The organism is Streptomyces sp. NPDC087215 (assembly GCF_044744885.1).
Taxonomy (GTDB): Bacteria; Actinomycetota; Actinomycetes; order Streptomycetales; family Streptomycetaceae; genus Streptomyces.
Map to the genome: position 1 here is coordinate 813,881 of NZ_JBIUZD010000001.1, position 230,686 is coordinate 1,044,566.

General features: G+C 72.3%; 188 protein-coding genes and 5 pseudogenes (1 of these 193 only partly in view). 87 read left to right on the plus strand and 106 right to left on the minus strand.

The window, feature by feature from the left end; translation table 11 throughout:
• The first annotated feature begins 11 nt into the window (after positions 1 to 11).
• Positions 12 to 836: a methyltransferase domain-containing protein gene (locus ACIO92_RS03510; protein ID WP_401237434.1), complete on the plus strand. Its 825-nt coding sequence runs from the start codon at positions 12 to 14 to the stop codon at positions 834 to 836.
• 482 nt (positions 837 to 1,318) lie between these two features.
• On the opposite strand, the gene ACIO92_RS03515 is transcribed toward ACIO92_RS03510, so the two are convergent.
• Complete coding sequence (locus ACIO92_RS03515; protein WP_402280994.1) at positions 1,319 to 3,328, minus strand: DUF5107 domain-containing protein; 2,010 nt, start codon at positions 3,326 to 3,328, stop codon at positions 1,319 to 1,321.
• 178 nt (positions 3,329 to 3,506) lie between these two features.
• Here ACIO92_RS03515 and ACIO92_RS03520 point away from each other — a divergent pair, with 178 nt between their 5' ends.
• Positions 3,507 to 3,839 (plus strand): DUF6204 family protein, encoded by a 333-nt coding sequence (locus tag ACIO92_RS03520; protein WP_366442810.1) that lies wholly within the window; start codon positions 3,507 to 3,509, stop codon positions 3,837 to 3,839.
• Positions 3,840 to 3,994: 155 nt separating this feature from the next.
• Here the strand turns inward: ACIO92_RS03520 and ACIO92_RS03525 are convergent, their stop codons facing one another.
• The 3 genes from ACIO92_RS03525 to ACIO92_RS03535 all read right to left on the minus strand — a co-directional run bounded on the left by ACIO92_RS03525 (position 3,995) and on the right by ACIO92_RS03535 (position 5,393).
• The gene (locus tag ACIO92_RS03525; protein ID WP_401237438.1) at positions 3,995 to 4,558 is read right to left on the minus strand and encodes a GNAT family N-acetyltransferase; all 564 of its coding nucleotides are present in this window, start codon (positions 4,556 to 4,558) and stop codon (positions 3,995 to 3,997) included.
• A gap of 236 nt (positions 4,559 to 4,794) precedes the next feature.
• On the minus strand, positions 4,795 to 5,145 hold the full coding sequence (locus ACIO92_RS03530) for a hypothetical protein (RefSeq protein WP_402280992.1): 351 nt from the start codon (positions 5,143 to 5,145) through the stop codon (positions 4,795 to 4,797).
• Positions 5,142 to 5,393: a DUF1049 domain-containing protein gene (locus ACIO92_RS03535; protein ID WP_366442807.1), complete on the minus strand. Its 252-nt coding sequence runs from the start codon at positions 5,391 to 5,393 to the stop codon at positions 5,142 to 5,144. Before ACIO92_RS03535 ends, ACIO92_RS03530 begins: the two co-directional genes overlap by 4 nt.
• A gap of 189 nt (positions 5,394 to 5,582) precedes the next feature.
• Between ACIO92_RS03535 and ACIO92_RS03540 the strand changes: the two genes are divergently transcribed.
• Both ACIO92_RS03540 and ACIO92_RS03545 read left to right on the plus strand, forming a co-directional pair.
• Positions 5,583 to 6,485, plus strand: a complete 903-nt coding sequence (locus ACIO92_RS03540; protein ID WP_402280990.1) for a GntR family transcriptional regulator — start codon at positions 5,583 to 5,585, stop codon at positions 6,483 to 6,485.
• 488 nt (positions 6,486 to 6,973) lie between these two features.
• Complete coding sequence (locus ACIO92_RS03545; protein ID WP_366442805.1) at positions 6,974 to 8,062, plus strand: adenosine deaminase; 1,089 nt, start codon at positions 6,974 to 6,976, stop codon at positions 8,060 to 8,062.
• Between the two features lie 295 nt (positions 8,063 to 8,357).
• Here the strand turns inward: ACIO92_RS03545 and ACIO92_RS03550 are convergent, their stop codons facing one another.
• From ACIO92_RS03550 to ACIO92_RS03570, 5 genes are all read right to left on the minus strand, one after another.
• The gene (locus ACIO92_RS03550) at positions 8,358 to 9,329 is read right to left on the minus strand and encodes an LD-carboxypeptidase (protein ID WP_401237442.1); all 972 of its coding nucleotides are present in this window, start codon (positions 9,327 to 9,329) and stop codon (positions 8,358 to 8,360) included.
• Complete coding sequence (locus ACIO92_RS03555; protein ID WP_402280987.1) at positions 9,326 to 11,329, minus strand: S9 family peptidase; 2,004 nt, start codon at positions 11,327 to 11,329, stop codon at positions 9,326 to 9,328. The genes ACIO92_RS03550 and ACIO92_RS03555 overlap by 4 nt, the downstream gene beginning before the upstream one ends.
• Before the next feature lie 43 nt (positions 11,330 to 11,372).
• Positions 11,373 to 12,707, minus strand: coding sequence for a M20/M25/M40 family metallo-hydrolase (locus ACIO92_RS03560; RefSeq protein WP_402280985.1), 1,335 nt, complete (start codon positions 12,705 to 12,707; stop codon positions 11,373 to 11,375).
• Positions 12,700 to 13,533 (minus strand): M55 family metallopeptidase, encoded by an 834-nt coding sequence (locus ACIO92_RS03565; protein ID WP_366442801.1) that lies wholly within the window; start codon positions 13,531 to 13,533, stop codon positions 12,700 to 12,702. Before ACIO92_RS03565 ends, ACIO92_RS03560 begins: the two co-directional genes overlap by 8 nt.
• A gap of 96 nt (positions 13,534 to 13,629) precedes the next feature.
• Positions 13,630 to 15,426 carry a hypothetical protein gene (locus ACIO92_RS03570; protein ID WP_402280983.1) on the minus strand — a complete coding sequence of 599 codons (1,797 nt, stop codon included), beginning with the start codon at positions 15,424 to 15,426 and terminating at the stop codon, positions 13,630 to 13,632.
• 181 nt (positions 15,427 to 15,607) lie between these two features.
• Between ACIO92_RS03570 and ACIO92_RS03575 the strand changes: the two genes are divergently transcribed.
• The gene (locus tag ACIO92_RS03575) at positions 15,608 to 16,822 is read left to right on the plus strand and encodes a hypothetical protein (RefSeq protein WP_402280981.1); all 1,215 of its coding nucleotides are present in this window, start codon (positions 15,608 to 15,610) and stop codon (positions 16,820 to 16,822) included.
• 577 nt (positions 16,823 to 17,399) lie between these two features.
• Here ACIO92_RS03575 and ACIO92_RS03580 read toward each other — a convergent pair.
• The gene (locus ACIO92_RS03580; RefSeq protein WP_402280979.1) at positions 17,400 to 25,430 is read right to left on the minus strand and encodes a ricin-type beta-trefoil lectin domain protein; all 8,031 of its coding nucleotides are present in this window, start codon (positions 25,428 to 25,430) and stop codon (positions 17,400 to 17,402) included.
• Between the two features lie 584 nt (positions 25,431 to 26,014).
• On the opposite strand from ACIO92_RS03580, the gene ACIO92_RS03585 reads away from it, so the two are divergent.
• Positions 26,015 to 29,182: a hypothetical protein gene (locus tag ACIO92_RS03585; RefSeq protein WP_402280977.1), complete on the plus strand. Its 3,168-nt coding sequence runs from the start codon at positions 26,015 to 26,017 to the stop codon at positions 29,180 to 29,182.
• Between the two features lie 100 nt (positions 29,183 to 29,282).
• Here ACIO92_RS03585 and ACIO92_RS03590 read toward each other — a convergent pair whose 3' ends face one another.
• Positions 29,283 to 31,724, minus strand: a complete 2,442-nt coding sequence (locus ACIO92_RS03590) for an MFS transporter (protein WP_402280975.1) — start codon at positions 31,722 to 31,724, stop codon at positions 29,283 to 29,285.
• 322 nt (positions 31,725 to 32,046) lie between these two features.
• A complete protein-coding gene (locus ACIO92_RS03595) occupies positions 32,047 to 32,490 on the minus strand; it encodes an SRPBCC family protein (RefSeq protein WP_366442794.1) in 444 nt (147 codons plus the stop codon).
• 169 nt (positions 32,491 to 32,659) lie between these two features.
• On the opposite strand from ACIO92_RS03595, the gene ACIO92_RS03600 reads away from it, so the two are divergent.
• From ACIO92_RS03600 to ACIO92_RS03610, 3 genes are all read left to right on the plus strand, one after another.
• Entirely contained in the window at positions 32,660 to 33,691 is a 1,032-nt protein-coding gene (locus tag ACIO92_RS03600) for an Rv2578c family radical SAM protein (RefSeq protein WP_366442793.1), read from the plus strand.
• Positions 33,692 to 33,773: 82 nt separating this feature from the next.
• A complete protein-coding gene (locus ACIO92_RS03605) occupies positions 33,774 to 35,468 on the plus strand; it encodes an alpha/beta hydrolase (protein ID WP_402280973.1) in 1,695 nt (564 codons plus the stop codon).
• 168 nt (positions 35,469 to 35,636) lie between these two features.
• Positions 35,637 to 36,035 (plus strand): RidA family protein, encoded by a 399-nt coding sequence (locus tag ACIO92_RS03610; RefSeq protein WP_366442791.1) that lies wholly within the window; start codon positions 35,637 to 35,639, stop codon positions 36,033 to 36,035.
• A gap of 75 nt (positions 36,036 to 36,110) precedes the next feature.
• Here ACIO92_RS03610 and ACIO92_RS03615 read toward each other — a convergent pair whose 3' ends face one another.
• Positions 36,111 to 36,713 (minus strand): HEAT repeat domain-containing protein, encoded by a 603-nt coding sequence (locus ACIO92_RS03615; RefSeq protein WP_402058509.1) that lies wholly within the window; start codon positions 36,711 to 36,713, stop codon positions 36,111 to 36,113.
• Positions 36,714 to 37,022: 309 nt separating this feature from the next.
• Here ACIO92_RS03615 and ACIO92_RS03620 point away from each other — a divergent pair, with 309 nt between their 5' ends.
• From ACIO92_RS03620 to pssA, 9 genes are all read left to right on the plus strand, one after another.
• Positions 37,023 to 38,804 carry a 3-hydroxyacyl-CoA dehydrogenase family protein gene (locus ACIO92_RS03620; protein WP_402280970.1) on the plus strand — a complete coding sequence of 594 codons (1,782 nt, stop codon included), beginning with the start codon at positions 37,023 to 37,025 and terminating at the stop codon, positions 38,802 to 38,804.
• A gap of 115 nt (positions 38,805 to 38,919) precedes the next feature.
• Complete coding sequence (locus ACIO92_RS03625) at positions 38,920 to 39,780, plus strand: TetR family transcriptional regulator (protein WP_402058508.1); 861 nt, start codon at positions 38,920 to 38,922, stop codon at positions 39,778 to 39,780.
• A 410-nt stretch (positions 39,781 to 40,190) separates the two neighbouring features.
• On the plus strand, positions 40,191 to 41,528 hold the full coding sequence (gene ccrA / locus ACIO92_RS03630) for a crotonyl-CoA carboxylase/reductase (RefSeq protein WP_366442787.1): 1,338 nt from the start codon (positions 40,191 to 40,193) through the stop codon (positions 41,526 to 41,528).
• A 14-nt stretch (positions 41,529 to 41,542) separates the two neighbouring features.
• On the plus strand, positions 41,543 to 43,603 hold the full coding sequence (locus ACIO92_RS03635; RefSeq protein WP_366442786.1) for a protein meaA: 2,061 nt from the start codon (positions 41,543 to 41,545) through the stop codon (positions 43,601 to 43,603).
• A complete protein-coding gene (locus ACIO92_RS03640) occupies positions 43,600 to 44,574 on the plus strand; it encodes an HpcH/HpaI aldolase/citrate lyase family protein (RefSeq protein WP_401237465.1) in 975 nt (324 codons plus the stop codon). The genes ACIO92_RS03635 and ACIO92_RS03640 overlap by 4 nt, the downstream gene beginning before the upstream one ends.
• Positions 44,575 to 44,578: 4 nt before the next feature.
• A complete protein-coding gene (locus tag ACIO92_RS03645; RefSeq protein ID WP_366442784.1) occupies positions 44,579 to 45,112 on the plus strand; it encodes a MaoC family dehydratase in 534 nt (177 codons plus the stop codon).
• A 2-nt stretch (positions 45,113 to 45,114) separates the two neighbouring features.
• On the plus strand, positions 45,115 to 46,320 hold the full coding sequence (locus ACIO92_RS03650) for an acyl-CoA dehydrogenase family protein (protein WP_366442783.1): 1,206 nt from the start codon (positions 45,115 to 45,117) through the stop codon (positions 46,318 to 46,320).
• Positions 46,321 to 46,489: 169 nt separating this feature from the next.
• Complete coding sequence (locus ACIO92_RS03655; RefSeq protein WP_366442782.1) at positions 46,490 to 47,146, plus strand: phosphatidylserine decarboxylase; 657 nt, start codon at positions 46,490 to 46,492, stop codon at positions 47,144 to 47,146.
• Positions 47,139 to 48,005, plus strand: coding sequence for a CDP-diacylglycerol--serine O-phosphatidyltransferase (gene pssA / locus ACIO92_RS03660; protein ID WP_366442934.1), 867 nt, complete (start codon positions 47,139 to 47,141; stop codon positions 48,003 to 48,005). The genes ACIO92_RS03655 and pssA overlap by 8 nt, the downstream gene beginning before the upstream one ends.
• 75 nt (positions 48,006 to 48,080) lie before the next feature.
• Here pssA and ACIO92_RS03665 read toward each other — a convergent pair whose 3' ends face one another.
• Positions 48,081 to 49,280 (minus strand): GNAT family N-acetyltransferase, encoded by a 1,200-nt coding sequence (locus ACIO92_RS03665; protein WP_402280966.1) that lies wholly within the window; start codon positions 49,278 to 49,280, stop codon positions 48,081 to 48,083.
• 73 nt (positions 49,281 to 49,353) lie between these two features.
• Positions 49,354 to 50,505, minus strand: a complete 1,152-nt coding sequence (locus tag ACIO92_RS03670; protein ID WP_401237470.1) for a glycerate kinase — start codon at positions 50,503 to 50,505, stop codon at positions 49,354 to 49,356.
• Positions 50,506 to 50,617: 112 nt separating this feature from the next.
• Between ACIO92_RS03670 and ACIO92_RS03675 the strand changes: the two genes are divergently transcribed.
• Positions 50,618 to 52,300 carry a BCCT family transporter gene (locus ACIO92_RS03675; RefSeq protein ID WP_366442779.1) on the plus strand — a complete coding sequence of 561 codons (1,683 nt, stop codon included), beginning with the start codon at positions 50,618 to 50,620 and terminating at the stop codon, positions 52,298 to 52,300.
• A 171-nt stretch (positions 52,301 to 52,471) separates the two neighbouring features.
• Here the strand turns inward: ACIO92_RS03675 and ACIO92_RS03680 are convergent, their stop codons facing one another.
• From ACIO92_RS03680 to ACIO92_RS03705, 6 genes are all read right to left on the minus strand, one after another.
• Entirely contained in the window at positions 52,472 to 52,969 is a 498-nt protein-coding gene (locus ACIO92_RS03680; RefSeq protein WP_366442778.1) for a methylated-DNA--[protein]-cysteine S-methyltransferase, read from the minus strand.
• A 6-nt stretch (positions 52,970 to 52,975) separates the two neighbouring features.
• Positions 52,976 to 54,490, minus strand: coding sequence for an AlkA N-terminal domain-containing protein (locus ACIO92_RS03685; RefSeq protein WP_402280964.1), 1,515 nt, complete (start codon positions 54,488 to 54,490; stop codon positions 52,976 to 52,978).
• 105 nt (positions 54,491 to 54,595) lie between these two features.
• Positions 54,596 to 55,273, minus strand: coding sequence for a DUF4232 domain-containing protein (locus ACIO92_RS03690; protein ID WP_401237478.1), 678 nt, complete (start codon positions 55,271 to 55,273; stop codon positions 54,596 to 54,598).
• Between the two features lie 92 nt (positions 55,274 to 55,365).
• Positions 55,366 to 55,986 carry an L-threonylcarbamoyladenylate synthase gene (locus tag ACIO92_RS03695; RefSeq protein WP_366442775.1) on the minus strand — a complete coding sequence of 207 codons (621 nt, stop codon included), beginning with the start codon at positions 55,984 to 55,986 and terminating at the stop codon, positions 55,366 to 55,368.
• A gap of 9 nt (positions 55,987 to 55,995) precedes the next feature.
• Positions 55,996 to 57,399 (minus strand): phytoene desaturase family protein, encoded by a 1,404-nt coding sequence (locus tag ACIO92_RS03700; RefSeq protein WP_402058583.1) that lies wholly within the window; start codon positions 57,397 to 57,399, stop codon positions 55,996 to 55,998.
• 81 nt (positions 57,400 to 57,480) lie between these two features.
• On the minus strand, positions 57,481 to 58,317 hold the full coding sequence (locus ACIO92_RS03705) for an inositol monophosphatase family protein (RefSeq protein ID WP_401237480.1): 837 nt from the start codon (positions 58,315 to 58,317) through the stop codon (positions 57,481 to 57,483).
• A 113-nt stretch (positions 58,318 to 58,430) separates the two neighbouring features.
• On the opposite strand from ACIO92_RS03705, the gene ACIO92_RS03710 reads away from it, so the two are divergent.
• Positions 58,431 to 59,498, plus strand: coding sequence for a biotin/lipoate A/B protein ligase family protein (locus ACIO92_RS03710; protein ID WP_402280959.1), 1,068 nt, complete (start codon positions 58,431 to 58,433; stop codon positions 59,496 to 59,498).
• Between the two features lie 365 nt (positions 59,499 to 59,863).
• On the plus strand, positions 59,864 to 60,676 hold the full coding sequence (locus ACIO92_RS03715) for a serine protease (RefSeq protein ID WP_366442772.1): 813 nt from the start codon (positions 59,864 to 59,866) through the stop codon (positions 60,674 to 60,676).
• Here ACIO92_RS03715 and ACIO92_RS03720 read toward each other — a convergent pair.
• Positions 60,648 to 62,171, minus strand: a complete 1,524-nt coding sequence (locus ACIO92_RS03720) for an NCS1 family nucleobase:cation symporter-1 (RefSeq protein WP_366442771.1) — start codon at positions 62,169 to 62,171, stop codon at positions 60,648 to 60,650. The genes ACIO92_RS03715 and ACIO92_RS03720 overlap by 29 nt on opposite strands.
• Before the next feature lie 900 nt (positions 62,172 to 63,071).
• Here ACIO92_RS03720 and ACIO92_RS03725 point away from each other — a divergent pair.
• From ACIO92_RS03725 to ACIO92_RS03745, 5 genes are all read left to right on the plus strand, one after another.
• Positions 63,072 to 63,290 carry a heavy-metal-associated domain-containing protein gene (locus tag ACIO92_RS03725; protein ID WP_402280956.1) on the plus strand — a complete coding sequence of 73 codons (219 nt, stop codon included), beginning with the start codon at positions 63,072 to 63,074 and terminating at the stop codon, positions 63,288 to 63,290.
• A 46-nt stretch (positions 63,291 to 63,336) separates the two neighbouring features.
• Positions 63,337 to 64,122, plus strand: coding sequence for an SGNH/GDSL hydrolase family protein (locus ACIO92_RS03730; protein WP_402280954.1), 786 nt, complete (start codon positions 63,337 to 63,339; stop codon positions 64,120 to 64,122).
• Positions 64,123 to 64,303: 181 nt separating this feature from the next.
• On the plus strand, positions 64,304 to 65,344 hold the full coding sequence (locus tag ACIO92_RS03735; protein WP_401237486.1) for an NlpC/P60 family protein: 1,041 nt from the start codon (positions 64,304 to 64,306) through the stop codon (positions 65,342 to 65,344).
• 89 nt (positions 65,345 to 65,433) lie between these two features.
• Entirely contained in the window at positions 65,434 to 65,802 is a 369-nt protein-coding gene (locus ACIO92_RS03740; RefSeq protein WP_351780294.1) for a BlaI/MecI/CopY family transcriptional regulator, read from the plus strand.
• Positions 65,799 to 66,710, plus strand: coding sequence for a M56 family metallopeptidase (locus ACIO92_RS03745; RefSeq protein ID WP_366442766.1), 912 nt, complete (start codon positions 65,799 to 65,801; stop codon positions 66,708 to 66,710). Before ACIO92_RS03740 ends, ACIO92_RS03745 begins: the two co-directional genes overlap by 4 nt.
• A gap of 50 nt (positions 66,711 to 66,760) precedes the next feature.
• Here ACIO92_RS03745 and ACIO92_RS03750 read toward each other — a convergent pair whose 3' ends face one another.
• Both ACIO92_RS03750 and ACIO92_RS03755 read right to left on the minus strand, forming a co-directional pair.
• The gene (locus tag ACIO92_RS03750; RefSeq protein WP_401237489.1) at positions 66,761 to 67,114 is read right to left on the minus strand and encodes a hypothetical protein; all 354 of its coding nucleotides are present in this window, start codon (positions 67,112 to 67,114) and stop codon (positions 66,761 to 66,763) included.
• A gap of 154 nt (positions 67,115 to 67,268) precedes the next feature.
• On the minus strand, positions 67,269 to 68,663 hold the full coding sequence (locus ACIO92_RS03755; protein ID WP_366442764.1) for an oxygenase MpaB family protein: 1,395 nt from the start codon (positions 68,661 to 68,663) through the stop codon (positions 67,269 to 67,271).
• 43 nt (positions 68,664 to 68,706) lie between these two features.
• On the opposite strand from ACIO92_RS03755, the gene ACIO92_RS03760 reads away from it, so the two are divergent.
• The gene (locus ACIO92_RS03760; protein ID WP_366442763.1) at positions 68,707 to 69,303 is read left to right on the plus strand and encodes a TetR/AcrR family transcriptional regulator; all 597 of its coding nucleotides are present in this window, start codon (positions 68,707 to 68,709) and stop codon (positions 69,301 to 69,303) included.
• A gap of 23 nt (positions 69,304 to 69,326) precedes the next feature.
• Here ACIO92_RS03760 and solA read toward each other — a convergent pair whose 3' ends face one another.
• The 4 genes from solA to ACIO92_RS03780 all read right to left on the minus strand — a co-directional run bounded on the left by solA (position 69,327) and on the right by ACIO92_RS03780 (position 72,230).
• Positions 69,327 to 70,475 (minus strand): N-methyl-L-tryptophan oxidase, encoded by a 1,149-nt coding sequence (solA, locus tag ACIO92_RS03765; protein WP_402058494.1) that lies wholly within the window; start codon positions 70,473 to 70,475, stop codon positions 69,327 to 69,329.
• Between the two features lie 112 nt (positions 70,476 to 70,587).
• The gene (locus tag ACIO92_RS03770) at positions 70,588 to 71,148 is read right to left on the minus strand and encodes an EF-hand domain-containing protein (RefSeq protein WP_402280950.1); all 561 of its coding nucleotides are present in this window, start codon (positions 71,146 to 71,148) and stop codon (positions 70,588 to 70,590) included.
• Positions 71,149 to 71,351: 203 nt separating this feature from the next.
• A complete protein-coding gene (locus tag ACIO92_RS03775) occupies positions 71,352 to 71,957 on the minus strand; it encodes a hypothetical protein (protein WP_402280948.1) in 606 nt (201 codons plus the stop codon).
• A gap of 126 nt (positions 71,958 to 72,083) precedes the next feature.
• A complete protein-coding gene (locus ACIO92_RS03780) occupies positions 72,084 to 72,230 on the minus strand; it encodes a hypothetical protein (RefSeq protein ID WP_402280946.1) in 147 nt (48 codons plus the stop codon).
• Positions 72,231 to 72,473: 243 nt separating this feature from the next.
• Here ACIO92_RS03780 and ACIO92_RS03785 point away from each other — a divergent pair, with 243 nt between their 5' ends.
• Entirely contained in the window at positions 72,474 to 72,839 is a 366-nt protein-coding gene (locus ACIO92_RS03785; RefSeq protein ID WP_402280944.1) for an iron chaperone, read from the plus strand.
• 98 nt (positions 72,840 to 72,937) lie between these two features.
• Here the strand turns inward: ACIO92_RS03785 and ACIO92_RS03790 are convergent, their stop codons facing one another.
• The 8 genes from ACIO92_RS03790 to ACIO92_RS03825 form a co-directional block, all read right to left on the minus strand.
• Positions 72,938 to 73,954 (minus strand): TIGR03842 family LLM class F420-dependent oxidoreductase, encoded by a 1,017-nt coding sequence (locus tag ACIO92_RS03790; RefSeq protein ID WP_366442756.1) that lies wholly within the window; start codon positions 73,952 to 73,954, stop codon positions 72,938 to 72,940.
• A gap of 10 nt (positions 73,955 to 73,964) precedes the next feature.
• The gene (hydA, locus tag ACIO92_RS03795; protein WP_402280941.1) at positions 73,965 to 75,368 is read right to left on the minus strand and encodes a dihydropyrimidinase; all 1,404 of its coding nucleotides are present in this window, start codon (positions 75,366 to 75,368) and stop codon (positions 73,965 to 73,967) included.
• Positions 75,369 to 75,455: 87 nt separating this feature from the next.
• Entirely contained in the window at positions 75,456 to 76,736 is a 1,281-nt protein-coding gene (locus ACIO92_RS03800; protein ID WP_366442754.1) for an aspartate aminotransferase family protein, read from the minus strand.
• Positions 76,733 to 77,575 carry a nitrilase-related carbon-nitrogen hydrolase gene (locus ACIO92_RS03805; protein ID WP_366442753.1) on the minus strand — a complete coding sequence of 281 codons (843 nt, stop codon included), beginning with the start codon at positions 77,573 to 77,575 and terminating at the stop codon, positions 76,733 to 76,735. Before ACIO92_RS03805 ends, ACIO92_RS03800 begins: the two co-directional genes overlap by 4 nt.
• 298 nt (positions 77,576 to 77,873) lie before the next feature.
• Positions 77,874 to 79,277 carry a UL36 very large tegument protein gene (locus tag ACIO92_RS03810; RefSeq protein WP_402280939.1) on the minus strand — a complete coding sequence of 468 codons (1,404 nt, stop codon included), beginning with the start codon at positions 79,275 to 79,277 and terminating at the stop codon, positions 77,874 to 77,876.
• Between the two features lie 106 nt (positions 79,278 to 79,383).
• Positions 79,384 to 79,767, minus strand: a complete 384-nt coding sequence (locus ACIO92_RS03815; RefSeq protein WP_366442751.1) for a PPOX class F420-dependent oxidoreductase — start codon at positions 79,765 to 79,767, stop codon at positions 79,384 to 79,386.
• Between the two features lie 10 nt (positions 79,768 to 79,777).
• Positions 79,778 to 81,001: an alginate lyase family protein gene (locus tag ACIO92_RS03820; protein WP_401237584.1), complete on the minus strand. Its 1,224-nt coding sequence runs from the start codon at positions 80,999 to 81,001 to the stop codon at positions 79,778 to 79,780.
• Between the two features lie 287 nt (positions 81,002 to 81,288).
• Positions 81,289 to 81,660 carry a winged helix-turn-helix transcriptional regulator gene (locus ACIO92_RS03825; RefSeq protein WP_402280936.1) on the minus strand — a complete coding sequence of 124 codons (372 nt, stop codon included), beginning with the start codon at positions 81,658 to 81,660 and terminating at the stop codon, positions 81,289 to 81,291.
• Between the two features lie 61 nt (positions 81,661 to 81,721).
• On the opposite strand from ACIO92_RS03825, the gene ACIO92_RS03830 reads away from it, so the two are divergent.
• The gene (locus ACIO92_RS03830; RefSeq protein ID WP_366442748.1) at positions 81,722 to 82,393 is read left to right on the plus strand and encodes an NAD(P)H-binding protein; all 672 of its coding nucleotides are present in this window, start codon (positions 81,722 to 81,724) and stop codon (positions 82,391 to 82,393) included.
• A gap of 81 nt (positions 82,394 to 82,474) precedes the next feature.
• Here ACIO92_RS03830 and ACIO92_RS03835 read toward each other — a convergent pair whose 3' ends face one another.
• Positions 82,475 to 82,726, minus strand: a complete 252-nt coding sequence (locus ACIO92_RS03835; protein WP_366442747.1) for a helix-turn-helix transcriptional regulator — start codon at positions 82,724 to 82,726, stop codon at positions 82,475 to 82,477.
• A gap of 33 nt (positions 82,727 to 82,759) precedes the next feature.
• On the opposite strand from ACIO92_RS03835, the gene map reads away from it, so the two are divergent.
• Entirely contained in the window at positions 82,760 to 83,527 is a 768-nt protein-coding gene (gene map, locus ACIO92_RS03840; protein ID WP_401237587.1) for a type I methionyl aminopeptidase, read from the plus strand.
• A gap of 228 nt (positions 83,528 to 83,755) precedes the next feature.
• Here map and ggt read toward each other — a convergent pair whose 3' ends face one another.
• Entirely contained in the window at positions 83,756 to 85,570 is a 1,815-nt protein-coding gene (gene ggt, locus ACIO92_RS03845; RefSeq protein ID WP_366442745.1) for a gamma-glutamyltransferase, read from the minus strand.
• Between the two features lie 185 nt (positions 85,571 to 85,755).
• Here ggt and ACIO92_RS03850 point away from each other — a divergent pair.
• A pseudogene (locus tag ACIO92_RS03850) lies at positions 85,756 to 85,947 on the plus strand (hypothetical protein); the annotation flags it as partial.
• Here ACIO92_RS03850 and ACIO92_RS03855 read toward each other — a convergent pair.
• Positions 85,898 to 87,190 carry a cytochrome P450 gene (locus tag ACIO92_RS03855; RefSeq protein ID WP_366442744.1) on the minus strand — a complete coding sequence of 431 codons (1,293 nt, stop codon included), beginning with the start codon at positions 87,188 to 87,190 and terminating at the stop codon, positions 85,898 to 85,900. The pseudogene ACIO92_RS03850 and the gene ACIO92_RS03855 sit on opposite strands and share 50 nt — an antisense overlap.
• 429 nt (positions 87,191 to 87,619) lie before the next feature.
• On the opposite strand from ACIO92_RS03855, the gene ACIO92_RS03860 reads away from it, so the two are divergent.
• Positions 87,620 to 89,125, plus strand: a complete 1,506-nt coding sequence (locus tag ACIO92_RS03860) for a CocE/NonD family hydrolase (RefSeq protein ID WP_402281208.1) — start codon at positions 87,620 to 87,622, stop codon at positions 89,123 to 89,125.
• A 35-nt stretch (positions 89,126 to 89,160) separates the two neighbouring features.
• Here the strand turns inward: ACIO92_RS03860 and ACIO92_RS03865 are convergent, their stop codons facing one another.
• The 15 genes from ACIO92_RS03865 to ACIO92_RS03935 all read right to left on the minus strand — a co-directional run bounded on the left by ACIO92_RS03865 (position 89,161) and on the right by ACIO92_RS03935 (position 103,642).
• Complete coding sequence (locus ACIO92_RS03865) at positions 89,161 to 90,015, minus strand: amino acid ABC transporter permease (RefSeq protein WP_401237591.1); 855 nt, start codon at positions 90,013 to 90,015, stop codon at positions 89,161 to 89,163.
• Positions 90,012 to 90,656, minus strand: a complete 645-nt coding sequence (locus tag ACIO92_RS03870; protein WP_366442742.1) for an amino acid ABC transporter permease — start codon at positions 90,654 to 90,656, stop codon at positions 90,012 to 90,014. The genes ACIO92_RS03865 and ACIO92_RS03870 overlap by 4 nt, the downstream gene beginning before the upstream one ends.
• 13 nt (positions 90,657 to 90,669) lie before the next feature.
• Positions 90,670 to 91,587, minus strand: a complete 918-nt coding sequence (locus tag ACIO92_RS03875; RefSeq protein ID WP_366442741.1) for a glutamate ABC transporter substrate-binding protein — start codon at positions 91,585 to 91,587, stop codon at positions 90,670 to 90,672.
• Between the two features lie 12 nt (positions 91,588 to 91,599).
• A complete protein-coding gene (locus ACIO92_RS03880; protein ID WP_402280932.1) occupies positions 91,600 to 92,346 on the minus strand; it encodes an amino acid ABC transporter ATP-binding protein in 747 nt (248 codons plus the stop codon).
• Between the two features lie 139 nt (positions 92,347 to 92,485).
• Positions 92,486 to 92,929, minus strand: coding sequence for a DUF6278 family protein (locus ACIO92_RS03885; RefSeq protein ID WP_366442739.1), 444 nt, complete (start codon positions 92,927 to 92,929; stop codon positions 92,486 to 92,488).
• Positions 92,930 to 93,100: 171 nt separating this feature from the next.
• Positions 93,101 to 93,880 (minus strand): exodeoxyribonuclease III, encoded by a 780-nt coding sequence (locus ACIO92_RS03890; protein WP_366442738.1) that lies wholly within the window; start codon positions 93,878 to 93,880, stop codon positions 93,101 to 93,103.
• Between the two features lie 74 nt (positions 93,881 to 93,954).
• Positions 93,955 to 94,614: an MBL fold metallo-hydrolase gene (locus ACIO92_RS03895; protein WP_402280929.1), complete on the minus strand. Its 660-nt coding sequence runs from the start codon at positions 94,612 to 94,614 to the stop codon at positions 93,955 to 93,957.
• Positions 94,615 to 94,624: 10 nt separating this feature from the next.
• Positions 94,625 to 95,890 (minus strand): alpha/beta fold hydrolase, encoded by a 1,266-nt coding sequence (locus ACIO92_RS03900; protein WP_402280927.1) that lies wholly within the window; start codon positions 95,888 to 95,890, stop codon positions 94,625 to 94,627.
• Between the two features lie 194 nt (positions 95,891 to 96,084).
• A complete protein-coding gene (locus tag ACIO92_RS03905) occupies positions 96,085 to 96,765 on the minus strand; it encodes a GntR family transcriptional regulator (protein WP_366445179.1) in 681 nt (226 codons plus the stop codon).
• Positions 96,766 to 96,812: 47 nt separating this feature from the next.
• Positions 96,813 to 98,198, minus strand: coding sequence for an aldehyde dehydrogenase family protein (locus tag ACIO92_RS03910; protein WP_402280925.1), 1,386 nt, complete (start codon positions 98,196 to 98,198; stop codon positions 96,813 to 96,815).
• Complete coding sequence (locus ACIO92_RS03915) at positions 98,195 to 99,199, minus strand: proline racemase family protein (RefSeq protein WP_366445177.1); 1,005 nt, start codon at positions 99,197 to 99,199, stop codon at positions 98,195 to 98,197. Before ACIO92_RS03915 ends, ACIO92_RS03910 begins: the two co-directional genes overlap by 4 nt.
• 86 nt (positions 99,200 to 99,285) lie before the next feature.
• Positions 99,286 to 100,197 carry a dihydrodipicolinate synthase family protein gene (locus tag ACIO92_RS03920; RefSeq protein ID WP_402280923.1) on the minus strand — a complete coding sequence of 304 codons (912 nt, stop codon included), beginning with the start codon at positions 100,195 to 100,197 and terminating at the stop codon, positions 99,286 to 99,288.
• A 472-nt stretch (positions 100,198 to 100,669) separates the two neighbouring features.
• Entirely contained in the window at positions 100,670 to 102,157 is a 1,488-nt protein-coding gene (locus ACIO92_RS03925; RefSeq protein WP_366445175.1) for an NAD(P)/FAD-dependent oxidoreductase, read from the minus strand.
• Positions 102,138 to 102,452 (minus strand): (2Fe-2S)-binding protein, encoded by a 315-nt coding sequence (locus ACIO92_RS03930; RefSeq protein WP_351780388.1) that lies wholly within the window; start codon positions 102,450 to 102,452, stop codon positions 102,138 to 102,140. Before ACIO92_RS03930 ends, ACIO92_RS03925 begins: the two co-directional genes overlap by 20 nt.
• A 32-nt stretch (positions 102,453 to 102,484) precedes the next feature.
• A complete protein-coding gene (locus ACIO92_RS03935; RefSeq protein ID WP_402280921.1) occupies positions 102,485 to 103,642 on the minus strand; it encodes an NAD(P)/FAD-dependent oxidoreductase in 1,158 nt (385 codons plus the stop codon).
• 224 nt (positions 103,643 to 103,866) lie between these two features.
• On the opposite strand from ACIO92_RS03935, the gene ACIO92_RS03940 reads away from it, so the two are divergent.
• Genes ACIO92_RS03940 through ACIO92_RS03960 form a run of 5 tightly spaced genes read left to right on the plus strand, consistent with a single transcriptional unit; the run spans position 103,867 to position 109,512 of the window.
• On the plus strand, positions 103,867 to 105,609 hold the full coding sequence (locus ACIO92_RS03940; RefSeq protein ID WP_402058468.1) for an ABC transporter substrate-binding protein: 1,743 nt from the start codon (positions 103,867 to 103,869) through the stop codon (positions 105,607 to 105,609).
• Positions 105,610 to 105,621: 12 nt separating this feature from the next.
• Complete coding sequence (locus ACIO92_RS03945; protein ID WP_402280919.1) at positions 105,622 to 106,548, plus strand: ABC transporter permease; 927 nt, start codon at positions 105,622 to 105,624, stop codon at positions 106,546 to 106,548.
• Complete coding sequence (locus ACIO92_RS03950; RefSeq protein WP_366445171.1) at positions 106,545 to 107,531, plus strand: ABC transporter permease; 987 nt, start codon at positions 106,545 to 106,547, stop codon at positions 107,529 to 107,531. The genes ACIO92_RS03945 and ACIO92_RS03950 overlap by 4 nt, the downstream gene beginning before the upstream one ends.
• Positions 107,531 to 108,535 carry an ABC transporter ATP-binding protein gene (locus tag ACIO92_RS03955; protein ID WP_366445170.1) on the plus strand — a complete coding sequence of 335 codons (1,005 nt, stop codon included), beginning with the start codon at positions 107,531 to 107,533 and terminating at the stop codon, positions 108,533 to 108,535. The genes ACIO92_RS03950 and ACIO92_RS03955 overlap by 1 nt, the downstream gene beginning before the upstream one ends.
• Positions 108,532 to 109,512 (plus strand): oligopeptide/dipeptide ABC transporter ATP-binding protein, encoded by a 981-nt coding sequence (locus ACIO92_RS03960; RefSeq protein WP_366445169.1) that lies wholly within the window; start codon positions 108,532 to 108,534, stop codon positions 109,510 to 109,512. The genes ACIO92_RS03955 and ACIO92_RS03960 overlap by 4 nt, the downstream gene beginning before the upstream one ends.
• Before the next feature lie 58 nt (positions 109,513 to 109,570).
• Here the strand turns inward: ACIO92_RS03960 and ACIO92_RS03965 are convergent, their stop codons facing one another.
• From ACIO92_RS03965 to ACIO92_RS04000, 8 genes are all read right to left on the minus strand, one after another.
• On the minus strand, positions 109,571 to 110,506 hold the full coding sequence (locus ACIO92_RS03965; protein ID WP_366445168.1) for an ornithine cyclodeaminase family protein: 936 nt from the start codon (positions 110,504 to 110,506) through the stop codon (positions 109,571 to 109,573).
• Positions 110,503 to 111,489: a proline racemase family protein gene (locus ACIO92_RS03970; protein ID WP_366445167.1), complete on the minus strand. Its 987-nt coding sequence runs from the start codon at positions 111,487 to 111,489 to the stop codon at positions 110,503 to 110,505. The genes ACIO92_RS03965 and ACIO92_RS03970 overlap by 4 nt, the downstream gene beginning before the upstream one ends.
• 200 nt (positions 111,490 to 111,689) lie before the next feature.
• On the minus strand, positions 111,690 to 112,268 hold the full coding sequence (locus tag ACIO92_RS03975) for a hypothetical protein (protein WP_366445166.1): 579 nt from the start codon (positions 112,266 to 112,268) through the stop codon (positions 111,690 to 111,692).
• Entirely contained in the window at positions 112,265 to 113,440 is a 1,176-nt protein-coding gene (locus ACIO92_RS03980; protein WP_366445165.1) for an ROK family glucokinase, read from the minus strand. Before ACIO92_RS03980 ends, ACIO92_RS03975 begins: the two co-directional genes overlap by 4 nt.
• A 37-nt stretch (positions 113,441 to 113,477) precedes the next feature.
• The gene (locus ACIO92_RS03985; protein WP_366445164.1) at positions 113,478 to 114,272 is read right to left on the minus strand and encodes an ATP-binding cassette domain-containing protein; all 795 of its coding nucleotides are present in this window, start codon (positions 114,270 to 114,272) and stop codon (positions 113,478 to 113,480) included.
• A complete protein-coding gene (locus tag ACIO92_RS03990) occupies positions 114,269 to 115,321 on the minus strand; it encodes an ABC transporter permease (protein WP_351780410.1) in 1,053 nt (350 codons plus the stop codon). The genes ACIO92_RS03985 and ACIO92_RS03990 overlap by 4 nt, the downstream gene beginning before the upstream one ends.
• Positions 115,318 to 116,337, minus strand: coding sequence for a sugar ABC transporter substrate-binding protein (locus ACIO92_RS03995; protein ID WP_351780412.1), 1,020 nt, complete (start codon positions 116,335 to 116,337; stop codon positions 115,318 to 115,320). Before ACIO92_RS03995 ends, ACIO92_RS03990 begins: the two co-directional genes overlap by 4 nt.
• 88 nt (positions 116,338 to 116,425) lie before the next feature.
• Positions 116,426 to 117,181 (minus strand): GntR family transcriptional regulator, encoded by a 756-nt coding sequence (locus ACIO92_RS04000; protein WP_401237610.1) that lies wholly within the window; start codon positions 117,179 to 117,181, stop codon positions 116,426 to 116,428.
• A 101-nt stretch (positions 117,182 to 117,282) separates the two neighbouring features.
• Between ACIO92_RS04000 and ACIO92_RS04005 the strand changes: the two genes are divergently transcribed.
• The gene (locus tag ACIO92_RS04005) at positions 117,283 to 118,278 is read left to right on the plus strand and encodes a Gfo/Idh/MocA family oxidoreductase (protein WP_366445162.1); all 996 of its coding nucleotides are present in this window, start codon (positions 117,283 to 117,285) and stop codon (positions 118,276 to 118,278) included.
• 39 nt (positions 118,279 to 118,317) lie between these two features.
• Here ACIO92_RS04005 and ACIO92_RS04010 read toward each other — a convergent pair whose 3' ends face one another.
• Genes ACIO92_RS04010 through ACIO92_RS04020 form a run of 3 tightly spaced genes read right to left on the minus strand, consistent with a single transcriptional unit; the run spans position 118,318 to position 121,385 of the window.
• The gene (locus tag ACIO92_RS04010; RefSeq protein WP_402280914.1) at positions 118,318 to 119,496 is read right to left on the minus strand and encodes a cytochrome P450; all 1,179 of its coding nucleotides are present in this window, start codon (positions 119,494 to 119,496) and stop codon (positions 118,318 to 118,320) included.
• 9 nt (positions 119,497 to 119,505) lie between these two features.
• A complete protein-coding gene (locus ACIO92_RS04015) occupies positions 119,506 to 120,183 on the minus strand; it encodes a response regulator transcription factor (RefSeq protein ID WP_366445160.1) in 678 nt (225 codons plus the stop codon).
• On the minus strand, positions 120,180 to 121,385 hold the full coding sequence (locus ACIO92_RS04020) for a sensor histidine kinase (RefSeq protein ID WP_401237618.1): 1,206 nt from the start codon (positions 121,383 to 121,385) through the stop codon (positions 120,180 to 120,182). The genes ACIO92_RS04015 and ACIO92_RS04020 overlap by 4 nt, the downstream gene beginning before the upstream one ends.
• 144 nt (positions 121,386 to 121,529) lie before the next feature.
• Here ACIO92_RS04020 and ACIO92_RS04025 point away from each other — a divergent pair, with 144 nt between their 5' ends.
• On the plus strand, positions 121,530 to 121,751 hold the full coding sequence (locus ACIO92_RS04025) for a hypothetical protein (RefSeq protein WP_366445158.1): 222 nt from the start codon (positions 121,530 to 121,532) through the stop codon (positions 121,749 to 121,751).
• Between the two features lie 99 nt (positions 121,752 to 121,850).
• Here ACIO92_RS04025 and ACIO92_RS04030 read toward each other — a convergent pair whose 3' ends face one another.
• From ACIO92_RS04030 to ACIO92_RS04040, 3 genes are all read right to left on the minus strand, one after another.
• On the minus strand, positions 121,851 to 122,204 hold the full coding sequence (locus ACIO92_RS04030; RefSeq protein ID WP_366445157.1) for a hypothetical protein: 354 nt from the start codon (positions 122,202 to 122,204) through the stop codon (positions 121,851 to 121,853).
• Between the two features lie 11 nt (positions 122,205 to 122,215).
• Positions 122,216 to 123,151 carry a DMT family transporter gene (locus ACIO92_RS04035; RefSeq protein ID WP_366445156.1) on the minus strand — a complete coding sequence of 312 codons (936 nt, stop codon included), beginning with the start codon at positions 123,149 to 123,151 and terminating at the stop codon, positions 122,216 to 122,218.
• A gap of 304 nt (positions 123,152 to 123,455) precedes the next feature.
• Positions 123,456 to 124,064: a dihydrofolate reductase family protein gene (locus ACIO92_RS04040; protein ID WP_401237621.1), complete on the minus strand. Its 609-nt coding sequence runs from the start codon at positions 124,062 to 124,064 to the stop codon at positions 123,456 to 123,458.
• Positions 124,065 to 124,250: 186 nt separating this feature from the next.
• Between ACIO92_RS04040 and ACIO92_RS04045 the strand changes: the two genes are divergently transcribed.
• Entirely contained in the window at positions 124,251 to 124,991 is a 741-nt protein-coding gene (locus tag ACIO92_RS04045) for an SDR family NAD(P)-dependent oxidoreductase (protein ID WP_401237623.1), read from the plus strand.
• A 97-nt stretch (positions 124,992 to 125,088) separates the two neighbouring features.
• Here ACIO92_RS04045 and alc read toward each other — a convergent pair whose 3' ends face one another.
• A complete protein-coding gene (gene alc / locus ACIO92_RS04050) occupies positions 125,089 to 126,204 on the minus strand; it encodes an allantoicase (RefSeq protein ID WP_402280910.1) in 1,116 nt (371 codons plus the stop codon).
• Position 126,205: 1 nt separating this feature from the next.
• Positions 126,206 to 127,540 (minus strand): allantoinase AllB, encoded by a 1,335-nt coding sequence (allB, locus tag ACIO92_RS04055; RefSeq protein ID WP_402280908.1) that lies wholly within the window; start codon positions 127,538 to 127,540, stop codon positions 126,206 to 126,208.
• Positions 127,541 to 127,882: 342 nt separating this feature from the next.
• Here allB and ACIO92_RS04060 point away from each other — a divergent pair, with 342 nt between their 5' ends.
• Positions 127,883 to 128,689 carry an IclR family transcriptional regulator gene (locus ACIO92_RS04060; protein ID WP_366445151.1) on the plus strand — a complete coding sequence of 269 codons (807 nt, stop codon included), beginning with the start codon at positions 127,883 to 127,885 and terminating at the stop codon, positions 128,687 to 128,689.
• Positions 128,690 to 128,886: 197 nt separating this feature from the next.
• Here the strand turns inward: ACIO92_RS04060 and ACIO92_RS04065 are convergent, their stop codons facing one another.
• Positions 128,887 to 129,567, minus strand: coding sequence for an ABC transporter ATP-binding protein (locus ACIO92_RS04065; RefSeq protein ID WP_402058458.1), 681 nt, complete (start codon positions 129,565 to 129,567; stop codon positions 128,887 to 128,889).
• On the minus strand, positions 129,564 to 130,643 hold the full coding sequence (locus ACIO92_RS04070) for an FtsX-like permease family protein (protein WP_366445149.1): 1,080 nt from the start codon (positions 130,641 to 130,643) through the stop codon (positions 129,564 to 129,566). Before ACIO92_RS04070 ends, ACIO92_RS04065 begins: the two co-directional genes overlap by 4 nt.
• A 112-nt stretch (positions 130,644 to 130,755) precedes the next feature.
• On the opposite strand from ACIO92_RS04070, the gene ACIO92_RS04075 reads away from it, so the two are divergent.
• Together ACIO92_RS04075 and ACIO92_RS04080 are read left to right on the plus strand one after the other, a co-directional pair.
• Positions 130,756 to 132,102: a histidine kinase gene (locus tag ACIO92_RS04075; RefSeq protein WP_402280905.1), complete on the plus strand. Its 1,347-nt coding sequence runs from the start codon at positions 130,756 to 130,758 to the stop codon at positions 132,100 to 132,102.
• Complete coding sequence (locus ACIO92_RS04080; protein ID WP_366445147.1) at positions 132,099 to 132,725, plus strand: response regulator transcription factor; 627 nt, start codon at positions 132,099 to 132,101, stop codon at positions 132,723 to 132,725. The genes ACIO92_RS04075 and ACIO92_RS04080 overlap by 4 nt, the downstream gene beginning before the upstream one ends.
• A gap of 220 nt (positions 132,726 to 132,945) precedes the next feature.
• On the opposite strand, the gene ACIO92_RS04085 is transcribed toward ACIO92_RS04080, so the two are convergent.
• Entirely contained in the window at positions 132,946 to 133,284 is a 339-nt protein-coding gene (locus ACIO92_RS04085; RefSeq protein WP_402280904.1) for a DUF5955 family protein, read from the minus strand.
• A 198-nt stretch (positions 133,285 to 133,482) separates the two neighbouring features.
• On the opposite strand from ACIO92_RS04085, the gene ACIO92_RS04090 reads away from it, so the two are divergent.
• Positions 133,483 to 134,118 carry an NTP transferase domain-containing protein gene (locus ACIO92_RS04090; RefSeq protein WP_401237631.1) on the plus strand — a complete coding sequence of 212 codons (636 nt, stop codon included), beginning with the start codon at positions 133,483 to 133,485 and terminating at the stop codon, positions 134,116 to 134,118.
• A gap of 226 nt (positions 134,119 to 134,344) precedes the next feature.
• Entirely contained in the window at positions 134,345 to 135,967 is a 1,623-nt protein-coding gene (gene aceB, locus ACIO92_RS04095) for a malate synthase A (protein WP_366445144.1), read from the plus strand.
• Positions 135,968 to 136,124: 157 nt separating this feature from the next.
• On the opposite strand, the gene ACIO92_RS04100 is transcribed toward aceB, so the two are convergent.
• The 3 genes from ACIO92_RS04100 to ACIO92_RS04110 all read right to left on the minus strand — a co-directional run bounded on the left by ACIO92_RS04100 (position 136,125) and on the right by ACIO92_RS04110 (position 140,488).
• The gene (locus ACIO92_RS04100; RefSeq protein WP_401237634.1) at positions 136,125 to 137,909 is read right to left on the minus strand and encodes a hypothetical protein; all 1,785 of its coding nucleotides are present in this window, start codon (positions 137,907 to 137,909) and stop codon (positions 136,125 to 136,127) included.
• A gap of 74 nt (positions 137,910 to 137,983) precedes the next feature.
• Entirely contained in the window at positions 137,984 to 139,429 is a 1,446-nt protein-coding gene (locus tag ACIO92_RS04105; RefSeq protein WP_402280901.1) for a hypothetical protein, read from the minus strand.
• A 96-nt stretch (positions 139,430 to 139,525) separates the two neighbouring features.
• Positions 139,526 to 140,488, minus strand: a complete 963-nt coding sequence (locus ACIO92_RS04110; protein ID WP_402280899.1) for a fibronectin type III domain-containing protein — start codon at positions 140,486 to 140,488, stop codon at positions 139,526 to 139,528.
• 154 nt (positions 140,489 to 140,642) lie between these two features.
• On the opposite strand from ACIO92_RS04110, the gene ACIO92_RS04115 reads away from it, so the two are divergent.
• Positions 140,643 to 141,245 carry a hypothetical protein gene (locus ACIO92_RS04115; protein ID WP_366445140.1) on the plus strand — a complete coding sequence of 201 codons (603 nt, stop codon included), beginning with the start codon at positions 140,643 to 140,645 and terminating at the stop codon, positions 141,243 to 141,245.
• Between the two features lie 232 nt (positions 141,246 to 141,477).
• On the opposite strand, the gene ACIO92_RS04120 is transcribed toward ACIO92_RS04115, so the two are convergent.
• The 9 genes from ACIO92_RS04120 to ACIO92_RS04160 form a co-directional block, all read right to left on the minus strand.
• Positions 141,478 to 142,155, minus strand: a complete 678-nt coding sequence (locus ACIO92_RS04120) for an aspartate/glutamate racemase family protein (protein ID WP_402058448.1) — start codon at positions 142,153 to 142,155, stop codon at positions 141,478 to 141,480.
• A 222-nt stretch (positions 142,156 to 142,377) separates the two neighbouring features.
• Positions 142,378 to 143,727 carry a nucleobase:cation symporter-2 family protein gene (locus ACIO92_RS04125; RefSeq protein ID WP_366445194.1) on the minus strand — a complete coding sequence of 450 codons (1,350 nt, stop codon included), beginning with the start codon at positions 143,725 to 143,727 and terminating at the stop codon, positions 142,378 to 142,380.
• 405 nt (positions 143,728 to 144,132) lie between these two features.
• Complete coding sequence (locus tag ACIO92_RS04130) at positions 144,133 to 145,521, minus strand: 8-oxoguanine deaminase (protein ID WP_366445138.1); 1,389 nt, start codon at positions 145,519 to 145,521, stop codon at positions 144,133 to 144,135.
• Positions 145,522 to 145,569: 48 nt separating this feature from the next.
• Positions 145,570 to 146,976, minus strand: a complete 1,407-nt coding sequence (locus tag ACIO92_RS04135) for a nucleobase:cation symporter-2 family protein (RefSeq protein WP_366445137.1) — start codon at positions 146,974 to 146,976, stop codon at positions 145,570 to 145,572.
• A gap of 70 nt (positions 146,977 to 147,046) precedes the next feature.
• Positions 147,047 to 147,970: a factor-independent urate hydroxylase gene (gene pucL / locus ACIO92_RS04140; RefSeq protein WP_366445136.1), complete on the minus strand. Its 924-nt coding sequence runs from the start codon at positions 147,968 to 147,970 to the stop codon at positions 147,047 to 147,049.
• Between the two features lie 5 nt (positions 147,971 to 147,975).
• Positions 147,976 to 148,365: a hydroxyisourate hydrolase gene (gene uraH / locus ACIO92_RS04145; RefSeq protein WP_366445135.1), complete on the minus strand. Its 390-nt coding sequence runs from the start codon at positions 148,363 to 148,365 to the stop codon at positions 147,976 to 147,978.
• Complete coding sequence (uraD, locus tag ACIO92_RS04150) at positions 148,362 to 148,877, minus strand: 2-oxo-4-hydroxy-4-carboxy-5-ureidoimidazoline decarboxylase (protein WP_366445134.1); 516 nt, start codon at positions 148,875 to 148,877, stop codon at positions 148,362 to 148,364. The genes uraH and uraD overlap by 4 nt, the downstream gene beginning before the upstream one ends.
• 155 nt (positions 148,878 to 149,032) lie before the next feature.
• The gene (locus tag ACIO92_RS04155) at positions 149,033 to 149,371 is read right to left on the minus strand and encodes a helix-turn-helix domain-containing protein (protein ID WP_366445192.1); all 339 of its coding nucleotides are present in this window, start codon (positions 149,369 to 149,371) and stop codon (positions 149,033 to 149,035) included.
• A gap of 44 nt (positions 149,372 to 149,415) precedes the next feature.
• Positions 149,416 to 149,667, minus strand: a complete 252-nt coding sequence (locus ACIO92_RS04160) for a hypothetical protein (RefSeq protein ID WP_366445191.1) — start codon at positions 149,665 to 149,667, stop codon at positions 149,416 to 149,418.
• 140 nt (positions 149,668 to 149,807) lie between these two features.
• Between ACIO92_RS04160 and ACIO92_RS04165 the strand changes: the two genes are divergently transcribed.
• The 4 genes from ACIO92_RS04165 to ACIO92_RS04180 all read left to right on the plus strand — a co-directional run bounded on the left by ACIO92_RS04165 (position 149,808) and on the right by ACIO92_RS04180 (position 154,703).
• Positions 149,808 to 150,641, plus strand: coding sequence for a TIM barrel protein (locus tag ACIO92_RS04165; RefSeq protein WP_366445133.1), 834 nt, complete (start codon positions 149,808 to 149,810; stop codon positions 150,639 to 150,641).
• A 220-nt stretch (positions 150,642 to 150,861) separates the two neighbouring features.
• A complete protein-coding gene (locus ACIO92_RS04170) occupies positions 150,862 to 151,752 on the plus strand; it encodes a 2-hydroxy-3-oxopropionate reductase (protein WP_366445132.1) in 891 nt (296 codons plus the stop codon).
• A gap of 188 nt (positions 151,753 to 151,940) precedes the next feature.
• Positions 151,941 to 153,398, plus strand: coding sequence for a catalase (locus tag ACIO92_RS04175; protein ID WP_366445131.1), 1,458 nt, complete (start codon positions 151,941 to 151,943; stop codon positions 153,396 to 153,398).
• Positions 153,399 to 154,031: 633 nt separating this feature from the next.
• The gene (locus ACIO92_RS04180) at positions 154,032 to 154,703 is read left to right on the plus strand and encodes an HNH endonuclease family protein (protein ID WP_366445130.1); all 672 of its coding nucleotides are present in this window, start codon (positions 154,032 to 154,034) and stop codon (positions 154,701 to 154,703) included.
• Here the strand turns inward: ACIO92_RS04180 and ACIO92_RS04185 are convergent.
• Entirely contained in the window at positions 154,639 to 155,967 is a 1,329-nt protein-coding gene (locus ACIO92_RS04185) for an MFS transporter (RefSeq protein WP_402280894.1), read from the minus strand. The two genes, ACIO92_RS04180 and ACIO92_RS04185, sit on opposite strands and share 65 nt — an antisense overlap.
• A 97-nt stretch (positions 155,968 to 156,064) precedes the next feature.
• On the opposite strand from ACIO92_RS04185, the gene ACIO92_RS04190 reads away from it, so the two are divergent.
• On the plus strand, positions 156,065 to 157,051 hold the full coding sequence (locus ACIO92_RS04190) for an ArsR family transcriptional regulator (RefSeq protein WP_402280892.1): 987 nt from the start codon (positions 156,065 to 156,067) through the stop codon (positions 157,049 to 157,051).
• A 212-nt stretch (positions 157,052 to 157,263) separates the two neighbouring features.
• On the opposite strand, the gene gcl is transcribed toward ACIO92_RS04190, so the two are convergent.
• On the minus strand, positions 157,264 to 159,051 hold the full coding sequence (gcl, locus tag ACIO92_RS04195; protein ID WP_366445127.1) for a glyoxylate carboligase: 1,788 nt from the start codon (positions 159,049 to 159,051) through the stop codon (positions 157,264 to 157,266).
• Between the two features lie 1,363 nt (positions 159,052 to 160,414).
• On the opposite strand from gcl, the gene ACIO92_RS04200 reads away from it, so the two are divergent.
• The 4 genes from ACIO92_RS04200 (at position 160,415) to ACIO92_RS04215 (ending at position 164,658) form a co-directional block, all read left to right on the plus strand.
• Entirely contained in the window at positions 160,415 to 160,894 is a 480-nt protein-coding gene (locus ACIO92_RS04200; protein ID WP_401237648.1) for a hypothetical protein, read from the plus strand.
• A 126-nt stretch (positions 160,895 to 161,020) separates the two neighbouring features.
• On the plus strand, positions 161,021 to 161,824 hold the full coding sequence (locus ACIO92_RS04205) for a TIGR04222 domain-containing membrane protein (RefSeq protein ID WP_366445189.1): 804 nt from the start codon (positions 161,021 to 161,023) through the stop codon (positions 161,822 to 161,824).
• A 19-nt stretch (positions 161,825 to 161,843) separates the two neighbouring features.
• Positions 161,844 to 162,365 carry a GNAT family N-acetyltransferase gene (locus ACIO92_RS04210; protein ID WP_366445126.1) on the plus strand — a complete coding sequence of 174 codons (522 nt, stop codon included), beginning with the start codon at positions 161,844 to 161,846 and terminating at the stop codon, positions 162,363 to 162,365.
• Between the two features lie 328 nt (positions 162,366 to 162,693).
• Complete coding sequence (locus tag ACIO92_RS04215; RefSeq protein WP_366445125.1) at positions 162,694 to 164,658, plus strand: FG-GAP-like repeat-containing protein; 1,965 nt, start codon at positions 162,694 to 162,696, stop codon at positions 164,656 to 164,658.
• A 213-nt stretch (positions 164,659 to 164,871) separates the two neighbouring features.
• On the opposite strand, the pseudogene ACIO92_RS04220 reads toward ACIO92_RS04215, so the two are convergent.
• Together ACIO92_RS04220 and ACIO92_RS04225 are read right to left on the minus strand one after the other, a co-directional pair.
• A pseudogene (locus tag ACIO92_RS04220) lies at positions 164,872 to 165,009 on the minus strand (transposase); the annotation flags it as partial.
• Between the two features lie 52 nt (positions 165,010 to 165,061).
• Complete coding sequence (locus tag ACIO92_RS04225; protein WP_402280888.1) at positions 165,062 to 166,795, minus strand: AMP-binding protein; 1,734 nt, start codon at positions 166,793 to 166,795, stop codon at positions 165,062 to 165,064.
• Between the two features lie 120 nt (positions 166,796 to 166,915).
• Between ACIO92_RS04225 and ACIO92_RS04230 the strand changes: the two genes are divergently transcribed.
• Positions 166,916 to 167,743 (plus strand): LuxR C-terminal-related transcriptional regulator, encoded by an 828-nt coding sequence (locus ACIO92_RS04230; protein ID WP_366445123.1) that lies wholly within the window; start codon positions 166,916 to 166,918, stop codon positions 167,741 to 167,743.
• A 37-nt stretch (positions 167,744 to 167,780) separates the two neighbouring features.
• On the opposite strand, the gene ACIO92_RS04235 is transcribed toward ACIO92_RS04230, so the two are convergent.
• On the minus strand, positions 167,781 to 168,905 hold the full coding sequence (locus tag ACIO92_RS04235; protein ID WP_366445121.1) for a winged helix DNA-binding domain-containing protein: 1,125 nt from the start codon (positions 168,903 to 168,905) through the stop codon (positions 167,781 to 167,783).
• 332 nt (positions 168,906 to 169,237) lie between these two features.
• Between ACIO92_RS04235 and ACIO92_RS04240 the strand changes: the two genes are divergently transcribed.
• The 5 genes and pseudogenes from ACIO92_RS04240 (at position 169,238) to ACIO92_RS04260 (ending at position 173,740) form a co-directional block, all read left to right on the plus strand.
• Positions 169,238 to 169,678 carry an ATP-binding protein gene (locus tag ACIO92_RS04240; RefSeq protein ID WP_402280886.1) on the plus strand — a complete coding sequence of 147 codons (441 nt, stop codon included), beginning with the start codon at positions 169,238 to 169,240 and terminating at the stop codon, positions 169,676 to 169,678.
• A 2-nt stretch (positions 169,679 to 169,680) separates the two neighbouring features.
• A pseudogene (locus tag ACIO92_RS04245) lies at positions 169,681 to 171,000 on the plus strand (UDP-N-acetylglucosamine 1-carboxyvinyltransferase).
• Positions 170,997 to 172,212: pseudogene (locus tag ACIO92_RS04250) on the plus strand (bifunctional metallophosphatase/5'-nucleotidase). Before ACIO92_RS04245 ends, ACIO92_RS04250 begins: the two co-directional pseudogenes overlap by 4 nt.
• The gene (locus ACIO92_RS04255; RefSeq protein WP_402280884.1) at positions 172,209 to 172,748 is read left to right on the plus strand and encodes a dCTP deaminase domain-containing protein; all 540 of its coding nucleotides are present in this window, start codon (positions 172,209 to 172,211) and stop codon (positions 172,746 to 172,748) included. The pseudogene ACIO92_RS04250 and the gene ACIO92_RS04255 overlap by 4 nt, the downstream one beginning before the upstream one ends.
• On the plus strand, positions 172,745 to 173,740 hold the full coding sequence (locus ACIO92_RS04260; protein ID WP_402280882.1) for a serine hydrolase domain-containing protein: 996 nt from the start codon (positions 172,745 to 172,747) through the stop codon (positions 173,738 to 173,740). The genes ACIO92_RS04255 and ACIO92_RS04260 overlap by 4 nt, the downstream gene beginning before the upstream one ends.
• A 179-nt stretch (positions 173,741 to 173,919) precedes the next feature.
• Here ACIO92_RS04260 and ACIO92_RS04265 read toward each other — a convergent pair whose 3' ends face one another.
• From ACIO92_RS04265 to ACIO92_RS04290, 6 genes are all read right to left on the minus strand, one after another.
• Positions 173,920 to 175,212, minus strand: a complete 1,293-nt coding sequence (locus ACIO92_RS04265) for a TIGR02679 family protein (RefSeq protein WP_402280881.1) — start codon at positions 175,210 to 175,212, stop codon at positions 173,920 to 173,922.
• Positions 175,209 to 179,366: a TIGR02680 family protein gene (locus tag ACIO92_RS04270; protein ID WP_402280879.1), complete on the minus strand. Its 4,158-nt coding sequence runs from the start codon at positions 179,364 to 179,366 to the stop codon at positions 175,209 to 175,211. The genes ACIO92_RS04265 and ACIO92_RS04270 overlap by 4 nt, the downstream gene beginning before the upstream one ends.
• Positions 179,363 to 180,676: a TIGR02678 family protein gene (locus ACIO92_RS04275; RefSeq protein WP_402280878.1), complete on the minus strand. Its 1,314-nt coding sequence runs from the start codon at positions 180,674 to 180,676 to the stop codon at positions 179,363 to 179,365. The genes ACIO92_RS04270 and ACIO92_RS04275 overlap by 4 nt, the downstream gene beginning before the upstream one ends.
• On the minus strand, positions 180,673 to 182,229 hold the full coding sequence (locus ACIO92_RS04280) for a TIGR02677 family protein (protein ID WP_124290269.1): 1,557 nt from the start codon (positions 182,227 to 182,229) through the stop codon (positions 180,673 to 180,675). Before ACIO92_RS04280 ends, ACIO92_RS04275 begins: the two co-directional genes overlap by 4 nt.
• 118 nt (positions 182,230 to 182,347) lie before the next feature.
• Positions 182,348 to 186,895, minus strand: a complete 4,548-nt coding sequence (locus tag ACIO92_RS04285; protein ID WP_402280876.1) for a sacsin N-terminal ATP-binding-like domain-containing protein — start codon at positions 186,893 to 186,895, stop codon at positions 182,348 to 182,350.
• Complete coding sequence (locus tag ACIO92_RS04290) at positions 186,882 to 187,382, minus strand: RNaseH domain-containing protein (protein ID WP_402280874.1); 501 nt, start codon at positions 187,380 to 187,382, stop codon at positions 186,882 to 186,884. The genes ACIO92_RS04285 and ACIO92_RS04290 overlap by 14 nt, the downstream gene beginning before the upstream one ends.
• A gap of 138 nt (positions 187,383 to 187,520) precedes the next feature.
• Between ACIO92_RS04290 and ACIO92_RS04295 the strand changes: the two genes are divergently transcribed.
• From ACIO92_RS04295 to ACIO92_RS04315, 5 genes are all read left to right on the plus strand, one after another.
• A complete protein-coding gene (locus ACIO92_RS04295) occupies positions 187,521 to 188,423 on the plus strand; it encodes a hypothetical protein (RefSeq protein WP_402280872.1) in 903 nt (300 codons plus the stop codon).
• A gap of 203 nt (positions 188,424 to 188,626) precedes the next feature.
• On the plus strand, positions 188,627 to 189,601 hold the full coding sequence (locus ACIO92_RS04300) for a hypothetical protein (RefSeq protein ID WP_402280870.1): 975 nt from the start codon (positions 188,627 to 188,629) through the stop codon (positions 189,599 to 189,601).
• Positions 189,598 to 191,115: a hypothetical protein gene (locus ACIO92_RS04305; RefSeq protein ID WP_402280868.1), complete on the plus strand. Its 1,518-nt coding sequence runs from the start codon at positions 189,598 to 189,600 to the stop codon at positions 191,113 to 191,115. Before ACIO92_RS04300 ends, ACIO92_RS04305 begins: the two co-directional genes overlap by 4 nt.
• Positions 191,112 to 192,461 (plus strand): AAA family ATPase, encoded by a 1,350-nt coding sequence (locus ACIO92_RS04310; protein WP_402280866.1) that lies wholly within the window; start codon positions 191,112 to 191,114, stop codon positions 192,459 to 192,461. The genes ACIO92_RS04305 and ACIO92_RS04310 overlap by 4 nt, the downstream gene beginning before the upstream one ends.
• 427 nt (positions 192,462 to 192,888) lie before the next feature.
• Positions 192,889 to 193,763 (plus strand): IS5 family transposase gene (locus tag ACIO92_RS04315; RefSeq protein ID WP_402280863.1). Its coding sequence is split into 2 segments (ribosomal slippage): positions 192,889 to 193,081 and positions 193,081 to 193,763, totalling 876 coding nucleotides; the frame shifts between segments, so codons are not numbered across the junction.
• A 134-nt stretch (positions 193,764 to 193,897) separates the two neighbouring features.
• Here ACIO92_RS04315 and ACIO92_RS04320 read toward each other — a convergent pair.
• The 3 genes from ACIO92_RS04320 to ACIO92_RS04330 form a co-directional block, all read right to left on the minus strand.
• Positions 193,898 to 194,230 carry a DUF4288 domain-containing protein gene (locus ACIO92_RS04320; RefSeq protein WP_366445879.1) on the minus strand — a complete coding sequence of 111 codons (333 nt, stop codon included), beginning with the start codon at positions 194,228 to 194,230 and terminating at the stop codon, positions 193,898 to 193,900.
• 233 nt (positions 194,231 to 194,463) lie between these two features.
• The gene (locus tag ACIO92_RS04325; RefSeq protein WP_402280861.1) at positions 194,464 to 194,685 is read right to left on the minus strand and encodes a hypothetical protein; all 222 of its coding nucleotides are present in this window, start codon (positions 194,683 to 194,685) and stop codon (positions 194,464 to 194,466) included.
• Between the two features lie 17 nt (positions 194,686 to 194,702).
• Positions 194,703 to 195,395: a GNAT family N-acetyltransferase gene (locus ACIO92_RS04330; protein ID WP_402280859.1), complete on the minus strand. Its 693-nt coding sequence runs from the start codon at positions 195,393 to 195,395 to the stop codon at positions 194,703 to 194,705.
• Between the two features lie 256 nt (positions 195,396 to 195,651).
• On the opposite strand from ACIO92_RS04330, the gene ACIO92_RS04335 reads away from it, so the two are divergent.
• A complete protein-coding gene (locus tag ACIO92_RS04335) occupies positions 195,652 to 196,104 on the plus strand; it encodes a very short patch repair endonuclease (protein ID WP_402596688.1) in 453 nt (150 codons plus the stop codon).
• Positions 196,105 to 196,188: 84 nt separating this feature from the next.
• On the opposite strand, the gene ACIO92_RS04340 is transcribed toward ACIO92_RS04335, so the two are convergent.
• Entirely contained in the window at positions 196,189 to 197,274 is a 1,086-nt protein-coding gene (locus ACIO92_RS04340; RefSeq protein WP_402280856.1) for a hypothetical protein, read from the minus strand.
• A 383-nt stretch (positions 197,275 to 197,657) separates the two neighbouring features.
• On the opposite strand from ACIO92_RS04340, the pseudogene ACIO92_RS04345 reads away from it, so the two are divergent.
• A pseudogene (locus ACIO92_RS04345) lies at positions 197,658 to 197,843 on the plus strand (CorA family divalent cation transporter); the annotation flags it as partial.
• A 17-nt stretch (positions 197,844 to 197,860) separates the two neighbouring features.
• Here ACIO92_RS04345 and ACIO92_RS04350 read toward each other — a convergent pair.
• From ACIO92_RS04350 to ACIO92_RS04365, 4 genes are read right to left on the minus strand one after another with little or no spacing between them, the layout of a single operon-like run.
• Complete coding sequence (locus ACIO92_RS04350) at positions 197,861 to 199,381, minus strand: HAMP domain-containing sensor histidine kinase (RefSeq protein WP_366445051.1); 1,521 nt, start codon at positions 199,379 to 199,381, stop codon at positions 197,861 to 197,863.
• Positions 199,382 to 199,416: 35 nt separating this feature from the next.
• Positions 199,417 to 200,151 carry a response regulator transcription factor gene (locus ACIO92_RS04355; RefSeq protein ID WP_401242103.1) on the minus strand — a complete coding sequence of 245 codons (735 nt, stop codon included), beginning with the start codon at positions 200,149 to 200,151 and terminating at the stop codon, positions 199,417 to 199,419.
• A 31-nt stretch (positions 200,152 to 200,182) separates the two neighbouring features.
• Positions 200,183 to 201,712 carry a streptophobe family protein gene (locus ACIO92_RS04360; RefSeq protein ID WP_402280853.1) on the minus strand — a complete coding sequence of 510 codons (1,530 nt, stop codon included), beginning with the start codon at positions 201,710 to 201,712 and terminating at the stop codon, positions 200,183 to 200,185.
• A gap of 27 nt (positions 201,713 to 201,739) precedes the next feature.
• A complete protein-coding gene (locus tag ACIO92_RS04365; protein WP_402280852.1) occupies positions 201,740 to 203,959 on the minus strand; it encodes an MMPL family transporter in 2,220 nt (739 codons plus the stop codon).
• Between the two features lie 498 nt (positions 203,960 to 204,457).
• On the opposite strand from ACIO92_RS04365, the gene ACIO92_RS04370 reads away from it, so the two are divergent.
• The 3 genes from ACIO92_RS04370 to ACIO92_RS04380 all read left to right on the plus strand — a co-directional run bounded on the left by ACIO92_RS04370 (position 204,458) and on the right by ACIO92_RS04380 (position 208,541).
• On the plus strand, positions 204,458 to 205,915 hold the full coding sequence (locus ACIO92_RS04370) for a sulfatase-like hydrolase/transferase (protein WP_366445047.1): 1,458 nt from the start codon (positions 204,458 to 204,460) through the stop codon (positions 205,913 to 205,915).
• 112 nt (positions 205,916 to 206,027) lie between these two features.
• Positions 206,028 to 207,302: an alpha/beta hydrolase gene (locus ACIO92_RS04375; RefSeq protein WP_402280850.1), complete on the plus strand. Its 1,275-nt coding sequence runs from the start codon at positions 206,028 to 206,030 to the stop codon at positions 207,300 to 207,302.
• A 708-nt stretch (positions 207,303 to 208,010) separates the two neighbouring features.
• Positions 208,011 to 208,541, plus strand: coding sequence for an SMI1/KNR4 family protein (locus ACIO92_RS04380; RefSeq protein ID WP_401242115.1), 531 nt, complete (start codon positions 208,011 to 208,013; stop codon positions 208,539 to 208,541).
• Between the two features lie 255 nt (positions 208,542 to 208,796).
• On the opposite strand, the gene ACIO92_RS04385 is transcribed toward ACIO92_RS04380, so the two are convergent.
• Complete coding sequence (locus ACIO92_RS04385; protein ID WP_366445045.1) at positions 208,797 to 209,342, minus strand: GNAT family protein; 546 nt, start codon at positions 209,340 to 209,342, stop codon at positions 208,797 to 208,799.
• Positions 209,343 to 209,615: 273 nt separating this feature from the next.
• On the opposite strand from ACIO92_RS04385, the gene ACIO92_RS04390 reads away from it, so the two are divergent.
• The 15 genes from ACIO92_RS04390 to ACIO92_RS04460 are packed head-to-tail and all read left to right on the plus strand — an operon-like array spanning position 209,616 to position 228,988.
• The gene (locus tag ACIO92_RS04390; protein WP_366445044.1) at positions 209,616 to 209,846 is read left to right on the plus strand and encodes a hypothetical protein; all 231 of its coding nucleotides are present in this window, start codon (positions 209,616 to 209,618) and stop codon (positions 209,844 to 209,846) included.
• A gap of 50 nt (positions 209,847 to 209,896) precedes the next feature.
• Positions 209,897 to 211,747, plus strand: a complete 1,851-nt coding sequence (locus tag ACIO92_RS04395) for a non-ribosomal peptide synthetase (protein WP_366445043.1) — start codon at positions 209,897 to 209,899, stop codon at positions 211,745 to 211,747.
• Positions 211,744 to 214,797, plus strand: a complete 3,054-nt coding sequence (locus ACIO92_RS04400; RefSeq protein ID WP_366445042.1) for a condensation domain-containing protein — start codon at positions 211,744 to 211,746, stop codon at positions 214,795 to 214,797. Before ACIO92_RS04395 ends, ACIO92_RS04400 begins: the two co-directional genes overlap by 4 nt.
• Positions 214,794 to 215,147 carry a phosphopantetheine-binding protein gene (locus tag ACIO92_RS04405; protein WP_366445040.1) on the plus strand — a complete coding sequence of 118 codons (354 nt, stop codon included), beginning with the start codon at positions 214,794 to 214,796 and terminating at the stop codon, positions 215,145 to 215,147. Before ACIO92_RS04400 ends, ACIO92_RS04405 begins: the two co-directional genes overlap by 4 nt.
• Positions 215,148 to 215,164: 17 nt before the next feature.
• Positions 215,165 to 218,626 (plus strand): thioester reductase domain-containing protein, encoded by a 3,462-nt coding sequence (locus ACIO92_RS04410; RefSeq protein WP_402280846.1) that lies wholly within the window; start codon positions 215,165 to 215,167, stop codon positions 218,624 to 218,626.
• A complete protein-coding gene (locus ACIO92_RS04415; RefSeq protein WP_402280844.1) occupies positions 218,623 to 219,522 on the plus strand; it encodes a 3-hydroxyacyl-CoA dehydrogenase family protein in 900 nt (299 codons plus the stop codon). The genes ACIO92_RS04410 and ACIO92_RS04415 overlap by 4 nt, the downstream gene beginning before the upstream one ends.
• Positions 219,519 to 219,821, plus strand: a complete 303-nt coding sequence (locus tag ACIO92_RS04420) for a phosphopantetheine-binding protein (protein WP_366445037.1) — start codon at positions 219,519 to 219,521, stop codon at positions 219,819 to 219,821. Before ACIO92_RS04415 ends, ACIO92_RS04420 begins: the two co-directional genes overlap by 4 nt.
• Entirely contained in the window at positions 219,814 to 220,941 is a 1,128-nt protein-coding gene (locus ACIO92_RS04425; RefSeq protein ID WP_366445036.1) for an acyl-CoA dehydrogenase family protein, read from the plus strand. Before ACIO92_RS04420 ends, ACIO92_RS04425 begins: the two co-directional genes overlap by 8 nt.
• Positions 220,938 to 221,978: a 3-oxoacyl-[acyl-carrier-protein] synthase III C-terminal domain-containing protein gene (locus tag ACIO92_RS04430; RefSeq protein WP_366445035.1), complete on the plus strand. Its 1,041-nt coding sequence runs from the start codon at positions 220,938 to 220,940 to the stop codon at positions 221,976 to 221,978. Before ACIO92_RS04425 ends, ACIO92_RS04430 begins: the two co-directional genes overlap by 4 nt.
• Before the next feature lie 44 nt (positions 221,979 to 222,022).
• Positions 222,023 to 223,168, plus strand: a complete 1,146-nt coding sequence (locus ACIO92_RS04435) for an HAD-IIIC family phosphatase (protein WP_366445055.1) — start codon at positions 222,023 to 222,025, stop codon at positions 223,166 to 223,168.
• Positions 223,161 to 224,801 (plus strand): AMP-binding protein, encoded by a 1,641-nt coding sequence (locus ACIO92_RS04440; protein ID WP_402280841.1) that lies wholly within the window; start codon positions 223,161 to 223,163, stop codon positions 224,799 to 224,801. The genes ACIO92_RS04435 and ACIO92_RS04440 overlap by 8 nt, the downstream gene beginning before the upstream one ends.
• Entirely contained in the window at positions 224,785 to 226,026 is a 1,242-nt protein-coding gene (locus ACIO92_RS04445) for an MFS transporter (RefSeq protein ID WP_402280839.1), read from the plus strand. The genes ACIO92_RS04440 and ACIO92_RS04445 overlap by 17 nt, the downstream gene beginning before the upstream one ends.
• Before the next feature lie 27 nt (positions 226,027 to 226,053).
• Complete coding sequence (locus ACIO92_RS04450) at positions 226,054 to 227,121, plus strand: MupA/Atu3671 family FMN-dependent luciferase-like monooxygenase (protein WP_366445032.1); 1,068 nt, start codon at positions 226,054 to 226,056, stop codon at positions 227,119 to 227,121.
• Positions 227,118 to 228,125, plus strand: coding sequence for a 3-oxoacyl-ACP synthase III family protein (locus ACIO92_RS04455; protein WP_401242140.1), 1,008 nt, complete (start codon positions 227,118 to 227,120; stop codon positions 228,123 to 228,125). The genes ACIO92_RS04450 and ACIO92_RS04455 overlap by 4 nt, the downstream gene beginning before the upstream one ends.
• Positions 228,122 to 228,988 (plus strand): thioesterase II family protein, encoded by an 867-nt coding sequence (locus ACIO92_RS04460; protein WP_402280837.1) that lies wholly within the window; start codon positions 228,122 to 228,124, stop codon positions 228,986 to 228,988. Before ACIO92_RS04455 ends, ACIO92_RS04460 begins: the two co-directional genes overlap by 4 nt.
• A 111-nt stretch (positions 228,989 to 229,099) precedes the next feature.
• Here the strand turns inward: ACIO92_RS04460 and ACIO92_RS04465 are convergent, their stop codons facing one another.
• Positions 229,100 to 229,984, minus strand: coding sequence for a LuxR C-terminal-related transcriptional regulator (locus ACIO92_RS04465; protein ID WP_402058420.1), 885 nt, complete (start codon positions 229,982 to 229,984; stop codon positions 229,100 to 229,102).
• A 240-nt stretch (positions 229,985 to 230,224) separates the two neighbouring features.
• On the opposite strand from ACIO92_RS04465, the gene ACIO92_RS04470 reads away from it, so the two are divergent.
• Positions 230,225 to 230,686 carry the 5' portion of a class I SAM-dependent methyltransferase gene (locus ACIO92_RS04470; RefSeq protein ID WP_366445028.1) on the plus strand. 375 nt of this gene lie beyond the right edge of the window, so the window shows 462 of its 837 coding nt (coding positions 1–462); its start codon is at positions 230,225 to 230,227; its stop codon lies beyond the right edge, outside the window.

Genomic DNA, 230,686 nt, shown 5'->3' on the forward strand with positions numbered 1-230,686 from the left:
GAGTCGCTTCCATGACGCACGCCTCCGCCCGAGAGACCGCCGTCTACACCCACGGCCACCACGCATCGGTCCTGCGCTCGCACACCTGGCGGACCGCCGCCAACTCCGCCTCCTATCTGCTGCCCGAGCTGCGCGCGGGGCTCGACGTCCTGGACGTGGGCTGCGGCCCCGGCACCATCACCGCCGATCTGGCGGCGCTGGTCGCGCCCGGCCGGGTGACGGCCGTGGACGCCGCCGGGGAGGTCCTGGCGAAGGCCCGTGGCGTGGCCGGGGAACGCGGCCTGGAGAACGTCGAGTTCAGGGTCGCCGACGTCCACGCGCTGGACTTCCCGGACGACTCCTTCGACGTCGTCCACGCCCACCAGGTGCTCCAGCACGTCGGCGACCCGGTACGGGCACTGCGCGAGATGCGCCGGGTCTGCCGTCCCGGTGGTGTCGTCGCGGCCCGCGACAGCGACTACGGGGCCTTCGCCTGGTACCCCGAGCCGCCCGCGCTCGACGACTGGCGGGACCTGTACCGGCGCGTCGCCCGCGCCAACGGCGGCGAACCGGACGCGGGGCGGCGCCTGTTCTCCTGGGCGCGGGAGGCCGGTTTCACCGATGTCACGACGACGGCCGCGACCTGGTGCTTCGCCACTCCCGAGGAGCGCGCCTGGTGGAGCGGCCTGTGGGCGGACCGCACGACGGGTTCGGTCTACGCGGACCTGGCGGTCTCCGGCGGCCACACGACGGCCGACGCGCTGGAGTCGATCGCGGACGCCTGGCGGGAGTGGGGCACCCGGGAGGACGCCTGGTTCCTGGTCCCGCACGGGGAGATCCTGTGCCGGGTGCCGTGAGAGGGACGCCGTGAGCGGGGTGCTGTGAAAGGGACGCCGTGAGCGGGGTGCTGCGAGCAGGGTGTGGTTGCGGGCTCCGGGCGGGCCCTGAGCCGGGTCAGGGCCCGTCTCGGTCGAGGTCGGCGCGACTCGGAGGCGAATCCGGTCCGGGTCAGGGCCGGGGCGGTTCCGGGTCAGGGCCGGGGCCCGCCCGACCCGGGTCAGGACTGGTCCGGCTCAAGCCCAGGGCCCCGGCTCAAGCCCGGGGAGCGCCGTTCGAGCGGCCCTCGCCCGGGGAGGGACCTCATGGGCAGAGGCCCGAACCCCGGCGCCGGGGGCGGCGAGAAGGTCTCGCGGGGACAGGCCCCGCAGGCCCGGCGAGCCGGGGCCCCCCGTGCCGGAAGCACGGATGCCGCACCGGCGCTCCTCAGCCGCCCGGGCCGTCCCCGCCCCCGTCACCCTCACCGCCCCTCCGGAGCGGCCACCGCCCCCACCCGCCCCGATCAGCTCGGCCGCATCCTGAACTCATAGGCGTACGGCAGGGGTTCGTCGGTGAGCCGGGCCCACACCTCGCCGACGGCCTCGGCCCCCTCGCGCAGATCGGCGACCTCGAAGCCCGCGTCGAAGACCGCTCGGGCCTCCTCCTCACGGCCCTCGGCGAGCAGGAGACGCGCTTCGAGGAACCGCAGGGCCCCGGCGCACCGGGCGCGTCCGGGCAGCCGCGCCCAGAGGGACCGGGCCCGGTCCACCGCGCCGACCGCCAGCAGGGCCTCCACCGCCTCCCGGCCGAGCGCGGCGGCGAGCCGCTCACCGTCCGCGTCCTCCCCGGACTCCCCCGCTTCCCCGCCCGAGCCCTCGGAGGCGGTCGCCCGTCCGGCGTCCAGGTCCGCGAAGGCCTCCGCGAAGCGCTCGGCCGCCCGCTCGCGATGCCCGTCCTCCTCGTCGGCGACGGCCAGGCAGCGGAGCAGCGGCCAGCGCGCACCGGCCTCCTTCAGGCCCCGTTCCCAGCTCCGTACCGCCTGGGCCCGGTCGTCGGCGTGCCACTGGGCGATCCCGAGGTGGTACTCGGTGGCGGGGTCGGCCGGGGCGGTCTCCAGCATGTCCCGCCAGGGCGCGGCGACGAGCGGCGCGCCCGGGGCGGCGCCCGGCGCCGGGGGCGGCAGGACACCGGTCCTGAGCAGCTCCCGCCAGGGGTGCTGCTCCGGTCCGAGGGTCGATTCGGGGAACGGCGTACCGGGCAACGCGTACTCCCCGCGCAGGACTTCGAGGGCTCCCCAGCCCGAACCGGCGGCGAGGACCTCGTCCGGCTCGGTGTCGGCGGCACCCTCCCGCCAGGCGGTGTACGCGGCCTCGACCACGGCTCTCGGCAGCGCCCCGGCCAGCCGGTCCTCCACCTCGGCACGGGCGGCGGTCCAGTCGTCGCCGAGCGCGGCGGCGGGGTCGGCGGCGAGCGGGCCGTACGCCTCCAGCCAGCTGAACTCCTCGCCGCCCGCGAGTTCCAGGTGTTCCAGCTGGGTACGGGCGAGACCGGCCTGGATCTCCGCGTATCCGGGCGTGCCGGGTTCCGTCAGCCACTCCTGCCAGCGCCGCCCGCCGCGCCCGGTCCCCCAGACGAAGAGCTTGCGTCCGCGCAGTGCGTCCGTGGAGGTCTGGACGAGTCCGGTGCCGTCCGCGTCGAGGGCGGCGATCCAGCGGCGCCGCTCCTCCGGCAGGTCGTAGAACCAGTCGGCGGCGTGGCGGCTGCGCGTCGGGTGGGAGCGGTCGGTGCCGTCCTCGGTGACCGGCACGGGGACGGCGCGCAGTCCGCGCTCGTAGCCGTGGTGCCAGGCGGTCGTGGCGGGGGCCAGGACCCGGCGGTCCTCGGGCACGGCGGTGTTCGACCACCAGTAGACGGGTGCGGTGCGCTCGTGGGGGTTGCGGACCCGGACTCCGGCGTACAGGAAGCCGGAGTCCTCCGGGAGCCACAGGTCCACCTGGAACGGCAGGTCACGCAGGCGTTCCCACTCCCAGAGGCGGAGCATCGGCCCGCCGTCGGGCGCGCGCACGACGGCCGCGTGGAGGGGCGAGCAGGACAGGGTGGTGTGGCCGGTGGCGCCGATGTTCCACTCGACGCCACCGGAGAACCAGGCCCCGTTGAGCGCGAAGGCCGCGGGCTGGAACACCGGGTTGCGGTAGAGGAGTTCGCGCCCCGTGGGCTTGTGGTGGAGGGAGTACAGGCGCCCGCCGAGTCCGGGGAGGACGGTCGCTCTGAGGTGGTCGTTCTCGATCACGATCGTGTCGATGTCCGTGGGGGTGCGGTCGCGGCCGTAGCCGTCGCGCACGGGGGTGGGCAGCAGGCTCCGCAAGGGCGCCCGCCCTATGCCCCGGGCCATGTCCTGCGGGAGCCCCGCGAGGGTGCCCGCGTCGACCGCGTGGGCCCCGGCTCCGGCGGGGGCCCGCAGTGCGGGAAGGGGGTTGTCCGGGCCCAACGGGGCCGCGGGCAGCGTCAGTACGGCACGTCGTACGGTCGTCATTGACCCATGGAACACGTCGGAGCCCGTCCTGACCAGGGGTTCTCCACATCAGGCTTCGGTAAAGGCGGGAGTGCGGAGACGTCCGGAAATTCCGGGCGGACCGGGTGCGGACCGTCGTACTGTGGACGGTCGGCCGGCCGCCCCACGGCCGGGAACCAGGGCACGGGGAGTACGAGGAATGGGCACGCAGCACACCTACCGGGTCATCGTGCGCGGCACCTTCGACGGGCTTTCGGAGGAGAGCCGCGTCCGGCTGCTCGCCGAATCCGAGCAGCACGGGCTGACCGCGATGCGGTTCACGGAGGAGGGCTCGCTGGCCTACGACCGGACGCTGAAGCACTTCTCGTACCGGCTGGTCGTGGTCTCCGACTCCGAGGACGGCGACGAGATGGCGGGCGCGCTCGCGGAGGACCGCGTGGAGACGGCGCTGAAGGAGCTGGGCCACGGCTACAAGGGGCTGCGCTCGACCGTGACCGACCTCGACACGATGAAGATCAACTACAAGCGGTGAGACCGCGCGGCGGGGTCCGTGCGGAGGGGCGCTCGCGCCCGAGTTCCCTTCCGAGGGGTGCTCCCGTCGGAGTTCGACACCGAGGAGCGGGCCGGGGCTGCTCCTCGGCCCGCTCCGGAATTCCGTGCCGATGATGTTCTCGGGCCGGGGCTCCGTCAGGCCGGTGACCCGGCCGGGTCCTCCGGGGCGGTGATCGCCCAGCGTTCGTGGTCGCGCCAGGCCCCGTCGATGAACAGCATCGCCGGGGAGAACCCTTCGAGCCGGAAGCCCGCGCGGCGGACGAGCGCACGGGACGCGGTGTTGCCCGGCTGGATGTTCGCTTCGAGGCGGTGCAGGTCCAGCGGCCCGAAGGCGTACCCGAGGAGCAGCCAGAGGGCTTCGGTGAACAGTCCGCGCCCGGCGGCGTGCGCGAAGGCGCCGTAGCCGAGGGCGCCGCTGCGGAAGGCGCCCCGGACGATGTTGTTGACGTTCAGGAACCCCGCGATGCCACCGTCCGCGCCCCGCTCGCACACCAGGAACCCGGCGCGCGCCGGGTCCTCGACGAGGGCGCTCGCGTACGGGGCGTACGCCTCGGCCGTGCACGGCGGGAACAGCCACGGGCGGTGCAGCTCCCGGCTCTCCCGGGCACGGGCGGTGAACTCCGCCGCGTCCTCCGGGGTGAATTCCCGCAGCCCCACACGGGGCCCCGCGACAAGGAACCGGCCAGGATCATCGGACATACGGCCAGGGTAGGGATGCGGGGCTCCGCAGCGGGCCGGGGGGGGGTCGGTACCGGCCGCCGGAGCTGGAGCCGGAGCGGTCGGGGGGCCGGAGCTGGAGCGGTCCGGTGGCCGACCGCCCGCACCCGGGCCGGACGGGACCGGCGGGCGGAATGGACCGGCGGGTGGACCGGGCCGGGCCGTCGACCGGACGACATCGTCCCCGAGGCGTACGGACTCCACGACACCGGGCCCCCTCAGCGGCGGGCCGTCCGTACGCGGGCCGGGCAGGTCTCCCCCTTGCGTACGACTCCGATCATCACCGTGGTCCGCCGGTCCAGACTCGTACCGGCGGACGGGTACTGCGTGCAGACCCGCCAGTTCGGCGGCCACAGCACCCGCCGGTCCCGCCCGCTCACGTCGTGGACGTCGAGCCGGGTACGGCGGTCGAGACGGGTGAAGACCCGCCACAGGCCCCGCCCGAGGAAGTCCGGCACCGGCCTCTCCCCGGCCTCCTCCCAGGACGCGGCGGTCTCCTCCGCCGAACTGACGGCGACGGCCGCGAGCGCGAGGACCGCCCCCGCGCCCACGACGGCCCGCCGTCTCACTTGCGCCTCCGGGCCGCGACGTAGTAGCCGCAGGCCGCGCCCAGCAGCGCGGCCAGCAGCAGGGCCCCGTACAGCGGCATCGTGACCTCGGGGATGAGCAGCCGGATCTTCACCTCCCGGGTGTTCTCGAAGATGAAGACGAGGGTGAGGATCGCTACGACGATCATCACGATCCGGCCCGGGGTGAAGGACTCGGCGAACCTGGACCTGCCCCCGCCCGATGTCCGTGACGTCTCCTTGGGACTCATGTCCGGCCCTCTCCTCCATCGTGCCGTCGGTCGTACGCGGCCACAGCCGTGGGACCAGAATGGGCCGGACGGCACCTCACCGTGATGGTGAGCAGGGCCGTACGGGTGACTTGTCAGACAACGTGGGCCGACTACGGTGGTGCCCGGCACCGGCGGAACGAGGGCCGGCGACGATTTCGAGGAGCGGCTGTGGCGGTCAGCGGACACCGGCGGCGCCCGGTGGTGGCCCTCTACGAGCGGATCGCGGACGCCGTCCACGACGGCACCTACCCGCCGGGCTCGACACTCCCCTCCGAGCCGAAGCTCGCCGCCGAACTCGGCGTGAGCCGCCCGGCACTGCGCGAGGCGCTGCTGCTGCTCCAGGAGGACGGTCTGCTGAGCGTCCGGCGCGGGGTGGGCCGCACGGTCAACGACCGGCCGCCCCGGCGCGGCTTCGAGCAGATCCAGCCCTTGGAGGAGCTGATCGGGGCGGGCACGCCGCTGCGCGTACGGGCCCTGCTCCGGACGGTCGAGGAGCCCACGGACTTCACCACCCAGCACCTGCTCGCCCCCGCCGGGGCCGAGCTGCGGTTCTGGGAGTCGCTGCTGACCGGGGAGGGCACGGCGGCGGCCCTGAGCCACGAGTGGGCGGCCCCCGACGAACTGCTCGACCAGGTGCACCCGGAGTTCGCACGGGCCCTGCGGACGGCGGCGCCGAGCGCGGACACGGGCGGCGCACCGGACGGAGGCGGAACGCCGGGGGTCGCACGCGCCGGTACGGGCGGCGGTTCGAGCAGCGGTACGGGCCCCGGCGCGGGGGGCGGCGGCGGAACCGCGGCCGGTACGGCGGACGGCCGGACCACCCGGCACGGACCTGCGGTCTCGATGCTGTCCGTGCTGCTCGGAGCCTCGCGCGAGACGGCGCTCGGCGCGCACAGCGGGATCACGGCGACGCTGCTGGGGCGGCGGCGCGGGGAGCAGCTGCGGCGCCCGGCGGACACTCCCGCCGTCCTCGTGACCCAGGTCGTCCGGGTCGGCGACACCCCGGTGATGGCCGCGAAGCACATGCTGCCGACGGGCGCCCCGACGCTGCCGATCCTCCAGTCCCACTGACCACGCGCCCCCGGGGGCGTGCGGGGTCGCCGGGGGCGGGCCCCTCCGGGGAAGCGCGGCTCCGGCGACACCTCGGGAAAGGGCACGTCCCGACCACGCTACGGGGCGGGGAGGCAGCCCCCCGACTCCCGGAAGGCCGACGCCGCAAGCGCCTTCGCGTGAGCCGGTCCGGCACCCTGGGTACGGGTCCGGTGCCTCGAACAGACCAGTTCGGCGGCCCGGAACCATCGGGTCCCGTGTCGGATGAAGGGGCTGGGCGGCACCCGGGAACCACCGGGTCAGGGGCCGGGATCACGGGCCCGGGGTCCGAGGTCCGAGGCCCGGGGCCCGAGGTCCGGAAGGAAGTCGGCCCCGGCCCCCGGAACACACGAACCCCACCCGGAACGCACCTGCCCGACACCCTCCGCACCCCGGTCCCAGCCGCCTCCGCACCCGCCCGCCCGGGGTGTCACAGCGCGCCCGGGTCCCGTGGCGTACACTTCCCGGCCATGCACTTGTCTGACAACCCTGCCACGCCCGCTGCCACCGCCGTCGCCGAGTGGATCCGCCGGGCCCCCAAGGCCGTCCTCCACGACCACCTCGACGGCGGGCTGCGCCCCGCGACCATCGTCGAGCTGGCGCGGGAGTGCGGCTACACCGCGCTGCCCACCGAGGACCCGGCCGCGCTCGCCGTCTGGTTCCGGGACGCCGCCGACTCCGGTTCGCTGGAGCGCTACCTGGAGACCTTCGCCCACACCTGCGCGGTCATGCAGACCCGCGAAGCGCTCACGCGCATCGCGGCCGAGTGCGCCGAGGACCTGGCGGCGGACGGCGTCGTCTACGCCGAGATCCGCTACGCCCCCGAGCAGCACCTCGAAGCGGGCCTCACCCTGGACGAGGTCGTCGAGGCGGTCAACGACGGTTTCCGCGAGGGCGAGCGCCGCGCCGGGCAGCGGATCACCGTCCGCACCCTGCTCACCGGGATGCGCCACACGGACCGGTCCCTGGAGATAGCCCGGCTCACCGTCGCGCACCGCGACAACGGCGTCGCCGGATTCGACATCGCGGGCGGCGAGATCGGCAACCCGCCCGCCCGGCACCTCCCCGCGTTCCAGCACCTGAAGCGGGAGAACTGCCACTTCACGATCCACGCGGGCGAGGCCGTCGGCGCGGAGTCGATCCAGGAGGCCGTGCAGGTCTGCGGCACGGAGCGGATCGGCCACGGCGTGCGGATCACCGACGACATCGCCGAGGACGGCACCCTGGGCCGCCTGGCCTCGTACGTCCGCGACAACCGCATCGCCCTCGAGGTGTGCCCGACGTCGAACCTCCAGACGGGCGCGGCCAAGGACTACGCCTCCCACCCGATCGACGAGCTGCGCCGGCTCGGCTTCCGGATCACGCTCAACACGGACAACCGGCTCGTCTCCGGCACCACCATGAGCGAGGAGTTCCAGCACATGGTGGACGCCTTCGGATACGGCCCCGAGGTCTTCGAGGAGTTCACGGTCGCCGCCCTCGACGCCGCGTTCCTCCCGCTCCCGGAGCGCCGCCGCCTCATCGACGAGATCGTGCGCCCGGGATACGCGACGCTGTAACCCGCGCGCCGTTCCAGGCCCCGGCCTGGAACGGGCCGGAAGCCAGGTCCGGCAGCCAGATGCGTGGCAGGAGCCCCGGCCGGAACATGGCCCCGGACCGGCCTCCGTCCGGGCCGATCCCGGTGCGGCCCGGTGCGGCCGACTCCGGGGCCGGTCCGGGATCGGCCGCCATCCGGCCCAAGCCCGGCCTGGACCCGACTCGGCCCCGGCCCAGCCCCGCTCGGTCTTGGGCCGGTACGGTCCGGATCGGCTCAAGACCGGCCCCACCCCCGCGCAGGACCCGGGCCGGTCCGGCTCAGCTCAGGGCCGGTACGTCGAGGGTGAGCGTCCCCTCCTCCGCGTCGAGCACTCCCGGCACCCCGAGCGGCACGGTCAGGGCCGTCTCTCCGTGGCCGAAGCCCATCTCCTCCACGACCGGCACCCCGAGCGCGCCGAGCCGGTCGGCGAGCACCGCCCGTACCTCCTCGTACGGGCCGCACTCGGCCCAGGAGCCCAGGCCGATGCCCGCGACCCCGTCGAGCCAGCCGGAGCGCAGCAGTTGGGTGAGAACGCGGTCGAGCCGGTAGGGCTCCTCCCCCACGTCCTCCAGGAGCAGCAGCCCGCCGCGCGCCGAGGCCCGGCCGTGCGGGGTGGCGAGGTCGGCCGCGAGGAGGCTGACGCAGCCGCCGAGCGTCACGCCCCGGGCCCGGCCCGGTGCCAGGGCCCGCGCGGTGTCCAGGCCGAGGGTCCGTACCGTCTCGGGCTCGAACAGGGTGGCCCGCAGCGACTCCCGGGTGCGCGGGTCGGTGAGGAAGGTACCGGCGGCGACCATCGGGCCGTGCAGGGTGACCTGTCCTGCGCGGACGGCGAAGGCCTCGTGCAGGGCGGTGACGTCGCTGTAGCCGACGAACACCTTGGGCCCGGCGGCCCGGACCGCCCGCCAGTCGACCAGGTCCACCATGCGCTGGGCCCCGTACCCGCCGCGCGCGCAGATCACCGCCTCCACCGAGGGGTCGCACCAGGCCTCGGTCAGGTCGCGGGCCCGGTCCCGGTCGGAACCCGCCAGGTGTCCGAGGACGGGGTGGACGTCCAGGACGTGCGGGGCGACCACCGGTTCCAGGTCCCAGCCGCGCAGGATGTCGAGGCCCGCCCGCAGCCGTTCCTCGGGGACGGGCCCGCTGGGGGCGACGACCGCCACCCGTGACCCGGACCGCAGCCTCGGCGGCCGGACCAACCGCCCGACACCCCTGTCCGTGTCCGTACCGGCCTCGGTGTCCGGCCGCGTCACGTCCGGTACTCCAGCTCGGGAACGTCGTCCCTGGCGACACCGAAGGTCTTCGCGTACAGGGACAGTTCGGCCTCCAGCGCGCGGACCATGGTGTCCGCCTCCCGGAAGCCGTGGCCCTCGCCCTCGAAGGCGAGATAGGCGTGCGGCACGCCCCGGCCCGCCGCGCGGGCGAGGAAGCGCTCGGCCTGTGCGGGCGGGCAGATGACATCGGCCAGGCCCTGGAGCAGCAGGAACGGCACGGTGATCCGGTCGACGTGCTCGATCGGGGAGCGTTCCTTGTAGCGCGCGGGCATCTCGTCGAGCGGTCCGACGAGCCCATCGACATAGCGGGACTCGAAGTCGTGGGTCTCGCCGGTGGCCCAGGCCCTCAGGTCGAGGACGGGGTAGACGATCGTGCCGCAGGCGTACACGTCGGTGGTGGCGAGCGAGGCGGCGGTCGTGAAGCCGCCCGCGCTGCCGCCGCGCACGGCGAGCCGGGCCGGGTCGGCGGTGCCCTCGGCGGCGAGGGCGGTGGCGACGGCGGCGCAGTCCTCGACGTCCACGACACCCCACTGCTCGCGGAGCCGCTCCCGGTACTCCCGGCCGTATCCGGTGGAGCCGCCGTAGTCGACCACGGCGACGCCGATGCCCCGGGAGGTGAAGTAGGTGACCTCCAGGTCGAGGACGAGCGGGGCGTGACCGGTGGGTCCGCCGTGTGCCCGGATCACATAGGGCGGCAGTTCGCCCTCGGGCCCGGTGAAGCCGGGGTGGTGGGGCGGGTGGACGTGGGCGTGGATCTCCCGCCCGCCGGGACCGGGGAAGGTACGGAGCCGGGGTGCGGTGTAGTGGGCGGGATCGACGGCGTCGGCGTGCCGGGCGCCGACCACCCGGGCGCGGCCGGTGCGGGTGTCGAGTTCGACGATCTCGTAGGAGGTGCGCGGCCCGGCGGCGACGCCGACCACCCGGGTGCCGTGCGCGGTGAGCGTCGGCGCCCAGTCGGTCCAGGGGCCCGCCGCGTCGGCGAGGGTGCCGCGCTCGGGGTCGAGGATGCCGAGCGCGGTGGTGCCCTTGCCGTGGACGACCGCGATCAGGCCGTTCTCCAGAGGGGCGAACCAGGTGAGGCCGGTCCGCCACAGCGCCCCGCCGAACTCCTCCGCGCGGGGACAGAGCGCTGTCTGTCGACCGAGCCCGCCGTCCGTGCCGATGTCCGCCCGGTAGAGGTTCCACCAGCCGGTGCGGTCGCTGACGAGGAGCAGCCTCCCGGCCGTGTCCCAGCCGACCTGCGGGATCGACTCGGCGGTCCCGCCCGCGACGGTCCTGGCGTCCCGGAAGGTCCCGTCGGGTCCGACCTCGGCGAGCAGGACCTCGGTGCCGTCCCAGGGCATCCGGGGGTGGTCCCAGGCGATCCAGGCGGCCCGGCGGCCGTCCGGGGAGAGTCGGGGCCCGGTCACGAACCGGTGCCGCTCGTCGGACAGTTCCCGTACGGCCTCCCGGTCCTCGGCGGCCGAGCCGTCGAGCGGGACGGCGACGAGCACCCGGCGCACATCGGCCGGCGCGGGGCCCGTGTACTCCTCCAGGACGCACCACACCTCGCCCCGGTCCTGGTGGATCACCGGGTCCGCCCAGCGCAGCCCCTCACCGACCGGGGAGAGCGGCGTCAGCGGCCGGGGCGCGCCGCCGGGAGCGGCGTCGGGCTCGTGGACGTACAGCCGCTGGTCGGGGAGGTGGCAGAAGACGACGAGCGGTCCGCCGACGGGACGGTCGGCCGCCGCCCAGGGCAGACCGCCGTACTCGAGGACCCGGCTGCGCACGTTCCACGGGGCGGGCAGCACGCTCTCCTCGGTGCCGTTGGCGCGCCTGCGCACGAGGGCGCGGCGGCCCCCCTCGGTGGGGCGGGGCTCGGTCCACCACAGTTCGTCGCCGACTGCTCCGAGATGATCGGGACGTCCGTCGTGCGCGGCGGTCAGCCCGGCGTCGACGGGCGACGGCCAGGTCCCGTAGGCGGCGGTGGTCGTGGCCATGCGGTCTCCCCCTGTCGGATTCTCTGTGCGGGCGGTCACGGCCCTACGCGGACCTGAGGTAGTGGTCGAGGACCCGTACGCCGAAGTGCAGGGCGTCCACGGGGACGCGTTCGTCGACGCCGTGGAAGAGGGCCCCGTAGTCCAGGCCGGGGGGCAGCCGGAGCGGCGAGAAGCCGTAGCCGGTGATGCCGAGCCGGGAGAACTGCTTGGCGTCGGTGCCGCCGGACATGGTGAACGGCAGGACGTGCCCGGCGGGGTCGAAGCGCTCGACGGCGGCGCGGAGCTTCGCGAAGGTCGGCGAGTCGACGGGGGCTTCGAGGGCGACCTCGCGGTGGTGGAACTCCCAGTCCACATCGGGCCCGGTGAGCAGGTCCATGGTCGCGGCGAACTCCTCGTCGGTGCCCGGCAGCGTCCGCCCGTCGACGTACGCGACGGCCTGGCCTGGGATGACGTTCACCTTGTACCCGGCGGAGAGCATCGTCGGGTTGGCGCTGTTGCGGACGGTCGGCTCGACGAGGGCGGCGGCCGGACCGAGCTTGTCGAGGAGCAGGTCCACGTCGAGGTCGGGGACCCCGGTGTCCGTCTCGATGCCGTACAGCCCGGCGAGTTCGGTGAGGGCGGCGCGGACCGTGGTGGTGAGGCGGACCGGCCAGGTGTGCGCGCCGATCCGGGCGACGGCCTCGGCGAGCCGGGTGACGGCGTTGGCCGTGTTCACCTTCGAGCCGTGTCCCGCCCTGCCCTGGGCGGTCAGCTTGAGCCAGGCGGTGCCCCGCTCCCCCGCCGCGATCGGGTAGAGGGTGGTGCCCGGCTGGGGATGGAAGCTGTACGCGCCGGATTCGCTGATGCCCTCGGTACAGCCCTCGAAGAGGTGGGCGTGCCGGTCGGCGAGGAACCCGGAGCCGTCCTCGGCGCTGGCCTCCTCGTCGGCGGTGTAGGCGAGGACGATGTCCCGGCGCGGCCGGACGCCCTGCCGGGCCCAGGCGCGGACGACGGCCAGGACCATCGCGTCCATGTTCTTCATGTCGACGGCGCCCCGGCCCCAGACGACCCCGTCGCGGACCTCCCCGGAGAAGGGGTGGACGGTCCATTCGGCGGGGTCGGCGGGGACCACGTCGAGGTGTCCGTGGACGAGGAGCGCGTCGGCCGAGGGGTCGGTGCCGGGGACGCGGGCCACGACGTTGGCCCGGCCCGGGGTGCGCTCCAGGAGCACGGGGTCGATTCCGGCGGCGGCGAGCCGCTCGGCGACGTACTCGGCCGCCGGCCGTTCCCGGCAGTCACCGCCGCCCCGGTTGGTGGTGTCGACGCGGATCAGCTCGGAGGTGAAGGTGACCACCTCGTCGAGCGCCGTCGTGTCCGGTCTCCGGACCTCCTCAGCCATACTGCTCCTCCACCGCGGCCGAGACGATGGTCGTGACCGCCTTGAACGTGCGAATTGCCTCGTACATCGTCCCGCTGGTGTACGAGACTCGGCGTTCGCCGCTCCGGGCCACGCCGGGAACCACCGTGGCGGCGGCGCCCAGGTGCTCGGCGTCGAACTCCAGCTCCATGGTGAAGGGGCCGCCCACGACCGGTTCGTGGCGTGCGGCGAGCGCCGCGCCGGTCCTGGCGGCGGCCCGGATGTCGGCGGCGGTCCTGGCCGGGGTCCGGCAGACCGCCGCGTACCGCGAGACGTAGTCCTTGACGGCGACCTTGGGGGCCTCAGGGGCGTATCCGAGGGCGTCCTCACAGGTGAGGTCGTCGCCGGTGACGAGGACGACGGGGACCCCGTACTCCGCGACCACGTGCGCGTTGAGCAGGCCCTCGCTCGCGCGCTCGCCGTTGAGCCAGACGCCGGTGAGGGAGTTGGCGAGGTAGGTGTGGGCGAGGACGCCCTCGGCGCCCGCCCCGGTGTGGTAGCCGACGAACGCGATGCCGTCGACGTCCCCGTGCTGCACGCCCTCGACCATGGACAGCGACTTGTGCCGTCCGGTGAGCATCTCGGCGCGCCCGTCGAGCTGCTCCAGGAGCAGGTTCCGCATGGTCCAGTGGGCTTCGTTGACGAGGACCTCGTCGGCGCCCCCGTCGAAGAAGCCGAGCACCGCCGCGTTCACATCGGAGGTGAACATGGTGCGGCACCGCTCCCACTGGGGCGTGCCAGGCAGCACGTCGGCGGGCCAGGTCACACCGGTCGCGCCCTCCATGTCGGCGCTGATGAGGATCTTCATGTCTGGCACCGTACGCGCCGCCCGGCGGCCCCACCACCCCTGTGGATAACCATCGTTGGAGTGGACCTCTGGCGCTCACCGGGACGGCCGTACGGATCACTCCCCCGGTTCCGGATGCCGCCTGGGGTCCTCCTCCGCCAGGTGGCGCAGGGCCTCCGCCGCGCGCTCCCGGGGCGGACGGCCGTCGTCCGGAAGCCGCTGGAGGAACTGCCGGGTCCCGGCCTCGGTGTCGGGTGTGCCGTCCGGGCGGAGCGGCGGGCCGAGGAAGGTGATCACGGTGACGTCCGGCTGGTGGAAGTCGGTGGAGATCCATCCCCGGCGCAGTCCCCACCGGGCGAGGATCCCGGGCCGTTCGCGCAGCCCCTCCGCGATCAGCCAGGCGGTCCGGCGCGCGGGCCACGCCCAGCCGAGGTCCCGCTCGGCGCGGCCGACCTCGCGGTCGTACGCGTCGGCGTCGAAGCGGTACGCGGGCGCGTGGGGAAGTCCCGGCGGGGCGCCCGGCCGCCGCCAGCCGTCCCAGACGACATGGGGTCCGTCGCGGCGGACGGTGACGTGGAGCGCACCGCAGCAGCCCTCCGTGCAGGTCGCCTCGGCGAGCCGCACTTCCGTGGGCTCGGGTCCGGCACGCAGGGCGCCGTTCAGGAGGAGTTCCTCGGGCGGTTCTCCCGCTCCCAGCGCGAAGACCGAGGGCACGAGGGGACGTCCGTCGACGAGCAGCCGGGTTTCGGCTCCGGTCGGCTCCCCGGGGTCGCCGACGGCCACCTCGATCCGCAGCCGGGAGGTGAGGGGAACGGCGGGCGCACCCGTGCGGTGACCGTCCGGGAGGTCTTCGGCCCCCTCCCCCGTGGTCACGGCGGTGAGGCGGCGGGCCGTGCGCCGGATCCACTCGGCGCGCCGCCGGTCCGCCGGGTCAGAGGGGCTCTCCGGTTCCCCGACGGCCGCCAGGAGGGCGGCGAGCACGGCCCTCCGGCGGCCCGGTGGCCAGGGCAGGAGCCGGGCGTCCCCGCTGTCCAGTTCCTGGGCGAGGGTGACGAGCCGGGCCCGGTGGCCGAGGAGCGGGGGCAGCTCACGGGCGCGGTCGGCCGCCGTCTCGTACAGGGCGACGGCCTCGTCGTACGCGCGGATCTCGGCCTCCGGCCCCTGGCTCATGCGGGTGAGGAGGCCGAGGGCGGGGCCGAGGAGCCCAGGCTCTTCCCGCAGCAGGGCGGTGAGGCCCACGGCTTCGGCGAGGTGCCGGGCCTGTCTGCGGCCGAGGTCCCGTGGCGTGGTGGGCAGGCCGGTGAGCAGGGCCCGAGCGGTCCGCTCGTCGCCCCGGACGAGGGCGTCCACGAGCGGCCGGAGGGCGTCGCTCCGCTCGCGCACGAGCCGGGCCAGGGCGGCGGCCTCGCGGTCCAGCGGGGCGAGGGCCCTGGCGGCCTGGTCGCCGAGCCCGTGGAGCAGGCCGAGGGCGCGCAGGTACGGCACGTCCTCGGCCTCCCCGAGCGGGACGAGGAGGCCGAGCCCGGCGGCGACGGCGGTGACGGTGGTGCCGGTGCGGGTCAGGGCACGGGCGAGCGCGCGGGCCCGGTCGGGGGCTTCTTCGGGAGGCGGCAGGGCGACGACGGCCGCGTGCACGGCCCGCTCTCGGATTCCGGCGGCGCTGAGGTCGCGCTCCAGCGCCAGGGCGGCCCGGACGGGGTCGGCGTCCGCGAGGGCGGACCGTACGAGGGCGGTCACGGCCTCCCGGGCCTCCCGTGCGCGCGGGCCGGGGGTTCCGTCTCGTGGCGGGCGGGCGCCTCGGGGAAGTGGCAGACCGCCCGGGGGCAGGGGTGTGTCGGGGGCGGCGGCCCGCAGGGCGAGGACATGGGCGTACAGGGAGGGGGCGAGCGTCTCGCGCTCGTCGGGGGCGCTCATCGCGCGGAGTGGGACTCGATTCCGTAGGTCATGACCGCATCCTGGGGGACGGCCGTCCGGGACGCCAACGATATTCCGGTGACCCGATGCCCGAATGTCCAGAATCGGGCGAATCATCGCCAAGGGGTGCGTATAGGCTGTCGGCCGCAGTTCTCCCAACCGACCTTCCGGAGTGCCCTCGGTGACCATCGCCCCCGCCCCGTCCGACACCTCCACCTCCCCCGTCGTCCCCGCGCCCGCCACCGCCGAGCCTCCCGTGGTGGAGGCGCCGGTGGAGCCGGGCGACTTCTGGGTGCAGCAGCCGGACGCGGCCGCGGAGACAGGGACGGCGGTCGTGGCTCCCGCCGCAGAGCCCGACACCATGAGCGAATCCGACGAGGAGGAGGCTCCGGCAGCGGCCGACCTGGACCCCGTCGTCGTCAGGGACGCCCACGACTTCGGCGTGTACGCGCGCACCGGCGGCTGGGCCTTCGCCCTCAAAGTGGCGCGCAGTGTCCGGCCCGGCGGTCAGCCCGCCGAGGGCACGGCCCGGACGAAGATCTCCTCGAAGGCGTTCGCGGAGCTGGCGGGCTGCTCGCCGGAGCGGGTGATGCGCCACTACCGGGCGTGGGACATGGCGGCGGACGACGGTCTGGTCCCGCAGTTCGAGGTGCTGGTCCCGGGCGAGGACATCGAGCTGCCGGACGCGGACGTCTGGCTGTCGTACTACGACTCCCGCAACAGCGCCTCCTCGGTGCGCGGCCAGGCGATCAGCGCGGCGGCGGAGGCGGAGGGCATCCGGCCGACGAAGGCCCTTGAGGTCGCGGAGAACCCGACGGCGCTGCGGGCGGCGATCCTGGCGGACCCGGGGACGGCGGAGGCGGCGCGCGGGGCGCTGCTCGACCGGATGAAGGAGGACCCGGCGCTCCAGACGGAGATGGCCAGGGCGTTCGCGCGCACGGACGACCTGAAGAAGGCGGTGGCGAGCGAGGCGAAGGCGGCGGACCGGATCGGTTACGTCCGCCAGATCGTGGAGAACGGCCAGATCAGGACACCCGCCGGGCAGACCGTGGCGGCGCCGCCGGAACTGCGGGCGGAGGCGGAACGGCATCTCTCGCTGATCGACGAGCTGGACGACTCGGAGGAGGCCGGCGAGTGGGCGGGTGAGGCGTACGACACGGTGAAGGGCCTGGTCGCCAAGGCGGTGGAGGAGGACCCGGCGCTGCGGGTCCAGGAGCGGCGCACGAAGTTCTACAACAGCCTGCAGAAGGCGACGAAGGTCTTCGAGGAACTGACCCTGGACGAGGTGATGGAGGAAGAGATCTTCGAAGCCGACATGCTCCAGCGCCTGGAGGCGCTGCAGGAGGCGATCGGGTCGTGCATCAGTACGTTGCGGAGGGCGTCGGGCGGGGCGTGACCAGGCCGGGGAACCATCGAACACCGACCGCCTGGACCGTCTTCAGATTCGGCTTGGCGGTCTCTTTCCCGGCCGTGACCGCGGCTGGAAGCACGGGCTGACGCATTGCGGGGACAGCAGCAAAGCCCAGTAGCCCCACCGGGAACAGATCCGGCGGGGCTACTGGGGCAGTGTGAACTTCTGCTACCTACGGTGTTACTCAGGACCGGTAAGGGGATCTCCCTCGAAGGAGGAATTAAACCCCATACATCCGACGACTCTGAGCGGTTGCGGATCGATGTAGAGAGGGAAGAGGTATCCGCTTCGCTCGCGATCGTCCACATACGCCACAAGAAGACCTTGCTCGCCCTTTTCGGCAAGATCCGCAAGGCATTCCGTGACCCCTATGACCGGCTTTCCGCGCCGCTGCAGGCTTTTCACCCTCGCTCGGAGAATGCCCCGAAGCATCGATGCCGACTGAGGCTTGAGCCAAATCTGGAAAGGCGCTCCAGAAAGCAGTGCATTTCTGGCCTGGAGGTGGACTCCAGATTCGGAATCCAACGCGGCGAGTAGTTCAATCGCGGATACCTCGTTCACTTCATCGCCGCCTGACGGGAGACCAGGTCTCTCCAAAGTCGAAGCTGATTTCGTCGGCCAGAATCTCCCCTATGATGAGATGTTCATCTTCCATGAATCTCTCATACTTAGTTCCATGGATCTGAATGTTTTTCGACGGCCCCACACCGGAATCGATGCCTTCAACCCTGATGCGCAGCATTACACCTTCCCCGACCCAATCATCACCTAGGTTCTGGGCAAATTCCACGGCCACGTCGGGGTCGTCCGACCAAGACGTGAAGATGGTATCCGTCCCATTTCCACCTGAGTGAGCATCGATGTCCGTGCTGCTTCCGCGGGGCACCGCCCGCCCTTCCGCTGCGGTGTCATAGCTATGGTGCCCCTTGACGACACCGCGATACAGATACCCGTCGGTGTTCAATCCACAGTTGTGGACCAGGACCGGGACGCTGTCCGCCACCACATAGTACGTGTGAGCGTCCGAAACCGTCAGGTTGTGTACCGTCTCGTCCTGGGCCGTCCAGCGCTGGATCTCGGTGACCTGGACGAGGGTGCCCGCGCCAGTGCGCAGCCACTCGCCCGGCTTCAGGTCCGTGGCGTCGATCCACTTGGCCAGCTCGGGGACCCAGAAGGGGTGACCGTCGGTAGCGGTGACCTCGGCTGTCTTCGTGCCCTTCGGGCCATCCGTGTCGATAGTGACCCTGACAAGGCGCTTGAGGCCCTTGCCCTTGATCTCCGCCGAGACCGTCTCGATCCGGGTCTCCCCGGTCTTGGTGTCGGTGGCGACGACCTTGTCACCCGTCCTGATGTCCTCAATGGCCTTGGCGGTACCGTCCGCCATCAACACCTTCGTGCCGGGTACGAAGCTGTTGTCCGCCGTCTTGCAGGAGCCACCACTGGAACCACCGCTGCTGCGGGACGAAGCGCCCGACGAGCCGCCCGGCTTCGAGGTGCTTACCTTGGCGCCTCCACCACCCTTGCTGCCGCCACCCTTGCTGACGCTGGCCACCGACGACGCCTTCGGCGCAGCCTTGGCCTGGGCCTGCTTCTGGACCGGGTTGCCAGTCTTCTTCTTCGCGGCTGCCGCCGCGTCGGCCTTTCGTTTCTCTGCCTCGGCCGCCTTCTTCTTGGCCCTTTGCGCGGCCTCCTTCTTCGCCTTCTCGATGGCGGCCTTCTTGGCCTTCAAGGCCGATGCCTCGGCCGCCTTCGCGGCCTTGAGGACGACCTCGGCGGCCGCCTTGGCCTTCTTGAACGCCTGGATGGCGTCGATCGTGCGGCTGACCGCCTTCAGGACGGACGGGATCTTGCCCAGCTTGGTCCACGGGATCGCCCCGACGATCATGCTGCCGCAGGACCACATGTCACCGCCGAAGCAGGCCATGGCGTCGCTGAGACCGATGAAGTCGCTCAGCACGCTCCACGCGGCACCGAGGATCACCGAGGTCAGGGACTTGCCCATGGTGGCCTGCGCCTGCGCGACCTGCGCCGCGGACAGGCCCGCGCCCGCGAGGGCCGCCGCCTTCTCCGAGGCGGTCAGGGAGATCGCCAGTCCGGTCGGGTCCGCGTGGGTGACCGGGTTGTTGTGCGCGTAGACGTATCCGTTGGCCTGCTGGGGATCGTTCAGGTCCATCAGCGGGTCGGCGGAGAGGAAGCGTCCGACCACCGGGTCGTAGAGACGCGCGCCCAGCAGTGTGAAGCCGGAGGAGTCGTCCCTGGTCTTGCCGAGGAAACCGGTGTGGGACTGCTGGTTGACACCGATCGTGCTCGTCCCACGCTGGTTGCCGAAGGCGTCCTGCTTGCGGATCCGCACGTCCATTCCACCGCCGAGGACGACCTCGGAGTAGGTGGAGCCCTGGTGGTCCGTGGTCAGGGCGACCAGGGCGTCCCCGCCCGTGCCGTTGGCGTAGCGCATGACCGCGCCACCGGGGCTGGAGTAGGTGCGCTGCGAGTTGACCAGGACACCGCCCTGCTGGACGGTGACCTCCGTGTCACCCAGGTTCAGGGTGGCCGTCTTGCCCTTGATGGTGAGCAGACGGTCGCCGCCGGGACCGTAGATGTGACGGGTGTCGTTCTGCGGCGCCCAGAGCTGCGCGGCGGTTCCGTCGCACGTGGCCAGGACGATCGCCGTGCCGTTGGCCGAGTTGGCCCCCTGCACCGCCAGGCACAGGTTGGACGCGACGTGCGTCAGCTGACCGGCCGCGTTGCGCTTCAGCTCCTGCGCCGTCGTCGCCGCCGCAGTGGTGCCGCACTTCTGGATCTGAAGCGCGGACCCGGCAGTGTTGGCGGCCGGCTGGAGGCACCAGTCCTCGTACACCGACAGCGTGCCCTTGTTCGGGTCGGTCTGCGGAGCCGCCGCCGGGCCCGGGGTGGGCGTGAACTTCCAGGACTGTGCCTGGGTGGTGTTGCAGCTGTACAGCTGGATCGGCTGCGAGGCAGCCACCACACCGCTCTTGAGGTCGATGCACTTGTCGGCCAGACCCACGTAGGGAGTCTTTCCACCAGTGCCCGCACCGGTGATCCGGTCGACCTTGCCGTCCGGGGTCCAGCTCAGGCTCTGCTTGTCACCGTTCTCCAGCGAGGTGACGGTCTTCGTCTCGCCCGTCAGTTCGTAGATGCGCTCGGCCTCGGCCTTGACCTGCGCACCCGCGGGGGTGGTGTAGGTCTTCGACACCTTGGTGAGCGTGTGCGGCTGACTCTTGGCCGTGCCCACACCGTACTGGTACGTGGTGGTCGCGTCCTTGGCCGTGGCGCCGGTCAGGTCCTTCTCGACCAGCTTGGTGCGGTTGCCGAGCAGGTCGTACTCGTACTCCTGCCAGTAGCCGGAGGTGTCCTTGCCCGCGGCAACGTTGAGCGTGCCGTCCGTGTTCTTCGGGGTGGTGCAGCTCTCCTGGTTCTTCGAGGTCCAAGCGTTCTTCAGCTGACCCAGCGGGTCGTACGTGAAGCACTGGCGCTCTTCGATACCGGTGGCGTGTTCACGGATGCCCGTGACATTTCCGGCCGGGTCGTAGGCGTACTCACGCTTCGAGACCAGGTTGCCCGCGACCGGACCGGCGCCGCCGGTCTGCTCCCGGTAGACCATCTGGTTCTGGAGCTCGCCGGTGGACTCGTCGAACGAGTTCTGGGCCCATACCCGGTACGGCACCGCGCCGAGGGTCGAGCGCAGAACCTGGCCGTAGGGCGAGTAGACCGTCTCAGATCCGTACCAGTCCTTGCCGGAGATCGAAAGCGGCTTGCCCTCCTTGTTGTAACGGACGATCAGCTTCTCGGCGTCAAACTTGCCGGCCTTGGGAAGGGTCGCCTCCTCCAGCTTTCCGGTGTCGGAGAACTTGTAGTCGTACCGGTAGTCCGCAGGGATCCCCCACGTGGTGGCCAGCGACGGGGGAAGGGACAGCGTCGCCGAGCTCGGCTGGTAGTCCTTCGTGTAGCCGTTGATCTTCTGGGTGTATGCCAAGCCGTCCGTGTACCGGGTGACGGAGGCAGGCTGGCCCTTGCCTCCGGCAACGGTGTCGTACGTGAACCCGGCGAGCAGCGGGCCGTCTGCGCCGCCCAGGCGCTGTTCCTTGGGCCGGGACAGCTCGTCGTACGAGTTCCAGACGGTCTGACCACGCGCGTTGCTCGTCGTCAGCGGACGGTCACGGTGGTCGTACGTCATCCGCGTGACGCCCGTGTCCGGGTCGGTCGCGGTCTCCATCCGGCCGCGCTTGTCGAAGGTCCACTCCCACGGGTGGGTCGGGTCGGCCGAGCTCGTCGCCTTTGTCAGGTATCCACGGCTGTTGTACGTGTAGCGCGTGGACGTGAATCCGCCGGGTGCCGCCGGGTTGAAACCGTCGGTACGGACCGTACGCCCGATGGCGTCGGTGTAGACCCGGTAGGACGAGACGCCCTGCGGGTGGACCACCTTCGACCAGTCGGACCCGTACTCGTAACGGGTCGCCTTCGCGGGCACCTCCTGGGAGATGGCCTCGGTGGTCCCAGGCACCGCTACCTTGAGGACCGGCATCTCCTCGAGCACCCGACCGAGGCCGTCGTACTTGTAGCGGGTGATGTTGGGGACCGTGGTGTCGGCACGCGGGGTGAACAGTTCCCCGCTCGGGGCGTCCTCGTTGAGGTAGGCGTTGTTGGTCTGGTAGACCTCACCGGCCCGGTTGTACAGGGTGTCGGTGATCAGACGGCCACCGCCGTCCGCCTCCTCCTGGGACTGGCGCTCGCGGCCCAGACCGTCGTAGATCGTGACGGACTTCTCCACCCGGTCTTCGTAACCACGGCTGTACGTCGTGATGTACGGGGGCTTGCGGAGCTTTCCGCCGTCCGGGTCGTTCGGGTCGGGCTGGTCGCCCGGGGTGACGTACTCGGCCCTGAAGTCCGGGACCGCGTTCGACGCCGGGGTCCGGCCGGGGGACCACGCCTCGACGAGACGGCCCAGCGGGTCGTACTTCGCCTCGCTGACGTGGTTGTTGGCGTCGGTCGTCTTCAGGGCGGTCCCGCGACCCGGCTCCACCTCCTGGATCTGGGCGTGGCCCAGCGGATTGGTGTGGGTGACCTTGAAGACCTGGCCCTCGGCCGGATCGAACGTGGTCTTGTATTCCTTCTTGTCCGGGTCGACCTGCTTGATGACCCGGCCCAGGGAGTCAAAGGTGGAGGTGCCACCGGTACGCCAGCCGGTGCTGTCACCGTTGATGGACCACGTCTCAGTGGCCAGTCCCCGAGTGGTGTCGGCGAGTGCGGTGCCCCACGCCGTGTTGTCGTAGGAGGTACGACCACCACTGGAGAGCGTCGAGAGGTCCGTCCAGTTCGCGGCCGCGCACAGCGTCGGCGAGACCAGGATCTGCTTGGTCAGACCGATGATGTTCCGGGCCGTGTGGTGCAGGTACTCCAGCTTGGTGCAGGTCTCGTCGCCGGCCTTCTCGGTGTCGCCGAAGGACTCGACCTGGGTGGGCAGTCCGTGCGTGGACTCGAAGTCAGTCTTGGTACGGACGCTCCGCAGGGTGCGCTTGTCGTCGCCCGTGCCCGACGACTTGGTGTACGCGATCTCCTCGGGCTCGGTGACCCGCCATGCCTTCAGCGCGTCGAGGCCGTCGCCGCGGTCGCGGCTGGCGAGCTCGGTGACCTCCGGCACGGTGAGGCTCCGGGTGAGCCAGTTGCCGTCGGCGTCGGTCGCGTTGGAGTAGCTGAACTCCTCGGAGATCCGGCCCGCGAAGGCCTCGCGGTCGTAGACCGTCGCACCGTTGTGGGTGAGCGTGGCGCCCGCGATGTCCTTCACCGGGACGGTGTCGCCCATGCCCCGGTAGAAGCGGGTGACCGCCTTGGTCTTGGGGCCTTCGACGCCCGGCGTGTCCTCGCCCGGGTTGGAGCCCTCGCCGTTGTCGGCGGCGGCCTTCCGCTCACCCGTGACGACGGTCGTCTGCTCGAAGCCCGCGAACTGCGAGTACGTGCGGGTGGACTTCTTGCTGAACTCCGCCTCGGCGAGCTTCCAGCCGGCGTTCTTGTAGGCGTACGACGTCAGCGTGGAGTACGAGCCCTCGACGTTCGGCAGTTCCTCGATGGAGTCGACCGGGTACTTGTGGAACCAGTCGATGTCCTCGACCTCGGAGTCCGGGTGCCAGTACATCGGGTAGCACAGCCGGGTGTTGGCCTTGAGCTCGGCCTTCTCCGTCTTGGTGGGCAGGCCCAGCTTGCTGGCGCAGCCGTCCGCCGCGTCGCCCCAGGTCGGCACCTTGTACGTGACGACGGTCTCGCCGCCGTACTCGTTGACGACACGGGCGATGCGCAGCCTGGAGAAGCCGGGGCGCGGGTCGATCGGGTGGCCCTTCTGCTCCCCGGTCGTCTTGCGCAGGAGGACGCGGTTCGGCATCCCCTCCTCGTTGAACTCGAACCGGACCGGGTTGAGCTTGGCCGCGGTGTCCGTCGAGCCGTTGCGGGCGTAGCCGGTGCGCTGGATGGACTCCAGCCACAGGGCCGTGTTCACACCGGTCTGGAGGACGGGGAAGCTCTGCTTGAGCTGGTACTCGTCGACGACCTGGCGCGCGGTGGTGTCGGTGCGGCGCTGGGCCGAGGTGGTGATCTTGTCGAGGCGCTTGGTGGTCCAGAAGGTCGGACCGGCGTTCCAGCACTTCTTCTTGTCGGTCGAGGTGACCGCCTGGCACCTCAGGTCGGCGGGGGTGTCGTACCAGATGCGGTACTTGCCCGGGTCCGTCGACTTGAAGTTCTCCGGGCTGCAGGTCAGCGTGCCCTCGGTGTAGCAGCGCTCCTCGGTCTTGAAGTTGACGCGGCCGGGGGCGGTGGCGGTGAAGACGGTGTCACTGCGCTGGCCGTAGTCGATGCGCGACAGGTAGCCGCCGCGGTGGTACTTGACCGGGCCCTTGAAGTAGAAGTTCTTCGCGTAGTAGTTCTCCTCGCGCTCCCACCAGAACGACATGGCGTTGCCGTGGATGTCCTCGACGTAGTCGAGGTTCCACTGCCAGGCCTGGTTGCAGGCGGAGGTCTTCCAGTCGGCGGTCGTCGAACCCTTGTAGCAGGGCTCGCCCGAGTGGTTGCCGTAGACCGGTACCGCGAGGACGGAATCGGTGTACGGGTCGTCGGCGGCGGCGCCGTTGTCCGACCAGCCCGGGAGCTTGTTCAGGCCGAAGTGGTACTTCGTGCCGTCCTTGGTGGTGACGACCCAGTACTCGCCGTCGGCGTCCTTCATGCCCGAGCGCGGGTCCTTGGACGTGTCCTTGAGCCGCTCGATCTTCGAGCCGTCGCCGTTGGCCGTGAACCAGGCGCCCACGGGCTTCCCGTCGGAGCCGTTCGGCCCCTTGGTGTCGTCCCAGACCAGCTCGGTGGTCATGCCGCCCAGGGACAGGGTGGCGTTCTCCGAGCCCCAGCACAGGTCGGCGGTCTTGTGGGTCGAGTTGTTCGACCCCGCCTTCTTGGAGTCCTGGCGGCAGTTGACGTACGTACGGCTGATGGAGCCGGGGTTGTAGTCCCAGCCGTCACCGATCCAGGAGGCCTGGTTGTTCGTCGCCGAGGTGCGGCCGTCGACGGTCTGCGAGGAGTAGCCCAGGCCGACCTTCGGCGTCAGACCGCCGGCGGCCTCCGGGACCTGCACCTGGTAGCTGTAGGTGAAGGCGCCGTTGGACGAGCCCGCGGCCCAGGAGCCGGCGGACAGCAGCGGCGAGGCGGTGAAGTCACCGCTCGCCGAGGCGCCGGTGTCCATCGCACCGATGACCTGGCGGCCGGAGGCGTCGGCGGCGGGGAGGGCGGCCTGCCGGGCCGAGGCGCCGGAGACCTTGGAGCGAGCGGCGCCGTCCGCGAGCAGGTTCCCGACCGGTACCGAGCCGGACAGGATCGTGCGGGTGGACGGGTTCTTCTTGAGCTTGGCCTTGGTGGGGGCCTTGTCGGCCGCCACCTCCCTGACCGTGGAGCGCAGCAGCTTGATGTCGTCGGCGACCTCGGTGCCGCCGGACATGGTCTCGACGCCGGTGTCCGGGGCGCAGTCCCCGGTGTCCGGGGAGTCGATGACGCAGTTCGGCAGGAGGACCAGGCCGAAGCGCTCGGCGGCCTGGGGGCCGTAGCGGTCGGCGAAGCCGGTGGTGTCGACCGCGATGGTGACCTGCGCGGTCGGATCGGCGGTCGCCGGGGGGACGACCTCCATGATCATGCCGGGGACGCCGGTCTCTTCCGACGCGGTGGTCGACTTGACCGCGACCCGCCAGTCACCGGCGATGGCCGCCGGGTCCTGACCGACCGGGACGCCGACCGCGACCGGCAGTCCGGCCGCCGTGGTCTCGTTGACCACGGGGACGGTGGTGCCGGGTGTGGTCGCCGCGGTCAGCGGCGCCTTTCCGGCGTCCTCCTTCCACGGATCGACGGCCCCGGGGGTGTAGGGCGTGATCAGCTGCTCGTCCCCGAGGGTCAGCGCCTTGTCGCCGCTGGTGTCGTCGGCGAGCGCGGTGCTTTCCGGGATGTCCGGCAGATCGACCTCGGAGGCCGTCCGCTCACGGCTCATGCCGTCGCCGGGGACGGCCAGGGCCTGGGACCCCAGGCTCGTCACCGTCAATATCGATGACATCAGGAGGACGGTCGCCGTGCGGCTTCGCCGACGGCGCCGTCTTTGTGGCTCTGTCATGGAGAGGCGGTTCCGCCCCATCCAGGACAGTGGTTCTGAAGCACGCATCACGCGTCGACTCCCACCCAGACGAACAAGACAACAGAGAAGGTGCAGAAACACCAAGAAGCACGCACCTGGAACAAGGCGCGTGCGTGCGCACTCTTTCGTCATCCGGGCGGGGGCTTCAAGGGCGTTTACCCGACCCCCGAAACCTTCGAAGTGACCTTCACCACCGTGCAATTGCAAACAGACAGCCACGCTAACGATCTTCGTGACGTAACAGACACCAACCACATTTGCGATCCAAAGAGTCCATGGACTGGGTCAAACGTCGGCAAAATTACGGTCCGTCAGGAGTCCAACACGGAGGAAGGTCACGACTTAATAAATTCTTAAGGTGTGGACGTCCTCTGGCGAACGTGTGATCGTGTGCGCGCCTCTGCCCCACGGACGGTCCGTCGGGGCTATCCGCGCTGTCCGTACATCCCTCTTGTCCCACGGGAGTAGCCGCCGTGCCCGCGCCGCCTCGTTTTCTCAGTCCGTTCGTGCGCACCCGCACACGGCTGACCCTCACCCTCGGCCTCGTCCTGGCCGCACTCACCGCCGCGCTCCTGCCCTGGTGGCAGCCGAGCGAGCCTCCTCCGACCGCCAAGTCCTCGCCCTCGAAGGCCCAGAAGACCTCGACCGGGCCGAGGAACGAAGCCGCCGCCGCGGCCGAGGCCAAGCGCACCGGCAAGAAGGTGCTCGTCGACACGGCGACCACCGCCACCGAACAGATCTGGGCGCTGCCGAACGGCAAGATGCGCACCCAGATCCACGCGCTGCCCCAGCGCGCGAAGAACGCGCGGGGCAACTGGGCCCCCATCGACAACACCCTGCGCCGCGACGACAAGTCCGGCGCCCTGTCGGTCCGCCCGGTCAACGCGGTCGTACCGGTCCGCTTCTCCGGGGGCACCTCCGGTGCGGACCGTGCGGATCGTTCGTACGTCCGGATGCCGCTCGCGGAAGGCGAGGGCGCCACCACCGTCCTCGCCGAGGCCGACATCGACGGCCACACCATCGCCTACACCTGGCCCGGCCCCCTGCCGGAGCCGGTGCTCGACGGCCCCCGCGCCCTCTACCCCGAGGTCCTCCCGGGCGTGGACCTGCTGCTGGTCGCGCGTGAGGAGGGCGGCTTCGGCCAGCTCCTGATCGTCAAGACCCCCGAGGCAGCGCGGAACAAGGATCTCGCGACCGTCTCGTACGGCCTGCGCTCGAAGACCGCGGTCTTCCGGCAGGACGCGAAGGCCAGCCGGATCCAGGTCCTGGACAAGGCGGGCTGGGACGTCGGCACCATACCGACCCCCTTCGCCTGGGACTCCAGCGGCCAGGACCCGGAGCTTCCGCCGGGCACCCCCCTGCGCACCTCGGTCGCGGGACCCGCCGACGTGCTGAAGCTGTCGGGCCTCTCGGGCATCGAGCCGGGCGCCCGCTCCGCGCCGCTCCCGGTCACGCTCGACGGCGACGGCACCGGTACGGCCACCCTGAACCTGGGCATGGGCAGGACCGGGCTCCTCGGCCACCCGGACACCAAGTACCCGGTCTTCATCGACCCGCCGCTCAACAGCGCCCGGAGCGGCTGGACGACCGCGTACCGGAAGTACCCGACCTCCAGTTTCTGGAACGGCACGAACTTCTCCTCCGGCACCTCCGACGCCCGCGTGGGCTACGAGAGCGAGACCGGTGGACTCGGCCGCTCCTTCTGGAAGATGACCTTCTCCTCGGCGTACAAGGGCGCGAAGTTCGACTGGGCCACCTTCAAGGTCCAGAACAACCATTCCTGGTCCTGCAGCACGCGTGAGTTCCAGGTCTGGCTGACCGGCTCCATCTCCACCGGCACGACCTGGAAGGCGCAGCCGGGCTGGACGAAGAAGGTGGCCTCGAAGTCCTTCGCGCACGGCTGGTCGACGAGTTGCCCCGACGAGTACGAGGACTTCAACGTGCTGTCGGGAGTTCAGCAGGCCGCGAACGCCGGCTCCAGCAGCGTCACCCTCGGCATGCGCGCCACCAGCGAGAACGACACCCAGACCTGGCGCAAGTTCCGCGCGACCTCCGCCTCGTTGGAGGCCGAGTACAACCGGCCCCCGAACCAGCCCACCACCGGTACCTCCTCGCCGGGCGGGGCGTGCGTGCCGGGGCCGACGAACAGCGTGACCATCGGCCGGACGACCATCACCCTGAAGGCCAAGGCCACTGACCCGGACAACACCGTCCCGAAGCTGCGGTTCCGTTTCTGGAAGACCGGTGCGACCACCAAGACCGAGTACGTGGACACCGCGGACGGCAACGGCTACGGCCAGATGGTCATCCGGGCGGACGACCCGCTCCTGAAGAACATCACGGCCAACACGCTGTTCTCGTGGGACGTGCGGTCCGAGGACGCCTCCAACGAGTACTCCACGTTCTACCCGAGCGGCGACGAGCCGTGCCGGATCACCGTGGACCCGGTCGCCCCTGCGCAGCCGGACATCACCAGCACCGTGTTCACGGAGGCCACCTCCGACGGCAAGACCTGGGCCAAGGTCAAGTTCGGTTCCACCGGTGACTTCACCTTCACCGCCCCCGGAGCGGCCAAGTTCAAGTACGGCTTCGACAGCGAGACCCTCGTCGACGCGCCGACCCCGGTGAGCGGCAAGGTCACCCTGACCGGTGTCCGGCCCCGGCACGCGGGGCCGAACACCCTGAACGTCTACGCGTACGACACTGGGGGCAACCAGAGCATCCGTGGCGCCTACTCGTTCTACCTGCCGCCGCGCGACCAGGCCGACAGCCCGATGGACACCGGCGGCGACAGCATCCCCGACCTGCTGGTGCTCTACCCGGACGGCAAGCTGAAGAACTGCGTGGGGTCCCCCCTGGACCCGGCGGTCCAGGGCAGCGGCGGTGAGCTGTACAGCTGCCTGGGTGCCTCGTACGTGACGGCGGGCAAGAAGCTCGACCCGCCGAACCACTGGATCAACGCGGCCGGTACCGCGTCGCTGATCGCGCACTACGACGACGCGTACCCGGGCGACGGTTCGACCGACCTGTTCGCGGTGACCCCGGACAAGAAGTTCTGGCTGTACCCGGGGGACGGCTACGGCAGCTTCAACGTGGACCAGAGGCTGGAGATCCGGCTGCCGTCCAACGCTCCCGCTCCGTCGACCTGGACGCAGCTGAAGGCGGTCGGCGACCTCACCGGCGACAAGCTGCCCGATCTGGCCGTGCGGGCCGGGACGGCGTTCTGGGTGCTGTCCGGCTACACCGGCGCCACCTTCCAGACCGCGACGCTGATGGAGGGCACCGCGTGGGCCCGCCGTGACGTCGTCAACATCGCGGACATGAACAAGGACAGCACGCCCGACCTGCTGTGGCGCAACCTGGACAACGGCAACATGTACGTCCGCCACGGCAAGCCCGGTACCGCGGGCGCCGGTTCCCTCGATCTCGATTCGATCAAGCAGGCGGTGAACTCGCTCAACGGCGACGTGCCGTTCGGCACGGCGTGGACCGAGGCCAACATCACCAGCGCGATCGGCATCCCCGATGTCAACAAGGACGGAGTGCCCGACATCTGGGCCCGCTTCGGCGACACCGGGAACATGAAGCTCTACCACCCGTCCACCACCAACACCGGCACAGCGGTCAAGACGGTGCTCTCCGTCGACTGGCGGGACATCCGGGCCTTCGGCTGATCCCGTAACCGCCCGCTCTTTCCGAGCCCCGGTCGTCCGCCTCACGGCGGACGGCCGGGGCTCGGCCCGTCCACGGCCCCGCGCGGCGGGAACGAGCTGCTCAGTCCTGGTGGCCGAGCTGGAGGTCGCGTTCGGTGCGTCCGCCGCCGGCCATCTGGAGGACGGTGGCGACGGGCGGGTATCCGGCGGCGATGACGGTGTACTCGCCGGAGGACAGGTCCACGAACCGGAAGGTTCCGTCGGCGCCGGTGGTGAGGGTGTCGACGACGTTCCCCGCCGCGTCGAGCAGGGTGACCCGGGCGTCCTCGACCGGGCGCCCGCCTCCGGCGCGGACGGTGCCGCGCAGCACGGCGCCGCCCGCGAGCTCGATGTCCTGGCGGGTCTCGCGGGAGGCCTGGACGCTCACCGGGAGCGCGGCGGGCCGGAAGGCGGGGGCGCTGGCGGCGAGGGTGTACTCGCCCGCGACGAGTTCGGTGATGACGTAGCCGCCCTCGCGTCCGCTGCGGGTGGAGGCGACGACCTCGCCGCGTACGTCGGTGAGGGTGACGGCGGCGTCCCGGACGGGCGTTCCGTCGGCGGTGACGACGCTGCCCGCGAGGCGTCCGGCGCCGCCGAGGACCACGTCGAGTTCGACCGGGCGTTCGCCGACGGTGACCGAGACGGCCTGCGGCTGGTGTCCGCCCGCCGCCGCGATGAGGACGTACGCGCCGCTGCCGGGCACGCTCAGCGCGTACCGCCCGTCCTCGCCGCTGGCGCCGCGGCCGACCTGGCGGCCCTGCACGTCGATGAGGGTGAGGGCGGCCCGGGGGACACGGCTGCCGTCGTGGTGCTGGACGGTGCCGCAGACGGGTAGTCCCGAGGTCAGGGGGGCGGCGGGGGCGGCGTGCCGGGCGTGCGGGACGGCCCGGGTGGTCCCGGGGGCGTCGGCTCCGGTGGCCTCGGTGGTGGGGCTGTGGTGGGACACCAGCGGTTTCTCCTTGAGGAAGAAGGCGAGGACGAGGCCGACCACGAGGACCGGCACGAGGTAGAGGAAGATGCGCGGCATCGCGTCGGCGTACGCCTGGACGTAGGCGTCGCGGAGGGCGGGCGGCAGGGTGTGCACCGTCTGCGGGGTGATCGACTCGGCGGGCGGCAGGGTGGCGCCGCCCGAGCCGAGTCCGGCGAGGCGGTCGCCGAGGGCGTCGTCGAGCCGGGAGGCGAAGAGGGTGCCGAAGACGGCGGCGCCGACGCTGCCGCCGATCTGCCGGAAGTAGGTGTGGGCGCTGGTGGCGGTGCCGAGGTCGGTGGGACGTACCGAGTTCTGCACGGCGAGGACGAGCACCGGCATGACGAGGCCGATGCCGAGTCCGAGGACGGCCTGGGACAGGCTGTACTCCAGGCGCGGGGTGCCGACGTCCATGCGGGACAGCAGCCACATGCCGAGGACGGAGACGGCTCCGCCGACCACGGGGTGGATCCGGTAGCGGCCGGTACGGCTGACGAGCTGGCCGGAGACGACGGAGGAGACGACGATGCCGCCCATGAGCGGCAGCATCAGCAGGCCGGACTCGGTCGCGCTGGCGCCCTCGACCATCTGGAGGAAGCTCGGCAGGTAGCTGGCGGCGCCGAAGAGCGCGATGCCGATGACGGCGCCGACGAGCGCGGTGACGGTGAAGACGGAGTCGCGGAACAGCCTGAGCGGGATCAGCGGTTCCGGCGCGAAGTGCTCGACGACCAGGAAGAGCAGGGCGGCTCCGGCGGCTCCGCAGGCGAGGCCGATGACGACCCGGGAGCCCCAGGCGTACTCGGTGCCGCCCCAGCTGGTGAGCAGGACCAGACAGGTGGAGGCGACGGCCAGGAGCAGGGCGCCGAGCACGTCGAAGCGGGCCCGTGCGGCGGGCTTGGGGAGTTTGAGGACGACGGCGACGACGGCGAGGGTGACGAGCCCGAAGGGCACGTTGAAGTAGAAGCACCAGCGCCAGGAGACGTGGTCGGTGAAGAAGCCGCCGAGCAGGGGTCCGGCGACGGAGGCGAGACCGAAGGCGGCTCCGATGAGGCCCATGTACCGGCCGCGTTCCCTGGCGGGCACGATGTCGGCGATGATCGCCTGGACGCCGATCATGAGGCCGCCCGCGCCGATGCCCTGGACGGCCCGGAAGGCGATGAGCTCGTCCATGCTGCGGGACCAGCCCGCGAGACCTGAGCCGATGACGAAGACGACGATGGCGAAGAGGAAGACGCCCTTGCGGCCGAGGAGGTCGCCGAGCTTGCCGTAGACGGGCAGGCCGATGGTGGAGGTCAGGAGGTAGGCGGTGATCGCCCAGGACATCCGGTCCAGGCCCTGGAGTTCGCCGACGATCTTCGGCAGGGCAGTGGCGACGATCATCTGTTCGAGCGCGGCAAGGAGCAGCGCGAGCATGAGGCCGCAGAAGACGAGCCGGACGCGGCGGGGGTCGAGCGGGACCGGACCCGGGTCGGGCGGTGGGGCGAGGCCGGCGGGCGGACCGCCGGTGACGGGCGGTTCCGTGCCCGGGACGTCCTTCACCATGGCGATCGCACCCATGTACCTGCTCCCCTCGTGACGGCGTCCGCGCCGCCGTGCGACGGCGGCCGCGCCGCGTCAGGACGGCGTGCGCGCCGCGCCATTCTTCGCATCGGCCGCGAAGGGGGAGCAAGTCGACGGGGGTGGGGGTCCGGTGGCGCTCCGGCCCCGAACGGCCGTGTCCAACGGCGCACTTGGCGCGCTCATCAGCGCGTTTACGCGAGGGTCCGCGCCCCCGGCGCACGGAGCACCGGTACGGGGGGCGCGGACGATCCACTCGAATCAGTGAACGCCCGGGGCGTTACTTCTCCGTCCCGGGGCGTTACCTCTCCGTCCCGGCAGGTCACTTCTCGACTTCGGCGGCCAGCTTCCCGAGGACGGCGTCGTAGATCCGGCCGAGGCCCTTGGGCGCGAAGGTGCGCTCGAAGAAGCCTCCGACACCGCCCGCGCCGTTCCAGACGGTGCTGACGACGACGCGCGACGCGCCCTCACCGGCGGGGGTGACGGTCCAGGTGGTGACCATGGAGGAGTTCCGGTCCTTCTCGACCAGCTGCCCGTCGGTGGGCTGGGTGACCTCCAGGAGGCAGTCGCGGACGCGCTTGCTGGTGGCCTGGAGCTTCCAGTGGACGAGGGTGCCCTCGCCGTCGCCGCCCTCGCGCACCTCGTACTCGCTGAAGTGCTCGGGGAGCAGCTTCGCGCGCGTGCCGCTGTAGTCGGCCAGCGCGTCGAACACCGTCTCCGCGTCCGCCGCGACGATCCGTTCGGTGGTGGCCTCGACCTGCGCCATTGACTTCCTCCAGCTTGTGGTTCCTCGGGGGTGCGGGCCTAGCGAACCACGCCCGCTCCGGGGCGCGAAATCCGGGTTGAGGCGATCATGGGAACAAGTGTTCTATTCTGGCCGAACGGTCGAGCCGAACCCGTGGCGGAACCGAGGAAGAACCACCGAGGAGGCGTCCATGCGCTGGGACCATCTGGGCGACGACCCCGCCGCTCCCGCCGACACCGCCCTGTTCGGCGTGGACGCGGTCACCACCAGAACCTTCGACACGCCCGAGTTCCGGGGCATCACCTTCCACGAGGTGCGGGCCCGCTCGATCCTCAACCGGGTGCCCGGCGCCTCCCGGATGCCGTTCGAATGGACGGTCAACCCGTACCGGGGCTGCACGCACGCGTGTGTGTACTGCTTCGCCCGCAAGACCCACGGCTACCTCGACCTCGACACCGGGATCGGCTTCGACACCCAGATCGTCGTCAAGGTCAACGCGCCCGAGGTGCTCGCCCGCCAGCTCGCCTCCGCCCGCTGGCACGGGGCGCACATCGCGATGGGCACCAACGTGGACTGCTACCAGCGCGCCGAGGGCCGGTACCGGCTGATGCCCGGCATCCTCACGGCGCTGCGCGACCGCGCCAACCCGTTCTCCGTGCTCACCAAGGGCACGCTGATCCTCCGCGACCTGGAACTGCTCACCGAGGCGGCCCGGGTCACCGAGGTCGGCATCTCCGTCTCCGTCGGCTTCACCGACCGGGAGCTGTGGCGCACGATCGAACCGGGCACCCCCTCGCCGCAGGCCCGGCTCGACGTCGTCCGGACGCTCAGCGCGCACGGCATCGACTGCGGGGTCCTGATGGCACCCGTCGTCCCCTTCCTCGGCGACCGGCCCGAACAGCTGCGCGCCACCGTCCGCGCCGTCGCCGAGGCCGGGGCGAGCTCGGTCACCCCGCTGGTTCTGCACCTGCGCCCCGGCGCCCGCGAGTGGTTCGCACAGTGGCTTCGGGAGCACCACCCCGGTCTGGTGGGACGGTACGAGCGGATGTACGCGGACGGGGCCTACGCGCCGACCTGGTACCAGCGCCGGATCACCCGTCAGGTGCACGAACTGGCGGCCGAGTTCGGGATCGGGCCCGCACACCGGGGAGCGGCCCGCCGGATCCCCGTACCGGAGGAGCCGGAGTCGGCGGCGGCGCCCGAACAGCTCACACTCCTCTGACACGCCGTCGGATCCCCCTCCGTTCGGGTCAACTCTGGCTCCGGCGGGTCCTGTCCCGGTCCGTTCGGGGCACGGACGCCCTATGACCCCACGCGCAGGAATGCTGATCGCCGCGGGAGCGCTGGTCGCCGGGACGGTCACCGTCCTGCCCGCCGTCCCGGCGGGCGCCGCCGAGCCGGCTCCCCGGCCGCTCCCCCCGCTCACCTGGACGGACTGCGCCACCAAGGCGTATCCGAAGCTCCAGTGCGCCACCCTCAGGGCGCCCCTCGACCACGACGACCCGGCGGGCCGGACGATCACGCTCGCCCTCACCCGGGTCCCGCACACCGCGAAGACCTTCCAGGGGCCGCTGCTCGTGAACCCCGGCGGCCCCGGCGGCAGCGGGCGGGCGCTGGCCGGTCATGTGGCGGCGGCCCTGCCGCCGAAGGTGGCGGCGGAGTACGACGTGATCGGCTTCGACCCGCGCGGGGTCGGCAGGAGCGAGCCCGCGCTCGACTGCGAGCCCGGTCACTTCGCACCGGTCCGCCCGGCCTCCGTGCCGCGCGGCGCCGAGGCCGAGCGGGTCCAGATCGAGCGGGCCCGCTCCTTCGCGAAGGCCTGCGGCGAGAAGTACGCGGACGTGCTTCCGTACATCGACACGGTGAGCGCGGCGAAGGACATGGACGTCATCCGCCGGGCACTGGGCGCGCCGAGGATCAACTACCTCGGGTACTCGTACGGCACCTATCTGGGCGCCGTGTACGCCCGGCTCCACCCGGACCGGGTGCGGCGCATGGCGCTGGACTCCGTCGTGAACCCGCACGGCGTCTGGTACGAGGACAACCTCGCGCAGGACTTCGCCTTCGACGCGCGCCACAAGACGTTCATGGCGTGGATCGCCCGGCACGACTCCACGTACCGGCTCGGCACCGACCCGGCGGCGGTCGAGGCGGCCTGGTACCGGATGCGCGACGCCCTGGGCGACGCCCCGGCGGGCGGGAAGGTCGGACCGGGCGAGCTGGAGGACACCTTCCTGCCGGGCGGGTACAACAACGGCTACTGGCCCCGCCTCGCGCGGGCGTTCGCCGCGTACGTCAACGACGGGGACGCGGTGCCGCTGAAGGAGGCGTACGAGCGGTACGGGGAGGCCGACGCGGCCTCCGACAACGGCTACTCGGTCTACACCGCCGTGCAGTGCCGGGACGCGGGCTGGCCCCGGGACTGGAACGTCTGGCGCAAGGACACCTGGGACACGTACGCCAAGGCCCCCTTCTCCACCTGGAACAACGCCTGGTACAACGCGCCGTGCGCGTTCTGGCCGGTGCCGTCGCTGACCCCGCCGGACGTCGGCAACGACCAGATCCCGCCGGTCCTCGTCCTCCAGGCCACGGACGACGCGGCGACGCCGTACGAGGGCGGGGTCGCCCTGCACCGGCTGCTGCGCGGCTCCAGCCTCGTCGTCGAGGAGGGCGGTGAGAACCACGGGGTGACCCTCGGCGGGAACGCGTGCCTGGACGGGCATCTGGCGGCCTATCTCGCCGACGGGAGGGTCCCGCGCGCCGAGGACGACGGCGAGGTGGACGCGGTCTGCGCGGCGCTGCCGGAACCGGAGCCGCAGCCGGTGGCGCCCCCGGCGGCGAAGGGGCCCGCGAAGGAGTCCGCGCAGCCTTCGACCAGGTCCGCCGGGGCCGTCCCGGAGCGCCCGGAGACGGCCGGTGCGTCCGCCCCGGAGGCCGTGACCGGGCTCGTGGAGTCGGCCGGGACCACTCTGCACGAGCTCCTCGGCCAGGTGCGCTGACCCGCCCCTCCCCCGCCGACGACGACGCCCGCACCTCCGGAGGGACGCGGCCCGCACCCCGGGAGGTACGGGCGTGTCGGCGGCCCGTACCCCGGAGGTGCGGGCGTCGTCAGTGGTGTGCGCCCCGGAGGTGAGGGGGTTGTCGGTGGTGTGCGCGAGGATGGGCGCATGACGAGCCACCTCACCCATGTGCCCGCTCCCGACGGCCTCGCCGCCAGCCCGCAGTACAGCCATGTCGTCTGGGGGACCGGGCGTTTCGTCGCGATATCCGGCCAGTGCGCGTTCGACGCGTCGGGCGCGGTGGTCGGGGAGGGCGACGCGGTGGCGCAGGCGCGTCAGGTCTTCGCGAACCTGGAGCGGTGTCTGGCCGCGGCGGGCGCCGGTTTCGGGGACGTGGTGAAGCTGACCTACTTCGTCACGGACGTGGCCCATCTGCCCGCCGTGCGGGAGGCCAGGGACGCGTACTTCGCCGGGACGCCGCTGCCCGCCAGCTCGGCGGTCCAGGTCGCGGCGCTGGTCCGCCCCGAACTGCTGGTGGAGATCGAGGCGTTCGCGCTGGTTCCGTAGCACCCGGCCGGACTTCTCCGAAGCGGACGGACGGGCCCCACGGCCTAGGCGCGCCCCCGCCCGGTGGACCGGTCCTCAGCCGGTGGCGTCCAGCCGGTCGAGGGAGCGTCCCGCCGCCGCGCCGAGCCTCGGGTGCGGCAGCGCCGCTTCCAGGGCGGGGCGGGCCCGGGGGTCGCCGAGGGCGCCCAGGCCCTCGACGCAGGCGAGGCCGACCCGCCAGTGCGGGTCCTCCGGGGAGAGACGCCGTCCGAGGACGGTGACGAGCGCGGGGACGGACTCGGGGGCCCGGAGTTCGGCGAGCAGCCGGACCGGCAGCAGGGCGTAGGCGGCGCGGAGTTCGTTGGTGGCGAGGGCCGCCGCCGCGCGGGCGGTGCGCGGGTCGCCGAGCCGGATCAGCGCGTGGGCCGCGGTGACGCAGCGCTCGGGGTCGCGGTGGTTGAGGAGGAGCACGAGTGCCTCGAAGGCGCGGGCGTCGCCGAGGAGTCCGAGACGGCAGGCGGCGATCTCACGGGCCCAGAGCGGGCGTCCGGGCGCGGTGAGCGTCCGGTGGAGTTCCTCGGGATCGGTGGTCCCGGCGAGTTCCGTGAATGCGCCGGGAAGCGTTTCCCCGGCGTTTTCGATCTCGTCCCGCAATCGATCGATCATCGAGCAGAATTCGGGATCCTCCGCGCTGTCCATGAATCCGACACTATCCGCGATCCAGATCACATTTTCTCCGACTTCCGGGACTGGCGCGCCCGTTACCCGCCGGTTAGCCTCAAGTGAGCGGGGCACCCTCCGCGCTTTCCACGACGGCCTGGTGACGCAGCCGTCGTGGCGTTCGTCGGTTCGGCGGTTTCGACGTGGCTCCGGGACAGGGTCCGTCGCTCCTTCTCTCCAGGCCCTCCTCCTGGTTCTCCGGGGGACGTCCTCGTTCTCTTCCGCGCTGTTCCCCTCCTCGCGCGCGCACCGCCCTCAGTCGTCACTCTTCCTCCCAGGAGTCCCCTGATGGACATCCCCCTTCCCACCATCGCCGTCGTCGGCCTCGGCACCATGGGCACCGGCATCGCGGACGTCCTCGTCCGGGCCGGCCGCGAGGTCGTCGGCATCGACGTCAGCGACACCGCCGCCGCCCGCGCCGTCGCGGCCCTGGAGAACTCCACCGCCCGTGCCGTGGCGCGCGGGCGGATCACCGAGGAGGAGCGGCGGGACGCGCTCGCCCGGTTCCGTACCTTCTCCGACCTCCGGGCGGCGGCCGACGCGGACCTCGTGATCGAGGTCGTGCCGGAGTCGTACGAGGCGAAGCAGGAGGTCTTCCGGGCCCTGGACGGCATCGTGCGGCCCGACACGGTCCTGGCGACGGGCACCAACGCGCTGTCCGTCACCCGGCTGGCCGCCGACTCGGCGCACCCCGAGCGGGTCCTCGGCCTGCACTTCTTCACCCCGGTCCAGGCGATGAAGCTGGTCGAGGTGGTGTCCTCGGTGCTGACCGACCCGAAGGCCGTGGAGTCCGTCACGCGGCTCGCCCTCGATCTGGGGAAGGAGCCGGTGGCGGTCGGCGACCGGGCCGGATTCATCGCGGACGGACTGCTCTTCGGCTATCTGAACCAGGCGGCCGCCATGTACGAGGCGAAGTACGCCTCCCGTGAGGACATCGACGCGGCGATGCGGCTGGGCTGCGGTCTGCCGATGGGGCCGCTCGCGCTGCTCGACCTGATCGGGGTGGACACCGCGCGTACGGTCCTGGAAGCCATGTACGCCGACTCGCACGACCGGCTGCACGCCCCCGCCCCGGTCCTCAAGCAGCTCAGCGAGGCGGGGCTGACCGGCCGCAAGTCGGGCCGCGGCTTCTACACGTACGCGGCGCCGGGCTCCGGCGAGGTCGTTCGGGACGCGCTGACCCCGCTCGGCACGGCCGGGGCGGGCACCGGGCGGGCGGTCCGCTCGGTCGGCGTCGCCGGTTCGGGCACGATGGCCTCAGGCATCGCGGAGGTCTTCGCCAAGGCGGGGTACGCGGTGGTGCTGGCCGCGCGTTCCCAGGAGAAGGCGGACACGGCCAAGGCGCGGATCGCGAAGTCGCTGGCCCGTTCGGTCGACCGGGGCCGGATGACGGGCGAGGCACGGGACACGACGCTCGCCCTGATCACCCCGGCGGGGACCCTGGAGGCCTTCGCCGAGGTGGATCTGGCGGTCGAGGCGGTCGCCGAGGACCTGGCGGTCAAGCAGGAGCTGTTCGGCAGGCTGGACAAGATCTGCAAGCCGGGCGCGGTGCTCGCCACGACGACGTCCTCCCTGCCGGTGGTGGCCTGCGCCCGTGCGACCACCCGTCCGCAGGACGTCATCGGGATGCACTTCTTCAACCCGGCCCCCGCGATGAAGCTGGTCGAGATCGTCCGTACGGTGCTGACCGGCGACGAGGCGCACGCCACCGTCCGCGCGGTGACGGAGAAGATCCGCAAGCACCCGGTGGACTGCGGCGACCGGGCCGGTTTCATCGTGAACGCGCTGCTCTTCCCGTACCTGAACAACGCGATCAAGATGGTCCAGGACCATTACGCGACGCTGGACGACATCGACGCGGCGATGCGGCTGGGCGGCGGCTACCCGATGGGGCCGTTCGAACTGCTCGACGTGGTCGGCCTCGATGTGTCGCTGGCGATCGAGCAGGTCCTGCACCGCGAGTTCCGCGACCCGGGCCTGGCGCCCGCACCCCTCCTCGAACATCTGGTGGCCGCGGGCTGCCTGGGCCGCAAGACGGGGCGCGGCTTCCGCGAATATGCCAGGCGCTGAGCCGGGAGACTCCGGCTGGGGCGGTCTGCTGAGCCCTCCGGGCACCCTCGGTGCCCTGGGGGTACGGCCGCCCCCACCTGGGCACACTCCCCCTCCGATGCAGTACGTTCGGACCATGCCCAAGGCCGCGAAGACACCCCGTGCCACCTCCTCGTCCGACGCTCCGGAGAGCGCGGCGGGGACCCGCGCCGCCGCGCAGCGGCTCAAGATGCGCCGGGAACTGGCCACGGCCGCCATGGAGCTCTTCGCGACCAAGGGGTACGAGGCGACGACGGTCGACGAGATCGCGGCCACCGCCGGGGTCGCCCGGCGTACGTTCTTCCGCCACTTCCGCTCCAAGGAAGAGGCGATCTTCCCGGACCACGACGACACTCTGGTGCGGGCGGAGGCGGTCCTGAACGCGGCCCCGCCGCACGAGCACCCGCTGGACACGGTGTGCCGGGGCATCAAGGAAGTCATGAAGATGTACGCGGGGTCCCCCTCCGTCTCGGTGGCGCGCTACCGGCTCACCCGCGAGGTGCCGACGCTGCGGGAGCGGGAGATCGCCTCGGTGGCCCGCTACGAGCGCCTGTTCACCCGCTATCTCCTCGCGCACTTCGACGAGCGGGACCACCACGACGGCAACGACGATCCGCTGCTCGCCGAGGTGGCCGCGTCGGCGGTCGTCACGGCCCACAACCATGTGCTACGGCGCTGGCTGCGGGCGGGCGGCGAGGGCGATGTGGAGACCCAGCTGGACCACGCCTTCGCGATCGTCCGTGACACCTTCGGGACGGGCATGGGCGCGGGCCGTCCGGGCCCCGCCCCGTCGCCCGCCGCCGCGTCCGCGAGCCCGGTCGGCCTCCCGCCGCGGACCGGGGCCGCCGCGGCGGTCCGGGCGTCCGCAGCCGGTGACGTGGTGGTCGCGGTGGCCCGTACGGACGCGCCGCTCGACGAGGTCATGCGGACCATCCAGCAGGCGCTCGGCAGCGCCTGAACCCCTCGCCACACCGTGGGCCGCACCCCGACCGGGGTGCGGCCCGTTTTGTGTTTGCGCAGGTCGGAGCGGGTCGAAGGGGCCATTCGATCGATCATCGCTCATCTGTGGGCAGATTATTTCATCTGAGAGAAATCCTTGGCACGCAGTGCCTTGTCAGGTGACACGGCGTGCCATACGTTGATGTTGTCCGGGCGGCCGGAGCACGGAGAACACCCCGCGCGCCGACTGTCCCCACGAGCCATCGCGCCCGTGCGCCCGGACGCCTGCGTCACAGGCAACCCCGCGCCCACAGGCGCCGCGCCACCCGCACCACCGAGCCGAACCGACGGCACACCTCCACAGCAGCAGACTCCCCGTCGTACCCCTCAGGCGTCCCCCTCCCGGACGCCCATCGCCGGAGGCAACCCGTGAAGGAAATCCTGGCCGCGATCCAGTCGCAGGACGCCACGTCCGACGACTTCGCGAACATCCCGCTGCCCGAGTCGTACCGCGCCGTCACCGTCCACAAGGACGAGGCGGAGATGTTCGCCGGGCTCGCCACCCGCGACAAGGACCCGCGCAAGTCGCTCCACCTGGACCGGGTGCCGCTGCCGGAGCTGGGCCCCGGCGAGGCGCTCGTCGCCGTCATGGCCAGCTCGGTCAACTACAACTCGGTGTGGACCTCGATCTTCGAGCCGCTGTCGACCTTCGCCTTCCTGGAGCGGTACGGCAGGCTCTCCGAGCTCACCAGGCGCCACGACCTGCCGTACCACGTCATCGGCTCCGACCTCGCGGGCGTCGTGCTGCGCACCGGCCCCGGCGTCAACGCCTGGCGGCCCGGCGACGAGGTCGTCGCGCACTGCCTCTCCGTCGAGCTGGAGTCCTCCGACGGCCACAACGACACGATGCTCGACCCCGAGCAGCGCATCTGGGGCTTCGAGACCAACTTCGGCGGCCTGGCCGAGATCGCGCTCGTCAAGTCCAACCAGCTGATGCCGAAGCCCGACCACCTGAGCTGGGAGGAGGCGGCGGCCCCCGGCCTCGTCAACTCCACCGCGTACCGCCAGCTCGTCTCCCGCAACGGCGCCGGGATGAAGCAGGGCGACAACGTCCTGATCTGGGGCGCCAGCGGCGGACTCGGCTCGTACGCCACCCAGTTCGCCCTGGCCGGCGGCGCCAACCCGATCTGTGTCGTCTCCTCCCCCGAGAAGGCCGCCATCTGCCGGTCCATGGGCGCCGACGCGGTCATCGACCGCAACGCCGAGGGCTACCGGTTCTGGAAGGACGAGCGGACCCAGGACCCCAGGGAGTGGAAGCGCTTCGGCTCGAAGATCCGCGAGTTCACCGGCGGCGAGGACATCGACATCGTCTTCGAGCACCCGGGCCGCGAGACCTTCGGCGCCTCCGTGTACGTCACCCGCAAGGGCGGCACCATCACCACCTGCGCCTCCACCTCCGGGTACATGCACGAGTACGACAACCGCTACCTGTGGATGTCCCTCAAGCGGATCATCGGCTCGCACTTCGCCAACTACCGCGAGGCGTGGGAGGCCAACCGCCTGATCGCCAAGGGCAAGATCCACCCCACCCTGTCCAAGGTCTACCCGCTGGAGGAGACCGGCCAGGCCGCCCACGACGTGCACCGCAACGCGCACCAGGGCAAGGTCGGCGTCCTCGCCCTCGCCCCCGAGGAGGGCCTCGGCGTCCGCGACGCCGAGAAGCGCGCCCAGCACCTCGACGCCATCAACCGATTCCGCAACGTCTGAGCCCGGGACAACAGATGACTGAGCGTCAGAAAGACCGGCCGTGGCTCATGCGGACGTACGCCGGTCACTCGACCGCCGAGGCGTCCAACGAGCTGTACCGGCGCAACCTCGCCAAGGGGCAGACCGGTCTCTCGGTCGCCTTCGACCTGCCCACGCAGACCGGGTACGACCCCGATCACGTCCTCGCCCGGGGCGAGGTCGGCCGGGTCGGCGTCCCCGTCTCGCACCTCGGTGACATGCGACGGCTGTTCCAGGACATCCCGCTGGAACAGATGAACACCTCGATGACCATCAACGCCACGGCGATGTGGCTCCTGGCGCTCTACCAGGTGGTCGCCGAGGAGCAGGGCGCGGACGCCGCCCTGCTCCAGGGCACCACCCAGAACGACATCGTGAAGGAGTACCTGTCGCGCGGGACGCACGTCTTCCCGCCCGGCCCCTCGCTCCGCCTCACCACCGACATGATCGCGTACACCGTCGGCCACATGCCCAAGTGGAACCCGATCAACATCTGCAGCTACCACCTGCAGGAGGCCGGAGCCACCCCGGTCCAGGAGATCTCGTACGCGATGTCCACCGCGATCGCCGTGCTCGACGCGGTCCGCGACTCCGGCCAGGTCCCCGAGGACCGCTTCGGCGAGGTCGTCGCCCGCATCTCCTTCTTCGTGAACGCGGGCGTCCGCTTCATCGAGGAGATGTGCAAGATGCGCGCCTTCGGACGCATCTGGGACCGGATCACCCGCGAGCGGTACGGGATCGAGAACGCCAAGCAGCGCCGGTTCCGCTACGGCGTCCAGGTCAACTCGCTCGGCCTGACCGAGGCCCAGCCGGAGAACAACGTCCAGCGGATCGTCCTGGAGATGCTGGCCGTCACCCTCTCCAAGGACGCCCGCGCGCGGGCCGTGCAGCTGCCCGCCTGGAACGAGGCGCTCGGCCTGCCCCGGCCCTGGGACCAGCAGTGGTCGCTGCGCATCCAGCAGGTCCTGGCCCATGAGTCCGACCTCCTGGAGTACGAGGACATCTTCGCCGGTTCCCATGTCGTCGAGGCCAAGGTCGACTCGCTCGTCGGGGAGTGCCTGGCCGAGATCGACCGGATCCAGGAGATGGGCGGCGCCATGGCCGCCGTCGAGTCCGGCTACCTCAAGTCGCGGCTCGTCTCCTCGCACGCCGAGCGGCGCGCCCGCATCGAGGCCGGCGACGAGAAGATCATCGGTGTGAACATCTTCCGGTCGACCGAGGAGAACCCGCTCACCGCCGACCTGGACACCGCCATCATGACGGTCGACCCGGCGGTCGAGGCCCGGGTGGTCGACGCCGTCGGCCGCTGGCGCGCCGAGCGGCAGGAGTCCACCGACCGGCAGGGCAACGGCGACCCGTTCGTCTTCCCCACCACCCAGCAGGCCCTGGAACTGCTCAAGGAGACCGCCCGGGGCACGGACAACCTGATGGAGGCCACCCTGGAGTGCGCCCGCGCCGGTGTCACGACCGGCGAGTGGGCCGGGGCCCTGCGCGAGGTGTTCGGCGAGTACCGGGCGCCCACCGGTGTCTCCTCCGCCCCGGTCGCGGTGACGGCGGAGGCGGGCACTCCGATGGCCGAGGTCCGTGAGAAGGTGGCGCGGACCGCCGAGGAGCTCGGCTGCGGGCGGCTGCGGCTGCTCGTCGGCAAGCCCGGTCTCGACGGGCACTCCAACGGCGCCGAGCAGATCGCCGTGCGCGCCCGGGACGCCGGTTTCGAAGTGGTCTACCAGGGCATCCGGCTGACCCCCGAGCAGATCGTGAGCGCGGCCCTCGCCGAGGACGTGCACTGCGTGGGCCTCTCGATCCTCTCCGGTTCGCACACCGAACTGGTCCCGGACGTCCTCGGCAGGCTCCGCGAGGCGGGCGCGGCCGAGGTGCCGGTCATCGTCGGCGGGATCATCCCGAACGCCGACGCCGCCGAACTGAAGCGGGCGGGCGTGGCCGCCGTCTTCACCCCGAAGGACTTCGGCATCACGGAGATCATCGGCCGTATCGTCGACGAGATCCGGAAAGCGAACAAGCTCAGCCCCCTTGAAAGTACGGAGGTCCTCGCATGACCAGCCCCGCTTCCCCCGTGAACCGGCTCCGCCCGCGCCGCTCCTGCCTGGCGGTCCCCGGCTCCAACCCCCGGTTCCTGGAGAAGGCCCAGGGCCTCGCCGCCGACCAGGTCTTCCTGGACCTGGAGGACGCCTGCGCCCCGCTGGCCAAGCCCGAGGCCCGGCACACCATCGTGAAGTTCCTCAACGAGGGCGACTGGACCGGCAAGACCCGGGTGGTCCGGGTGAACGACTGGACGACCCACTGGACGTACCGGGACGTCGTCACGGTCGTCGAGGGCGCCGGCCAGAACCTCGACTGCATCATGCTGCCGAAGGTGCAGGACGCCCAGCAGATCGTGGCGCTCGACCTCCTGCTGACCCAGATCGAGAAGACCATGGGCTTCGAGGTCGGCAAGATCGGCATCGAGGCTCAGATCGAGAACGCCCAGGGCCTCACCAACGTCAACGCGATCGCGCGGGCCTCCCAGCGCGTGGAGACGATCATCTTCGGCCCGGCCGACTTCATGGCCTCCATCAACATGAAGTCGCTGGTCGTCGGCGAGCAGCCGCCCGGCTACCCGGCGGACGCCTACCACCACATCCTGATGAGCATCCTGATGGCCGCCCGTGCCAACAACCTCCAGGCGATCGACGGGCCCTACCTGCAGATCCGCAACCAGGAGGGGTACCGCGCGGTCGCGCGGCGGGCCGCCGCCCTGGGCTTCGACGGCAAGTGGGTGCTCCACCCGGACCAGGTCGCCGCCGCGAACGAGATCTTCTCGCCCTCGCAGGAGGACTACGACCACGCCGAACTGATCCTCGACGCGTACGACTACCACACCTCCGAGGCGGGCGGCAGGAAGGGTTCCGCGATGCTCGGCGACGAGATGATCGACGAGGCATCGCGCAAGATGGCCCTGGTCATCGCGGGCAAGGGCCGTGCCGCGGGCATGGAGCGCACCGGCGCGTTCGAGATCCCGGAGGCCTGATCCCATGCAGTTCGGCCGCACCTACGAAGAGTTCGAGATCGGCGCCGTCTACAAGCACTGGCCCGGGAAGACGGTCACCGAGTACGACGACCACCTGTTCTGCCTGCTGACGATGAACCACCACCCGCTGCACCTGGACGCGCACTACGCCGGGAACACGACGGACTTCGGGAAGAACGTCGTCGTCGGCAACTACGTCTACTCGCTGCTGCTCGGCATGTCCGTGCCGGACGTCTCCGGCAAGGCCATCGCCAACCTGGAGGTCGAGTCGCTGCGGCACGTGGCCCCGACCTTCCACGGCGACACGATCTACGGCGAGACGACCGTCCTCGGCAAGACCCCGTCGAGGTCGAAGAGCGACCGCGGCGTCGTCCACGTCGAGACCAAGGGGTACAAGCAGGACGGCACCCTCGTGTGCGTCTTCCGCCGCAAGGTGATGGTCCCCACCGAGACGTACGTCAAGGAGCGCGGCGGGGAACAGCCCGGCCGCCCCGAGCTCGTCGAGCCCGCCCGGAAGACAGAGAAGACGGAGAAGTAGTCATGGCCCGACTCGCCCAGACCGCCGGGCTCACGGACGTCCAGCGGGAGATCCTGAGGACCGTCCGGGACTTCGTCGACAAGGAGATCATCCCGGTCGCGACGGAGCTGGAGCACCGCGACGAGTACCCGCAGCAGATCGTCGACGGGCTCAGGGAGCTCGGTCTGTTCGGTCTGATGATCCCCGAGGAGTACGGAGGTCTGGGCGAGTCGCTGCTCACCTACGCGCTGTGCGTGGAGGAGATCGCCCGGGGCTGGATGTCGGTCTCCGGCATCATCAACACGCACTTCATCGTGGCGTACATGCTGAAGCAGCACGGCACGGCGGAGCAGAAGGAGTACTTCCTGCCGAGGATGGCGGCGGGCGAGACGCGCGGCGCGTTCTCGATGTCGGAGCCGGGCCTCGGCTCGGACGTGTCGGCGATCACGTCGAAGGCGGTGCGGGACGGCGAGGAGTACGTCCTGAACGGCCAGAAGATGTGGCTGACGAACGGTGGCACCTCGTCGCTGGTGGCCGTTCTCGTCCGGAGTGACGAAGGACACCCGGAGGGCACCGCCCCCCACAGGTCGATGACGACCTTCCTCGTCGAGAAGGAGCCCGGCTTCGGCGAGGTCCGTCCGGGCCTCACCGTCCCCGGCAAGATCGACAAGATGGGCTACAAGGGCGTCGACACGACCGAGCTCATCATGGACGGACTGCGCATTCCGGCCAATCGGGTCCTCGGCGGGGTCACGGGCCGAGGATTTTACCAAATGATGGACGGCGTGGAGGTGGGTCGCGTGAACGTGGCGGCCCGTGGCTGTGGTGTCGCTCAGCGTGCTTTCGAACTCGGCGTCTCCTATGCCCAGCAACGTCATACTTTCGGCAAGCCGATCGCCCAACACCAGGCGATTCAGTTCAAGCTCGCCGAAATGGCTACCAAGGTCGAGGCCGCCCATGCGATGATGGTGAATGCAGCACGCAAAAAGGACTCCGGGGAACGAAACGACCTCGAAGCGGGGATGGCGAAGTACCTCGCCTCCGAGTACTGCAAGGAGGTCGTCGAGGACGCCTTCCGCATCCACGGTGGCTACGGATTCTCGAAGGAGTACGAGATCGAGCGTCTCTACCGGGAGGCGCCGATGCTGCTCATCGGTGAAGGTACCGCCGAGATCCAGAAAATGATCATTGGTCGTCGACTGCTCGAGGAGTACCGCTTCCAGGGTTGATTGTCGGTTTTGAGTCGGTTCGGCCGCGAAGAAGATCACACCCTGTGTTCGCCTTCCGGCCGCCGACTCGGTTCCTGGCTTACCCAGTTGCGCCCCGCAACCGATAGCATCGAGGGAAAGCCGCCGTCCCCCGTTGCCAGTGCGGCATCATCCGCTACGAAGGTCATCCATGCCCCACAGCCAAACCTCTGCACACCGCGACAGCCTCACCGGCGTACGCCTCGCGCGCGGAGCATCGCCGTGGCTTCTGCCGACCGTCGCCACCGCGGCGCTCAGCCTCGTGCGCGCCCGCAAGTCGAAGCGTGCCGCGGCCGTCGCCGTGCCGGTCACCGCGCTCGCGGCCGGCATGTTGTGGTTCTTCCGCGACCCCGAGCGAGAGATCGCTCAGGGCCGGGTCATCTCCCCCGCCGACGGCGTGGTGCAGAGCATCATGCCGTGGAAGGACGGGCGCACCCGGGTCGCCATCTTCATGAGCCCGCTGAACGTCCACGTCAACCGCGCGCCGCTGGCCGGCACGGTGACGTCCGTGGAGCACGTTCCCGGCGGTTTCGTCCCGGCGTTCAACAAGGAGAGCGAGAACAACGAGCGCGTCGTCTGGCACTTCGACACCGAGCTCGGTGACATCGAGATGGTCCAGATCGCGGGCGCCGTCGCCCGTCGCATCGTGCCGTACGTCCCCCAGGGGACGAAGGTCGAGCAGGGTGACCGTATCGGCCTGATCCGCTTCGGCTCGCGCGTCGACATCTACCTCCCCGAGGGTGTCGAGGTCGCCGTCGAGGTCGGCCAGGCCACCACAGCGGGGGTGACTCGCATTGACCGTGATTGATCCCGACACACGGGCCGCCGACTGGGTCGCAGGGAGCGACGACGAGTCGGCCGAGGACAACGAGGAGATGCCGTTGTCGCTGAGGCTGTCCATAGCGGACGCCCTCACGCTCGGTAACGCCACGTGTGGCTTCATGGCGGTGTACTTCACCACCACCGGCATCCTCATCCCGCACCTGACGGGCAGCGCGGAGACCGGCATGGCGCGCAACAGCGCCGCCACCGCCGTGATCCTGATGCTCGCCGCGGCGATCTTCGACCTCTTCGACGGGATCGTGGCGCGCAAGCTGCGCTCCTCCCCGATGGGCGCCGAGCTCGACAACCTGTCGGACCTGATCAGCTTCGGGCTCGCCCCGGCCTACTTCGTCCTCGTGTACGGAATGGTCGCGGACGACGCCCAGCAGAAGGTCTCGGCGGTGGCCGCGATCGTGGTGCTGCTCGCGGTGGTGCTGCGACTGGCCAGATTCTCCTGCGTGACGATGAAGGACGGCATGTTCCAGGGGATGCCGAGCCCCTTCGGCGCCCTGACGGTCGTCTCGATCGTGCTCCTGGAGCTGCCGTTCATCCCGACGCTGCTCGCGATCATCGGTGTCGCGTGGCTGATGGTGAGCCGGGTCGAGTACCCCAAGCCCCGGGGCGTTCTCGCCGTGGCGATGCTCAGCTGGATCGTCGGCGCCATGGGAATGCTGGCGGCGTGGGCGTTCGACGCCCCGGGCGGCGCGTTCCTGCTCCAGGCGGGCTGCGCGCTCCAGGTCGTGATGGGCGCCGTGATCCCCCTCTTCGCGACCGCCCGGCGGGTGAACACCTTCCGTGGCAACCGGCGCGAGAACCGGGAGGCGCGGGCGGCGCAGCTGCCGTAGCGCACGACGTACGAAGAAGGGCCCCGGAGGCGATCACCGCCTCCGGGGCCCTTCCGTGTGCCCGGGGGCCGGGGGTCAGCCGAGGCGCTTGTAGTAGAGCGTGGTGGCGCACGGGACGCCCGCCGGGTCGGCGGCGAAGTCCGGGATCGTTCCGGCGGCGGTCCAGCCCGCGCCCCGGTAGAGACGCTCGGCCGGGCTGTCCGTCCGCGTGTCCAGGACGAGCAGCGTGAGCCCGGTCGCGGCGGCGTGCGCCTCGGCCTCGGCGAGCAGGGCGCGGCCGAGCCCCCGGCCGCGCGCCGACCGGTGGACGAGCAGCCGGGAGACCTCGCCCCTGTGCCGTCCGTTGGCCGTACCGGCGCGGACCAGGGTGACGACGCCGGTGAGCCTCCCGTCCGGCCCGTGGGCCGCCCAGACCTCCCGTACGCCCCGCTCGGCCTCTTCGGCGGCCCCTGACCACCAGGAGGTGGCCACGGCGGCCTCCAGGGGAGCCAGGAAGCCCACGGAGGCGCCGTCGTCCACGGCGTCCACGAGCAGGGCCGCGAGCCCGTCGGCGGCGTGGCGGCGCACCTCGTCGGCGGTCAGCCGGGCGACACGGTCGGCGGGCTGCCCGGCCCCGGCGTGCGGGTGCCTCTCCGTACGCTCGCGCGGGGACTCGCCCGCGGGCCGGTCCGCGGGCTCCTCCATGAGCCCCTCCGCGGGCGTCGCCGTGGGCCGGTTCGCGGCGGTCTCCGTCCGTGCGCCCGTGGGCGTCCCCGGGAGCGCCTCCAGGGGCTTCTCCAGGGGCTTCTCCAGGCAGAGGAGGCCCGGTCGGTCGTCCCAGGAGGGGACGGTGGCGAAGCCGAGGTCCTCGTAGAGGGCGAGCGGTTCCGGTCTCCCGGCCCAGACGGTGAGGCGTACGGCTCCGGCCCCGGCCGCCGACGCCCGGCCCAGGGCCTCGGTCATGAGGGCCCGCGCGATCCCCCGCCGGCGCGCCCCGGGGGTGACCCAGAGGCGCTTGACCTCCGGCGCCCGGCCCTCCCGGGGGGCCCGGAGGACGACGCAGCCGAGCGGGAGGGGACCGCCCGGCCCGGTGGCGAGCAGGACCGTGTCGGCGGCGAAGGCGGCGGCCGGGTCCTCGGTCTCGGCCCGGTAGGCGGCCGGAAGCCCGGCGGCCGTGGCGACGGGCGTTCCCTTCCGCTCCTGGTTGACCAGGTGGTAGGCGGTGAGCAGGGCGGGAAGGCCGGGGTGGGAGCGGTTCTCCTCGATCACGGCGGCCGGTTGGATCGGTGCGTTCATGCACCGAGCCTCACACCGTGTTGTTTCGTCCGTGTGACGTGCGGAGGGGCGGCCCGGGGCGGTCCCCCGCACGTCACCTCAGGAAGTCGCGGGCGATGGCCGCCGCCACGTCCTCCAGGAGCGGGCCCGCGTTCGCCATGGACGTGGCCGGGTCCGGCTCCAGTTCCGCGAGGGGGTAGGCCCGGCGGATGCCCGCCGCGCCCAGGGCCTCCGGCGGGAGGGCCAGGCGTCCGCAGACCGCGACGACCTCCTTGCCCGCCGCGCGGGCCGCCGCGGCGACGCCCGCCGGGGCCTTGCCGTGCAGGGTCTGCTCGTCGAGGGAGCCCTCGCCGGTGATGACCAGGGTGGCGCGCTCCAGGGCGGGGGCGAAGCCGAGGACGTCGAGCATCAGCTCGATGCCGGGGCGGAAGCTCGCGCCGAGGATGAGCGCGCCGTAGCCGATGCCGCCCGCGCCGCCCGCGCCGGGGGCCAGGGCCGCCTCGGCCGCCCGGGGGCCGACGGTCTTCTCCAGGACGGTGGCGAAGTGGGCGAGGGCCGCGTCCAGGGTGCGGACGTCGTCGGGGGTGGCGCCCTTCTGCGGTCCGTAGACCGCGGGGGCACCCTTGGGGCCGGTCAGCGGGTTGTCGACGTCGCTGGCGAGGATCAGCTCGACCGCGGCGAGGCGCGGGTCGAGGCCGGAGAGGTCGGCCGAGGCCAGTTCGGCGAGGGCCGCGCCGCCGGGTCCGACGGGCTCGCCGTCCGCGTCGAGGAGCCGGGCGCCGAGCGCGGCGAGCATACCCGCGCCGCCGTCGGTGGTGGCACTGCCGCCGACCCCGAAGACGAGCGTGGTGGCGCCCGCGTCAAGGGCCGCGCGGAGCAGTTCACCGGAGCCGTACGTGGTGGCGGTGAGCGGCGCGAAGGCCCCGGCCGGGAGGAGCTGGAGGCCGGAGGCCTCGGCCATCTCCACGACGGCGGTGGTGCCGCGCAGCGCGAAGGCGGCGACGACCGGTTCGCCGAGGGGGCCCGTCACCGGGAGTTCCCTGCGCTCGAATCCGGCCGCGACGGCCGCCGCGACGGTGCCGTCGCCGCCGTCGGCCACCGGCAGCGTCTCCACCACCAGCTCAGGGACGACCCTGCGGAGTCCCGCCGTGACCCGCTCCGCGACCTGCACGGCCGTGAGCGAGCCCTTGAACTTGTCGGCCGCCACGAGCACGTGGGCGACCTGAGTTGCTGCGCCGTCCGTCACCTTGCATCCCTTGCTTTCGAACGTGCAGTCGCGCCGTGGCCGACCCTATCCGGAGCCCCGGACGGCGTGCCACCCCCGGAAAAGACGAAATTCCGCACCATAGTGGGGTCGCATGAGCACGGAACCGATCGACAGGGACCCACAGGAGCGGTACGCGCCCGACGGCAAGGTCATCGGCATCGGGGTGGCCACGGTCGTCGCCGTCGTCGCCTGGGCCGCCCTCGGCAAGGACTCCTTCGACAGCGCCTCCGCCACGGCCCTGCAATGGGTCCTCGCCAACTTCGCCTGGCTGTTCGTGGTGGCCGCCGACACCTTCCTGGTGCTGTGCGTGGTGATCGCGCTGAGCCGGTTCGGCCGGATCAGGCTGGGCACGGACGACTCGGAGCCGGAGTTCACCACGCTGGCGTGGATCGCGATGATGTTCAGCGCGGGCATGGGCATCGGCCTGATGTTCTACGGCGTCGGGGAGCCGCTGACGCACTTCCTCAGCCCTCCCCCGGCCAGCGGGGTCCCGGCGGGCACGGGCGCGGCGGCGCGGACGGCCCTGGAGTACTCGTTCTTCCACTGGACGCTGACCCCCTGGGCGATCTACGGCATCGCGGGCCTCGCGCTGGCGTACGCGGGCTTCCGGAAGGGCCGGGGCAACCGGCTGAGTTCGGCGTTCGTGCCGCTGATGGGCGAGCGGCGGGCGAACTCCTGGCCGGGCAAGGCCATCGACCTGCTCGCGGTCTTCGCCACGGTCTTCGGCACGGCGACGAGTCTGGGGCTGGGCACCCTCCAGGTCGCCGAGGGGCTGAACCTGACGATGGGGGTGAAGGACTCCAAGGCCATCGAACTGATCATCATCGCGTCGCTCTCGGCCGCCTTCGTGCTGTCGGCGTTCTCCGGGCTGCACAAGGGCGTGAAGTGGCTCTCCACGCTGAACGTCTTCCTCGCGGGCTGTCTGATGCTGTTCGTCTTCCTGCTCGGACCCACCGTGTACATCCTCGACACCATTCCGGCCTCGGTCGGCGGGTACCTGGACCAGCTCCTGCCGATGGCGAGCCGCACCGGGGCGTTCACCGACCGGGAGTGGCTGGGCGCGTGGACGATCTTCTACTGGGCGTGGTGGCTGTCCTGGGCACCGTTCGTCGGCACCTTCATCGCCCGGATCTCGCGCGGCCGGACGATCCGGGAGTTCCTGGTGGGCGTGCTCCTCGTGCCGTCCGGCGCGACCGTGGTGTGGTTCTGCGTGATGGGCGGCACGGCGATCCGTCTGGAGTCGACGGGTGCGGCCGATCTGGCGTCGACCGTCAAGGACGGGGCGGAGGCCTCGCTGTTCGGGATGCTGGAGGCGCTGCCGATCGGCACGGTCACCTCGGTCATCGCGATGCTCCTGGTGATGACGTACTTCATCACCAGCGCGGACTCGGCGTCCCTGGTGATGGGGTCGCTGACCAGCCGGGGTTCGCTCCACCCGCCGACCTGGCTGGTGGTGACCTGGGGCGTCCTGATGGCCGTGGTGGCGGCGGTGCTGCTCGTCGCGGGCGGGCTGAACTCGCTCCAGACGGCGACGATCCTGGTGGCGCTGCCGTTCGTGGTGGTGATGCTGGTGCTGTGCTTCGCCCTCCTGAAGGAGCTGCGGGAGGATCCGGGGGCGGGCCCGGCCCGGCACCAGGCCCTGCACGGGATGCGGGACGCGGTCCGCACCATGGTCGGGGAGGCGATGACCGAGCGGGGCACCAACCGTCATCCGAGGCTGCGCCGGGCGGCGAAGGCCCGTACGGAGTCGGACTCCCCGGAGGACGAGGGCTGAGGGCCCGGGTCCGTCAGCCCTGCGGGGGCTCGGGCGCGTCGAGTGCGACGGTGACCTCGGCCGTGCGGGGAACGTAGCACCGGTCCGGGCGCGGTGTCGCGGGAGTGTGCGATTCCGGCGCCGGGCTGTGGGGTCCCGGCCCGGCCGGAACGGAGCGCGGTCCCGGCCAGGTCAGAAGAGCGTGTGGTCCCGGCCCGATTCGAAGGCGAGGAGCCGCTGCTTGCGGTCGAGACCGCCGCCGTAGCCGGTGAGTCCGCCGCCCGCGCCGACCACCCGGTGGCAGGGGACGATCACGCTGACCGGGTTCTTCCCGTTGGCGAGGCCGACGGCGCGGGAGGCGCCCGGGTTGCCGAGGGCGTCGGCGAGTTCGCCGTACGTACGGGTCTCGCCGTACGGGATGCGGCACAGCTCGGCCCAGACGCGCCGCTGGAACTCGGTGCCGATCAGACGCAGCGGCAGGTCGAACTCGGTGAGCTCGCCCGCGAAGTAGGCGTCGAGCTGGCGGACCGCCTCGGTGAAGGGGCGCGGGTCGGGCGCGCCGAAGGTCTCCTCGGACGGCCGGTGGCGCTGGCCGGTCATGTGGACGCGGCTGAGGACGCCGTCGACGGCGACGAGGGTCAGCGGCTCGTACGGGCTGTCCATCACGGTGTGCAGGACGGTGGGGGGCATGGCGGTTCAGTGTCCTTCGGTGGGCAGGAGGTTGATCGGGTGGTCGTCGGTCGCCCACAGGTACTGCACGGCGTACGCGCGCCAGGGGCGCCAGTGTGCCGCGCGGGCGGTGAGGGCGGCAGGGGTGCCGGGGAGGCCGAGTCCTTCGGCGGCGCGGCGGACGCCGAGGTCGCCGGGGAGGAAGGCGTCGGGGTCGCCGAGCGCCCGCATGGCGATGATCTCGGTGGTCCAGGGGCCGAAGCCGGGCAGGGCGCGCAGCCGGGCGCGGGTCTCCTCGCGGTCCTCGGCGGGGCCGAGGGTGAGGGAGCCGTCGGCGAGGGCCCGGACGAGGGTGAGCAGGGTGGTGCGTCGGCTGCGGGGCAGGGCGAGGGTCTCCGGGTCGAGGACGGCGAGGGCCTCGGGGCCGGGGAAGAGGTGGGTGAGGCCGCCCTCGGGGTCGTCGACGGGGGTGCCGTGCGCGGTGACCAGCCGGGCGGCGTGGGTGCGGGCGGCGGCGGTGGAGACCTGCTGGCCGAGGACGGCCCGTACGGCGAACTCGGCGGGGTCCACGGTCCCGGGCACCCGGCGGCCGGGCGCGGTGTCCACGACGGGCGCGAGCAGCGGGTCGGCGCGCAGCCGGTCGTCCACGGCCACGGGGTCGGCGTCGAGGTCGAGGAGCCTGCGGCAGCGGCTGATGGCGTGGGTCAGGTCGCGGGGGTCGGTGAGGGAGAGGCCGCAGGCGATGTGGTCGGGGCGGGGGGCGAGGGCGACGATGCCGTGGCCGTACGGGAGGTTCAGCGTCCGGCGGTAGGCGCCGTCGCGCCACTCCTCGATGCCGGGGACCGCGGTGGCGGCGAGGTGGCCGAAGAGGTTGGAGGGTTCCAGGGGGGTGCGGAACGGCAGCCGGAGGGAGATCGTGCCGGGAGTGCCGGTGCGGGCGGGTCCGGTGGTTTCTGTGGTTTCTGTGGTTCCTGTGGGGCGGGAGGCGCGGGCGCGGAGTTCGCCGGGGGTGAGGGCGAAGACCTCGCGGACGGTCTCGTTGAAGGTGCGGATCGAGGCGAATCCGGCCGCGAAGGCGATCTCGCCCAGGGGCATGGCGGTCGTCTCGATGAGGACCCGGGCGGTCTGGGCGCGCTGGGCGCGGGCCAGGGCGAGGGGTCCCGCGCCCAGTTCGGCGAGGAGCTGGCGTTCGATCTGGCGGGTGGACCAGCCGAGCCGCCGGGCGAGCCCGGGGACGCCTTCCCGGTCGACGACCCCGTCCTGGATGAGGTGGACGGCGCGGGCCACGGCGTCCGCGCGGACGTTCCACTCGGGCGAGCCGGGGGTGGTGTCGGGGCGGCAGCGTTTGCAGGCGCGGAATCCGGCCCGCTGGCAGGAGGCGGAGCTGGGGTGGAACTCCATGTTCTCGGGCTTGGGCGGATGGGCCGGACAGCTGGGCCGGCAGTAGATCCGGGTGGTGCGGACGGCGGTGAAGAACACGCCGTCGAAGCGGGCGTCCTTCGACTGGACGGCCCGTACGCAGCGCTCCGTGTCGGTGTGCATGAATCAAGCATCGGCGACGTACGGCGCTCGGGCTGGCGGAAAAACGACATGGGTGTCCGCCCTGGTCGCGGCGCCCGGCGGGAGGCGGCGCCGCGACCGGTCGGGTCAGTTGCCGCCGACGGGGCCGACGTACGAGCCCGGGTGGGTGGCTCCGTCCTGGAGCAGGACCGGGGAGAAGGTCCAGGTCAGGGTCTTCGCCCGGGTCTCGCCGGGCGGGGTGACGACCATCGTCCGGGGGGTCAGCTCGACGCCGTCGCCGCCGTACGACTGGTAGGTGACGGTGAAGGCGGTGCGCGCTCCGGGCTTGAGGGTGACGAGCCGGGGCTTCTGGGAGGTCTGCCGGGGCAGGGACCAGGTGCTGGCGCCCACGAGGTCGACGCCCGGGTAGCCCTTGAGGGTGCAGGGGGTACCGCTCTTGTTGGTGAGCCGGACCACGACCGCGCCCTCCTCGCCGACGGCCTGGGCACCGCTGCCGGGGGCGATCTCGAAGCCGAGACCGGCGGTGCGGCAGGGCTGCCCGGCCCCGGCCCCGGCGTCGTCGGAGCCGGAGGAGGAGCCGCCGGAGGCCGACGCGGACGGGGAGGCCGAGGCGTCGGCGGAGGAGGAAGCCGACGGGGAGGCGGACACGGAGCCGGACGCGGACGGCGTCCCGCTCGGCGCGGCGGCGGAATCCGTCGAGCTGCCGCTCGCCGAGCCGGTCGTCGTGGCGCCGGAACAGCCCGTCAGGGCGAGGCCGCAGACCAGCGCGACGGCGGACAGGGCGGGGACACGAAGACGACGCATGGACATGAGAAGGGAACTCCCCCGTTGTGGTGCCTCGTACGGCCGGCACAGGTCACATGGCGGCACGCGGTCGCGCGTACCGGCGTGCCGTCCTACTCGAACCGCGTGGTGTCACCGGCCCCGCGGCGCGTGATCTCGGGCTCGCCACTGGAGAAGTCGACCACGGTGGTGGGTTCGGTTCCACAGTCGCCGGAATCGATCACGGCGTCGACCTGGTGGTCGAGCCGTTCCTTGATCTCCCAGCCCTGGGTGAGGGGTTCCGCCTCGTCGGGGAGCAGCAGGGTGCTGGAGAGCAGCGGCTCGCCCAGTTCGGTCAGCAGTGCCTGGGTGACGACGTGGTCGGGGATGCGGACGCCGACGGTCTTCTTCTTGGGGTGGAGGAGCTGGCGCGGCACCTCCCGGGTGGCGGGCAGGATGAAGGTGTACGGGCCGGGGGTGGCGGCCTTGATCGCGCGGAAGACGTCGTTGTCGACCTGGACGAGCTGGCCCAGCTGGGCGAAGTTCTGGCACATGAGCGTGAAGTGGTGCCGGTCGTCGAGGTGGCGGATCGCGCGGATGCGGGTGATGCCGTCCCGGCTGCCGAGGCGGCTGCCGAGCGCGTAACAGGAGTCGGTCGGGTACGCCACGAGCGCCCCGTTCCTGATGCTGTCGGCGATGGTGCCGATGGTGCGGGGCTGCGGATTCTCGGGATGGACGTCGAAGTACTTTGCCATGGGGGCAGTCTATTTTCGAAGGCGGCGCCAGACCGCCTTCGCCGCGTTGTGCCCGGACATGCCGTGCACGCCGGGGCCGGGCGGGGTCGCCGCGGAGCAGAGGAAGACCGCCGGGTGGGGGGTGGCGTAGGGGCGGAGGGAGAGGGTGGGGCGCAGCAGGAGCTGGAGGCCCCGGGCGGCGCCGCAGGCGATGTCGCCGCCGACGTAGTTGGCGTTGTGCGCGGCGAGTTCGGGCGGTCCGGCGGTGGCGCGGGCGAGGACGCGGTCGCGGAAGCCGGGGGCGAAGCGCTCGATCTGGCGCTCGATCGCGTCGGTGAGGTCTCCGGTCCAGCCGTTGGGCACATGGCCGTACGCCCAGAAGACCTGCTTGCCCTCGGGGGCGCGGGAGGGGTCGACGAGGCTGGGCTGCGCGGTGATGAGGAAGGGGGCGTCGGGGGCGGTGCCGGAGGAGGCGCGGTGCAGGGCGGTGTCGATCTCTCCGGCGGTGGGACCGATCTGGACGGTTCCGGCGCGCCGGGCTTCCGGCGCGGTCCACGGCACGGGTCCGTCGAGGGCATAGTCGATCTTGAAGACACCGGCGCCGTAGCGGTAGTGGTCGTAGTGCCCGCCGAATCCGGCGATCCGGGCGAGGGCCGTCGGTGAGGTGTCGAAGACGTAGGCGCGGGCCGGGGGCAGGTCGTCGAGGCGCTTGACCTCGAAGTCGGTGTGCACGGCGCCGCCGAGGTCCTTGAGGTACGCGGTGAGGGCGTCGGAGATCGACTGGGAGCCGCCCCGGGGCATCGGCCAGCCGCCCGCGTGGGCGGCGAGCGCGAAGACCAGGCCGACGGCGCTCGTGGCGAAGCCGCCGAGGGGGGCGATGACATGGCCGACGAGCCCGGCGAACAGGCCCTTGGCCTTCTCGTCGCGGAAGCGACGCATCAGCCAGGTGGACGGCGGCAGTCCGTCGATGCCGAAGCGGGCGAGGGTGACGGGGTCGCGGGGCAGTGCGGTGAGCGGCAGCTGCATGAAGTCCCGGGCGAGGCCGTCCCACTTGCCGAGGTAGGGGGCGACGAGCCTGCGGTACGCCCCCGCGTCGTGCGGGCCGAAGGAGGCGGCGGTCTCGGCGACGGAGCGGGCGAGGACGGCGGCGGTCCCGTCGTCCCAGGGGTGGGCCATGGGCAGTTCGGGGTGGAGCCACTCCAGTCCGTACCGGGCGAGCGGCATCGTGCGGAAGACGGGCGAGCCCGCGCCGAGCGGGTGCACGGCGGAGCAGGGGTCGTGCCGGAAGCCGGGGAGGGTCAGTTCCTCGGTCCTGGCGCCGCCGCCGACGGTGGACTTCGCCTCGAAGACGGCCACGGAGAAGCCCCTGCGGGCGAGTTCGACGGCGGCGGTCAGGCCGTTCGGCCCCGCTCCCACGACGACGGCATCGAGCATGGACGTCCCCTTCGGCACCTTCGGACTCCTTCGTCAGCCGATGGCCAAGGCTCACAGGATAGGCCGGTGGTCGCGCCCTTCTCACTGCCCCCCGAGAAGGGCGCGTATCCGCTCGGCGGTCGCCGTGTCGCGTGCCGCCGTGAACGGCAGGGCGTTCCCCCCGGTGATCCGGAACGGCTCGCCCGCGACGGTGGTGTGGGTGCCGCCCGCCTCGGTGACGAGGAGGAGTCCGGCCGCGTGGTCCCAGGCGAACTCCCAGGAGAAGGCGGTGGCGTCGAGCGCGCCGCGGGCCACCGCCAGGTATTCCAGTCCCGCGGAGCCGCAGGGCCGGGGGCGGACGCCCTCGGTGACCAGACCGAGCAGGGCGCGCTTCTCGTCGGGGGTGGTGTAGTCGGGGTGGGAGGTGGCGACCTCCAGGACGGCGCCGGGGGCGGGCGCGCCGGAGCGCAGCGGCTGCCCGTCGAGGAGGGCGCCGCCGCCCTTGACGGCGACGGCGAACTCGTCGAGCGCGGGTGCGAAGGTCCAGGAGGCGAGCAGTTCGCCGTGGAGCGCGAGCGCGACGAGGGTGCAGAAGCCGGGGTCTCCGTGGACGAACTGACGGGTGCCGTCGACGGGGTCGACGATCCACACGGGGGCGTCGCCCCGCAGCGCGTCGTAGACGGCGGGGTCGGCGTGGACCGCTTCCTCGCCGACGACCACGGAGCCGGGCAGCAGGGCGGTGAGGGAGGCGGTGAGGTGTGCCTCGGCGGCCCGGTCGGCGACGGTGACCAGGTCGTGCGGCCCGTTCTTCTCCAGGATCTCCTCGTCGGCGAGCTGCCGGAAGCGCGGCGTGATCTCGGCGGCGGCAGCCTTGCGAACGGCCTCCTCCACCTGGGCCAGGGGGACGTCGAGGACGTGCTCGGGGAACTCATCGATCATGTCCCCCAGCTAAGCACGGGGGGCTGACAGCCGGGCCGTCGCGTTCGTCACCGTCCGTTTCCCCGGGGAGTACCCTTTGGCCGAGTTCACCCCTTACAGGCAGGGAGGGTTCCGTGCACGGCGCGTACCACGGTGAGTACAAGGTCCCCGGCGGGAAGCTGGTGGTCGTCGACCTCGACGCCGAGGACGGTGTCCTGCGGAACGTGCGGGTCGCCGGCGACTTCTTCCTGGAGCCCGACGAGGCCATCCTGTCGATCGACCGGGCCCTGGAGGGAGCGCCGGTGGACACCGGCGCCGCCGGGCTCGCCGCCCGGATCGACGCGGCGCTGCCGCCGGGCACCCGGATGTTCGGGCTGACCTCGGAGGGCATCGGGGTCGCGGTCCGGCGCGCGCTCGCGCACGCCACCGACTGGACGGACTACGACTGGCAGCTGGTCCGTATGCCGCCGCAGTCCCCGGCGCTGCACATGGCGCTGGACGAGGTCCTGACGGCCGAGGTCGCGGCCGGGCGGCGCCCGCCGACGCTGCGGGTCTGGGAATGGGGCGCCCCCGCGGTGGTCATCGGCAGTTTCCAGTCGCTGCGCAACGAGGTCGACCCGGAGGCGGCCGAGCGGCACGGCATCCAGGTGGTGCGCCGGATCAGCGGTGGCGGCGCCATGTTCATCGAGCCGGGCAACACGATCACGTACTCGCTCTCGGTGCCCGAAGCCCTCGTGCAGGGCCTGTCGTTCACCGACAGCTACGCCTATCTGGACGACTGGGTCCTCGGCGCGCTCGGCGACATGGGGGTGCGGGCCTGGTACCAGCCGTTGAACGACATCGCCACGGAGGCGGGCAAGATCGCGGGCGCGGCGCAGAAGCGGATGGTGGCGGGCGGGGGCGCGGTCCTGCACCACGTGACGATGGCGTACGACATCGACGCGGACAAGATGACGGAGGTGCTCCGGATCGGCCGCGAGAAGCTGTCCGACAAGGGCACGAAGAGCGCGAAGAAGCGGGTGGACCCGCTGCGGCGCCAGACGGGGCTGCCGCGCGAGGCGGTGATCGAGCGCATGATCGCCTCCTTCCGCGGCCGGTACGGGCTCGCGGAGGGCCACGTCACGGAGGACGAGCTGGCGCGGGCGAAGGAACTGGCGGAGTCCAAGTTCGGCACCCCGGAGTGGACGGCCCGGGTGCCGTAGGGACGGGCGGTCCCGGGGGCGGCCCGGTCGCGTCCGCCGGAGTCGCTCCCGCTCCGCCGGGGTCGCTCCCGTCCCGCCGGGGTCACGCCTGACGCGCCGGGTCACCCGCGGGCCGCCCCGAGGCCACTCCCGCTCCGCCCGGGGCGCTCCGGGGCACCCCTGGGCGAACGGGGCGGCGCCGGGGGCGTGCGCCCGGCGCCTCGTTCCCCCACGCGTCGCGGCCGGTCGCCGTACACCCGTCGAAGGCGGGTCCAGTGACCCCTCCCCCGTCCGTTCGTTGACTGCCTGGGGTCCGGGCGGCACATCAGAGGAAACGTCTCCGCAGTCGGCCGTCCCGGAACACGGCGCCGACGGTTGGAGAGCACATGGGATGGCCGCGCAAGCTCCTGGCGACGGTCGCGGGCACGGTCCTGGCCGTCGGCCCGCTGGGCCTCGCGCCGACCGCGCGGGCCGTCGTCGGGGGGCGGGAGGCCAGGCCCCACCAGTACCCCTTCATGGCGGGGCTCGTGGACGTCGTGGAGCGTCGGGTGGTGTGCGGCGGGGCGCTGGTCGGCGACCGGTGGGTGCTCACCGCCGCCCACTGCCTGACGGGGGCGTACGCCCGTACCACCCGGATCGGTGTGCTCCTCGGCGACCACGACCTGACGACCGGCGCGGACAGTCCGAACGCGGTCCTGGCGGCCCCGGTCCGGTTCGTCGCGCACCCGGGCTACGACCCGTCGGGACAGCTCGACGACCTCGCGCTCGTGGAGCTGTCCGAGCCGGTCGCCCCCAGCCGTGACGTGCGCCCGGTCGCCCTGCCCACCGGGTACGCGCCCGGAGCCTTCGACCGCGTACAGGTCGAGGTCCCCGGCTGGGGCGCCATGTCCTACGGCGGCCGTACCTCCGACGTGCTGCGGACCGTGACCCTCGGCACGATGAGCAACACCGCCTGCGTCCGGCGGGGCATGACGGAGGTCGGCGCCGGTCAGCTCTGCACGTACGCCCCGGGCCGCGACAGCTGCCAGTACGACTCCGGCGGGCCGCTGGTCCACACGGTCGCGGGACGGCCGTACGTGGTGGGTCTGGTGTCCTACGGCAGGGAGTGCGCCACCGACACCCCTGCCGTGAACACCCGCGTCCGCTTCTACGTCGACTGGATCACGGGGGTCACCGGGCCGCTCCCGCGCGCCTCATGAGGAGGACGTACACGAGCAGGGAGGCGACGAGGCCCACGGCCCAGCCGTAGTCGGCGAGCGGCTTCAGGAAGGGGACGAGGCCGTCCTCCGGGAAGGGACCGGTGCCCGGCGCCGAGTGGGAGCCGCCGACCGCGAGGACACCGCCGACCACGAAGGCCACGACGGCCGCCGGGTTCCAGCCGCCCCGGTACCAGTAGGGCCCGTCGGCCCGGTAGAGCCCCGCGAGGTCGAGGACGGTCCTGCGGACGAGCCAGTAGTCGGCGATGAGGATGCCCGCCACCGTACCGAGGAGACCGCCGACGAGACCGAGCCAGGTGAAGATGTACAGCTCGGGGGTGGCGGTCAGCTTCCACGGCATGATGACCACCCCGACGACGCCGGTGATCATCGCGCCGGTGCGGAAGTCCACCAGCCTCGGCGCGAGGTTGGCGAGGTCGTACGCCGGGGAGACCACGTTGGCCGCGAGGTTCACGGAGAGGGTGGCGACCAGCACGGTCACCAGCGCGAAGAGCAGCCCGAAGACGTTGTCCGTCCGGGCGGCGAGCGCCACCGGGTCCCAGACCGGAGCCCCGTACACCGCCTGCGAGCCGGAGGTGACGAGCACCGAGAGCAGCGCGAAGAGCGTCATGGTGGTGGGCAGTCCCAGGCTCTGCCCCAGGATCTGGGAGCGCTGGCCCGCGCCGAAGCGGGTGAAGTCGGGGATGTTGAGACTGAGCGTCGACCAGAAGGCGATCATCCCCATGAGCGCGGGGAAGAACACCGGCCAGAAGTCGGCGCCCCAGCCCAGCTCCGACGGCTGGTCGAGCAGCGGCCCGAGACCGCCGGCCTTCGCCGCGACCCAGCCGAGCAGCACGAGCGCGCCGACGACCACGAAGGGCGCCGCCCAGTTCTCGAAGCGGCGCAGCGCCTCCATGCCCCTGTGGATGAGGGCGAGTTCGAGGGCCCAGAAGAGGACGAAGCAGAGCCAGAGCGTCCAGGGCTGGCCGCCGATCCGCGACGCGTCGGCCCAGCCGCCGCCGAAGACCTTGTCGAGCAGGACGAAGACGCCCTGACCGCCGATCCAGGTCTGGATGCCGAACCAGGCACAGGCCACGCCCGCGCGCACGAGCGCCGGGAGGTTGGCCCCGCGCAGCCCGAAGGAGGCGCGGGCGAGGACCGGGAAGGGGATGCCGTACTTGGGCCCGGCGTGCCCGGTGAGCAGCATCGGCACGAGCACGATCACATTGGCGAGGGCGATGGTGAGGACCGCCTGTTTCCAGTCCATGCCGAGGGCGACGAGCCCCGAGGCGAGCATCCAGGACGGGATGTTGTGCGCCATGCCGACCCAGAGGGCGGCGAAGTTGTACGTGGTCCAGCGCCGCTGCGGGACGGGGACGGGGAGCAGGTCGTCGTTGACGAAGCGGGGGTCGGTCGGGGTCGCGCCGGGCGCGAGCTCGACGCGCCCGCCGGAGGACGCGGGTCCGGCGGGTCTTCCCGGGGGAACGGTGTCGGTCATGCGGAGGAACCCTTCGTTCGGCGGGGAGGACGGAACGAGGCCCGGTCGGCGACCGGGCGGGTCTCGGGCGGTGTCCCTACCCGCGCGGGGGTCTCCCGGAACGCCGATCGCGGCACGGCACGGGGCGGGGCGGGGCGGGCTCGGGGCGCCCGTCGGTCCGGTACGGGGGTGGTGCGGGTGCTGAGGGGTGCGGGTATCGAGGGCGGCGCGGATGCCGAGGGCGGTGCCTCGGCCGGTCCCCGGGGCCGGTACTCGTACCGGGGCCGACCCTGCGGCCGGTTCTAGCCGGTTTCCGGGCACGCCAGGGCCTGTTCCGGGCCACCGAGGCCGGTCGGGTACCGAGGCCGGTCTACGACAAGGCCGACCCCGGCCCTGGCCTCGCGCGCCCCGGGCCCTCCCACCCCCGTCCGGTCCCCCGTCTCCGGTGGAACTTCGTCTGGTCCACCAGCCACTACTTCCAGATCCAGTCGGTCGGCAACCCGAGCCTGTGTCTGAACAACTGGTCCGGCGGTGGGGCCAAGGGCGACGCCATCGCGCTCTACTCCTGTGCCAGCGGCGACTCCCTGTTCAACACGGTCGGCACATGGAACGGCTACTTCCAGTTCCAGCCCAAGGCCGCCGTCACCACCTGCGTCATGCCGTGGGGCGGTACCGCGCAGGGCGCGAAGCTGCGCCTGGACACCTGCTCCACGGGCGGCGAGAAGTCGTACTTCGACCTGCACGCCCAGGTCAGCTCGGAGAACTGAGCACACCCCGCCCGTTCCGTCACCGCCCCGCGGACCCTCGCCCACGGGGCGGCTTCCTGTCGCGGCCCCCCTTGCGAAGCGATACCCCCTGAGGGTATACATAACAGCGAGAGATACCCCTAGGGGGTATGCAGATCGAGCCCGGGAGGGTGCCATGTCCGCCTACACCACCACCTACAAGGTCGCCGGCGTCAACAGCGGCCACTGCAAGGCGATCGTGAGCGGCGCGCTCCGGGAACTGGACGCCGTGGACACCGTGCACATCGAGATCTCCACCGGGCTCGTCACGGTCAACAGCTCCGGCCCGCTGGACGACAAGCTGATCGAGAACACGGTCGAGGACGCCGGTTACGACTACGCCGGGCGCGCCTGACCCGGACGCCCACGGCGACGGGGCGGGGAACGGGAGGGGGAGCAAGGTGTCCGCAGAACGGAGCACGACCGGCCGGACCACCATCGGCTCGTTCGTGGCGGTCGGGGACAGCTTCACCGAGGGCCTCGGCGACGAGACCAGCGAAGGCGCCCTCGCGGGCTGGGCGGACCGGCTCGCCGGGCTCCTCGCCCGCCGCTCCCCCACCCCGTTGCGCTACGCCAACCTCGCCGTACGGGGCCGGGTCATCGACGAGATCATCACCGAGCAGGTGCCCAGGGCCGCCGCGCTGGCGCCGGACCTGGTGAGCTTCTGCGCCGGGGGCAACGACATCCTGCGGCTCGGCAGTTCCGTGGACCGCATCACCGAACGGTTCGAGGAAGCCGTCGTCGAACTCCGGGCCACCGCGGGGACGGTGCTCGTCTTCACCGGCTTCGACCCCCGGAACACCCCCGTGCTGCGCAGACTGCGGGGGAAGATCGCCACCTACACGGCACACGTCCACGCCATCGCCGACCGGCACGGCTGTCCGGTCGTCGACCTGTGGGCGATGAAGTCCCTCCAGCACCCGGGCGCCTGGAGCGAGGACCGGCTGCACCTGTCCTCCGAGGGTCACCGGCGGGTGGCGCTGCGGAGCGCCGAGGTCCTGGGGCTCGTGCCCGTACCGGACGCTCCCGTGCCGGGCACGGTGACAGATCCGGCACGGCAGGCGGAGCGGCTCCCGGACCTGCGATGGGCCCGCGAGCACTTCCTGCCCTGGCTGGGCCAGCACCTGCTGCACCGGGGCCCGGCCGAGCCGCTGGCCCCCAAGCGGCCCGAACTGCTGCCCCTGTGAGGCCCGGTGGCGGCCCCCGGCACCGTACGACGAAGGACCCTTATTGAGCCTTAGCATCTAAGAAGCTTAGTATTCGCGGAGCCTTCGCACGGCTGATCGCCCACCCGGGGCGCGCGGCGGAGGCGCCGCCGTGCCCCCGGTACGCCCTGCCCGGTCGGCGGTCGAGCAAGAAGGAGCACCCGTGGCTTCCCACCGCCGTCCGAAGCAACACAGCGCGCGCTACACCGGAGTCGTGACCGCCACCGCGGCGGCGGCCGTCGCCCTCTCCACCCAGACGGCCTCCGCCGACCCGCTGCCCGACCCCACCAAGAAGGGCGTGCAGGCGCAGGTGGACCGGCTCTACGAAGCGGCGACCCAGGCGACCGAGAAGTACAACGGGGCCAAGGAGAAGGCCGGGACGCTCAAGGAGCAGGTGGCGAACCTCCAGGACGCGGTCGCCCGCAAGCAGGGCGAGCTCAACGGACTGCGCGACCGCATCGGCAACGTCGCCACCGGCCAGTACCGTTCGGGCGGACTCGACCCCTCCCTGCAGCTCTTCCTCTCCGAGGAACCCGAGACCTATCTGGCGAAGGCCTCCGCCCTCGACCGGGCCGGAGACCGGCAGACCGCCGCCCTCCAGCAGTTCCTCTCCCAGCAGCGGGCACTCCAGCAGCAGCGCGGCGAGGCCGCGCGCAAGCTCGGCGACCTCGCGTCCGTGGAGAAGGAACTGGGCGACCGGAAGAGCGAGATCCAGGGCAAGCTGCGCGAGGCACAGCGCCTCCTCAACACCCTGTCGGCGAAGGAGCGGGAGCGGATCGCCGCGGCGGAGGACCGGGCCAACCGGACGAGCGAGCGCGTCGACCTCGGCAACGAGACCAGCGCCTCCACCCGCGCCGCCGCCGCGTTCGCGGCAGCCCAGAGCCGGGTCGGACTGCCGTACGTCTGGGGCGCCGTCGGGCCGTCCTCCTTCGACTGCTCCGGCCTCACGTCCTGGGCCTTCCGCCAGGCGGACGTGTCCATCCCCCGCACCTCGCAGGCCCAGTCCACCATCGGGACCCGCATCAACTCCCTGAGCGACCTGAGGCCCGGCGACCTCATCATCATGCGCACCGACCTCAGCCACGTCGGTTTCTACGCGGGCGGCGGACAGATCCTCCACTCCCCCAAGCCGGGCGCGCAGGTCCGCTACGAGTCCATCGCGCGCAGCGGGATGCCCTTCATGTGGGGAGTCCGCGTCGGCTGACGCCGACCGGTTCCCCACGGCCGAGAGGCCACCCGACCTGCCCGTCTACTATGCATCCGAGTGCGGGAACGGCGGAGAGGACATGGCCCATGCGGCGGCTGGGGGAGCTTGAGGCGGAGATCATGGACCGCCTCTGGAGATGGGACCGCCTCGCCACCGTGCGCGAGGTCGTCGACGACATCAACCTGCACCGGGACGTCGCCTACACCACCGTGACCACGGTCACCAGCATCCTCTTCCACAAGGGCCACCTCACCCGTACCCGTGACGGACGGGTCTGGCAGTACCGGGCCGTCGCCACCCGCGAGGCGTACGCGGCGGCCCTCATGGAGGACGGTCTGGGCGCCAGCGAGGACCGGCCCGCCGCCCTCGCCCAGTTCGTGGAGAACCTGGACGCCGAGGAGATCGCGGCGCTGCGCAAGGCCCTCCGCGACGTCGGGCGACGGGCCGAGCCGTGAACGCGGCCCCGGTCCTGCTCGCGTACGCCGCCGCCGTGGGCGCGGGCGCCCCGCACCTGCTCGTCCGCAGCGCGTGGCCGTACCGGGCGCCCGCGCTCGGGGCGACCGTGTGGCTCGCCCTGATCCTGTCGTTCACCGTCGCCGTGGCGCTCGCCGCCGCCCAGCTGGCGGCGCCCACCGGGCATCTGCACGCGGGGCTCGTCGGACTGCTGCACGCCTGCGGTCTGGACGCGCCGGAGCCGACGGCGTCCGGTCCCACGATCGCCGGGCGGCTCGCCGTGGCGATGCCGCTGGCCGTCGTCGCCGCGTTCGGCGGCGCGTTCCTGTTCCATCTCGCGCGCTCCGGGCTGCTCCGTGCCCGCCACCGCGACCGGCTCGACAAGGTCGGGACGCGCTGCGAACGGCTCCGCGCCACCGTGCTGCCGCACGCCGTGCCCGGGGCGTACTGCCTGCCGGGCTTCCGCCCCCGGATCGTCGTGAGCGACGCGGCCGTACGCCTGCTGACGACGGAGCAGCTGGACGCCGTCCTCGAACACGAACGGTGCCACGTCGCCGGACGCCACCATCTGCCGCTGGCCGCGACCGAGGCGTTCGCGACCGTCTTCCCGTGGCTGCCGCTGGCCCGCCGGGCCCGTACGCAGATGGCCGTGCTCCTGGAGATGACCGCGGACGACCGCGCGCTGCGGCGCCAGTCCGACGAGACCCTGGCGACGGCGGTGTACGAGATGGCCGCCGCCCGCACCCCGGAGGGCGCGATCGGGGCGGGCGGCTCGACGGCCCTGCTCCGGATGAAGCGCATCCTGGGCCCCCGCCCTGCCCCCCACCCCGCCCTCCGCGGCTCCCTGGCCTCGGCCGCCCTGACCGCCCCCCTGCTGCCCCTGCTCGTGGCCTGCCCGCCGGGGATCTGACGGGCCCCTTCTCGGTGGGCCCCGGCAGACTCCGGCGTCCTCCGGCGTCCTCAGCGGAACGTGTGGGTCACCCGGATCTCCCCGACGATGTGGGCGTTGAACTCGTCCAGCTCCTCCGCCGGTACCCACAGTTCGAGGATCGTCCGGCCGCCCGCCTGCCTGACCGGATAGCGGCGGAGGAACTCCGTGTCCACCTCGAAGCGGGTCACGAAGCCCGCGCCGCTGTGCTTGACGTTCCAGTCCCGGGCGATCATCACCGCGTACTCCTCGTCGAGCACCGGATAGAAGATCGGCTGCTCGGGCAGCCGGGGCGGCCAGGCACGCCGACCCGACTCCTCGACCAGGGCCAGCTCCTCGGGTCCGGTGGGGCGCCAGAGTGTCGTCGTCGCCTGTCGGCCGGTCATCGGACGGCTCTCTCCGTACGGGGCGGACCTCGGGTACGGCCGCCGGGAACCGCGACGGTACGGGCCTCACGGCCGGGTGCGCACACGGATTTCCGCGACCGCGACCGCGTCACCGTCCCGCACCACACCGGTCCGCACCGGTCCGCACCGTCCGTCACCCCGTCTCCGGCAGACGGGCCACGGCGGCGCGGCCGTCGGGGAACATCGCGGCCAGGTCGCGGTCCTGGGCTCGGGCGCCGTGTCGTTCGATGCGCTCCCGGCCACCGGGCAGGGCTCCGAGGAGCCGGTACCGGAACGTGTTCCTGGTGACGGAGAGCGCGAGTCCCCAGGGGAGCCGGGGGCGCAGACCCAGGTCACGCATCCCGCTCGGGCCCATGAAGACGGTGAGCAGGCTCATCCGGCGCGCGTACTCGTAGCGCTGGTGGAGCCGTTCGACGGCGGGTCTGGCGTGACCGTGGGCCAGTCGCCCCTGGGCGTCCATGGTCAGCCGGGCGAGGTCCCGGCCGGCCTGGGTCTGCCCGGCGGCGGACAGCAGGATGTGGTGGTTCCAGCGGTGCCGGACGTTCTCGTCGTCGGTCAGCCATTCCGGCGCGACCCCCATCAGATGGCCGACGTACCGCCAGAGGTGCATGAAGTCGCCCCGCTGCCGCCGGGTCAGCCGCACCCCGAGCCCTCGGCAGCCGACGAGCACGGTCGCGTCGAAGAGGCCGAGCGTGGCCGCCTGGTCGGCCTCGTTGACCGGGAGGCCCCAGCGCGCGCTGTCCCAGCGGGGTGCGAAGCGGGCGTTCACCAGGGCGTGCATGGCCCTGACGTGGAGCGTGAGGCGCCAGCCCTCGGCACCCGGACGGAGACCGCCGGGGCGGGTCACGGCATGGGACCACTTGGTCGTCTCCCCGAGGCGCCGCAGTGTCCGCGTACCGCCCATGCCGCCGGTGAGGACCAGCAGGTCGGCCGGTCCGCCGAAGCGGTAGCCGCCGACGAGGGAGAGGAGGGCGAGGATGTCACCGCTGTTGTGGCCGAGGGAACGGAAGACCGCCGCGCCGCGCTCGATCCGGTCCCATTCGACCCAGTCGGGGACGGCCGTCGCCTCGCTCATGAACTCCGCCAGCGCCGGGGGAAGTCCGCCCGGCACGTCGGGGGCGGCGCGCAGCGCACCGGCGATCAGGGAGTGGGTGACCCGGTCCGGGTCCCCGGCGGGCAGGCCCATCGCCCGAGCGAGGGCGGCGCCGAGTTCGTCGCACCGGAGGAGACCGGCCCCCAGACGTTCCATGAGGGCCTCGTCGACGTCCCTGGCGATGTCGGTGAAGAGGAAGAGCGGGCGGGCGATCCTGCGTCCGCGCGCCTCGGCCTCACGGAAGCGGCTCGGAAAGCGGCCCGGGAGACGGCTCGGGGAGGGGCACGGGGAGCGCCCCTGGGAGGGTGCCCGGCCGGAGCCGGTGGAGGGGGCCGGGGAGCCGCTCGGGGAGGGCCCTCGGGAGGGGGCCGGATCCGGGTCCGGGGAGGGGTGCGGGACAGGGCCGGTGACACGAACCTCGTTGCTCTGCGTCATCTCACCGTTGTAATGCGAATGTTTGCTCGCATACAATTCGCGTATGCGGAAGACGCCCCGTCAGGAGCGGTCGCGGGAGATGGTCGAGAGGATCGTCGACGCGGGGCGCGTGGTGCTGGCGCGCGACGGCTACGCGCGGTTCGCGACCACCCGGGTCGCCGACACGGCGGGCATCAGCCCGGGTTCCCTCTACCAGTACTTCCGGAACAAGGAAGAGCTCCTGGACCTGCTCATGGAGCGCTACTGGGTGGAAGCGGGCGACCGGGTGGCCGCGTCGCTCGCCGACCGGCTCGCCGATCCGCCCGAGCGGCTCGTGCCCAACGCGGTCGAGGCGCTGCTGTCCGCGCTCGAACAGGACTCGCAACTCCTTCGTGTCGTGGTCGAGGAGGTGCCGCCGAACTACCACGAGCGTCATGTACGTCATCTCCGGCGCCGGGTCCAGGACTTGGGCTCCGCCTACCTCGCGGGCCGCGTCCCGGAGACCGGGAGCGGCGCGACCCGCGCCTGGGTACTGGTCTCCGCGATGGAGGCCCTCAGCGTCCGCTGGATACTCGACCGGCCGGCGATCCGGCGCGAGGAACTGGTCGAGGAACTCACCGCGCTCGTGACCCCCTACGTGTTCCGCCCCGAGCAGGACTGACGGTCCGGCCGGACACCTCCGCTTCAGTCGAATCGATGCGGGTCGAAGGGGGACACGGGAAGAGCGGTGCCGCCGGTCGTCGCGAAATCCGCCGCGATCTCCCCGATGACACTGGCGAATTTGAAGCCGTGCCCGGAGAAGCCGCCGAGGAGGGTGAGCCCGGGGAGATCCCGGCGCGGTCCGACCAGGAAGTGCCGGTCGGGGGTGAGCGAGTACATGCACGAGAGCATCCGGACGGGGTACGGGTCGAGTCCGGTGAAGGTCCGGCCGATCGCGTCGGCGAACCGCTCCGCGTCGGCGCGGTCCGGCGGGCGGTGACCGAGGGCCGGATCGGTCGGCTCGTCGATGCCGGGCCAGGTGTGCAGGCCGATCTTGACGGTCTCTCCGTCGAGGCAGGGGAAACCGTAGAGGCTCCGGTCGCCGGAGGCGTCACTGTGCACGAACACGGGAAGGCGGTCCGCCGTGAAGGACAGGGGGTCGGTCGCGCGGAACCACCCCATGACCCGGCGTTCCACGGTCATCAGCGGGGCGGTGGCGGGCAGCAGTCCGCGCAGCCAGCCACCGGCGGAGACCACGACATGGCGCGCGGTGTACTCGCGGTCGCCGGTACGGACACGGGGAAGGACGGGATCGGGGACGATCTCGGTCACGGCCGTCTCGCGCACGACCCGGGCCCCGCGCGCCTCGGCGACGGCCACCCCGGCGGTCACGGCCTCTTCCGGCCGGAGGTATCCGGCATCGCGCTCATGGAATCCGAGGAGGCCCTCGGCATGAGCGAACTGCGGGTACCTCTCACGGAGTTCGGCGGCCTCCAGGAGGTCGTACTCCAGCCCCCAGGTCCGGGCGGAGGCGAGCGGACCGGCGATGACGGACGAGTCGGCGGGGCCGACCATCAGGGCGCCGGTCCGTTCGAGCAGGCTCCGCCCCGAGGCCTCCTCCAGCTCCCGCCAGAGCCGCCAGGCCCTCTTGACGAGCGGTACGTACGCGGCGCCCTCGGCGTAGGCGCTGCGGATGATCCGGGACTCCCCGTGGCTCGCGCCACGGTCGTGCCCCGGGACGAACTGCTCGATGCCGAGGACGTCGGTCCCGCGCTCGGCCAGCCGCCACAGCGCCTGGCTCCCCATCGCGCCGAGTCCGACGACGATGACCTCCGCGTCCACCTGACTGCTCATGACCGACCTCTGATCCCTTCCTTACGAGGCGTTCCGTCCCGAAGCGTTCTTCTGGAGTGATCTTCCGGACCGCTCTCCGGGGACTGTCCTCCCGGAACGGCTTCTGCGCGGATCACTCGGTGAAGCCCGCTCCGATCCACCAGTTGCCCGGCGCGTGCGGGTCCGTGCTCGTCCAGTACTCGATGACCGCCGAGGTGAACTCCTCGCGGGACAGCGTCCCGTCCCCGTCCCGGTCCAGGTGCCGGAAGACGGTGTCGGCCTCCTCCCGCGTCACCTGGGGGAAGTGGCCCCGCAGGAAGCAGAGGTGTTCCGCGGGGTCCACCACACCGTCGCCGTCAGCGTCGGCGACCGAGAGGAAGACCTCCGCCAGAGCCCCCAGCGTCGCCTTCGCCGCCTCGGGGTCGTCGGCCAGGGACAGGGTCGACTCGACGAACTGTTCCCGGGTCATCGACTCGACGCCGGGCGGCAGGTGCGGCACGTGCAGGTTCCGCCAGATGCCCACGTACGCGTCCACGATGCACCGTTCCCCGTCCGAGCCGGGCGGAAGACCGAGGGCGCGGGCGGAGCGCTGCCCCATGAGTACGTGATCGGCCTCGGTCAGGTCACCGCTCTCGTCCACGTCGAAACGGTCGAAGCCGTGGCGGATCTTACGGATCAGCAGGTCCTGCGACACGGTGGGCTCCTTCTGCGCGTGCGGCGGTCCGGGGTTGCGGGATCGATGGGGAGATCATTATGCGACAGGGTGAACGGCCTTCATCGTGAAGCCACTTGGCTCGTCTCCTCGGCGCTCGTCTCCTCAGCCGACCCGCTCCACCCTCGGACTGGTCGTTCCCCATCATCGACGCTTCCTCGCCCCGTCGAGAGCGGAACCGCTCATCACCCGCCGACGGCGCCCTCCGCGAGCGGGGCGAAGAGCAGGGCCCAGTTCCCGGGCAGGCACGTCACAGAGGAGGCGAGGTACCAGCGGGCGACAGCACGCTCGTCGGGTCTCGCGTCCGCGCCGTCCTCCCGGATGGCACGCAGGCACTCGTCGACGCATTCGATGGCGTCGTCCTCGTCGAATCCCAGCCGCGCGAACGCCTCCCCGACGTCCGCCGGCAGGGTGAACGAGTCGTCCCATTCACCGGCCGCGTCCAGCAGGTAGAGCAGATGGCTCCCGGGGGCCGGAATCCCCGTGCGCAGCCCTTCGGCGGTGAACTCCCGCTTCGTGTCGTCCGCGACCAGGTCCGACCTCCCGACCGCGTAGGTGACGAGTGCGGCCCAGTAGGAAGCGTCGTGGCTGCCGTCGGACTGCCTCATGTGCTCGGCCGCGAACGCGGCCATCGCGTCCGGGTCACCGATCAGCGGGGAGACGACCAGGTCGCTCTGGTAGTCGAAGCCGAAGTAGTAGCGGCGCCCGTCGAGCGTGAGCGACTCGATGCCGCCCACGTGACCGACCCGTCCGGGCAACGGATCGAAGCGCTCCGCGAGTTCCTGTTCCATGGGGAGGACCGTAGCGGTGCCCACTGACATCGGCACTTGTACGCGGGTTCCGGTGGACGTCGCCCTCCCGGGGCCGGACACGGTGCGGCGGCCCCGCCAGGGGGGGCGGGGCCGCTCGGTGCCTCGTCAGCCCTTGGCGGAGACCCGCCGGACGCTGCTGCGGTTCAGCACCCTGTTCCCCTCGAAGTTGCGGGCCTGGATGTCGATGCTGCCGCTCTCCCCGATGAAGAGATCGAGGTCGGCGCAGTTGCCGTTGCCGAGGTCGTACTCCACGACGCGCCACGTACCGCCGTTCGGCGGGACAGCGCTCGCACGAGTCCCGTGGTGAGGCGGGGGTGACCGGAACCACCGTCCGGGGCGACACCCTCACCGGCTTCGCGGCCCGCCGTCGGCCCTGAGCCCACGACCGGACCGGCAGCCGCACCGGGGAGTCCGGGGGCGGACCGGCGGACCCCGACGCCGAGCCGCGTCCTTCCGGCCGGGTGGCCGTCCACGCCGACGACTAGACTCGTGACCATGTCCCGGTCCCCCGTCACCGACGTCGACGGTTACCTCGCCGGTATCACCGGTGACCGCGCTCCGGCGCTGGCCCGGCTGCGGGAGCTGTGCCGGTCCGAGCTGACCGGCTTCACCGAGACCCTCGCGTACGGTATGCCCGCGTACACCCGCGACGGGACCGCGGAGGTCGCGTTCGCCGACCAGAAGCAGTATGTCTCCCTCTACCTGATGCGCCCGGACGTCGTCGGGGCGTTCGCCGAGCGGCTGGCCGGCCAGGACATGGGCAAGGGCTGCATCCGCTTCCGGCGGCCCGCCGCGATCGACTACGGCCTCGTCCGCGAGCTGCTGGCCGCCGTCGCCCGCACGCCGGGCACGGTCTGCTGACCACACCGCCGCCCGAACCCGGCGGCCCCGTTCGCGCGGCGGCCGGGGCGGGGTCGCCCCGGTCTTCGCGGGCCCGTTTCCCTGCCGGGGTCCCGGCGTCAGGCGTTGATCGCGGGGATGACCTCCGCCCCGTACGCGTCGATCGTTCCCTCCCTGTTGTCGTGCATGTCGTAGACGGCGAACTGGTCGACGCCGAGATCGCGAAGGTGCCGCAGCTTGTCGACGTGGGTGCGGGTGGGTCCCAGGAGGCAGAAGCGGTCGACGATGTCGTCGGGGACGAAGACGGTGTCGGGGTTGTCCGCGCGGCCGTGGTGGGAGTAGTCGTAGCCCCGCCGGTCCTTGATGTACGCGGTCAGGTCCTCCGGGACCATGCCCGAGTGCTCGCCGTACCTGGCGACCAGGTCGGCCACGTGGTTGCCGACCATCCCGCCGAACCACCGGCACTGGTCCCGCGCGTGCGCCAGGGCTTCCGGCGAGTCGTCGGCCGTCACGTACGCCGGAGCGGCCACGCAGATCGTGACCGACTCCGGGTCGCGGCCCGCGTCGACGGCCGCCTGCCGGACCGCCTTGACCATCCACTCGGTCAGGAAGGGGTCCGCGAGCTGGAGGATGAACCCGTCGGCCTTCTGCCCGGCCAGGGCCAGCGCCTTGGGTCCGTACGCCGCCATCCACACCGGCAGCTTCCCGTTCCTCACCCAGGGGAGGCGGACCGGGCTGCCGTCGACCTCGGCCTCCCGCCCCTCGGCGAGGTCACGGATGACGTCGATGGCCTCCCCGAGCCGGGCCAGGGTGTTCGGCCTGCGCCCGGCGACGCGCATCGCGGAGTCGCCGCGCCCGATGCCGCAGACGGTCCGGTTGCCGTACATGTCGTTGAGGGTGGCGAAGGTGGAGGCCGTCACCTCCCACGTACGGGTGCCCGGGTTGGTCACCATCGGACCCACCCGGAGCTTCGTCGTGTGCTCCAGGATCCGGCTGTAGATGACGAACGGCTCCTGCCAGAGCACGGCGGAGTCGAAGGTCCAGCCGTACCGGAAGCCGTTGCGCTCCGCCCGGCGCATCAGCCCCACCACCTGCGAGGCGGGCGGGTCGGTCTGCAGGACGAGTCCGAAGTCCAACGTCGTTCTCCTAGTTCAGGTACTGACAGGTGGCGCGCGGGACGAAGGTGCCGTGCCCGGCGCGGCCGACGTACGTGCGCCGGTCGACGACGAGTTCGCCGCGCGAGAGGACCGTCTCCACCCGGCCGGTGACCGTCTTCCCCTCGTACGCGGAGTAGTCCACGTTCATGTGCTGGGTCTCCACGGAGAGCGTCTGCGTGGTGTGCGGGTCGTAGATCACCACGTCCGCGTCGGCGCCCGGCGCGATCGTGCCCTTCTGCGGATACAGCCCGAACATGCGGGCCGGACTCGCGCAGGCGATCTCGATCCAGCGGCGCCGCGAGATGTGCCCGTCCACGACCGCCTGGTGGAGCAGGTCCATGCGGTTCTCCACTCCCGGCAGGCCGTTGGGGATCTTCGAGAAGTCGCCGCGCCCGAGGTCCTTCTGCCCGGTGAAGCAGAACGGGCAGTGGTCCGTGGAGACCACCTGGAGGTCGTCGGTCCGCAGCCCCCGCCACAGCGCCTCCTGGTGCTCCTTCGGCCTCAGGGGCGTACTGCACACGTACTTCGCGCCTTCGAAGCCCGGTTCCGCGAGGTTGTCGGTGGAGAGGAAGAGGTACTGCGGGCAGGTCTCGCCGAAGACCGGCAGGCCCTTGTCGCGGGCGGTGGCGATCTCCGCGACCGCCTCCCGCGCCGACACGTGGACCACGTAGAGCGGGGAGCCCGCGACCCGGGCGAGCTGAATGGCCCGGTGGGTCGCCTCCGCCTCCAGCAGCGCCCTGCGGACCTCCCCGTGATGGCGGGGGTCCGTCTCGCCCCGGGCCAGGGCCTGCTCGACGAGGACGTCGATCGCGATGCCGTTCTCCGCGTGCATCATGATCAGCCCGCCGTTGTCGGCGGAGCGCTGCATGGCCCGCAGGATGCGCCCGTCGTCGCTGTAGAAGACGCCCGGGTAGGCCATGAAGAGCTTGAAGGAGGTGACGCCCTCCTGGACCAGCAGGTCCATCTCCTTGAGCGTGTGCTCGTTCACGTCGGAGAGGATCATGTGGAACGCGTAGTCGATCGCGCAGTTGCCGTCGGCCTTCGCGTACCAGGCGTCGAGCCCCTCGCGCAGGCTCCGGCCGACGGTCTGGACGGCGAAGTCGACGATCGTGGTCGTCCCGCCCCAGGCCGCCGCCCGCGTCCCCGTCTCGAACGTGTCCGAGGCGGACGTGCCGCCGAAGGGCAGTTCCATGTGGGTGTGGGCGTCGACCCCGCCGGGCAGCACGTAGCGGTCGGTGGCGTCGAGGACGCGCGCGGCCGTCCAGCCGGCCGCGACGTCCGAGCCGGTGGCCGCGAGGGCGACCACACGGCCGTCCTCGATCAGCACGTCGGCGTGGAGTTCGTCGGCGGCGGTGACGACGAGGCCGCCCCGGATGACGGTACGGGTGCTCACGGAGTCTCCCTGCTCGTGGGGCGGTACGACGGGGGTGGGGCGGGTGGTGCCCGGGGACGCGCTGCCGCCGGGCACCACCGGTGCGGACTACAGGCTCCGCAGCGCGCTTTCGAGGGCCGCCGCGCCCTCTTCCGCCTCCGCGACGGTGAGCGAGAGCGGCGGGGCGATCCGCAGGGTGCTGGTGTTGTGGCCACCGCCCTTGCCGATGAGCAGACCGTTCTCCCGGGCCGCCTCCAGGACCGTGGCGGCGGCGTCCGGGTCCGCCCGGTCGGTGCCCGGTTCGGTCAGCTCGACGCCGATCATCAGGCCCCGGCCGCGCACCTCCCGCACCGCCTCGACCCCGGCGCAGACCGCCCGGATCCGCTCGATGAGCAGCCCGCCGACCCGGCGCGCGTTGCCCTGGAGATCGTGCTCCAGGAGGTACGAGAGGTTGGCGAGGCCCGCCGCCATCGTGATGGGCGAACCGCCGAAGGTGGAGATGGAGTTGGCGTCCAGGCCGTTCATGATCTCCGCGCGGGCGACGACGCCGCCGACGGACATGCCGTTGCCGATGCCCTTGGCGAAGGTGAGGATGTCGGGCGGTCCGGCCTGGCCGTGCGCCTGCCAGCCCCAGAAGTTGTCGCCGGTCCTGCCCCAGCCGGTCTGCACCTCGTCGGAGATCCACAGGATGCCGTGCCGGTCGAGGACCCGGCGGAAGGCCGCGTAGAGGCCGTCGGGCGGGGAGGTGAAGCCGCCGACTCCCTGCACGGGTTCGGCGATCAGCGCGGCGACGTCCCTGGTGTGCCCGAGGAGGTCTTCGAGGTCGGCCACGCAGGCGTCGACGAACCGTTCGTCGGTGTACTGGGCGTACGGCCCCCGGGTGCGCACACCGCCGTGCACGTACAGGGTCTGCAGCGGGGAGAGTCCGGTCGGCGACCAGGCGCGGTTGCCGGTGATGCCGACGGTGGAGAAGGAACGGCCGTGGTAGCTGTTGCGCATCGCCAGGATCTGGTTCGAGCGGCGGTGGGCGGTGGCGAGGAGCAGCGCCGTGTCGTTGGCCTCGGTGCCCGAGGTGGTGAAGAAGACCCGGGCGTCGGGGATGCCGGAGAGCCCGGCGATCCGCTCGGCCAGTTCCACCATCGGCCGGTTGAGGTAGAGGGTGGAGGAGTGGATGATGCGCCCGGCCTGCTCGGCTACGGCCTTGGTGACCTCGGGCAGGGCGTGCGCGGTCATCGTGGTGAGGATGCCGCCGAAGAAGTCGAGGTACTTCCGGCCCTCGGCGTCCCAGACGTGTCTGCCCTCGCCGTGGGTGATCTCGATGGGGTCGCGGTAGTAGAGGGCGACCCAGTCGGGGATGACGGCCCTGTGCCGTTCGTGGAGGCCGCTCACGGGCGCACCAGCCCCTCGTAGGCGTCGGGGCGGCGGTCCCGGTAGAAGGCCCACTGCTGCCTGACCTCCTCGATCAGGCCGAAGTCGAGGTCGCGGACGACGAGTTCCTCCTCCTTGTCGGAGGCGAGGTCGCCGACGAACCGGCCGCGCGGGTCCACGAAGTAGCTGGTGCCGTAGAAGTCGTTGTCGCCGTACTCCTCGACGCCGACGCGGTTGATGGCGGCGACGAAGTACTCGTTGGCGACGGCGGCGGCGGGCTGCTCCAACTGCCAGAGGTGGGAGGAGAGTCCACGATGGGTGGCCGAAGGGTTGTATACCAACTGGGCTCCGTTGAGGCCGAGTTGGCGCCAGCCTTCGGGGAAGTGCCGGTCGTAGCAGATGTAGACGCCGATCCGGCCGACGGCGGTGTCGAAGACCGGCCAGCCCGCGTTGCCGGGGCGGAAGTAGTACTTCTCCCAGAAGCCCTTGACCTGGGGGATGTGGTGCTTGCGGTACTTGCCGAGGTAGCTGCCGTCCGCGTCGATCACGGCGGCGGTGTTGTAGTAGAAGCCCTCGCTCTCGACCTCGAAGACCGGCACCACGATCACCATGCCGGTCTCGCGGGCGAGGTCCCGCATACGGGAGACGGTGGGGCCGTCCGGGACCGGCTCGGCCCAGCGGTAGTGCTCGGGCTCCTGGACCTGGCAGAAGTAGGGGGCGTTGAACACCTCCTGGAATCCGATCACCTTGGCACCCCGCCGGGCGGCCTCCCGGGCGTGCTCCTCATGTTTGGCGATCATGGATTCGGTGTCGCCGGTCCAGGTGGCCTGGACGAGCGCGGCGCGGACGACGTCGGTCATGAGCTGCTCCTTCGGCACGGCGTCAGAGAGCCTCTACGCACGTAGACGCGGTACGTAGGAGGAGAACGTAAGCCCCGTCACACCCCGGAGCAAGACCGCCGCCGCGAAGCGGCCGGGTCGATCATGTTTCATACCCGAGTGGTCCACGTCGGACACGTACCGACACGGGGCGACACCGCGTGACGGCGGGACGCCCCGGGCCGGACGCCTGCGGGGACCGGCGCGTGACGGCCCCTCCGGCGTCCGCGGGCGGGGGGCTCCCCGGGCCACCGGTCCTCTTCCGCGCGTCCGCGCCGGGTCACGTCCCCGCGAGGCCCGCCACCCGGAAGGCGTGCAGCAGATCGCGCTCCCGGGCCACGGACACCGCGCGGGCCGCCGCGAGCAACTGCGGGACGAGTCCGCGCGGGTCCGCGCCCGCGAGCCGGGCCGCGTCCCCCGGCGCGCGGACCCGCACGAAGGCGGTGAGCAGCGTGTGGGCCTCCCGGTGGTGGTCCTCGGCCCGCAGGGCGGCGCACGCCCCGGCCAGTTCCTCCACGGGCCTCGCCACGCCCTGGCACAGCAGCCGCTCGCAGTCGGCGGGGCGGCCCGCGTCGGCGAGGGCCCCGGCGACGGCGGCGAGCCGGGCGGGCGGCAGCGAGGCCGCCTCCCAGAGCAGGGTGGCCCAGTCGGCCGCGAGTCCGGCGCGGTGCAGTTCCTCCGCGAGGGCGGGGAGCCGGGCGGGCGGTCCGCTCAGTGCCTCGCAGAGCAGGGCGTGCGCCTCGCCGGTACGGCCCTGGGCGCGGAGCCGCCGGAGCGCGTAGACGGCGTTGGCGGCGGCGCGGACGTCGTCCTCGGTGAAGGCGGCCGGAGGGGCGGCGGGGGCCGGGTCCCGTTCCTGGCCGGGCGCGCCCCCGAAGCGGGCCCCGCGCGGCGCCGCGCCCCCGGCGGGGAGCACGGGCAGGGGTACGGGCAGGGGCACGGGCGGCGGCAGGAGCTCCGGCCCCTCCGTGGTGTGGCCCGCGCGGCTGCCGCCGCCGCTGTGCCCGTCGCCGCCCCTGGAACAGCCGCCGTCTCCGGACCCGCCTCTGCCCCCGTGACCGGCACCGTCCACGTGCCCGGCGCCGTCCGCGTGATCGTCGCTGTCCAGCCAGGCGTACCGTGCGCCCCGGGGGCGCCGGGCGGGCCGCGCCCGGGGTCCGGCGGCGGTGGGCGGCGGGGCGAGCGCCGCCAGGCGGGCCGTCAGGTCGGCGATCCTGGCGGTGGCGCGGGTGTGGTCGTCCCGGACCCAGGCCAGGTCGTGTTCCAGTCGGGCCGTCGCCGCCGGGTCCGGTGGCGGGCCGGCGCGGAGGGACCGGTCGAGGTCGCGGGCGCGGGACTCGGCGTACCGGCGTTCCCGCTCCATCAGGTCCCGCAGCTCGGCCAGGACGTCCGCACCGCCGGGCCTCCGGTCGTGGGCGGTGACGGCCTCCTCGTACAGCTTCCTGCCCCGGGTGGCGAGCGGTCCTCCGGCGTCCTCTCCGGTGTCCAGGAGGAGGGAGCCGACCACGTCCCAGGGCGGGATCTCCGCCCCTTCGAGGCAGGCGCGCATCCCCTCGGGGTCGCGCGCGGAGAAGACCCCGTACCAGCCTCCGCTCGCGGGGAGGCGCTCCACGAGGGTGGTCAGCCAGCGGGTGAACGCGGCCGTCTCCGTCTCCTTCTCCGTGGATGGTCGAGTCCTCGTCATGTGTCACGCACCTGCCCCGCGGTCGACTGGAGCCTTCGGGTCCGCGGGTATCGGACCACAGGTGTGTTACGGGGCGGCTACGGACCGTTTTCCCGCAGGTGGCCGTTCAGTCGAAGGTCACGACGATCCCGGCGTGCGGGCGCTTCCCGAAGCGGGCGAGGGTGGCGGGCAGGTCCAGGAGCCAGAACTGCCAGCTGTACTTGCGGGAGAGCAGCCGCCGGATGCGGCGCATCTCCTCCCCCTCGACGAGGCGGCCCCGGCCGGTGAAGCGCCCGGCGGTGTCCGCGACGTTCCCGCGCATGTCGCAGACGGCGGCCTCCACCTTCGGGTCGTTGCGCAGCCGCTTGACCTTCCAGGAGTCGGCCCGGGTCCAGATGTACAGTGCGTCGTCCTCCACCGCGTACCAGAGGGGCGTGGCGACCCCGGTGCCGTTCTTGCGGTACGTGGTCAGGCTGACGTAGCGGCCGTGCCGCAGTTCTTCGGGCATCATGGCCGCGAGCCTATGCGGGGGTCGGGTTCGAGGCGTGGGTCAGGGTCTCCCAGGCGACGAACAGGTCGTCCGTGCCGCCCGGCCGCTGGCTGGCGGCGAGCTTCTCGGTCTGCGGGAGCCTCATGCCCATCCGTCCTTCGAGGTGGTTGAGGGCGACCTCGACGTCCGGGCCCATGGTCCGCTCGATCCTGCCGCCGCACAGCCACTTCGGCGGGGTCGCGCCGAGCTGGTAGCGGGCGTGGAACTCCAGGGCGGCGCCGATCCGTTCGGCCTGCTCGCGGTAGAGGTCGAGGCCCTGGTGCCAGGCGGTCTCGGCGATGTGCGCGGTGGCGGCGAGCGAGTAGCCGATGTGCATGAGGTTGCGGCAGGTCTCCTGGCCGAGCCCGTCGGCGTAGGTGCGCTGGCCGAACCAGTAGGTGGCCAGTTCGTCGGGGGTGTCGATGGTGCCGCCGGGCGGCGGCTTGGGCAGGGCGCCGTCGGAGGAGAGGTAGAAGTAGGCGGGGACCCTCGCGCGGAAGCGCCGTACCGCGTCCTCGAAGACCGTACGGTCCTCCAGGAAGACCGCCATCCCGATGGCGGCGTCGGTCATCGCCAGTTCCCAGTTGCCGTTGTGGTCGGGGACCTTGGCGGTGACGTCGGGCAGGTACGCCTTGCGCAGCATCCACTTGAACCGCTGGACGGCGGGGCCGCCCCAGGCGGGATAACCGGAGTGCACGATCTCGGCGGCGCGCGCCCAGGAGGAGCCGGACCAGGCGGTCTGGAGGTCGGCGTCGTCGCGGGTGTGCTCCTTCACCTTCGCCGACCAGGCGTCCATGATCTCCACGGCCTTGGCGGCGTGCGCGGCCCCGCCCGACACCGACCACATGAGGGCGTGGGTGTAGGCGGCGATGGCGTCCTCGCGCTCGGCGACACAGGCGTCCGTACCGGCGTTGGAGGCGCAGGCGACGACCCCGGCGGGGTGCGGTACGTAGTCGAGGGAGGCGTACGGGCTGCCGCTCATCGCCCGGTAGGCGGAGGTCCAGGGCTCCTCCCCGGCGGCGACGTGGCGGCGCACCGCCGCGAGCTGGGCGCCACCGACGAGGACGCCGGGGTGGCGGAACCGCTCGGGGGCGACGCCCGCGGGCGGGGTGCCGGCGTCGGTCCGGGCGCCGGTGCCCCCCGCGCCGCAGGCGGTCCCGAGGAGGAGCAGGGGGCAGAGGAGCGCGGCGAGGAGGGTCTTCTGTCGACGGTGCACGGCTCCACGCTGGCCGAGGGCCCGGCCGGACGCATCCGGGACTAGGCCACGGGAGGACCGGGGAACGGAGACCGGAGAACGGAGACCGGGGAGGGAGACCGGCGCGGGTTCCGGCGCGGGTCTTCTGGGCGCCCGGGAGGTCGTCGGGTTTCGGCGTGACCGGCGCGGGACCCGCGCCGGTTCCCCGTCGTGGAGCGACCGGGACCGTCAGGGGCACCGGGGTCCGGTGGCGTCCGAGCGCGACGGGGGGCGGGGGGCGGACGGGCGGCGGTCCGGGGCGTCCGCCGTCAGCTCCCCTCGTACGTGCTCCTGGCCTCCGTGATCTCCGGGAGGTGGGCGCGGGTCCAGGCGCAGGCGGCGTCGAGCGGGCCGATCAGCGAGCGGCCGAGGGCGGTCAGCGCGTACTCGACGCGCGGCGGGTTCTCGTCGTACGCGGTGCGGCGGAGGAATCCGTCGCGTTCCATCGCCCGCAGGGTCTCGGTGAGGACCTTCGGCGTGATCCAGTGCAGCGGGACGCGCAGTTCGGAGAACCGGCGGGGCTGTCCGTCCTCCAGGCAACGGAGCACCACCGCCGTCCACTTGCCGCCGACGCGGATCTGCCGCGGGGGTCCTGAGCAGTCCGGGTCCTGGAAGAGGTCGGGGCGCAGCGGCTGGCTCATGTCCCCGAAGCTAGCCCAGTACCGTTGAAGTAACCAGGTGCCCCCGTTCTACGGTCACGCCATGAGCGACGACATGAGCAGGGAACCGAGCAGGAACGTCATCGTCTTCGGGGCGGGCGGGCGGGTCGGCCGCGCGACCGTGGCGGAGGCGGTGACCCGGGGGCACCGGGTGACGGCGGTGGTGCGCGATCCGGCGAAGTACGCCGATCTGAGCGGGAGTTCGGTCACGCTGGTACGCGGGGACGTCACCGATCCGGACGCGGTCGCCGCGCTCGCCGCCGGTCACGACGCGGCCGTGAACGCCTCGGCCCGCCTCGACGTCTCCTCCGAGGAGTACTTCACCTCGGCGGCGCGGGCGCTGGTCGCGGGTCTCGGGGCGGCGGGCGTGCGCCGTCTGCTGGTCCTGGGCATCGCCACGACGCTGGAGACGGAGCCGGGGGTGCGGGTGATGGACGCGCCCGGGTTCCCGGAGGAGTGGCGGCTGTTCTCGCAGGGGCACGTGGCCGAGTTCGCCCTGCTGTCCGCCGAGGCCCCGCCGGAGCTCGACTGGCTGATGGTGGTGCCCGCCCAGGACCTGAACGCGGAGGCGGAGGTCACCGGCGCGTACCGGACGGCGGTGGGCACGACGGTCGAGGGCCCCGGCCGGATCGCGCACGGGGACCTCGCCGTGGCACTGCTCGACGAGATCGAGCGCCCGCGCCACAGCCGTGTGCAGCTGGCGGTCTCGGCGTAGGCGCCCGTCGGCCGGGCCGGGCTCGCGGCGGCCCGGCCCGGCCGACGGGACGCCTCCCGGCGGACACCGCTCCTCAGCAGGTCAGACGGGCACGAAGACGCAGCGGGTGATCAGTTCGTCCATCGACAGGCCGAGGACCCCGGCGAGGGCCGCGACGGTGAAGAAGGCGGGGGTCGGGGCCCGGCCGGTCTCGATCTTGCGGAGGGTCTCGGCGGACAGTCCCGCGGCGGCGGCGATCTCGGCCATGGACCGGTCGCCGCGCGATTCGCGCAGGAGGCGGCCGAGCCGCTCGCCGCGCTCGCGCTCTTCTGGGGTCAGGGGTGTGCGCACCATGCGACCCATTCTAATACCGGTATAGTAATTGGCATGGTGGAGATCAAGACGAACGAGAACCTGGCGTCGATGCGCGAGTCGGGCCGGGTCGTGGCCCGCGCCCTCGCGGCCGTACGGGAGAAGGCGGCGCCCGGCGTCACCCTGACCGAGCTGGACCGGGCCGCACGGAAGGTCCTGGACGCGGCGGGCGCGGGCTCGCCCTTCCTCGGCTACCGCCCGGAGTGGGCGCCCGTGCCGTTCCCGGCGGTCGTGTGCGTCTCCGTGAACGACGCGATCGTCCACGGCGTCCCGGACGGGACCCGGCTGGCCCCCGGCGACCTGGTCTCGGTGGACTGCGGGGCGACGCTGGGCGGCTGGGCGGGCGACTCGGCGGTCAGTTTCACGGTGGGACCGGCCGCGCCGGAGGACATCCGGCTGGTCGCGACGGCGGACAGGGCCCTGGAGGCGGGCATCGCGGCGGCCGTCGTCGGCAACCGGATCGGCGACATCGCGCACGCGATCGGCCGGGTCTGCCGGGCCGCCGGGTACGGCATCCCGGACGGCTTCGGGGGCCATGGCATCGGCCGCGCGATGCACGAGGACCCGGGGGTCCCCAACGAGGGACGGCCCGGCCGGGGGATGAAGCTGCGGCACGGCATGGTGCTGGCGATCGAGCCGATGCTGATCGGCGGCGGCACGGACGACCACTACACGGCGAGCGACGGCTGGACCATCCGCACCCTGGACGGCTCACGCGCCTCGCACGCCGAACACACGGTGGCCGTCACGGACGCGGGGCCCCGGGTGCTGACGGCCCTGTAGGGGACGGCCTCGGGGGGGCCCGGAGCGGCGGCCGAAGGGGCGGCCGTCCCGGAGGGCCGCCCACCGGGACGGCCATGAAGGTGACGGCCCCGCACGGGACGTGGCCCGCAGGGGGGCATCCCCGCCCTCAGGAACGAAGGCCGTAGGGAGCCCCCTCAAGGAGCACGACTCCCTCAGGGGGCACGGCTCCCTCGGGGGGCACGGCTCCCCGAGGGTCCCGGCCCCGCCCTACTTCCCCGCGGGCCTCACCACCATCGCCGAGCCGCCGCCCCTGCGGACCGGTTCCGCCGCCGCGAGCCAGCGGCCGTCCGGCAGGCGTTGCACGCCCGTCGCCGCGCCGATCTCCGGGTTCTGCCGGAAGCCGTGCCCGATGGCCTCCAACTGGGCCCTGACCGGGCTGTTCCAGAGGGCCGGTTCGAGTTCGGTGGTCGCCTGGTTGCGCTGGCTGGCGCGGGGCGCGGCGATGGCGTCCACGAGCGGCAGGCCCCGGTCGAGGACCCCGGTGAGCGTCTGCAGGACGGTGGTGATGATGGTCGCGCCGCCCGGGGAGCCGAGGGCGAGGACGGGCCGGTCGTGTCCGTCGAGGACGATCGTCGGGGAGATCGAGGAGCGCGGGCGCTTGCCGGGTCCGGGCAGGTTCGGGTCGTGGACGGCCGGGTTCGCCGGGGCGAAGGAGAAGTCCGTCAGCTCGTTGTTGAGCAGGAAGCCCCGGCCGGGCACGGTGATGCCGCTGCCGCCGGTGGACTCGATGGTGAGGGTGTAGGCGACGACGTTGCCCCACTTGTCGGCCACGGTGAGGTGGGTGGTGTTCTCACCCTCGTACGTGGTCGGGGCCGCCGTACCGCCGGGCGCGCACGGCACCGGGCTGTTCGGGTCGCCGGGCGCGAGCGGACTCGTGAGGACGGCGTCGTCGCGGATCAGGCAGGCCCGGGAGTCCGCGAACCGCTGGGAGAGCAGACCGCGGGTCGGCACGGACTCGAAGGCCGGGTCGCCGACCCAGCGGCCCCGGTCGGCGAAGGCGATCCGGCTGGCCTCGATGTACCGGTGCAGATAGCGGGCCTCGGAGGCGGCGGAGAGGTCGGTCCCCTCCAGGATGTTGAGCGCCTCACCGACGCTCGTACCGCCGGAGGAGGACGGCGCCATGCCGTACACGTCGAGGCCCCGGTAGCCGACCTTCGTCGGCTTGCGGAACTCGGTCCGGTAGGCGGCGAGGTCACGCTCCGTCAGATCGCCGGGGCGCACCTTGCGGGTGGCGCCCTCGCGCACCGGGGGCTTGCGCACGGTGTCGACGATGTCCCGGGCGAGCGGCCCCCGGTAGAGCGCGCCGACGCCCTCACGGCCCAGCTTCCGGTACGTACGGGCCAGGTCCGGGTTCTTGAAGGTGGAGCCGACCACGGGCAGTCGGCCGCCGGGCAGGAAGAGCGCGGAGGTCGCGGGGAAGTCGCGGAAGCGGGCCTCGTTGCCCGCGGTCTGGGAGCGGAAGGTGGCGTCGACGGTGAAGCCGTCGCGCGCCAGGCGTTCCGCCGGTTCGAGCAGGGCGCCGAGCCGCTCGGTGCCCCAGGCGTCGAGGACGGTGCGCCAGGTGGCCGGGGTGCCGGGGACTCCGACGCCGAGACCGCTGGTCTGGCCCTCCTCGAAGGGGATGGGCGCGCCGTTCTCCAGGAACAGGCCGGGACCGGCGGTGCGGGGCGCGGTCTCGCGTCCGTCCACGGTGTGCACCGTACGGCTCCGGGCGTCGTAGTAGACGAAGTAGCCGCCGCCTCCGATGCCCGCCGAGTAGGGCTCGGTGACCCCGAGGGCCGCCGCGACGGCGACGGCCGCGTCGACGGCGTTGCCGCCCTCGCGGAGGACCTCCACCCCGGCGGCCGAGGCGTCGGCGTCCACGCTGGCGACGGCCCCGCCGTACCCGGCGGCCACCGGCGTCTTGGCGGGCGGGCCGGGCGGGGCGCCCGGCGGGGACGGGGCCGGGACGGCGGCCCCCATCGAGAGCACCGTCACCGCGACGGCGAGAACGGAGACCTTGCCAGCGGCGGAGCGACGCATTCCCTACCTCCACAGTCAACAACCGTCCGCGCAGCGTAACTTCCCCGGGGTGCCCGCGTCAGGACCGCCTCGAACGGAAGGGCGTTCCCCGCTACCATGCGCGCCCATGAACGAAGACCTGCGCAACATCGTGCTCGGGGTCCTCGCGACGGGGGTCAGCGCGTCGTTCGGCTGGCTGGGCCGGTACCAATCAGGCGGCGACCCGCTATCTGGCGCGCCACTACGAGCGGTTGGCGCGCCGGTACGGGTCCGGTTCGTTCGTGCTGCTCCTGAAGGTGGTGAACTCTCGGGCGTACGGTCCCGACGTGGTGGAGCTGGTGGCGGACGTCACCGTCTCGGCGCGGACGGCTCCCGCAGTCGCACCGGCAGCGACTTGAGGCCGTTGACGAAGTGGGAGACCAGCCGCCGGGGCGGTCCGGCGAGTTCGACACCGTCACAGGCGAGACGCAACTCTTCGTAGAGGATGTGCAGTTGGAGGCGGGCGAAGTGGGCGCCGAGGCAGACGTGCGGTCCGTCGCCGAAGGAGACGTGCGGGTTCGGGTTCCGGCCGAGATCGAGACGGTGCGGGTCGGGGAAGACGCGCTCGTCGTGGTTGGCGGAGGCGTGGAAGACGACGACCTTGTCGCCGCGCCGGATCGCCTGCCCGGCGAGTTCGGTGTCGCGGGCGGCGGTGCGGCGGAAGGAGAGCACGGGCGGGTGGAAGCGCAGGAGTTCGTCCACGGCCGTTCCGGTGCCGACCTCCCCGCGCCACCAGCGCGCCTGCTCGCCGGGGTGTTCGGCGAGGGCGAGGAGGCCACCGGGGGCGGCGCTGCGGACGGTGTCGTTCCCGGCGACGGTCAGCAGGAAGAAGAACATCTCCAGTTCGGCGTCGGCGAGTTCGGAGGCGGCGAGGACGCTCATGACGTCGTCGGCGGGACGGGCCCGTTTATGGGCGGCCAACTCCTGTGCGTAGGCGAACATCTCGGCCAGCCGGGCCGGTGAGCGGGGGTTGACGGGGACTCCCCGCTCGTCGAGGACGGGTGGCTGGTCGGGGTCCTGGTAGGCGATGACCCGTTCGGTCCAGGTGAGGAGCAGCCCCCGGTCGGCCGCGGGGACGCCGAGCAGATCGGTGAGGTTGAGCAGGGCGTAGTCGTCGGTGACGGTCCGGACGAGGTCCACGGTCCCGCCGGGACCGCCGGTGTCGATCGCGTCGGCGAGGAGCCGCCGGGCCCGTTCGCGGGCGGTGGAGGTGAAGCGCGCGATCCGGCCGGGGGTGAAGGCGCGGCTGACGAGCCGCCGCAGCCTGCCGTGTCCCGGCGGGTCCTGGTTGAGCATCATGCGCCGGATGAACGGCAGGTCGGCGGGGTCGGGGTCGCGGATCTGGGTGGCACCGAGGTACGAGGAGTACGCGGCGGAGTCCTTGAGCACCCGGACGACGTCGGCGTGCCGGGTGACGGCCCAGAAGCCGGGCCCCTCGGGCCAGCCCAGGACACCCGGCTCCGCCTGGCGGGCGACGGGTGCCCGGTCGCGCAGGAGGCGGAAGCGGGCGTGGGGGACGCCTTCGGCGTAGATCCTGGGGTCGAAGACGTCGGGGACACCGCCCGGGTCTCCCGTGCCGCCTTCCGGGGCCGTGCTCTCCACCGTGCCTCCTGTGACACCTTCTGACGCACCCTGACACCCTTCGCGCCCTCCGGGGCCGCACCCCCCGCTCCGTCCCCCATGGCACTCTCCGGAGCCGTACCCTCCACCGCGACTCCCCGGGCGGCGGGCCAGGAGCGAGGCCGTGCCCATCATGCCGGGCAGGGGGCAGCGCGACGGTCTCCTTCCCGGCGGGCGGGGCCGACCAATCGTTACTCGCACGTAACTTACCGGGCGGTTACCTGAGGTACGACGCCCCGGCTACCGTCGGGTCACTTTCACCGCCCGCACCCGGCCCCGCACTCACCCCGTACCCACCTCCGCATCCCTGTCCGCCCCCTTGCACCCCCTCTCCCCCACCGCCCCCGCGGTGCCCCCCATGAGGAGTGACCCGTGCGCACATCCCTCGCTCTCGCCGTCTCCACCGTGCTCATGGCCGGTGCGGCCTTCGGGCTCGCGCCCGCCGCGCAGGCGGACGGCGCCGACACCGGCATCCGCTTCGTCGACATCACCGGGGACGGCGGGACCGTCCTCAAGGCCAATGTCGTCGCCCCCTCCAGCCCCGGCCCGCACCCGCTCGTCGTCCTGCCCACCAGCTGGGCCATGCCCCAGATCGAGTACCTGGCCCAGGCCACGGCGCTCGCCGACTCCGGCTATGTCGTGGTGAGTTACAACTCGCGCGGCTTCTGGCAGTCCGGCGGGGAGATCGAGACGGCCGGGCCCAAGGACATCGCCGACGCCTCCGAGATCATCGACTGGGCCCTCGCCCACACCACCGCCGACCCCGGCCGCATCGGCATGGCGGGGGTCTCCTACGGCGCCGGGATCAGTCTGCTCGCCGCCGCGGCCGACCCCCGGATCAAGGCGGTCGCCGCGCTCAGCGGCTGGGCCGACCTCATCGAGTCCATCTACAGCGGGCGCACCCAGCACGTGCAGGCCGCCGCCCTGCTCGGCGGCGCGGGCCACCTCACCGGCCGTCCCGGGCCCGAACTCAAGGAGATCCTGGGCGACTTCCTCTCCTCGAACCTGGAGAAGGAAGACGCCATGATCGCCTGGGGCCGCAAGCGGTCCGCCGTCGAGCAGGTCGACCGGATCAACGCCCACGGCACCGCCGTGATGCTCGGCAACGCCTGGGGCGACACCATCTTCCCGCCCAACCAGTACGCGAGCTTCTACGAGGAGCTCACCGGTCCCAAGCGGCTGGAGTTCCGCCCCGGCGACCACGCCACCGCCGAGGCCACCGGTCTCTTCGGGCTCCCCAACGACACCTGGACGAGCGCCCGCCGCTGGTTCGACCACCACCTCAAGGGCGCCGACAACGGCGTCGACCGCGAGCAGCCGGTCCAGCTCAAGTCCCGCTCCACCGGAGGCTACGAGGGCTACCCCGACTGGAAGTCGGTGGGGGCGGACCAGCGGAGGTTCGACCTCGGCGGCACCCAGCGGGTCCTGGCGAACGTGGACTCCGGGGCCAACGGCGGCACCACCCTGCTCACCAACGCCCTCGACCAGTTCCTCCGCACCCCGCCCGTCGTCTCCGTCCCCCTGCTGCCCCGGGCCTTCGCGGGCGTCTGGCAGTCCGACCGGCAGGACGGACCGCAGCGGGTGCGCGGCACCGTGCGGGTGCACACCACCGTCACCTCCACCGCGAGCAGCGGGACCCTCGTCGCGTACCTCTACGACGTGGGCCCGCTCGGTGTCGGGAAGCTGGTCACCAACGCCCCGTACACCTTCCACGACCGGACCCCGGGCCGACCCTTCGGCGTCGATCTGGAGCTGTTCTCCACGGCGTACGACGTACCGGCCGGGCACCGGCTGGCACTGGTCGTCGACACCGTCGATCCGCTGTACATCGAGCACAACCCGACCGGCGCGCAGCTGACCTTCTCCTCTCCCCCGGCCGACCCGTCGTACATGTCGGTACCGCTGCGGGAGGAGTGATCACCGGCTGCTGCCGGGCGGGTGGCGGTCCGCCGCTACCGTCCCGGCAGCAGCGTCTCCGGTTCGGCCGGGGCGACTCCCACGGCCTCCGTCTTCGGGCTGCGCCGCTCCCTCCTTGCCACCCAGGTGGCGAACCACGAGAGCGCCATGCACATGCCGATGTAGATCGGCGAGATCACCATGACCACCGGGATGAACGGCAGGTCGTAGTCGAGGTTCGATGCGATCAGTTTGCCCGCGTGCAGGAACTCCTCGTAGGTGATGAGGTATCCCAGCGAGGTGTCCTTGAGGGCCACCACCAGCTGGCTGATGATCGCGGGCAGCATCGCCCGGACCGCCTGCGGCGCCAGGACGTAGGTCATGACCTGCGTCTTGCGCATCCCGAGCGCGTACGCCGCCTCGCCCTGGCCCCGTGCGACGGCGTGGATGCCGGTACGGAAGACCTCGGCGAGGACCGAACCGTTGTAGAGGGTCAGTCCGGCGACCAGCGCGGGCAGCGGCTGCACCTTGAGCGCCACGAAGATGAAGAAGATCATCACGAGGACGGGCATGGCGCGGAAGAACTCGACGACCAGCGTCGCCACCCAGCGCACCGGCCGGTGTTCGGAGAGGCGCCCGACGGCGAGGACGGCGCCGAGGACGAGCGAGAGCACCGAGGCGTAGGCGAAGGCCTTGAGGGTGTTCCCGAGCCCCTGGAGCAGCAGTTCCTGGATGCCCTTGTAGAGGAAGGGCGACCACTTGGTGGAGGTGAACTGGTCGTTGGCGAAGAGGAGGTAGAGGATCCAGCCGGCCAGCGCGAGGATCAGCGCGGTGGACACCAGTCCGTAGATCAGGTGGCGTCGCCGGGCGTGCGGACCGGGGACGTCGTAGAGGGCGGTGGACTCGGTCATCGGGCGACTCCCCAGCGCTTCTCCATGACGTGGAAGAGGGCGCTGATGGTGAGGGTGATGATCAGGTAGCCGACGGCGATCCAGACGAAGGTCCAGACGATGTCGTAGCCGAGTTCGCTGAGCGTCTTGTAGGTGCCGAGGAGTTCGGTGACGCTGAACGCCCCGGCGATGGCGGAGTTCTTGGCGAGCGCGATCAGGGTGGAGCCGATCGGCGGGATGACCGTGCGGAACGCCTGGGGCAGCACGACCGTGCCGAGCGTCTGGGTGAAGGTCATGCCGAGGCTGCGGGCCGCCTCGCCCTGGCCGCGCGGCACCGTGTTGATGCCGGAGCGCAGTACCTCGCAGATGAAGGCCGAGGTGTAGCAGCCGAGCGCGAGGACCGCGAACAGCTCGAAGGGCAGGACGAGTCCGAAGCGGGGCAGGCCCAGCATGACGGCGAAGAAGAGCAGGGTCAGCGGGGTGTTGCGCAGGAGGGTCACCCAGACCGTGCCGAAGACCCGGAAGGAGCCGACGGGCGCGACCCGGAAGGAGGCCATCAGGAAGCCCAGCACGAGGGCGAGGGCCGAGGAGTAGACGGTGAGTTCGACGGTACCGAGGAAACCCTTGCCGTAGAGCGAGAAGTTGTCGGTCAGGACGTCCATGGGGTTCCTCCGGTCAGCTCGCCGGGTAGCGGTCGATGGGCGGCGGCTGGGGGGCGGGGACCCCGGAGAGGCCGAGGGTCGCGTCGTACGCCTTCTTCCAGTCGCCGTTCTTCTCGTGGAAGGCGAGGGCGTCGTCGAGGGCGAAGCGAAGCGCGTTGTCGTCGCGCGGGACGCCGATGCCGTACGGCTCCTCGGAGAACGGCTTGCCGACGACCTTCAGTTCGTTCGGCACCTTGGCGGCGTAGCCCATGAGGATGGTGTCGTCCGTGGTGACCGCGTCGACCTGGTAGGTCAGCAGGTTGTCGACACAGGCCGAGTAGGTGTCGTAGGCGACGAGCTGGGCCTTCGGGTAGTCCTTCTCGATCCGCTGGTACGGGGTCGAACCGGTCGCCGAGCAGACGCGCTTGCCCGCCAGGTCCTGGGGTCCGTGGATGTCGTGCTCGTCGGTGCGGACCAGGAGGGACTGGCCCGCCAGGTAGTAGGGCCCGGCGAATCCGACGAGCTTCTTGCGGTTGTCGTTGATGGTGTAGGTGCCGACGTAGTAGTCGATCTGGCCGTTCTGCAGGGCGGTCTCGCGGTTGGCGGAGGCGATCGTACGGAAGTCGATGCCCGCCGGGTCGAAGCCGAGGGAGGCCGCCATCATCTTGGCGATCTCGATGTCGAAGCCGGAGTAGCGGCCGGTCGCGGGGTCCTTCTCCCCCATGTACGGCTGGTCCTCCTTGGCTCCGACGGTCAGCCGGCCGCGCTTCTTCGCCCGCTCCCAGGTGGGGGAGTCGGGCAGGGTGAAGGACGACTGGACCTGGTAGACGGGGAGTCGGTCGGGCTGCGGGCCCTTCACGGGCGGGCTGCCCTCCCTTCCGCAGCCGCCGATCGCCGCCGTCACGGCGAGCAGCAGGGCGAGCGGGGCCGGGGTTCGGCGCGTGCGCTGCATGGTTGCCGCCCCTCAGTGCTTCAGGATCTTGGAGAGGAAGTCCTTGGCGCGCTCGCTGCGCGGGGCGGTGAAGAAGTCCTCCGGCGCGCGGTCCTCGACGATCTTCCCGTCGGCCATGAAGACGACCCGGTTGGCCGCCGAGCGGGCGAAGTCCATCTCATGGGTGACGACCACCATCGTCATGCCCTCCTGGGCGAGTTGCTGCATGACTTCGAGGACCTCGTTGATCATCTCCGGGTCGAGGGCCGAGGTCGGCTCGTCGAAGAGGAGCGCCTTGGGGTCCATCGCGAGGGCGCGGGCAATGGCCACGCGCTGCTGCTGGCCGCCGGAGAGCTGGGCCGGGTACTTGTCGGCGTGCGCGGCGAGCCCCACCCGGTCGAGGAGTTCGCGCGAACGCCGGTCGGCCTCCTCCTTCTTGCGCTTGCGGACCTTGATCTGCGCGAGGGAGACGTTGGCGAGGACGGTCTTGTGCGCGAAGAGGTTGAACGACTGGAAGACCATGCCGACTTCCGCGCGCAGCCGGGCGAGTTCCCTGCCCTCCTCGGGCAGCGGCCGCCCGTCGATCAGGATCTCGCCGGACTCGACCCTCTCCAGACGGTTCATCGCCCGGCAGAGGGTGGACTTGCCGGAGCCGGACGGGCCGATGACGACGACCACCTCCCCCCGGCCGATGGTGAGATCGATGGACTGGAGGACGTGCAACGTGCCGAAGTGCTTGTTGACGTCACGCAGTTCGATCAGCGGATCGACGACGGCCATACGCTGCCCTGCCCCATTTCTCAGCGGTGTCGAGTCAGCGCAAACTATCCACCCGAAAAGGGACTTCACGCCCGACACGCATGAAACCGCAATAAGCCGTATTTACTGCGGAAGGGTGGCGCGGGCTGGGCCGAGGGGATCAGTGCTCGGCGGCCTCCGCGTACACCTGGGAGAGTTCGGGCGAGCCCGTCATCGCCCAGTCGAGCCCCGCCTCGACGACCGGGATCTCCCGCCCGGAGGACAGTCGCACCACCGGTCCCGAGTCAGGCCACACGTGCCAGCGGGCGCCCGGCACGTTCCGCACGATCACCGTGCCGAGGTAGAGCCCCGCGTCGTTCCCCACCCAGGGCAGTTCCTCGGGGTCGTCGCGCCAGCGGGGCGGCAGCTGGTCCAGTTCCTGGAGGGAGCGCGGGGTGTCGTCGAGGGCCACCCCTGACCGGTCCGCGCGGGCGCGCAGCAGCTCGCACTCGGCGAGCAGTTCGCCCACGCCCCCGGGGTCGCGGTCGAGGGCCTCGGCCAGCGGGGAGGGGACCGGCGCGGGCTCTCGCCGCTTGAGCCAGTTGTCCAGGAACGGGATGTTCATCGCACCAGCGTCGCACCGACGCCCATCGGTCGACGACCCGGCACGCGGGGACCGTACCGGCCGCCGGACCGGCGTGTCCCGCCGCGCGCGGGGACGGGGACGGGCACGCGGCGGGCCGGGACGGGGCGGGGGCGGGCAGCGGGCCGGGACGGGGCGGGGGCGGGCCGGGGCCTACACGTCGAGGTCGACCACGACGGGCGCGTGGTCGGACGCTCCCTTGCCCTTGCGCTCCTCGCGGTCCACATAGCTGTCGCCGACCGCCTCGACGAAGGTCTTGTTGCCGTAGACCAGGTCGATGCGCATTCCCTTGTTCTTCGGGAACGAGAGCTGGCGGTAGTCCCAGTACGTGTACGGGTGGTCGTACTTGAGGGGGCGCGGCACCACGTCGGAGAGGCCCGCGGCGCGCAGCTCGGCGAGCGCCGCCCGCTCCGGCTCCGTGATGTGCGTGGCGCCCTCGAAGACGGTGACGTCCCAGACGTCGTCGTCGGTGGGCGCGATGTTGTAGTCGCCGAGGACCGCGAAGGGCCGCTCGCCCGCCGCGTCCGGCCCGACGGCCGTGCGCAGCGCGTCCAGCCAGCGCAGCTTGTACGCGTAGTGGTCGTGGCCGACCTCCCGGCCGTTCGGCACGTACACCGACCAGACGCGGACCGGGCCGCAGGTCGCGGAGATCGCCCGGGGCTCCTCCGCGCCCTCGTATTCCGGGCCGCCGGGCAGACCGGTGACGACATCGGCGAGGCCGACGCGGGAGACCAGCGCCACGCCGTTCCACCGGCCCGTGGCGTTGACCGCGGACTCGTAACCGAGGGCGCGCAGCTCCTCGGTGGGGAACTGCTCGGCGGTGCACTTGGTCTCCTGGACGCACAGCACGTCGGTGCCGGTGCTCTCCAGCCAGGCGAGGAGTCGGGGGAGCCGGGCGGTGATGGAATTGACGTTCCAGGTGGCGATGCGCATGGCGCAAGCCTACGTGCGGGGTCCGACAATCGCGGTCGCGCCGGGCTCGGGGCGGCGGCCGCCCGGGGGGCCGCTCAGTTCCCGGCGGGCGCGCCGGGGACGAGGACCTCGGCGGAGGTCCCGGGGGCGAGCCGCTGGTGGTCGGTGCCGCCGAGGGCGCCGATCTGCCGGTCGTAGAGGGGGCGGGCGAGGTCGGTCAGCAGGGCGTCGTGAATGTCGTACGCCCTGCGCGGACGGACCTCGCGGACGTAGTCGATGACCTCGGAGATCTTGTTCCACGGCGCCATGACGGGCAGGAGCAGCGTGTCGACGGGCTGCTCGGGCACGGTGAGCGCGTCCCCGGGATGGAAGACGGCGCCGTCCACGAGGAAGCCCACGTTGGTGACGCGGGGGATGTCCGGGTGGATCACGGCGTGCAGTTCGCCGTGCACCCGCACGTCGAAGCCCGCCGCCGTGAACGCGTCGCCGTGCCCCACCGTGTGCACCCGGCCGGGGAAGGCGGCCGAGAGCTGCTCCGCGACGCTCCGCAGCGTCCACAGCTCGACGGCCGGATCGGCCTCCAGGGCCGCCCGCAGCCGTCCCTCGTCGAAGTGGTCGGGGTGCTCGTGGGTGACGAGCAGGGCGTCGACGCCGAGGACGGCGTCCTCCTCGGTGAAGACGCCCGGGTCGAGGACGAGCGTCCGCCCGTCCTTCTCCAGGCGGACGCAGGCGTGGGACTTCTTCGTCAGCTTCACCCTGTCCAGCCTACGCCGGGGGCCTGGTCTCCTCCTCTACGGCGCGGGCGACGACCCGCAGCGCGGTCTCGGCGGCCGGGAACCCGCAGTACACGCCCGCGTGGAGCACGATCTCGCGCAGTTCGGCGGCGGACAGGCCGTTGCGGAGGGCCGCGCGGGTGTGCTCGGTGAGGGCTTCGCGGTGGCCGCCCGCGACGAGCGCGGTGAGGGTGACGACGCTGCGGGTGCGCCGGTCGAGGGCCTCGCGGCTCCACACCTCGCCCCAGGCGTACCGGGTGAGGAGGTCCTGGAAGTCCCCTTCGGGGTCGTCGGCCAGCGCCCGGTCGACATGGGCGTCGCCGAGGACCTCGCGGCGCAGGGCGAGCCCCCGCTCGTACGGGTCGGGCCGCCCCTCCTCCGACGGCTCCGCGAGCGGGGCGGGCTCGGCCGCGGGGACGGCGGGCAGCGGCGGCAGGGTCAGCGGCCCGCTGGTGTCGGGCGCGGTGCCCGCCAGGTGTTCCAGCAGCAGGTCCGTCACGGCGGCGGGCTGCTCGACGGGGGCGAGGTGCGAGGCGCCGGGGACGACGGCGAGCCGGGCGTCGGGGATGCCCGCGACCAGGGTGCGGGCCTCGGCGGGACCGGTGACCTGGTCCTCGGAGCCGACGAGGACCAGCACGGGCACGCCGATCCGGTCCAGGGCCGCCCGGACGTCGAAGACGGCGAGGGCCTCGCAGGCGGCGACGTAACAGGTGGGGTCGGTGGTGCGCACCATCTGGACGGCCCAGTCCACGATGGCGGGCTGCGCCCCGGCGAAGACCGGGGTGAACCACTGTTCGGGGGCGGTCCGCGCCATCGGCTCCAGGCCGTTGGCACGGACGACGACGCCGCGCTGGCGGAACTCGTCGGCGGTGCCGAACCGGGGCGAGGCGGCGACCAGGGCGAGGGAGGCGATCCGGTGGGGTGCGCGCAGGGCGAGGTCGAGGCCGACGGCCCCGCCGAGGGAGCAGCCCGCGTATCCGAAGCGCTGGACGCCGAGGGTGTCGAGGGTGGCGAGCAGCCGGTCGCCGAGTTCGGCGACGGAGCTGAAGGGCTGGGTGGGGGCGCCGCCGTGCCCGGGAAGGTCGAACCGGACGACCCGCCAGTCCTTGGTGAGTTCGGGGATCTGCCGGTCCCACATGTGGAAGGTGGTGCCCAGCGAGGGTCCGAGGACCAGGACGGGAGCGTCGTCGCGTCCGTCCACGCGGCATTGCAGGGTGGTGTTCGTCGGTGTCTCACTCACCCTTTTACGCTCCCACATCCACCGCGCGGACAGGGATGGGGGGTTGGAACGCCCGGATCTGTCATGGTTCGTTCGGTCCGGGGGCGGGCCGTACGGGCGGGCCTGGAGGAGGGCGTGGCCGGGGCCGGAGGAGTGCGTGGCGGGCCGGGGCGGGCTCGGAGCAGTGCGTCGGCCGGGTGCCGGAGCGGGCTCGGACCCGGCCGGAGCCCGTGTCACTTGCCCGGCGTCTCGTCCCCCTCGGCCCACAAGGAGCGGACGTGGCCCAGGTGGCGGGTGATGCAGGCTTCGGCGCCTTCGGTGTCGCCCGCGAGCATCAGGTCGAGGAGTTCCAGGTGTTCCTCGGCGGAAGGGATGAGGTCGCCGCGCTCGTCGAGGGCGGTGAGCCCGTACAGGCGGGAGCGCTTGCGGAGGTCGCCGACCGTCTCGACGAGGCGTTCGTTGCCCGCGAGGCCGAGCAGGGTGAGGTGGAAGAGGCGGTCGGCCTCCAGGTAGCCGATGAGGTCGTGGTCGCGGGCGGCGCGCACGATCTCCTCCGCGACGGGCCGCAGTGCCTCCAGGTCCTCGCGGGCCGCGGTGCGGGTGACGAGGACGACCGTCGGGATCTCGATGAGCGCGCGGATCTCGGTGAACTGGTCGAGGTCCCGCTCGTCGACCTCGGTGACCCGGAAGCCCTTGTTGCGGACGGGCTCGACCAGGCCCTCACGGGCCAGGTCGAGCATCGCCTCGCGGACGGGGGTGGCGGAGATCCCGAAGTCCTCGGCCAGGGTGGGCGCCGAGTACACCACGCCCGGACGCAGCTCGCCGGAGATCAGGGCGGCGCGCAGGGCATGGGCGACCTGGTCGCGCAGCCGCTCTCGGGAGGCGTTCAGGTCGCGGTGGGTCAGGTGCCCCATGACGGTGGTGGTCCCTTCGGTTCGGTCTCCTTCACCACCGTACGATGTCACGTCGTGGCGCCCTCGGGTGCCAGGGTGTACGTCCGGGACGAGGTGTAGAACTCCAGGGCCGCCCTGCCCTGCTCCTTGGGGCCGTGTCCGGACTGCTTGGAGCCGCCGAACGGCAGGTGGAAGTCGACGCCGGTGGAAGGGGCGTTGACCCGGATCATGCCGGTGTCGAGCAGGTCCAGGCCGTACAGGGCCGCGTCGAGGCTCCCGGTGTGGACCGAGGTGACGAGGCCGTACGGCACCGAGTTGGTGATCCGTACCGCGTGGGCGAGGTCGTCGGCGGGCAGCAGGGCGGCGACGGGACCGAACACCTCCTCGTTGAGCAGCCGGTGGCCCGGCGGGACCTTCTCGACCAGGGTCGGGGCCGCGTACCAGCCGGGGGCGTCGGGGACGGTGGCGCCGGCGAGGGCGGAGAGGCCCTGCCAGGCGTCGGCGACCCGGTCGCGGGCGCTCTCGTGGACGAGCGGTCCGCAGACCGTGGCCGGGTCGGCGGGGTTGCCGACCCGGATCGCCCGGAAGGCCTCGGCGAGGGCCTCGCGGAGCGGTTCGAGGGCGGCGCCGACGGCGACGATCCGGCTGGTGGCGGTGCACTTCTGGCCCGCGAACCCGGCGACGGCGGCGGCGATGTGGGCGGCGGCCCGGCCGATGTCGGCGTCGGGCAGGACGATCGCCGCGTTCAGTCCGCCCATCTCCGCCTGGGCCGGGATGCCCCGGGCCGTCGCCGCGCGGGCCACGGCCCGGCCGACGGGGGTGGAGCCGGTGAAGGAGACCACGTCGGCGGCGGAGACGAGCGCGTCGCCCTCGGTGGCGCCGCCGGGCAGCAGGGTGAACACCCGCTCGGGCAGGGCCCGCCCGATGATCTCGGCGAGCCGCTGGGCGCAGGCGGTGGCCTCGGGGGCGGGCTTGAGGACGACCGCGTTGCCGACGGCGAGCGCCGGGGCGGCCTTCCAGCTCGGGATGGCGAAGGGGAAGTTCCAGGGGGTGACGAGTCCGGCGACGCCGTACGGGCGGCGGCGGCTGAGGAGCAGTCCGGCGCCCGCCGCCGTCTCGTGGACGGCGCCGGTCGGCTCGTACGGGGCCTGGGCGTAGTAGTGCCAGATCGCGGCGGCGCGGGCGATCTCGGCCCTGGCCTCGGTGAGGGGCTTGCCGACCTCGCGGACGGCGAGCGCGGCGAGCTCCTCGGCCTCGGCCTCCAGCGCGGTGGCGACCGCGCCGAGGGCGGCGGCGCGGGCGGCGGCCCCGCCGCGCAGCCAGCCGGGCTGGGCGGCGCGGGCCCGTTCGACGGCGTCGGCGGCGGCGAAGGCGCCGGGGGTCCGCAGGCTCACGACGATGTCGTCGGGGTCGGCCGGGTTGCGGGAGACCAGGGTGGTGGTGTCGGTGGTCACAGGAGGAAGCCTCCGGGGAAGGGGTCGTCCGGGTCGAGGAAGTACTGGGCGGTGCCGGTGATCCAGGCGCGGCCGGTGACGGTCGGGACGACGGCGGGCAGGCCGCCGACCTCCGTGTCCGCGACGAGACGGCCGGTGAACCGGGTGCCGATGAAGGACTCGTTGACGAAGTCGCGGTCGAGCGGGAGTTCGCCCCTGGCGTGCAGCTGGGCCATGCGGGCGCTGGTGCCGGTGCCGCACGGGGAGCGGTCGAACCAGCCGGGGTGGATGGCCATGGCGTGCCGCGAGTGGGTGGCGTCGGAGCCGGGGGCGGTGAGGTAGACGTGCTTGAGTCCGGCGATCTCGGGCCGGGTCGGGTGCACGGGCCGGTCCGGGGAGGCGTTGATCGCGTCCATCACGGCGAGTCCGGCGGCGAGGAGGTCGTCCTTGCGGTCGCGGTCGAACGGCAGCCCGAGCTCGTCGAGGGAGACGAAGGCGTAGAAGTTGCCGCCGAAGGCGAGGTCGTAGCCGACCTTCCCGAGGCCGGGGACGTCCACGGCGCGGTCCAGGGCGACGCTGAAGGCGGGCACGTTGGTGAAGGTGGCGGACTTCGCGGCGCCGTCCTCCACCAGGACGTCGACGGAGACGAGACCGGCCGGGGTGTCGAGCCGTACGGTGGTGACGGGTTCGGTCACCGGGACCATGCCGGTCTCGACGAGGACGGTGGCGACCCCGATGGTGCCGTGTCCGCACATCGGCAGCAGGCCCGACACCTCGATGTAGAGGACTCCGTAGTCGGCGTCGGGGCGGGTGGGCGGCTGGAGGATCGCGCCGCTCATCGCCGAGTGGCCGCGCGGCTCGAACATCAGGAGCGTCCTGAGGTGGTCCAGGTGCTCGATGAAGTGGAGCCTGCGCTCGGCCATGGTGGCGCCGGGTATGACACCGACGCCGCCGGTGACGACCCGGGTGGGCATTCCCTCGGTGTGGGAGTCGACGGCGTGGAAGACGTGACGCGTACGCACGGAGTTCCTTTCGGTGGGCGGGCGGGTCGGCCGGGCAGCCGGTGGCCGGGGGGTGTCCCCGGCGACCGGCCCGGCGGCCGGGGTCGTCAGCGGTGGCCGTCGGCGACGGCCTTCTCGCTGGCGGTGCGCACGGCGGCCTCGGTGCCTCCGACGAGCGGGAGCCTCGGGGGCCGGGAGCCGCCGCCCTTGCGTCCGGCGATGTCCATGGAGAGCTTGATGGACTGGACGAACTCGACCTTGGAGTCCCAGCGCAGCAGGGAGTGCAGCGAGGAGTAGAGCGAGCGGGCGGTGGTGAGGTCGCCCGTGACGGCGGCGCGGTACAGCTCGGCGCAGCTGGCGGGGAAGGCGTTGGGGTAGCCGGCGATCCAGCCGACGGCACCGGCCAGGGCCAGTTCCAGGAGGACGTCGTCGGCGCCGATCAGGAGGTCGAGCTCCGGGGCGAGTTCGACGATCTCGTACGCCCGGCGGACGTCGCCGCTGAACTCCTTGACGGCCACGATCGAGCCCTCGCCGTGGATCTTGGCGAGGAGGGCGGGGACGAGGTCCACCTTGGTGTCGATGGGGTTGTTGTAGGCGACGACCGGGATGCCGGTCCGGGCCACGTCGGCGTAGTGGGCGACGACCGCGCGCTCGTCGGCGCGGTAGGCGTTGGGCGGCAGCAGGAGGACCGAGCCGCAGCCCGCCTCGGCGGCCTGCTCGGCCCAGCGGCGGGACTCGGCGCTGCCGTAGGCGGCGACGCCGGGCATGACGCGGGCGCCGTCGCCCGCGGCCTCGACGGCGGTGTGGACGACCCGGGAGCGCTCGTCGGGGGTGAGGGTCTGGTACTCGCCGAGGGAGCCGTTGGGGACGACGCCGTCACAGCCGTTGGCGATGAGCCAGGCGACGTGCTCCGCGTAGGCGTCGTAGTCGACGGAGAGGTCTTCCCTGAAGGGCAGGGTGGTGGCGACCATGATTCCGCGCCAGGGGTGTTCGGTGGTCCAGGCGGTGGTGGCGTTCATCTCGACGACCTTTCTGTAAGGTGTGACATTTTACTAGGAGGGACGGGGAAGCCCGCAAGGGGTTTCCATGGACTTTCAGGGTTTCCCCGCGGGGAATGACGGGGGGTCCGGTGGGGCTCGTGCACCACTGCCCGGTTACGCACCGGGTCAGGGCGGTTGCGGCTGATGTTCGCCGGTCTTGGCCGGTATCGGCCGGTTGTTGAAGGGTCGGGCGGGCCGAAAGGGCCGACCCTCGGGGGGCCGGACGCTTTTCGGGAGGGCGGCGGCGGTTGCGGGCCGCCCGCGCGCTCGGGGCTTCGCCGAGGACCGTCGCCGGGGCTTCGTCCCGGGACAGGGAGGGTCTCCCCCGCGACCGAGAGGCGGCTCCGTGAGTGCCTCGGGAGTTCCGCTCCACGAGGGGGTGGCGAGCCCTGGGAGCCGCCTCTCCGCGAGAGCCCGACCCGGGCCCCGGGAGGCCGTCCCGGGAAGGGTCCTACCGGGTCCCGGGCGGTGGCTCGGCGGCGGCGTCCAGCGCGGCGAGCGCCGACAGCGGTACGGGTACGGCGAGCGGACGGCGTTCGGCGGGCGGTTCGGGAGCGCCGCCCCCGGCCGCCAGACACGCCACGGCCGTACCGCACATACGGCCCTGGCACCAGCCCATCCCGGCCCGGGTCAGGAGCTTGACGGTCCGGGCGTCCCGCGCGCCCAGTTCGCCGACCGCCTCGCGGACGCGGCCCGCCGGGACCTCCTCGCAGCGGCAGACGTCCGTCCCGTCGGTCAGCCAGCCGGTCCAGCCGCGCCCCGGGGCGTGGGCGGCGGACATCACGTCGGCGAAGGCGCGCATCCGGTCCCGGCGGCGGCGCAGCGCGCCGACGGCGGGGCCCCCGGTGCGGCGCCCGAGGAGACGGGCGGCGATCGCCCGGCCCGCCAGTTCTCCCTCGGTGCGGGCGAGTTCCGCGCCGCCGACGCCGCCGGTCTCCCCCGCCGCCCACAGCCCCGGCACCGAGGTCTCCTGGGAGTCGTCCAGGTCGAGGCCGAGGGTGCCGTCGGGCAGGGCGCGGGTGGCGCAGCCGACGGCGGTGGCCAGCTCGATCTGGGGCACGAGCCCGTGCCCGACCGCGAGGGCGTCGCACGCGATCCGGCGCCCCGTCCCCGGCAGTGGCCGCCAGTCGCGGTCCAGCCGGGAGACCGTGACGGCCTCCACCCGGTCGGTGCCGTGCACCTCGGTGACCGCGCTGCGGGCCCGTACCGGCACCCGGTGGCGGGCCAGGGCCGCGCCGTGCGTCAGGGCCTCGACGGCCTTGTGCGGGTTGGTGACGAGGGCGCGGGGCGCACGGGCGTACCGCAGGTACCCGGCCGCCTCGACCACGGCCGGGACCCGGGCGCCCGCGGCGGCGAGGGAGGAGGCGACGGCGAGCAGCAGGGGTCCGCTGCCCGCCACGACGACGCGGCGGCCGGGCAGGACGAGCCCGGACTTGAGCATGGCCTGGGCGCCTCCGGCGCCGACGACGCCGGGCAGGGTCCAGCCGGGGAAGGGCAGTTGGCGTTCGTAGGCCCCGGTGGCGAGCAGCAGCGCGCGGGCCCTGATCCGTACGGGCGTCTCGTCGGCCCCGTCGGCGCCGGTGAGGGCGTGCGCGGTCCAGGTGCCGTCGGGCTCCCGTACGACGGACCACACGTGGTGGCCGGTCAGGTGTTCGGCGGTGCTGCCCGCGAGGCGGCGGCGCAGGTCGGTGAAGGCGGACCAGTCGTGGTGCAGCGCTTCGGGCCGGACGGCGCCGAGGGCGGGCGCGGGATGCCGGTAGAACTGGCCGCCGGACTGGGTGGAGGAGTCCAGGAGGGCGACGGAGAGGCCGAGTTCGGTGGCGGCGACGGCCCCGGCGAGCCCGGCGGCCCCGGCCCCGACGACGACGAGGTCCCGGAGGGCGGCGGGGGCGCCGGTGCTCGTGCTCGCGTTCCCGTTCTCAGACGCCGAGGTGGTCATGGCCGTGTCCCTCCTGGGTCGTGACGGTGTCGCCGGGGCGGGCCGGGACCAGGCAGGCGCGGCGGTTGGGGGTGCCGTTGACGGTGGCGAGGCAGTCGTAGCACTGGCCGATGCCGCAGAACGCGCCGCGCGGCCGTCCTCCGTCGCGGGTGGTGCGCCAGGCCAGGATGCCCGCGCCCCACAGGGCCGCGGCGACGGTCTGGCCGGGCAGGACGGTGACCGGGCGGCCGTCGAAGGTGATCTCGAACGGCGGCTCGGGGCGGGCTCCGACCAGGTCGGCGGGGGTACGGGGCACGGGCCCTCCTCTCGGGACGACGGGGGCGCGGGTCAGGCCGCGGGGGCGGGGAAGCGGTCGGGGCGGAACGGGTGGATGTCGAGGGGAGGCGCGGTGCCGGTGAGGCAGGCGGCGACGATCTGTCCGGTGACGGGGGCGAGGCCGATGCCCGCGCCCTCGTGCCCGCAGGCGTGCAGGAGCCCGGGGACCCGAGGGTCGGGTCCGACGGCGGGCAGGTGGTCGGGCAGGTAGGGCCGGAAGCCGGGGTAGGCGCGGATGGCCCGTACGGTGCCGAGGACGGGGAAGAGGGCGGTGGCCCCGGCGGCGAGGCGGCGGAGCACCTCGGTGGACAGGCTCCGGTCGAAGCCGACGCGTTCCCTGCTGGCGCCGATGAGGACGGGCCCGGCGGGGGTGCCCTCGACGACGGCGGAGGTCTGGAGGGCGGCGGAGCCGCTGGCGACGTCGGCCACGTAGTCGGCGGCGTACACCTTGTGGCGGACGACGCGGGGCAGGGGTTCGGTGACGAGGACGAAGCCCCTGCGGGGCAGGACGGGGAGGTGGACGCCCGCGAGCGCGGCGACGGCGCCGCCCCAGGTCCCGGCGGCATTGACGACGTGGGGGGCGTGGATCTCGCGGGTGGCGGTCCGTACTCCGCGGACCGCTCCGTCCGCGCCGGTGAGGAGCGCGGTGACCTCCTCACCGAGCGCGAGCCGGACCCGGTCGCCCGCGCCGCCGAGCAGTCGCGCGGCGGCGTGGGCGGGCATCACCTGGGCGTCCTGCGGGTAGTGGAAGCCGCCGGTGAGGCCCGGTGCGAGATGGGGCTCCAGATCGTGGAGCCGGTCCCCCGGCACCTCGTGGGCGACGACACCGGCCTTCCGCTGCCGGGCCGCGAAGGCGCGGAGGGCGTCCATCCCGGTCTCGCCGGAGGCGACCACGAGCCCGCCCTTGGCCTCGTACTCGACGGACGGCGGGAGCCGGTCGGCGAGTTCGGTCCACAGCGCCGTGGACAGCAGGGCCAGGTCGAGTTCGGGGCCGGGCTCCTTGTCGGAGACCAGGAGGTTGCCCTCGCCCGCACCGGTCGTGCCGCCCGCGACGGGACCGCGGTCGACGACGGTGACGGTGAGGCCGGAGCGGGCCGCGTAGTGGGCGCAGGCTGCGCCGACCATGCCGGCGCCGATGACGATGACGTCCGAGGTTTCTCTCGTGGGCACCGCAGTAATATTTCACATTGCACTAGACCTGCCAAGACCCCGACACGGAGCATCTCCGATGACGGGGCGCCCGGGGAACGGCCCCCGGACACGGATCCGTAACGTCCTTCCCGATGCCTTGTCAGTGCAATTTCACATTACTATGTTACCGGTCACATTCCAGCTCGCACCTCGGCGCACACCCTGGCCCGCGGCTGTCCCCCTGCTCCCCGGAGTGACCACCCATGAACAAGCGCACCCGCACCCTGGCCACCGCCCTGGTGACGACCCTGGCCCTCGGCGCGACCGGCTGCTCCGGCGCCGCGAAGACCGGCGGCGAGCGCCCCGGCAAGAACCCCGCGACCGCCAACCTCGGCACGGTCCTCGGCGGCACCCCGCAGAAGGGCGGCACCCTCACCGTCCTGTCCAACCAGGACTTCACCCACCTCGACCCCGCCCGCAACTGGGTCATGGGCGACATGGACTTCGGCACCCGCCTGCTCTACCGCACCCTCGTGACCTACCGCGCCGCGGCCGGCCCCCGGGGCAGCGAACTCGTCCCCGACCTCGCCGAGAACCTCGGCGTCCCCTCCAACGGCGCCAGGACCTGGACCTTCACCCTCAAGCCCGGCCTGAAGTACGAGGACGGCACCCCCATCACCTCGCGGGACGTCAAGCACAACGTCGAGCGGTCCTTCTCCCCCGACCTGCCCGGCGGCCCCGACTACGCGGCCCGCTACCTCGCCGGGGCCGAGGGCTACCAGGGCCCCGCCACCGGCAAGCACCTCGCCTCCGTGAAGACCCCCGACGACCGGACCGTCGTCTTCGAACTCCGGACCCCCTTCGCCGAGTTCCCCTACGCCGCCACCCTGCCCACCTTCGCGCCCGTGCCCCCGGCCCAGGACAAGGGCCCCCAGTACGACAACCGGCCCTTCTCCTCCGGCCCGTACAAGATCGAGAGCTACGCCCGCGACAAGCAGCTGGTCCTCGTCCGCAACACCCACTGGACCCCCGGCACGGACACCGTCCGCAAGGCGTACCCGGACAAGATCGTCGTCACCATGGGCCTCAAGGCCAACCAGATCGACGACCGGCTCGTCGCCTCCACCGGACCCGACGCCTCCGCCGTCCCCTGGGACAAGCTCCGCCCCGAGTCCACCCCCAAGGTCCTCACCGTGCCCGCCGTCCGGGCGCGCCTGCTCGCCGAGTCCACCAGCTGTACCGAGATGGTCCAGATGCACACCGGCCGCGCGCCCTTCGACGACGTCCGGGTCCGCAAGGCCCTCCAGTACGCACTGGACCGCGAGGCCGTTCTCACCGCCTCCGGCGGTCCCGCGCTCAACGACCCCGCCACCGCCCTCATGCCCGGCTTCCTCTTCGGCGGCAAGCAGCCCGACACCCTCGGCATCCCGCTCACCGGCGACGTCGACAAGGCCAAGCAGCTCCTCAAGGAGGCAGGGAAGGCCGACGGCTTCAGCACCTCCCTCACCGTCTCCAACGGCGACAAGGCCGTCGGCGAGGCCGTCCAGCAGTCCCTGGGCCGCGCCGGGATCAAGGTCACCATCGAGACCGTCGACCCGTCCGCCTTCTACGACACCATCGGCGACACCAAGAACCGCACCGACCTCGTCTACACCGGCTGGTGCCCCGACTACCCGTCCGGCTCGACCTTCCTGCCCTTCGTCTTCGACGGCCGGTACATCAAGGAGAAGGGCAACTCCGGCAACCACTCGCTCTTCCGCGACGACGCCACGATGAAGCGCATGGACGAGATCGCCGCCATGCCCGACGCCGTCCCGGCGGGCAAGGCCTGGCGGGAGCTCGACGGACAGATCCTCGCGAAGGCGCCCACCGCGCCCGCCGTCGTCGAGCGCAAGCCCCTGCTCATCGGCACCAACGTCGCCGGAGCCTTCGGCCACGTCTCCTACGGCGGCCAGCTCGACTACGCGACGGTCGGCCTCAAGGACCCCTCGAAGAGCGCGAACTGAGAACCGGGCCCGATGACCACCACCTCCGCACCTCCCGTACGCGGCGACGGCGCCCTGCGGCTCGTCCGCGCCGAACTGCGCCGCCGCCCCGCCGCCCGCCTCTCCCTCAGTGTGGTCGCGCTCCTCGCGCTCCTCACCGTGGCCGCCCCGCTGATCGCCCCGCTGGGCGGCTGGGGCCCGGACGAGTTCGACAGGAGCGCCATCGACCCCTATCTCGGCGGCCTGCCCCTCGGGCCGCTCGGCGGGGTCTCCCCCGAGCACTGGCTCGGCGTCGAACCCGTCACCGGGCGCGACCTGTTCGCCCGGGTCGTGCACGGCGCCCAGGTGTCCCTCCTCATCGCCTTCTCCGCGACGGCCATCGTGGTCGTCGCGGGGACGGCGGCGGGCATCGCCGCGGGCTACTTCGGCGGCCGGACCGACACCGTGCTCTCCCGCCTGATGGACCTCACCATGTCCTTCCCCTCCCTCATCTTCATGATCGCGATGATGTCGGTGGCGCGGGACGTCAACCGGATCGTCCTCATGACCGCCGTCATCGGCCTCTTCGGCTGGCCCGGCATCGCCCGTGTCGTCCGGGGCCAGACCCTCTCGCTCAAGCACCGCGAGTACGTCGACGCCGCCCGCGTCGGCGGCTCGGGCCCCGGGCGCATCCTCGTCCGCGAGATCCTCCCGGGCGTCGCGGGGCCGGTCATCGCGTACACCACGCTCATCGTCCCCGGGATGATCGCCACCGAGGCCGCCCTCAGCTACCTCGGCGTCGGCGTCCGCCCGCCCACCCCCTCCTGGGGCCAGATGATCGCCGAGAGCGTCGCCTACTACGACACGGACCCCATGTACTTCGCCGTCCCGAGCCTCTGCCTCTTCCTCACCGTGCTCGCCTTCACCCTGCTCGGCGACGCGCTCCGCGACGTCCTCGACCCCCGGGGAGGCGGCGCGTGACCGCCTACCTCGGCCGTCGTCTCCTCGGTGTGCTCGGCGTGCTCGTCGCCATCGCCGCCGTCACCTTCGCCATCTTCTACGTCCTGCCCTCCGACCCCGCCGCCGCGGCCTGCGGCAAGTCGTGCAGCGCCGACCGGCTGGAGGCCATCCGCGCCAACATGGGCCTCGACGCGCCCCTGTGGCGCCAGTTCGCCGACTTCGTCACCGGCATCTTCACCGGCCGCACCCTGGGCACCGGCCAGTACGCCCTGCGCTGCGACTTCCCCTGCCTCGGCTACTCGTACGAGAACAGCCAGGACGTCTGGGGGCTCCTCGTCGACCGGCTCCCGGTCTCCGCGTCGCTCGCCCTCGGCGCCGCCGCGCTGTGGCTGCTGCTGGGGCTCACCGCCGGAGTCACCGCCGCCCTGCGCAAGGACACCCTCACCGACCGGGCCCTGATGGTCGGCGCGGTCGCCGCCGCCTCGCTGCCGGTCTACTTCACCTCGGTGATGCTGATCTACGGCTTCATCAGGACCACCGGACTGCTCCCCTACCCGCAGTACGTGCCCTTCGGCACCGACCCGCTCTCCTGGGCCTCCAACCTGCTGCTGCCCTGGCTGGCCCTGGCCCTCCTCTACGCCGCCATGTACGCCCGGCAGAGCCGGAGTTCGATGATCGAGAGCATGGCGGAGCCGTACATCCGCACGGCCCGCGCCAAGGGCCTCCCGCGCCGGACCGTGGTCGTCAAGCACGGGCTGCGCGCCGGGATGACCCCGATCCTGACCATCTTCGGCATGGACCTCGGCGGGCTGCTCGCGGGCGCGGTCATCACCGAGTCCATCTTCGGACTCCCCGGCGTCGGGCGCCTCTTCTACGGCGCCCTGTCCACCGGGGACCAGCCGGTCGTCCTCGGCGTCACCCTGCTCGCCGCCACCTTCATCGTCGTCGCCAACCTGGCCGTCGACCTGCTGTACGCCGTCGTCGACCCGCGAGTGAGGTACTGATGGCCGACCCCGGCTCCCTCCTGTCGGTACGGGACCTCAGCGTCACCTTCCCGACCGAGCGCGGCCCCGTCCGGGCCGTCGACTCGCTCTCCTTCGACGTGCCGCCCGGCCGGACCCTCGGCATCGTCGGCGAGTCCGGCTCCGGCAAGTCGGTCACCTCCCTCGCCGTCATGGGCCTGCACACCCGAGCCGAGGTCACCGGCTCCGTCACCCTCTCCGGGCGCGAACTGGTCGGGCTGCCCGACCGCGAGCTGAACACCCTGCGCGGGCGCCGGATGGCCATGATCTTCCAGGACCCGCTGTCCAGCCTCCACCCCTACTACACCGTCGGCGAGCAGGTCGCCGAACACCACCGGGTCCACTTCGGCTCCCGGCGCGCCGCCGCCCGCGAGCGGGCCGTGGCGGCGCTCGCCGAGGTCGGCATCCCCGAGCCCCGGCGCCGGGCGGGCGAGTACCCGCACCAGTTCTCCGGCGGGATGCGCCAGCGCGTGATGATCGCGATGGCCCTGGTCTGCGAGCCCGACCTGCTCATCGCCGACGAGCCCACGACCGCCCTCGACGTCACCGTGCAGGCCCAGATCCTGGACCTGATCGCCCGTCTCCAGCAGGACCGGGGCCTCTCCGTCGTCATGATCACCCATGATCTGGGGGTGGTCGCCCGGGTCGCCCACGACGTGCTCGTGATGTACGGCGGGCGGGCCGCCGAACAGGCCCCGGTGGACGCCCTGTTCGCGTCCCCCGCGCACCCCTACACCCAGGGTCTGCTCGACTCGCTGCCCCGGCTCGACGACCCCGACGACGTCCCGCTGCGGGCCATCCCGGGCAGCCCGCCCTCCCTGCTCGAACCGGCACCCGGGTGCGCGTTCGCGCCCCGCTGCCCCCGGGCCGCCGCCGGCACCGCCGGGGAACGCGCCCGCTGCGAGGACGAACGCCCCCTCCTCGGCGGCCCGGAGGGCCACCCGGCCGCCTGCCACTTCCCCGCGTACGAAGGCGCCGCCCCATGACCACCAGCCCCCCGCCCCTCCTCAGCGTGCGGGACCTCACCATGACGTTCCCGGGCCGCCGCAGGGGCTCGGCCCCGGTCCGCGCCGTCGACGGCGTCGGCTTCGACGTGGCCGAGGGCGAGACCCTCGGTCTGGTCGGCGAGTCCGGCTGCGGGAAGTCGACCACGGGCCGCGCGATCGTACGGCTCCTGGAACCGACCTCCGGGAGCGTCACGTACGACGGACGGGACATCAGCCGGCTGTCCCAGCGCGCGCTGAAGCCGCTCCGCCGCGACCTCCAGATGGTCTTCCAGGACCCGCACTCCTCCCTCAACCCCCGGCAGACCGTGGCCCGGATCATCTCCGACCCGCTGCTCGTCCAGGGCGAGTCGGCGGCCTCGGCGCGGAAACGGGCCGTGGAGCTGATGGAGCTGGTGGGCCTCATCCCCGAGCACGTGGACCGCCACCCCCACGAGTTCTCCGGCGGGCAGGCCCAGCGCATCGGCATCGCCCGCGCCCTGGCCACCGGTCCCCGGCTCGTGGTCGCCGACGAACCGGTCTCCGCCCTCGACGTCTCCGTCCAGGCGCAGATCGTCAACCTCATGGAACGGCTCCAGCGCGAACTCGGCCTCGCCTACCTCTTCATCGCCCACGACCTGTCCGTGGTGAAACGGGTCTGCGACCGGGTGGCCGTCATGTACCTCGGCCGGATCGTCGAGATCGGCACCAAGGAACGGGTGTACGGGGCCCCCGCGCACCCCTACACCCGGGCGCTGCTGTCCGCCGTGCCGCTGCCCGACCCGGCGGCCGAGCGGCGCCGGGAGCGGATCACCCTGCTCGGCGACCCGCCGAGCCCGGCCGCTCCCCCGCCGGGCTGCACCTTCCATCCGCGCTGCCCCAAGGCGCGGGAGATCTGCCGGACGGAGGCACCCGCGCTGCGGATCGCGGCGCCCGGCGAGGCGCGGGAGGTCGCCTGCCACTTCCCCGAGGGCTCCTGAGCCCGCGCCGAAGTGCCCCGGTCCCGCCGTGCGGCGGGACCGGGGCACCTGTGTGTGTTCAGCCCTCGCGGGCGGCCAGGTACAGGGCGGTGGCGAGGGCCAGGTCCTCCCAGGCCATGCCCACGCTCTTGAAGAAGCGGGGGCGGCCCTCCCGCGGCGTCCGGCGGCCGGTCACCAGGTCCGCGAGGTCGCCGGTGACATGGCCGGGCCCGATCGCGCCCTCGGCCATCGGCACCAGGAGGTCGCCCGCCTCCCGCAGCGCCGCGGAGCGGGCCTCCACGTAGACCTCGGAGCGGACCACGAGCGCGGTGTCGGTCTCCCGGGCCTCCGGTTCGTGCGAGCCGACCGCGACGACGGTGGCGCCGGGCGCCACCAGGGTCCCGTCGAAGAGCGGTTCACGGGCCGTGGTGCAGCAGACGACCAGATCGGCCCCGGCGACATCGGCGGGCGTGCCGGTGCGGGCGGGGACGCCGAGGTTCCGCGCGTATCCGGTGAGGGCGCGGCCCCCGGCCTCGTTCCGGGCGACGACCACGGTCTCGGCGACCTCACGGACGGCCAGGACGGCTTCGAGGTGCGCGTACGCCTGCGGTCCCGAGCCGAAGAGGAGCAGGCGCAGGGGCCGGTCGGCCGGGGTGAGGGCGCGGACGGCGAGGGCGGAGACGGCCGGGGTGCGCAGTTCGGTGAGCGCCGGTCCGTCGAGGAGGGCGAGCGGGCGCAGATCGGCGCCGTCGAGGAGGAGGTAGGAGCCGGTGATGCGGGGCAGGCCGCGGGCGGCGTTGCCGGGGGCGACTCCGACGATCTTGACTCCGGCGTAGGAGTCGAAGGCGGCGGGCATCATGAGGATCTCGCCCGCCGGGACGGGGACGGAGGTGCGGTGCGGTGCGGCGTCGGGGTCGAATCCGGTGCGCAGGACGTCGGCGAGGACGTCGGTGGCGGCGGCGGGTCCGAGCAGCCGGGCGGTGGTGGCGGCGTCGATGAGGAGGGGTGCGGTCACAGCAGGAATCCTGCTCCCAGGGTGTCGTCGGGGTCCAGGAGGAAGGTGTGTTCCCCGGTGCGGTGAGTGGTTCCGGTGACCTCGGTGATGCCGTGGGCGAGGAGGCGGCCGGTGAAGGCGGTGCCGACGACGGACTCGTGGTGCAGGGTGCCGCCGGGGGCGATCCGGCCGTCGTCGCCGAGCAGGAGGAGGCGGGCGGAGGTGCCGGAGCCGCAGGGCGAGCGGTCGATCTGGCCGTCGGCGAAGACGGTGACGTTGCGCTGGGCGGGGCCCTCGGGGGTGTCGGGCAGGTCCTCGTGGAGGATGACGCCGTAGACGTCGTGCCCGGGGAGGGCGGCGCGGATCTCGCGTCCGGCGCGGACGAGGTCGGGCAGGGCGGGTACGGAGACGCCGAGGCCGAGCGCGCGGGCGGCGACGGAGACGTAGAGGGCGCCGGAGTCGGCGAGGTCGGCGCGGACCGTGCCGAAGGTGGTGGTGACGGGGACCTCGCGGGCCAGGACGCGGCCGGGGACGTTGCGGAAGGTGACGGCGGTGGTGCGTCCCCCGGCGCGGTGGACGGTGGCGGTGACCCGGCCGGAGGGGACGTCGACGCGGACGGGGACGGTGCCGTCGTCGGGGGCGGGGACGCGTCCGGTGTCGACGGCCCAGGCGCCGAGGGCCATCGTGCCGTGGCCGCAGGCGGTGGAGTAGCCGTCCTTGTGCCAGAAGAGGACGCCGAAGTGGGCGCCGTCGTCGTCGGGCGGCACGATGAAGCCGCCGTACATCCCGGCGTGGCCGCGCGGTTCCCGGGAGAGCAGGCGGCGCAGGTCGTCGAGGGGGCCGGGGCGGGGGTCGGTGCCGGTGCCGCCGGGGCCGAGCGCGGTGGCACGGCGTTCGGCGACGGTGTCGCCGGGGACCGGGGGCAGGTCCGCGTGGACGATCCGGAAGGGCTCGCCCGCGGTGTGGTAGTCGGTGGTGCGGACCGTGTACGGGATGGTGCTCACGAAGGACGGCCTCCGGGGTGCGGGAACGGGGAAGGGAAACGGGCCGGCCCTCCCCCGTGGAGGGCCGGCCCGGGGCGGGCCGGTCGTGGTGCGCACGGCGGGTGCGTCGGCCGCGCCAGACCCTATGTACCTAGCATAGTAATGTGACATTGCACTTACAACCCCTGGGAACCCTCCGGCCGCCCCGCGTCACCCGGGGCTCAGGGGTTCGTCGACGAGACCGCGTACACCCGGGGGAACGCCGGGTCCGTCAGGTCCACCGTGATGTGGGTGGTCGGACGCGGCTCCTCGCGCGCCACCGTGGTCCCCGCCCAGTCCATGCCCTCGGCGAAGGTCCACCCGGCGATCTCCGTCTCCCGCTCCCCCACCGTGATCCGGCCGGGAGTGAGCGCCGCGCGGCTGGTGCCCGACTCGGCGAGGAAGGCGTCGAGCCCGTACGCGGTCGTCCTGAACTCCACGTACAGCCGGCTCGTCTTCCAGTTGCTGGTCTCGTAGTAGGCGACGCCCCACGCCCCGGACGGGACCGGGACCTCGAAGACCCGGCGCTTCATCTGCGAGGGCCAGTTCTCCTGGAGCCCGGTCACCGAGGACTCCCGCTCCTTGTCCCGGCCGCTGTCCCTGCTCTGACCGGCGGAGATGACGAGGTACCCGGCGGGGATGCCGACGAGCAGCACGATGATGACCGCCGTCAGCCAGCGGCGGCGGATCATGTGCCGACGGTCCTCGGGCATCCTCTCCCTCGACGGGCGGGGCGGGGTGGACTGGCGGGGCACGGTCATGGAGCGGGGTCCTCGGGGGGACGGGCGGTCCGGCCCACGGGTCCGTTGCGCAGGACCTGGGCGTAGCGCTCGTAGCGCTCGTACCGCTCCACCCGGCGCCGGTTGGCCCGGCGGAAGCGGCGGGCGACGAGCCGGGCCAGGTCGGCGGCGCCGACCATCCCCGCCTCGGGACCGAGCTGGGCGCGGGCGATGCGGGCCTCGGGCCGGTAGCCCCGGCCGGTGAGATGACGGCGGAAGGAGTCCCGCGCGGGGCCGATGAGCAGGTCGTCGGCGGCCGAGACGCCACCGCCGATGACGAAACAGGAGGGGTCGAGGGCGGCGGCCAGGTTGGCGATGCCGACCCCGAGCCACTGACCGATGTCCTGGAGCAGCTCGATGCACATGGCGTCGCCGTCGCGGGCCAGCTCGGTGATGAGCGGGCCGGTGATCTCGGGGATGCTCCCCTTGACCCGCTCGATGAGGCCGAAGGCGACCGGGGAGTCGGCGGCGGCCAGCTCACGGGCCTCGCGGACCAGGGCGTTGCCCGAGCTGTACTGCTCCCAGCAGCCCCGGTTGCCGCAGGGGCAGCGGTGCCCGCCGGGCACCACCTGCATATGGCCGAATTCCCCCGCGACCCCGTACTTGCCGCGCTTGACCTGGCCGTCCTGCAGGATGGCGCCGCCGATGCCGGTACCGAGGGTGATCATGACGAGGTGGTCCTCGCCGCGTCCCGCGCCGAAGCGCCACTCCGCCCAGGCGGCGGTGTTGGCGTCGTTGTCGACCATCACGGGGACGGCGAGACGGCTCTGGAGGGCGTCGCGGAGCGGCTCGTTCCGCCAGGCCAGGTGCGGGGCGAAGAGGACCGTGGCCCGCTCGGCGTCCACCCACCCGGCAGCGCCGATGCCCACCGCGTGCACATCGTGCCGGTCGGACAGGTCGAGGACCAGTTCGACGATGGTGTCCTCGACGACCTTGGGGCTCTTCGACTTGTCCGGGGTCTCCGTGCGGAGCTTCTCCAGGATGTTGCCGTCGGCGTCGACGACACCGGCCATCACCTTCGTACCGCCGATGTCGATGCCGACGGTCGGCACCCGGGGGGCCGTCAGGTGGGAGCGCCGCTCCCGGGTGCCGACGGTCCGCAGCACGGTGCCGCGGGCGGAGCCCCGGTGGGCGAGGTCACGGTAGGTACTCATCGGCTCCGATTCTGCCAGGTGGGGTGTGTGGGGGCCGTTACGTCGCGGAGGGCCGTTCCAGTTCGTGGCGCAGGTCCTCCAGCTCGCTGCCGCCGGCCATCTGCCGGGTAAGCTCGTCCAGCGTCACGGAGCCCTTGGCGTGGCTGCCCGCCATCACACCCCGCTTCAGCAGGATGAATCGGTCGCCGACGAGATAGGCGTGGTGCGGGTTGTGCGTGATGAGGACCACGCCGAGGCCCTGGTCACGGGCGGCGGCCACGTACTTCAGGACCACCCCGGACTGCTTGACGCCGAGGGCGGCGGTCGGCTCGTCCAGGACCAGGACCTTGGCGCCGAAGTGGACGGCGCGGGCGATGGCCACGCACTGCCGCTCGCCGCCGGAGAGCGTGCCGATGGGCTGGTCCACGTCCCGCAGGTCGATGCCCATGCGCAGCAGCGCCTCACGGGTGGTGTCCCGCATCAGACCGACGTCGAGACGCCGGAAGGGGCCCGAGCCCCTGGTCGGCTCGGAGCCGAGGAAGAAGTTCCGCCACACCGGCATCAGGGGGACGACGGCGAGGTCCTGGTAGACGGTGGCGATGCCCCGGTCCAGGGCGTCGCGCGGGTTGGCGAGGGTGACCTCCTCGCCCTCGATGCGGAACGTTCCGGCATCGTGCCGGTGCAGCCCCGCGACGATCTTGATGAGGGTGGACTTGCCCGCGCCGTTGTCGCCGAGGACACAGGAGATCTCGCCCGCGCGGACCTCCAGGGAGACCCCTTCGAGGGCGCGGATGTTCCCGTAGTACTTGCTGACGTCGTCCAGCTCGACGAGGGGAGGGGTGCCGGTCGTCACTTGGTGGCCTCCACGCGCTTGCGGATCCAGGCGTTCAGCAGGGTCGCCAGGAGGAGCATCGCGCCCAGGAAGAACTTGAACCAGTCCGGGTTCCACTCGGCGTACACGATGCCCTTGCTGGTCATGCCGAAGATCAGGGCGCCGACCGCCGAGCCGATGGCGGAGCCGTAGCCGCCGGTGATCAGACAGCCGCCGATGACCGCCGCGATGATGTAGATCAGTTCGTTGCCGACGCCCTCGCCCGACTGGACGACGTCGAAGGAGAACAGCAGGTGCTGCCCCGAGATCCAGGCGCAGAACGCCACGCCCATGTAGAGACCGATCTTCGTCCGGTAGACCGGGACGCCGACCGCGCGGGCCGCGTCGGCGCCGCCGCCGACCGCGAAGATCCAGTTGCCGAAGCGGGTGCGGAGCAGGATCCAGGTGGCGAGCGCGACCAGGGCCAGCCACCACAGGACGGTGACCTTGAACTCGACACCGCCGATCGTCACCTGCGAGGCGAAGAGCGCGCGGGCGGAGGAGAAGCCCTCCATGTCGGCGATGGTCTTGGTGGAGACGGTGCCGCTGATCAGCTTGGTGAGGCCCAGGTTCAGACCGGTCAGCATGAGGAAGGTGCCGAGCGTGATGATGAAGCTGGGCAGTTTCGTCCGGGTCAGCATGAAGCCGTTGAAGACGCCCACGGCCAGGGTGACGAGCAGCGAGACCCCGACCCCGACCCAGACGTTCGCCGTCATCTGGTAGCTGAACATCGACGAGACCAGGGCCGAGCTGGTGACCAGCACGCCCGCCGACAGGTCGAACTCGCCGCCGATCATCAGCAGGGCGACCGGGACCGCCATGATGCCGATGGTGGAGGCCGCGTAGAGCACGGTCCCCAGGCTCGCGGGGCGCAGGAAGCTGTCGGCGGCCACCGCGAAGAAGACGAAGACGCCGATCGCGCCGACGACCGAGCCCAGCTCGGGGCGGGCCAGGAGCTTCTTCAGCGGGGTGGTGCGCAGCAGCCGTTCGTCGACGTGGTCGATCCCGGACGGTGGGGCGGTGGAACTCATCGGGTGCCCCGATCCGCGTACTCCAGGAGCCTGCCCGCGTCCTTCCGGGTGATGATCTGCGGGCCGGTGAGGACCGGCTTGCCGCCGCCGAGGACGTTGGCGTTGTAGCGGTACAGCCAGAGCAGGTCGACGGCCTCGTACCCCTGGAGGTACGGCTGCTGGTCGACGGCGAAGCCGAGGGTGCCCGCCTCCAGCGCGGCGGCGACCTTGGCGTTGAGGTCGAAGGTGTCGATCTCGGCCTTGCTCCCGGCGCTCTTCGCGGCCTGCACGGCGGTGTCCGCGAAGGGCGCGCCGAGGGTGACGACGGCGTCCACGGCCTTGTCGGACTGGAGCTTGGCCTCGATGGACGCCTTCACGTCGGGCATGTTGGTGCCGTCGACGTAGAGGTTGACCAGTTCGCCGTCGAAGGTCTTCTTCGTCCCGGCGCAGCGCTGCTCGTGGCCGACGTTGCCCTGCTCGTGCAGGACGCAGAGGGCCTTCTTCTTGCCGCGCGCGTTCAGCTCCTCGCCGACCGCCTCGCCCGCGACGGTCTCGTCCTGGCCGATGTGGGTGAGCGCGCCGTACGCCTTGGACTGCGCGGCGCCCGAGTTCACGGTGATCACCGGGATGCCCGCCTTGACGGCCTTCTCGACGGACGCCTTCATCGCGTCGGGCTTGGCGAGGGTCACGATCAGCCCGTCGACGCCCTTGGCGATGTACGAGTCGATCAGCTGCGCCTGCTGCTGGGACTCGTCGCTGTGGGCGTACAGGAAGTTGATGTTGTCCTTGACGGCGGCCTGCTTGGCGCCCTTCTGGACGATGTCCCAGAAGGTGTCGCCGTCGCCCGAGTGGGTCACCATGGCGAAGGTCCAGCGGGGGGTGTCGACGGCCGCCCTGCCCTGGGCCTCGGCCGCCCTGCGGGCGTCCTCCGCCCGCTTTCCGCCGGTGCTGCTGCACCCGGCGAGCGCCCCTGTGAGCGCGAGCGCGAGCACGCCGCCGATGACGGCGCGTACCCCTGCTGTCCGAAGCCTGGTCACGAGGCGGTGCCCTCCTTTGTGTCCTTCTGCGTGCATTGCAGTATCGGTCATGCGGGTCGTGGCACTCGCCGGGGGGCCCTCCCACGGCCTACGGACGGACCATCAGCCGGAACTCGAAGGAGTAGCGGGCGGCCCGGTAGAGATGGGAACCGTACTCGACGGCCCGGCCCTTGTCGTCGTAGCTGACGCGCTCCATGGTGAGCAGCGGGGCGCCCGCCCGCTCGTCGAGCGGCGCGGCCTCGGCGGCGGTCGCGGCGCGGGCGCCGACGGACTGCCGGGCGCTGTGCAGGGTCACGGCGGCGGCGCGGAGCAGCCGGTAGAGGCCCGTTCCGGACAGGTCGGCGCCGGGGTCCAGGAGTCCTGGCGGCAGGTGGTTGCGCAGATACGCGACCGGTTCCCCCCGGGCGGTGCGGAGCCGCTCCAGATAGTGGACCTCGCTGCCCTCCGGTACGCCGAGGGCCGCCGCTACGGGTCCGGTGGCGGGTTCGAGGCGGTCGGCCAGGACCCGGGTGGCGGGGCGCTGTCCGGCGGCGTCGAGATCGTCGTAGAGGCTGGTCAGCTCCAGTCCCCGGCGGACGCCGCCGGGCACGACCTGGGTGCCGACGCCCCGGCGGCGGACCAGCAGGCCCTTGTCGACGAGGGTGCGGATGGCCTGGCGGACGGTGGGGCGGGAGAGCCCCAGGCGGGTGGCGAGGTCGATCTCGTTGCCGAGGAGGGTGCCCGGGGGCAGCGTCCCGTCCTCCACGGCGCTCTCCAGCTGCCGGGCCAGCTGGTAGTAGAGCGGGACCGGGCTGGTGCGGTCCACGGAGAGCGGGGGCAGGGCTGAGCCGGACTGCTTGGACACGGGGGGAGCGTAGCCCGGGTGGTTGATGACGGGAAGTCGTGACGTCCGGTTGTCCTGACAAATCCTTGACATCGGGGACGGCACGGCTCCACGGTGGGGCCATGCGCATCGGACTCATCGGTACGGGACGGATCGGGAGCTTCCACGCGGGGGTGCTGGCCCGGCACCCGGAGGTCGGGGCGCTGGTCGTCACGGACGCGGACGCCGCCCGCGCGGCGGGGGTCGCGGCGACGCTCGGGGTGCGTGCCGCGCCGGACGTGACGGCCCTGTTCGCGGAGGGCCTGGACGCGGTGGTGATCGCGTCGGCGACGGCCGCGCACGCGGAGCTGATCGTCCGTGCGGCGGAGGCAGGTCTCCCGGCCTTCTGCGAGAAGCCGATCGCCCTGGACGTGCCGGGCACGCGGGCGGCGCTGGCGGCGGTGGCCGGGGCGGGCACCCGGCTCCAGCTGGGGTTCATGCGCCGCTTCGACGAGGGGTACCGGGCGGCGCGCGAGGCGGTCCGCTCGGGGCGGCTCGGCCGGCTGCACACCGTACGGGCGGTGACGTCCGACCCGCGCCCGCCGCCCGCCGCGTACCTGCCGCTCTCCGGCGGGCTCTTCCGGGACTGTCTGGTGCACGACTTCGACATCGTCCGCTGGGTGACCGGGCGGGAGGTCGTGGAGGTGTACGCGACGGGCTCGGACGGGGGTCCCGGCGCGTTCCGGGAGGCCGGTGACGTGTCCACGGCGGCAGCGGTGCTCACCCTGGACGACGGCGCTCTGGTCACGGCGACCGCGACCCGGTGCAACGGCGCCGGGTACGACGTGCGGATGGAACTGGCGGGCGACCGCGACCAGCTGGTGGTGGGCCTGGACGAGCGCACCCCGCTGACCTCGGTGGAGCCGGGTGCCCCGGCCGCGCCGGAGAAGCCGTGGCCGGGGTTCCTTGAGCGGTTCGGCCCCGCGTACGAGGCGGAGCTGGACGCGTTCGTCCGGCTCGTACGCGGGGAGGTCCCCAATCCGTGCGACGGGGCGGAGGCCCTGGCCGCCCTCCGGATCGCGGAGGCCTGCGAACGCTCCCGGCGGGAGCGGCGGCCGGTCCCGGTGGACGCTCCTTAGGGGTGGTCCACGGTGCCGGCGGGCATCTCCGGGGAGTGGTCACCAGCGGACCGGGAGGTGGCGGACGCCTCGGAGGAGGAGGCCGGGGATCCATTCCCAGGGAGCGGCCCGGGGGTCGAGTTCCAGGCCGGGGAAGCGGTCCAGGAGGGTTCTGAGGGCGATGCGGCCCTCAAGGCGGGCCAGCGGGGCGCCCAGGCAGTAGTGGATGCCGTGTCCGAAGGCGAGGTGGCCCTTGGTCTCCCGGCGGACGTCGAAGCGGTCGGGGTCGGGGAAGCGGGCCGGGTCGCGGTCAAGGGCGCCGATGCCGACGAGGACGTACTGTCCGGCGGGGATCTCCCGGCCGCCGATGACGACGGGCTCGCGCGTGAAGCGGAAGGTGCTGGTCTCCACCGGCCCGTCGTACCGCAGGGACTCCTCGATCGTGGCGTCGAGGAGCGCCGGGTCGGCGCGCAGGGCGGCGAGCTGCTCGGGGTGGGTGAGCAGGTTGCGGACGGTGTTGGCGATCAGGTTGACGGTGGTCTCGTGCCCGGCGATGAGCAGCAGATAGGCCATGGCCCGCAGTTCGGGCAGGGAGAGCCGGTCGCCGTCCTCGGCGCGGGCGGCGATCAGTCCGGAGAGCAGGTCGTCGGCGGGTCCGGCGGCGCGCTTGTCCTCGATGAGTTCGTCGAGGTATCCGGCGAATCCCTTCATGGCGGTTTCCGTGCCGCGCTCGTCGGCCGGGGTGACCAGTTCGTGGGACCAGCGGCGGAAGGTGTCGCGGTCCTCCGCGGGCACCCCGAGGAGTTCGCAGATGACGATGATCGGCAGCGGGTAGGCGAAGGCGTCGACGAGGTCGGCGCGCCCCGAGGGCTCCATCGCGTCGGCGAGTTCCGAGGCGAGGCGTTCGACGCGGGGGCGCAGGGCCTCCACGCGGCGGGCGGTGAACTCGCCGGTGACGAGGCGGCGCAGCCGGGTGTGGTCGGGGGCGTCCGCGCCGAGGAGGTGGACGCCGATGATGTCCTCCTCCGGCGGCCGTACGCCGATCACGGACGGGGACTTGGCGAGCCGGGGATCGGCGAGCGCGGCCCGCCCCTCCTCGTGGCCGACGACCAGCCAGAACTGGAAGCCGTCGGGGACCCGCACTTCGTGGACGGGTCCGGCTTGGCGGAGCTTCGCGTAGAAGGGGTACGGGTTCGCGGTGAAGTCCGCGCCGTACTCCTCCAGTTCGATGACGGACATCGCTCCACCCTACGGGGTGCCGCCCCGTTCCTCGTCGAGGAGATCGGCGTCGTGGACGAGCAGGGCGATCTGGACGCGGTTGTTGAGGCCGAGTTTGGCGAGCGCCCGGGAGACATGGGTCTTGACGGTGGGGACGCTCATGTAGAGCTCGGCGGCGATCTCGGCGTTGGACAGGCCCCGGCCGACGGCGACGGCCACTTCCCGCTCCCGGTCGGCGAGTTCGGCGAGGCGTCCGGCCGCGGCGGCTTTCGGGGACCGCTCCGGCCGTCCCGAGACATGGGTCATGAGCTGGCGGGTGACCGCCGGGGAGAGCACGGGGTCGCCCGCGGCGACCCGGCGGACGGCGGCGACGATCTCGGCGGGCGGGGTGTCCTTGAGGACGAATCCGGCGGCGCCCGCGCGCAGCGCGCGGAGCACCTGCTCGTCCGCGTGGAAGGTGGTGAGGACGACGACCTCGGGGGCGCCGGGCCGGGCGCGCAGGAGTTCGGTGGCGGTGAGTCCGTCGACCTGCGGCATCCGGATGTCCATGAGGACGACATCGGGGGCGTAGCGGGAGACGAGCTCGGGGACCTCGTGGCCGTCGGCGCCCTCGCCGACGATCTCCAGGTCCTCGGCGCCGCCGAGCATGAGGGTGAGGCCCGCGCGGACCAGGGGGTCGTCGTCGACGATGAGCAGCCTGATGGTCATGGGGGCCACGGTAGCCAGGCGTGGAGGGAGAACCCGCCGCCGGGGGCGGGGCCGTGTTCCAGTCGGCCGCCGGCGAGGGCGGCGCGTTCGGAGAGGCCGATGAGTCCCTGTCCCGAGCCGGGGACGTGCGGGACGGGTCCGGCGGGTGCCGGGTTGTGGACGTCCACGGTGAGCCCTTCGCCGGGGCGTCCGCGCACGGTGACGGTGACGGTGGTGCCGGGGGCGTGCTTGCGGGCGTTGGTGAGGGCTTCCTGGGCGATGCGGTAGACGGTGCGGCCGGTGGCGGCGGGCACGGCGGCGGGGTCCTCGACGGTGGTGTCGAGGACGATGTCCGCCCCGGCTTCCCGGGACTCGTCGACCAGCGCGCCGAGGGTGGCGAGGGTGGGCTGGGGGCGGTGGCCGCCGTCGTCGGGGGCGCGCAGGACGCCGATGATCCCGCGGAGGTCCTGGAGGGCTTCGTGGGCGCTGTCGCGGATGACTCCGGCGGCGCGGGCGACCTGTTCGGGCGGGGCGTCGGGGCGGAACTCCAGGGCTCCGGCGTGCACGCTGAGCAGGGTCAGCCGGTGGGCGAGGACGTCGTGCATCTCGCGGGCGATGGCCTCGCGGGCGAGCCGCTGGGCCTGTTCGGCGCGGAGTCCGGCCTCGGCCTCGGCCCGGCGGGCGCGTTCCCTGAGCGCCTCGACGAGCAGACGGCGGGAGCGGACGAGCATCCCCCAGGCGGTGACGAGGAGGATGAGGACGAAGCCGATGGCGAGGCCGAGGCCGACGTCCAGGGTGGGGTCGGGCCGGACGAAGACCTGGGCGACGGAGGCGGCGGTGGCGAGTCCGCCGATCCAGGCGACCTCGCGGAAGGGCCGCCGCACGGCGACGCTGAACAGGGCGGCGAGCAGCGCGCCCGCTGCGACCGGTTCGACGACGCTGACCAGGGAGAGGCCGACGGCGAGTCCGACGGGCCAGCGGCGGCGCAGCCAGAGGGCGCAGCAGGCGGCGGCACCGGCGAGCTGGTCGACGAAGACGGCGGTCTCGCCGGTGTACTGGGCGCTGCCGTCGACGACGAGGAGGCCGAAGAAGGCGGCGAGGAGGAAGAGCGTGGTGTCCACGATCCAGTCGCGGACGGTACGGCGGGGCCGGGGCGCCCCGCTCCCGCCCGGTTCGACCAGGTGGGAGGGGAACAGCCAGCGCTGCCGGTCCGTACGTGTCATGGCGGCAATCTATGCGGCCGGGGGCCCGGTGCCGGGCACGAGCGGCGGGGACGCTACCGAAGTCGCGGGAGTCGATACTTCGGTAGCGGTGCCGTGGACGGGGGACGGACGCGGGTGTTCCCCTGACCGGGTCATGATCACAGCATGAAGCGATTTCTTGAGGTCACCGGTTTCCTGCTCGCGGTCTTCGGCGCTGCCGGGGTGGTGCGCGAGCTGACGGACGGCTGGTTCCGGTTCATGGGTGCGACGCGGTTCCTGACCGAGAACGTGGGGTTCCTCCAGGGCCGGGAGCTGTTCGCCAACATCGTGATCGTGGTCCTCGGCGTGGTCCTGATGATCGTGTCGGACCGGGTGCGGAAGTCCTGACGGGCCCGGTCCGGGTCTGCGGAGCACGTGCGGGAGCCCGCCGGACCCGGTCCGGGTCTGCGGAGCACGTGCGGAAGCCGGCCGGACCCGGTCCGGGGGTCAGGTGCTCGCCGAGTCGAGTCGTGTCACCTCGGCGAGGTGCTCGGACATGCGGTGGGAGACCGAGCCGGTGGTCCAGAGGACCGCGCCGATCACCGCGAAGGGCACGGAGCCGCCCGCGAGTCCGAGGAGCAGCGGCCAGTCGCGTTCCTCGACGCAGCTCTCGTCGTGGACGTAGGAGCTGGTGAGGAGCGCGGGGCAGGGGCTGCCGCCGTCCTCGGGCCCGTAGGGGGTGAGGAGGAGCACCCCGAGCCAGACCCAGCCGAGGGCGGCGACGGTGAGCAGCCCGAGGCCCCAGCCCTGGGTGCGTCGGGCGCGGGCGCGGAAGGCGTTGTCGTACGGGAGTGAACGCATGGCCGTAGAACCTACCCGGCGGCGGAGTCCGCGGCCCGGCGGCCCCAAGTGGTGCCCGCCAGCACGAGGATCGCGCCCGCGAGGCCGAGGACGCCGGGGCGGTCACCGGCGACGGCGATGCCCAGGGCGGCGGCCCACAGCGGTTCGGTGCCGAGGAGCAGGCTGACCCGGGACGGGGAGGTGCGGCGGACCGCCCACATCTGCACGAAGAAGGCGAAGAGGGTGCAGAAGACGGAGAGGAAGAGCAGTCCGGCCCATTCGCGGGGGCCGAAGTCGAGGGCGACCGTCCAGGGTGCGGCGCCGGTGCCGGGGAAGGCCGCGATGACGGCGAAGACGGCGACGGCGGAGCCGAGCTGCACGGTGGTGAGGGAGAGCGAGTCGGCCGAGCGGACCGCCTTGATCCGGGACATGGCGAGGACGTGGACGGTACGGGCGAGCGCGGCGAGGAGCATGAGCAGGTCGCCGGTGGAGGGCGCGGTGAAGCCGCCGCCCTGGGTGAGGAGCACGACGCCGGTGACGGAGAGCGCGGCGGCGCCGAGGAAGGCGCGGGGCGGCCTGATCCGGGTCACGGCGGCTTCGGCGAGCGGGGTGAAGATCATGGTGAGGCTGATGATCAGGCCCGCGTTGGTGGCGGAGGTGTGGACGACTCCGTAGGTCTCCAGGAGGAAGATCCCGCCGAGGATCAGTCCCAGGGTGGCGGCGCCCCGCCACTGGGGCGCGGTGAGCGCCCGGAGCCTGCTCCATCCGGCGACGACGAGGACGGGCAGCACGACCGCGAACCGCAGCACGAGGACCGCGATGACGGTGTGGCTGGTGGTGATGCCCTTGGCCGACAGGTAGCTGGCGCCCCAGACGACGGCGACGATCAGGACGGGCAGGTCGGTGAGCCAGGCCCGGCGGGGGGCGCCGAGCGGCAGGGGGGTGGCGAAGGAGGACGAAGCTGCCATATCGGTCCGGTCTCCAACTCATCGGGAGGGGTGGAGACTTCTGCGGCTCGCACTCGGAGCGATCACGGTACCGGGGTCGGCGTGTGGTGACTACACCCTTCCGCCGCCCCCGGCCCGGAGCCGCCGGATCGTGGCCATCGGCCGCCCGGGGGCCGGTCCCCGGGCGCCTGATGCCTGATGCCTGACGTCAGGCGTCAGGCGTCAGGCGTCAGGCGCCGGGCTTCGGGCATCAGGCGCCGGGCTTCGGGCATCAAGTGCCGGGCTTCGGGCGTCGGGCGTCGGCTCGAAAGCCGTCGTACGCGGTTCAGAAGCTGCCGTACGAGGGGCGGCCCTCGCGTTCGTAGGTGAGGAGGACGACGCCCGTGCTGGTGACGCTCGTCTCCGTGGTCCGGAAGGCGGTGGGGCGGACGCCGTCGGAGAAGAGACGGCGGCCCGAGCCGAGGACCACCGGCAGGACGGCCAGGTGGAGGGTGTCGACGAGGTCGTGGTCGAGGAGGGTGCGGGCGAGTCCGGCGCTGCCGTGCATCTGGATCTCGCCCTCGGTGCGCTCCTTGAGGGCGGCGACCTCGGCGACGGCGTCGCCGCGCAGCAGGGTGGTGCCGGACCAGTCGGCGGAGTCGAGGGTCGTGGTGGCGACGTACTTGGGGAGGGCGTTGAGCTTGGCGGCGACGGGGTCGGCGGCGTCGGTGCGCTGCGGCCAGTACCCGGCGAAGATCTCGTAGGTGCGCCGCCCGAGGAGGAAGGCGGTCGGCCGGGCGAAGATCCCGGTGATGAACCGGCCGAAGTCCTCGTCGTCGTAGGGAACGGACCAGCCGCCGTGCGCGAAACCGCCGCTGGCGTCCTCCTCCGGACCGCCGGGGGCCTGGTGCACGCCGTCGAGGGTGAGGAACTGGGTGAGGCTGAGCGTGGCCATGGTGGCGCCTTTCGTATCGGTCCCGTACTTCTCGTCCCTTACGACCGGCGGACCCGGCGGAAGTCATCGGTGTCCGCCCCTCCGGTCTTCGGGTCGGCGTCCGATGCCCGCCAGCGCTCCGGGGCCCGGAGGCATTCCATTGAACCCGCAAGCACTTCTGGCTTCTTCTTCCACGGAGGTTTCGGGATGTCCGCGATGAACGGAACGGCGGTCCTGGTGACGGGCGGCAGCAGGGGGATCGGCGCGGCCACCGCCGTCCGGCTGGCCCGGGAGGGCGCCGACGTCGCCTTCACCTACGTCCGGGACGAGACGGGCGCCAAGGAGGTCGCCGCGCGGATCGAGGCGGTCGGCCGCCGGGCGCTGCCCCTGCGGGCGGACGCGGCCGACGCCGGGGACGCGGCGGGCGCGGTCGGCTGGGCGGTGGACGCGCTGGGCCGTCTCGACGTGCTGGTGAACAACGCGGGCGTCGGGGTCCTGGGCCCGCTGGAGTCCCTGTCGCTCGCGGACGTGGACCGGGTCCTCGCGGTGAACGTCCGGGCGGTCTTCCTCGCCTCGCAGGCGGCGGCCGCGCATCTGCCCGAGGGCGGGCGGATCGTCACGGTCGGCAGTTGCATGGCCCTGCGGGTGCCGGGGCCGGGCGGGACGCTGTACGCGATGAGCAAGGCGGCGCTGACCGGTCTGACGAAGGCGCTGGCGCGGGACCTCGGTGGGCGCGGCATCACCGCGAACCTGGTCCACCCGGGTCCGGTGGACACCGGCATGAACCCGGCGGACGGACCGCACGCGGACGGCCAGCGGGCCCTGACGGCACTCGGCCGCTTCGGCACCCCGGAGGAGGTGGCCGCGATGGTGGCGTTCCTGGCCGGTCCCGAGGGCCGGTACGTGACGGGCGCGGAGTTCTCGGTGGACGGGGGGCACGCGGCCTGAGGCCGGGGCGGTCATCAGGGTGAACCCGGGGCCGGGGCCCACCGGGCCCCGGCCCGCCCCATGACCAGGGGCGGACCGAGCCTCAGGAGGAGGAAGGTCAGCCGCCCAGTTCCTGGTGGCGGGCGACGAGCCGTGCCGTACCGGCGTCGGTGAGGGAGCCGAAGAGGCGGAGGCGCGAGATGCCGCCGTCCGGGTAGATGTCGATGCGGACGCGCGAGCCGACCGCCGGGGCGTCGAGGACGAAGCGGTGGTTGGTGTCGGGCTGGAGGCGCGTGCGGGGCAGGACCTCCGTCCAGTCCTCGGAGCCCCGGGCGGCGACCGAGAGCGCGGCCCAGCCGGCGCTGTTGCCCTTGAGGTAGGCGGTGTCGATCTCGACGGCGCGGATCTCGGACTCGGCGGCGAGCTGGTAGCGGATCCAGTCGTTGCCCTTGTCGCGGCGGCGGCGGGTCTCCCAGCCGTCGTCCATCTTGCGGGAGCGGCCGGGCTGGATGGTGTGGGTCGCCGGGGAGTAGAAGCGGTCGGAGGCGTCCTCGACCTGGCCGCCGTTCTCCAGGGCCGCGAGGTCGAAGGTGCCGAGGACGCCGAGCCAGTACGGGTCGGGGGCGACTTCGCCGTACACGCGGAGGCGGGCGATGCCGCCGTCGGGGTGCTGGTTGACGCGCAGGTGGGTGAAGCGCCGTGCGACGTCGACGGCGAAGCCGTTGGCCGCGTGGCCGCCGACGGCGGTGCGGGGGACGAGGGTCGTCCACTTGACGTCGTCGGCGAGGAGTTCACCGGGCGACGGCGAGCCGGGCAGCGAGGTGGCCTCGACGGAGACGGCCTGCGGGTAGTTGCCCCGGAAGTGGGCGGTGTCGACGAGGACGCCCCGGACGACACCGGGGGCACCGAGCCGGACGAGGGCCCAGTCGTGGTCGTCGTCGGTGGGGTGCGGCTCCGCGGCGGAGACGCCCCGGCGGCGGCGGGTCTCCCAGCCGTCCATGATCTTGCCCTTGTGGCCGAAGTGCTCGGGGTCGAACTCGGCCGCCCCGGGCTTCAGCAGGTTCTCGCGCTCGGCGAAGAACTCGTCGTTGGCGGCCACGACGCCCGCGCCGAGACGGCGGTCGGCGAGGTCGGCGTACCGGGTGAAGGAGAAGTCGGCGGTGCGGTAGTCGGCGTAGGGGTCGCCGCCGCCGTAGGGGCTTGCGTCACCGGTGAAGGCGGGTATCGCGGACACGTCAGGTGGTCCTTTCGAGGAGGCGGCCGGTGGGCTCGGCGAGGGTGCCGCGGTCGGCGATCCGCTCGCCGCGCAGCCAGGTGGAGGTGACGACACCGCTGAGGGTCCTGCCCGCGTAGGCGGTGATGCGGTTGCGGTGCTGGAGTTCGGCGGGGTCGACGGTGAAGGTGGCGTCCGGGTCGAGGACGGCGAAGTCGGCGTCGCGTCCGGCCGCTATGGCGCCCTTGCGGTGGAGTCCGGCGAGCCGGGCGGGGCCCTCGGACATCCAGCGCACGATGTCCTCCAGGGTGTGGCCCCGGCGGCGGGCCTCGGTCCAGACGGCGGGCAGGCCGAGCTGGAGGGAGGAGATGCCGCCCCACGCGGACGCGAAGTCGGGCGTCTTCAGGTCGGTGGTGGAGGGCGAGTGGTCGGAGACGACGCAGTCGATCGTGCCGTCGGCGAGGCCCTGCCAGAGCGCGTCCTGGTTGACGGCCTCGCGGATGGGCGGGCAGCACTTGAACTCGGTGGCGCCGTCCGGTATCTCCTCGGCGGTGAGGGTGAGGAAGTGCGGGCAGGACTCGACGGTGATCTTGACGCCCTCGGCCTTCGCGGCGGCGATCAGCGGCAGCGCGTCGGAGGAGGACAGGTGCAGGACGTGGACGCGGGCGTTCAGTCTGCGGGCCTGGTTGATCAGGTTCTCTATCGCGGTGTTCTCGGCGTCCCGGGGTCGCGAGGCGAGGAAGTCGGCGTAGGCGAGGCCGGGCGTCCGGGGCGCGGCGGCGAGGTGGTGCGGGTCCTCGGCGTGCACGATCATCAGGCCGTCGAAGCCGGAGACCTCGGCGAGCGAGGTGGCGAGGCGCTCCTGGTCGAGTTCGGGGAACTCCTCCACGCCGGAGGGCGAGAGGAAGCACTTGAAGCCGAAGACCCCGGCGTCGTGCAGCGGGCGCAGGTCCTTGACGTTGTCGGGCAGGGCGCCGCCCCAGAAGCCGACGTCGACGTGGGCCTTGGCGCGGGCGACCTCCTGCTTGACGCGCAGTCCGGCCACGGTGGTCGTGGGCGGCAGCGAGTTGAGGGGCATGTCGAGCAGGGTGGTGATGCCTCCGGCGGCGGCGGCGCGGGTGGCCGTCCAGAAGCCCTCCCACTCGGTGCGGCCGGGGTCGTTCACATGGACGTGGGTGTCGACGAGACCGGGCAGGACCACGTCGTCGCCGACGTCCTCCAGCCGGGCGCCGGGGGGCGTCCCGGCGTCGTGCGGCAGCACGGCCGCGATCGTCCCTCCGGAGACGGCGATCGACGCCGGGCGCGTCCCCTCGGGGGTGATGACGCGTGTCGAGCGCAGGACCAGGTCGACGTCCACCCGTACCCCTTCCTTCCAGTGCTTCGGCGGAATCCGCCACCAGGGAATTCAACGAACTGTTGAAGGAGTCTTCACTTCCGGACGACACGCCGTCAAGGGCACGCCCCCACCGCCGGGCCCGCCCGGACCCCGCTCGGGCATTTCCACGAAGTGGAATGTAAATTTCGTACAGTAGAACGTAGCTCCGCACATGCGGGAGCGCACCGGACCGCCCCGGACCGTCGGTCACACCGGACAAACACCCCCTGACCGGCGCGGACGCCGAGCCCGGGACCGTGTGCCCCGGCCGGGGGCGCCCGGTAGGCTGCAGCCTTGCCCGCCTGCCCCGAAAGGACCGTTGACGTGCCGACGTCCAGCGCCAGCACCACCGACGCCGCCAAGCCCGCCGCGAGCGGGGGCGTCCAGTCCCTTGAGCGTGCCTTCGACCTTCTGGAGCGGATGGCCGACGCCGGTGGCGAGGTCGGGCTGAGCGAGCTCTCCGTCAGCAGCGGACTGCCGCTTCCCACCATCCACCGGCTGATGCGCACCCTGGTCGCCTGCGGCTATGTGCGCCAGCAGCCCAACCGGCGGTACGCGCTCGGCCCCCGGCTCATCCGGCTCGGCGAGTCCGCCTCCCGCCTCCTCGGGACCTGGGCCCGCCCCTATCTGGCGCGGCTCGTCGAGGAGACCGGCGAGACGGCCAACATGGCGCTGCTCGACGGGGACGAGATCGTGTACGTGGCGCAGGTGCCGTCCAAGCACTCCATGCGCATGTTCACCGAGGTCGGCCGACGGGTGCTGCCGCACTCGACCGGGGTCGGCAAGGCGCTGCTCGCGCACACCCCGGCGGAGGAGGTCCGCGCGCTGCTGGCCCGTACCGGTATGCCCGCCGCGACGGAGAAGACCATCACCACGCCGGACGGCTTCCTGGACGCGCTCGTCGCGGTCCGCGAGACCGGCTACGCGATCGACGACAACGAGCAGGAGATAGGGGTCCGCTGCCTCGCGGTGCCGGTGCCGGACTCCCCCACCGCGGCGGCCATCTCGATCTCGGGCCCGGCGGGGCGGGTGACCGAGGCGGCCACGGAGAGGATCGTCCCGATCCTCCAGCAGGTCGCCCGCGAGCTCTCGGCGGCCCTGGCGAACACCTCGGGCGGCACGGGAGCCTGAGACGCCGGTACGGCTCCGAACCGCACCGCCCCGGTCCGAGGCGGAGCCGTACCGCCCCGAACCGCCCGGGACTCCCCGGCCGAACGCCCGACACCCGGCCGGGTCCGGCGCGGGGCGCGTACGGCTCGGCGCGTGGACGACGCGAGCCCCCACCGGCGCGGGCGAGTGACCAGCATCGGACCGGACCGTGACCGGTATCAGGCTGTGACGGGTTCGGTCAGGCGGCCGTCCTGGACGGTGACCACGCGGTCCGCGCGGGCGAGGTGCGTACGGTCGTGGGTGACGAGCACGGTCGCCGTGCCGCGCTCCCGCGTCAGGCCCGCGAGCAGTTCCACCACCGCCTCGCCGCGCTCGTGGTCGAGCGCGCTGGTCGGTTCGTCGACGAGGAGCACCGAGGGCTCGTTCATCAGGGCCCGCGCGATGTTGACGCGCTGCCGCTGGCCGCCGGACAGCTGGTGCGGGCGGCGTCCCGCGAGATCGGCGAGACCCACCGCGTCCAGCAGTCCGAGGGCCCGGCTCCGCGCCTCCTTCGGCGGCCGGCCGGACAGATGGGCCATGACCTGGAGCTGTTCGGCAGCGGTCAGGGAGGGCAGCAGATTGGGCTGCTGGAAGACGATCCCGATCCGCTCCCGCCGCAGCGCCGCCCGCCCGGCGGAGTCCAGCGTCGCCGTGTCCGTACCGGCGATCTCGACCCGGCCCAGGTCCGGGGTCACCAGGGTGGCGGCGACGGCGAGCAGGCTGGACTTGCCGGAACCGGAGGGTCCGACGACCGCCGTGAGCGTTCCGGCGGGGACGTCGAGGGAGACGGAGTCGAGGGCGGTCAGCCGCCCGTCGCCGTCGGGGTAGGTGAGGGTGACGGTGTCGAGGACGAGGCTCATCGGGCGCTCCCGAGGGCGGTGAGGGGGTCGACGGCGGTGATCCGCCGGATGGACAGGGCGGCGCCGAGGACGCCGAGCAGCACGAGCACGGCGGCGGGCCCGAGGACGGTGAGCGGTTCGAGGACGAACGGCACGTTCCCGCCGCTGACCAGCGCCCCGATGCCGACGGCGAGCGCGGTGCCGAGGAGCGTTCCGGCGGTCAGCATGAGGACGGCCTGTCCGAGGGCGTCCCTGAGGAGGTACGGGGTGGAGGCCCCGAGCGCCTTGAGGACGGCGACGTCACCGCTGCGCTGGATGGTCCAGACGGTGAAGAAGGCCCCGATGACCAGCGCGGAGATGGCGAAGAGGAAGCCGCGCATGAGCTGGAGCGAGCCGTTCTCGGCCTGGTAGGAGCCGATGGCGGTGAGGGCTCCGTCGAGGGTCCGCGCCTCGGTGCCGAGGGCCTTGTCCCCGGCCGCCCAGTCGGTCCCGCCGTTCCCGTTCAGCGCGACGACGGTGGCCTGCTCCTCCGGGCCGGTACCGCTGTGGCCGAACTTCTGCCAGTCGTCGAGGGACGTCCAGACGACCGGGGTGTGGCTGTACGAGGCGTCGCCCGCGACGGCCGCGACGGTCAGTTCCAGGGGGCCGAGCCGGACGGCGTCGCCCGCCGAGACGCCCAGTTCCCCGGCCGCCGACCGGGACAGGACCACTCTGCCGGGGCCCACGGCGCCGGGCGCGAGTCCCGCTCCCGGCGCGGAGCCGAAGGCGGAGACGGCGGCGGTGCGGTCCCCGGCGGCGGCGTCGAGCGTGCGGATGCCGAGGGGCTCGGCGGAGGTCACTCCTGGCCGCTCCGCCCACGCCCGCCACTGCCGCTCGGTCACCGTCGAGTTGGTGAACGAGGCGGACTGCCCGGACGGCGGCGCGGCGAAGGCGAGCCGGTCGGCGGACAGGCCGGTGATCGCGGAGATGTTCTCCCGCGCGAGCCCGGCGGTCAGCCCCGACAGCAATCCGACGAGCAGGGTGATCAGCACGATCACGGTGCCCATGAGGGCGAACCGCCCCTTGGCGAACCTGAGGTCTCTCCATGCCACGAACATGCTCACCAGAGTGGTCCCGGAGGTGGGGCGGGGGCATCGCGCGCCGGATGGCTCCGCGATCAAACTTTCGGTTGAGCCGGAATTGTCCGGCCCCGCCTACGCTGGGGGGACCATGCATCCGCGTCCCCTCACCCCCGCCCCGTTCGTGCTGCGGCTCTGTCTGCACCTGCTGATGGCGGGCCTTCTCGTCCTGGCGGCGGTCCGCGCGCACTCGGTGGCGGGGACGGTGGCCGCGGCGGTGACGGGGGCGGTCTACGCGGCCGGTTCGTACCTCGGGCCGGTACGGACCTCGCAGCGGGCGGCGGCCGGGTGGCTGGCGGTCCTCGGCGCGTCCTGGCTGGTCATGCTCTGGCTGACGCCGGAGGCGCTCTGGGTGGCGTTCCCGCTGTACTTCCTCCAGCTGCACCTGCTGCCCGCGCGCTGGTCGCTGCCCTCGGTGGCGCTGACCGCGGGCGCGGCGATCCTCGCGTACGTGGGGCACGGCGCCCCGCTCAATCCGGGCGTGTTCATCGGGCCGCTGCTGGGCGGGGCGGTCGCGGTGGCGACGGTCCTCGGCTACCAGGCGCTGTACCGGGAGAGCGAGCGGCGGCGGCGGCTCATCGAGGAACTGCTGGCGACCCGGGCGGAGCTGGCCTCGGCGGAGCGGCACGCGGGGACGCTCGCCGAGCGGGAGCGGCTGGCCCGGGAGATCCACGACACGCTGGCGCAGGGCCTGTCCTCGATCCAGCTGCTGCTGCGGGCGGCGGAGCGGGCGCTGCCGCCCGGTTCCCCGGCGGCGGGGCACATCGACCGGGCGCGGCGGGCGGCGCAGGACAATCTCGCGGAGGCCCGGCGCTTCGTCCGCGCGCTGTCCCCGCCGGACCTGGAGCACGGCTCCCTGGCGGCGGCCCTTGAGCGGCTGTGCGACGGGGCGGGGCCGTACGGGACGGACGGGGGCTCGGGGGCGTACGGGACGGAAGTGCTCCTGGAGCCGTACGGGACGGGCGCGGTGTCCTCGGCGCGGACGGCGGACGCCTCGGGCCCGGGAGCCTCGCCCGGCCCTGGTCCCGCTCCTGGTTCCGGGCCTGGTCCCGCTCCTGGTTCCGGGCCCGGTCCGGCCGCCGGGCCCCGGGTCCGGTTCTCGGTGAGCGGTACGCCCGTCGAGCTGCCCACTCCCTACGAGGTGGCGCTGCTGCGGATCGCGCAGTCGGCGCTCGGGAACACCGTGCGGCACGCCGCCGCCTCACGGGCGGAGATCACCCTGTCGTTCATGGACTCGTCCGTGACCCTGGACGTGGTCGACGACGGCGTGGGCTTCGGCCCGGGGGCCGTGCGCCCCTCGTCCGACGCCGGTTTCGGGCTCCCGGCGATGCGGTCGCGCGCGGAGTCCCTCGGCGGCGCGTTCACCGTCGAGTCGGCGCCCGGCCAGGGCACGGCGGTCGCCGTCTCCCTCCCCCTTCCCGCTGGAGCACGCGTATGACCATCCGTCTTCTCCTCGCCGACGACCATCCGGTCGTACGGGCCGGCCTGCGCGCGGTCCTCGACACGGAGCCGGACTTCACGGTCGTCGCGGAGGCGGCGACCGCCGAGCGCGCGGTGGAGCTGGCCGCCGCCGGAGACGTGGACGTGGTCCTGATGGACCTGCAGTTCGGCGCGGGGATGCACGGCTCGGAGGCGACGGCGGCGATCACCGCGACGCCGGGCGGGCCGAAGGTGCTGGTGCTCACGACGTACGACACGGACGCGGACATCCTGGCGGCGGTGGAGGCGGGCGCCTCGGGCTACCTCCTGAAGGACGCGCCGCCGGAGGAGCTGGCGGCGGCGGTGCGGACGGCGGCGGCCGGGCAGTCGGCACTGGCCCCTGCGGTGGCGCACCGGCTGATGGACCGGATGCGGACCCCGGCGGAGGCGCTGACCAAGCGGGAGCTGGAGGTGCTCCAACTGGTCGGCGAGGGGCTGTCGAACCAGCAGATCAGCAAGGCGCTGTTCCTGAGCCAGGCGACGGTGAAGTCGCACCTGGTGCACGTGTTCGCGAAGCTGGGCGTGGACTCCCGGACGGCGGCGGTGGCGGCGGCGACGGCACGGCGGCTGATCAGACGGTAGGGCGGGCCGGACGGGGCCGAACCCGGGGGCCGGGCGTGGCGCCGGGTCGTGGCGCCGGGCCCGGAGCAGGTCGCGGGCCCCGCCGCAGGGGTCCGGCCGCGCCCGTCTCCGTACCGGATCGCCCGTCGTGGCCCCCGTCCCGACGCCCCTGCGGGATTCAGCCCTCGGGCCCGTACGGAATCCGCCGATCGCCGCTCCGGGTCCCCTGCGGGACCGGTCCTCAGGCCCCGGCCCGGCCCGTCGGGCCGGTGGGGGGCGGGCCGAAGAGCTCCACCGCCCGGCGGACCCCGGCGAGGCCCCCGGCGAGGGCGCTGACGGAGCCGACGGAACCGGCGACCAGCAGCAGGGAGCGGCGCAGCCGCCGTACCTCGGGGGCGCCGCTGAGCGCCATCGCGGCGAGCGCGGCGAGTTCCTCCTCGGCGATGCCACGGTCGGCGAACTCCAGCCGATTTGCGGCGAGGTCGCGGCGGAGCCGGGACACGGCGGACCGCAGTTCGGCCACCCTGGGGTCCACGCCCTCGCCGGTCACTCGCCTCTTCTGCCCCACGCTTCGCGACATGGTCCTCCCCCTCGCGCCGTTCCGTGCGCGGAACCCACCGCCCGAACCGTCCGGGCACCCCGGACGAGCCCCTCGGACAACGGTCCGGCGCCGGGGGGGCGCGGGGTCAGTTAACTCCTTCGCGCGCCCGGCGCACCACCCTCCGCGGGGGTGATTCGGGCGGGGGCCTCGTTCTGCCTGATGAGGTATGCAGTTCCCATGAGAACCACGACAACCACGCATGACCGAACGGCTGAACGAGCCCCCGTGGTCGCGGGTCTGCTGCTCGCCGCCGGGGGCGGGCGGCGGCTCGGCGGGCGGCCGAAGGCCCTCCTTCCGCACCGGGGCCGACCGCTGGTGGAGCACGCGGCGGGGGCGCTGCGGGCGGCGGGCTGCGAGGTGGTCCATGTGGTCCTGGGCGCCTCCGCCGGGGCCGTGCGGGAGCGGGCGGAGCTGCCGGGGTGCGTGCTCGTGGACAACCCGGAGTGGGCCGAGGGCATGGGTTCCTCGCTGCGGGCGGGGCTCGCCTCGCTGGCGGCCGATCCGCGCGGGGTGGACGCGGCGCTCGTGCTCCTGGTCGACCAGCCGGGGATCGGGGCGGCGGCGGTGGCCCGGGTCCTCGGGGCGTACGCGGGGCGGGGGACGCTGGCGGCGGCCTCGTACGACGGGGTGCGGGGGCATCCGGTGCTGTTCGGGGCGGAGCACTGGGCCGGGATCGCCGAGCGCGCGGTGGGCGACCGGGGGGCGCGGGACTATCTGGCGGCGCACCGGGACGCGATCGCTCCGGTGGACTGTTCGGAGGTGGCCGAGCCGTACGACATCGACACGGAGGCGGACCTGGCGCACCTGGAGTGAGCGGCCCGGCACCGCGCGCCATGTTGTGTCGATCCTGAGAATCTCGACATCAACAAACCATTGAACTTCCACCATGAGGAAACTAGTATCCACTGATCAGAAGCGCCTGCCGGTTCAGGAGGCGCTCGCGGCCGTATCCCGGCACCTGTGGCACTCCGTGCCGAACCGTGACGCCCGGCGGCCGCCAGGCACCGCCCGTGAAGTCCGCTGAAGGAAGTGACAGTTCATGTCCGCACCAGCGCCGTCCCCCCTGGCCGTCGTCGATGCCGAGCCCCTGCCGCGTCAGGAAGAGGTGCTCACCGAGGCCGCCCTGGCCTTCGTCGCCGAACTGCACCGGCGGTTCACCCCGCGCCGGGACGAGCTCCTCGCCCGCCGCGCCGAGCGCCGCGCCGAGATCGCCCGCACGTCCACCCTGGACTTCCTGCCGGAGACCGCGGCGATCCGCGCCGACGACTCCTGGAAGGTCGCGCCGGCCCCGGCGGCCCTGAACGACCGCCGCGTCGAGATCACCGGTCCGACCGACCGCAAGATGACGATCAACGCGCTCAACTCCGGCGCCCGGGTCTGGCTCGCCGACTTCGAGGACGCCTCGGCGCCGACCTGGGAGAACGTGGTCCTGGGCCAGCTCAACCTGATCGACGCGTACGCCCGGAAGATCGACTTCACGGACCCCCGCTCGGGCAGGTCCTACGCGCTCAAGCCCGCCGAGGAGCTGGCCACGGTCGTCATGCGGCCGCGCGGCTGGCACCTGAACGAGCGTCATCTCGTCCTCGACGGGAGCCCGGTGCCGGGCGCGCTCGTCGACTTCGGCCTGTACTTCTTCCACAACGCCCAGCGGCTCGTGGACCTCGGCAAGGGCCCGTACTTCTACCTGCCGAAGACGGAGTCGCACCTGGAGGCCCGCCTCTGGAACGAGATCTTCGTCTTCGCCCAGGACCACGTCGGCCTCCCGCAGGGCACCGTCCGCGCCACGGTCCTCATCGAGACCATCACGGCCGCGTACGAGATGGAGGAGATCCTCTACGAGCTCCGCGACCACGCGGCGGGGCTGAACGCGGGCCGCTGGGACTACCTCTTCTCCATCGTCAAGAACTTCCGTGACGGCGGCGCCAAGTTCGTCCTGCCGGACCGCAACGCGGTCACGATGACAGCGCCGTTCATGCGCGCGTACACCGAACTCCTCGTCCGCACCTGCCACAAGCGCGGCGCGCACGCGATCGGCGGCATGGCCGCCTTCATCCCGTCCCGCCGGGACGCCGAGGTCAACAAGGTCGCCTTCGAGAAGGTCAAGGCCGACAAGGACCGCGAGGCGGGCGACGGCTTCGACGGCTCCTGGGTCGCCCACCCCGACCTGGTCCCGATCGCGATGGCCTCCTTCGACGCGGTGCTCGGCGAGAAGCCGAACCAGAAGGACCGGCTCCGCGAGGACGTGTCCGTCGCCGCGGGCGACCTGATCGCCATCGACTCCCTCGACGCGAGGCCCACCTACGACGGCCTGCGCAACGCCGTCCAGGTCGGCGTCCGTTACATCGAGGCGTGGCTGCGCGGTCTCGGCGCGGTCGCCATCTTCAACCTGATGGAGGACGCGGCCACCGCCGAGATCTCGCGCTCGCAGATCTGGCAGTGGATCAACGCGGGCGTCGTCTTCGAGAACGGCGAGCCCGCCACCCCGGAGCTGGCCCGCCGGGTCGCCGCCGAGGAACTCGCCGCGATCCGCGCGGAGATCGGCGAGGAGGCCTTCGCGGCGGGCCGCTGGCAGCAGGCCCACGACCTGCTGCTTCGCGTCTCGCTCGACGCGGACTACGCGGACTTCCTGACGCTGCCCGCGTACGAGCAGCTGGTCGGCTGACCCGTACGGCCGACCCGTCGGCCACGGCCACGGTCCCACGGCTCGACGGCCCCGCCCCCGGCGAACGCGCAGTGCCGGGGCCGGGGCCGCGCGCGTCCACCGGCACACGGGACCGACGGCGGGCCCTGGCCGCCGGCCAGGGGCGAGGGGCGGCGGTTCACGGCGGGGTCAGGCCCAGGGGGCCGAGGACGCGCGCGGTCTCGTGCGGGTCCGCCGCCGCCATCGCCCGCAGCAGGGCCGCCGAACCGCCCGGCCAGTCGGCCGCCGCCGTGTCGAAGGCGGTACGGCGGGACTCCAGCGGCCCCTTCTTCGCCGGGAGCCCGTCCAGGACGAGCAGCGCCCGCGCCGAGGTCCGCACCCGGAGCGGGTCGTCGGGCTCGTCGCGGGCCCGCAGGGCCCGATGGGCGTACGCGCCGATCACAGGGTCGGAAAGGGCGTCCCGCAGGGCGTCCGGCGGGGCGTTCCGGGTGTCCAGGACGGCGAACAGGCCACGGACCGCGGCGGCTTCGGAGGTTCCCGCGCGGACCGTGCCGAGGGCTCCGAGCAGCGCCGACCAGGCGTCGGCGGTGTCCCCGCGCGCGTGCAGCCAGTCCGCGAGCACCCGTGCGGCGACCCGGCCGGGCCAGCCCGTGGCGGCGGCCACCACGGCGGGCGCGGACCACGTCCTCACCTCGGCGGCGTCCGGGGCGGCCACTCCCCGCACCCTCAGCAGATAGCGCACGGCGCCCGCACCGCGCGGAGTGAGCCCGAAGGCGTCCCCGGCGCGGAAGACGAGGCCGGTGGCGGCGAGCCGGTCGAGGACCCGGGCCAGATCACGGGCGGGCCGCTCCAGACGGGCCCGGTCCGCCTCGGTCGGCCCGACGGCACCGAGGAGCCGCGCCAGTTCCGGCAGCGGCGGGACCCCGTACGCGTCCGGCGCCCCGTCCGGCACCGGGACGGGCAGGTCCTCCAGATCGGGATCGACGGTCCAGTCCTCGTACTCGGCGGCCTTGCGGGCGACGGACTCCGCCGCGCAGCCCCGCCGGTAGACCACGTACAGCAGATGCGGCGCCTCACCGCCGTAGGGCTCGAACTCCTCCTCGGACAGCTCCTCGACGGCGCCGACGAGGGCGTCGGCGTCCGCCTCGACCGGCCCGGACTCGATCGCGGGCGGCGGGGGCGCGGGGACGGCGGGATCGCCGTGGTCGTCGAGGTGCTCGTCGAGCAGCACATCGGCCAGGACGAGGTGCGGGAAGTCGTCGGGTCCCGGCGCGAAGCGCGCGTACGGCCCGGAGAGCTGCTCCGCGAGCCCGGCGGCGGTCCACCGGTCCAGGAGCCCGCCCGCCACCCGCCCGATGCCGGTGGCGACGGCGTGGTCGGTGAGCAGCGGACCGGCGGGGGGCGGGGTCTCGGCGTCCCGTACGTACGCGCGCGTGAGCGCCTCCGAGAGGAGGACGTCCGCGAGGGCCGTCCGCCCCATGAGGTCGGCGCGGTGCACGCCGTCGGGGAGCGGGGCGCCGTCGAGCGCGGCGAGTCTGCGCCGGACGTCCTCGGGGTCGCGGAGGTCGGCGCCGCAGGTGCGGAGCAGGGAGGCGTACCAGCGGTGCCAGGTGAGGTTGCCGGGGTCGGTCATGGCCCGTTCGAAGTCGGCGGCGGACTCCCGGAGCACGGCGGCGACCGGCTCGCCCGTGCCGTCGAACCGGGCGGCGAGCCGGGTGAGGACGGCGGGGTAGACGGCGAGGTCGCCGGGCGGGGCGTACACGAACGTCGGGAGGTCCTCCACGAGCAGCTGCCGCACCAGAGCGGGCGTCGGCTCGGGGAGCCCGCTCCCCCGGTCGGCGCCCCGGAGGGCGAGCAGTCCGAGGACCGCCTCGGCGGCCCGTGTGAAGACGGGATCGCGGTGCCCGGCGGCTCCGTCGAGGAAACTGTCGAGCCCCATGTTGGTGAGAACGGTCTCGGCCACGCTTCCCAGAGTAGTTCGAAGGGGGACAGATCGGACGCAGGGCGTCCCGGGCGGCGGGGCGGAGACCGCCCGTCTCAGACGTCCGGGAGTCGTCTGCGGAGGGCCCGGACGACCTGCGCCATGTGCTGGACGTGTCCGACGCGGAGCCAGATCCCGGGACCCCCGGTACCGGTGGCACGGAAGGACGCGCGCGTGCACCCGGCGCCGGGCAGGTCGGGGGATTCCGTGAAGGGCGGGCCGGATCCCGCAGCGGCGGCTCCGGTGGGACCCTCCTCGCCGTACGCCTCGGCGCCGGGGTCGGCGCGGCCCGTACCGCACGGACCGGCTCCCCTCCCGCCGCTCCCTCCGCGCGCTCCGGACGCGCAGGCGAGGAGCCAGCGTTCGCCCCGGCTGAACTGTCCGCCCCGGAAGCCCTCCGCGCAGACGATCTCCCGGGCCGAGGCGCGGACCGCGTCCGCGTGGTCCGGTCCCCTGGTCGGCACCCGGGCCAGCACGAAGGTGCGTTCCATCGTGTAGCGGACGGTCCCCCACGGAGCGCCGCCGTCCGTCTTCAGCGGCCGGTCGGCGCTGCCCGCGTGGTCGGCGCCGTAGTCGCCGTACACCACGCGGACGTCCGGGCGCCGGGGCCCGTCCACGACCATGTGCCAGAGGTCCCAGTCGAACCGGTGGGCCTCCGCCAGCGGAGCCCCGTACGCCCCGGGGTACGCGCGCGGGAAGGACCCGGCGAGCAGGACGACGGTCCGCCAGGGGTGGAGCGGGACGAGGAGGTCCAGGGCCCGCAGCGCCCACTTCTCCGCCGGGTGGTGCTCGTCGACCACGGAGCGCAGGTCGAGCAGCAGGTCCACCGGGCAGTGCGCGAAGGCGACGCGCCGCAGGAGGCGCCGGGCCCCGTCCCGGAGGGCCTCGCCGGGCGGGGCCGTCAGGGGGACGCGCACGCCGAGGCCGTCGCCGTTCCCGAGGGCGGTCTCGGCGGTGGCCGTCTGCTGCCGGGCGGGACGCTCGACACCCGTCACCGGCCGGAGCGGGCTGCCGGGGCGGCCGTACCGGAGAAGCCCTCCGGCCGGAGGTCCCGTCCCTCCCTCGGCATGGAAGGCGTCGACCCAGGCGGGGCGTCCGCGCTGGACGGCCTCGATACGGTCCAGAGTCGCCCTCAGGTGCTCGGCGAGGCGGCCGGGGTGAGGGTCGGGGTCAGGGTGGGGATGGAGATCGGGGTCGGGGTCGGGTTCGGGGTGCGGCCAGGGGGCCGTGCGGGGGTGGCGGGGCCGGGCACTCCGGGCGCGGCTCCCGCCGCCCGGGGGCGGCACGGTCCAGAGGGGCGTCACGCACGCGCGTGCCCGGGTCGGCAGGAGGTCGTACGCGTCGAGCGCGCTCGGTCGCGCGGGCAGCGCGGGCACGTAGAGCGGCGGCTCGGCGGCGCCCGCTGCCGGGCGGGCGTCCGTCTCCGTCGACGGGCGGTCCGGCGTGCCCGAGGGCGGGCCCTCGCGGTGTCTCCTCGGCGATCCGGACATCGGCTCGGACATCGGCGCCCCCCAGCGGCCGTCGCATCCCCTGTTCGCAGGGTGCGGGGCCGCGGTCCGGAGCGAAAGGGCGCATTTCAGGCCAGCGCGCCTCCGGTGTCAGCGCACGACGACCGTCCTCGGCGCCGAGAAGTCGCCCCAGGTGCCGTCGGGGAGCTGGGCGCGCAGGGTGAGGGTGTACCGGGTGCCCGGGGGGTCCTGGACCGGGAAGGTGTAGGTGGCCCGGCCCCGGGGCGGGGCGTTGCCCCAGACGATCGTGGTGGCGAAGCGGCCGTCGAGGTCCAGCTGGTGGTGGGTCACGGGGGCGCCGGTGACGGGCGGCAGCCAGGTGACGGTGATCTCGCCCCGGGCCGCCGTGACGACGAGGTCGGCGGGGGCGGTGTTCGCGGGGGCGCCGGGCGAGGGGGCCGTGGTGAGGTCCACGGGGGTGCCGTCCGGAGAGGAGTTCTCGGCCGCGTCGCGGGCGCGGACCGTGAACGCGTAGGCGGTGCCGGGCCGGAGCCCGGTGACATGGGCGCTGGTGGCGGTGCCCGGCACGGTGTGGATGCGGGTGTCGGCCTGGTAGACGTCGTAGGCGGTGACCCGGGTGTCGTCCTTCGCCGGGCGCCAGTGGAGGGTGGCGGCGCGGCTGCCGTCGGGGGCGACCCGGAGTCCGGTCGGCGCGGTGGGGGCCGTGCGGTCCTCGGCGGCGGGGAGGGTGGTGGCAGTGACCGTGGTGCTGGGCGGCGAGACGTTGCCCGCCGCGTCGCGGGCGCGGACCGTGAAGCGGTGGGTGCTGGCGGGGGCGAGCCCGACGACATCGGTCATCAGGGTGGTGGCGGGCAGGTCCTTGACCTTGCGGCCCTCGCTGTAGACCGTGTAGCCGCTGACGGCCCGGTCGTCGGTGGCGGCGCTCCACATGACGTGGACCGTGCGCGAACTGCCCGCCGTGGCGGTGACACCGGCCGGGGCGGTGGGCGGTCCGGTGTCCTTGACCTCGGGTGCGGCGGCGGCGGAGCAGCCCGCGAGGGCGAGGCTGAGCACGAGGGTCGTCAACAGGCTTGCGGCGAGCGGGCGTTGCACGGGCCGGCCTCCATCCTTCGGAATGGTCCAGACCTATATCGCACACGGGGGCCGACTCCGGCAAGGGGGCGTCGGCGGGACGGGTGCGGGGGCGTTGTCAGTGGGGTGCGCTTCACTGGGAACATCACTCTCCGTAGTCGATCCAGGGGGAATCATGACGGACCGTACGATCTACGTGACGCACGTCGGAGTGCGGCGCCGGGGCTGGACCGACACGATGGTGCGGGACCTGCTCGGCACGCCCGACGTGCAGGGCCGCGACCCGCGCCGCTGGTCCCTCACCCCGGTCCGGCTCTATCTCCTCGCCCGGGTCGAGACGGTGGAGCGGACCCCCGAGTTCGCCGGGAGCGCGGCCCTCGCCCCCGGACGGTCCGCCGCCGCGCTCGCCCATGCCGAGCGGCGCCGGGCCGCCGTCCTGGCCGCCGTCCGCGCGGAGCCCGTGGAGGTGCCCCGGCTGCCGGGGCCCGAGCTGGAGCGGCGGGCGGTGCGCCACAGGCGGCTCCTGACGGCCCGGAGCCCCGGACCTGACGGGGAGTCCGCACCGCCCGCGGTGTCCGGGGAGACGCTCGTGCGATGGCAGGTGAGCTATCTGCGGCAGGCCTTGTCACGGTACGAGGCCCTGCTCGACGGCTTGTACGGGGAGACCGGACGCGGCGAGGCCGAACGGCTGCTCAGGAGGCGGCTGTACGAGGCCATCGCCGCCGCCTATCCAGCGCTGGCCCGGGAGTGCCGACGGCGGATCGCGGTGGAGGGGTGAGCGGTGGGGCGGGTGCGGGACGGCGGGGGCGGTGGGGACGGCCGGGGCGGTGGGGCGGGGGCGGGGATGGCGGGGCGGGCGTCGGGGGCGGTGCTCGACGGGGTTCGAGAGGGGCAGCGCGCGGGCCTTGGCCGTACGGTCGCCTCAGCGGGCCCGGCCGCACGGTCCCCGCTGCGGGATCGCGCGCCCCGGCCCCTCTCCCACCGGGCGGACGGCCACCGTGCCCGTGCCCTCAGTCCGGCAGGACCCGGGTGAGCTCGCGGCAGGCGGCCGGGACCGGGGCCACGACGGTGACCCCGCAGCGGTCGCGGAGGGCTTCGGCCGCCTCGCCGAGCGGGCCGCCGCCGATGACCACGGCCTGGGCGCCGTCCCGCTCGGCACAGGCGCGGACCGCCCGCCCCAGCCGGTCGAGGAGCAGTTCCGGTGCGGCGCGGAGGTGTGCGGGGTCGCCGGGGGCGAGGCGCAGCCCGGTGTACCGGTCCGCGAGGCCGAGGGAGAGCACCTGGTCCGCGATGGTCCCGGCGAGCAGGGGTGTGGTGGTGGCGATGCCGAAGCGGGTCCCGTCGGCGGCGGCTTCCCTGAGGGCCGCCTCACCGAGGCCCACCACGGGCACGGTGACGGCGGCGCGCAGCGCGGCGAGCCCGGGGTCTCCGAAGGCTCCGACGAGGAGTGCGGCGCAGCCGTCCCCGGCCGTGGCGCGCAGGCCCGCCGCGAGGACCTCGGGAGCGGCGGCCCGCAGCGCGGCGGGGTCGGTCAGCATGTCGGGCCCCCGGGCCACGGTGACGCCCCGGACGGGCCGGGCGGCGCCGAGGTACCGCCGGGCGAGGGCGGCCATCATCGCGGTCGTGGCGTCGGAGGTGTTGGGATTGATCAGCACCACGGTCCGGGGCCGCGCGGTGCGGGGCGTCATGGTGCGGCCCCCTGGGGTGCGGGCGTCACGGTGCCTGGTGCGAGGGGTTCGGGCGCCACGGTCTCAGGTGGCACGGCCCCGGGTGTCATGTCCCGGGCCGGACAGGTGCGGGCTGCGCGGGTCCCTGCGCCACGGGTCCGCGCGCGGGCGCCGCGGACGCCCCGGCCCCGGGTCCGGCGGGGTGCGCGGGACCCGGGGCGGGCGGTGGGAGGGCGGACGGGTTCAGTGGACGTGCGCCGTCTTCGAGGTGCGGGCGCCGGAGATCTCCTCGCCCGGTTCCATCGGCGCGGTGACCTCGTCGTCGTTCCGGCCCCCGCCCAGGTGGTTGAAGACCACGTTGAGCAGGACGGCGGCGACACAGCCGGTGGATATGCCGGAGTCCAGGATGATCTGGGCGGTCTCAGGGAAGGCGTGGTAGAAGTCCGGCTTGGTGATCGGGATGATGCCGACGGCCAGCGACACGGCGACGATGAGGACGTTGTTGTCCTTCTCCAGACCGGCCTTCACCAGGGTCTGGATGCCGCTGGCGGCGACCGAGCCGAAGAGGACGACACCCGCGCCGCCGAGGACCGGCCGGGGGACGACCGATATCAGCGAGGCGGCGACCGGCGAGAGGCCCATCAGGACCAGGAAGCCGCCGCCGCAGGCGACGACGAAGCGGCTGCGGACCCTGGTCATGGCGACCAGGCCGATGTTCTGCGCGAAGGCGCTGCACATGAAGCCGTTGAAGAGGGGGCTGATCGCGGAGCCGAGGGTGTCGGCGCGCAGTCCCGCCGCGATGGTCTTCTCGTCGGCCGGGCGCTCGACGATCTCGCCGAGCGCCAGCATGTCGGCGGTCGACTCGGTCATGGAGACCAGCATGACCACGCACATGGAGATGATCGCGGCGAGGGCGAACTGGGGGGCGCCGAAGTGGAACGGCGTGGGGAAGCCGACGACGTCCGCCTCGATCACCGGGGAGAAGTCGGTGACGCCGAAGGGGACGGCGATCAGCGTGCCGATGACGAGGCCGACGAGGACGGCGATCTGCTTGAGGAAGCCCCGGGTGAAGCGGCGCAGCAGCAGGACGACGACCAGGGTGATGCCGGCCAGCGAGAGGAACGTGGTCGAACCGTAGTCGGCGGCCTTGGGGTCGGGCCCTTGGGCCCAGCCGAACGCGACGGGGAGGAGGGAGACGCCGATGAGGGTGATCACGGTGCCGGTGACGACCGGCGGGAAGAACCGCACGAGCCGGGAGAACCAGGGGGCGGCGATGAAGCCGAGGACTCCGGCGACGATGACCGCGCCGAAGATCACGGGGAGGGCGTCGGCCTTGTCGCCGGTGGTGTCGACGATGGCGAGCATCGGCGCGACTCCGGCGAAGGTGACGCCGTTGACGAAGGGCAGCCGGGCGCCGATGTTCCAGACGCCGAGGGTCTGGAGGAAGGTGGCGAGGCCCGCGGTGAACAGGCTGGCACCGGTCAGGAAGGTGAGTTCGGTGCCGGAGAGGCCGACGGCCGCTCCGACGATCAGGGGCGGCGCGACGACGCCCGCGTACATGGCGGCCACGTGCTGGAGGCCGGTGGTGAGCATCTTCAGTGGGGGCAGCTTCTCGTCGACCGGATGTGTCTGGTGGTCGTCGGGGGCGGAGCCTGCGTCTTGTGCATTGCGAACCTGGGGCTTTGCGGCCACGGCGGTTCCTCCGGTCGGGTGCGCGTCGGCGGTGACGCGGGTGTCAGGGAGGTGGTGCGATGCGGTGCGGGTGCACGAGGTGCGGCTCGGTGCGGGGTGGTGCGGTGCGGGGGTGGTGCGGTGCGCGCGGAGGGGTGCGGCGCGGGTACGGGTGCCCGATGGGGGGTGCGGGCATGGGTCACCGTCCCGGGAGGTGCCGTACGACTTCTGCGTACGGCACCTCCCGGCCCGGCTGCCGCGGACCCCGCTCGGGTTCGCGGCGACCGGCCGAGGGCCGTCCCCCTCGGCCGGACTCCGTGGGGAGGGTCAGCCCTGGGCCGCGATGCGGGCCAGGCGCTGCGCCTCCGTGCGCGCGTCGCGCGCGATGGTGTCCTCGTCGACGGTGAGCAGACGGTCGTTCTCGACGATCTGCCGGCCGTTGACGAAGGAGGCGGTGACCGGGGCCGCCGCGCCGAGGACGATGGCGGTGACCGGGTCGGCGATCGTGGAGTGGCCGAGGCCGTCGATCTTCCAGAGGACGAAGTCGGCGAGCTTGCCCGCCTCCAGGGAGCCGATGCTGTCGGCCCGGCCGAGGACCTGGGCGCCGCCGTAGGTGCCCAGGCGCAGGGCCTGGCGGGCGTTGAGCGCGGCCTCGCGGTGGGCGCCGAGCCGGTTGACCAGGAGCGCGTTGCGCAGTTCGGTGTGGAGTTCGCCGGACTCGTTGGAGGCGGTGCCGTCGACGCCGAGGCCGACGGGGACGCCCGCCTTCAGCATGTCGGGGACGCGGGCGATGCCCGCGGCGAGCCGCGCGTTGGAGGAGGGGCAGTGGGCGACCCCGGTCCTGGTGCGGGCGAAGGCGGCGATGTCGGAGTCGTTCATGTGGACGCAGTGCGCCATCCACACGTCCTCGCCGAGGAAGCCGGTGGACTCGAAGTAGTCCGTCGGGCCCATCCCGAACAGTTCGTGGCAGAACTTCTCCTCCTCCACGGTCTCCGAGCCGTGGGTGTGCATCCGTACGCCGAGGCGGCGGCCGAGCGCGGCGCCCTCACGGAGGAGTTCGGTGGAGATGGAGAAGGGCGAGCAGGGGGCGACGGCGATCTGGGTCATCGCGTCGAAGGAGGCGTCGTGGTACCTCTTCACCGTCTCCTCGGTCGCGGCGAGCGCGCCCTCGGTCGTCTCGACGGCGAAGTCCGGCGGCAGGCCGCCGTCCTTCTCGCTGCGGTCCATGGAGCCCCGGGCGAGGGTGAAGCGGACGCCCATCTCGGAGGCGGCGCCGATGATGGCGCCCGAGAGGTCACCGGAGTTCACCGGGTACACGTAGTGGTGGTCCATGGCGGTGGTGACGCCGCCGCGGGCCATCATCGCGAGCGAGCCCCGTGCGGCGGCGCGCACCATCGGCTCGTCGATCCGGGCCCAGGTGGGGTAGAGGGCGACGAGCCAGTCGAAGAGGTTGTGGTCGGTCGCGAGGCCCCGGGTGATCCACTGGTAGAAGTGGTGGTGGGTGTTGACCAGACCGGGTGTGACGAGGTGGCCGGAGGCGTCTATGCGCCGGACCACGTTCGCCAGGCCCTCCGGAGCCTTTCCGGCACCGATGGACTCGATCTTGTTGCCCGCGACGACGAGGTGGCCGGAGGCGTATTCGGTGTCGTGCGCGTCGACGGTGGCGATCGCCGCGTTCTCGATGACGATGCGCTGGGCTGCCGAAGGTGCTGCCATGGCGGTGGTTCCTTCATTCCTCTGGGGTGGAGTGGGCACGGCAGGACCCTAGGAGGATTTGAGTGCCGGGGCCGTGTGGGGGCTCCGGGTGCCGAGATGGTGGAAGAACAGGTTGAGCAGGACGGCGACGAGCGCGCCGGCGCTGATGCCGGAGCCGAGGACCGTCTGCGCCCAGGCGGGGAAACCGGCGTAGAAGGTGGGGGCGGCGAGCGGGATGATGCCCGCGCCGAGCGCGACGGCCACCAGGATGATGTTGGAGCTGTCGTCGAGTCCGGCTTCCGACAGGGTGCGGATGCCGCTGACGGCGATCGAGCCGAAGAGGACGATGCCCGCGCCGCCGAGGACCGGCATGGGGACCGTGGAGACGACCGCGCCGAGGACGGGGAAAGCGCCGAGGACCAGGAGGGCGCCGCCCGCGACGGCGACCACGTACCGGGACCGTACCCGGGTCAGCGAGACGACGCCGACGTTCTGGGCGAAGGCCGAGGTCGGGAAGCCGCCGAAGACGGGTCCGAGCAGGGTGGCGATGCCGTCGGTGCGCAGTCCCCGGGTGATGGTCCGGCCGTCGCTGCGCCGGTCGCAGATCTCGCCGAGGGCGAGCATCCCCGCGCTGGACTCGGTCATGAGGACCAGCATGACGATGCAGAGGGAGAGGATCGCCGCGGGCTGGAACTCGGGGGCGCCGAAGGCGAAGGGGGTGGGCAGGGCGGCGACGGGTGCCTCGCGCAGGGCGCTGAAGTCGGCGAGGCCGAAGGGGATCGCCGCGAGGGTGCCGATGAAGAGGCCGAGGAGCAGGGCGATCTGTTTGACGAAGCCCCTGCCGAAGCGCTGGAAGAGCAGGATGACGACGAGGGTGAGGCCCGCGAGCGCCAGGTGCTTCATGGCGCCGAAGTCGGCGGCGGTCTTGTCGCCGCCCTGGGCCCAGCCGACGGGCACGGGCATCAGGGTGACCCCGATGAGGGTGATGACGACGCCGGTGACGAGCGGCGGGAAGAAGCGCAGGAGCCTGCCGAAGAAGGGTCCGACGGCGAGGCAGAAGACTCCGGCGACCATGACCGCGCCGTAGATGGCGGGGAGTTGACGGCCGGGGGCGCTGGTCTCGGCGATGGCGAGCATCGGGGCGATGCCCGCGGAGGAGGCGGCGTTGACGAACGGGAGCCGGTTTCCGGCGAAGCGTCCGATGCCGAGGGTCTGCAGGACGGTCGCGCAGCCGGCGATGAGCAGGCTGGCGGCGATGAGCCGGGTCATCCCGGCGGCGTCCAGGCCGACTGCCTGGCCGATGATGAGCGGAGGGGTGACGACGCCTGCGTACATGGCGGCGATGTGCTGGAGTGCCGCGGGGACGAGCCGCGAGGCGGGGAGCTTTTCGTCCACCGGATGGACCTGACGGGTGGTGTCCGGCGAGGTGGAACACGGGCCTTCGGCGGGTGCCGGCCCCTTTGCGGGCTGTGCCATGAGATTCCCTCCGGTCTGGCGCGGCCCCGGCCCGACTGCGGGCGGGCGGGGGCCTTCACTCAGATGCCGCTTAGAGGTTGGTCATGTCGACCGGGATCCGCGCCGTGGCTCCGTCGCGGAGGACGGTGGCCTCGATGAGGCCGTACATGCGGTCGGCGGCGTAGTAGACCTCGTTGTCGTTCTTCAGTCCGAACGGTTCGAGGTCGACGAGGAAGTGGTGCTTGTTGGGGAGCGAGAAGCGGACTTCGTCGATCTCCGAGCGGTGGTTGATGATCCGCGAGGCCATCTGGTAGAGCGTCTGCTGGAGGGAGAGCGAGTAGGTCTCGGCGAAGGCCTGGAGCATGTGCTTCCGGGTCTCGGCGTAGGACCGCTCCCAGTGGGGCATACGCTGCTCGTCGTCGGTCCAGTTGAACCGCCACCGGCCGGACACCTGGGTGGCCAGGATGCGGTCGTACGCCTCCTGGAGCGTCGTGTACTTGTCCTTGATGTAGCCCCAGAACTCCGAGTTGGTGGAGTTCATGACGACGAGGTCCTTGAGGCCGGAGATGACCTCCCAGTTCTGGCCGTCGTAGGTGATCTGGGTGACGCGGGTCTCCTGGCCCTGGCGGACGAAGGAGTGGTTGACCTCGTCGGCGCCGATGAACTTGGAGTTGGCCTCGGAGGTGGCGATGCGGTCCCAGGCGTACTCCTCTATCCGGATGCGGGCGCGCCGGATCGGCTCCTGGCTCGACACGAAGTGCCGGGCGAGGTGGATGCCGAACTGCTCGGCGGACTCGATGCCGTACTCCTTGGCGAACGCGAAGACGGTGTTCTTCGTCGTGTCGGTGGGGAGGCAGTGGGCGTTGGAGCCGGAGAGGTGGAGGTCCTCGAGGTCGCCGGAGAGGGCGACGGAGACGTTGAGGTCCTTGATGTGGTGGGTGTCGCCGTTCCGCGTGATCTTGACGACGCGGTTCTCTGCTTTGCCGTACTGGTTCTGGCCGAGAATCGTGGGCATGTCTGCTAGCTCCCTCGGTATACGGAGTAGCCGAACGGGTTGAGCAGCAGCGGTACGTGGTAGTGCTCGCCGGGGGTGACGGCGAACGTGATCGCCACCTCCGGGAAGAACGCACCGCTGTCCCTTACGCGGGGGGCGTCCTGCTGCGCCTCGGCTCGGTTCTTGGAGAAGTACGTCTCGACCTCGAAGTCGAGGCGTACCTGGGTGGTGCCCTCCGGCAGGGCCGGCAGGTCCTTGCAGCGTCCGTCCGCGTCGGTGGCCGAACCGCCGAGCGCGACCCACTCCGCGTCGGAGCCGCCGCGGGCCGCGAGCGTGATGGCCACGCCCTCGGCGGGGCGGCCGATGCTGGTGTCCAGGATGTGTGTGGACACCGAGGCCGTGGTGTCGGTGCTCATCGCGCGTCCTCTTCTTCTACGAGTCGGGTCAGCCGAATACGGTTGATCCTGCCCAGTTCGGTGCGGACGGTCTCCCGCTCCGCCTCGGGCGAGTTCCCGATCCGTTCCCGGAGTGCGTCGCGCATCTGCTCTCCGGTCCTGCCGGTGGCGCAGATGAGGAAGACATGGCCGAACCTGTCCTGGTAGTCCAGGTTGAGTTCGAGCATCTCGGCCTTGAGTTCCTCGGAGGCGTCGGCCATTCCCCTCTGTTCGCGGGAGGAGGTCGGGTCCCCTGCCTTCGGACGGCCGATCGGCGGGTGCCCCGCCATCGCCTCGGCCAGGTCCTCACCGGTCAGCTCGGCCATGGCGGCGTCGCTGTTGAGGAAGAGGGCTTCGGCGGTGGTGTACGGGCGCTGGGCGAGGATCTTGTGCCCCCACGCCGAACTGGAGCACACCTCGTGGAGCGCGGCGACGGCCTCGCTCTCCGCCGAGGCGTTGAACCGGGTGAGACCCGGTGTCGTACCTGAAGTCACGGGAAGCCTCCGTGGCTGTTTTTCGCTGTGCGTCGGACGGGCTGCGGATAGCTAACGCCCTCGGCAACACGACGTCAACACTTTGTTGAAAACTCGGCCACGCAAAAGCCGTCGTCCCGACATCCGGACGACGGCTTGCGGCGGCAACCGGTCAACTACTCGCCCTGAGCAGCCTTTTCCCTGCTCAGGGCGGTCTCCCGGTTGAGGTAGTTGTACACCGTGAAGCGGCTGACCCCCAGGGCCCCGGCGACCGTCTCCACCCCGTGACGCACCGAGAACGCGCCACGCGCCTCCAGGATCCGGACGGCCTCCTGCTTGGCCTTGCGGTCGAGCTCGGCCAGCGGCATCCCGTGCCGCCGCTCCATCGCGGCGAGGATGCGGTCCAGCGATTCGGACAGCTGCGGCAGCCGTACGGCGAGGACCTCCTCACCCTCCCAGGACAGGACCACGTCGTCGGCCTCCGCCTGCGCGGGGCCGAGCAGCTCGGCGCCCATCGCGTCGGCCAGCGGCTTCACGGCGGCGACCAGCGGGTGCTCACTCACTCCCCGCCCTCCCCGATCACATTGACCTGGAGGGAGACGCGGGTGGCACCGGCCGCGAGGGACCGGCGCAGCAGCTCGTCGACCGCGCCGAGGACCGCGTCGGCGCCACCCTCCGCCGTGTTGCCGAAGGGGCCGACGTCGACCGCGTCCAGTTCGGCGGACTGGATGACCTCACGGGCCACGACCGCGTGCGCCGGGGCCTCGTCGAGGTCGAACGGCTCGGTCGTGAACTCCACTCTCAAACGCACCATGGCCCCACGCTACGGCCCTGCCGGGACCCACGGGAGCCCCGGACCTGCGGGGACCCCTTGACAAGTACACCGCCCGCCTTGCAGCATTCCGTCAGACAGAAACTTACTTCCGCGATACGGAAGGAGCGCCGCCCCTCATGGGATTCACGGACCAGCGCTTCGATGTGAACCTGTCGATCCTCTTCACGGAACTCCCGCTCCTGGAGCGCCCCGCGGCCGCCGCCGCGGCGGGCTTCACGGCGGTCGAGCTGTGGTGGCCCTGGATCGACACCGCCACCCCCGAGCAGAGCGAGCTCGACGCACTCAAGAAGGCCCTCGACGACGCCGGCACCCGGCTGGTGGGCCTGAACTTCTACGCCGGACAGCTCCCCGGCCCGGACCGCGGCGCCCTCTCCGTGCCCGGTGAGGAGTCGGACCGGTTCCGGACCAACATCACGGTCGCCGCCGACTTCGCGGCCTCGGTCGGCTGCCGGGCGCTCAACGCGCTCTACGGCAACCGCGTGGAGGGCGTCGACCCGCAGATCCAGGACACCCTCGCCCTGGAGAACCTGGTCCTGGCCGCCCGCGCCGCCCACCGCGTCGGCGCGATCCTCCTGATCGAGACCCTCAACCAGCCGGAGTCGCCGCTCTACCCCCTGGTGAGCGCGCCCGCCGCCATCGAGGTCGTGGACAAGGTGAACGCGGCCACCGGCCTCGGCAACGCCAAGTTCCTCCTCGACGTCTACCACCTGTCGATGAACGGCGAGGACGTCAGCCGGGTCATCGCGGAGTACGCCGACAGGACCGGCCACGTGCAGATCGCGGACAACCCGGGCCGCGGCGCGCCGGGCACCGGCGAGCTGCCGCTGGAGCGGCTCCTCGACGAGCTGACGAAGGCCGGGTACGACGGCTGGGTCGGCCTGGAGTACAAGGCCCCCGACGCCGCCGCGTCCTTCGGGTGGCTCCCCGCCGAGGCCCGCGCCGCCCGCTGACCCCGGCGGGACTCCGGCGGACTCCGGCGGACCCCGGCGGGACCCCGAAAGGCGTTCCGCCGACCCCGGCGGGACTCCGGGCAGGCACCCCGCCACCCCGGCGGGACCCCGACGGCGGGGCACCCGCCGACCGGCGGGGCCCGCCACCCGGCACACCCCCGCCGACCGCTCGTCGGCCCGCGACTCCTCCCCCGTACCACCTGTTTCGAGAGGCACCCTCATGAGCACCCTTCCCAAGATCGCGTGGATCGGTCTCGGCATCATGGGCTCCCCCATGTCCGAGAACCTCCTGAAGGCCGGTTACCCCGTCACCGGCTACACCCTGGAGCAGGACAAGCTGGACCGCCTGACCAAGGCCGGGGGCACCGCCGCCGGGTCGATCGCCGAGGCCGTCGCGGACGCCGACGTCGTCATCACGATGGTGCCCGCCTCCCCCCAGGTCGAGGCCATCGCCTACGGTCCCGAGGGCATCCTGGAGAACGCCCGGCGGGGCGCGCTGATCGTGGACATGTCGTCGATCACCCCGCAGACCTCGGTGGACCTGGCGAAGAACGCCGCCGAGAAGGGCATCCGCGTCATCGACGCCCCGGTGTCCGGCGGCGAGGCCGGTGCCGTCGAGGCCGTCCTCTCCATCATGGTCGGCGGCGAGCAGGCCGACTTCGACGAGGCCCTGCCCGTCCTGGAGTCCCTCGGCAAGACCATCGTCCTGTGCGGCCCGCACGGCTCCGGCCAGACGGTGAAGGCCGCCAACCAGCTGATCGTCGCGGTCAACATCCAGGCCTGCGCCGAGGCCGTGGTCTTCCTGGAGAAGTCCGGGGTGAACCTCCGGGCCGCCCTCGACGTCCTCAACGGCGGTCTGGCCGGTTCGACCGTGCTGACCCGCAAGAAGGACAACTTCCTGAGCCGGGACTTCAGGCCCGGCTTCCGGATCGACCTCCACCACAAGGACATGGGCATCGTGACCGACGCCGCCCGCAACGTCGGCGCGGCCCTCCCGGTCGGCGCCGTCGTCGCCCAGCTCGTCGCCTCGCTGCGCGCCCAGGGCGACGGCGGTCTGGACCACTCGGCCCTGCTGCGCGCCGTCGAGCGCCTCTCCGGCCAGCAGGTCTGATGCCCGCCCCGGCTCGCCGGGGCCCCTGATCTCCGGCCGGTGGCGGCGCTGACAACCTGTCCTGTCGCGCCCAGGCGCCGCCGCCGGCCGGAGCACCACACTTCCTTTTCAACAAACTGTTGACGTCCTGTTCGGGCCGAACCTACGCTCCTCGGACCGTCAGCAGAGCCCCCGTACGGAAGGTCACGATGTCGAAGCGCGTGCTTACGACCGAGTCCGGCGCCCCCGTCGCCGACAACCAGAACTCCGCCACCGCCGGCGTCGGTGGCCCCCTCCTCCTCCAGGACCAGCACCTGCTGGAGAAGCTCGCGCGCTTCAACCGTGAGCGGATCCCGGAGCGCGTGGTCCACGCCCGGGGCTCCGGCGCGTACGGCTTCTTCGAGGTGACCGACGATGTCACCGCGCACACCGGCGCGCACTTCCTCGGCGAGGTCGGCAGGCGGACCGAGACCTTCATCCGCTTCTCCACCGTGGCCGACTCGCTCGGCGGCGCGGACGCGGTCCGCGACCCGCGCGGCTTCGCGCTGAGGTTCTACACCGAGGAGGGCAACTACGACCTCGTCGGCAACAACACCCCGGTGTTCTTCATCAAGGACCCGATCAAGTTCCCCGACTTCATCCACTCGCAGAAGCGCGACCCCTTCACGGGCAAGCAGGAGCCGGACAACGTCTGGGACTTCTGGGCGCACGCCCCCGAGGCCACCCACCAGATCACCTGGCTCATGGGCGACCGCGGCATCCCGGCCTCGTACCGGCACATGAACGGCTACGGCTCCCACACCTACCAGTGGACCAACGAGGCGGGCGAGGCCTTCTTCGTCAAGTACCACTTCAAGACGAACCAGGGCGTCCGCAGCCTCTCCGCCGAGCAGGCCGCCGAGCTGGTCGGCAAGGACGCCAACTCGCACCAGACCGACCTGCTCCAGGCGATCGAGCGCGGTGTGAACCCCTCCTGGACGCTGTACGTCCAGGTGATGCCCGCCGCCGAGGCCGCTGAATACCGCTTCAACCCGTTCGACCTCACCAAGGTGTGGCCGCACAGCGACCACCCGCTCCAGCGCGTGGGCCGTCTGGTCCTCGACCGCAACCCGGACAACGTCTTCGCCGAGGTCGAGCAGGCCGCGTTCTCCCCGAACAACTTCGTCCCGGGCATCGGCCCCTCGCCGGACAAGATGCTCCAGGGCCGCCTCTTCGCCTACGCCGACGCCCACCGCTACCGCCTCGGCGTCAACCACACCCAGCTCGCGGTGAACGCCCCGAAGGCGACCGTCGCCGAGAACTACGGCCGGGACGGCCTCATGGCCACCCGCCAGGGCTCGCGCCACGACAAGAACTACGAGCCCAACTCGTACTCGGGCCCCGCCCAGACCGACGCGGCGCTCTCCGCCCCGCTGGCGGTCCACGGCTGGACCGGCACCCACGCGGCCCCGCAGCACACCAAGGACGACGACTTCTTCCAGGCGGGCGAGCTGTACCGGCTGATGTCCGAGGACGAGAAGGGCCGTCTGGTCGCCAACATCGCGGGCGGCCTGTCCCAGGTGTCCCGCGAGGACGTCATCGAGAAGAACCTCGCGCACTTCGCCGCCGCCGACGCGGACTACGGCAAGCGCGTGGCCGAGGCGGTCCGCGCCCTGCGCGAGGACTGATCCTTCATCACCACCCAGACCGCGTACGGCATGTGACGGGAGGTCAGTGTCGTACGTGGTCCGGATCGACCGACCCGGATGAGGGGTGGCCGGTGATCCGGACAGCATGAGGACCGCGGCGGCGACGAGCCAGTGCGGTGGTAAGGGCGTGAGGTCCCCCTTCCTGACCTGAAGGAAGGGGAGTGCCTGCCGCCCGTCGCCGCCGCCGCGGTCCCGACGCCCCCCACTCCGCCCGGCAGCGCGAACGTCCTGTCGCGCCGGCCTCGTGCCGCCGGGCGGTCACCAACAGGAGAGCGCGGAACCAGGGTTACGGTCCCCGGTCCCGCGCTCTTCCTTCTGCACCGCCCCTCGTCTCCCGCACCACCCCTCCCCCCTTCTCTCGCACCACCCCTCCCCCCTTCTCTCGCAGTGCCCCTCCCCCCTTCTCGCGCACTGCCCCTCCCCCTTCTCGCGCCTCTCCTCCTCGCACAGGGCCCTCTCGGCAAGACCCTCTCGCACGGCTCCTTCCCGCCCGAATCCTTCTCGAACGACTCCGCCGAAGCATCGTTTCCGCGGTGAAGACGCACACCCTCCCGGGGGATTTTCCGCGATTCCGCACCACCTCGCCCCGCACCCGGGGTTATGCACTTCTCCATGCTGAAGAACCTGATGCGCGGGCTCGTCCCGCTCGCACTGATCCTGTCGCCGCTGGCCGCCCCCTCCCCCGCCCTCTCCGCCGGGGTCGGGGTGGTCCTGCTGCCCGACGCGCTCGCCGAGCTGCCGGAGGCCACCGAGGACCCGACCGGCTTCCGCCCGGCCGCCTTCCCCCACTGGAACACGGGCCTCGACGCGGCCGACGGCTGCGACACCCGCTCCGAGGTGCTGCTCGCCGAGGCCGTCGACGCCCCCGGCACCGGCGCGGACTGCGCGCTGACCGGCGGCCGGTGGACCTCGTACTACGACGGCCAGAGCGTCACCGACCCGACGACGCTCCGCGTCGACCACCTCGTCCCGCTGGCGGAGGCGTGGGAGTCGGGCGCCTCCGGATGGACCCAGGAGCGGCGCGAGCGGTTCGCGAACGACCAGGGGGCGACCGCGACGCTCGTCGCCGTCACCGCCCGCAGCCAGCGCGCCAAGGGCGACCGGGACCCGGCCGAGTGGGTGCCGTCGGACGCCGGGCAGTACTGCCGCTACGTCGGCGAGTGGATCTCCACCAAGCTGCGCTGGGGCCTGTCGGTCGACAAGGACGAGATGGAGGCGCTCAAGCTGTTCGCTGACGGCCCCTGCGAGGAGACCGTCGTGCTCCGCTCGACGCCTCCGCGCTGAGGGACCCCTCGACGACGGCCGCCCCGGCGGCCCGGCCCCCGTCACCGCCGTCACCTTCGTCACCGCCGTCGCCGCCGTCATCAGGACCGGGGCCGGTGGTCCGGTCCGCCCGGTCCCGGTCCGCCCGCGCCAGGGCGCAGGTGACCGCGAGCGAGGCGACGGCGAGGAGCGTCATGCCCGTACGGGGCGAGGTGTACTGGGCGAGCGTCCCGGCGAGCGCCGCGCTCAGCCCCTGGAGGGCGAGCATCCCGGAGGAGTGCAGCCCGAGGGCGTGCCCGCCCAGTTCCTCCGGCACCAGGCCCATCAGCCGCTCCTGGTGCAGGAGGCTCGCCCCGTACCCGACCGCCGAGACCGTCACCGCGAGCAGCGCGACCGGCAGCGGCGGGTCCAGGACGAACAGCGGGAACGGGGCCGCGAGCAGCGCCTGGAGCGGGAAGCGGAGGCGTCCGCGCAGCCGCGCCGGTACGAAGCGGCCCACCGCGGTGTCCCCGACCAGCATCCCCAGCGCGCCGCAGGCGAAGAGGAGCCCGGCGCGCCCGGGGTCGTACGGCACGAACAGTGACTCGCAGCCGACGATCAGCCCGTTGGGCACCCACAGCGCGAGGTAGCAGCGGCGGCGGGCGGGCGAGGAGAGCAGCAGCCGGTTGGTCCGCCAGGTCTCGGCGACGGACGCCCGCCCCTTCGCGCGCGGCGGACGGGCACCGAGCCCGAGCCGGGCGAGGAGCGCGGCGGCCAGGTAGCAGCCCGCGCCGGCCAGGACCGCGCCGCGCGGCGAGAGCAGGGCGACGAGGAGGCCACCGGTCGCGAAGCCCGCGATCTGGCAGACGCCCGTGGCCATGTTCGTGAGCGAGCGGCCCAGCAGATAGGAGTCACGGGGCAGGATCTCGTTGAGGAGTCCGTACCGCACGCCACCGCCGAGGGAGGCCGCGAGGCCCTCGACGAACAGGATCACGAAGAGCGCCCAGACCGGCAGGCCGGGGACCGCGAGGACCGCCGTGCCCACGGCGAAGCAGAGGGCGATGCCGCCGATCGCGGCCCGCGGCGGCAGCCGGTCGGCCGCCGAGAGCAGGGTGGTGGCACCGACCAGTTGGGCGAGCGAGGGCCCGAAGAGGGCGAGGGCGGCGAGGAGCGGGGAGCCGGTCGCGCGGAAGACGAGCGTGGCGAGGCCGAGCCCGGCGACGGTCTGGGCGGCGTTGTGGGCGGCGCCGGTGAGGAAGAGCGGGGTGAACTCGGGGACGCGGAAGAGGTCGCGGTAGCGGGGCATGTCGGGAGTCTCGGGCCGGGCCCGGCACCCCGGTATTGTTTCGCGCACCGGCGAAAGGCCGCACGGGCCCGGGGCGCGGGAGAGGACGGCGGGCGGCGTGGGCTGGTGGCAGATCGGCACGGATTCGCTGGCCGGGAGCCGGTTCGTCGTCTCGCCGCTCGCCGAGACGGTCGCCGCCCTGAAGACCCTGCACACGGGGACGGGAGCCCATCCGGGTGAGCGCGCCTGGCTGACCGCCCATCTGCCCGCGTACCGGCGGCGGCTCGCCGCCGCACCGCTCGACGCGCTGCTCGTCCGGGCCGCGATCGGGCCCACCTGGAACGCGGACTTCCTGACGCCGACGCCCACGGGCGCGCCCGGCCGGTCCTTCGAGGAGGAGGTCGCGGCCGTCCGGGACTGCGAACCGGGCGATGCCGTACCGCAGTTGGAGGTGGCGGTCGGCGGTCCCGTACCGGAGCCGCTGCGGACGGCGGAGGACCTGCCGGACCGGCTCGCGGGCGTCCTGGAGTGGGTGTGGCGGGAGACGGTGCTGCCGGACTGGGCGCGGCGGCGCCGGGTCCTGGAGGCGGACGTGGTGGCGCGCACGGCGCGGCTGGCGCGGGACGGCTGGGCGGCGGCGGTCGACGAGCTGAATCCGGGCAGGACGCGCTGGCTGGGCGAGGGGCGGCTGCAGGTCAACGCCCGCGCTTATCCGCCGCGTCGGGTGGACGGAGGGCGGCTCCTCTTCGTGCCCGTGACACCTCGGACGGGCTGGGTCTCCTGGGAGGGGTCGGAGCGTTTCGCGCTCGTGTACCCGTGCTCCGGCGCCCTCGTGGACGTATCGGGTCCCGTGGTGCCCGAGGCGCTGGGCGCGCTCCTCGGCGGGGCCCGCGCCGGGGTCCTCGTACGGCTCGGATCTCCGCTGTCCACCAGTCAGTTGGTGGCGCTCACCGGGCAGGGGCTGGGGTCGGTGGGGCGGCATCTGAAGGTGCTGCTCGACGCCGGGCTCGTACGACGTGACCGGGCGGGCCGGTCGGTCCTGTACGTGTGGACGGCGGCGGGCGCGGTGCTCGTACGGGCGCGGGGCGAAGCGCACCGCTCCTGAACGTCCTCGCGGCGGAGGGCCAGGGGCCCTGGGAGCGCCGGACGCCAGGTCAACGGTTGCCGGACGGGGATCCGTCGGGCAACGGCCTTCCGGTGAAAGGCTGTTGAGCAACACTCCTCGTACGAAGGGCCGTCGGGCACGCGGGCGGCCCCCGCCCCGGTGCGCTTCGGGGCGCTTCGGGGCGGGGGCCGTGGGTGCGACGGCGTGCGGGGTCAGACCCGGAGGGGCTTGATCGAGGTCGGCGCGTGGCCGGGCTCGGTCGCCAGCTCCTCGAACTCGGTGACGTCGCTCATGTCCACCGTCTTGCTCATGGCGATGTTGGTGACGCGTTCCAGGATGGCCTCGACGACGACCGGGACCCGGTGCTCGACGGCCAGCTTCTTGGCCTGCTCCAGCGCCTCGCCCAGCTCGTCCGGGTCGGTGACGCGGATGGCCTTGACGCCCAGGCCCTCGGCGACCTTGACGTGGTCCACTCCGTAGACGCCGATCTCCGGGGTGTTGATGTTCTCGAACTCCAGGTTGACCTCGAAGTTGATGCCGAGGCCGCCCTGCGCCTGGCGGATCAGACCCAGGTAGGCGTTGTTCACGAGGACGTGGACGTAGGGGACCTTGTGCTGGGCGGCGACCGCCAGCTCCTCGATCATGAACTGGAAGTCGTAGTCGCCGGAGATCGCGACGACCGGGGTCTCCGGGTCGGCGGTGGCGACGCCGATCGCCGCCGGGATCGTCCAGCCGAGCGGACCGGCCTGGCCGCAGTTGATCCAGTGGCGCGGCCGGTAGACGTGCAGGAACTGTGCGGCGGCGATCTGGGAGAGCCCGATGGTGGTGACGTACCGGGTGTCCCGGCCGAAGGCCTTGTTCATCTCCTCGTAGACGCGCTGCGGCTTGATCGGGATGTCGTCGAAGTGCGTACGGCGCTGGAGAGTGGCCCTGCGGTCCTGCGCGGAGGCGGCCCAGGCGGTGAAGTCGGGGAGCCTGCCCGCGGCCTTCAGCTCCTTGGCGATCTCGACGAAGAGTTCCAGGGCGGCCTTGGCGTCGGAGGCGATGCCGTAGTCCGGGGCGAAGATCTTGCCGAGCTGGGTGGGCTCGATGTCGACGTGGACGAACTTCCGGCCCTCGGTGTAGGCGTCGAGGTTGTAGCCGGTGTGGCGGTTGGCCCAGCGGTTGCCGATGCCGAGGACGAAGTCCGACGCCAGGAAGGTCGCGTTGCCGTAGCGGTGCGCGGTCTGGACGCCGACCATGCCCGCGGACAGCTCGTGGTCGTCGGGGATGGCGCCCCAGCCCATCAGGGTGGAGATGACGGGGACGCCGGTCAGTTCGGCGAACTCGACGAGCAGGTCGGTCGCGTCGGCGTTGATGATGCCGCCGCCCGCGACGATCAGCGGGCGCTCGGACTCCAGGAGGAAGCCCAGCGCCTTCTCGGCCTGCGCGCGGCTGGCGCGCGGCTTGTAGACGGGCAGCGGCTCGTAGGTCTCGGGGTCGAACTCGATCTCGGTCAGCTGGACGTCGATCGGGAGGTCGATGAGGACCGGGCCGGGGCGGCCGGAGCGCATCAGGTGGAAGGCCTGCTGGAAGACGCCGGGGACCTGCGCGGCCTCCAGGACGGTGGTGGCCGCCTTGGTGACCGGCTTGGCGATGCTCGCGATGTCGACGGCCTGGAAGTCCTCCTTGTGGAGCTTCGAGACCGGGGCCTGGCCGGTGATGCAGAGGATCGGGACGGAGTCGGCGATGGCCGAGTACAGGCCGGTGATCATGTCGGTGCCCGCGGGGCCCGAGGTGCCGACGCAGACGCCGATGTTGCCGGCCTTGGCGCGGGTGTAGCCCTCGGCCATGTGGGACGCGCCCTCGACGTGCCGGGCGAGCGTGTGGTTGACGCCGCCCACGTTCTTGAGCTCGCGGTAGAAGGGGTTGATCGCCGCGCCGGGGACGCCGAACGCCTGGGTGACGCCTTCGCGCTTGAGGATCTCAACGGCCGCTGCGGCGGCGGTCATACGAGGCATGGGAGTGCTCCTGCTTCGGCCGGGCGGACCCAAGCCCACCGGTCGGCCCGAAGAGGAGCCGAAGGGCTTGTTTCCGTAATGCGGAAATGCTGTTCTGCCATACGGAAGCAATGTAGGTCGGGCTCCGGAGAGCCGTCAAGGGAGGTCCGCGCAGCGGGACGCGAAGGATGCGCGGAAGTGGCCGAACTCCCACCCCGGGAAGCCCGTTGGGTGGACGATGGGTCCGAACGACAGGGGGTTGACCGTGGGTGATCCGGTACCGGTGCGCTGCCCGGTGTGTCTGCGGACGCAGGCGTACGCGCCGCCCGTCCTGCCCTGCGCGTGCGGGAGCCCGGTCGCGCCACCGGTGGTGGCGGGTGCGACGGCGGAGCCGGTCACCCACCGCAACTGGACCGACGAGTGGGTCACCGTCCGCTGCGACGCCTGTGGCCGTGAGAACGACTGGCCCCACCCGGACCTGGGCTGCTCCTGCGGAACGCTGCTCCGCGTGCCGGTCCTGGGCCCGCGCGAGAACGACGGCCCGGGGACGGCGGACGGCTCCCCCACGGGTACGGCCCCGGGCGCCACGGACGGCTCCCCCACGGGAAGAGGATGGAGTCCGGGGACACCGGGCGGATTCCTTACGGGCACGGGCACGGGGTCTGGTGCGGGCGCGGGCGCACCGGAGCGTTGGGCCGCCGGACCCGGCGCCACCGGACCGGTGGGGCCTGCGGGGCCCACGGGTCCCGGCGGGCAGGGGCCCGGCGCGCTCCCCGGCTGGCCGCTCACGGGCCGCAGGGCGCCGGGCGGCCCGCCCGACGTCCCCGGTCCGGGGCTCGACCTCGGCGCGGATCCGGAGCGGGGACCCCTGACCGGCCGGGGTGCGGGCGAGGCCCCGGGGTCTCGCCCGGCGTCCGGAACCGACAGCGCCTTCCGCGCCGGACCTGGCGCCGGGCCCGGCGACGGCCTGGTCCCGGGCCCCGGCGCCGGTCTCACGCCCGCACCCGCCGACGGGGACCACTCGGGCGCTGACGCCGGTACGGCCTCCGGGACGCGGTCGGGGCCGACGGCCTCGGGCGCGCGGTCGGGGCCCGTAGGTCCCCTGAGCCCCGACGGCCCGGGAGGTCTCCCCGGGCGGGCGGGTGCCACTGACCCCGAAGGGCACACCGGCCTCGCAGGTCCCATCAACCCCGCGAGTCCCACCGGACCTGCCGAACCCACCGGTCCTGCGGGTCCTGCGGGTCCTGCGGGTCCTGCGGGAGGACGTACCGACCCCGTCCCCCCGGCCTCCCCCGTGCCACCGACCGAACCCATCCCGCCCTCCGGCCCGGCCACGCCGACCGGCCCGACCGGTGCCGGGGGACACCCGACCGGTCCCGGACGGGTGTCCCCCGGCACCGGACCCCGCGCCTTCGCCGAGCGGTATCCCGCGCATCCCGCGCACATCCCGCTGCCGCCCACCGCGCCCCGGCCCGCTCCGGTGCGCGGGGCGTTCCGGCCCGTGACGATCCGGACCTCGCGGGACGCGGTCGCCGCGGCGGCCGGGTATCTGCGCTGGCTCGGCTTCCGGGACGTGGTCCAGCCGGAGGAGCGGCCCGTGTCCGGGGTGGACCTGCGGGGGCCGGGACTCGTCGCCCAGGTCGATCCGAGCACCCGGCCGACAGGGCTCCGGGCGGTCGAATGCCTCTGGCTCAACGGGCTGAGCGCCCCGGCGGTGAGCGTGTTCTTCTCGCTCGCGGGCTACACGCCCGAGGCCCGTTCGCGGGCGACCGAGGTCGGTCTGCCGCTGTTCGTGCTCGACCTCACCGGCACCCCGCAGCCGGTGAACGGCGCCGCGGACGATCTGGCGGAGGGCGGCCCCTGAGCCGGGCGGCTCCGGCGCTCCGCTGACGGCGCCCACGGCGCCCACAACACCTCAGCATCCGAAACCGGCCATTCACGCGTGACGATCACGCTCCCCCGGGCACAACACCCTCGGGGGGTGGGCGTGATGCCGACGGCGATGTGGTGGTTCATAGGGGCGGCCTGCGGACAGTTGCTGATCGCCGTCGTACTGCTGCGAACGCGCAGCAGGGAAAGAGGAACGGAGGAACCACCGCAGCCCCAGGCCCTCGCCCTGCTGCGGGGCGGGCGGCGGGCGGCCGTCACCGTGGCCCTGGTGGCGCTCCATCAGCGCGGCGCGGTCGCCGCGGGCCGCAAACATACGATTCGGGCCAACGGCGGGCCGGGCCGCACCCGGGACCCCGTACAGCTGGGTGTGCACGGGGCCCTGGACCGGGCCTTCCGGCTGCGGGACCTGGCGCAGCGGCCCGAGGCGCGGCGGGCGGTGGACGCGCTGAGCGGGGAACTGCGGGGAGCGGGGCTGCTGCGGCCCCGGACGCGGCTGTGGGCGGCGCGGGTGCTCCTCGGCTGTGTGCCGGTGACGGTGCTCGCGGGGGCGTACGCGACGGGGAGGTCGGGCACGACGGCGGTGGGGGCGCTCGCGGCGGGGACGCTGCCGGTGCTCGCGGCGGTCGTCCTGCTGCGGCTGCCGTCGGCGACCCCGGCGGCCCGGCGGCTGCTGTCGGCGCTGCGGGAGCGGCATCCGCTGCCCGCGCACCGGCGCGAGGTGACGGACGGGAAGCTGGTCCAGTTGTACGTGGCGCTGTACGGCGATCCGGCGCTCAGGCTGTTCCTGCCGAGGTTCTCGCGGGACGGCGGGCTCCTCGACCGGCCGCGCGAGGTGGACGGATTCCGGCCGCCGGACGGTGACGGCGGGGACGCGGGACCGGATGCGGTCGGCGGGAGGTGCTGAGGCCGCGCCATACTGTCGTATGCGTATCAGAGCGGCCGCACCGGCCGAACTCCCGCTGCTCCAGGACATCGAACGGGCGGCGGGCGAACCGTTCCGCGGGCTCGGCATGGCGGCGATCGCGGACGACGATCCGCTGCCGCTGGACGTGCTGGAGTCGTACCGGGGCGACGGGCGGGCGTGGGTGGCGGTGGACGCCGCCGACCGTCCGGTGGCGTACCTGCTGGCCGACACCGTGGACGGCGCCGCCCACATCGAGCAGGTGTCGGTGCATCCGGACGCGGCCCGCCGGGGGGTGGGACGGGCGCTGATCGAGCATCTGGCGGCGTCCGCTCGGGAACGGGGTCTCGCGGCGCTGACGCTGACGACGTTCGCCGAAGTCCCGTGGAACGCCCCGTACTACACCCGGCTCGGTTTCCGTCCGCTGACCGGGGCGGACCCGGCCCTGACGGAGGGGCTGCGCGCGATCAGCGCCGCCGAGGCGGCCCACGGCCTCTCGGCCTGGCCCCGCGTCTGTATGCGCCGGGAGGTGGCGGGCCCCTGAGTCCCCCGGGACACCGCGCGGGGAGCCCGGTGTCCCGTGTCCGTTGTCAGGGTGTCCGCTCTGGACGATCAGCCTCGGCAGGCGGGCTGAGCCGGTATCAGTGACACGGTGGGCCCGTACCCAGCCTCTCGGGGATGCCCGGTCTCTGCTTCACCGACCCCAGAAGGATCTTGAATGATCCAATGATCGGCGGCCCCCGGAGGCGTCGGTCGTCATCTTTGCCGTGGCTGTGGCGAGATGAACGATCCGGCCGGGCGAGGCCCGCTCCCCATGCCCCCGCCGAGGGGCGCATTTCTCTCGTTCGACGGCAAGGGATGTGAAGAGCTGGATGAGGAGACCTTCCATAGCGGTGGGCGCGGCCGTGCTGTGCTTCGCTCTGCTCGGCCTGTCCACGGGCGCCGGTAGTGCGACCGCCGCGCCCGGACAACCGGCAGGGACGGCAACGGCATTCGACGGCACGGCGGCTACGCCGACCGGTGAGGCGGCCGGACCGGGCACCGGTGTCCGCCACGACTACAACGGTGACGGCCGCAGCGATCTGGCCGCCTGGTACGACTACGCAGACGGGCACGACGCCGTACGCACCTTCCTCGCGGGCCCGGACGGCGCTTTCGCCGCGCCCGGGGTGGGCTGGGAGACCCCCGCGGGCAACTACTGGGCCGAGAACATGAAGCGCCTCACCGGCGACTTCGACGGGGACGGTGTGGGCGACCTCGCGGCCTTCTACGGTTACGAGGACGGCCGGGTCACCCTGCTGACCTGGCTCGGCCGTGGAGACGGCGGCTTCGCGGGTCCTCTCCGTTCCTGGACCGCGGAGCCGGGCAACTGGAATTTCGACGCCATGACCGCCCAGGCCGGCGACTTCGACGGGGACGGCCGTGACGACGTCGCCGTCTGGTACGCCTACGGGGACGGCAGCGACAAGCTCTTCACGATGCTCGCCCGCCCGGACGGCGGTTTCGGCGGGCACTTCTCGTCCTTCCAGCGGGCCCCTGGGGACGGCTGGTACGTCAACCGCATGAAGTTCGCCACCGGTGACTTCAACGGGGACGGCCGCGACGACCTCGCGGCGCTGTACGGGTACCGGGACGGCAGCGTCAAGCTGATGTACTGGGCCGGGCGGGTCGATGGCGGGTTCGCCGAGCCCGTGCACGGCTGGGAGTCCACGGGCTGGACGTTCCGGCAGCCGAGTCTGCACGCGGGTGACTTCGACGGTGACGGCCGTGACGAACTGGCTGCCTGGTACAACTACGCGGACGGGCGCGACGCGGTGATCGGCTTCCGTCTCGGCACGGACGGAAAGTTCGGCGACCGGCGGGACATGCTGGTCCTCCCGGCGGGCTCGTACGACCATGCGCGCATGAAGATCGTCACCGGTGACTTCAACGGGGACGGCCGCGACGACCTGGCCACTCTCTACGGCTACTCCGACGGACGGGTGAAGACGATCACCTTCACCGCCAGGTCCGACGGTGCCCTCAACAGTCCCCTGCACAGCTGGGAGTCCCAGCCCGGCAACTGGACCTTCAGCCGGGTCCACATGATCGAGGGGCACACCAGCCCCACCGTGCTGCCCTACTGTCCCGCGGTGTTCGGGCACGGCGGGTATCCCCAGCAGCCGGAAGCCTCGGCAGTCGACCAGATCCGGGCACCGAACCACCCCAGGGGCCTCGCCCAGGAGAAGAGCTGGGGCGCGGCCGGGGTGGAGGCCGATCTGCGGCTGACCAAGAACGGCACCAAGGCCGTGATGTGGCACAACGCCAGCACCAACGGGCTGACCGGTCCGCTCGGTACCGTCTCGGAGCTGCCGTGGGCGAGCGGGACGAACCCGCTCAAGGGACGCACCATCACGCGCGGCCCTTACGCGGGTGAGACCGTGTACACGTTCCGCGAGTGGCTCGACAGTGCCAAGTCCCTCGGCATGGTCGTGATGGTGGAGGTGAAGGGGGAGACGAAGCAGTCTCTCCTCCACAGCGACCCGTCGGTCCGATCGACGGCCTGGAACGAGGTGCTCGCACCGATCGCGGAGCGCATCGCGTCCCAGGAGATCATCATCTACACGCATGACCAGGAGCTGGCTCCGGAGCTCCGGAGCCGGGTCAGCGCCGCAGGCCTCTCCGCGGCCCTCACCGGCTTCCCCGACTGGTACGACGTCGTCGACTGGAAGGAACCGCCCCCGCCGGCCTCCGGCAACTACGCCTCCTGGCAGCGGGCGCTGGACGCCGATGTGACCCGGCTGGCCACCTCGTGGACGAAGGGCCTCACCGACTGGATGGGCGGACGCTGCGTCTGACGTTCGCACCGGGCCGCGGGGGAGGCGATGAAGTCCGCCTCCCCGCGGCCCGGTGCTTTCCCCATGCCGCTCCACGGCCGGATCAGCGGGAAAGCGCAGTAGGAGCCGCGAATCCGCCGTGACCAGCTTCCACAATCAGGACAGACGGCCCCAGCCACCGCGCTTCGGGCCTCCATGCGTACCGCCTCGTCGCTCACGCCGGGTAGACCAGTCCACGGCGGCCCGCTCGTCGGGGAAGTGGCCGCGGACCTTGACCGCCCGTCGGATCCTGGCGTTCACGGACTCGACGGCGTTGGTCGTGCGGACGATGCGGCGGCTCTCGGTGTCGAAGCGGAGGAACGGGGTGAACTCTCGGTGTCGCCGAGGAGCGGGGCGGTGGAAGTCCCGTGCGCGTAGGAGGGGTTCACACGAGGTCCCCCTCGGTGTACTCCGTGCCGCCGCCCTCCGCCGTCAGACGGCGCAGCTCCACGCGCCGGATCTTGCCCGAGACCGTCTTGGGCAGCTCGGCGAACTCGATGCGCCGGACGCGCTTGTACGGCGCGAGGACCGCGCGCGAGTGCGCGAACAGGGCCCTCGCGGTCTCCGCCGTCGGCTCCCAGCCCGCCGCCAGGACGACGTACGCCTTGGGGACGGCCAGCCGCAGCGGGTCGGGCGCCGGGACGACGGCAGCCTCGGCGACGGCCTCGTGTTCGAGCAGGGCGCTCTCCAGCTCGAAGGGGCTGATCTTGTAGTCGGAGGCCTTGAAGACGTCGTCGGAGCGCCCGATGTAGGTGACGTACCCGTCCGCGTCCCGCGCACCGATGTCACCGGTGCGGTAGTAGCCGCCCGCCATCGCCTCGGCCGTACGCTCCGGATCGCCGTGGTACCCGGTCATCAGGCCCACCGGGGCGGCCGACAGATCGAGACAGATCTCGCCCTCGTCCACGTCCGGGCGGCCGGTCACCGGGTCGAGGAGGGTGACGCGGAAGCCGGGGCTGGGGCGGCCCATGGAGCCTTCCTTGAGCGGCTGACCAGGGCTGTTGGAGACCTGGACGGCGGTCTCGGTCTGGCCGAAGCCGTCCCGGACGGTGACGTTCCAGGCCCGCCGCACCGACTCGATGACCTCCGGATTGAGGGGTTCGCCCGCCGCGACGACCTCGCGCGGCGGGGTCTTCAGACGGCCAAGATCGGCCTGGACCAGCATCCGCCACACTGTCGGCGGGGCGCAGAAGCTGGTGACGCCGTTGCGGTCCATCTCGTCCATCAGGCGGGCCGGGTCGAAGCGCGTGTAGTGGTGGATGAAGACGGTCGCCTCGGCGTTCCACGGCGCGAACAGGTTCGACCAGGCGTGCTTGGCCCAGCCGGGCGAGGAGATGTTGAGATGGACGTCACCGGGCCGGAGACCGATCCAGTACATCGTCGAGAGGTGCCCGACCGGGTACGAGGCGTGGGTGTGCTCGACCAGCTTGGGCCGGGCGGTCGTGCCGGAGGTGAAGTACAGCATCAGGGTGTCGTCGGCGCGGGTGACACCGTCGGGCTCGAAGACGTCGGAGGCCTCGTACGCGTGCGCGTATCGCAGCCAGTCGGCGCCGACCTCGGTGCCGTCTCCCCCTCCGGGTCCGGGTCCGGCTCCGGCTCCGGCTCCGCCGACGGCGATCCGGGTGTACGTGCCGGGCACCTCGTCGAACTTGGCGGTGTCCTCGGCACGGACCACGACATGGCGGGCCCGCCCCCGGTCGACGCGGTCGCGCAGATCGGCGGGGCCCAGCAGCGGGGTGGCGGGGATGAGGACGGCGCGCAGCTTCATCGCGGCGAGCGCGGTCTCCCACAGCTCGACCTGGTTGCCCAGCATCACGACGATCCGGTCGCCCGCGCGGACGCCCTGGGCCCGCAGCCAGTTCGCGACCCGGTTGGAGCGGGCGGACATCTCGGCGAAGCCGACCCTGGTCTCCGTCCCGTCCTCCTCGACGATGTGCAGGGCGGTCCGGTCGTTGCCCGCCGCGATGACGTCGAACCATTCGAGCGCCCAGTTGAACCGCTCGGGCCGGGGCCAGACGAAGCCCTCGTACGCCGTCCCGTAGTCCTCGCGGTGCTGGAGCAGGAAGTCCCGCGCGGCCCGGAACTCCTCCGTCGCGCTGGTCGCGCCCGTATCGGTCATGCGTCCTCCTCGTTGCGGGACCGGTCCAGGACATCGTGTAATCAGTGCCCCGGGTCTCACCACCCCCGTTCGGGGGTGAACCCGGCGGGATCTGCGGCGAGGGCGGCGAAGGAGTGCGCGGTGCGTGAGCACGTCGAACCGGTGGAGCTGCGGGGCGCGCTGTCGCGGCTGCGCCGCACCACCGGTCTCCCGGTCGTCTTCGGCGGACTGCTGCACGAGGGGCGGGCGCTGCGGATCGCCGAGCTGAACGGGGCGGTGACCCCGGCCCTGCGCGGTCTCGCGGTCTCCACCGGCTCCGGTCTCGGCGGGAAGTGCCTGGCCCTGTCCCGGCCGTGCGCCGTGACGGACTATCCGTCGGCCCGGCACATCACCCACGAGTACGACGGTCCCGTCACGGCGGAGGGACTGCGGTCGGTGATCGCGGTCCCGGTGGTCGTACGCCGGAAGGTGCGCGGGGTGCTGTACGGGGCACTGCGGGAGTCGCTGCCGATCGGGGAGAGGGTCTTCGACGCGGCGGTGGCGGCGGCCCGGGACGTGGAGCAGGCGCTCGCCGTCGGCGACGAGGTGCGGAGCCTGCTTGCGCCGGAGCAGCAGGGGCCGCCGTCCGGGCCGTCCTGGGAAGAGGTCCGGCAGGCGTACGGGGAACTGCGCGAGCTTGCGCCCCTGGTCGCCGACCCGGACCTGCGGGAACGTCTGCTCGCGGTGTGCGGGCGGCTGGAGACGGCCTCCGGGGCGACCGGCGCCGCCCTCGGGGTGACCCTGACACCGCGCGAGAAGGACATCCTGGCGGCGGTGGCCTCGGGGGCGACGAACGCGACGGCGGCGACCCGGCTGGGGCTGCGCCCGGAGACGGTGAAGGGCTATCTGCGCTCGGCGATGCGGAAGCTGGGCGCGCACACCCGGACGGAGGCGGTGGCGGCGGCCCGGCGGGCGGGGCTGCTGCCCTGAGCAAGGGGTCTGCCGTGGGGCCCTTCCCCGGGGCGGGTCATCTCTCAGGGGTGTCGACGCGGATCTCGTAGGGGACATCCGTAGGGGTCATGATCCTCAGGGTCCGCTCGGCCTCGGCGAGGAGGTCGGTGCGCGGGGCGCGTCCGAGCGGGGCGAACGGTTCGACGGTCAGGACGGTGCGCTCCTTCGTCTCGTCGAGGTGCCAGAGCCCGGCCAGGAAGCCGTCGGCGAGGAAGACGCGGTGGGACCGGTTGCCCGTCCAGGTGCGGGAGCGGTGCTCGGCGGCGGCCACACGGCTCCGGTCGGCGTGGGAGAGCAGCAGGTTGTCGAACTCGGGCAGGAACCGGGGCGGGGCCGGGGTGTCCGGGTCGGGGCGGGGCGCTTCGGGCAGGTCGAAGAGTTCGGTGCCGCGCTCGTCCCGGAAGGTGAGGAGCCGGGGCCGGAGCCGTTCGAACGCGGTACGGAGCCGGGTCAGGCCGCACCAGGACCGCATGTCCTTGACGGAGGCGGGCCCGAAGGCCGCGAGATAGCGCAGGACCGTTTCGTCGAGGTCGGCGGCTTCCCCGCCGGGGGCGCCGAACCAGTGGTCGGTGGTGGTGAGGGCGACCTGCCCGGAGCGCCCCCAGAGGCCGCGCGGGGTGACCTGGACGAGGGGCAGGAGGCAGCGGGCGGCGACGGAGAGGGACGGCGGGTCGGCGCCGGGCCACTCCCGGGAGAGTTCCTCCCGCAACTCCTTGGGGGTGCGGGGCCGCTCCTCGACGAGCGAGCGGGAGAGCGCGGCGAGCCGGTCGAGGTCGACGCCGTCGAGCCCTCCTCGGGCGACGAACACGGCGATCTCCCGGTCCACGGCCCCGGACTGGGCGAGCCCGCGCAGCGCGACGGCGTCCCGTGCGGTGTGGGTGTGCACGGTGGAACGCAGGCTGACGATACGGGCGACGGCCCGGGACTCCATGAGCGCGGACAGCGCCTCGGGCCGGAAGCCGTCGAGGCGGGCGGCGAGCGCGTAGTACGGCGGGCTCGTGTTCTGCGCCTGGAGCCCGAGGAGGTGCTCGACCGCATCGGCCACGCCCATGGGGGCGCGCTCCAGGAGGAGCTGCCGGTGGAGGGTGGCGCGGTTCAGGGCGCGGGTGCCGAGGACGGGAGGGCTCGTCTTGGGGGCCATGGCGAGCACGTTACTCGTCCTTGCGGACAGGAACGGTCCGCAAGGGCTGGTGGTATCCCAGCTCGCCGGCCACGTCCTCTTGTGATCGGCCCCGTAAGACCCGAGCCCGGCGGATCAGTTCACCGACCCGGTGCACCTCGCCCTGCGTGTCGACCATCTCCGCCACGGCCCCTTCTGCCGAGACCGATCCTGCCTGCTCAACCGAGCCCATCTGCAGGGAACTTGTCCGCCATGCACAACGTGCATGAATGATGCAGGGGCTGCGCGGCACATCGCGCAGCCCCTCCTGACCCGCTTGCCTGGTGGAACCGCAGCCCTCCAGGAGGCTGCTCATGGAAGTGCACGAGGTCACGCTGACCGTCACGAGTACGCCCGAGGGCGCCGCTCGCGCCCGGCACCAGGTGATGAACGAGATCAGGGGCTGGCGCTCGGTCATCGGCACCGACGGCATGTGCGTGGCAGAGGTCCTAGCTGGCGAGCTGCTGGCGAATGCCGTTCAGCACACGGGAAACGAAGCTGCTTCCGTAACCGCTCGCCTGCGCGGGAGCCGACTGCGCTTCGAGGTCCGCGACCGGAGTTCCACCCTCCCCCACGCACGCCCACCCCGTACGGACGCCGAGGACGGCCGCGGGCTGCTGATCATCGACGCCCTCGCCGACCGGCACGGCGTCGACCACAGCGCGGTCGGCAAGTCCTGCTGGGCCGAGCTCGATCTGTCCGCACCCACCTCGGTCACGCCATCCATCACGCAGCCTCCCCTGCAAAGGAGTTGAACATGGCACCCACTCAGGCCCTTGCGACGAGCGCGGAGGTCATCGCCGTACGTCCGGGGAGGCCCCTCTCCGGGTCGGTCACCGTCGACGGCTCCAAGAACGCCGCCCTGCCGCTGCTGGCCGCCGCAGCAGCCGTACGCCGGACCATCCAGCTGGAGAACGTCCCCGCCAGCGCCGACGTCCACTGGATGCTCACCTTGATCCAAGGGGCGGGCTGGCACGTCGCCCGACCCGTGGGGCGGCCCGACAGCGTGGTGATCATGCCCCCCGACGTCGTACCCGCGGAACTCGACCTGGCCCCGGCCGCACGGATCCGCGCGTCGTACTAACTGGTGCCCGCACTCCTTGCCCTCCAGGGGAACGCCCGGCTGCCCTGGCCCGGGGGATGCCGGATCGGGGAGCGCGGCATGGACCTGCACTTCAAGGTGTACGAGGCGTTCGGCGACCGCGTAACCGTCCATGACGAGGGCTATGACGTCGAGGCCGGTCGACCCGCCACCGGAACGGTCTCCCACACGTTGCCGTTCCGGTCGCGCGGTGCGACGGTCGTCGCCGTCCTGCGTACGGTCGTCGCGGGCCGTGCGCTGCGCCTCGGTCGGCCGAACCTGTCGCCGGAAGTCCTCACCGTGCTGGACGCCCTGCGCTCGGCGGGATGGGAGGCCGGAGCCGGGGAACAAGTCCTGAACCTGAGCCCGGCAGCGGTATCACCGGCCGAGATGCCGGCTTGGCGCGTACCGGGCGACAAGATCGAGGCAGGCACCCTGGCCTGCGCCGTCGCCGCCACCGGTGGGACCGCGCGCATCGAGGGCGTCCAAGGTCGGGATGTGGTGCCGTTGCAGGCAGCCCTACAGCGGCTGGGCATCCCCACCGCGGTACGGGAAGACGTCCTCCTGGTCGACGGGAGCGCCGCCCGTCCGACGGGCCGCCCCCTTCGCGCCATCGCCACGCTCGCCACCGGCGGCCTGGACGCCGACTTCGAACCTCCCCTGATGGCACTGGCCCTCGGCCAGCCCGGCACACACCTGTTCGCCGACTCCATCAACCCCGGCCGCCACGGGAACCTGCTGCCCCAGTTGGCCCTGCTCGGCGCGGAGATCGAGGAGATCTCCCCCACCGAATGCCGACTGACCGGCCCGCAACGCCTCACCGGAGCCGAGGTAGAGGCCACCGACATCCGCACCGGCTCCGCGCTCATGGTGGCCGCGCTGACCGCCCGCGGCATCACCACCCTCGGCGGAGTCGACCAGCTCCGCCGCGGCCACGCCGACCTGCCCGGCAAGCTCCTCCACCTCGGCGCCGACATCTGCGAGGTCGCGCCATGACCGCGGCCCGTTCTCTGCGTCAGATCATGGCAACCACCGACGTCCACTCCGCTCTCGACGCCGACGGCCCGCTGCTCGGGCACCTCCACCAGGCACGCACGGACGGCCTGCTGGTGAACTGCGGCGACTTCTTCGAGGGCACCGGGTACTACCCGCCTCGGCCGGGGCGCGCTCGAACGGGACATCCTGCTCGCCCTGTACGACGTCGTCGCTCCCGGGAACCACGGCTGGCCGCCCAAGCTGGCCTCCGCCAGCGGACCGTATGCGCCAACGTCGTCGAGGACCCCACCGGCAACGCGCTCTTCCGACGTCTGCGCATCGTGGACATCGCGGGCAGAAGGACGGCCGTCACGGCCGTGATCGGCCTGCAGGCGTTCAACTCGATCCCGGCCGGGCAGCGGTCCGCCCACCGCGTCACCGACCCCGTCCAGGCTCTCCGCGAACTGATGCTCGCGCACCACCACGAGGTCGACTCTTGGGTCCTCCTCAGCCACTCCGGCTTCGAACAGGACCTCCAGCTCGCCGAGACGTGCCCCTTCCTCGACGTGATCTTCGCCGACCACTGCCCCAGCGAACACACCGGACCCGAACGGGTCGGCAGCACCCTCGTGCTCAAGGGCCAGGAACTCGCCGTCGGCTACGCAGTCGCCGAGCGCTCCCCCGAAGGCTGGGTCGGACGGACCGCCCGCTTCCCCGACACCTCGGGATCCGTCCTACCGACCGAGCTGGCCTCCGTCCGTCAACAGATCGCCTCCATCGACGCACAGCTGGCCGAGCCGTTGGGACGTCTCGTCGCGCCCTATCGGAACCAGCCTCTCGACCGCCACGCCCTGCTCCGCGAACTGGCAGACCGTCTGTGCAGCGGACTGGGCAGCGAGGCGGTCGTCCTCAACGAGACCGCCGTGCGCACGACACCACTGGGCGAAAGTCCTCACCGCGGGAAACCTGCTGGCCATCGAGCCGTTCGACAACAGCCTGGTCGAGGCTCAGGTCTCGCCGACCTTCCGCCACGACCCCGCTGCCCTGCTCGCTCACCTCACCGAGCAGGCAGGACCCCTGATTGCCTCCCCCGATCCGCTCCCCGTCGGTCTGACGAGGGTGCTGACCACCGACTACCTCGCCGACACCTGTCTCGGCAGCCGAGCCCACCCCGCCGGCCTCAGCCTCGGCTCGGCGATCAGGGGCATCCTGACCAACGGAGACGACCAGTGATCCTCACCGGACCCGAGATCACCTCCGCCTCGAAGGACGGACGGCTGCGCATCTCCCCCTTCACGGCGACCCAGATCAACCCGAACAGCTACAACGTCCGCCTGGGCGGGACCCTGCTCACCTACACCGACCAGGTACTCGACACCCACCGCCCGAACCCCACCCGCCGCACGGAGATCGGCGACGACGGCCACGTCCTGCAGCCCGGTGAGCTGCACCTCGGCCACACCCTGGAGCGGACGGGCTCCGAGTCCTACGCCCAGCTCCTCAACGGCGACCGGACCACCGGCTCCCTCGGCATCTGGGTCCACGTCTCCGCCCCGCTCGGACACCAGGGCCACGCGATCCGCTGGACCCTGGAGATCCGAGCCACCCGCCCCGTGCGCGTCCGGCCCGGCATGGCCTTCGGCAAGCTCGTCTTCCTCCGCACGCACGGCTCCCCGGCCAGCTACCAGCAGCACGGCCTCAAGTACCGCGCCAGCGAGGGCATCGAGACGTCCCGCCTCTACGAGGAGAACCCCGGAGGCCGCCGGTGAACCGCGTCGTCGCCACCGCCCTCGACCTGCCGTTCCCCAGCCCCGGCGGAAGCGTCGAACTCTTCCTCGACCTCTACGCCGGCACCCAGCCCGCGATCCCCGCCCGCGCCTTCATGCTCGCCCCCAACGGCGCCCGGCCCCACCCCCCAGCCGGCATCGACCCACTGCACGCATCCGGCAAGTGCCTCGACGGCCACGCCTTCAGCCGGTACGTCACCAACCTGCGCCACGCCATGACGGCCGCCATCGACCCGCACCAGATCAGCGTGCTGCACCTGCACCACCTGGCCTTCGGCGCCACCCCCGCCCTCCTGCGGGCCCTACCCGCCCACCCCCGGATCGCCTTCGTCCACGGCACCGACCCCCAGGACATCCGCGACGGCGTCCTACACGAGGCCCTCCACCGCCCGCCCGGCGAAGCCGTCGAATACACCGACCGAGCCGCCCTCGTCCTCGGCTACCTCGCCGAGCACCTCTCGGGCCAGCCCCTGGACCAGCTCGCCACCGATCGCATCTGGAACCCCCTGGGCATGACGCAGACCCGCTTCGGCCCCCTCCCCGATGCCGAGGCGGCCCGCTGCGCCCCCACCGAGTACAACGAGACCACCGGCACCCACCTCAAGGGCACCGCCCACGACTTCTCCGCCCGCCTCCTCGACGGCGTCTGCGGCATCGCCGGCACTTTCTCGGTGCTCGACGATCTGGCCCGCTTCCTCCGCCACATGCTGGCCCCCACCCAAGCAGCCTTCGGCCCGGCCTGGATCAAGGGATCCCTCCGCGTCCAAACTGGCGGCCTCACCCCCGCCCGCGGCCTCTTCTGGCACCCCGCCCCCGGCACCGACCCCACCGGGGACATCTGGGTCCACTACGGCTTTACCGGCACCGGCATGTGGATCAGTCCCACCCAAGACAGGTGGGCCTCCTCACGAACAAACTCCGCTACAACCGCGACCGCGAGCCCCTCACGATCGTCCGGAACGAGTTTCGGTTGATTGCCTTCGCTACGGAACAGTGGTGAGATCCGTTCGGCACGAGATAAGCGAACCGTCGGGCGCCAAAGCGACGCCTACGAGATCCAGGTCGCCATCCCCGCCGGCGAGGACCGACTTCTCGGCCACGAGAGCCGGCATTTTCAAGGACCGTCCGGATGGACGCGGATGACTACCAACTCCTAGCTGGAAATTGCGTTGTGGTGCGTGTGCTGCGGCTGAACCAGATGACCGAGGTCTTCCAACAACGCATCAGCCACCAGCTCCTCGACCACGGCAGTACCGTGGTCTGCCATGGCCTCTGCCAGCTCGGCATCCCACGGCGCTTCGGTAATGCGCCCGGGCTGAGGACCGCGCGGGTTGCGGACGACTGCGGCACGGTAGTCCGCAGCCGTCATGCGCCAAGGCAGCGCCGATGTCTTGTCCAGGACGTATGCGGCGATACGGATGCCTTCGCCATCGAAGTCACCGTGGTAGCGAAGAGCGGCGCCGTGGTTCGCGATCAGGCGCAGGAGCTGGACGGCAGCGCTATTGGGCCAACCGGAGGTGCAAACGAGCGGTGGACAGTGGGCACCGAAGCGGCGCAGGGCCAGTGCGAGGATGCTGGGGTTCTCCACCACGTGGAGAACCGGTACGGAAGCTGCGGGCAGGGCGAACTCGCCCGGGTACCGGACGTGGGCGAGGGTGAGGCTGGCGGCATGGCCGGCATCTGTGCACGCACGGGTCAGGCGGGCGAGCAGGCCATCACCGGGGGGACGTAGTCCACCGACGAGGACGGTGGAGGACAGTTCGTCGTCGGCGACGCCTGCGCGCGCCCACAGTCCCCGCCGGTCCGCCGCGGACTGCGGCGGACCGGTGTCGTACAGGGCCGCCAGGGCTCGCAGGACGAGTGTGGACAGAGGGGTCCCGTCGTCGAGCTCGTGGGTACGGCCGCTCAGAACCCGGGCGGCGAAAACGGGCAGTGGTTCGGCCTGGGCGGGCAGCTCGGCAAGCACCTTGAGCCCGTCCGTGAGCTGGGCACGGGTGTGTTCCACTGAGCCGCCCACCAGTCCGGCGGCGCGACAGGAGGCGGCCCATCCGGAGAGCACCGGCTGGGCCCGCACGATGTCGTGTTCGGTCAACCAGGTCCACAGCTCGGCTCGTTCGCGTTCCTGACCGCGCCGCTCACCCGCTCTGTCACCGATGGGGCCCACGAGCTCGGTGACGATGTCCCGCACGGTCCGGCCTGCGGACAGTTCGATGACGGCCTCTTCAAGGCGGCGCAGGGGGATGGAGGGGCTGGGGTCAGGCAGACGGTCCAGGCCGAGAAGGTCAGCGAGTGCCTCGCGCTGGCCGTCGTCGAGCGGTCCGAGGCGCACCCGCGTGACGGGGCGACCGGAGGAGAGTCGACTGTGGACCATGTGCCAGAGCGGCTGGAGTTCGGGGCGGCGCAGGGTGTCGTCACCAGGGGCCGGCTCCGTGGGGATGGAGGTCATCCCGCCTCCATGCCAGTGCCGTTCCAGACGAAGCGCGCGCTGGTGACGGCGTCGTCGTCGCCGTCGGTGAGGAGTTGGTGGACAGCGATGCCTGGCAGCTCGCGGTAGGTGCCCCACTCGTGGTCGGAAGTGATCACGAGATCCAGGTCCAGTGCGGTGAGCAGGGCGAACACCTGTCCGCGGTTGACCGTGTCAACGCCGACGAAAACCTCGTCGAGGAGGATCGGGCGGGGCGCCAGAGGCACGTCCTCGTAGTGGGCGGCGACGGCGGCGAACAACGGCAGGTGCAGGGCGATGGCCTTCTCCCCGCCGGAGAGCGCCCCGTGCAGCCTCTTGGTCAGTGCCTGCCAGCCGTTCCCGTCCGCCCGGTCGACTTGGACGGTGAAACTGTGCCAGGCGGTGTAGTCGAGCACCTCGCCGAGGTGTTCCTCCCAGGTCGCAGCCGTGTCTCTGCCCTTGGCGTCCTCGATGCGGGCGCGGAAGAAGGTGTGCAGGGCTTCCCGGTCGGACTCGGTGACGCCGCTGGGGTCCTTCAGGAGCAACTGGCGGGCGGTGCGTGTGCTGTCCGGGAGGTCGGGCCGGACGTTCCAGACGAGTTGGACCGCAACCTTGGAGGCGGTACGGACCCGCTCCAGATGCGCGTTCATGTGATCGACGAGTTCACCGGCCCGGCGGATTCGGGCGGCGAGATGGCGTCGAATGTCGCCCGTGAGGATCTGGTCGAAGAGCCGGCGCTCACCGGTGCTGATGTCGCCACGGCTGCGGTCGCGTTCCTGAGTGAGCGTGGTGAGCAGGGCGGTCGCGCCGACGCGTACGCCGTCCAGGGTGGCGGTGAAGAGCTGGACGTCTTCGTCGGGTTCCAGTTCCAGGTCCGCACGGATTCCGAGGCGTCCACGTGCCTCGTGGACGGCTTCGGAGAGTCGGGTCGCTGCGTCGCCGAGGTTCCGGGGTGCGTGCGGGAGGTCGGGCCACCGAGCCGCGGTCGCGCGGGCGGCCTCCAGGGTGGCCTTCGTGCCGTCTCCGGCGTCGAGTTGCGGTGCGATTCCGGCGTCCTGGGCCAGACCGACGAGGCACAGGTGCCGGAAGCGGTACGCCGCTCCGTCCCGGGCCGCAACTGCCCTCTCACGTCGCTCGACGTCCTGGCCGCTCCTGGCCTTGAGCTCCCCGATGCGACCTTGCAGGTCCACGAGGAGTCGGTTCGCCCTCCGGACGTCCTCCCGGCAGCGGTTCCGCTCGGCACGCGCCTCCGCGACGCGGGCGACGATCTGCCGGTAGTCCTCTCCGACGGTCGCCTCCACCGCCTCCAGACGCGCAGTCATCCCGGCGGCCTTCGCCTCGGCGGTGGCCGCGTCCCCGGCCCTCTCGTCCGCGATGCGGCGGGACTGGTCCGCCTGCACGGCCGTCTGCCGAGCCCGCTCGGTGGCGGTGGCCGCGGTGAGACGGGCGTCGACCCAGCTGTCGGCACGGTCGCGGAACCGCTCGACGTCGTCGGAGAGGGTCCGCAAGCGGTCGCGGTCGGTGGGCAGTCCGTGTTCCGCGGCTCGGCGGCTCAGCGTGCGCAGGGCGTCCGCCACGCCGGTTTCTCGCCGGCCGAGGTTGGCCGTCGCGTCACGTACGACCTCGTCCCGGGCGGCCACCTTGTCCTCGGCCCGGTCCCAGTCTCGTCGGCGGGCGTCGAGTTCCCGGTGGTCGGGCAGGGCGGCGCGGTCGGCCTCCAACCGGGCGGCACGAGCGTCGAGCTCGTGGAGCTGCTCGTCGAGGGCCCCGAGGGCAGCGTCCGCCTCCTCGATGTGCCCGGTCAGTTCGGCGATCCTGCGTCGCCGGGACCGCTGCCTGGCGAGAGCACCGATGAAAGCGGGTTCGGGTTTGCTCCAGGTCCCGGTGACCGGCGCGAGGCGCCAGGCTCCCTCGGCAGAGACGGCCGCGGGGTGGCCGCTGGGCAGAGTGGCGCCGTACGCGACACCGGCGAGGATGCGGGCCACGGCGTCGGCCGGTACGGGGATGTCGTCCTCGGCCCGCAGCACGTCGAGCAGGCTGGGGCCAGGCGCCGTCGCGGCCAGGGCGGCCTCGACACGGATGTCATGACCCGGCAGCGTGATCCCGTCCGCGGTGCTGACCCACGCGTCAAGGAGGCCCGAGGCCTCCAGCGCGGCTTCGACCGCGGCCTGGACACCGACCGGGACGCCCTCGCGGAAGGCCACCAGGCGCCACAACGGCGCTCCCGCCGCCATCGTGCGAACGGTGGTGCGGGTGGGAGGAGCGAGTGGCGGAAGGTCAGCTTCGCCACTGAGCCGGCGCACCTCTTCGTCGAGCTTGCCCCGTTCCTCCCCCAATTTCCTGCACGCAGCCCGGACACCGGCTAGCGCCGTGGTGATCTCCTGGTCCAGCGGTCGTGCGGCGGTATCGGCCAATGCCCGTACCTCCGCTTCGACCGCCGCCCGGGCCGCCAGTTCACCGGGGTCGGCGATGCGCAGTTCCGTGCAACCCGCGGCCCATGTCAACAGCCGTTCCGCCTGCGCGGTAACGGCGTCGTCCCAGGCTCGGGCGGTTCCGTCCCTGTGGACGATCGCCTCCCCGAGCCTGGTGCGTGTCTCGTCCAGCAGGGCCTCGGCGGCTCCCCGGTCGCGTACCGCCCGGTCGTACTCCTCGATCGCCGCCGTCATGTGCGTGACCTGCTCGCGTCGGGCGGTGACCGCACCTCGGAGCAGTCCGCGGGCCCGGCGGGCCGCGTCCTCACCCACTGTACGAGCGAGGACACCGGAGCCGTTGGGCCGTCGGCCGCTCGTCCCAGTCCCCTGGCCGTCGGTGAGGGAATCCGCCGGTTCCACCTCGAGGATCGCCCTCATCTCTTGGTGGACGGACTCCATGCCCGCGGCCCGGGCCGACCGGTTTGCTTCGTCCGCGGCGTCACGTGCGTGCTCGTCGAACGTGCGGGCGTGCCCCGCAGTCTCATCGGCGATCTTCCGGACCTTCTCAGCCTCGGCCTCGGCGGACCGAGCGGAGGCGCTCCGCTCTTTGGCAGCCGTGACCAGATCTGTGGTGTCGCGGCGGAGCCGATCGAGTTCCTCACCCTTCTGGTATGCGTCGCTCTCACGCAGACCCTCGACGGTCTCGTCCAGTGCGTGTGCCCGCAGCTCCCCTTCGTCGCGCACGCTCTGGGTCGATTCGCTTTCTGCGAGCGCCTCGTCGAGATCCTCGGCACTCTGCCGGGCGGCACGGGTGAGGTTGTCCATGTCGGTCGTCGCGGAGATCAGACCGGCCGCGCCGGCGCGCAGGACCCGGCGTGCGTAGGCACGCTGCCGGGAAGCGACGGTGTCGGCCGCCGTCACTTCGGCGTCGAGCCGGTCGAGGTGGTCGCGCTGCCGGTCCAGACGTTCGAAGCCCTCGGCGAGTTCGGTGACCTCTCCCTCATCGAGCGGCGGCAGCGCGCGGGACAACAGGGTGGACAGCAAGGACGGGTCGAGCCGTTCGGACAACTTGGGCTGCCGCAGCTGGAGCAGCGCGGAGACCAGCGAGTCGTACCGCTGCTCCGCCATGCCGGCGAAAAGTGCGCGCCGGACAGCGGTGCGGTAGTCGGCGGCTGACAGGTGGACCTCACCTCGGTCGCGGAGAGCCTCGGCGAGAGCGGCTTTGGTCAGGGGCTGGGCCGCCTCGTTGACGAGGGATACGCCGTCGGAGTGGGCGATCCGGGAGTCGGCTGTGAAGTAGTCGGCGTGTGCCGTGCTGGTGTGCGCGCTCGCCTGCAGGCGAGCACCGCAGCCGAACCACTGTTCGGCGCCGTCGTCGCCGACGCGGCGGAACTCCATCCACACGTACCCGACGCGCGTCTTGCCCGAGGCTCCCGCGCCGAGCAGGTTCCAGTGCATGGTCCGCTCCGAACCGCCGAAGGTGGAGAGGCGGTTGGGGCGGAGGCTGGCGTCGAAAAGGAAGGGGAGGAGCAGTTCCAGGGCCTTGGACTTGCCGGATCCGTTCTGGCCGCGCAACAGCAGGCGCCCCTGATGGAAGGTGAAGGCCTCGTCGTAGTAGCGCCAGACGTTGAGGATGCCCGCACGGTGGGGCTGCCAGCGGCTACGGGCGGCGTCCGCCCATCGGGGCGGTGGCGGCTCAGTGATCTCCTCGGGCCGTCGCTGGAGGGGGAACTCCGTCACGCTCACTGCATGTCTCCTTGCGTGGCGACGCCGTTGGAAGCGGCGGTGTCTTGCGGGTCGTTCTTCGGTCCCGGACTCGTTGCCTCTGTCAAGCGGTAGCGGTAAGCGGCCGGTCGTGCGACGACGCGGCCCCTGGCTCTGCCGGCCAAGCCGAGGTCGAGCAGGACGCGTACGGCGTCGTCGGCCAGTCGCGCCGGTCCGTCCTCGGACTGGTACGCCTTGGCCCAACCCGGGAAGCGGCGCAGCTGATCGGCTCCGGCCCCGGCCAATTGCTCCGGCAACATCCCTGCGGGAGCCGCACAGAGCGGTTCGAGGAGGAGCAGCGCGGCGACGCGGGCGGTGGACGTGTCATCTGGGAAACGGACATCAGTGGCGATGGCGTCCGGGTCGACGAGGAGGAAGCCCTCGGCCCGTTCCTCCAGGAGGAAGCCAGCCTGTTCGACCGAGCGTCGCAGGATCTGGCGGCCGGTCAGGGAGGAAGCGTACGCGAGCTCGTCCTCGGCGAGGTCCGCCCGGTACAGCACGGGGTCGTCGAAGAGGTGGCGGAGTACCGAGTGGCGCAGCCTCAGGTTGCGTTGGGCATCAGTAGTGGCGGTCTCGCCCGACGACTCGTCGGCCAAGCCATCGACGGCCGCGCCGCCGTAGCGGCGCTCCCGCACCAACCCGGCGAGGAGGTCCTCGAACCGTGCGGGCACCTCATCCGGGGGCACGGCGAGCCGGGAGGCACCGACTGGCGCGGCCGGCAGCCGCATCAGAAGTGTGTTGTCCACCCGATACAGGACCTTCGCCCCCGCGGAGTCGACGTACGCCTCGGTCGTTCCGTCGACGGCGCGCAGCACGTCGTACGACTCCAGCAGCTTCAGGACGTCGACGAACGCCGTTCGCTCCGGCCGGTGGACCGGGTCGAACGCCGGCAGTGCCCTGTCGGCCGCCGTCGCCTGGACGACGCGGTCGGCGAGCATGCCGATGGTCGTCATCGGCATGGACAGCAGCTCGGCTGCGGTGACGCAGAGCAGGACGTACCGTCGGCGGTCGAACGGGGCCCTGCCGGACCTCGCCCTGTGTGCCGGGCGGGAGCCGTCGGGGCTCGCGCGAATCTTGGTGAGGCGGGCATACCCGCGGCGCGGCTCCACGACCAGGCTCCAGCCACACGTGTAGTCGAACCAGCGGGCCAGTGGGTCTCGACGGCGTCGCACCAGTTCGAAACCGGTCGGGTCGGCCGTCTCGGTGAGCAGCGGACGGGCCAGGAGGAGACGGATGGCGCGGCCGACCTCCTCCCGCTCCGCTGAGGCCAGTTGGTTGGCGAGCGTGCTCATCCCGCCGCCTCCTGTCCCGTGGCGGCGCGGCCTGCCGGGAAGGCGGTCGCTCCACCTGCGGCCATGATGTGGACGACGTAGTCCGGGCCTGCCAGGGTCCCCTTCGAGGTATGCAGTAGGGCGGTACGGACGTCGGGAGCCCGCGACAACACGACCTCCACCCCGCCGTCCCCGGTGGTGGCCCGCCGCCGACCGCCCACGTCCGGCGGGGCGGCGAGGGCCCGGCCCAGCAGGTCCAACAGGCGGTCGAGGACCGCCGGATCCAAGGTGCCGAACGAGGAGAGCCGCACTGGGCCGTCCGTCTCCAGCACCTTCCAGGCGCGCGCGAGTTCCGAGCGCTCCGCACGTGCCCGCTCGGCACGCTCGGCCCTCACGGCTGCGACGTCCCGCACCTTGCCGGTGCGTGTGAAGCGCTCGGTGCGTCCGCTGGTCCGCAGCAGCGCCGACACCTCCACGGGCGGCGCCTCGGACCAGGAATGGGACGAAGGGACCAGTTCCGGATCGGGGTGGGCGAGGTGGGCGTGGCGCGCCGGACCGAGACCGAAGGCCGTCGACCACAGGCGGTGCAGGTCGTCCTCATCGGGAGCCGCCGCGAACCAGCGCGCCAGCTCCCGGAAGTCCTGTACGACGCTGGAGGAACGGCGCCGGGACTCGTTGATCCGCTCCAGGACCTGCAGGAGGGAGACGATGGCGCGCCGGGCGACGTCGTGCAGCTGCTCGATCCGGGGGCGCGACCCGTCATCCGGCAGGAACCAGGCCCTCAAACCTGCCCAACGCGCCCGCCGACCCTCCAGCCACCCGGCTGCGGGGTCCTCCCCCGGCACCGGCGGCAGCTCGGCGCCGCACAAGGCCCTCTCGCGCAGCACCGCGATTCCCTGCTCCTCCACGCGGGCCACGGCGGCGGCGACCGTCTCGCCCCGCCGGTCGAGATCGACCAGGAACTCCTGGAGGTACGCGACGGTGGCGGCCTTGACCTCACGGAACACGTCCAGGTCCACGCCCTCGGCGCGCAGGAGCCGTTGAAGCTGACCGTTGAAGGCCTTGGTGTTCTCCACCAGGGCCTCCAGATGACTTTCCAGCTCCCGCAGGGTGCTGAAGATCCGTCGGTCGGCCGCAGCGGGTTCACCGGACAGCACGGTCAGCTCGTCGAGCCGATCGGTGATCGCCTCCAGCACCGCGGTCTGGAGCGCCCCCGTCGAGGCCAACACCTCAAGGGCGTGCCGCACCCCGGCGAGCGCGGCCTCCCCCTCACGGGTCAGTGAGTAGTGCAGGTTCCGCCGCTCGTACTCCTCGGCCGTGCGGTAGTTCTCGGCGTGGTTGTGGACCACGTCGAGGAGTCTCCACCCCACCAGCCGCTTCAGCGCCTCGTGTAGTTCCTCGTCCTCGAGGTCGGCGATCCAACCCACCGCACGGAGCCGCTCACGCACGCCGTCGAGCCCGAGCGTGGTCTCCAGGTGTTCGCCTGCCACACCGAAGGCCTCGAGCACGGCCCCGTTCAGATCGGCCTTCTCCCCCGTGGTGAACCGGAACATCGCCTGCGGAACCCTGCGCATGCCCGTACCTACCCTCCTCTTCCGCCACCCCTGCGGCACTGCGAACTCCACCGTAGGGGGCGGATCCGAAGCCCGGCCTCGATTCGCTGTCATCACTGTGACGGCTGTCATGGTGGGGCTACTCCATACTTTCGAACGGATAGACGAGACTCTGCGCACCCCGGATGCCGGAGACCAGTACGTTGCCGCTCAGCCGGTAGGGCAGGTGCTTCAGCGGCTCCAGGATGATCCGTACGGTGACCGGCGCCGTTCCCTCCTCCAGGCCGGAGACGACAACGAGGAAGAAGTCGTCGCTCGCGACCGCCCGCCGGAACTCCGCGGGCGTGAGCTGGATCGTGTCCGGCTCGGTACCGCCGTACGTCTTGAGTTCGTAGAACCGGGCCAGCTCGTCCACCGCGTCCGCGCCCAGGCCGTGCTGGGCCCTCAGGTCACGCAGTTCGGTCTCGTCCAACGCCAGTGCCGAGCGCACGAGGTCCAGCGCCACTTTCTCCTGCTCCACGGTCGTGTAGGGACGCGCAGAGGTTCGCTGCTGGGGGATGGCTGAGCCGGACCGGGGCTGCGACAAACCAGACAGGCGCCTCCTCGGGGCGGTGCCGGTCACGGGCCCGGCCCCGGATCGCGGTGGCGTGAGGCTCCCGCCGTCCACGGCGAGACGGAGGGTGCTGGGGTCTACCAGCCGGCGGAACACGGCGGTGGGCTGCCCGGCCGGGACGGAGGGGAACCTGCCGGGCTCGACCACGGGCGGTACAGGTCCCCGGCCGCCAGTCGTCGGCGAGGCTCCCGCAGGCGGGCGCCTTCTGCTCGCGTTCGTCCGGCCGCGTCGGTCCACTTCGTCCTGCATCCCCCTGAGCCGACGGTCGCGTTCGGCTGCGGCGGCTTCCCGATCACGGCGCACCCGGTCCTCCGCGAGGCTGAGGTCCACGGCGGTACGGCCCTGCTCCGCCCGGTCGCACGCGGCAGTCCAGGCGAGAGCCGCCTCCCGGCGGTGCCCCGGGAACCGGGCGGCGATCGAGGCACCGCCCGCGGAGGGCCGGTTGACCGCCGACGGTTCGCGGACGTGCAGGGTGCCGAAGGCCCAATCGACAGCGGCGTCGACCGCCACTTCCGCCGAGGTGCCGGGCAGCTCCACCCGGCAGATCAGGTCCGGTGCCACGCTCACCGTGAGTGCCGCGAGATTCTCCCAGGAACAGTCCAGGCTGCGGGCCACCGCAGGCGCGTTGCGCTGCAGGTCCTCGCGCAGATGGGTTACGGCCGCACGGACCAGTTCCGTCGCGTCCGGATCGTGCGACGCGGCGATCGTGCCGTACACGCCGAGTTGCTCCGCCCCGATCCACGTGAGGCGCAGGGCGCCCGCCAGCGGTTCGAACCGCTCCAGTTCCGCTCCCGGCCGCCACACTGCGTGCTCCCGGCCCAGCCCCTCGGCGACCATGGGATCCTCGACCGCGTACACCGGCCTCTTGCTCAACCAGCCCTTGCTGGTGACCAGGGGCAACCCACCCAGCCGTCCTGCCGTCAGCTCCTCCGGCCGGACGGCGGCCGGGTCGCAGAGCATCTTCAGCGTCTCTAGGACGACCGACTGGGTGGTTCCTTCCGGAACGTCCCGGCGCCCCTTCTTGTCCTGCTGCGCCATCTCCCTGATCACCTTCACCGCGTCGTCAACGGTCGGACGGCGCGCCCCGAGCCGCGTCCAGAACGCCTCGCCACCGGGGAACGTGGGAGCGAAAGCCCGAGACGCCCCGAACAGCGGCTCACCGATCAGGCACTCGCCTGGGGGTCGCCAGCCGGAATTCGTGAGGACCAGCCCCTCGCCCGTCGTGAAGGCACGGAGTACCTCGTTGAACGGCATGTCGCCCGACACGCCAGAAGCCGCCCTTCCGGTTACGCGCTCGGCCAGCGCCTCGTAGACGATCAGTGCGGCAGGGGCGTTCGGGCCGGCCCCGTCCTTCTCCTCACGACGGAGCCGCCGCAGGCACTCGACGAGGTCCCGGGTACGGGCGTCGCCGACCACCTCCAACGCCCTTAGCACCTCGGTACGGCGGCGCGCCTGGTCCTGGATCTCCGGGTGCAGGAAGTGCGCGTCCCCGGCCCCGTAGACGGCCACGGTGCCCGTGGTGCGGGTACGGAGCCTGAACGGGCTGGAAGGGACGCCGCTCCGGTCGTCCAGCCATGCCACGTCGCGCAGCTGCCAGAGCCAGAAAGCGGCGATTCGCCCTCGGTGCTGCCAGGAGTGGTAGTCGAAGGCCGCGCTGACCTCAGCGCGTTCGGAGAAGCGGCTCCACGAGCGGCCGAGTACGTGGAGGAGCGCGGCCGCCCTGCGCCGGCGGCGGGCGGGATCGTCATCCTTTGCGATGTCGGTCGCGACGGAGTACAGGTCGGGGCAGTCGTAGTCGTCGAGGGTGTAGGTCGCGTGGAGGGCGTCCAGGGCTTTCGTGCGGGTCTCCGGCCCCGAGGCGAGACGTGCGGGCAATCCTCCGGGACCTCGTTCGAACCGCGCGCGCTGCCCACGATGGCTACGCGGCCGTGGGGCGGTCTCCGCGCCGAGCAACCGAAGGAACCTCAGTGCCCCGATGCTGCCGCCCTGCAGCACTTTGGCGTAACGGGGCTTCAGCCATACCGGCCCGGAAGCCGCGCGGGCCGCGAAGGCGAAGCTCTCGTCGCGCTCGGCACTGTCCAGCCCGGACGGTAGATAGGCCCGGGCGGGGGCGGTCTTGACGTCCTCCCGTTCCCCGTCGACCGTGTAGCGGTGGCCCTCCAGCCGTACGGCCAGGCCGACTCCTCTGCCCCAGGGCTCGCGTCGCTTGTCCGGCACGTGTGCGAAGCCGTCCCGCAGCAGCACGAGCTGACCGTCCGTGAGGGACAGGCCCACAGTGCTGCCTCCTGCGGACCCGAAGTCCGCGATCCGCCGGATCACCGCCGCCGGATCATCGTCGCCGAGCAGCACGTCCTTCTCACCGAGCCATTCCCGCACAGCCCGCGCGTCGTCGGTGTCGGCCAGAAACACCGGATGAATCTCACGGGCAAGCCCCAGTTCGACCGCGAGCCCACGCGGGGCCGCGGAGAACATCACTGGGGCCGCGCCTCGCGGGCGGTACCGCGCGCCGGAGCTGTCCACGAGCCACTCGTGTGACAGCAGGCAGACGCTCCAGCCCGCTTCGATGACTCGCGCGGCCAGTTGCACCGTCACCTGCGGTGACCGGCTCTCGTCACCCAGCAGGCCCCTCGCGTCATACACGTCGACTCGGACCGGCGCGCCGGCCCCGTGGTTCTCCCAGTCCGACAGCACCTCCCGCCACCGGCCGTCCGGATCGCGCATCGTCTGGGGCAGCGTGGATGGCACGTCGGCCAGGCGGGCGACCTCTTCCTCCGTCACGACGCCCTCGAGTGCTTCGTCCTCCACGGCAAGGGAGTCGAGACGGAGCGACCCCTTCCCCGGCACCTCCAGCAGCAGCTTCGCGGACACAAGCAGTCGGGCATGGTCGAGCAGTCGGCGCTCCAGGGCGGCGCCAGGGCCTTGGGCGTCACGGACGTCACCGGGCAGCGGAACAGCGCCCCACGCATGGACTGGGTCCTGCCTGAACTGCCACAGAATGGCCGCTGTCCACAGATCGGCCACCAGCGGAACGAGCGCGGTGTTCCACGGGGTCTCGTCGAGCCTCTGCCGGCTGGCGAGCGGATCGAACTGGGCGCTCGCCCAGAGGGCCGGCCCGGTCTCCTCGACCGGGAGGCCGACATGGATCCGGCCGGGACCACCGTGTCCGAGCGACAGGGCGACGGCGATTGTGGTGGTGGGGCCTGCGGCCTTGTGGGCCCTGGCCACTCCGGCCGGGCTCGGAACTGTGGTCCGACACACCAGCCACCGGGGTCCGGCGTCGGCACGCGCGAGGTGGGTCTCGACTTCGACCGGCCCACCACCGGCCTCAGTCTTGAAGGCGGAGCCGGGCTCCCGGGTCAGGGCGAGCCGACGTCGGACGTCGCCCCGAGCGTCGAGGTGCGTGACACCGGCCACCCGACCAAGGAACAGGAGCGCGCCGGCCGACCAGGAGTCGAGCCACTCGTCCACCGTCTCCGCGGCGAGGGCTCCCTGCTCCAGAGGAATGCGGAGTACGGTCCAGGCTTCGTCGGCAAACCAGCCCGGCACGGCGAGCGGTTCGGCGACGGAAACGTATGGGTCCCCGATGCGGACGCTGTAGTGGGCGTTGTGCACTTCCAGGTGGGGTGAGAGGGACTGCAGGGTCATCAACCCGATGCCGAAACGTCCCGTCGACTCGGCTTGGTCGGCCTTGCTGGACAGCCACGGCAGAGCTAGGGCCACCACGTTGGGCAGCCGTACCGGGGCACCGTTGTGGGCGACCAGTAGGTCCCGTTCCCTAGTGAGGACGCGCACGTCGGTGGCGCCGAGGTCCTCCGCGTTCTGGACGATCTCGGACAGGCCCTGCAGCCGGTCGCTCGACAGATTGCCTGCGTGGCCCCTGGTACGGTCGAACGCATGGCGCACCAGCCCCGGCAGGGCCGCGAACAGCGCCCCCAGGTGCTCGACCGCCGCCTCCGTCGCTGCCCGCCCCTCCGGCTCCGGTACGTCGTCCGCCTCCCTCATCCCCTCCTGGTCGAGGAGCCGTTCGGCGAACCGGCGGGCCCGTTCCACCGCCTCTGTGCTAGGCGTCTCCATGTACCTCGTCCTCGCTGTCCTCATCGGTGTCGAAGTCGAACGTGAGCTGGCCGGAGCCGTTCCGGACGACGGGCCCCGCGACGAGCACCGCGACCGGTCCAGCCGCCGGGTCCACCGCCTCCTCCTCGTCGTGCGGCAGCGCGTACTCGTCCGCGAGCCGTGCCAGGTGAAGGGCGAGCGGCAAGCCGAGCACATCCCGGTAGTCGTCCTTGCAGATGCGCTGCTGGTGGACGAACGCGGCCCATGCATCGGGGTCGTCGCCGGGCTGGAGGCAGGCCGGGGTGAGTTCCAGGAGTTCCGGGTTCCACGCGTTCGCCGTAGGCCGGTGGGCGCTCCTTGCCCGAAGGCCCGGCCGGGCCTTCGCCGCGTCGCGGGACGGACAGTCGTGCGCCTCGTCCGTTCCCCCTCCGGTGCCCGGCCCGATCCTGACCGGCCCCTCGTTCCCCGTCATCCATTGCGGCGCACGCCACGGCGCGTCGTCGGTCACGGCTTTCCCCTCCCGGTCGAAGCACGGAGATCCACCGGCCGTCGCTAACCCCGAGGCCGTGTCGCCGAGCGTAGCGCATAACTTTGGAACTCCTTGGAGAAGTTTGGAAATGGAAGGGATCGGCGGTAGAGTGCGCCCATGACCGCATCGCTGGAGGATCTCGAGGAACGCCTGTCGCGCCTTCGCGCCCTCCTGCGAGAGGCCAGACGGGCCCGCGACAACGTGGCGACCGCCCGCATCCGCACCGAGCTCCGCGAGGCGGAAGTCGCGTGGGAGCGGGCCTTGGACGCCGAGGAGGGGGAGGTGGCAGCTCCACCTGTCTCTTCACCCTCGCCACCGCCCAGCGGAACCCCGGCACCCACCCCCACCGCTGGGACCGCATCCCGCTTCCGGCCCCAGGCCCACGGAAGGCAGCCCACCCACGGCGCCGTCCCGGTCCGCGAGCAGGTACACCAAGCGCTCACCCTGCTCGGTGCTCCCGCGCCGCCGAAGCTGATCTCGTCCGTGTACGAGGCGTTCTTCACCGAACCGCTGATCGCGACGAAACTCGCTTCGCTCCGCCGCGACGAGGAGAGGTCCTTCAGCGCACAGGGCTACGCGCGCCCCTACTACATCTGCGCCGCCCTCGCCCACGACCGGCTCACCCCCGCCCGCGGTCTCCTCGCCGTGTCCGTCTGGCCCCTGGAACGGCGCATAGTCGGTCCGCTGAGTCCGCGCACCGACTTCCTGGTCCATGCCATCGGCACTGCCGAGCAGGTCCTGCGACTCGACGCGGCCGGTTATCCCGCCTCCGATGCTGCCCACCAACTGCTGCGCCGTTTCGCGCTCAACATCCCCGGCGCGTACGACGACGAGGAGATCGACCCCGAGCGCGTGATCTCCGCGGCACGCACGGAGGCCGCAGTGCACCAGGAGGCGGACGATTCACTGCGCCGCGCGGCCGCCGACCGCGCGCGTGGCCAACTCGCCGACCTGCAGCAGCTCTTCGGGGCCCCGCCCATGCACGACGCCCTGCGCGGCTCGGCCGGCTTCACCGCCTGACCGACTGCCGGATTCCTCCGGTGCCGCCACAGAATTCCGCGTAAGAAGAGAAGATGCCTCCGCAGCACCCCTCTGCCCCCTCCCCGGGAAGGCTCGCCGTCCTCCGTGGACCGCGCCCTCCACAGGAGTACACGGCACGCAAGATCACTGCCCTCACGGCCAACCCGGCCTGCGCCCGCCGCGCCGTACTCGACGCAGCGGGCGTGGACAAGGCCCTTCTTGCCCAACGCCTGGGTCATGAGCCGCGTTTCGGCCGGTCCCCCTTCGCGATTCGGCGCGAGCAGAGCTTTGAGGCCCTGGTGAAGTGGGGCGGATACGCAGAGCTCATCCGTCTGCTCCGGGAACAGCTCGACGCCCCCGTCGAGGAAGCCGCGGTGGCGGACCTGTCCGAGGTGGGCGGCGAGACTTCGCTCGCCGTGCGAGCGGGCGAGACCCGGCGGTTTCTGACCCGACTGGCCTCCGGAGTCGACGAGCGGCTGATCCTGGACCGACCCGTGCTGACCTTGGAAGTCGCCGGCCAGACCGCCCACGTCATACCGCAGGCCCTCAGCCACCGTACGGGCGGACAGTTCTACGTAGTGGAGATCCGCTCCTTCGCGGCCATCGACGGCCAGGCGAGCCCGTCGGCGGTCGCCCAGACCACGAAACAGGCCGCGGTTTCCGTGCTCGCCCTGCGGCAGACCTTGACCGAACTCGGCCTCGATCCCACGGTGATCGCCCACGAGTTCCTTCTCATCTGCCCGAAGGACTTCTCCAACCGTCCCTACGGAAAGCTGATCGACCTCCGCCAGGAACTCGATGCCCTACAGTTCCAGCTGTCCCGTCTGCGCAGGGCCGACGATCTGGCGCACACCCTCTCGCTTTCCGCGACCCTCGACACCGAACGGCCGGAGGCCGAGATCGACGCCACGATGCGCGAGTTGGAGGCCAGCTTCACCCCCGACTGCCTCTCGTTCTGCGAGATGTCCCGGTACTGCCGGGACGAGGCCACGGTCTGCGCCTCCCCCGCGCGGCTTGGCACAATGGTGCGCAGCAGCCTGCCCGGCATCGACTCCACCCGGACCGCCCTCCGCTGCCTCGACGGCACCAGCGCCCCGGGCCCCGCCGAGGAAGCGGTCATCAACAGGCTGCGGGCCGCCGAACATCTCCGTCGGCTGCGGGGAGGAGCGACCGCATGAACGCCATCGCCACTGTGGCTGCCCTCCGGGCAGCCGAGTCCGGAGACGCCGAGCGGCTGACGACCGTGCGTCACGTGCACCTGGACGACGCCCCCTTCGTTCTCGTGCCGCTCACCCTCGCTGGCGAGGCCTGCGCCCCGCTGGCCGCACTCGCCGGCACGGATCCCGACCACCCGGCGCTCCTGACGGTCCGCCACCCCCACGACCAGACTGACCGATTCGACTTCGTCGAGAGCCTCGGGGACCTCCTCCTGCCCTACATAGAGGAGTGCCGCGCGGCGCCGAAGGAGCCGTACACGGTCGGGCGCGGCAAGGACAAGGAGGAGCGGGAGCGGCCCCTGCGCGCACCCCAGTTGCTCGTCCCGAACTCCGGGGGGATCTCGTACGTCCGGCTGCTCGGCCGCCTGACCCGACTGCGCGCGACGGACGGTCCGCACGCGGTCTCCCTGTCCGTGCCCCTGCTCGGCAAGTGGCTGACCTGGTTCGCCGACCGGGCCGAGTTCCCGGACTCAGGCCTGCTCCAGGCCATGACGCGGTCCCTCTCCGCCCACTGGGCCACCGGGCAGAGCCCCGCCCAGGACGCGCACCTGGCTTCCCTGCTCGGTTGGATCGATCCGCCCGCCGGACGCACCGGCGCCGAGACCGCCCGGGAGCGCGAGGATCCCGCGACGTGGCCGCCCGCGGGCCCGGCGACCGACCCGGTCTTCGATCGCACGCTCGACGAGCTGATCGCGAAGTACGACAGCGCGCCAGGGCAGCGGGGGCAGGACGCCGCCGCCCGCACCATCGACCATGAACTCCGGTCCCAGATGCTGCCGACGTGGCAGCTGATGTGGCAGGGAATCAGTCGGCTGCGAGAGCTCCCTGCGGGGGAGCACGTCGCCCGCCGACGGGCCTTCGACCGACAGCTGTTCGGCGAGTACGCCGCCTATCTGGACGACGACGGCCGACCTCAGGCCCGCCGCGACCACGCGGTGGGGGCAGCCCGCCGCCTCGCCCGTATGGAGGAGGCCCAGGCACGGTACGACGCCGAGCGCGCGTACGACGATCCGCTGGTGATGGCGGAGTACGAGCTGACGGGAGATGCGTTCACAGGCCTCGTCACTGCTCGGGACGAGGGGCGCACCGTCCCGGGGAAGCGGCCCGGATCTCCGCTGTGGCGTCCGACCATCACCCTGCACTGTGACCTCCCGGTGTCCATGGCGGCCGGGACCTCGGTCAAGTGCCCGGCCAGGCCCGGGCAGAAGGCCGAGATCCTTGAGGTGATTACCCACGGAGCCGGAGCCGGAGTCACTGTCCTGATCCAGTTGAACGGCGGCTTCGACAACAAGCGCAAGCCCCCAGCACCTGAAGGGACCTTGGCCGACCTGGGAGAGACGGTCACCTTCACCTCGATCGACCCGAGGAGCATGCCGTCTTCGCTCCCGGCCGAAGAGGACACTCCCTGGACCCACGGCGGCCCACCGCAGCCGTACGAACCCACCGGCGAGGACGCGGAAGAGGTTTGGGAATGACTGCCACCCCGGAGGACGGCAACGACGTGTCGCCCGGCGCACTCGCCGACCGTGCGGTCGCCGAAGTGCTGTCCGGCCTTGATTCCGCCGCCGGACGGGGAATCGTGGTGGACTCCCCGCCCGGCGCCGGAAAGTCCACGCTGGTGAAGCGGGCCACTGGCCACCTGACCTCGGCCGGCCATCAGGTCATGATCGTCGCGCAAACCAACGAGCAAGTTGACGACCTGGTCGACAACATCGCCCGGGAGTATCCTGATCTCCCCATCGGACGCCTGCATGCGAGCGGGTTCGCCCTGCCCGAACGAGTGCGCCGGCACGGCAGCGTGCGCGGCAGCAACGATGCAGCCGACCTGCGCGACCTACCGGTCGTGGTCTCGACCGCCAAGAAGTGGTCGTACGTGACCCCGGAGAAGTGTCCGCCGTGGCGCTGGGCCATCGTGGACGAGGCGTACCAAATGCGATCGGACGCCCTGCTCGCGACGGCGCCCTTGTTCAGCGGCGAAGGATCGCGCGCCCTCTTCGTCGGCGACCCTGGCCAGCTGGACCCCTTCGCCACTGTCGACACCGACCGCTGGCACGGCCTGACCTGGGACCCGCTCCGCAACGCCGTCGACGTCACCCTGGCACACAACCCCGACCTGTTGCGGCTCAAACTCCCCGTCTCCTGGCGGCTGCCGGAAATGGCGGCTCCCCTGGTGGAGAAGGCGTTCTACCCGTTCTACCCGTTCGTCTCCGGGAGTCGGGCAGGAGACCGCGTGCTCACCTACGGCACCGCTCCACACGGGGTGACTCCGCCAGATGCTGTACTGGCCCGCGCGGCCGAGTCCGGATGGGGCCTGCTGGAACTCCCCGCCCAGCACACCCTCGATGACGACCCAGAGGTCGCCGACGCCCTCGCGGACACTGCGGCCCGACTGCTGGCACGCGGGGCTCTCGTGAACGGCGAAACGCTCACCGCGTCTCGCATCGCCATCGGTGCGGCCCGCACCGTCCAGGCTGACTCGGTTCGCACGCGGCTGCACGCGCGGGGCCTTACGGACATCACGGTGGACACCGCCAACCGCCTCCAGGGGCGCGAGTTCGACGTCACCTTGGTCTGGCATCCGCTCTCCGGCCGCCAAGACGCCTCCGCCTTCCACCTCGAGACCGGCCGCCTGTGCGTCCTCCTCTCCCGCCACCGCTTCGCCTGCATCGTGGTGGCGCGGGCCGGCATCACTGACCTCCTGGACCGTCATCCCCGCAGCAGCCCCGTCTACCTCGACGTTCCGCCGAAGTTCCCGGACGGCTGGCGGGCACACCAGGTGGTCATGGAGTACCTGGAGAGCGAAGCCCTGCCACGCCCGTGAACCATAGGAGCCGTTGGCCGAGTGATTCTGAACCTGGAGCCAGAGGCTGTAGGCGAGTGGCTGACGAATGAGGCCGGCGCCCGGCCGGGAACCATTCCAGCCCCGATATACAGGCAGGATCCCGACTCAGACAGACGCCAGGTCATCCAGAGCTTTGTGAAGGGCAACACCCGTGGATGGCGTCGCCGCAGCCAGCTTTCGCACGTCCTCGTCGGTCAGGTACCTGTAGCTCCGCGGTGTATGGAACGAGCCGGTGGCTCGGAGGGACGCCAACGGAACGGGCACCTCGAAGCTGACCGGTTCCTCCAGCGAGAGACCGCTGGCCCGTGTCGCTCCGCTCATGTATTCGTCGTACTCGCGCCGGTCGGTATCGCCGTCCTAGGTCGTGTATCGAAAGTTGATCTTGGGCTGTGGATGATCACGGTTCATGGGCCGGGGAGATCTCACGGACGAGCAGTGGGCGGTGCTGGAGCCGTTGTTGCCGAGGGGGGCGAAGGCGGGTCGGCCGCCCGTCTGGCCTCGGCGGCGGCTCATCGATGGCGTACGGTTTCGGGTCCGGACCGGTGTTCCGTGGCGGGACGTGCCCGTCGAGTACGGACCTCGGGGCCGGGTCTACGACTGTTCCGCCGATGGCAGCGGAACGGCACCTGGCACCGGATCCTGACCCGGCTTCAGTCCCTGGCCGACGCAAGAGGCGCGATCACGTGGGACCTGAGCGTCGACTCCACGGTGTGCCGCGGTTATCAGCATGCGGCCGGGGCCCGCACGCGAGGTGACCTTCAGAAGGAACCACCGGGCGGCATCTTCACCGAGCCGGAGGACCACGCGTTGGGCCGGTCGCGCGGCGGGTTCACCACCAAGCTCCACCTGGCTGTCGAGCAGGGCCAGAAACCCATGTCAATCGTGGTGACCGCCGGACAGCGCGGGGACTCACCGCAGTTCGAACCGGTGCTGGAGAAGGTCCGCGTGCCCCGCCTCGGGCCGGGCCGACCACGCGTTCGTCCCGATCGCGTGCGGGCGGACAGGGCGTACGCCTCCCGCGGAATCCGCGCCTACCTGCGTCACCGTGGGATCCGCTGCACCATCCCGGACAAGGCCGATCAGGCGCGCAACCGCCAGAAGCTCGGCTCCCGCGGTGGCCGGCCACCGCGCTTCGACCCAGTCGACTACCGCGAGCGTCACGCGGTCGAGTGCGGGATCAACCGCCTCAAGAGGCACCGTGCTGTCGCCACGCGATACGACAAGCTCGCCGTCCGATACGAGGCGACCGTCCTCGTCGCAGCCATCAGCGAGTGGCTGTGACCCTCACCGTCACACGGTGGGATCCATGGTCCACATCTCCGGCAGATCGCTGCCGTAGAGGACAAAGACGAAAGGTGGGGCAGTCGAACGGCGGCGACCATGCCCTGTTGCCGGGCCGAGCACCGTCAACGACATCACTCACTGATCTGAGTGTGTGCTGGTCCCGAGTCGTAGCGGTTGAGAAACTCCTCCGCCGGGAGGTCGAGCGCATGCAGTTGGGAGAACACCTCTGTACCTGCGACCACCTCCTCGTCGCCGTCGGAGATCCTGTACGCCTGCACCATGTCGAAGACTTCGAGGTCGCTCTCCTCGGCGTACTCGGCCGACTCCCGCTCGGCCAGTTCGATGGCCTCGTCGAGGGACCGTGCCCGGAACAGCACGACACGCTCCTCGTAGGAACGATTTTCCCAGGTCAGCCACCTGTAGAAAGTTCTGGCGCTGTACCACGCCTTCGGCTCTTGCTTCATTGCCGGTTCGTCATCCCCTCGCGCCAAACCGTGATCGTCGCAAAGAAAGATCTACTTTCGCAACAGGCGCTAAAGGGTGTTGCACAACGGCGATCATGCTCGGATGATGTCATCGGTGACAAGGTCAACTATCCGCTTATGCGGCGATTCTTCCGTCCCGTTGACCGCCTGGATACTGGCTTCTGGAGATCATTCCGGCCTTGTGCAACACCCTTTAGGCGGAGTTCGTCCGCCTAAAGCGTCACCGCTGCCGGAGAGACCACCTTGACGCGCGCGACGGCCCAGGCGATGTCGGCCAGTCGCACGAACTCGGGCTCTCGGGTCACCAGCACCTGCAGGCCGACACAGGAGGTCTCGGCCACGTACCGCAGACGAGCGCGCAGGTCGCCATCGAGCGCGACACCGGGCAGCTCCTTGCCCACGGCCGTGATCAGCTCCTGCTGGCGGGCGACCACTGCGGCGGCGTCGGGCGTCAGGACACGAAGCCTAGACAGACCGGCGCGCTGTGGTTCCGCTGCTCACGATCTTCGACCGCCTGCACGTGGAGGAGGAGCTGTGGCGTGTAGGCGAGTTCGACCAGGTCTGCGAGCCACCCGGCCTCAAGAGCCCGCGACTCCTCGACCGCGTTCTCAGCGCCCGCGCCGCGAAGTCCGGAGAAGACGGTGTGGTCGGCGGTCACGACCAGCAGGGCGTCGCTCTGAGCTCCGGCGAACAGATCCTCGTGACCGTGGTCCAGCCACCAGGTATCGAGGGTCTCCTTGTCACCCCCTCGTCCCAGGCCCTCACCCTTCGGAACGAAGCCGAGACCGCTCCACGTGGCACTGAGCCCGTAGTTCCGCCGGCACCTGGCCCGAATGCCGAGCCGATGTCCTTGGCGACGGCGGAGCTCTGCGATCAAGCGGCTTGCGATCCCCTTGCCCCGACGCCCCTCCGCCACGCATAGGTGCACGAGACGAACGTGCTGGCTGCGCTTGGGCAGCCCGAAGAGCGCGTAGCCGACGAGCTCGCCGCCTTCTAACGCGACCAGCAACCCACCATCGTCGGCGTACTTCCGGTACGCGGGCGGCGTCAGCAGCCCCAGCCCCTTGGTGTACCTGTTGCCCAGGGCGATGGCCGCGCCGAGCATGTCCGGCTGTTCTCCAGTCACCGGCAGAACTTCGATCATCCTGTTCCCCCTCAGCCTCCTTGCGTGTCCAGCCGATCACGCCCCCACCGCATAGTGTCGAACCACGAGGACACCGGGCCACCGTTTGGTCAGATCCGGCTAGGTCGGCGCGAATTGCTCCTCATGGGCACGTCACTGACTGCTGTGGCGACGGTCGAACAGATCCAGCGGGCAGACCGTGCCGGACCGCGGGGCGGTTACCGAATCGGCAGCCACTAGTTGTCCGGGAGTGGAGACCAACGACAGCCGCAGAGGCGTGCCGAGTCCGCGGGACGCGAATGCCAGGAGGGTGATGGTGGCCCAACGCAACCGAGACACTGCTCCAGAACTCGCCTTGCGACGTGCTCTTCATTCCTTGGGCTTCCGCTACCGCGTGAACTTGCCCGTCCCCGGGATGCCGCGCCGCCGCGCTGACGTCACCTTCACCAGATGGCGAACCGCAGTCTTCGTCCAAGGATGCTTCTGGCACGCGTGCCAGAAGCATCTGCACGCTCCGAAGCACAACTCCGAATGGTGGCGCCAAAAACTCGAAGGCAATGTCCGCCGCGACGAGGAGACCGACGCCCACCTCGTACGCCTGGGCTGGCTGCCGCTGCGCATCTGGGAGCACGAAGGCGTGGACGACGCCGTTGGCAGGGTGACTGCGGCACTGGCGACCCGTGACCATCCCCGGGCCCTACGTCTGGGGGGCCAGGGCATGGCCAAGTGACGTGACCTGGTGGGGCCACTTCGATCGGTCCGAACAATGCCTCCGCGTCCGCCGTGCTTCTGTCGCATCAGGGAACGGGGCGGATCACACTGCGGCCGTGTCCGGTTCGTCTGCGGCCGATGGGTGCACGTGCCTACCGGGGTTGAACGGTGTGAACCAGGCGCCGAACGCCATGGGAGCAACGCCGAGGGCCGAGCCCACCGCGCCCTCGTCGATCCCGTCCATCGAACCGTCGTACAGCCACTCGTGGTCCATGTCCTCGTAGACGTTGTCGGCGAAGACTTCTAGAGCGTTCGAGACGCCGTCGTCGAGCAAACCGAACAACTCCAGGGTGACGGTCGTCTGGCTCAAGAGCAGCCTCAGGGCAAGTTCCTCTGCGACGCAACTCAGCTGGTCAAAACTGCCGTTGGTGAAGCGGGTGGTCATGGCGATCACGGTCACCAGGAAGCGGCGGGCGAATCGTGTGTCGTACTGGAGGACGTACCTCTCCGGCAGGTCCTCCAGGTGCCACAGCGGGCCGTCGCACTCTCCGACGTTGGTGTCCTCCTGTTCCAGGGTGTGCACGTCCTCGAACAGCTCGTCGATCAAAACCTCGGTGGCGTAGATCAGTGCGCCGGCAGCCAGCGTGGCGTCCTCGGGCGCGACTGCGAAGCCGTAGTCGTCGCCGTCCTCCTCCCCGGGGTCGTCCTGCACACCGAACATCACTGGTGGAAAGGAACGCAGCTCGTCCGCCAGCACGAGCATCCGGGCGCGCACTTCCTCGGCCTTCGCTTGCGCGTCGTACTCGCCCCCTTCGGCTGCTGCGGGCGGCTCGGCATGACGGGCTTTGCGGGCCGCGGGGTCGTCCGGCGGGCCGTCCGGGCCGTCGGCGGCGGCGAGGCTCTCCTGGGTGAGCTCCGGGTGCAGTTCGACTTCGCACCGCTCGACCTTCCAATCCGCGAGCAGCTCGGAGCGTCGAAGCACTTCGCTCACAACGTCCCGGACGGCATCCTCCGCGAATTCGAGCGCCTCGGCGTCGACGAACACCTTGAGCAGTGCACCGCCTGGGTACACGCCCACGATCGTGTCGAGGAGGTCGACCTCCATGCCGTCCGGCCCGTCGATGCCGTCGACCGAGGCGAAGCCGCTCTCGATCAGCGCGACGGCCCCGGCACGCTGCAGCGGGTCCATCTCCGGAGTTCCCTCCGAGATGCAGATGTCTACGGTCACTACGTACGTCACGTGTCCGAGCCTGGCAGACGGATCGGAGACGAGGGGGAGAATCGAATCGGTTCGTCAAGCCGTCACCCCACGAAGGCGACTGCCACCCTCGCTCCGACTCCCTCGCACTACGTTGCGTAGCTCTGCACGACGCTTGAATCAGGCTCTGGCCAGCGGCGCCCCGTCCTCCCCAGCAGCAGTAGCTGGGGAGGATGAAGCCCCGCTGGGGAGCGGCTGGGGAGGATCGGCTGCATGAGTCGGCAGCACGGCGAAAGAGCCGGAAAGGTGGATCGACACAGGTCAGAGCACCGCTTCAGCCGGTTCCCGCAGGTCAGTGGCCTGAAGGCGACGACTTCAAGAAGATCTCCTCGTGGGCCGCCATCCTCTTTGCACCCACATTCGTGGGAACCAGCTCCGGCATGGACCTCGTCGCGATGCCGGAGCTGGACTGGGCCTTCGGGTATCCGTTCGCGATCCTGCTGATGGCGGTGGTGTGCGCGAGTCCGTACTTCGTCTTCAAGAGGCGGCACTGGCTGTAGACGGTGATCGGCCGGCCTCACGTCTCGTGCGGGTCGATGTCCAGCCGAGGCAGCAGGACCCGGAAACAGCACCCCTCAGCGGGCGCCGACCGCAGTTCGACACGGCCCCCGTGCGCGCTGACGAGTGCCTGGACGATGGCGAGGCCGAGTCCGGAGCCCCCGCCCGTCGTCCGGCTGCGCGAGTTGTCGGCGCGGTAGAAGCGTTCGAAGACCCGTTCCTGTTCGTCGGCCGTCAGACCGGGGCCGGTGTCCTCGATCTCGATCACCGCGTGGCCGTCCAGGGAACCGACGCCGACCCGGATGCCGCTGCCGGGCGGAGTGTGGTCGACCGCGTTTCCGACCAGGTTGCTGACCACCTGCCGCAGTCGGGCCTCGTCCGCCAGGGCGGGGGCCGAGGTGGCCTTGCCGGCGTCCGGGCCGGTCAGTGTGACGCGCCGGGCGGGATCCATGGCGTGGATGTCGTGCAGCGCGTCGACGGCGAGCGTGCGCAGGTCCATGGGCGCGAGTTCCAAGGGGTACGGGGTCGGCGCGGCGGCCTCCGGCCGGGTGAGGTACGTACTCTCGTCGAGCCTCGCGAGCAGCAGCATGTCCTCGACGAGCCTGCCCAGGCGCTCGGACTCCCGGGCGATGCGCCCCATCGTCTCGTCGACGTCTCCACGGCTCGGCAGCGCGCCCATGCGGTAGAGGTCCGTGTATCCCTTGATGCCGACCAGCGGGGTGCGCATCTCGTGACTGGCGTCGGCGACGAAGCGACGCATGTGTGCCTCTGCCTCCTCCCTGGCCTGGAAAGCCGTCTCGATCTGGACGAGCATCCCGTTGAGCGAGGCGGTGAGCCGGCCCGCCTCGGTTCGCGGCCCGGCCAGCGTCGGCACACGGCGGGAGAAGTCACCGTGAGCGATCGCCGCCGCGGTCTCCTCGATGCGGGTCAGCGGGCGCAGGCTCGAGCGCACGGCCAGTCGGCCGACCGCCGTGAGGAGGCAGAGCAGGACGCCGCCCACGGTGGCGGAGATCGTACGGATCTCGCTCACCGTGTCGTCGACGTGGGAGAGGGACGCCGCCACGATCACGTTGTCGGGCCGAAGGGAGTCACCGGCCGGGGCGTCGGCGCCCGGGACGTAGGGCACGGCCATGACCCGCCATCGCCCCTCCCCGTTGCGGGAGTCGACGGTGAACGGATCTCCGTTCCGCGCGTCGACGGCGTGCGCGTCGAGGGTGGGGAGATCCGGCCCGCCTCCCGGCGGAGTCTCCGATGGTGGTGTCCGGGTGAGGACCGTGCCCCGATCGTCCGCGTAGAAGACCACGGGGTTGCTGAACCGGCTCCACTGCGGGGGAAGTCGCCCGGATCCCGGTGAGGCCGCCAGCACGGCGGCGGGCAGCCGGGCACAGATCTGCGTGGTGATCTTGAGACGGGAGTCGGCCTGCTCCATGAGGTATCCGCTCAGCGCGCCGCTCACGAGGAACGCGTTGGTCACCAGACCGACGGCGAGCAGCGTCGCGGACAGGAACAGCAGACGCGCGCGCAGGGAGTACCGGTTCACCGTCCGCCCGATCCGCGACGCGGCCAGGGACACCCTCACGGGCGCGGGCCGCGCATCACGTATCCGATGCCGTGCACGGTGTGGATGAGTTTCGGCCCACCGTTCTCGATCTTGCGCCGCAGATAACTGATGTAGGTGTCGACGATGCTGGGATCGCCACCGAAGTCGTATCGCCATACGTATTCGAGAATCTGCGACTTGGACACCGTGCTCCCGGGGTTCGAGAGAAGGAAGTGCAGCAGCCGGAATTCGGTGGGCGAGAGGCGGACGGGCACACCTCCTCGGATGGCCTGATGCCCGTCGAGGTCGAGTTCGAGGTCGGCCATCCTCAGGGTCGACCGGGGATGTCCCTTGGTCCTCCGCAGAATCGCCTGTATGCGGGCGATCAGCTCTTCGAGGTCGAACGGCTTGGTGACGTAATCGTCTCCGCCGAGCAGAAGTCCGTTGACCTTGTCCCGTGTCGCTTCGCGGGCGGTGAGGAAAAGGACGGGAATGGGGCCCGGTCGGCCGGTCGTCGCCGCGTTCGGCTGCTCGCGGAGGCGTCGGATCACTTCGAATCCGTCCATGTCGGGGAGCATCACGTCGAGCAGGACCAGGTCCGGTGGGTGCTGCGCCGCCCTGTCCAGGGCCTCTTCCCCGGTGGCGGCCGTGTCCACGGTGAACCCGGCGTAGCGCAGTGCGGTCGGCAGCAGTTCCCGGACGGTCTGCTCGTCGTCGACGACGAGCAGGTTTCCGCCGGTTGTCGGGGAGGGTGTGGTCATCGTCGGCATCCTGGACGGGAGTGGTCGCCTTGTGGCGGGTTCACGGGTGCTCGGCGGCCGCGGGTGCGCGCTCCGTCGGCGTGGACGGGCTCGGCCCCGGGCCGGGCCGTTGCTGCGCGACGTGAGCCGTGGCCGGTCGCAGCAGGCGATAGAGGTGGCTTCCACCGTAACCTGCGGCGCCGCCGAGCAGACTTCCGGTCAGACAGGCCAGGAGCCAGTCCCCGCTCAGGTCGGCCGTGGCGCCCCCCAGCCGCATACCCATGACAACGATGCCGAATCCGCCGGAAGCCGTCGTGAGCCAGGACACCAGGGCCGTACACAGGGACGTGACGACACCGATGCGCACGGCGATCAGCAGATGGAAGCCGAGCAGTGCGTTCGCCGCCTCACGCGGGGCGGGGCGGGGGGTGCGGGCGGTGGCCACATAGCCGCAGACGGACAGTGCGGACAGCAGCAGTGCGAGCCCGACGATCCACAGGGGAATCCCCGCGACGGCGACGTCCATCACGTTCTTGCCGCGGGGAGCCGACTCGGGGGGCGCCTCGGCCTGGCCCGCGAGCATGTCCGCGAGACCGCCGCCGCCCTGATTCCGCTCCAGGGTTCCCTGCCAGGCGGAGCCCTGGCCCGCGGTGAGGAGGATCGTCAGCAGATTGGGGGTCAGGAGCAGCAGCCCCCCGACGGCCTTTCCGGCGCCGCCCGGCAGATCGCCACCGCCCAGCGCCGCGGCGGCGAGGGCCGCGGCCGGTACCAGCGGAACGAGGGCGAGCACGAGGTGGACACCGACGACCGCGGAGGCCGCCGGTGTCCACCTGAGCCGGAGGGAGGACATCGCGAGCCCACGGGGCAGGCTGGTCCGGCGAGCGGCGACACAGCCGATCAGCAGGACGACCAGCGCCCAGGTAAGGCCCTGTACGGCGACCGCTCCGGCGTCGACACCGACGCCGACGTCCTTCATCGCCTCACCGAGTCCACGTCCCCCGGGGCGGCCCCCGCCCTTGCCCTGGCCGAGCTTCGAGGTGACGGACCCCGGCAACCGCAGCTTTCCGGACGCGTGGGAGGCGATCGCGGCGAACAGCGTCACCGCGGCGAGGGCAGCCCCCGCGAAGCGGGCGCCGAGCACGGGCCCGGTGGGCCGCGCCCGTCGCCCGAGCGGCCGGAAGAAGAGTGTGGCGAGCACCACGGAGCCGACGAGCGTGAGCGACAACGGCATGAGGTCCAGGCCGCCCGTCACCTCCAGGCGCACGCCCCCCGCGCCTCCTGCTCCTCCTGCTCCTCCGAAGGGACCGCCCGGCCCGCCGCCGGTGGCTCCGTCGGCCACGGCCCGCCCGCCGCCCGCCGACGACAGCGTCAGTGAACCGCCCACCGCCATGGCCAGGAGGAGGGGCACCAGCCGCGTCGGCGTGCCGACCGATTCGGCGTGCAGAATCAGCAGGGACAGATATCCCACGAGCGCCATCGTCATGACGGCGACGACCACCGAACCCGCGCCTTCCAGAAGGTGGCGGGGGGCCGATCCCCGACCTTTCGGTGCAGATTCCCGCGATGTTTTCTTTTCCGACGGGATAGGCATAAGGAGTTCCCTCTCCGTTTTCGACTGTCAGGGACGGCTGGCGTGCGCGAGTGCGACGGAATCTCCGCGCCCCTCTTCGGCCCGTAGGCGGTCCCCTTCGACATCCAGATGGGGCAGGACGGAATCGAGTCGGCGGGGAAGCCACCAGGCCTTGTCGCCCATGAGTGCCAGTACGGCCGGAACAAGGGTCATCCGTACGATGAAGGCGTCGATGAACACGGCGACGGCGAGGCCGAAACCGATGGTCTTGACCATCTGCTCGTCCGCCCCCATGAATCCGGCGAACACGGCCATCATGATCAGGGCCGCGGCCGTCACCACACGTGCGCTGTGCCGGAATCCGGCGGTGATCGCTTCATGGGCCGTCCGCCCGTTGACGTATGCCTCGCGGATGCGGGTGACGAGGAACACCTCGTAGTCCATGGCGAGGCCGAAGACGATTCCGACCATGAAGACCGGCATCATCGACATCACGGGCCCCGGCTCGGTGACGCCCAGCAGCGAGGAGAACCAGCCCCACTGGAAGACCGCGACGACAGCGCCCAGCGAGGCGGCGACGGAGAGCAGGAATCCCAGGGCGGCCTTCAGCGGCACGGCCAATGAGCGGAAGACCATGACGAGCAGGAGGAAGGCGAGTCCGACGACGACGACGAGGTAGGCCAGGAGGGCGTCGTTCAGCTTCTGCGACACGTCGATGTTCATCGCCGTACTGCCCGACACCATCAGTCGGCCGCCGTCGCCGTCCATGACGTCGCCGCCCGCCTCACGGACGGCGTGGACGACGGCCTCCGTCTCGGCGGCTCCAGGGCGTGACGCGGGGATGACGGTGATCATGGCGGTGTCGCCGACGGCGTTGAAGCGGGGCGGGCCGACGGTGACCACTCCCTCGACGCCCTTCAGTGCCGTGGCGAGTTCGCCCACGGTCCGCTTCGGATCTCCGCTCCCCCGCGCGTCGGCGACGGCGAGGAGCGGTCCGTTGAAGCCGGGGCCGAAATGCTCCGAGATGAGGTCGTACGCCTTGCGCTGCGTACTGGCCACCGGCTGGGAGCCGTCGTCGGGCAGCCCCAGCCGCAGGGACGCCGCCGGAACGGCCAGCGCGCACAGCGCGACCACACCGACCGCCAGCACGGCGATCGGCCGACGGATCAGGAACGCCGCCCAGCGGCCGCCCGTGTTCGGTGCCTGCGGTGCGCGGGGGTCGTCCACGGGCTCGGAGTGCGTCGGCCTGTTCCGCGTCCTCGGTGCCTCGATACGCCCGCCGGCCACGCCCAGGAGCGCGGGGACGAGGGTCAGCGCGACGAGTACGGCCAGGATCACGGTGCCCGCCGCCGCGACGCCCATCTTCGTGAGCGGCGGGATGCCGACCACGGCCAGGCCAGCGAGCGCGATCACCACGGTCAGACCGGCGAAGACCACCGTCGAGCCCGCCGTGCCGAGCGACCGCCCGGCCGCGTCCTCCGGCGACCGCCCGTCGGCCAGCTCACCGCGGTAGCGCGACACGATGAACAAGGCGTAGTCGATGCCCACGGCCAGGCCCAGCATCATGGCCAGCACGGACGTGGTGGAGTCCAGTCCGAACAACGACGCCAGGGCGGTGATGGAGCACACGCCGATGCCCACGCCGATGAGCGCGGTGATCAACGGCAGCCCGGCGGCGGTCAGCGATCCCAGGGTGATCAGCAGGACGACGGCCGCGACGGCGAGCCCGACCGCCTCGGCGGCGTGGGATCCCCGCTCTCCCTTGAGGACCGCGCCTCCGGCCTCGACCGTCATACCCGAACGGGAGGCTTTCGCCATCGTGTCGCGGAGGGCCTGGCGGGACCGCTCGGAGAGTTCCGTGCCGGAGACCTCGTACGTCACCTGCGCGTACGCGGCCGACTCGTCGGCGCTGACGGTCCCGGCCTCGAACGGGTCGGTCGCCTGGGCGACTTCGGACCCGGAGGCGATGGCGTCGACGGCGGCCGAGACCACGTCCCGCAGGGCCGGGTCGGTGATCCTGCCGCCCTCCGGCGCTTTGAAGACCACCCGTGCCGTGGCGCCGTCGGCACGCTGCCCCGCGAACCGCTCGTCGATCAGGTCGTGGGCCCGCTGGGACTCCGTGCCGGGCAGGGCGAAGGACGCGGGTCCAGCCGCGGGCGCCCTGGCAGCGGCCGCACCGCCCAGCGTGAGCAGTGAGATCCACACCAGGACCACGAGGGAGCGGTGCCGGTGAGCGAACCGGCCCAGTCGGTGGAGAAGGGCTGCCACGTGGGACTCCTGAGAGGGGATCGGCATACGGGAGACCGCCGGCGGACGACCTTGACGGGGCAGTCGCACGGCACCCGCGCAGAGGTGTTCGGCGGAACGTCACGTTCCGCAGGGCGAACATGACGTCCGCCGGTGCCGTCGTCCGTCGGCGTGCCCGCACTCTCCCAACCGGACTTCGCAGCTTTCGGAGAGTTCCTGGGAGTTTCCTGGGTATCGGGCCTCGCCGTCGCCGTGAAAAGACCAGCATTGCCCCGATATCCGCCCTCACGCGATTCGGGGATTCCCAGAGAACACCCAGAAAGGCACCGCCGGAGATGAACTCGGGATCGCCGTGGCGGCCAAGCTGATACCCGCGACGGCAGTTCTCAGGAACGGGCGGGGCCACGGCGTACGGCCGGACCCCCGTCGAGCTGCCTCACCGCTTCATGCTCTCGCCCTGTCTTCCCCACCTCCCGGGCAGCGCCGATTCCGCGTCCCGCCCGGCACAAGGAGCGAACTGTGCCCAAGCCTGAACAGAACCTGTCGCGACGAGCCTTCGGCGGCGCGGTCGGGGCAGGGGCCGCCGCCGCGGTGGTGGGCCTGCCCGCCCCGGGGGCCCATGCGGCGCCGGCCGCGTCCGAGGCCCCCGGGGAACGGCCCTTCCGAGCCGCCACTGACCGCAGGGCCGAGAGGCCGAACCTCCTCCACATACTCGCCGACGATCTCGGTTGGGCCGATCTCGCCTGCTACGGGTCGCCGCACATCAGGACCCCGAACCTCGACCGACTCGCCGCGCAGGGGGTGCGGTTCACCGATGGCTACGCGGCGTCCTCGACGTGCTCGCCCACCCGGCTCAGCCTCTACACCGGCCGCTATCCGGGGCGTACGGAGGCCGGGCTGGAGGAGCCGATCATCGAGCGGTCCACCGTCGGTCTCGAACCCACCCATCCCACGCTGGCCTCGCTCCTGGGCCGGGCCGGGTACACGACGGCGATGATCGGCAAGTGGCACTGCGGCTTCCTGCCGGACCACTCCCCCACCAGGTCGGGCTGGGACGAGTTCTTCGGGAACTTCGGCGGGGCCCTGGAGTACTACTCGAAGCTCACGAGCGACAGGATCTACGACCTGTACGAGGGCGAGACGCCCTACGAGGACCTGCGCCATTACACCCGGGTCCTCACCGAGCGGGCGAGCGAGTTCATCGCACGCGACCACGACGAACCGTGGCTGCTCAACCTCAACTTCACCACCCCGCACTGGCCCTGGATCGCCGAGGGCGACACCGAAGAGGCCGGGCGGCTGGAGAGGCTCGTCCTCGGGCTACCCCTCGAACAGGCCCGACTCGCCCTCGCTCATCTGGACGGCGGGTCCCTGGCCAAGTACCGCGACATGGTCGAGAGCCTCGACCGCTCCGTCGGCGAGGTCATGCGAGCCCTCAAACGCTCGGGGCAGGAACGCGACACCCTCGTCGTCTTCTCCAGCGACAACGGAGGGGAGCGTTACTCCGACAGCTGGCCGCTGACCGGAGGCAAGTACGCGCTGCTCGAAGGCGGAATCAGGGTGCCGACCATCGTGCGGTGGCCCGCCCGTGTCGACGGCCGCCAGGTCAGCCACGTGCCCGTGTTCACTCCGGACTGGACCGCCACCTTCCTCGACGTCGCCGGAGCCCGCCCCGACCGGGCCGCTCCACTGGACGGCGTGAGCCTCACCGGATACCTGCTGCGTGGTGAGGGGGAACCCGAGCGGGACCTCTTCTGGCGCACCCGCGGGGAACGGGCCCTGCGCCGCGGCAAGTGGAAGTACCACCGCGCCGCCAGAGCCAGGTTCCCCCACAAGGACGGCAAGGACACGCTCTACGACCTGGCGCAGGACCAGCGGGAGTGTGCCGACCGGTCGGCACACGAACCACGGCTGGTGGCCGAACTCAGGGCCGCCTGGGAGAAGATCGACGCGGGGCTGCTGCCCTATCCGGCCTAGGGACACGGCGCCGGGCGCCGTGAGCGTCGCTCGACCGCCCGCCGCCCGGCTTCCCCCGTACCGCCAGTCCCGGCCCCCTCAAGCAGCCACGAATCGGAAAAAGCCACCGCTGATGTCCCACGACCACACACCGCCCGAGCCCACCGCACCGGAGACCGCTCCCCCCGAGGCCGCCGCCCGGGAAGCGGGGGCTTCCCGGGCGGCCGGGCCCGAGGCCCGCCCGGAGACCCCCCCGGCCCGCCGCCGCACCCGCCGTTCCCGGCTCCGCCGACGCCTGCTGGTCGGCCTCGCGAGCACCGTCGTCCTCGTCCTCGGTGCCGCCGCAGGGCTGCTCTGGCTGGCCGCGGGCAGGCTCGTCCACCCCATGGACGACACCCCGCTGAACACCCGGGTCGTCGCCTCCGCACCGGGAACGGTGACCCTGCCCGCCACCACCGAGAGCCGCGCCACCGGCACGTACGGCCTGGTCTGGCATGACGAGGAGACCGACCGGCGCCACCACGGCACCCTCGGCCCCGTCCTCGTCTCCGACGACGACACCGTCACCCGCGAACTCACCGCCGACATCCCGCCCGCCCCCGGCGCCAAGGCGAAGGTCATCGTCACCGTGTGGAACTCCGACCCTGGGCGAGCCCTCGGCCTCGATCACCAGGACGTCACCTATCCCGGCGAACTCGGCCCGATGCCCGCCTGGTTCCTCCCCGGCACCGGCACCACATGGGTCATCCAGGTCCACGGCCTCGGCGCCGGACGCGCCGCGGGACTGCGCACCATGCCCCAACTGCACGACCTGGGCCACCCCGTCCTCGGCATCACCTACCGCAACGACCCCGGCGCGCCCCGGGACAGCGGCAACACCCGGCACTTCGGCGACACCGAATGGCGCGACCTCGACGCCGCCGTCCGCTACGCCCGCGACCACGGAGCCACCGGCGTCGTCCTGCTCGGCCACTCCATGGGCGGAGGCATCGTCGAGACCTACCTCCAACGCGCCGCCGACACCAGCGCCGTGCGCGCCGTCGTCCTCGACTCGCCCGCCCTCGACTACCGCGCGACCCTCGACACCATCGTCACCGGCCTCGGACTCCCCGCACCCGTCGCCGCCCTCCAAGCGGGGATCGTGGGCCTGCGCGCCGACGTCGACCTCGACGACGTCGACGCCCTGGCCGCCAATCGGCGCACCGGCGGCCCCAAGCAGCCCGTCCTCCTCTTCCACGGCACCGGTGACACCGTGGTGCCGTACGCCACCAGCGCCGCGTTCGCCCATGACTGGCCCGACAAGGTCAGACTCGTCACCGTGGAAGGGGCGACCCACACCGGCGCCTGGAACGCCGACCCCGGCGTCTACGCCGAGGAGCTCGCGGCGTTCCTCGCACAGCACACCTGAGGGCGTGCCCAGGCAGCTCGCACAACGGGCCGACGCCAGATCACTCCGCCACGATCCCGCTCCCGTACCGCACTGCGGGAAGAAGCGGGGCCGGGCAGCGAGAGCCCGTGCGCGATCGGACCCTCGGCGTCCGGGCCGGGTGGCGCGAAGGGCTCCTGAACGCGGGCACCGCACCGACGACGCCGACCAGGCCGCCTACGGCAAGGGCGGCACGAGGATCGGTACGTCCGACCGGGACGTTACCCGCGGCGTCAACCCGCGACTCCCGCCCGACGCAGCCGTGGAGGGCTCGCCGCCCGCTGCGTGCTCTCCCCGAGGGCTGTCCCGTGGTCCCCGGCGGGCGCGCGGCGACAGCCACGGCACCTCCCGCGTCGTCGGACTTCGAGGCCGGCACGCCTCACACGACGGTCCGTGCGGGTCAGCACGCCGAGGGCGAGGACCTCAAGAAGATCTCCTCGTGGGCGGCCATCCCGTTTGTCCCCCACTCGTGGGAACCGTCCACGGCACGAACTTCGAGACCGTGCCGGAGCTCCGGTGGGCGGTCGGCCACCCCTTCGCGATCCTGCCGATGGCCGTGGTGTGCGCGAGCCCGTACGTCCTCTTCAAGAAGCGCGACCGGTCGTGGACGGCGGGCAACGGTCACTGGTCGAGTCCGCCGCATCGAACGTCTCCGAGGAGCCGGTTCGGGGCGCTGGCTAGCCTGTCCCCGTGAAGCCCACCGATGACCTCCAGTTCCCCGCCGCGCTGGCCACCGCGATGGCCGTTCGATTCGACTACGCCGACGGGAGGACCGGGGTCGACTTCGAGCCCTTCCCGGCCTTCCTGTCCGCTGCCGAGACCACCGACTGGTTCCGGGCGTGGACCGGGAACAGCGAAGTGGACGGAGGCGACTTCCGCGTGTTCGGACAGGACGGCACGGGCGGGTACGCGGCGATCTGGCTCATCCGCCCGGACCGGCCCCTGGCCGAGCAGCCCGTCGTCTTCCTCGGGTCCGAGGGAGAGACCGGTGTCGTCGCCCGCGACCTGGGCGACTTCCTGTGGCTGCTGGCCGACGGCTTCGGCCCCTGGGAAGCCGTCAACTCGTACGAGCCCGGCTGGAGCGCCCGCCCCCGTCCGGAGCTGAAGGCCATCGCTGAACGATTCGCACCACACCGGCCCCGGTCAGCCACTGCCGTGATCGAACTGGCAGCCCAGGAGTTCCCCGACTTCGACGACACCCTCATGGGGCTCTGCCGCTGACCCGGACGGCGGCCCCTTCACCTGCCCGACCGGGACAGCGGGAAGAGGCCCGGCTGGATCGTGGTCCTGCCGGGCCTCAAGGGGCCGAAGCGGATGGCGTTGCCGCCACCGGGGCCGTTCCCGCCCCGATCGCATACCAGCACGTACCAGCTCAAGCAGTTGCTCGACTGCCGCCAGCCGCACCCGCGCCGGATCAGCCCTCCGTGCCCCGCGCATGAGGGGGAAGGTGCGAACCGGGTTGCCCTGCGGCGTCGTTCAGGCGCGGTCGCTCGCGAGCAGCGCCCAGACCTCCAGGTCCTGCCGCACTCCGCCGAATGCGAAAACCTCACGCAGCGTGCCCTCGTACCGCATTCCGAGGCGCTTCGCTACGGCAATGCTCCGCTCGTTCGCCGGAGTCACCCGCCATTCCACCCGGTGCATTCCGCGCACCCGCAGTGCCCAGTCGGTGAGATACCCGGCGGCGCGTGTGACGAGGCCTTTTCCCTGGACGTCAGGGGAGAGCCAGACGCCCATTTCGCACACGCCGGTCGGCACGTCGAAAATACGGAAAAGCGCCCCGCCCTCCATTCTGCCGTCGACCCAGATGCCGAAGATCCGGCCGCCGTCCTGACTCTGGGTGTCCGCGTACCGCTGGAGAAACTCGCGGGCCGAGTCCGTGTCCACGACGAAGTGCGCCCAGGGCAGCCACGGCGCGAGATGCGGCCGTACCCGGTCGACGTACTCGGCGAATTCTCCCGCCTGCCACGGCTCCAGTGGGCGCAGTCGGGCGCAGTCTGTCAGGTCGTGGCCGAAGAGCGTCACACGAGCCTCCCTCGAGTCGGATCCGGTTGCCACGACGGGCAGATGACGCACGCCCGCCCCTCGGATGAACTCTGCCCACCATAGGTGAGCGCCGATGACCCCGCTCACCTGGGCAGTCCGGGATGCCCGTTTCACCGGTCCGCATGATGATGCGCCGCACAGGTATGCGCTCGCGGTTCATTGATCCGCGCTCCTCGCTCATCACACGATGTGGACGTCGGAAAGCAAACGCGGCCGAAAAGCTTCGAAGGCCGTCTACTGAAACGGAGAACGATGCGTACCCACCGGTTCGTCAAGTCCACGGGATTGGCCTTCTCGGCCATTTTCCTCGCGACCGCTCCGGCTGTCTCGGGTGATCTCCTGGCGGGTGCCGGTTCCCTGGCCGAGACGACCAGCCGGAACGTGGCGGACCACGGCTGGGGCCGGTTCATCGGCGTCGAGCCCGCGGCGAAGGACGGCCTTCTCGCCCTCGCCGGCGGAACCGAGGACCACGGCTGGGGATGATCCCGTCCGTTCGACGCGCAGTTCTTTCGATTTCAGCGGAGAGGCAGGAAATGACGGCAGTCGGCGTGCACCACGTCGTGGCTCAGTGGGTCGAGCGGGCGCCCGACGTCTGCGCGGTACGCGAACCGGCGGGCGGCCGGGCACTCTCGTACCGGGAGCTGTGGCGGCGCTCCGGCTGGCTGGCCGCCGAGCTGGCGAGCCGGGGGGTCGGCCGGGGCGATCTCGTACCGGTCGCGCAGGACCGCTCGGTCGACCTGATCGTCACCTTCCTCGGCATCCTGCGCTGCGGCGCCGCCTACCTCCCGCTCGACGCCCTCGCCCCCACCGGGCGGCTCGCCGACATCGTCCGCGAGTCCGGCTCCCGGGTGATCGTCCGCGCGCCGAAGGCCCGGCAGGCCGACACGGGCCGCTGGTCCGGGCTGTCGTCCTGGCTTCCCGAGGGCGTAGAGCCGCTCGACCCGCCCGAGCACGACCCCGGTCTGCCGGTGCCCGCGCCGACGGGCGACGCCGACGACCCGGCCTACGTCAACTTCACCTCGGGTTCGACCGGCCGCCCCAAGGGTGTCGTCGTTCCGCACCGGGCCGTGCTGCGGCTCGCCCTCAACGCGCTGTTCTGCACGGTCGAGCCGGGCGACCGGTTGGCCAGTTCCGCCAATCCGGCCTTCGACGCGACCACCTTCGAGGTGTGGAACGCGCTCTGCGGCGGCGCGACGGTCGTGGTCTTCCCGTCCGTGACCGAGCTGGCCATGGACGAGTGGACCGCGCTGATCCGCGCCGAGCGGATCGACGCCATGTTCCTCACCACCTCGCTCTTCCACACGGTGGCGCGCGAGAGCGCGGACGCCTTCTCCACCGTGGGCACCGTCGTGGTCGGCGGTGAGCAGCTGGAGCTGGGCGCGGTGCGCAGGGTGCTGGCGGCGCGACCGCCGGGGCGGCTGGTCAACGGCTACGGCCCGACCGAGACGACCACCTTCGCGGCGTACTTCGACTGCACCGGGGCGAGCCTCGCGGGGCTCGACCGGGTGCCGGTCGGCTTCGCGCTCCAGGAGACCTCCCTCCATCTCCTGGACGCGGACCTGAACGACGTGCCGGTCGGTGAGACCGGTGAGCTGTGCGTGGGCGGGCCGGGTGTCGCGCTCGGCTATCTCGCCCGCCCCGAGCTGACGAGGGATCGTTTCGTCACGCTGCCCTCGACCGGTGCGCGGATCTACCGCACCGGAGACACCGGCCGCCTGCTCCCGAGCGGCGCCGTCGAGCTCTTCGGCCGCACCGACCGGCAGGTCAAGCTGCGCGGCTTCCGCATCGAGCTGGAGGAGATCGAGCGGGCCGCGACGACCGGCGGCCTCGCCGACGCGGCCTTCGTCGAGAAGACCGGGGACGGCGCCGCCGCCACGCTCGTCGGCTTCGTGCTGCCCTCGCCCGAGGCCGACGCGAGGATCGGCCGTGCGGAGCTGCCCGCCGCGCTCCACCGGCACCTCGGCGAGACCCTGCCGAGCTACATGCTCCCGTCGCGCTGGCTGGTGCTCGACCGGGTCCCGTTCGGTTCGACCGGCAAGGCCGACCGTACGCAACTGCTGCGGCTGCTCGACGCACCCGCCGCGCCGCCGGGGGGACCGGCGCCCGCCGTCTCCAGCGGCACCGGGCCCGACGCCGCGCCCGGCCACGCCCCGGCTCTCGCCGTACTGCGGGACATCTGGCGCGAGGTGCTCGGCACCGAGGCCGTGGAGCCCACCGCCAACTTCATCGACCTCGGCGGCAACTCCATCCTCGCCATGCAGGTGACCGTCCGGGTGAGGGAGCGCCTCGGCGTCCGGGTCGACGCCGGTGCGGTGCTGCTGACCGACAGCCTCGACGAGCTGGCCGCACATGTGGCCTCGACCTCCCTGGCGGGCGCCTCATGACCGGAAACCGGCCCTCACCGCTCTCCTTCGCCCAGGAGCGCCTGTGGTTCGCCGACGCCACGTCGCCGGGCAACCCGACGTACAACGTCCCGCTGTTCTTCCGCGCCCCCGGGCCGCTCGACCCCGAGGTCCTCTCCCTCGCCCTGGCGGCGGTCGCCGAGCGGCACGAGCCGCTGCGCACCGTCTACGGCCTCGTCGACGGCCGCCCGGTGCAGGAGGTGCGCCCGGCCGAGCCGGTGCCGGTCGAGGTCGTCGACCTCACCGGTGAGCCGGAGGCGGCGAGCCGTGTCGAGCGGGAGGCGCGGGAACGCGGCCGGGCGCCCTTCGACCTGGCGAGCGGCCCGCTGGTGCGGTGCACGCTGTGGCAGGGCCTGCCCGAGGGCGACGCCGTGCTGTTGACCATCCATCACATCGCTGTGGACGGCTGGTCGTTGGCTCCTCTCTTCGACGATCTGGCCGACGCCTACGAGGCGGTGGCCGCCGGAGGTCCGGCGGAGCTGCCCGCGCTGCCCACCCGTTACGCCGACTTCGCCGCGCTCGAACGCGCGGCCGAGCACGACGCGGTGACCGTGCGGGCGCTGGACGAGCGCGTCGCCGAGGTGCTCGGGGTCGCTCCCGGCCTCCGGCTGGCCGGGCGGGCCGACCGGCAGGCCGGGCCGGACGGCACACGGCCCGGCGAGCAGCTCACCGTCACCGTCCCGCCGCAGGTCCGCGGCCGGGTCGAGGAGTTCGCCCGCGCGCTGCGCGTCACGCCGTACGTGGTGCTCACCGCGGCCGTCCAGGCGGTCCTGGGGCGCTGGTCGGGGCGTGGCGAGTTCCTGCTCGGCACGATGACGGCGAATCGGGACCACCCGGGCCTCGAGGAGGCCGTCGGCTTCTTCGTCAACAACACGCCGCTGCGCTGCCGGATCGATCCGGCGGACTCCTTCCGCGGGCTGTGCAAGGCCACCCGCAAGGAGGCGTTCCGTTCGCTGTCGCACCAGCGGGTGCCGTTCGACCGGCTCACCGCGGCCGTGGCAGCCGCGCAGGGGGCGGGCCGTCGGCCGCTGGTCGAGGTCGGGTTCGTGTACCAGAACGCGCCCTCGCCCCGGTCCGGCCGCAGTGGCTGGACCGCGCCCGCCGTCCTGGGGACCGGCACCGCCAAGTTCGATCTGCTTCTGATCCTGGAGGACGGGCCCGCGGGTCTGGCCGTCACCGTCGAGTACGACTCCGAGCTGTACCGTCGTTCCTCCGCGCGGGCCCTCGCCGAGGGCGTGGCCGCGCTGCTCGACGCGGCGGTCGCGGATCCTGACGCGCCGCTGGACGCGCTGCCGGAACTGCCGGGCCAGCCACGGGCCGACGAACTGTCTCCGCCGCCCGAACCGGTCGTCCGGACGGCCGTCCCGGCCGAGGGCCGAGCGGCCGACGTGCCCCCGCCCGGTGCCGCGCTCGGCGGAGCGGAGGCCGAGGCTGCCGAGCTCTTCGTCACCGCGCTCGCCCAGCGCGGCGGGCTCGCGCCCGCGCCCGCGGCGGCGACGCTCACCGCCGACACCGACTTCTTCGCGCTCGGCGGGCACTCGCTGCTCGCGGTCAGTATGCTCGCCGAGGCCAAGCGCAGGCACGGACTCGCCGTCTCGCCAAGGGACTTCCTCCCGCGGCCCACGGTCGCCGGTCTCGCCCGTCTCCTCACCGAGGCGCGGGCCGCCGGGGCCGCGCCCGAGCCCGCCGAGCGGCCCGCCACGGTGCTCACGGGCGTGGACACCGAGCTCCACCAGGCCTCGCCGGTGCAGCAGCGCTTCTGGTTCCTCGACCGGCTGCCGTCGCTGCGCTCCGCCTATCTGATCCCCACCCTCGTCGAGTACACCGGAGCCGTCGACCACGACGTCCTGCGCCGGGCCGTGGACCTGGTCCTCGGCCGCCACCCCGCGCTGTCCTCGGTGTTCTGTCTCGACCGGCGCAGGCGCCACGTCTGCTACCGCACCACGGTCGCCCCGGCGCCGGTCGAGGTCATCGATGCCGCGAACTGGCATCCCGACCAACTGCGCGTAAGACTCTCCCAGTTGTGCTGGGCACCGATGGACCTCGCGCAAGAGGCGCCCGCCCGTGCCGAGATCCTCGGGTTCGGCCCCGAACGGACCGTGCTCGCCCTGGTCGTCCACCACATCGTCGCCGACGGCTGGTCACGCGACCTGCTGCTCGCGGAGATCGGCACGGCCTACCGCGCCCTCTCCGACGGCGCCGCTCCCGTGCTCGCCGAACCGACGCATCCGGCCCACCTCGGACCGGCCGCCCCGGCCACTCCGGCGCAGGAGCGGGAGCGGGCCGCCGCGCTCCTCGGACACCTGGACGGCGCCCCGAACGACATCGCACTGCCTCACGACTGGCCGCGATCCGAGCTCCAGTCCACCGAAGCGGCCTTGCTGACCGCCCGGCTGCCCGAGAAGACCGTCGCCCGGCTGCGCGCCGTCGCCGCCGAGGTCAACGGCTGCACGCTCTTCATGACCACGGCGGCGCTGCTCGCCGTGGCCCTGGCCCGGCGCGGCAGCCAGCGTGACTTCCTCTTCGCCTTCCCGTGGGCGGGCCGCGAGGAGCCGTCCGCGACCGAGGCGATCGGGATGTTCGTGAACACCCTGATCCTCCGGATCGATCTGCGCGGCGAGCCCACCTGGCGCGAGCTCCTCGGCCGCGTCAGGGAGAGCTGCTCGGTCTCCTACCAGCACGCCGACGTGGCCCTGGACGTCCTCGCCAACGAGCTGCACAGCGACCGCGACCTCAGCCGGCCCGCCCTCACCCCGGTGTTCCTCAGCGCCCAGAGCGGCGACACCGGACCGGCCGCCCTCGCCGACGGCATCGGAGCCCGGTTCCTTCCACTGGAACCGCTGCACATCAAGTACGAGCTCGAACTCGTCGCCACCGAGGCAGCGGAGGACCAGCTGGACCTCTGCCTGGCGTACGCCGTCAACCTCTTCACCCGGGACACGGCCGAGACGCTCCTCAGCGACGTGGTCGCCGCCGCCGAAGACCTCGCCGCCGCCCCCGACTCCCACCCCTTCACCAGGAGCATCTCGTGAACAACACCGTGGCCACGACCCCGCTCAGCGAGGCCGACCTGCTCGACCGGGTCCGGCGCGCCTGGGCCGACGTACTCGATCTGGACAGCGCCGAGCAGGTGCCCGAAGGCGTCAACTTCCTTGAAGCAGGTGGCAGTTCCCTGCTGCTCATCATGCTGTGGGAGGAGCTGGAACCGCTGACGGAGCGGACCCTGAAGGTCTCCGACCTGTTCCAGCACAGCACCGTCAAGGCCCAGGTGGCCCTGCTGGCCGACACCTCCGGCGCCGAGGAGCGGCTGACCGACCTGGGCGCGCGCAACCGCGCCGGTCTGCTCGGCCGCGCGCGCCGCGACCAGAACGTCTCCGAGTGAGCGAGGGAACCCGGACCATGACCAACGCCACCGACATCGCCGTCATCGGCATCGGCCTGCGCTATCCCGACGCCACCACTCCCGAGGAGTTCTGGCGCAACATCGACCGCGGCGTCGTCTCCATGCGCGAGATGTCCCCGGAGCAGCTGAAGTCCTCCGGGGTCAGCGAGGAGATGCTCGCCGACCCCGCCTTCGTCAGCGTCGCCACCTCGCTGCCCGGCGTCGAGGACTTCGCCTCCCCGTTCTTCGGCTACCCGCCCCGCGAGGCCGAGACCATCGACCCGCAGCAGCGGATCTTCCTGGAGGCCTGCTGGGAGGCGCTGGAGAGCGCCGGGCACCCCGCGAGCAGGAACGGCCCCGTCGTCGGCGTGTTCGCGGGCAGCGCCGCCGGAAACTACTCCGCCGCCCTGCTCGCCGCGAAGGCCCGCGAGTCCGGGCTGCGCGCGGCCGTCGACGACCTCGAACTCACCGTCGGCGGACAGGCCGACTTCATGACCTCGCGCGCGGCCTACAAGCTGGGGCTGCGCGGCCCCGCCGTCAGCCTCCAGACCGGCTGCTCCTCCTCTCTGTACGGTGTGCACTACGCCACCTTGAGCCTGCTGTCCGGCGAGTGCGACATCGCCCTGGCCGGTGGCGCGACGGTCCTCGAACCCTTCCGCGGCTACCGCCACCAGCCCGGCGGCGTACTGTCCGAGGACGGCTACTGCCGTTCCTTCGACGCCTCTTCGACCGGCACCACCTACAGCTCGGGCGTCGGCGTCGTCGCACTGCGCCGTCTCGACGACGCGCTCGCCGACGGCGACAACGTGCTCGCGGTGATCCGGGGCAGCGCCGTGGGCAACGACGGCGGCGACCGGCTCGGATTCATCGCGCCCAGCCCGCGCGGCGTCGCCGACGTCGTCGCCGCGGCCCTGGGCACCGCCGGGGTCGGCGCCGACAAGCTCCGTTACGTGGAGGCGCACGGCACCGCGACACCGGTCGGCGACAACATCGAACTCATCGCGCTGGACCGGGCGTTCCGGGCCAGCACCGACAAGACCGCGTACTGCGCGCTCGGTTCGGTGATGTCCAACATCGGTCACACCGGTCCGGCCGCGGGCATCGCCGGTTTCATCAAGGCCGTGCACGTCGCCCGCACCGGCAAGATCCCGCCGCACCCGACCTTCGAGCGGCCGCGCGACCCGGGCATCCTGGACGAGAGCCCGTTCTTCGTCACCACCACCGGCGAGGAGTGCGTCGACGCCGACCGTCACGTCCTGGTGAACTCCATGGGCGTCGGCGGCACCAACGCCGCCATCGTGCTCGCCGCCCCGCCGGAGCCGGTGCGCCCCTCGGCCCCGAGCCGCACCACCGTGCGCCTGGTGCTGTCGGCCCGTACCCGCGCCGAGCTCGACCAGGCCTGCCGCAGGCTCGCCGACGCCCTCGACGAGGGTGACCTCGACGCCGGGGACGTCGCCCACACCCTGCGGGCGGGCCGGGCCGTCTTCGACGAGCGACGTGTGGTCAGCGCGCCCCGCGAGCGCCTGGCCGCCGCGCTCCGGATGCCACGGCCGCCCGCCGTGCGGACCGAGCGGGCCGCCGGCCGCCGCCCCGTCCTCGTACTGCCCGCCACGGACGCCCCGCAGCCCTCGGCCGCCCTGCTGGCCGGTCTGCGTGCCGCGCTGCCCGAGCTGGGCGAATCCCTGACGGATTCTCGGGACAGCCTGCCCGAGGGCCGGTTCCCGATCCTCGTCGGGCACGGCGAGCCCGCGAAGGGCCGTCATGTGGTGGCCCTGGCCGACCCGCTGGACGAGGAGGCTCTCGCCGAGCTCCTCGACGACGCGGTGACCACCGCGTGGCTGCACGGCGCCGAGGTGAACTGGTCCGCGCTCGACGGCCGACGGGGCCGCCGCGTCGGGCTGCCGACGTACCCCTTCACCCGCAAGCGTCACTGGGCCCTGGACCATCTCAGCTACGACGGTCCGGTCGCCGCCGCGCCCGCCGTCACCGGCACCGCGTCCACCGCGGCCGAGGGCAGCGTCGAGGCCGGTCTGGTCCAGCTGTGGAAGGACCTGTTCGGGCACGAGACCATCGGCCTGGACGACGAGTTCGCCTCGCTCGGCGGCACCTCGCTGCTGTCCGTGCAACTGGTCCTGGAGATCCAGCAGCGCTTCGGCGTCCTGGTGAACATCCACCGGGCGGGCGGCAGCCAGGCCACCGTCCGCCGCCTCACCACCATCGTCGAGGGCCTGCTGAACGGCGCGGGTCTCGGCGACGAGGAGGTCGACCCGGCGGCCGACGGCGACGGCGTGCTCGTCGACGCCGACCTGCAGATCGCCCTGGAGCCGCTCGCCAAGAAGACCGCGCCCGGCAAGGACGTCCTGCTCACCGGTGCCACCGGCTACCTCGGCGCCTTCCTCCTCGACGAGCTGGTGCGCGCCTCGAAGGGCCGTGTCTACTGCGTGGTCCGGGCCGCCGACGAGGCCGAGGGCATGGCCCGGCTGCGGGCCACGGCCGCCAAGTTCGGCCTGGCCGAGCCCGACCCGGAGCGCGTCCACGCCGTCCCCGGTGACCTGCGCGGCATCGCCGAGGTCTGCGCGACGTACCGCGGCGGTGAACTCGCGGAGCGGGTCGGCCATGTGCTGCACTGCGCCGCCAAGGTCGTCTTCACCGAGCCGTACCGCATGTTGCGCGAGGACAACATCCTGCCGCTGGTCGCCCTGCTGAACTGGATGCGTCCGCTCGGCATCCGCGACATCAGCTTCATCTCCACCGTCGCCGCCACCGCGCCCGCGGGCACCGACGGACGGCTGATGGAGACCCGCGAGCAGCCGCTCGACCCGCAGCTCGGCGGCTACGGCGTCAGCAAGTGGGTCGGCGAGCGGCTCCTGGAGCGCGCCGACCAGGACGGGATGCGGGTACGGGTGTTCCGTCCCGGCCTGATCATGGCCTCCAGCGCGACCGGCGCCTGCAACGACAAGGACCTCATCTGGTTCCTGCTCGCCAGCGGCCTGGTGGTCGGCGCCCGTCCGGTCGACGACCGCGGAATGCCGGTCTCCCCGGTGGACGTGCTGGCCCGCGCGGTCGCCGAACTCGCCCTGTCCTCCAAGTCGGTGGGCCGCGCCTACCACCTCGTCGACGAGATCTCGCCGAGCCTGGAAGACCTCTTCGAGGCGCTGGAGGAAGCGGGGCTGCCGACCCGCACCGTGCCCCTGACCGAGTGGCAGCGGCTGGTCGCGGAGCGCGCCACGGCCACCGGCAGCAAGGTTCTGGCGGCGACCGCCCTCTACGAGATGGAGGGCCACGAGCTGGACGAGGCCGGTGTGCAGGCTCGCGGCTGGCAGCCGTGGCTGCGGAAGGCCGGGCTCTCCCCGCTGGTCACCGGCGAGCAGCTGCGCAGCGGACTGGCCTTCCTGGCCCACCGCACCCAGGACATCGGCTCGCTCCTGCCCGCCCTGGCGGCCGAGGGCGCGGGCACGGGCATCGAGGGGGAGAAGTGAGCGACGACCCGACGCGGTCCGGCGACGAGAGCGCCGTCCCGCCCGCCCGGCACCGGCTCGCCGTCATCGGCGCGGGTGTCATGGGCACCGGCATCACCACGCTGGCCCTGGGCCGTGGCGTCGACGTGATCCTCGTCGACGTCTCCGAGGAGATCCTCGCCAAGGCCCGTACCGCGACCACCGGGCAGCTGCGGTTCGCCCGGATGATGGGCAAGCTGCCGCGCGAGGGCGCGACCGGCGAGCTGGTCACCACCACCCGGATCGAGGACGTGGCCGGGGCGACCGCCGTCGTCGAGGCCGTCACCGAACTGGCCCCGCTCAAGGCGAAGGTGCTCGCCGAGGTGTCGGCGGTGGTCGCCCCCGGGACCCTGCTGATCTCCAACACCTCGGCCGTCCCGATCGACGAGCAGGCCGACTCGGTGGCCCGGCCGGAGGACCTGGTCGGCATCCACTTCATGAACCCGCCCTATCTGATCCACACCTCCGAGCTGATACGCGGTCCCCGCAGCGGCGAGGCCGCCGTCGCCGCCGCCCAGGTCCTCCTGGAGGCCCTGGGCCAGCACGGGGTCCTGGTCGGCGACGGGCCCGGCTTCGTGATCAACCGGATCCTGCAGCGCATGATCAACGAGGCCGCCCGGATCGTCGCCGAGGACGTGGCCGACCCGGCGTCCGTCGACGCCGCCTTCGAGGGCTGCCTCGGCCACGCCACCGGTCCGCTGGCCACCGCCGACCTCATCGGTCTCGACAACGTGGTCGACTCCCTGCGCGTCCTGCACGAGCGCACCGGGGACGCGGGCTACGAGCCCTGCGCCCTGCTCCTGGAAAAGGTCGCCGCCGGCGACTTCGGCCGCAAGACCGGCCGCGGATTCTTCGCCTACGGAGGAAGCACGACATGAGCACCCCCACCACTCAGCAGGACGTCGCCGGGCAGGACGCGGCCGGGCAGGACACCGCCGCCATCCGCGAGACGCTCACCGCGTTCCTGGAGCAGCGCACCAGGACCGAGGTCACCGCCGACGTCGACCTGTTCTCCACCGGCCTGGTCACCTCCCTGTTCGCGATGGAGCTGCTGGTGCACGTCGAGCGGTCCTTCGGGGTCCAGGTCGGCGGCCCCGACCTCACGCTCGACAACTTCCGCAGCGTGGACGCCATGACCGCGCTCGTACTGCGGCTGCGGGAGGGCGACGATGAGTGAGCCGACGGCGGGCGGCGACGCCCGCGCCGAGGCGCAGCAGCTGGCCTCCGAGCTGATCGGCGACCGCGCGGACGGCTGGGACCGGTCCGGCGAGCTGCCGCTCGACGTGCTGCGCGAGCTCGGCGGCAAGGGGATGCTCTGCGCCCAGGTTCCCGCCGCGTACGGCGGTCTCGGTCTGAGCAGCGCCGACAACGGCGAGCTGACCGCCCATGTCGGCGCCCTGTGCTCCTCCCTGCGCAGCGTGATGACCTCGCAGGGCATGGCCGCCTGGACCGTCGAGCGGCTCGGCAGCGACGAGCAGAAGGCCGTCCACCTGCGTGAGCTGACCTCCGGCCGACTGGCCGGGGTGGCGTTCAGCGAGCCCGGCGCGGGCAGCGACCTCGGTGCGATGGGCACCACGATCCGCACCGAGGGCGACACGATCGTCCTGGACGGCCGCAAGTCCTGGATCACCGTGGGCGCCTACGCCGACCTCCTCGTCGTCTTCGGCCGCCACGGCGCCGGGGCGGGCGCGGTGGTCGTCCCCACGGACGCGCCCGGCGTGACCGTGGAGCGGATCGCGGACCCGATGGGCTGCCGGGCCGCCGGACACGCCGACATCACCTTCGACGGGGTACGGCTGCCGGCCGACCGGCTGCTCGGTGGCGCCGGGCTCCCGGTCGACTGGCTGGTGACCTCGGCGCTCACCTTCGGCCGGGTCTCCGTGGCCTGGGGCTGCGTCGGCATCCTGCGGGCCTGTCTGCGGGCCGCGGCCTCGCACGCCGCGACCCGGCGGCAGTCCGGCACACCGCTCGCCGAGCACCAGCTGATCGCCCGGCACCTGGCCGAGCTGCACGTCGCCCACGAGGCATCGGCCCGCTGCTGCGAGCAGGCCAGCCGCTGCTGGGACGAGAACACCCCCGAGCTGGTCACCTCCGCCGTCACCGCCAAGCACCTCGCCGCGGGGCACGCCGCACGCGGCGCGGCCACGGCCGTGCAGGTGCTCGCCTCGGCGGGCGCCCGGGACGGCGGCCCGGTGGCCCGTGCCTACCGGGACGCCAAGCTGATGGAGATCATCGAGGGCAGCAACGAGATCAGCCAGCTGCTGCTCGGCAAGCACGCCCTGGCGGTGTGGTCATGAGCCGCACCGCAGCCGGGGGCGCCGTCGGCGCCGGGACCGGCACGGACACCCGTATCGGCATCGGTGTCGTCCACACCGTCCTGCCCACCGTCCGCACCGCGCCCGTCGACCTGCCCGAGTTCTCCGAACTCGCCCCGCAGGAAGCCGAGTTCGTGCGCGGCAGCGGCATCGGTACGGTCGGTGTCCTGGAGGACACCACCGCGGGCGACCTGGCCGCCCTGGCCGTCCGCGGTCTGCTGGACCGGCTGGACGGGCTCGCCGGGAACGCGCCCGCCGCGGCCCGGCCCGACACCCTGATGCTGGTCGGGCCGCGCGCCCCCGACGTCCTGCTCGGCTCGGACGCCTGCCGGGTGCAGGCCGAGGCGAAGCTCGACGGCGCCTTCGCCTTCACCCTCGACGGGCTCGGCTGCACCGGATCCAGCGCCGCCTGGGCGCTCGGCCGCGACCTGCTGCTCGCCGACCCGTCACGGCAGAGCGTGCTCATCGCCCACGGCAGCCGCCCGACCGGCCTCGACCGGGTCCGGTACCCGGTCACCGTGATCGGTGACGGCGCCTACGCGATGACCCTGGTCCGGGGCGGCCGACCGGTGCTGCGGGCCCACCGCCAGGAGACCGACGGCACCTTCCACGACCTGTTCCGGGTCGACTACAAGCAGGTGCCGTACTACGAGTGGCGCGAGGAGTGCGCCTCGGCCGACCGGTACCGCTTCGAGCTGGCCATGAACAGCCGGATGCGGCTGGCCCGGATGGTCGACGAGGTGCTCGCGGAGGCGGGCGTCGACAAGGGCGCCGTCGCCACGACGCTGATGCAGAACGTCACCGCGAGCGCGTACCAGTTCTACGAGACGCTGCTCGGCCTGCCGATCCATCCGGTGTGCGGCGAGCATCTCGCCGTGTACGGGCACCTCGGCGCCATGGACGTGGTGCTCAACCTCGACCGGCTCCTGGCGAGCGGCGAACTCGCCCCGGGCGACCTCGTGCTCGTGCTCAACAACAGCCCGGTCGCGGCCTGGGCCGTGACCCTGTGGGAGGTGTGACCGTGCCCCAGACCGCCGGGACTTCCGAGATCCCCGACTCCCCCGTGTCCCCGGACTCCTCCGGGACCTCCGGAACCGCCCCCGTCACGACCGTCAAGTGCCTGGTGTGGGACCTCGACAACACACTGTGGCAGGGCACCCTGCTCGAAGACGGGGAGGTCGTGCTCCCCGACGGGATCCGGCAGGTGATCACCACCCTCGACGAGCGCGGCATCCTCCAGGCCGTGGCGAGCAAGAACGACCACGACCACGCCTGGGGGAAGCTCGAACAACTCGGCCTGGCCGAGTACTTCGTGCACCCGCAGATCGGCTGGGGCGCCAAGTCCGGCTCCGTGCGCACCATCGCCGAGCGGCTGAACTTCGCCCTCACCACCCTCGCGTTCATCGACGACCAGCCCGCCGAGCGCGCCGAGGTCGGCCATCACCTCCCCGAGGTGCGCCGCTACCGGGCCGAGGAGGCGCTGGAGCTCACCGGGCTCCCGGAGTTCAGCCCGGTCGTCACCGCCGACTCGCGCCGTCGCCGTGAGATGTACCAGGCCGGATCCCGCCGAGAGGCGGCCCGCCAGGACTTCACCGGCGCCGACGAGGAGTTCCTGCGCACCCTGGCCCTGGTCATGACGATCCGGCGGGCCGACGAGGCGGACCTGGCCAGGGTCGAGGAACTCACCCTGCGCACCAGCCAGATGAACGCCACCGGTGTGCACTACGGCGACGCGGAGCTGCGCGCGCTGCTCGCCGACCCGGGGCACGAAGTACTGGTCGTCACGTTGAGCGACCGCTTCGGCGACCACGGTGCCGTCGGCATCCTGCTGCTCGAACGGCTCCCCGGCGTCTGGCACCTCAAGCTGCTCGCCACCTCCTGCCGGGTGGTCTCCTTCGGCGCGGGCTCGGTGATCCTGCGCTGGCTGACCGACCGGGCCGCGGCCGCGGGCGTGCACCTCGCCGCCGACTTCCGGCGCACCGAGCGCAACCGGATGATGGAGGTCGCCTACCGCTTCGCGGGCTTCACCGGCGACGCCTGCCCGTGCGCCGCCGCGGTCACCGGCCCGGACCGGGAGGGCATCGAGCTGCTGCACATCGAGCCCGTACGGCAGGAGCCACCGACCACCATGCGGCTCGACGCCCCCGACCTGGCCGTCCCGCGCGCCGGGGCCGACACGGCCGTCGCCGCCGAGGTGTCGCATGGCTGAGCCCGTCCCGGGGGAGCTGCCCGGCACCCTGTACGAGTGGTTCGACCGGACCGTCGAGCGGCACCCGGACGAGCCCGCCGTCGAGGCGGGCGGCACCGTGCTCCGTTACGGCGAGCTGCGGCGGGCCGCCGAGCACGTCGCCGCCCGGATCCTGGCGGCGCACGGCTCCGCGCCCCGCCGGATCTCCGTGATGGCGACCCGCTCGGTGGCGGTCCTCGCCGCCTATCTGGCGGGTCAGCGGCTCGGCGCGTGCGTCACCCCGGTCAATCCCTCCTTCCCGGTGCAGCGCAACCGGATGATCGTGGAGCTGGCGGGCGCCGAGGTGCTGATCGTGGACGCCGAGGACACGGCGCAGCTCGACGGCGGTCTCGGCGGCTGCGCGCCCACCGAACTGCGTCTCGACACCGCCGAGGTGGCCGCCGCCGGGCGTGCGGCGACGACGCCCGCGCCGGAGCTGCCGCCGTACACCACGGGACCGGACGAGGTCGCGTACGTCCTGTTCACCTCGGGCTCGACCGGCCGCCCCAAGGGCGTGCCGATCCGGCACCGCAATCTGAGCCCGTATCTGGGGCACAGCATCGAGCGCTACGGCATCGGACCCGGCTGCCGGACCTCGCACACCTTCGATCTGACCTTCGATCCTTCGGTGTTCGACCTCTTCGTCACCTGGGGCGGCGGAGCGACGCTGGTGGTGCCGGGCCGGGCCGAGCTCCTCTCGCCGGTCGACTACATCGTGGAGAACGGGGTCACGCACTGGTTCTCGGTGCCGTCCGTGGTCTCCGTCAGCGCTCAACTCGGCAATCTTCCGCCCGGGTTGGCGACGGACCTGCGGATGAGCGTGTTCATCGGCGAGCAGCTGTCCTACGACCAGGCTCGGGCCTGGCACGCGGTCGCCCCGCGGGCCTCGATCGAGAACGTCTACGGCCCCACCGAACTGACCGTGGCGTGCACCGAGTTCGCGCTGCCCGCCGATCCGGCCGACTGGCCCGCCACCTCCAACGACACCGTGCCGGTCGGGCCCGTCTACGACTTCCTCGACCATCTGGTGCTCGACGAGGCGGGCCGCCCCGCCGAGGAGGGTGAACTGGTCGTCCGTGGTTCCCAGCGCTTCGACGGCTATCTCGACCCGGCCGACAACCGGGGTCGCTTCCTCCGCCATGACGAGGACGGCGCCACGCCGTACGACGGCGAGGGCCCGCTCACCGCGGCGCACTACTACCGCACCGGTGACCGGGTGCGCTGGGAGTCGGGGCTGCTCGTGCACCTCGGCCGACTCGACAACCAGGTCAAGGTACGCGGCTACCGCGTCGAACTCGGCGAGATCGAGGCCGCCATGCGCCGCCACCCGGACCTCGACCAGGCCGTCGTCATCGCGCTGAAGCAGGGCGACGACGTCGAACTCGTCGGCTGCCACACCGGCACGCCCGTCGAACCTCAGCAGCTCGGCCGCTGGCTGCGCAAGCGGATCCCGGTCCACATGGTGCCCCGGCGGTTCCGGCACCTGGACTCCCTGCCGCTGAACCCCAACGGAAAGATCGACCGGCCACGCATCACCGGCGATCTCCAGTCCCCCAACCTCGCCGCGGCCCGACCGGCCGGCGGCAGCGGAGGCCACCATGGCGTTTCTCGATGACATCATCCCGCCACCGGGCATCGTACGGACCCTGTGCCTGAGCAACTTCGCCAAGACCGCGGGACACGGTGTCCTGATGGCGGTCAGCGTGCTGTTCTTCACCCGTACCGTCGGCATCCCCGCCGTGCAGGTCGGGCTCGCGCTGAGCATCGGCGCGGCGATGGCCATGGCCGCGAGCATCCCGGCCGGCCGGCTCGCCGACATCCTGGGCCCGCGCAACACGACCGTCGGCTTCCTGCTGCTGCTCGGCGTGTTCGTCGGCACGTACGCCTTCGTCGAGAGCTTCGCCGCCCTCGTCGTGGTCACCAGCCTCGCGCTGATGGCGGAGTCCTCCACGGACGCCGCCCGCGGCGCGCTGATAGCCGGGCTCATCCCGCAGGAGGACCGCGTCCGCGCCTGGTCGTACATGCGCGCCGTCAGCAACCTCGGCGTGACGCTCGGCGCCGCCGCCGGGGCCGTCGCGCTCTGGTTCGACAACCGGCCCGCCTACATCGGCCTGCTCGTCGCGGGCGGTGTGATGTTCCTGATCGCCGGAGCCGCCTACACGACCGTGCCGTCGGTCGCTCCGGTGCCGAAGGAGAGCAGCGGCCCCAAGTGGGTGGTGCTGCGCGACCTGCCGTACGCGGCGGTGGCGCTGCTCAACTCCGTCCTGGTGATGAACGTCGCCATCCTCACGGTCGCGCTGCCCATCTGGATCACCGGCCACACCAACGCGCCGAAGTGGCTGTACTCGGTGATCCTCATCCTCAACACGATCATGGTCGTGCTCTTCCAGGTCCGTGCGGGCAAGGGCAGCGAGGACGTCCGCGGCGGCGCCCGCACCCTGCGCCGGTGCGGTGTCTTCCTCGCCGTGTGCTGCGGGTTCTTCGCGCTCGCCGCCGACCGCCCGGTGTGGGTCGCGGTCGCCGCGCTGCTCGCCGGAGCCGCCGTGCACGTGATCGGCGAGATGCTGTACAGCGCCGGCTCCTGGTCGCTGGCCTTCGGCCTGGCCCCCGATCACGCGCAGGGCCAGTACCAGGGCATGTTCGGCATGTCGACCCAGCTCGGCTCGATGGTCACCCCCGCGCTGGCCACGCTGCTCATCGTGCAGTTCGGCTGGCCTGCCTGGATCATCTTCGCGGCCCTGCTCCTCGGCGCCGGACTCGCCGCGCCCGCCGTGGCCTCCTGGGCCGAACGCACCCGCGAACCGGCCCCCGATACGGGAACAGCGGCCGTCGCCTCCTGACCGCCGCCCGAACGGAGAACGCACGACATGGACTTCAGCCTCTTCTACTTCGCCAACGACAGCACCGAGTCCGCCTCCAAGCGCTACGAACTGCTCCTGGAGGGAGCCAAGTTCGCCGACCGCAACGGCTTCAGCGCGGTGTGGACCCCGGAGCGCCACTTCCACCCCTTCGGCGGCCTCTACCCCAACCCTTCGGTGACCGGCGCGGCCATCGCCGCCGTGACCGAGCGCATCGGCATCCGGGCGGGCAGTGTCGTCGCCCCGCTCCACCATCCGCTGCGCATCGCCGAGGAGTGGTCGGTCGTCGACAACATCTCCGACGGCCGGGTCGGGCTCTCCTTCGCCTCCGGCTGGCACGCCGCCGACTTCGCGCTGCGCCCGGAGAACTACGAGAACCGCCGCGAGATCCTCCTGGAGCAGGTGGAGCAGGTCCGGGCGCTGTGGCGCGGCGAGCGGATCACGGTCACCGACGGGGTCGGCAGCGAGCAGCGGCTCGGGATCTACCCGCCGCCGGTGCAGCCCGAGCTTCCGGTCTGGGTGACCAGCGCCGGTGGTGCCGAGACCTTCCGCAACGCGGGCCGGTCCGGTTCGGGTCTGCTGACGCATCTGCTCGGCCAGGACCTCGACGACCTCGCGCACAAGATCGCCGAGTACCGCAAGGAGGTCGCGGCACTCGGCCGCGCCGACGGCTGGACCGGGCATGTCGCCCTGATGGTGCACGCCTTCCTCGGCCCGGACGAGGACGCCGTCCGCGAGACCGTACGGGTCCCGCTCGGCGACTACCTGCGCAGCTCGCTCGGGCTGCTGCTGGGCTCGCGGCTCGACGGCAGGCGCTTCGACGCGTCCAAGCTGTCGCCGGAGGACGTCGACTTCATCGTGGCGCGCTCCTTCGACCGCTACTTCGACGACGGCGGACTGCTCGGCACCGTCGACAAGGCGGAGCGCATGGTGGAGCGCTTCCGGGCGATCGGCGTGGACGAGATCGCCTGTCTGATCGACTTCGGACTGCCCACGCCCACCGTCCTGGCGAGCCTGGAACACCTGAACCAGCTGCGTCGGCGCACCTCGCTCGACGGAGAGGGCGGCACGTCATGACCGAACGCGTCGAGCACCCCGGAAGGGCGGGGACGCGGGCCCCGGGCGGGATCGTCGACTTCGAGGTGGTGTTCCCTTCGTCGGCGGTGGACGTGCGGGAGCTCCACGAGTCCTCCGGCGTGTCCGTGGACGACATCCTGGCCATCACGCACACCGAGCGGTTCCCCGCCCTCGACGAGGACGAGGCCGCGTGGGAGCTGGCCGCGACCGCCGCCCGCACCGTGCTGGAGCGGCGGGGGATCGACCCGGACGACATCGGTCTCGTCGTCTACGCGGGTTCGGGCGAGTGGGACCTGCCGTTCTGGTCGCCCGCCGCCAAGGTCGCCGACGAACTGGGCATCGGCGGCGCCCACTGCTTCGAGATCGCCAACTTCTGCAACGGCGGGATGACGGCCGTCCGCACCGCCCTGGCTGAACTCGCCCTGGGTGCCGGTCCGTACGCCCTCGTGCTCATCGGCGACCGGCTCAGCAGGCTCGTCGACCACGAGGACCCCGAGTCCAAAGCCCTGTTCAACTTCGGCGACGCCCCGGCCGCGCTCCTCATCGGCCGCGAGAACTGTCTGCTCGACGTGCTGACCTCGGCGATGCGCACCGACCCTTCGTGGGCCGACTACTACTCCGGCGACGTGGAGGACGACCGGGTCCTGATGCGCCGCCGCGGCCGTCGGCAGGGGCTCGCGGACGCCTATCTGGAGAACTTCCCGGCCCGCGTCGACGACGTGCTCGCCACCCTCGGCAAGCGGATCGCCGACGTCGACTGGTTCCTCATCAACCAGGGCGACAAGGGGATGCACGAGAAGCTGCTCGCCAGGCTCGGCATCCCGCCCGAGAAGAGCGTCTTCAACTACCACCGGTACGGGCACATGGGCGGCTCGGACCCGTTCATCGCGCTCGGCGGCCTGATCGCGGACGAGCGGATACGGCCCGGGGACCTGGTCCTGGTCGCCGCCAGCGGCATGGGCTTCAGCTGGAGCGTGACGGCGCTGGAGTACCGAGGCCGATGACCGCTCCCGTACGCCCTTACGCGGGCTGGAAGGACCTGCGGCGCCTCCTCGCCCCGGTCACCGCGCCCGTGGTCCGGCCGGTCGGCGGCGGCACCGCGGGCCCGCCCGACGGGGCCACCACGGCGCCGTTCACGCTGCTGTTCGTCCATCACGCCGGTGGATCGGCGGCGGCCTTCGCCCCGCTGCCACGGCACCTGCCCACCGACTGGCGGCTGCTCGCCGTGGACCTCCCGGGCCGTCTGATGGCCATGGGCGAGGGCGGCTGCCGCTCCACCACCGAGGCGGTGGCCTGGCTCGCCCCGCTCACCCGGCAGCTGCTCGACGGGCCGTACGGCGTCTTCGGCCACAGCATGGGCGCCCTCGTCGCGTACGAACTGGCCCGGGAGCTCTCCCGGGACGGACGGCCGCCCGTCTGGGTCGGGCTCTCCGGCGCGCCCGCGCCCGGCCACCGCCCCGACCGCGCCCAGCGGCACCTGTGGTCGCGTGAGCGGCTGACCCGTTTCATGCGGGAGCTGGGCGGCACCCCGGAGGAGGTGCTCGCGGTCCCCGACCTCGTCGGCCCGATGGTGGAGGCGCTGCGCGGAGACCTCGCCGTCGTCGACACGTACGAGGAGCGGCCCGGCCCGCCGCTGGAGATGCCGCTCTCCCTGTTCACCGGCGCGGACGACCCGGTCGCCCATCCGGCGCTCGCCGCGCCCTGGGCCGACCGCACCACCGCCCCGGCCGAACAGCACTCCTGGCCCGGCGGCCACTTCTACCTGTACGAGCACGCGGCGGCGGTCTGCCGGACCGTCGTCCGTGACATCACCGCGGCCCGTGTCCGCGATCAGTACGTCGGCTCCCCCGCGGAACAGCCTTCATGACACCTCGGTTGTCGGCCCCGGGGTCCTGACCGGGGGCCTTCCGAAGAGATCGCCGACCATGTCACCACCGCGGGGGAACTCGGGAGTGCCGGGGGGGGCTTCCGTCAACCGTCACGGCGGGCAGTCCCGTTCGCTCGGCGAGTCCGGCAACAGCCCCTTGGTCGCGATCAGATAGCCGAGCTGGGCCCGGCTGACGCTGCCGAGGCGCCGCGAGATCCGGCTGATGTACTCGGCCACGGTCCGGCGGCTGATGCCGAGTCCGCGGGCGATCTTCTCCTCCGTGTGTCCGGCGACCAGGAAGCGGACGATGCTCTGCTCCAGCTCGGAGACGACGTTCTCCGGCCTTTTTCCGGCGGCCGGGTCCACCGGAGTGCCGCGCGCCCAGGCGTACTCGAAGACATTGGCCAGATACCGGACGACATGCGGATCACGCACTTCCAAAGCTTCGTCCGGAGAATCGGAAAGCGTCGGGATAAAGGCCACGGCACGGTCGCAGATGATGACCCGGTCGAACATTTCATCAACGGTCCGGATGCCGCCACCAGCTTCCACGACGGTGCGGATGTATTCCGCCGTGGGCGGATGATTCCATACGGCATGTTGATAGAGAGTGCGCTGCGAGACACCTCTCGACAAGAGGTCGAGATTGCGTCGGACGACCGCTTCGAGGATCTGCGGCGGTCGTCGGCCGCCCGGCTGGGCGGTCAGCAGCTCCGCCTTGCACAGTCCGACCGCGGTGTCGATCGTCTCGGCGATCTCGGCGGCGCCGCGTAACACCCTCGACGACTGCGGACCGCCTTGGCGGCCCTCGGTGTACACGGCCTCCGCCGTCTCGAACGACTTGGCCAGAGCCTCCAGCCGACGTCCGCTCTCCGCGAGCTCCCGCTCCAGCGGAGCCAGCGTACGGCCGGCCGCTATCGTCGGAGCGACCGGCGCCAGGAGCCCCGGTTCGCCCGGCACCGGCACCAGCAGCCCCAGTTCGGTCGCGCAACGCACCGGTGGCTCGGCCGGGACCGGCCCGCCAGTGACGGCGCTTTCGTAACGGCGTAGTCCCGACTCGCACAACCCTGGTCCACACCGTGCACCCACACACCCTGTTTGTAACATTTGCCCCCCTGCGTGATCATGCGCTGCGCATACATGTTAGGTCAGAAAGTTGTTGCAGCAACTGTGCGGCGGAAAGCATGAGTGGGCCCACTCCCAGCAGTTCGACACCGCATTTACCAAGGGATGGAAATGCCTCATTCGATTCACAGCGAAGAGTTCCGTACGGCGGTCGCCCGGCTGTCGGTGCCCGGAATGGGCACGGAAGTGGTCGGTCCACTTCTCGCCAACCTCGTCCAACTTCTGCGCCCACAGCGGGTGTTGGAGGTCGGGATGGGGTATACGACGCCCTTCCTCGCCGCCGCGCTCGCCGAGGCCGAGCAGACGGTGGCCGCCGAGTCCCTCGCGCTCGCCGCGAAGACCCGCGAACACCTGGACGCCGGCCGCACGCTCGACGACGGCTGGCTGCTCGCCGAGCCCCCGCTCGTCACGCCCGCCTCGCATCTGGAGCCGTACCGTCCGATGCTGGCCGCCGTGGACAACCTGTCCATCGCCGAGTCCTCCGCGGGCCGGGTCCGCGAGGTGCTCGCCGAACTGGGCCTGGACGAACGGGTCACCGTCGTCAACGCCGATCTGAAGGACTCGCTGGACAAG

Coding starts and splice junctions, on each gene's coding strand:
- ACIO92_RS03510 (WP_401237434.1), top strand. CDS start 12: ATGACGCACGCCTCCGCCCGAGAGACCGCCGTCTACACCCACGGCCAC.
- ACIO92_RS03515 (WP_402280994.1), bottom strand. CDS start 3,328: ATGACGACCGTACGACGTGCCGTACTGACGCTGCCCGCGGCCCCGTTG.
- ACIO92_RS03520 (WP_366442810.1), top strand. CDS start 3,507: ATGGGCACGCAGCACACCTACCGGGTCATCGTGCGCGGCACCTTCGAC.
- ACIO92_RS03525 (WP_401237438.1), bottom strand. CDS start 4,558: ATGTCCGATGATCCTGGCCGGTTCCTTGTCGCGGGGCCCCGTGTGGGG.
- ACIO92_RS03535 (WP_366442807.1), bottom strand. CDS start 5,393: ATGAGTCCCAAGGAGACGTCACGGACATCGGGCGGGGGCAGGTCCAGG.
- ACIO92_RS03545 (WP_366442805.1), top strand. CDS start 6,974: ATGCACTTGTCTGACAACCCTGCCACGCCCGCTGCCACCGCCGTCGCC.
- ACIO92_RS03555 (WP_402280987.1), bottom strand. CDS start 11,329: ATGGCCACGACCACCGCCGCCTACGGGACCTGGCCGTCGCCCGTCGAC.
- ACIO92_RS03560 (WP_402280985.1), bottom strand. CDS start 12,707: ATGGCTGAGGAGGTCCGGAGACCGGACACGACGGCGCTCGACGAGGTG.
- ACIO92_RS03565 (WP_366442801.1), bottom strand. CDS start 13,533: ATGAAGATCCTCATCAGCGCCGACATGGAGGGCGCGACCGGTGTGACC.
- ACIO92_RS03570 (WP_402280983.1), bottom strand. CDS start 15,426: ATGAGCGCCCCCGACGAGCGCGAGACGCTCGCCCCCTCCCTGTACGCC.
- ACIO92_RS03580 (WP_402280979.1), bottom strand. CDS start 25,430: ATGTCATCGATATTGACGGTGACGAGCCTGGGGTCCCAGGCCCTGGCC.
- ACIO92_RS03590 (WP_402280975.1), bottom strand. CDS start 31,724: ATGGGTGCGATCGCCATGGTGAAGGACGTCCCGGGCACGGAACCGCCC.
- ACIO92_RS03595 (WP_366442794.1), bottom strand. CDS start 32,490: ATGGCGCAGGTCGAGGCCACCACCGAACGGATCGTCGCGGCGGACGCG.
- ACIO92_RS03600 (WP_366442793.1), top strand. CDS start 32,660: ATGCGCTGGGACCATCTGGGCGACGACCCCGCCGCTCCCGCCGACACC.
- ACIO92_RS03605 (WP_402280973.1), top strand. CDS start 33,774: ATGACCCCACGCGCAGGAATGCTGATCGCCGCGGGAGCGCTGGTCGCC.
- ACIO92_RS03610 (WP_366442791.1), top strand. CDS start 35,637: ATGACGAGCCACCTCACCCATGTGCCCGCTCCCGACGGCCTCGCCGCC.
- ACIO92_RS03615 (WP_402058509.1), bottom strand. CDS start 36,713: ATGGACAGCGCGGAGGATCCCGAATTCTGCTCGATGATCGATCGATTG.
- ACIO92_RS03620 (WP_402280970.1), top strand. CDS start 37,023: ATGGACATCCCCCTTCCCACCATCGCCGTCGTCGGCCTCGGCACCATG.
- ACIO92_RS03625 (WP_402058508.1), top strand. CDS start 38,920: ATGCCCAAGGCCGCGAAGACACCCCGTGCCACCTCCTCGTCCGACGCT.
- ACIO92_RS03635 (WP_366442786.1), top strand. CDS start 41,543: ATGACTGAGCGTCAGAAAGACCGGCCGTGGCTCATGCGGACGTACGCC.
- ACIO92_RS03640 (WP_401237465.1), top strand. CDS start 43,600: ATGACCAGCCCCGCTTCCCCCGTGAACCGGCTCCGCCCGCGCCGCTCC.
- ACIO92_RS03645 (WP_366442784.1), top strand. CDS start 44,579: ATGCAGTTCGGCCGCACCTACGAAGAGTTCGAGATCGGCGCCGTCTAC.
- ACIO92_RS03650 (WP_366442783.1), top strand. CDS start 45,115: ATGGCCCGACTCGCCCAGACCGCCGGGCTCACGGACGTCCAGCGGGAG.
- ACIO92_RS03655 (WP_366442782.1), top strand. CDS start 46,490: ATGCCCCACAGCCAAACCTCTGCACACCGCGACAGCCTCACCGGCGTA.
- ACIO92_RS03665 (WP_402280966.1), bottom strand. CDS start 49,280: ATGAACGCACCGATCCAACCGGCCGCCGTGATCGAGGAGAACCGCTCC.
- ACIO92_RS03675 (WP_366442779.1), top strand. CDS start 50,618: ATGAGCACGGAACCGATCGACAGGGACCCACAGGAGCGGTACGCGCCC.
- ACIO92_RS03680 (WP_366442778.1), bottom strand. CDS start 52,969: ATGCCCCCCACCGTCCTGCACACCGTGATGGACAGCCCGTACGAGCCG.
- ACIO92_RS03685 (WP_402280964.1), bottom strand. CDS start 54,490: ATGCACACCGACACGGAGCGCTGCGTACGGGCCGTCCAGTCGAAGGAC.
- ACIO92_RS03690 (WP_401237478.1), bottom strand. CDS start 55,273: ATGCGTCGTCTTCGTGTCCCCGCCCTGTCCGCCGTCGCGCTGGTCTGC.
- ACIO92_RS03695 (WP_366442775.1), bottom strand. CDS start 55,986: ATGGCAAAGTACTTCGACGTCCATCCCGAGAATCCGCAGCCCCGCACC.
- ACIO92_RS03700 (WP_402058583.1), bottom strand. CDS start 57,399: ATGCTCGATGCCGTCGTCGTGGGAGCGGGGCCGAACGGCCTGACCGCC.
- ACIO92_RS03705 (WP_401237480.1), bottom strand. CDS start 58,317: ATGATCGATGAGTTCCCCGAGCACGTCCTCGACGTCCCCCTGGCCCAG.
- ACIO92_RS03715 (WP_366442772.1), top strand. CDS start 59,864: ATGGGATGGCCGCGCAAGCTCCTGGCGACGGTCGCGGGCACGGTCCTG.
- ACIO92_RS03720 (WP_366442771.1), bottom strand. CDS start 62,171: ATGACCGACACCGTTCCCCCGGGAAGACCCGCCGGACCCGCGTCCTCC.
- ACIO92_RS03725 (WP_402280956.1), top strand. CDS start 63,072: ATGTCCGCCTACACCACCACCTACAAGGTCGCCGGCGTCAACAGCGGC.
- ACIO92_RS03740 (WP_351780294.1), top strand. CDS start 65,434: ATGCGGCGGCTGGGGGAGCTTGAGGCGGAGATCATGGACCGCCTCTGG.
- ACIO92_RS03750 (WP_401237489.1), bottom strand. CDS start 67,114: ATGACCGGCCGACAGGCGACGACGACACTCTGGCGCCCCACCGGACCC.
- ACIO92_RS03755 (WP_366442764.1), bottom strand. CDS start 68,663: ATGACGCAGAGCAACGAGGTTCGTGTCACCGGCCCTGTCCCGCACCCC.
- ACIO92_RS03760 (WP_366442763.1), top strand. CDS start 68,707: ATGCGGAAGACGCCCCGTCAGGAGCGGTCGCGGGAGATGGTCGAGAGG.
- solA (WP_402058494.1), bottom strand. CDS start 70,475: ATGAGCAGTCAGGTGGACGCGGAGGTCATCGTCGTCGGACTCGGCGCG.
- ACIO92_RS03775 (WP_402280948.1), bottom strand. CDS start 71,957: ATGGAACAGGAACTCGCGGAGCGCTTCGATCCGTTGCCCGGACGGGTC.
- ACIO92_RS03785 (WP_402280944.1), top strand. CDS start 72,474: ATGTCCCGGTCCCCCGTCACCGACGTCGACGGTTACCTCGCCGGTATC.
- ACIO92_RS03805 (WP_366442753.1), bottom strand. CDS start 77,575: ATGACCGACGTCGTCCGCGCCGCGCTCGTCCAGGCCACCTGGACCGGC.
- ACIO92_RS03810 (WP_402280939.1), bottom strand. CDS start 79,277: ATGACGAGGACTCGACCATCCACGGAGAAGGAGACGGAGACGGCCGCG.
- ACIO92_RS03815 (WP_366442751.1), bottom strand. CDS start 79,767: ATGATGCCCGAAGAACTGCGGCACGGCCGCTACGTCAGCCTGACCACG.
- ACIO92_RS03825 (WP_402280936.1), bottom strand. CDS start 81,660: ATGAGCCAGCCGCTGCGCCCCGACCTCTTCCAGGACCCGGACTGCTCA.
- ACIO92_RS03830 (WP_366442748.1), top strand. CDS start 81,722: ATGAGCGACGACATGAGCAGGGAACCGAGCAGGAACGTCATCGTCTTC.
- ACIO92_RS03835 (WP_366442747.1), bottom strand. CDS start 82,726: ATGGTGCGCACACCCCTGACCCCAGAAGAGCGCGAGCGCGGCGAGCGG.
- map (WP_401237587.1), top strand. CDS start 82,760: ATGGTGGAGATCAAGACGAACGAGAACCTGGCGTCGATGCGCGAGTCG.
- ggt (WP_366442745.1), bottom strand. CDS start 85,570: ATGCGTCGCTCCGCCGCTGGCAAGGTCTCCGTTCTCGCCGTCGCGGTG.
- ACIO92_RS03860 (WP_402281208.1), top strand. CDS start 87,620: ATGGCCGGTGCGGCCTTCGGGCTCGCGCCCGCCGCGCAGGCGGACGGC.
- ACIO92_RS03865 (WP_401237591.1), bottom strand. CDS start 90,015: ATGACCGAGTCCACCGCCCTCTACGACGTCCCCGGTCCGCACGCCCGG.
- ACIO92_RS03870 (WP_366442742.1), bottom strand. CDS start 90,656: ATGGACGTCCTGACCGACAACTTCTCGCTCTACGGCAAGGGTTTCCTC.
- ACIO92_RS03875 (WP_366442741.1), bottom strand. CDS start 91,587: ATGCAGCGCACGCGCCGAACCCCGGCCCCGCTCGCCCTGCTGCTCGCC.
- ACIO92_RS03880 (WP_402280932.1), bottom strand. CDS start 92,346: ATGGCCGTCGTCGATCCGCTGATCGAACTGCGTGACGTCAACAAGCAC.
- ACIO92_RS03885 (WP_366442739.1), bottom strand. CDS start 92,929: ATGAACATCCCGTTCCTGGACAACTGGCTCAAGCGGCGAGAGCCCGCG.
- ACIO92_RS03890 (WP_366442738.1), bottom strand. CDS start 93,880: ATGCGCATCGCCACCTGGAACGTCAATTCCATCACCGCCCGGCTCCCC.
- ACIO92_RS03900 (WP_402280927.1), bottom strand. CDS start 95,890: ATGTGGGAGCGTAAAAGGGTGAGTGAGACACCGACGAACACCACCCTG.
- ACIO92_RS03905 (WP_366445179.1), bottom strand. CDS start 96,765: ATGGGGCACCTGACCCACCGCGACCTGAACGCCTCCCGAGAGCGGCTG.
- ACIO92_RS03920 (WP_402280923.1), bottom strand. CDS start 100,197: ATGAACGCCACCACCGCCTGGACCACCGAACACCCCTGGCGCGGAATC.
- ACIO92_RS03925 (WP_366445175.1), bottom strand. CDS start 102,157: ATGACCACCTCGGCGTCTGAGAACGGGAACGCGAGCACGAGCACCGGC.
- ACIO92_RS03940 (WP_402058468.1), top strand. CDS start 103,867: ATGAACAAGCGCACCCGCACCCTGGCCACCGCCCTGGTGACGACCCTG.
- ACIO92_RS03945 (WP_402280919.1), top strand. CDS start 105,622: ATGACCACCACCTCCGCACCTCCCGTACGCGGCGACGGCGCCCTGCGG.
- ACIO92_RS03955 (WP_366445170.1), top strand. CDS start 107,531: ATGGCCGACCCCGGCTCCCTCCTGTCGGTACGGGACCTCAGCGTCACC.
- ACIO92_RS03960 (WP_366445169.1), top strand. CDS start 108,532: ATGACCACCAGCCCCCCGCCCCTCCTCAGCGTGCGGGACCTCACCATG.
- ACIO92_RS03975 (WP_366445166.1), bottom strand. CDS start 112,268: ATGACCGTGCCCCGCCAGTCCACCCCGCCCCGCCCGTCGAGGGAGAGG.
- ACIO92_RS03980 (WP_366445165.1), bottom strand. CDS start 113,440: ATGAGTACCTACCGTGACCTCGCCCACCGGGGCTCCGCCCGCGGCACC.
- ACIO92_RS03990 (WP_351780410.1), bottom strand. CDS start 115,321: ATGAGTTCCACCGCCCCACCGTCCGGGATCGACCACGTCGACGAACGG.
- ACIO92_RS04005 (WP_366445162.1), top strand. CDS start 117,283: ATGCGCATCGGACTCATCGGTACGGGACGGATCGGGAGCTTCCACGCG.
- ACIO92_RS04010 (WP_402280914.1), bottom strand. CDS start 119,496: ATGTCCGTCATCGAACTGGAGGAGTACGGCGCGGACTTCACCGCGAAC.
- ACIO92_RS04015 (WP_366445160.1), bottom strand. CDS start 120,183: ATGACCATCAGGCTGCTCATCGTCGACGACGACCCCCTGGTCCGCGCG.
- ACIO92_RS04020 (WP_401237618.1), bottom strand. CDS start 121,385: ATGACACGTACGGACCGGCAGCGCTGGCTGTTCCCCTCCCACCTGGTC.
- ACIO92_RS04025 (WP_366445158.1), top strand. CDS start 121,530: ATGAAGCGATTTCTTGAGGTCACCGGTTTCCTGCTCGCGGTCTTCGGC.
- ACIO92_RS04030 (WP_366445157.1), bottom strand. CDS start 122,204: ATGCGTTCACTCCCGTACGACAACGCCTTCCGCGCCCGCGCCCGACGC.
- ACIO92_RS04035 (WP_366445156.1), bottom strand. CDS start 123,151: ATGGCAGCTTCGTCCTCCTTCGCCACCCCCCTGCCGCTCGGCGCCCCC.
- ACIO92_RS04040 (WP_401237621.1), bottom strand. CDS start 124,064: ATGGCCACGCTCAGCCTCACCCAGTTCCTCACCCTCGACGGCGTGCAC.
- ACIO92_RS04045 (WP_401237623.1), top strand. CDS start 124,251: ATGTCCGCGATGAACGGAACGGCGGTCCTGGTGACGGGCGGCAGCAGG.
- ACIO92_RS04065 (WP_402058458.1), bottom strand. CDS start 129,567: ATGAGCCTCGTCCTCGACACCGTCACCCTCACCTACCCCGACGGCGAC.
- ACIO92_RS04070 (WP_366445149.1), bottom strand. CDS start 130,643: ATGTTCGTGGCATGGAGAGACCTCAGGTTCGCCAAGGGGCGGTTCGCC.
- ACIO92_RS04075 (WP_402280905.1), top strand. CDS start 130,756: ATGCATCCGCGTCCCCTCACCCCCGCCCCGTTCGTGCTGCGGCTCTGT.
- ACIO92_RS04080 (WP_366445147.1), top strand. CDS start 132,099: ATGACCATCCGTCTTCTCCTCGCCGACGACCATCCGGTCGTACGGGCC.
- ACIO92_RS04085 (WP_402280904.1), bottom strand. CDS start 133,284: ATGTCGCGAAGCGTGGGGCAGAAGAGGCGAGTGACCGGCGAGGGCGTG.
- ACIO92_RS04090 (WP_401237631.1), top strand. CDS start 133,483: ATGAGAACCACGACAACCACGCATGACCGAACGGCTGAACGAGCCCCC.
- aceB (WP_366445144.1), top strand. CDS start 134,345: ATGTCCGCACCAGCGCCGTCCCCCCTGGCCGTCGTCGATGCCGAGCCC.
- ACIO92_RS04105 (WP_402280901.1), bottom strand. CDS start 139,429: ATGTCCGAGCCGATGTCCGGATCGCCGAGGAGACACCGCGAGGGCCCG.
- ACIO92_RS04115 (WP_366445140.1), top strand. CDS start 140,643: ATGACGGACCGTACGATCTACGTGACGCACGTCGGAGTGCGGCGCCGG.
- ACIO92_RS04120 (WP_402058448.1), bottom strand. CDS start 142,155: ATGACGCCCCGCACCGCGCGGCCCCGGACCGTGGTGCTGATCAATCCC.
- ACIO92_RS04125 (WP_366445194.1), bottom strand. CDS start 143,727: ATGCTCACCACCGGCCTCCAGCACGTGGCCGCCATGTACGCGGGCGTC.
- ACIO92_RS04130 (WP_366445138.1), bottom strand. CDS start 145,521: ATGGCAGCACCTTCGGCAGCCCAGCGCATCGTCATCGAGAACGCGGCG.
- ACIO92_RS04135 (WP_366445137.1), bottom strand. CDS start 146,976: ATGGCACAGCCCGCAAAGGGGCCGGCACCCGCCGAAGGCCCGTGTTCC.
- pucL (WP_366445136.1), bottom strand. CDS start 147,970: ATGCCCACGATTCTCGGCCAGAACCAGTACGGCAAAGCAGAGAACCGC.
- uraH (WP_366445135.1), bottom strand. CDS start 148,365: ATGAGCACCGACACCACGGCCTCGGTGTCCACACACATCCTGGACACC.
- ACIO92_RS04155 (WP_366445192.1), bottom strand. CDS start 149,371: ATGGGCGCCGAGCTGCTCGGCCCCGCGCAGGCGGAGGCCGACGACGTG.
- ACIO92_RS04165 (WP_366445133.1), top strand. CDS start 149,808: ATGGGATTCACGGACCAGCGCTTCGATGTGAACCTGTCGATCCTCTTC.
- ACIO92_RS04170 (WP_366445132.1), top strand. CDS start 150,862: ATGAGCACCCTTCCCAAGATCGCGTGGATCGGTCTCGGCATCATGGGC.
- ACIO92_RS04175 (WP_366445131.1), top strand. CDS start 151,941: ATGTCGAAGCGCGTGCTTACGACCGAGTCCGGCGCCCCCGTCGCCGAC.
- ACIO92_RS04180 (WP_366445130.1), top strand. CDS start 154,032: ATGCTGAAGAACCTGATGCGCGGGCTCGTCCCGCTCGCACTGATCCTG.
- ACIO92_RS04185 (WP_402280894.1), bottom strand. CDS start 155,967: ATGCCCCGCTACCGCGACCTCTTCCGCGTCCCCGAGTTCACCCCGCTC.
- gcl (WP_366445127.1), bottom strand. CDS start 159,051: ATGCCTCGTATGACCGCCGCCGCAGCGGCCGTTGAGATCCTCAAGCGC.
- ACIO92_RS04205 (WP_366445189.1), top strand. CDS start 161,021: ATGCCGACGGCGATGTGGTGGTTCATAGGGGCGGCCTGCGGACAGTTG.
- ACIO92_RS04210 (WP_366445126.1), top strand. CDS start 161,844: ATGCGTATCAGAGCGGCCGCACCGGCCGAACTCCCGCTGCTCCAGGAC.
- ACIO92_RS04215 (WP_366445125.1), top strand. CDS start 162,694: ATGAGGAGACCTTCCATAGCGGTGGGCGCGGCCGTGCTGTGCTTCGCT.
- ACIO92_RS04225 (WP_402280888.1), bottom strand. CDS start 166,795: ATGACCGATACGGGCGCGACCAGCGCGACGGAGGAGTTCCGGGCCGCG.
- ACIO92_RS04235 (WP_366445121.1), bottom strand. CDS start 168,905: ATGGCCCCCAAGACGAGCCCTCCCGTCCTCGGCACCCGCGCCCTGAAC.
- ACIO92_RS04240 (WP_402280886.1), top strand. CDS start 169,238: ATGGAAGTGCACGAGGTCACGCTGACCGTCACGAGTACGCCCGAGGGC.
- ACIO92_RS04265 (WP_402280881.1), bottom strand. CDS start 175,212: ATGACCTCCATCCCCACGGAGCCGGCCCCTGGTGACGACACCCTGCGC.
- ACIO92_RS04275 (WP_402280878.1), bottom strand. CDS start 180,676: ATGAGCACGCTCGCCAACCAACTGGCCTCAGCGGAGCGGGAGGAGGTC.
- ACIO92_RS04280 (WP_124290269.1), bottom strand. CDS start 182,229: ATGCGCAGGGTTCCGCAGGCGATGTTCCGGTTCACCACGGGGGAGAAG.
- ACIO92_RS04285 (WP_402280876.1), bottom strand. CDS start 186,895: ATGGAGACGCCTAGCACAGAGGCGGTGGAACGGGCCCGCCGGTTCGCC.
- ACIO92_RS04295 (WP_402280872.1), top strand. CDS start 187,521: ATGACCGCATCGCTGGAGGATCTCGAGGAACGCCTGTCGCGCCTTCGC.
- ACIO92_RS04305 (WP_402280868.1), top strand. CDS start 189,598: ATGAACGCCATCGCCACTGTGGCTGCCCTCCGGGCAGCCGAGTCCGGA.
- ACIO92_RS04310 (WP_402280866.1), top strand. CDS start 191,112: ATGACTGCCACCCCGGAGGACGGCAACGACGTGTCGCCCGGCGCACTC.
- ACIO92_RS04320 (WP_366445879.1), bottom strand. CDS start 194,230: ATGAAGCAAGAGCCGAAGGCGTGGTACAGCGCCAGAACTTTCTACAGG.
- ACIO92_RS04330 (WP_402280859.1), bottom strand. CDS start 195,395: ATGATCGAAGTTCTGCCGGTGACTGGAGAACAGCCGGACATGCTCGGC.
- ACIO92_RS04340 (WP_402280856.1), bottom strand. CDS start 197,274: ATGGACCCGCTGCAGCGTGCCGGGGCCGTCGCGCTGATCGAGAGCGGC.
- ACIO92_RS04355 (WP_401242103.1), bottom strand. CDS start 200,151: ATGCCGACGATGACCACACCCTCCCCGACAACCGGCGGAAACCTGCTC.
- ACIO92_RS04360 (WP_402280853.1), bottom strand. CDS start 201,712: ATGCCTATCCCGTCGGAAAAGAAAACATCGCGGGAATCTGCACCGAAA.
- ACIO92_RS04375 (WP_402280850.1), top strand. CDS start 206,028: ATGTCCCACGACCACACACCGCCCGAGCCCACCGCACCGGAGACCGCT.
- ACIO92_RS04390 (WP_366445044.1), top strand. CDS start 209,616: ATGCGTACCCACCGGTTCGTCAAGTCCACGGGATTGGCCTTCTCGGCC.
- ACIO92_RS04395 (WP_366445043.1), top strand. CDS start 209,897: ATGACGGCAGTCGGCGTGCACCACGTCGTGGCTCAGTGGGTCGAGCGG.
- ACIO92_RS04400 (WP_366445042.1), top strand. CDS start 211,744: ATGACCGGAAACCGGCCCTCACCGCTCTCCTTCGCCCAGGAGCGCCTG.
- ACIO92_RS04410 (WP_402280846.1), top strand. CDS start 215,165: ATGACCAACGCCACCGACATCGCCGTCATCGGCATCGGCCTGCGCTAT.
- ACIO92_RS04420 (WP_366445037.1), top strand. CDS start 219,519: ATGAGCACCCCCACCACTCAGCAGGACGTCGCCGGGCAGGACGCGGCC.
- ACIO92_RS04425 (WP_366445036.1), top strand. CDS start 219,814: ATGAGTGAGCCGACGGCGGGCGGCGACGCCCGCGCCGAGGCGCAGCAG.
- ACIO92_RS04430 (WP_366445035.1), top strand. CDS start 220,938: ATGAGCCGCACCGCAGCCGGGGGCGCCGTCGGCGCCGGGACCGGCACG.
- ACIO92_RS04440 (WP_402280841.1), top strand. CDS start 223,161: ATGGCTGAGCCCGTCCCGGGGGAGCTGCCCGGCACCCTGTACGAGTGG.
- ACIO92_RS04445 (WP_402280839.1), top strand. CDS start 224,785: ATGGCGTTTCTCGATGACATCATCCCGCCACCGGGCATCGTACGGACC.
- ACIO92_RS04450 (WP_366445032.1), top strand. CDS start 226,054: ATGGACTTCAGCCTCTTCTACTTCGCCAACGACAGCACCGAGTCCGCC.
- ACIO92_RS04455 (WP_401242140.1), top strand. CDS start 227,118: ATGACCGAACGCGTCGAGCACCCCGGAAGGGCGGGGACGCGGGCCCCG.
- ACIO92_RS04460 (WP_402280837.1), top strand. CDS start 228,122: ATGACCGCTCCCGTACGCCCTTACGCGGGCTGGAAGGACCTGCGGCGC.